220 protein-coding genes, 4 tRNA genes, 2 pseudogenes and 1 riboswitch (2 of these 227 only partly in view) are annotated in these 230686 nt (G+C 48.1%); of the genes and pseudogenes, 164 read left to right on the forward strand and 62 right to left on the reverse strand.

The genetic code is table 11. From position 1 onward, the window contains the following. Positions 1-609 carry the 3' portion of an exonuclease domain-containing protein gene (locus HPT30_RS26925; protein ID WP_175374364.1) on the forward strand. The gene continues 141 nt to the left of window position 1, outside the view, so only the last 609 of its 750 coding nucleotides appear in the window; its start codon lies off the left edge, out of view; it ends in the stop codon at positions 607-609. A gap of 378 nt (positions 610-987) precedes the next feature. After that, a complete protein-coding gene (locus HPT30_RS26930) occupies positions 988-1548 on the forward strand; it encodes a TlpA family protein disulfide reductase (RefSeq protein ID WP_175374365.1) in 561 nt (186 codons plus the stop codon). Positions 1549-1632: 84 nt separating this feature from the next. Here the strand turns inward: HPT30_RS26930 and cimA are convergent, their stop codons facing one another. Further along, a complete protein-coding gene (gene cimA, locus HPT30_RS26935; protein ID WP_175374366.1) occupies positions 1633-3252 on the reverse strand; it encodes a citramalate synthase in 1620 nt (539 codons plus the stop codon). Between the two features lie 197 nt (positions 3253-3449). On the opposite strand from cimA, the gene HPT30_RS26940 reads away from it, so the two are divergent. The 3 genes from HPT30_RS26940 (at position 3450) to HPT30_RS26950 (ending at position 6713) form a co-directional block, all read left to right on the forward strand. After that, positions 3450-4742 carry a DNA polymerase IV gene (locus tag HPT30_RS26940; protein ID WP_175374367.1) on the forward strand — a complete coding sequence of 431 codons (1293 nt, stop codon included), beginning with the start codon at positions 3450-3452 and terminating at the stop codon, positions 4740-4742. A gap of 164 nt (positions 4743-4906) precedes the next feature. Beyond that, on the forward strand, positions 4907-5149 hold the full coding sequence (locus HPT30_RS26945) for a ferredoxin (protein WP_175374368.1): 243 nt from the start codon (positions 4907-4909) through the stop codon (positions 5147-5149). A gap of 130 nt (positions 5150-5279) precedes the next feature. Then, positions 5280-6713: a L,D-transpeptidase gene (locus tag HPT30_RS26950; protein ID WP_175374369.1), complete on the forward strand. Its 1434-nt coding sequence runs from the start codon at positions 5280-5282 to the stop codon at positions 6711-6713. On the opposite strand, the gene HPT30_RS26955 is transcribed toward HPT30_RS26950, so the two are convergent. Further along, a complete protein-coding gene (locus HPT30_RS26955) occupies positions 6710-6847 on the reverse strand; it encodes a hypothetical protein (RefSeq protein ID WP_175374370.1) in 138 nt (45 codons plus the stop codon). The genes HPT30_RS26950 and HPT30_RS26955 overlap by 4 nt on opposite strands. Positions 6848-7058: 211 nt before the next feature. Here HPT30_RS26955 and HPT30_RS26960 point away from each other — a divergent pair, with 211 nt between their 5' ends. From HPT30_RS26960 to HPT30_RS26990, 7 genes are all read left to right on the forward strand, one after another. Further along, the gene (locus HPT30_RS26960) at positions 7059-8153 is read left to right on the forward strand and encodes a quinone-dependent dihydroorotate dehydrogenase (protein ID WP_175374799.1); all 1095 of its coding nucleotides are present in this window, start codon (positions 7059-7061) and stop codon (positions 8151-8153) included. A 30-nt stretch (positions 8154-8183) separates the two neighbouring features. Beyond that, entirely contained in the window at positions 8184-8996 is an 813-nt protein-coding gene (yjbM, locus tag HPT30_RS26965; protein ID WP_175374371.1) for a GTP diphosphokinase, read from the forward strand. Next, entirely contained in the window at positions 8986-9444 is a 459-nt protein-coding gene (locus tag HPT30_RS26970; RefSeq protein ID WP_175374372.1) for a DUF309 domain-containing protein, read from the forward strand. The genes yjbM and HPT30_RS26970 overlap by 11 nt, the downstream gene beginning before the upstream one ends. Positions 9445-9562: 118 nt before the next feature. Then, positions 9563-11074, forward strand: a complete 1512-nt coding sequence (locus HPT30_RS26975; RefSeq protein WP_175374373.1) for an RsmB/NOP family class I SAM-dependent RNA methyltransferase — start codon at positions 9563-9565, stop codon at positions 11072-11074. A 1-nt stretch (position 11075) separates the two neighbouring features. Next, the gene (locus HPT30_RS26980) at positions 11076-11837 is read left to right on the forward strand and encodes a pseudouridine synthase (protein WP_175374374.1); all 762 of its coding nucleotides are present in this window, start codon (positions 11076-11078) and stop codon (positions 11835-11837) included. Positions 11838-12893: 1056 nt separating this feature from the next. Then, a complete protein-coding gene (locus HPT30_RS26985) occupies positions 12894-13694 on the forward strand; it encodes a Cof-type HAD-IIB family hydrolase (RefSeq protein WP_175374375.1) in 801 nt (266 codons plus the stop codon). Positions 13695-14110: 416 nt separating this feature from the next. Next, positions 14111-14476, forward strand: a complete 366-nt coding sequence (locus HPT30_RS26990; protein WP_175374376.1) for a methyltransferase domain-containing protein — start codon at positions 14111-14113, stop codon at positions 14474-14476. A gap of 441 nt (positions 14477-14917) precedes the next feature. Here HPT30_RS26990 and HPT30_RS29635 read toward each other — a convergent pair whose 3' ends face one another. After that, the gene (locus tag HPT30_RS29635; protein WP_217492820.1) at positions 14918-15010 is read right to left on the reverse strand and encodes a YjcZ family sporulation protein; all 93 of its coding nucleotides are present in this window, start codon (positions 15008-15010) and stop codon (positions 14918-14920) included. A 133-nt stretch (positions 15011-15143) separates the two neighbouring features. Continuing rightward, positions 15144-16532, reverse strand: coding sequence for an RsmB/NOP family class I SAM-dependent RNA methyltransferase (locus HPT30_RS26995; protein ID WP_175374377.1), 1389 nt, complete (start codon positions 16530-16532; stop codon positions 15144-15146). A gap of 174 nt (positions 16533-16706) precedes the next feature. On the opposite strand from HPT30_RS26995, the gene HPT30_RS27000 reads away from it, so the two are divergent. Genes HPT30_RS27000 through HPT30_RS27010 form a run of 3 tightly spaced genes read left to right on the forward strand, consistent with a single transcriptional unit; the run spans position 16707 to position 22445 of the window. After that, a complete protein-coding gene (locus HPT30_RS27000; RefSeq protein WP_175374378.1) occupies positions 16707-17843 on the forward strand; it encodes a glycosyltransferase family 4 protein in 1137 nt (378 codons plus the stop codon). A 5-nt stretch (positions 17844-17848) separates the two neighbouring features. Continuing rightward, complete coding sequence (locus HPT30_RS27005) at positions 17849-19207, forward strand: metallophosphoesterase family protein (protein ID WP_175374800.1); 1359 nt, start codon at positions 17849-17851, stop codon at positions 19205-19207. After that, entirely contained in the window at positions 19149-22445 is a 3297-nt protein-coding gene (locus tag HPT30_RS27010) for an AAA family ATPase (protein ID WP_175374379.1), read from the forward strand. Before HPT30_RS27005 ends, HPT30_RS27010 begins: the two co-directional genes overlap by 59 nt. On the opposite strand, the gene HPT30_RS27015 is transcribed toward HPT30_RS27010, so the two are convergent. Continuing rightward, positions 22432-23550, reverse strand: a complete 1119-nt coding sequence (locus HPT30_RS27015) for a YkvI family membrane protein (protein WP_175374380.1) — start codon at positions 23548-23550, stop codon at positions 22432-22434. The genes HPT30_RS27010 and HPT30_RS27015 overlap by 14 nt on opposite strands. Before the next feature lie 240 nt (positions 23551-23790). Between HPT30_RS27015 and HPT30_RS27020 the strand changes: the two genes are divergently transcribed. From HPT30_RS27020 to HPT30_RS27030, 3 genes are all read left to right on the forward strand, one after another. Then, positions 23791-24363 (forward strand): xanthine phosphoribosyltransferase, encoded by a 573-nt coding sequence (locus HPT30_RS27020; RefSeq protein WP_066371725.1) that lies wholly within the window; start codon positions 23791-23793, stop codon positions 24361-24363. A gap of 104 nt (positions 24364-24467) precedes the next feature. Next, positions 24468-24785 carry a hypothetical protein gene (locus HPT30_RS27025; protein WP_175374381.1) on the forward strand — a complete coding sequence of 106 codons (318 nt, stop codon included), beginning with the start codon at positions 24468-24470 and terminating at the stop codon, positions 24783-24785. 113 nt (positions 24786-24898) lie between these two features. Continuing rightward, entirely contained in the window at positions 24899-25117 is a 219-nt protein-coding gene (locus tag HPT30_RS27030) for a hypothetical protein (RefSeq protein ID WP_175374382.1), read from the forward strand. A gap of 78 nt (positions 25118-25195) precedes the next feature. Here the strand turns inward: HPT30_RS27030 and HPT30_RS27035 are convergent, their stop codons facing one another. Then, positions 25196-25642: a YhjD family protein gene (locus HPT30_RS27035; RefSeq protein ID WP_175374383.1), complete on the reverse strand. Its 447-nt coding sequence runs from the start codon at positions 25640-25642 to the stop codon at positions 25196-25198. Positions 25643-25824: 182 nt separating this feature from the next. On the opposite strand from HPT30_RS27035, the gene HPT30_RS27040 reads away from it, so the two are divergent. The 3 genes from HPT30_RS27040 to HPT30_RS27050 all read left to right on the forward strand — a co-directional run bounded on the left by HPT30_RS27040 (position 25825) and on the right by HPT30_RS27050 (position 28818). Further along, positions 25825-25908: transfer RNA gene (locus tag HPT30_RS27040), tRNA-Leu, on the forward strand. 102 nt (positions 25909-26010) lie between these two features. Further along, a complete protein-coding gene (locus tag HPT30_RS27045; protein WP_175374384.1) occupies positions 26011-27621 on the forward strand; it encodes a helix-turn-helix domain-containing protein in 1611 nt (536 codons plus the stop codon). Positions 27622-27804: 183 nt separating this feature from the next. Continuing rightward, the gene (locus tag HPT30_RS27050; RefSeq protein WP_175374385.1) at positions 27805-28818 is read left to right on the forward strand and encodes an ABC transporter substrate-binding protein; all 1014 of its coding nucleotides are present in this window, start codon (positions 27805-27807) and stop codon (positions 28816-28818) included. A 113-nt stretch (positions 28819-28931) separates the two neighbouring features. Here the strand turns inward: HPT30_RS27050 and HPT30_RS27055 are convergent, their stop codons facing one another. Next, positions 28932-30146: an MFS transporter gene (locus tag HPT30_RS27055; RefSeq protein WP_175374386.1), complete on the reverse strand. Its 1215-nt coding sequence runs from the start codon at positions 30144-30146 to the stop codon at positions 28932-28934. 122 nt (positions 30147-30268) lie between these two features. On the opposite strand from HPT30_RS27055, the gene HPT30_RS27060 reads away from it, so the two are divergent. Next, positions 30269-31075 (forward strand): helix-turn-helix domain-containing protein, encoded by an 807-nt coding sequence (locus HPT30_RS27060; RefSeq protein WP_175374387.1) that lies wholly within the window; start codon positions 30269-30271, stop codon positions 31073-31075. 96 nt (positions 31076-31171) lie between these two features. Here the strand turns inward: HPT30_RS27060 and HPT30_RS27065 are convergent. Further along, positions 31172-31258 (reverse strand): annotated as a pseudogene (locus tag HPT30_RS27065) (LysR family transcriptional regulator); the annotation flags it as partial. A 160-nt stretch (positions 31259-31418) separates the two neighbouring features. On the opposite strand from HPT30_RS27065, the gene HPT30_RS27070 reads away from it, so the two are divergent. The 11 genes from HPT30_RS27070 to HPT30_RS27120 all read left to right on the forward strand — a co-directional run bounded on the left by HPT30_RS27070 (position 31419) and on the right by HPT30_RS27120 (position 40732). Then, positions 31419-31775 (forward strand): GNAT family N-acetyltransferase, encoded by a 357-nt coding sequence (locus HPT30_RS27070; protein WP_175374388.1) that lies wholly within the window; start codon positions 31419-31421, stop codon positions 31773-31775. A 124-nt stretch (positions 31776-31899) separates the two neighbouring features. After that, positions 31900-33558: a helix-turn-helix domain-containing protein gene (locus HPT30_RS27075; protein ID WP_175374389.1), complete on the forward strand. Its 1659-nt coding sequence runs from the start codon at positions 31900-31902 to the stop codon at positions 33556-33558. A 135-nt stretch (positions 33559-33693) separates the two neighbouring features. Beyond that, positions 33694-34650 carry an iron-hydroxamate ABC transporter substrate-binding protein gene (locus HPT30_RS27080; protein WP_175374390.1) on the forward strand — a complete coding sequence of 319 codons (957 nt, stop codon included), beginning with the start codon at positions 33694-33696 and terminating at the stop codon, positions 34648-34650. Between the two features lie 3 nt (positions 34651-34653). Further along, the gene (locus tag HPT30_RS27085) at positions 34654-35664 is read left to right on the forward strand and encodes a FecCD family ABC transporter permease (protein WP_175374391.1); all 1011 of its coding nucleotides are present in this window, start codon (positions 34654-34656) and stop codon (positions 35662-35664) included. Next, entirely contained in the window at positions 35661-36668 is a 1008-nt protein-coding gene (locus HPT30_RS27090; RefSeq protein ID WP_175374392.1) for a FecCD family ABC transporter permease, read from the forward strand. Before HPT30_RS27085 ends, HPT30_RS27090 begins: the two co-directional genes overlap by 4 nt. A 131-nt stretch (positions 36669-36799) precedes the next feature. Beyond that, positions 36800-37225 (forward strand): MarR family winged helix-turn-helix transcriptional regulator, encoded by a 426-nt coding sequence (locus HPT30_RS27095; RefSeq protein ID WP_175374393.1) that lies wholly within the window; start codon positions 36800-36802, stop codon positions 37223-37225. Positions 37226-37516: 291 nt separating this feature from the next. Next, on the forward strand, positions 37517-37750 hold the full coding sequence (locus HPT30_RS27100) for a hypothetical protein (protein ID WP_175374394.1): 234 nt from the start codon (positions 37517-37519) through the stop codon (positions 37748-37750). 195 nt (positions 37751-37945) lie between these two features. After that, positions 37946-39292 carry an MATE family efflux transporter gene (locus HPT30_RS27105; RefSeq protein ID WP_175374395.1) on the forward strand — a complete coding sequence of 449 codons (1347 nt, stop codon included), beginning with the start codon at positions 37946-37948 and terminating at the stop codon, positions 39290-39292. Between the two features lie 52 nt (positions 39293-39344). After that, a tRNA-Leu gene (locus tag HPT30_RS27110) sits at positions 39345-39428 on the forward strand. 228 nt (positions 39429-39656) lie between these two features. Further along, positions 39657-40010 (forward strand): winged helix-turn-helix transcriptional regulator, encoded by a 354-nt coding sequence (locus HPT30_RS27115; protein WP_312876380.1) that lies wholly within the window; start codon positions 39657-39659, stop codon positions 40008-40010. A gap of 194 nt (positions 40011-40204) precedes the next feature. Then, positions 40205-40732 (forward strand): NAD(P)H-dependent oxidoreductase, encoded by a 528-nt coding sequence (locus HPT30_RS27120; protein WP_175374396.1) that lies wholly within the window; start codon positions 40205-40207, stop codon positions 40730-40732. A gap of 51 nt (positions 40733-40783) precedes the next feature. On the opposite strand, the gene HPT30_RS27125 is transcribed toward HPT30_RS27120, so the two are convergent. The 5 genes from HPT30_RS27125 to HPT30_RS27145 form a co-directional block, all read right to left on the reverse strand. Next, entirely contained in the window at positions 40784-41368 is a 585-nt protein-coding gene (locus tag HPT30_RS27125) for a DedA family protein (RefSeq protein WP_175374397.1), read from the reverse strand. Further along, the gene (locus HPT30_RS27130; RefSeq protein WP_175374398.1) at positions 41365-41988 is read right to left on the reverse strand and encodes a class I SAM-dependent methyltransferase; all 624 of its coding nucleotides are present in this window, start codon (positions 41986-41988) and stop codon (positions 41365-41367) included. The genes HPT30_RS27125 and HPT30_RS27130 overlap by 4 nt, the downstream gene beginning before the upstream one ends. A gap of 162 nt (positions 41989-42150) precedes the next feature. Beyond that, entirely contained in the window at positions 42151-43458 is a 1308-nt protein-coding gene (locus tag HPT30_RS27135) for a sensor histidine kinase (protein WP_175374399.1), read from the reverse strand. Beyond that, a complete protein-coding gene (locus HPT30_RS27140) occupies positions 43433-44134 on the reverse strand; it encodes a response regulator transcription factor (RefSeq protein WP_175374400.1) in 702 nt (233 codons plus the stop codon). Before HPT30_RS27140 ends, HPT30_RS27135 begins: the two co-directional genes overlap by 26 nt. Further along, complete coding sequence (locus tag HPT30_RS27145) at positions 44134-45078, reverse strand: phosphatidylinositol-specific phospholipase C/glycerophosphodiester phosphodiesterase family protein (RefSeq protein WP_175374401.1); 945 nt, start codon at positions 45076-45078, stop codon at positions 44134-44136. The genes HPT30_RS27140 and HPT30_RS27145 overlap by 1 nt, the downstream gene beginning before the upstream one ends. A gap of 710 nt (positions 45079-45788) precedes the next feature. Here HPT30_RS27145 and HPT30_RS27150 point away from each other — a divergent pair. Next, a complete protein-coding gene (locus tag HPT30_RS27150; protein WP_175374402.1) occupies positions 45789-46454 on the forward strand; it encodes a Type 1 glutamine amidotransferase-like domain-containing protein in 666 nt (221 codons plus the stop codon). 181 nt (positions 46455-46635) lie between these two features. Further along, positions 46636-47736: a WG repeat-containing protein gene (locus tag HPT30_RS27155; RefSeq protein WP_175374403.1), complete on the forward strand. Its 1101-nt coding sequence runs from the start codon at positions 46636-46638 to the stop codon at positions 47734-47736. 257 nt (positions 47737-47993) lie between these two features. On the opposite strand, the gene HPT30_RS27160 is transcribed toward HPT30_RS27155, so the two are convergent. Together HPT30_RS27160 and HPT30_RS27165 are read right to left on the reverse strand one after the other, a co-directional pair. Then, complete coding sequence (locus HPT30_RS27160; RefSeq protein WP_175374404.1) at positions 47994-48416, reverse strand: MBL fold metallo-hydrolase; 423 nt, start codon at positions 48414-48416, stop codon at positions 47994-47996. Further along, positions 48417-48566: a hypothetical protein gene (locus HPT30_RS27165; RefSeq protein ID WP_175374405.1), complete on the reverse strand. Its 150-nt coding sequence runs from the start codon at positions 48564-48566 to the stop codon at positions 48417-48419. A 107-nt stretch (positions 48567-48673) separates the two neighbouring features. Here HPT30_RS27165 and HPT30_RS27170 point away from each other — a divergent pair, with 107 nt between their 5' ends. After that, positions 48674-49246, forward strand: coding sequence for a TetR/AcrR family transcriptional regulator (locus HPT30_RS27170; protein WP_175374406.1), 573 nt, complete (start codon positions 48674-48676; stop codon positions 49244-49246). Positions 49247-49336: 90 nt separating this feature from the next. Here HPT30_RS27170 and HPT30_RS27175 read toward each other — a convergent pair whose 3' ends face one another. Then, on the reverse strand, positions 49337-50365 hold the full coding sequence (locus HPT30_RS27175) for an NAD-dependent epimerase/dehydratase family protein (RefSeq protein WP_175374407.1): 1029 nt from the start codon (positions 50363-50365) through the stop codon (positions 49337-49339). 492 nt (positions 50366-50857) lie between these two features. Here HPT30_RS27175 and HPT30_RS27180 point away from each other — a divergent pair, with 492 nt between their 5' ends. The 6 genes from HPT30_RS27180 (at position 50858) to HPT30_RS27205 (ending at position 55572) form a co-directional block, all read left to right on the forward strand. Continuing rightward, on the forward strand, positions 50858-51322 hold the full coding sequence (locus HPT30_RS27180; protein ID WP_175374408.1) for a DinB family protein: 465 nt from the start codon (positions 50858-50860) through the stop codon (positions 51320-51322). 207 nt (positions 51323-51529) lie between these two features. Further along, positions 51530-51952 (forward strand): NUDIX domain-containing protein, encoded by a 423-nt coding sequence (locus HPT30_RS27185; RefSeq protein WP_175374409.1) that lies wholly within the window; start codon positions 51530-51532, stop codon positions 51950-51952. An 87-nt stretch (positions 51953-52039) separates the two neighbouring features. Beyond that, positions 52040-52609: a helix-turn-helix domain-containing protein gene (locus HPT30_RS27190; protein WP_175374803.1), complete on the forward strand. Its 570-nt coding sequence runs from the start codon at positions 52040-52042 to the stop codon at positions 52607-52609. Between the two features lie 192 nt (positions 52610-52801). Then, entirely contained in the window at positions 52802-54043 is a 1242-nt protein-coding gene (locus HPT30_RS27195) for a CynX/NimT family MFS transporter (protein WP_175374410.1), read from the forward strand. A gap of 73 nt (positions 54044-54116) precedes the next feature. After that, a complete protein-coding gene (locus HPT30_RS27200; RefSeq protein WP_175374411.1) occupies positions 54117-54773 on the forward strand; it encodes an ArsR/SmtB family transcription factor in 657 nt (218 codons plus the stop codon). 73 nt (positions 54774-54846) lie between these two features. Then, positions 54847-55572 carry a type 1 glutamine amidotransferase gene (locus HPT30_RS27205; protein WP_312876381.1) on the forward strand — a complete coding sequence of 242 codons (726 nt, stop codon included), beginning with the start codon at positions 54847-54849 and terminating at the stop codon, positions 55570-55572. Positions 55573-55742: 170 nt separating this feature from the next. On the opposite strand, the gene HPT30_RS27210 is transcribed toward HPT30_RS27205, so the two are convergent. Beyond that, positions 55743-56153 carry an NAD(P)H-binding protein gene (locus tag HPT30_RS27210; protein WP_246317534.1) on the reverse strand — a complete coding sequence of 137 codons (411 nt, stop codon included), beginning with the start codon at positions 56151-56153 and terminating at the stop codon, positions 55743-55745. A 61-nt stretch (positions 56154-56214) separates the two neighbouring features. On the opposite strand from HPT30_RS27210, the gene HPT30_RS27215 reads away from it, so the two are divergent. The 8 genes from HPT30_RS27215 (at position 56215) to HPT30_RS27250 (ending at position 64791) form a co-directional block, all read left to right on the forward strand. Continuing rightward, positions 56215-56298 (forward strand) — tRNA-Leu (locus HPT30_RS27215). Positions 56299-56562: 264 nt separating this feature from the next. Continuing rightward, positions 56563-57108, forward strand: a complete 546-nt coding sequence (locus HPT30_RS27220; RefSeq protein WP_175374413.1) for a 5' nucleotidase, NT5C type — start codon at positions 56563-56565, stop codon at positions 57106-57108. Then, on the forward strand, positions 57105-58856 hold the full coding sequence (locus tag HPT30_RS27225) for a LamG-like jellyroll fold domain-containing protein (RefSeq protein WP_312876382.1): 1752 nt from the start codon (positions 57105-57107) through the stop codon (positions 58854-58856). Before HPT30_RS27220 ends, HPT30_RS27225 begins: the two co-directional genes overlap by 4 nt. 31 nt (positions 58857-58887) lie before the next feature. Next, the gene (locus HPT30_RS27230) at positions 58888-59682 is read left to right on the forward strand and encodes a DeoR/GlpR family DNA-binding transcription regulator (protein ID WP_175374414.1); all 795 of its coding nucleotides are present in this window, start codon (positions 58888-58890) and stop codon (positions 59680-59682) included. A gap of 29 nt (positions 59683-59711) precedes the next feature. Beyond that, positions 59712-60683: an ABC transporter permease gene (locus HPT30_RS27235; protein WP_376767068.1), complete on the forward strand. Its 972-nt coding sequence runs from the start codon at positions 59712-59714 to the stop codon at positions 60681-60683. Positions 60684-60746: 63 nt separating this feature from the next. Next, positions 60747-62459, forward strand: a complete 1713-nt coding sequence (locus tag HPT30_RS27240; RefSeq protein WP_175374415.1) for an extracellular solute-binding protein — start codon at positions 60747-60749, stop codon at positions 62457-62459. A gap of 28 nt (positions 62460-62487) precedes the next feature. Then, positions 62488-63399, forward strand: coding sequence for a carbohydrate ABC transporter permease (locus HPT30_RS27245; RefSeq protein WP_175374416.1), 912 nt, complete (start codon positions 62488-62490; stop codon positions 63397-63399). A 24-nt stretch (positions 63400-63423) separates the two neighbouring features. Continuing rightward, complete coding sequence (locus tag HPT30_RS27250) at positions 63424-64791, forward strand: MATE family efflux transporter (protein ID WP_246317479.1); 1368 nt, start codon at positions 63424-63426, stop codon at positions 64789-64791. Positions 64792-64843: 52 nt separating this feature from the next. Here HPT30_RS27250 and HPT30_RS30160 read toward each other — a convergent pair. Both HPT30_RS30160 and HPT30_RS27255 read right to left on the reverse strand, forming a co-directional pair. Continuing rightward, a pseudogene (locus HPT30_RS30160) lies at positions 64844-65323 on the reverse strand (FusB/FusC family EF-G-binding protein); the annotation flags it as partial. A gap of 306 nt (positions 65324-65629) precedes the next feature. Beyond that, positions 65630-68098 (reverse strand): beta-mannosidase, encoded by a 2469-nt coding sequence (locus HPT30_RS27255; RefSeq protein ID WP_175374417.1) that lies wholly within the window; start codon positions 68096-68098, stop codon positions 65630-65632. A gap of 178 nt (positions 68099-68276) precedes the next feature. On the opposite strand from HPT30_RS27255, the gene HPT30_RS27260 reads away from it, so the two are divergent. Together HPT30_RS27260 and HPT30_RS27265 are read left to right on the forward strand one after the other, a co-directional pair. Next, on the forward strand, positions 68277-69116 hold the full coding sequence (locus HPT30_RS27260) for a helix-turn-helix domain-containing protein (protein ID WP_175374418.1): 840 nt from the start codon (positions 68277-68279) through the stop codon (positions 69114-69116). A gap of 113 nt (positions 69117-69229) precedes the next feature. Beyond that, positions 69230-70849 (forward strand): carbohydrate-binding protein, encoded by a 1620-nt coding sequence (locus HPT30_RS27265; RefSeq protein ID WP_175374419.1) that lies wholly within the window; start codon positions 69230-69232, stop codon positions 70847-70849. Between the two features lie 237 nt (positions 70850-71086). Here HPT30_RS27265 and HPT30_RS27270 read toward each other — a convergent pair whose 3' ends face one another. Both HPT30_RS27270 and HPT30_RS27275 read right to left on the reverse strand, forming a co-directional pair. Beyond that, on the reverse strand, positions 71087-71563 hold the full coding sequence (locus HPT30_RS27270; RefSeq protein WP_175374420.1) for a YbaK/EbsC family protein: 477 nt from the start codon (positions 71561-71563) through the stop codon (positions 71087-71089). A 16-nt stretch (positions 71564-71579) separates the two neighbouring features. After that, positions 71580-72173: a LysE family transporter gene (locus HPT30_RS27275; protein WP_175374421.1), complete on the reverse strand. Its 594-nt coding sequence runs from the start codon at positions 72171-72173 to the stop codon at positions 71580-71582. 109 nt (positions 72174-72282) lie between these two features. On the opposite strand from HPT30_RS27275, the gene HPT30_RS27280 reads away from it, so the two are divergent. Continuing rightward, positions 72283-73167 carry a LysR family transcriptional regulator gene (locus HPT30_RS27280; RefSeq protein ID WP_175374422.1) on the forward strand — a complete coding sequence of 295 codons (885 nt, stop codon included), beginning with the start codon at positions 72283-72285 and terminating at the stop codon, positions 73165-73167. Between the two features lie 75 nt (positions 73168-73242). Here HPT30_RS27280 and HPT30_RS27285 read toward each other — a convergent pair whose 3' ends face one another. Then, on the reverse strand, positions 73243-74124 hold the full coding sequence (locus HPT30_RS27285) for a MetQ/NlpA family ABC transporter substrate-binding protein (RefSeq protein WP_175374423.1): 882 nt from the start codon (positions 74122-74124) through the stop codon (positions 73243-73245). Between the two features lie 256 nt (positions 74125-74380). Here HPT30_RS27285 and HPT30_RS27290 point away from each other — a divergent pair, with 256 nt between their 5' ends. The 9 genes from HPT30_RS27290 (at position 74381) to HPT30_RS27330 (ending at position 84514) form a co-directional block, all read left to right on the forward strand. Continuing rightward, positions 74381-75733 (forward strand): LLM class flavin-dependent oxidoreductase, encoded by a 1353-nt coding sequence (locus HPT30_RS27290; RefSeq protein ID WP_175374424.1) that lies wholly within the window; start codon positions 74381-74383, stop codon positions 75731-75733. 78 nt (positions 75734-75811) lie between these two features. Next, positions 75812-76480, forward strand: a complete 669-nt coding sequence (locus HPT30_RS27295; protein WP_175374425.1) for an S-layer homology domain-containing protein — start codon at positions 75812-75814, stop codon at positions 76478-76480. Between the two features lie 235 nt (positions 76481-76715). Further along, complete coding sequence (locus tag HPT30_RS27300) at positions 76716-77432, forward strand: cytochrome c biogenesis CcdA family protein (protein ID WP_175374426.1); 717 nt, start codon at positions 76716-76718, stop codon at positions 77430-77432. 15 nt (positions 77433-77447) lie between these two features. Continuing rightward, positions 77448-77990 carry a TlpA family protein disulfide reductase gene (locus HPT30_RS27305; protein WP_246317481.1) on the forward strand — a complete coding sequence of 181 codons (543 nt, stop codon included), beginning with the start codon at positions 77448-77450 and terminating at the stop codon, positions 77988-77990. Between the two features lie 24 nt (positions 77991-78014). Then, the gene (gene msrB, locus HPT30_RS27310) at positions 78015-79136 is read left to right on the forward strand and encodes a peptide-methionine (R)-S-oxide reductase MsrB (RefSeq protein WP_175374427.1); all 1122 of its coding nucleotides are present in this window, start codon (positions 78015-78017) and stop codon (positions 79134-79136) included. Between the two features lie 21 nt (positions 79137-79157). Then, complete coding sequence (locus HPT30_RS27315; RefSeq protein ID WP_175374428.1) at positions 79158-79937, forward strand: response regulator transcription factor; 780 nt, start codon at positions 79158-79160, stop codon at positions 79935-79937. Next, entirely contained in the window at positions 79937-81667 is a 1731-nt protein-coding gene (locus HPT30_RS27320) for a cache domain-containing sensor histidine kinase (RefSeq protein WP_175374429.1), read from the forward strand. Before HPT30_RS27315 ends, HPT30_RS27320 begins: the two co-directional genes overlap by 1 nt. Before the next feature lie 25 nt (positions 81668-81692). Further along, on the forward strand, positions 81693-83378 hold the full coding sequence (locus HPT30_RS27325) for a methyl-accepting chemotaxis protein (RefSeq protein WP_175374430.1): 1686 nt from the start codon (positions 81693-81695) through the stop codon (positions 83376-83378). A 209-nt stretch (positions 83379-83587) separates the two neighbouring features. Then, positions 83588-84514: a VanZ family protein gene (locus HPT30_RS27330; RefSeq protein ID WP_175374431.1), complete on the forward strand. Its 927-nt coding sequence runs from the start codon at positions 83588-83590 to the stop codon at positions 84512-84514. A gap of 52 nt (positions 84515-84566) precedes the next feature. Here HPT30_RS27330 and HPT30_RS27335 read toward each other — a convergent pair whose 3' ends face one another. Continuing rightward, positions 84567-85256, reverse strand: coding sequence for a DUF7002 family protein (locus HPT30_RS27335; protein ID WP_175374432.1), 690 nt, complete (start codon positions 85254-85256; stop codon positions 84567-84569). Positions 85257-85882: 626 nt separating this feature from the next. Here HPT30_RS27335 and HPT30_RS27340 point away from each other — a divergent pair. Continuing rightward, positions 85883-86833, forward strand: a complete 951-nt coding sequence (locus tag HPT30_RS27340) for a divergent polysaccharide deacetylase family protein (RefSeq protein WP_246317484.1) — start codon at positions 85883-85885, stop codon at positions 86831-86833. Here HPT30_RS27340 and HPT30_RS27345 read toward each other — a convergent pair. Next, positions 86820-87566, reverse strand: a complete 747-nt coding sequence (locus HPT30_RS27345) for an N-acetylmuramoyl-L-alanine amidase family protein (protein WP_246317485.1) — start codon at positions 87564-87566, stop codon at positions 86820-86822. The two genes, HPT30_RS27340 and HPT30_RS27345, sit on opposite strands and share 14 nt — an antisense overlap. 188 nt (positions 87567-87754) lie before the next feature. On the opposite strand from HPT30_RS27345, the gene HPT30_RS27350 reads away from it, so the two are divergent. Beyond that, positions 87755-87976, forward strand: coding sequence for a YqzE family protein (locus tag HPT30_RS27350; protein ID WP_175374433.1), 222 nt, complete (start codon positions 87755-87757; stop codon positions 87974-87976). 122 nt (positions 87977-88098) lie between these two features. Here HPT30_RS27350 and HPT30_RS27355 read toward each other — a convergent pair whose 3' ends face one another. The 3 genes from HPT30_RS27355 to HPT30_RS27365 all read right to left on the reverse strand — a co-directional run bounded on the left by HPT30_RS27355 (position 88099) and on the right by HPT30_RS27365 (position 92069). Next, positions 88099-89121: a hypothetical protein gene (locus HPT30_RS27355; RefSeq protein WP_175374434.1), complete on the reverse strand. Its 1023-nt coding sequence runs from the start codon at positions 89119-89121 to the stop codon at positions 88099-88101. A 138-nt stretch (positions 89122-89259) separates the two neighbouring features. Continuing rightward, positions 89260-90327, reverse strand: coding sequence for a YqhG family protein (locus HPT30_RS27360; protein WP_175374435.1), 1068 nt, complete (start codon positions 90325-90327; stop codon positions 89260-89262). Beyond that, positions 90324-92069: a DEAD/DEAH box helicase gene (locus tag HPT30_RS27365; RefSeq protein WP_175374436.1), complete on the reverse strand. Its 1746-nt coding sequence runs from the start codon at positions 92067-92069 to the stop codon at positions 90324-90326. Before HPT30_RS27365 ends, HPT30_RS27360 begins: the two co-directional genes overlap by 4 nt. A 221-nt stretch (positions 92070-92290) precedes the next feature. Here HPT30_RS27365 and HPT30_RS27370 point away from each other — a divergent pair, with 221 nt between their 5' ends. After that, a complete protein-coding gene (locus HPT30_RS27370) occupies positions 92291-92923 on the forward strand; it encodes a hypothetical protein (protein ID WP_175374437.1) in 633 nt (210 codons plus the stop codon). A gap of 288 nt (positions 92924-93211) precedes the next feature. Further along, positions 93212-93348, forward strand: a riboswitch (cyclic di-AMP (ydaO/yuaA leader). A gap of 4 nt (positions 93349-93352) precedes the next feature. Beyond that, complete coding sequence (locus HPT30_RS27375; protein ID WP_175374811.1) at positions 93353-93826, forward strand: C40 family peptidase; 474 nt, start codon at positions 93353-93355, stop codon at positions 93824-93826. Positions 93827-93909: 83 nt separating this feature from the next. Here the strand turns inward: HPT30_RS27375 and HPT30_RS27380 are convergent, their stop codons facing one another. Then, on the reverse strand, positions 93910-94638 hold the full coding sequence (locus HPT30_RS27380; RefSeq protein WP_175374438.1) for an SDR family oxidoreductase: 729 nt from the start codon (positions 94636-94638) through the stop codon (positions 93910-93912). Between the two features lie 172 nt (positions 94639-94810). Between HPT30_RS27380 and HPT30_RS27385 the strand changes: the two genes are divergently transcribed. Further along, the gene (locus HPT30_RS27385; RefSeq protein ID WP_175374812.1) at positions 94811-95182 is read left to right on the forward strand and encodes a winged helix-turn-helix transcriptional regulator; all 372 of its coding nucleotides are present in this window, start codon (positions 94811-94813) and stop codon (positions 95180-95182) included. A gap of 178 nt (positions 95183-95360) precedes the next feature. Here the strand turns inward: HPT30_RS27385 and thiD are convergent, their stop codons facing one another. Continuing rightward, entirely contained in the window at positions 95361-96173 is an 813-nt protein-coding gene (gene thiD / locus HPT30_RS27390) for a bifunctional hydroxymethylpyrimidine kinase/phosphomethylpyrimidine kinase (protein ID WP_175374439.1), read from the reverse strand. A 197-nt stretch (positions 96174-96370) separates the two neighbouring features. Between thiD and HPT30_RS27395 the strand changes: the two genes are divergently transcribed. Beyond that, complete coding sequence (locus tag HPT30_RS27395; RefSeq protein ID WP_175374440.1) at positions 96371-96775, forward strand: CidA/LrgA family protein; 405 nt, start codon at positions 96371-96373, stop codon at positions 96773-96775. Next, a complete protein-coding gene (locus HPT30_RS27400) occupies positions 96775-97461 on the forward strand; it encodes an LrgB family protein (RefSeq protein ID WP_175374813.1) in 687 nt (228 codons plus the stop codon). Before HPT30_RS27395 ends, HPT30_RS27400 begins: the two co-directional genes overlap by 1 nt. A 58-nt stretch (positions 97462-97519) precedes the next feature. Here the strand turns inward: HPT30_RS27400 and HPT30_RS27405 are convergent, their stop codons facing one another. Next, complete coding sequence (locus HPT30_RS27405; RefSeq protein WP_175374441.1) at positions 97520-98866, reverse strand: glycoside hydrolase family 30 protein; 1347 nt, start codon at positions 98864-98866, stop codon at positions 97520-97522. Positions 98867-98995: 129 nt separating this feature from the next. On the opposite strand from HPT30_RS27405, the gene HPT30_RS27410 reads away from it, so the two are divergent. After that, on the forward strand, positions 98996-99790 hold the full coding sequence (locus HPT30_RS27410) for an AraC family transcriptional regulator (protein WP_175374442.1): 795 nt from the start codon (positions 98996-98998) through the stop codon (positions 99788-99790). A gap of 110 nt (positions 99791-99900) precedes the next feature. On the opposite strand, the gene HPT30_RS27415 is transcribed toward HPT30_RS27410, so the two are convergent. Next, a complete protein-coding gene (locus HPT30_RS27415; protein WP_175374443.1) occupies positions 99901-100296 on the reverse strand; it encodes a winged helix-turn-helix transcriptional regulator in 396 nt (131 codons plus the stop codon). Between the two features lie 114 nt (positions 100297-100410). On the opposite strand from HPT30_RS27415, the gene HPT30_RS27420 reads away from it, so the two are divergent. The 4 genes from HPT30_RS27420 (at position 100411) to HPT30_RS27435 (ending at position 103219) form a co-directional block, all read left to right on the forward strand. Further along, positions 100411-101106: an NAD(P)H-dependent oxidoreductase gene (locus HPT30_RS27420; protein ID WP_217622544.1), complete on the forward strand. Its 696-nt coding sequence runs from the start codon at positions 100411-100413 to the stop codon at positions 101104-101106. 139 nt (positions 101107-101245) lie between these two features. Further along, positions 101246-102151 (forward strand): ArsR/SmtB family transcription factor, encoded by a 906-nt coding sequence (locus HPT30_RS27425; protein WP_175374445.1) that lies wholly within the window; start codon positions 101246-101248, stop codon positions 102149-102151. A 184-nt stretch (positions 102152-102335) separates the two neighbouring features. Continuing rightward, positions 102336-102515 (forward strand): hypothetical protein, encoded by a 180-nt coding sequence (locus HPT30_RS27430; RefSeq protein WP_175374446.1) that lies wholly within the window; start codon positions 102336-102338, stop codon positions 102513-102515. Positions 102516-102694: 179 nt separating this feature from the next. Beyond that, positions 102695-103219 (forward strand): putative ABC transporter permease, encoded by a 525-nt coding sequence (locus tag HPT30_RS27435; protein WP_312876383.1) that lies wholly within the window; start codon positions 102695-102697, stop codon positions 103217-103219. A 115-nt stretch (positions 103220-103334) separates the two neighbouring features. Here the strand turns inward: HPT30_RS27435 and HPT30_RS27440 are convergent, their stop codons facing one another. After that, positions 103335-103511 (reverse strand): hypothetical protein, encoded by a 177-nt coding sequence (locus HPT30_RS27440; RefSeq protein WP_175374447.1) that lies wholly within the window; start codon positions 103509-103511, stop codon positions 103335-103337. Positions 103512-103736: 225 nt separating this feature from the next. Here HPT30_RS27440 and HPT30_RS27445 point away from each other — a divergent pair, with 225 nt between their 5' ends. The 3 genes from HPT30_RS27445 (at position 103737) to HPT30_RS27455 (ending at position 105490) form a co-directional block, all read left to right on the forward strand. Next, positions 103737-104210, forward strand: a complete 474-nt coding sequence (locus HPT30_RS27445) for an NUDIX domain-containing protein (protein ID WP_175374448.1) — start codon at positions 103737-103739, stop codon at positions 104208-104210. Positions 104211-104288: 78 nt separating this feature from the next. Continuing rightward, entirely contained in the window at positions 104289-104690 is a 402-nt protein-coding gene (locus HPT30_RS27450; protein ID WP_175374449.1) for a ribosomal maturation YjgA family protein, read from the forward strand. An 8-nt stretch (positions 104691-104698) separates the two neighbouring features. Continuing rightward, the gene (locus HPT30_RS27455; RefSeq protein WP_175374450.1) at positions 104699-105490 is read left to right on the forward strand and encodes a lipid II flippase Amj family protein; all 792 of its coding nucleotides are present in this window, start codon (positions 104699-104701) and stop codon (positions 105488-105490) included. 43 nt (positions 105491-105533) lie between these two features. Here the strand turns inward: HPT30_RS27455 and HPT30_RS27460 are convergent, their stop codons facing one another. Then, positions 105534-106373: a hypothetical protein gene (locus tag HPT30_RS27460; RefSeq protein WP_175374451.1), complete on the reverse strand. Its 840-nt coding sequence runs from the start codon at positions 106371-106373 to the stop codon at positions 105534-105536. Positions 106374-106605: 232 nt separating this feature from the next. Here HPT30_RS27460 and HPT30_RS27465 point away from each other — a divergent pair, with 232 nt between their 5' ends. The 4 genes from HPT30_RS27465 to HPT30_RS27480 all read left to right on the forward strand — a co-directional run bounded on the left by HPT30_RS27465 (position 106606) and on the right by HPT30_RS27480 (position 108913). Beyond that, positions 106606-107466 (forward strand): SDR family oxidoreductase, encoded by an 861-nt coding sequence (locus HPT30_RS27465; protein ID WP_175374452.1) that lies wholly within the window; start codon positions 106606-106608, stop codon positions 107464-107466. 83 nt (positions 107467-107549) lie between these two features. Then, the gene (locus HPT30_RS27470; RefSeq protein WP_175374453.1) at positions 107550-107951 is read left to right on the forward strand and encodes a DUF4265 domain-containing protein; all 402 of its coding nucleotides are present in this window, start codon (positions 107550-107552) and stop codon (positions 107949-107951) included. A 41-nt stretch (positions 107952-107992) separates the two neighbouring features. Next, the gene (gene lepB / locus HPT30_RS27475) at positions 107993-108502 is read left to right on the forward strand and encodes a signal peptidase I (protein ID WP_175374454.1); all 510 of its coding nucleotides are present in this window, start codon (positions 107993-107995) and stop codon (positions 108500-108502) included. Between the two features lie 78 nt (positions 108503-108580). Beyond that, on the forward strand, positions 108581-108913 hold the full coding sequence (locus HPT30_RS27480) for a DUF3024 domain-containing protein (protein WP_246317486.1): 333 nt from the start codon (positions 108581-108583) through the stop codon (positions 108911-108913). A gap of 47 nt (positions 108914-108960) precedes the next feature. Here the strand turns inward: HPT30_RS27480 and HPT30_RS27485 are convergent, their stop codons facing one another. Further along, positions 108961-109263: a Dabb family protein gene (locus HPT30_RS27485; protein ID WP_175374455.1), complete on the reverse strand. Its 303-nt coding sequence runs from the start codon at positions 109261-109263 to the stop codon at positions 108961-108963. A gap of 272 nt (positions 109264-109535) precedes the next feature. Between HPT30_RS27485 and HPT30_RS27490 the strand changes: the two genes are divergently transcribed. From HPT30_RS27490 to HPT30_RS27505, 4 genes are all read left to right on the forward strand, one after another. Further along, complete coding sequence (locus tag HPT30_RS27490) at positions 109536-110570, forward strand: HD-GYP domain-containing protein (protein ID WP_175374456.1); 1035 nt, start codon at positions 109536-109538, stop codon at positions 110568-110570. Positions 110571-110710: 140 nt separating this feature from the next. Then, positions 110711-111451: a GTP pyrophosphokinase gene (locus HPT30_RS27495; RefSeq protein ID WP_175374457.1), complete on the forward strand. Its 741-nt coding sequence runs from the start codon at positions 110711-110713 to the stop codon at positions 111449-111451. Between the two features lie 220 nt (positions 111452-111671). Then, complete coding sequence (locus tag HPT30_RS27500; protein ID WP_175374458.1) at positions 111672-113279, forward strand: sensor domain-containing diguanylate cyclase; 1608 nt, start codon at positions 111672-111674, stop codon at positions 113277-113279. Between the two features lie 274 nt (positions 113280-113553). Next, complete coding sequence (locus HPT30_RS27505; RefSeq protein ID WP_175374816.1) at positions 113554-114372, forward strand: cupin domain-containing protein; 819 nt, start codon at positions 113554-113556, stop codon at positions 114370-114372. A gap of 76 nt (positions 114373-114448) precedes the next feature. Here HPT30_RS27505 and HPT30_RS27510 read toward each other — a convergent pair whose 3' ends face one another. Further along, the gene (locus HPT30_RS27510) at positions 114449-115456 is read right to left on the reverse strand and encodes an acrylyl-CoA reductase family protein (protein ID WP_175374459.1); all 1008 of its coding nucleotides are present in this window, start codon (positions 115454-115456) and stop codon (positions 114449-114451) included. Positions 115457-115577: 121 nt separating this feature from the next. On the opposite strand from HPT30_RS27510, the gene HPT30_RS27515 reads away from it, so the two are divergent. The 7 genes from HPT30_RS27515 to HPT30_RS27545 all read left to right on the forward strand — a co-directional run bounded on the left by HPT30_RS27515 (position 115578) and on the right by HPT30_RS27545 (position 120947). Then, positions 115578-116189, forward strand: a complete 612-nt coding sequence (locus HPT30_RS27515; RefSeq protein WP_175374460.1) for a TetR/AcrR family transcriptional regulator — start codon at positions 115578-115580, stop codon at positions 116187-116189. Positions 116190-116275: 86 nt separating this feature from the next. Beyond that, a complete protein-coding gene (locus tag HPT30_RS27520) occupies positions 116276-116854 on the forward strand; it encodes a histidine phosphatase family protein (protein WP_312876384.1) in 579 nt (192 codons plus the stop codon). 80 nt (positions 116855-116934) lie between these two features. Beyond that, a complete protein-coding gene (locus HPT30_RS31030) occupies positions 116935-117117 on the forward strand; it encodes a GNAT family N-acetyltransferase (protein ID WP_376767075.1) in 183 nt (60 codons plus the stop codon). Positions 117118-117495: 378 nt separating this feature from the next. Next, on the forward strand, positions 117496-118920 hold the full coding sequence (locus tag HPT30_RS27530; protein WP_175374462.1) for an NAD-dependent malic enzyme: 1425 nt from the start codon (positions 117496-117498) through the stop codon (positions 118918-118920). Positions 118921-119394: 474 nt separating this feature from the next. After that, on the forward strand, positions 119395-119727 hold the full coding sequence (locus HPT30_RS27535; RefSeq protein ID WP_175374463.1) for a hypothetical protein: 333 nt from the start codon (positions 119395-119397) through the stop codon (positions 119725-119727). Between the two features lie 130 nt (positions 119728-119857). After that, the gene (locus HPT30_RS27540; protein WP_175374464.1) at positions 119858-120295 is read left to right on the forward strand and encodes a GNAT family N-acetyltransferase; all 438 of its coding nucleotides are present in this window, start codon (positions 119858-119860) and stop codon (positions 120293-120295) included. Positions 120296-120455: 160 nt separating this feature from the next. Continuing rightward, a complete protein-coding gene (locus HPT30_RS27545; protein WP_175374465.1) occupies positions 120456-120947 on the forward strand; it encodes a DinB family protein in 492 nt (163 codons plus the stop codon). Positions 120948-120989: 42 nt separating this feature from the next. Here the strand turns inward: HPT30_RS27545 and HPT30_RS27550 are convergent, their stop codons facing one another. Beyond that, positions 120990-122678 carry an ABC transporter substrate-binding protein gene (locus HPT30_RS27550; protein ID WP_175374466.1) on the reverse strand — a complete coding sequence of 563 codons (1689 nt, stop codon included), beginning with the start codon at positions 122676-122678 and terminating at the stop codon, positions 120990-120992. 113 nt (positions 122679-122791) lie between these two features. On the opposite strand from HPT30_RS27550, the gene HPT30_RS27555 reads away from it, so the two are divergent. From HPT30_RS27555 to HPT30_RS27575, 5 genes are all read left to right on the forward strand, one after another. Continuing rightward, positions 122792-124306 carry a DUF4153 domain-containing protein gene (locus HPT30_RS27555; protein WP_175374467.1) on the forward strand — a complete coding sequence of 505 codons (1515 nt, stop codon included), beginning with the start codon at positions 122792-122794 and terminating at the stop codon, positions 124304-124306. Positions 124307-124380: 74 nt separating this feature from the next. Next, positions 124381-125079: a Crp/Fnr family transcriptional regulator gene (locus tag HPT30_RS27560; protein WP_175374468.1), complete on the forward strand. Its 699-nt coding sequence runs from the start codon at positions 124381-124383 to the stop codon at positions 125077-125079. Positions 125080-125655: 576 nt separating this feature from the next. Then, positions 125656-129624, forward strand: a complete 3969-nt coding sequence (locus tag HPT30_RS27565; RefSeq protein ID WP_175374469.1) for a discoidin domain-containing protein — start codon at positions 125656-125658, stop codon at positions 129622-129624. A gap of 188 nt (positions 129625-129812) precedes the next feature. After that, complete coding sequence (gene cysK, locus HPT30_RS27570) at positions 129813-130733, forward strand: cysteine synthase A (protein ID WP_175374470.1); 921 nt, start codon at positions 129813-129815, stop codon at positions 130731-130733. A gap of 24 nt (positions 130734-130757) precedes the next feature. Beyond that, positions 130758-131732 (forward strand): hypothetical protein, encoded by a 975-nt coding sequence (locus HPT30_RS27575; protein ID WP_175374471.1) that lies wholly within the window; start codon positions 130758-130760, stop codon positions 131730-131732. 187 nt (positions 131733-131919) lie between these two features. Here the strand turns inward: HPT30_RS27575 and HPT30_RS27580 are convergent, their stop codons facing one another. Then, positions 131920-132507, reverse strand: a complete 588-nt coding sequence (locus HPT30_RS27580) for a sugar O-acetyltransferase (protein ID WP_175374472.1) — start codon at positions 132505-132507, stop codon at positions 131920-131922. A 248-nt stretch (positions 132508-132755) separates the two neighbouring features. After that, positions 132756-134504: a glycoside hydrolase family 2 protein gene (locus HPT30_RS27585; RefSeq protein ID WP_175374473.1), complete on the reverse strand. Its 1749-nt coding sequence runs from the start codon at positions 134502-134504 to the stop codon at positions 132756-132758. Between the two features lie 189 nt (positions 134505-134693). Between HPT30_RS27585 and HPT30_RS27590 the strand changes: the two genes are divergently transcribed. The 3 genes from HPT30_RS27590 to HPT30_RS27600 all read left to right on the forward strand — a co-directional run bounded on the left by HPT30_RS27590 (position 134694) and on the right by HPT30_RS27600 (position 137860). Continuing rightward, positions 134694-135596 carry an ArsR/SmtB family transcription factor gene (locus HPT30_RS27590; protein WP_175374474.1) on the forward strand — a complete coding sequence of 301 codons (903 nt, stop codon included), beginning with the start codon at positions 134694-134696 and terminating at the stop codon, positions 135594-135596. A 146-nt stretch (positions 135597-135742) separates the two neighbouring features. Then, a complete protein-coding gene (locus HPT30_RS27595) occupies positions 135743-136702 on the forward strand; it encodes an ROK family protein (RefSeq protein ID WP_246317488.1) in 960 nt (319 codons plus the stop codon). 168 nt (positions 136703-136870) lie between these two features. After that, positions 136871-137860, forward strand: coding sequence for an aldo/keto reductase family protein (locus HPT30_RS27600; protein ID WP_175374475.1), 990 nt, complete (start codon positions 136871-136873; stop codon positions 137858-137860). Positions 137861-137868: 8 nt separating this feature from the next. Here the strand turns inward: HPT30_RS27600 and HPT30_RS27605 are convergent, their stop codons facing one another. Continuing rightward, the gene (locus HPT30_RS27605) at positions 137869-138768 is read right to left on the reverse strand and encodes a LysR family transcriptional regulator (RefSeq protein WP_175374476.1); all 900 of its coding nucleotides are present in this window, start codon (positions 138766-138768) and stop codon (positions 137869-137871) included. Positions 138769-139041: 273 nt separating this feature from the next. Between HPT30_RS27605 and HPT30_RS27610 the strand changes: the two genes are divergently transcribed. The 9 genes from HPT30_RS27610 to HPT30_RS27645 all read left to right on the forward strand — a co-directional run bounded on the left by HPT30_RS27610 (position 139042) and on the right by HPT30_RS27645 (position 148564). After that, positions 139042-139272, forward strand: a complete 231-nt coding sequence (locus tag HPT30_RS27610) for a hypothetical protein (RefSeq protein WP_175374477.1) — start codon at positions 139042-139044, stop codon at positions 139270-139272. After that, positions 139269-139352 (forward strand): hypothetical protein, encoded by an 84-nt coding sequence (locus HPT30_RS31035; RefSeq protein ID WP_376767076.1) that lies wholly within the window; start codon positions 139269-139271, stop codon positions 139350-139352. Before HPT30_RS27610 ends, HPT30_RS31035 begins: the two co-directional genes overlap by 4 nt. A 21-nt stretch (positions 139353-139373) precedes the next feature. Continuing rightward, on the forward strand, positions 139374-139562 hold the full coding sequence (locus HPT30_RS27615; protein ID WP_175374478.1) for a hypothetical protein: 189 nt from the start codon (positions 139374-139376) through the stop codon (positions 139560-139562). Positions 139563-139865: 303 nt separating this feature from the next. Further along, complete coding sequence (locus HPT30_RS27620) at positions 139866-142343, forward strand: SIR2 family protein (RefSeq protein WP_175374479.1); 2478 nt, start codon at positions 139866-139868, stop codon at positions 142341-142343. A gap of 651 nt (positions 142344-142994) precedes the next feature. Next, positions 142995-143789, forward strand: coding sequence for an AAC(3) family N-acetyltransferase (locus tag HPT30_RS27625; RefSeq protein ID WP_175374480.1), 795 nt, complete (start codon positions 142995-142997; stop codon positions 143787-143789). A gap of 388 nt (positions 143790-144177) precedes the next feature. After that, positions 144178-144996 (forward strand): sensor histidine kinase, encoded by an 819-nt coding sequence (locus HPT30_RS27630; protein ID WP_175374481.1) that lies wholly within the window; start codon positions 144178-144180, stop codon positions 144994-144996. Continuing rightward, positions 144993-145661, forward strand: a complete 669-nt coding sequence (locus HPT30_RS27635) for a response regulator (protein WP_175374482.1) — start codon at positions 144993-144995, stop codon at positions 145659-145661. The genes HPT30_RS27630 and HPT30_RS27635 overlap by 4 nt, the downstream gene beginning before the upstream one ends. Before the next feature lie 29 nt (positions 145662-145690). Continuing rightward, positions 145691-146317 carry a YcnI family copper-binding membrane protein gene (locus tag HPT30_RS27640; protein WP_246317489.1) on the forward strand — a complete coding sequence of 209 codons (627 nt, stop codon included), beginning with the start codon at positions 145691-145693 and terminating at the stop codon, positions 146315-146317. A gap of 189 nt (positions 146318-146506) precedes the next feature. After that, positions 146507-148564 carry a methyl-accepting chemotaxis protein gene (locus tag HPT30_RS27645; protein ID WP_312876385.1) on the forward strand — a complete coding sequence of 686 codons (2058 nt, stop codon included), beginning with the start codon at positions 146507-146509 and terminating at the stop codon, positions 148562-148564. A gap of 163 nt (positions 148565-148727) precedes the next feature. Here HPT30_RS27645 and HPT30_RS27650 read toward each other — a convergent pair whose 3' ends face one another. Both HPT30_RS27650 and HPT30_RS27655 read right to left on the reverse strand, forming a co-directional pair. After that, positions 148728-149789: an endonuclease/exonuclease/phosphatase family protein gene (locus HPT30_RS27650; RefSeq protein WP_175374483.1), complete on the reverse strand. Its 1062-nt coding sequence runs from the start codon at positions 149787-149789 to the stop codon at positions 148728-148730. Positions 149790-149854: 65 nt separating this feature from the next. Beyond that, positions 149855-150595, reverse strand: coding sequence for an SDR family NAD(P)-dependent oxidoreductase (locus HPT30_RS27655; protein ID WP_175374484.1), 741 nt, complete (start codon positions 150593-150595; stop codon positions 149855-149857). Between the two features lie 134 nt (positions 150596-150729). On the opposite strand from HPT30_RS27655, the gene HPT30_RS27660 reads away from it, so the two are divergent. The 5 genes from HPT30_RS27660 to HPT30_RS27680 all read left to right on the forward strand — a co-directional run bounded on the left by HPT30_RS27660 (position 150730) and on the right by HPT30_RS27680 (position 155835). After that, complete coding sequence (locus HPT30_RS27660) at positions 150730-151626, forward strand: LysR family transcriptional regulator (RefSeq protein ID WP_175374485.1); 897 nt, start codon at positions 150730-150732, stop codon at positions 151624-151626. 75 nt (positions 151627-151701) lie between these two features. Further along, on the forward strand, positions 151702-152028 hold the full coding sequence (locus tag HPT30_RS27665; RefSeq protein ID WP_175374486.1) for a hypothetical protein: 327 nt from the start codon (positions 151702-151704) through the stop codon (positions 152026-152028). A 49-nt stretch (positions 152029-152077) separates the two neighbouring features. After that, positions 152078-152698 carry a DUF8426 domain-containing protein gene (locus HPT30_RS27670; protein WP_175374487.1) on the forward strand — a complete coding sequence of 207 codons (621 nt, stop codon included), beginning with the start codon at positions 152078-152080 and terminating at the stop codon, positions 152696-152698. Positions 152699-152781: 83 nt separating this feature from the next. Continuing rightward, a complete protein-coding gene (locus HPT30_RS27675) occupies positions 152782-154977 on the forward strand; it encodes an alpha-galactosidase (RefSeq protein WP_175374488.1) in 2196 nt (731 codons plus the stop codon). A gap of 297 nt (positions 154978-155274) precedes the next feature. Beyond that, the gene (locus HPT30_RS27680) at positions 155275-155835 is read left to right on the forward strand and encodes a TetR/AcrR family transcriptional regulator (RefSeq protein WP_175374489.1); all 561 of its coding nucleotides are present in this window, start codon (positions 155275-155277) and stop codon (positions 155833-155835) included. 216 nt (positions 155836-156051) lie between these two features. Here the strand turns inward: HPT30_RS27680 and HPT30_RS27685 are convergent, their stop codons facing one another. Next, complete coding sequence (locus HPT30_RS27685) at positions 156052-156669, reverse strand: nitroreductase family protein (RefSeq protein WP_175374490.1); 618 nt, start codon at positions 156667-156669, stop codon at positions 156052-156054. A gap of 311 nt (positions 156670-156980) precedes the next feature. Here HPT30_RS27685 and HPT30_RS27690 point away from each other — a divergent pair, with 311 nt between their 5' ends. The 6 genes from HPT30_RS27690 to HPT30_RS27715 all read left to right on the forward strand — a co-directional run bounded on the left by HPT30_RS27690 (position 156981) and on the right by HPT30_RS27715 (position 162060). Then, entirely contained in the window at positions 156981-157607 is a 627-nt protein-coding gene (locus tag HPT30_RS27690) for an SGNH/GDSL hydrolase family protein (protein WP_175374491.1), read from the forward strand. A gap of 223 nt (positions 157608-157830) precedes the next feature. Beyond that, entirely contained in the window at positions 157831-158235 is a 405-nt protein-coding gene (locus tag HPT30_RS27695) for a YhfM domain-containing protein (RefSeq protein ID WP_175374492.1), read from the forward strand. Positions 158236-158718: 483 nt separating this feature from the next. Next, a complete protein-coding gene (gene map, locus HPT30_RS27700; RefSeq protein ID WP_175374493.1) occupies positions 158719-159465 on the forward strand; it encodes a type I methionyl aminopeptidase in 747 nt (248 codons plus the stop codon). A 112-nt stretch (positions 159466-159577) separates the two neighbouring features. Next, positions 159578-160000, forward strand: a complete 423-nt coding sequence (locus HPT30_RS27705) for an Rrf2 family transcriptional regulator (RefSeq protein ID WP_175374494.1) — start codon at positions 159578-159580, stop codon at positions 159998-160000. Between the two features lie 326 nt (positions 160001-160326). Beyond that, positions 160327-160857, forward strand: coding sequence for a GNAT family N-acetyltransferase (locus HPT30_RS27710; RefSeq protein WP_175374495.1), 531 nt, complete (start codon positions 160327-160329; stop codon positions 160855-160857). Positions 160858-161193: 336 nt separating this feature from the next. Further along, positions 161194-162060: a VOC family protein gene (locus HPT30_RS27715; protein WP_175374496.1), complete on the forward strand. Its 867-nt coding sequence runs from the start codon at positions 161194-161196 to the stop codon at positions 162058-162060. A gap of 88 nt (positions 162061-162148) precedes the next feature. Here the strand turns inward: HPT30_RS27715 and HPT30_RS27720 are convergent, their stop codons facing one another. Further along, positions 162149-162904 carry an MBL fold metallo-hydrolase gene (locus tag HPT30_RS27720; protein ID WP_175374497.1) on the reverse strand — a complete coding sequence of 252 codons (756 nt, stop codon included), beginning with the start codon at positions 162902-162904 and terminating at the stop codon, positions 162149-162151. 310 nt (positions 162905-163214) lie between these two features. On the opposite strand from HPT30_RS27720, the gene HPT30_RS27725 reads away from it, so the two are divergent. Beyond that, a complete protein-coding gene (locus HPT30_RS27725) occupies positions 163215-165245 on the forward strand; it encodes a Na+/H+ antiporter (protein ID WP_446685664.1) in 2031 nt (676 codons plus the stop codon). 57 nt (positions 165246-165302) lie between these two features. On the opposite strand, the gene HPT30_RS27730 is transcribed toward HPT30_RS27725, so the two are convergent. From HPT30_RS27730 to HPT30_RS27750, 5 genes are all read right to left on the reverse strand, one after another. Beyond that, the gene (locus HPT30_RS27730; RefSeq protein WP_175374499.1) at positions 165303-165734 is read right to left on the reverse strand and encodes a threonine/serine exporter family protein; all 432 of its coding nucleotides are present in this window, start codon (positions 165732-165734) and stop codon (positions 165303-165305) included. A 27-nt stretch (positions 165735-165761) separates the two neighbouring features. Next, a complete protein-coding gene (locus HPT30_RS27735) occupies positions 165762-166529 on the reverse strand; it encodes a threonine/serine exporter family protein (protein WP_175374500.1) in 768 nt (255 codons plus the stop codon). A 122-nt stretch (positions 166530-166651) separates the two neighbouring features. Beyond that, on the reverse strand, positions 166652-167914 hold the full coding sequence (locus HPT30_RS27740) for a DNA polymerase IV (RefSeq protein ID WP_175374501.1): 1263 nt from the start codon (positions 167912-167914) through the stop codon (positions 166652-166654). A 129-nt stretch (positions 167915-168043) separates the two neighbouring features. After that, a complete protein-coding gene (locus HPT30_RS27745) occupies positions 168044-168625 on the reverse strand; it encodes a YitT family protein (protein ID WP_175374502.1) in 582 nt (193 codons plus the stop codon). A 177-nt stretch (positions 168626-168802) separates the two neighbouring features. Then, positions 168803-169321 (reverse strand): DUF3231 family protein, encoded by a 519-nt coding sequence (locus HPT30_RS27750; RefSeq protein WP_175374503.1) that lies wholly within the window; start codon positions 169319-169321, stop codon positions 168803-168805. A 185-nt stretch (positions 169322-169506) separates the two neighbouring features. On the opposite strand from HPT30_RS27750, the gene HPT30_RS27755 reads away from it, so the two are divergent. The 5 genes from HPT30_RS27755 (at position 169507) to pgsA (ending at position 173938) form a co-directional block, all read left to right on the forward strand. Next, a complete protein-coding gene (locus tag HPT30_RS27755) occupies positions 169507-169722 on the forward strand; it encodes a hypothetical protein (RefSeq protein ID WP_175374504.1) in 216 nt (71 codons plus the stop codon). Positions 169723-169908: 186 nt separating this feature from the next. After that, positions 169909-170931: an ABC transporter substrate-binding protein gene (locus HPT30_RS27760; RefSeq protein WP_175374505.1), complete on the forward strand. Its 1023-nt coding sequence runs from the start codon at positions 169909-169911 to the stop codon at positions 170929-170931. A 177-nt stretch (positions 170932-171108) separates the two neighbouring features. After that, entirely contained in the window at positions 171109-172665 is a 1557-nt protein-coding gene (locus tag HPT30_RS27765) for a helix-turn-helix domain-containing protein (protein ID WP_246317491.1), read from the forward strand. A gap of 156 nt (positions 172666-172821) precedes the next feature. Beyond that, positions 172822-173289, forward strand: coding sequence for a VOC family protein (locus HPT30_RS27770; RefSeq protein ID WP_175374507.1), 468 nt, complete (start codon positions 172822-172824; stop codon positions 173287-173289). A gap of 61 nt (positions 173290-173350) precedes the next feature. Then, the gene (gene pgsA, locus HPT30_RS27775; protein WP_175374508.1) at positions 173351-173938 is read left to right on the forward strand and encodes a CDP-diacylglycerol--glycerol-3-phosphate 3-phosphatidyltransferase; all 588 of its coding nucleotides are present in this window, start codon (positions 173351-173353) and stop codon (positions 173936-173938) included. A 139-nt stretch (positions 173939-174077) separates the two neighbouring features. Here pgsA and HPT30_RS27780 read toward each other — a convergent pair. The 3 genes from HPT30_RS27780 to HPT30_RS27790 form a co-directional block, all read right to left on the reverse strand. Next, positions 174078-174149, reverse strand: a tRNA-Val gene (locus tag HPT30_RS27780). A gap of 316 nt (positions 174150-174465) precedes the next feature. Further along, the gene (locus HPT30_RS27785; protein WP_175374509.1) at positions 174466-178383 is read right to left on the reverse strand and encodes an Ig-like domain-containing protein; all 3918 of its coding nucleotides are present in this window, start codon (positions 178381-178383) and stop codon (positions 174466-174468) included. 132 nt (positions 178384-178515) lie between these two features. Then, the gene (locus HPT30_RS27790) at positions 178516-179613 is read right to left on the reverse strand and encodes a HupE/UreJ family protein (protein ID WP_175374510.1); all 1098 of its coding nucleotides are present in this window, start codon (positions 179611-179613) and stop codon (positions 178516-178518) included. 202 nt (positions 179614-179815) lie between these two features. Here HPT30_RS27790 and HPT30_RS30525 point away from each other — a divergent pair, with 202 nt between their 5' ends. Beyond that, entirely contained in the window at positions 179816-179938 is a 123-nt protein-coding gene (locus tag HPT30_RS30525) for a hypothetical protein (protein ID WP_281364546.1), read from the forward strand. Positions 179939-180041: 103 nt separating this feature from the next. On the opposite strand, the gene HPT30_RS27795 is transcribed toward HPT30_RS30525, so the two are convergent. After that, entirely contained in the window at positions 180042-180233 is a 192-nt protein-coding gene (locus HPT30_RS27795) for a hypothetical protein (RefSeq protein WP_175374511.1), read from the reverse strand. A 247-nt stretch (positions 180234-180480) separates the two neighbouring features. Here HPT30_RS27795 and HPT30_RS27800 point away from each other — a divergent pair, with 247 nt between their 5' ends. From HPT30_RS27800 to HPT30_RS27820, 5 genes are all read left to right on the forward strand, one after another. Then, positions 180481-181557, forward strand: coding sequence for a site-2 protease family protein (locus HPT30_RS27800; RefSeq protein ID WP_376767070.1), 1077 nt, complete (start codon positions 180481-180483; stop codon positions 181555-181557). A gap of 92 nt (positions 181558-181649) precedes the next feature. After that, positions 181650-182291, forward strand: a complete 642-nt coding sequence (locus tag HPT30_RS27805) for a stalk domain-containing protein (protein ID WP_246317492.1) — start codon at positions 181650-181652, stop codon at positions 182289-182291. Positions 182292-182954: 663 nt separating this feature from the next. Beyond that, entirely contained in the window at positions 182955-183188 is a 234-nt protein-coding gene (locus tag HPT30_RS27810; protein WP_175374512.1) for a hypothetical protein, read from the forward strand. 111 nt (positions 183189-183299) lie between these two features. Further along, positions 183300-183743 (forward strand): GNAT family N-acetyltransferase, encoded by a 444-nt coding sequence (locus HPT30_RS27815; RefSeq protein WP_175374513.1) that lies wholly within the window; start codon positions 183300-183302, stop codon positions 183741-183743. A 100-nt stretch (positions 183744-183843) separates the two neighbouring features. Then, positions 183844-184077: a DUF3892 domain-containing protein gene (locus HPT30_RS27820; protein ID WP_175374823.1), complete on the forward strand. Its 234-nt coding sequence runs from the start codon at positions 183844-183846 to the stop codon at positions 184075-184077. A gap of 78 nt (positions 184078-184155) precedes the next feature. Here HPT30_RS27820 and HPT30_RS27825 read toward each other — a convergent pair whose 3' ends face one another. Further along, positions 184156-184893 (reverse strand): MBL fold metallo-hydrolase, encoded by a 738-nt coding sequence (locus tag HPT30_RS27825; protein WP_175374514.1) that lies wholly within the window; start codon positions 184891-184893, stop codon positions 184156-184158. A gap of 167 nt (positions 184894-185060) precedes the next feature. Here HPT30_RS27825 and HPT30_RS27830 point away from each other — a divergent pair, with 167 nt between their 5' ends. Both HPT30_RS27830 and HPT30_RS27835 read left to right on the forward strand, forming a co-directional pair. Beyond that, the gene (locus HPT30_RS27830) at positions 185061-185612 is read left to right on the forward strand and encodes a copper amine oxidase (protein WP_175374515.1); all 552 of its coding nucleotides are present in this window, start codon (positions 185061-185063) and stop codon (positions 185610-185612) included. A gap of 92 nt (positions 185613-185704) precedes the next feature. Further along, positions 185705-186028 carry a DUF1292 domain-containing protein gene (locus HPT30_RS27835; protein ID WP_175374516.1) on the forward strand — a complete coding sequence of 108 codons (324 nt, stop codon included), beginning with the start codon at positions 185705-185707 and terminating at the stop codon, positions 186026-186028. Between the two features lie 123 nt (positions 186029-186151). Here the strand turns inward: HPT30_RS27835 and HPT30_RS27840 are convergent, their stop codons facing one another. After that, entirely contained in the window at positions 186152-187627 is a 1476-nt protein-coding gene (locus tag HPT30_RS27840; protein WP_175374517.1) for an aminotransferase class I/II-fold pyridoxal phosphate-dependent enzyme, read from the reverse strand. A gap of 90 nt (positions 187628-187717) precedes the next feature. On the opposite strand from HPT30_RS27840, the gene HPT30_RS27845 reads away from it, so the two are divergent. The 4 genes from HPT30_RS27845 to HPT30_RS27860 all read left to right on the forward strand — a co-directional run bounded on the left by HPT30_RS27845 (position 187718) and on the right by HPT30_RS27860 (position 192399). Beyond that, positions 187718-189004, forward strand: coding sequence for an MFS transporter (locus HPT30_RS27845; protein WP_175374518.1), 1287 nt, complete (start codon positions 187718-187720; stop codon positions 189002-189004). A 339-nt stretch (positions 189005-189343) separates the two neighbouring features. Further along, positions 189344-189940, forward strand: coding sequence for a YkzI domain-containing protein (locus HPT30_RS27850; RefSeq protein WP_175374519.1), 597 nt, complete (start codon positions 189344-189346; stop codon positions 189938-189940). Positions 189941-190287: 347 nt separating this feature from the next. Further along, positions 190288-191703 (forward strand): NADP-dependent phosphogluconate dehydrogenase, encoded by a 1416-nt coding sequence (gene gnd, locus HPT30_RS27855; protein WP_175374520.1) that lies wholly within the window; start codon positions 190288-190290, stop codon positions 191701-191703. Positions 191704-191892: 189 nt separating this feature from the next. Next, positions 191893-192399 carry a shikimate kinase gene (locus tag HPT30_RS27860; protein WP_175374521.1) on the forward strand — a complete coding sequence of 169 codons (507 nt, stop codon included), beginning with the start codon at positions 191893-191895 and terminating at the stop codon, positions 192397-192399. Between the two features lie 24 nt (positions 192400-192423). Here the strand turns inward: HPT30_RS27860 and HPT30_RS27865 are convergent, their stop codons facing one another. Next, on the reverse strand, positions 192424-192738 hold the full coding sequence (locus HPT30_RS27865; RefSeq protein ID WP_175374522.1) for a rhodanese-like domain-containing protein: 315 nt from the start codon (positions 192736-192738) through the stop codon (positions 192424-192426). A 111-nt stretch (positions 192739-192849) separates the two neighbouring features. On the opposite strand from HPT30_RS27865, the gene aroA reads away from it, so the two are divergent. The 6 genes from aroA (at position 192850) to HPT30_RS27895 (ending at position 201100) form a co-directional block, all read left to right on the forward strand. Then, complete coding sequence (gene aroA / locus HPT30_RS27870; RefSeq protein ID WP_175374523.1) at positions 192850-194142, forward strand: 3-phosphoshikimate 1-carboxyvinyltransferase; 1293 nt, start codon at positions 192850-192852, stop codon at positions 194140-194142. A 31-nt stretch (positions 194143-194173) separates the two neighbouring features. After that, complete coding sequence (locus HPT30_RS27875; protein WP_175374524.1) at positions 194174-194608, forward strand: CoA-binding protein; 435 nt, start codon at positions 194174-194176, stop codon at positions 194606-194608. 224 nt (positions 194609-194832) lie between these two features. Beyond that, positions 194833-196719, forward strand: a complete 1887-nt coding sequence (locus HPT30_RS27880) for a glucose PTS transporter subunit IIA (protein ID WP_175374525.1) — start codon at positions 194833-194835, stop codon at positions 196717-196719. Next, entirely contained in the window at positions 196716-198479 is a 1764-nt protein-coding gene (gene ptsP, locus HPT30_RS27885; RefSeq protein WP_175374526.1) for a phosphoenolpyruvate--protein phosphotransferase, read from the forward strand. Before HPT30_RS27880 ends, ptsP begins: the two co-directional genes overlap by 4 nt. 679 nt (positions 198480-199158) lie before the next feature. Further along, positions 199159-199677: an RNA polymerase sigma factor gene (locus tag HPT30_RS27890; RefSeq protein ID WP_175374527.1), complete on the forward strand. Its 519-nt coding sequence runs from the start codon at positions 199159-199161 to the stop codon at positions 199675-199677. A gap of 1 nt (position 199678) precedes the next feature. Further along, entirely contained in the window at positions 199679-201100 is a 1422-nt protein-coding gene (locus HPT30_RS27895; protein ID WP_175374528.1) for a DUF4179 domain-containing protein, read from the forward strand. A gap of 92 nt (positions 201101-201192) precedes the next feature. On the opposite strand, the gene HPT30_RS27900 is transcribed toward HPT30_RS27895, so the two are convergent. Next, positions 201193-201717 (reverse strand): type 1 glutamine amidotransferase domain-containing protein, encoded by a 525-nt coding sequence (locus tag HPT30_RS27900; RefSeq protein ID WP_066370856.1) that lies wholly within the window; start codon positions 201715-201717, stop codon positions 201193-201195. A gap of 209 nt (positions 201718-201926) precedes the next feature. Here HPT30_RS27900 and HPT30_RS27905 point away from each other — a divergent pair, with 209 nt between their 5' ends. The 3 genes from HPT30_RS27905 (at position 201927) to HPT30_RS27915 (ending at position 204762) form a co-directional block, all read left to right on the forward strand. Beyond that, on the forward strand, positions 201927-202379 hold the full coding sequence (locus HPT30_RS27905; RefSeq protein WP_175374529.1) for a hypothetical protein: 453 nt from the start codon (positions 201927-201929) through the stop codon (positions 202377-202379). 295 nt (positions 202380-202674) lie between these two features. Beyond that, complete coding sequence (gene ccpA / locus HPT30_RS27910) at positions 202675-203685, forward strand: catabolite control protein A (RefSeq protein ID WP_066370851.1); 1011 nt, start codon at positions 202675-202677, stop codon at positions 203683-203685. 381 nt (positions 203686-204066) lie between these two features. After that, entirely contained in the window at positions 204067-204762 is a 696-nt protein-coding gene (locus HPT30_RS27915) for a 5'-methylthioadenosine/adenosylhomocysteine nucleosidase (RefSeq protein ID WP_175374530.1), read from the forward strand. A gap of 13 nt (positions 204763-204775) precedes the next feature. Here the strand turns inward: HPT30_RS27915 and HPT30_RS27920 are convergent, their stop codons facing one another. Continuing rightward, positions 204776-205408, reverse strand: a complete 633-nt coding sequence (locus tag HPT30_RS27920) for a GNAT family N-acetyltransferase (protein ID WP_175374531.1) — start codon at positions 205406-205408, stop codon at positions 204776-204778. A 163-nt stretch (positions 205409-205571) separates the two neighbouring features. Between HPT30_RS27920 and acsA the strand changes: the two genes are divergently transcribed. Beyond that, complete coding sequence (gene acsA / locus HPT30_RS27925; RefSeq protein ID WP_175374532.1) at positions 205572-207296, forward strand: acetate--CoA ligase; 1725 nt, start codon at positions 205572-205574, stop codon at positions 207294-207296. Positions 207297-207371: 75 nt separating this feature from the next. Here the strand turns inward: acsA and HPT30_RS27930 are convergent, their stop codons facing one another. Together HPT30_RS27930 and rpsD are read right to left on the reverse strand one after the other, a co-directional pair. Then, positions 207372-210332, reverse strand: coding sequence for a transglycosylase domain-containing protein (locus tag HPT30_RS27930; RefSeq protein WP_175374533.1), 2961 nt, complete (start codon positions 210330-210332; stop codon positions 207372-207374). Between the two features lie 379 nt (positions 210333-210711). Next, positions 210712-211311, reverse strand: a complete 600-nt coding sequence (gene rpsD / locus HPT30_RS27935; protein WP_066370830.1) for a 30S ribosomal protein S4 — start codon at positions 211309-211311, stop codon at positions 210712-210714. A gap of 395 nt (positions 211312-211706) precedes the next feature. Here rpsD and HPT30_RS27940 point away from each other — a divergent pair, with 395 nt between their 5' ends. The 5 genes from HPT30_RS27940 (at position 211707) to HPT30_RS27960 (ending at position 216987) form a co-directional block, all read left to right on the forward strand. After that, a complete protein-coding gene (locus HPT30_RS27940; RefSeq protein ID WP_175374534.1) occupies positions 211707-213701 on the forward strand; it encodes a sensor domain-containing diguanylate cyclase in 1995 nt (664 codons plus the stop codon). Between the two features lie 336 nt (positions 213702-214037). Then, a complete protein-coding gene (locus HPT30_RS27945; protein ID WP_175374535.1) occupies positions 214038-214910 on the forward strand; it encodes a hypothetical protein in 873 nt (290 codons plus the stop codon). 97 nt (positions 214911-215007) lie between these two features. Further along, positions 215008-216123 carry an aminopeptidase gene (locus HPT30_RS27950; RefSeq protein WP_175374536.1) on the forward strand — a complete coding sequence of 372 codons (1116 nt, stop codon included), beginning with the start codon at positions 215008-215010 and terminating at the stop codon, positions 216121-216123. A 102-nt stretch (positions 216124-216225) separates the two neighbouring features. Further along, complete coding sequence (locus tag HPT30_RS27955; protein ID WP_175374537.1) at positions 216226-216471, forward strand: HPr family phosphocarrier protein; 246 nt, start codon at positions 216226-216228, stop codon at positions 216469-216471. A 225-nt stretch (positions 216472-216696) separates the two neighbouring features. Continuing rightward, a complete protein-coding gene (locus HPT30_RS27960; protein WP_066370804.1) occupies positions 216697-216987 on the forward strand; it encodes an Fpa/YlaN family protein in 291 nt (96 codons plus the stop codon). Positions 216988-217113: 126 nt separating this feature from the next. Here HPT30_RS27960 and cax read toward each other — a convergent pair whose 3' ends face one another. After that, on the reverse strand, positions 217114-218184 hold the full coding sequence (gene cax / locus HPT30_RS27965; protein ID WP_175374538.1) for a calcium/proton exchanger: 1071 nt from the start codon (positions 218182-218184) through the stop codon (positions 217114-217116). A gap of 153 nt (positions 218185-218337) precedes the next feature. Between cax and HPT30_RS27970 the strand changes: the two genes are divergently transcribed. Continuing rightward, positions 218338-218703, forward strand: a complete 366-nt coding sequence (locus HPT30_RS27970; protein ID WP_175374539.1) for an Asp23/Gls24 family envelope stress response protein — start codon at positions 218338-218340, stop codon at positions 218701-218703. A 209-nt stretch (positions 218704-218912) separates the two neighbouring features. Here HPT30_RS27970 and ftsW read toward each other — a convergent pair whose 3' ends face one another. Then, on the reverse strand, positions 218913-220151 hold the full coding sequence (gene ftsW / locus HPT30_RS27975) for a putative lipid II flippase FtsW (RefSeq protein WP_246317495.1): 1239 nt from the start codon (positions 220149-220151) through the stop codon (positions 218913-218915). Next, positions 220148-220495, reverse strand: coding sequence for a YugN family protein (locus tag HPT30_RS27980; protein ID WP_175374540.1), 348 nt, complete (start codon positions 220493-220495; stop codon positions 220148-220150). The genes ftsW and HPT30_RS27980 overlap by 4 nt, the downstream gene beginning before the upstream one ends. A 238-nt stretch (positions 220496-220733) precedes the next feature. Between HPT30_RS27980 and HPT30_RS27985 the strand changes: the two genes are divergently transcribed. The 10 genes from HPT30_RS27985 to HPT30_RS28030 form a co-directional block, all read left to right on the forward strand. Further along, positions 220734-221915, forward strand: coding sequence for a M20 family metallopeptidase (locus HPT30_RS27985; protein ID WP_175374541.1), 1182 nt, complete (start codon positions 220734-220736; stop codon positions 221913-221915). Between the two features lie 59 nt (positions 221916-221974). Then, positions 221975-222406: a CBS domain-containing protein gene (locus HPT30_RS27990; RefSeq protein ID WP_175374542.1), complete on the forward strand. Its 432-nt coding sequence runs from the start codon at positions 221975-221977 to the stop codon at positions 222404-222406. Between the two features lie 116 nt (positions 222407-222522). Continuing rightward, the gene (locus HPT30_RS27995; RefSeq protein ID WP_246317496.1) at positions 222523-224214 is read left to right on the forward strand and encodes a DNA repair helicase XPB; all 1692 of its coding nucleotides are present in this window, start codon (positions 222523-222525) and stop codon (positions 224212-224214) included. After that, entirely contained in the window at positions 224211-226481 is a 2271-nt protein-coding gene (locus HPT30_RS28000; RefSeq protein ID WP_175374544.1) for a helicase-associated domain-containing protein, read from the forward strand. The genes HPT30_RS27995 and HPT30_RS28000 overlap by 4 nt, the downstream gene beginning before the upstream one ends. 10 nt (positions 226482-226491) lie before the next feature. Continuing rightward, on the forward strand, positions 226492-226932 hold the full coding sequence (locus tag HPT30_RS28005; RefSeq protein WP_175374545.1) for a YlbF/YmcA family competence regulator: 441 nt from the start codon (positions 226492-226494) through the stop codon (positions 226930-226932). A 35-nt stretch (positions 226933-226967) separates the two neighbouring features. After that, positions 226968-227231: a YlbG family protein gene (locus HPT30_RS28010; protein WP_066372879.1), complete on the forward strand. Its 264-nt coding sequence runs from the start codon at positions 226968-226970 to the stop codon at positions 227229-227231. 206 nt (positions 227232-227437) lie between these two features. After that, positions 227438-228397 carry a GGDEF domain-containing protein gene (locus HPT30_RS28015; RefSeq protein ID WP_175374546.1) on the forward strand — a complete coding sequence of 320 codons (960 nt, stop codon included), beginning with the start codon at positions 227438-227440 and terminating at the stop codon, positions 228395-228397. A 156-nt stretch (positions 228398-228553) separates the two neighbouring features. Continuing rightward, positions 228554-228991 carry a hypothetical protein gene (locus HPT30_RS28020; protein ID WP_175374825.1) on the forward strand — a complete coding sequence of 146 codons (438 nt, stop codon included), beginning with the start codon at positions 228554-228556 and terminating at the stop codon, positions 228989-228991. Positions 228992-229086: 95 nt separating this feature from the next. Continuing rightward, positions 229087-229986, forward strand: coding sequence for a selenium metabolism-associated LysR family transcriptional regulator (locus HPT30_RS28025; protein ID WP_175374547.1), 900 nt, complete (start codon positions 229087-229089; stop codon positions 229984-229986). Positions 229987-230036: 50 nt separating this feature from the next. After that, positions 230037-230686 carry the 5' portion of a PHP domain-containing protein gene (locus tag HPT30_RS28030; protein ID WP_175374548.1) on the forward strand. It continues 241 nt past the right edge of the window, so the window shows 650 of its 891 coding nt (coding positions 1-650); its start codon is at positions 230037-230039; its stop codon lies off the right edge, out of view.

Genomic DNA, 230686 nt, shown 5'->3' on the forward strand with positions numbered 1-230686 from the left:
GAGAAACGACGGCCCGAGGTGCTGCATACTCCGCTGTCACAGCTGGAGACGGTGATTTTTGATCTGGAGACAACAGGCTTTTCTCACCAGCATGGTGACGAGATTATGTCCTTCGGGGCGATCCGGGTAGTGGGGGAGGAGATCAAGGAGGAGGAATGCTTCTATACCTTGGTCAACTGCCAGACGTCCATTCCGGGTAACATTACGGAGCTAACAGGAATCTCGGAGGAAATGACTAAGACAGCACCGCCTCTGATGGAGGGGCTTCATAACTTCATGTCCTTTGTAGGGCAGCGGGTGCTGGTGGCTCATGCCAGTGCGCATGACAAAGCTTTTCTAAATGCAGCCCTGTGGAAAACCTCCAAGGTTCAGCTAACCCATCGTGTACTGGATACGATGATGCTGGCTAGATGGCTGGAGCCACAGCGGAGCAACTATACTCTGGATGAACTGCTGGCCGTACACAGTATACCGATTACAGAGAGACATCATGCTCTGGAGGATGCCAAAATGACGGCACAGCTCTGGGTGGCCTACCTTCGTGAGATTGCCAAACGGCGTCAGGTGGAGACGTTAGGAGATTTGTACGCTTATTTAAGCAGAGCCTAGCACCGCTAACCCATATGTAAGTATACCATGGGCATGGGGATACAGAACGCAGCGGGTAAGGCGCTACGCCTGCGCTTGACACAAGCTGTCGATCGCATGCCTCCCGCTGCGGCAGCAACCGGCAGGCCTCCTCATGCTTGACGTGGACAACTGGACAGCGGGTGCCTCCCCAGCGCTTGCTGTAAGAAAGACTCCATCCTCTGGACTGGACATTTCTCCGGCGGGCTGTCAATTGTTCACCCCTCTCTTCATTTGGGTTTCGTCCTCTGCGGCGGAATCCTTTTTTTATGTATGACAAATTTATGGATGGTTTGAAACTTTACCGAATGGGGGTACAATAGTAAGAAACTATCCCATTTCGCAAAGGAACAGACGCCAATGAAAGCTGTTAATAAACGGAATTTAGCGGTAGTAACCTTGATTGTTATTCTAGTTGTGTTTGTAATGTGGCGGGAACGGGACTCAGAAGCGGTAGCTGTGTTCAAATCGCAGGAGCTGCCCACTGAATCTGGACCTCGTGCCGGATTGCTGGCGCCAGCGTTGACCCTTCAAGGAAGTGACGGCAGCACATACCAGGTAGGCGGCAAAAGAGAAAAAGCCGTTCTGCTCAATTTCTGGGCTTCTTGGTGTGATCCCTGTCAGCAGGAGGCTCCGGAGCTGAATGTCATAGCCGCTAAATATAAGGACTCACTGGATATTTACGGCATTAATGTGACCAGTCATGATTATAAGCCGAATGCCGAGCGCTTCGTGAAGAAGTTCAAGCTGACATTTCCGGTGATGTACGACCAGAAAGGCGAGGCCTTTGCCAAATATAACGGTGCGGTCTTTCCCACCAATGTGCTTATTGACAAGAACGGTGTCATCTCCGAAATTATACTCGGTATCCTGACGCCGGAGGAACTGGAAGCGAAGATCACTGCGCTCATTGGTTCTTAGGAAATAAGAGTAATTAGAATTTGAAAAAAGCCCACTCTCAGCAATCAGACTGCTGAAAGTGGGCTTTGCTGTGTTGCGGCTTCGTTAATGGTTAACGAGGCCTCTTGGTTCATGATCTTCAAGCTGCTCATGCACTTGGGAAATCTGGCCAAGCAGAGCATAACGCATACTGTCGACCAATGCTTCCCAGCTGGCTTCGATGACGTTACTGGATACACCAACAGTACTCCAGGTTTGATGGTAGTCTTTCGACTCGATCAATACACGTACCTTCGCCGCTGTCTGATCCTGTTCATCCAGAACCCGCACCTTGTAATCGGAGAGGTGCATTTCCTTAAGCTGCGGGAAGTAGGTTAGCAGGGCCTTGCGCAGCGCGTTGTCGAGTGCATTAACCGGACCATTGCCTTCCGCGGCGGTATAGAGGTTCTCTTTTCCGACCCGGAGTTTGACAAAGGCTTCGGAGACAACGGGACTGCCGGCATTTTTCTCCACCAGCATCTTGAAGGACTCGAAGACAAACAGTTCATTGACTTCACCTGTTGCTTCACGAAGCAGCAACTCCAGTGAGGCATCTGCACCCTCAAACTGATAACCTTGATGTTCCAATGTCTTGATCTTGTCGATAACTTTGCGAGCCTGTTCGCTGCTAGGATCAAGATGAAGCCCCATATCCTGAGCTTTCGATAGTACATTGCTCTGTCCTGCAAGTTCTGAGACCAGAACGCGCTGCTTGTTGCCGACAAGCTCGGGAGCAATATGCTCATAGGTACGTGAATCGCGCAGGATGGCAGAGACGTGAATACCGCCCTTGTGAGCGAAAGCAGCATTCCCTACATAGGGTTGATTCACTGGCATGTTCACATTGGCTACCTCGCTGATAAAGCGGGCAGTGTTGGTGAGCTGTGACAAGTTGTCACCCGGAATACAGTGGTAACCCATCTTCAGCTGCAGCGTAGGGATGATGGAACACAGGTTGGCGTTGCCGCAGCGTTCGCCGTAACCGTTGATGGTTCCCTGAACCTGGCGGACGCCTGCACCGATGGCGCTAAGCGCATTGGCCACCGCCAGTTCGCAATCATTGTGGGTATGGATCCCAAGCTTGGCCTCTGGAAGCCGTGCCGACAATGATGTGACGATCTCCTGTATTTCATGGGGAAGTGTTCCGCCATTCGTATCGCACATAACCAGCCAGTCTGCGCCGGCTTCTCTGGCTTTGGCCAGGACTGCTGCGGCGTATTCGGGGTTGTTTTTATAACCGTCAAAGAAATGCTCGGCATCAAAAATAACCTCAAGGCCCTTGTGCTTCAGAAAGGAAATGGAATCCCCAATCATGGCGAGATTCTCCTCCAGTGTAGTCTGGAGTGCGGTATGCACATGGAAATCCCATGACTTACCTACGAGTGTGGCTGCAGGCACGCCTGCGTCAATCATCCGCTGCAGATTGTCGTCATGCTCAGCCAGAGAGTTCTTGCGGCGGGTGCTGCCGAAGGCGGTGATTTTGGCGTTCAGGTGCAGTTCTTTAACTCTTTTGAAAAATTCGATGTCTTTATTGTTGCTTCCCGGGATGCCACCTTCAATATAGTGCACACCCAGATCATCGAGTTTCTTGGCGATCTTCAGCTTGTCGTCGGCCGACAGACTGATACCTTCACCTTGGGTGCCGTCGCGCAACGTTGTATCGAAGATGGAGATGGACTTTGACATGATAGTCCTCCTTAAGGGAAATGAATTTATACATTATAGCATTTTTACGCGGGAATGTAACAGAGAACTTTTTTATACGGCAACGTGGCAGAGAACACTTGTGCTAAAGAAGCAGGCTCAGTGAGTTGACCTTCGCGCAGGGGAGCGGTATTCTAGTTCTGACAATAGAAACCATAAGAGGATAGAGGGTAGATATTGTGCAGAATGTTGATCAATATTATCCCGCAAGCGGCCGGGTGATCCTGCATGTGGATATGAACGCTTTTTACTGCTCTGTCCATGAGGCGGAGGACCCGGATCAATATAAGGGCAAACCGACGGCAGTGGCCGGAAGCGTGGAGATGCGCAAGGGAATTATTGTAACCTGCTCCTATGCTGCGCGCCGACAAGGCATCTCTACGGGAATGCAGGTGCAGAAGGCGCTGCGGATCTGCCCTTCGCTGACCGTTATTAAACCAAACTTTCATTTATACCGCAAATATTCGAATGCGTTCATGCAGATTGCCTATAGCTATACTCCTTTGCTTGAAGCGGTCTCCATTGATGAATGTTATCTGGATATTACCGGTTCCCGCCAGTTTGGTACACCGCTGGAGATTGCAGAGAAGATTCAGCGCCGTATTATGGAGGAACTGGGCCTCCCTTGCTCCATTGGAATTGCTCCGAATAAACTCTTGGCCAAGATGGCCTCTGATCTGAAAAAGCCTAATGGTATTTCCGTGCTGCGGCTGCGCGATGTGCCGAATATTCTGTGGCATAAGCCCTGCAATGAAATGTTCGGGATCGGCGGGAAGACAGCGGAGAAACTGAAGAAGCTTGGGATCTACAGCATCGGACAGCTGGCTGCTGCTGACGAGCGGATGCTGACTGAGCATTTTGGCGTAATGGGCTCCTGGCTGAAGCGGGCGGGCAATGGGATCGATCATGGCGTTGTCAACCCCGAACGGGAACAGAGCAAGTCCATTGGGCATACGACCACTCTGCCCCGGGATGTTGTAGGCATCGCGGAGGCCCGGCCCATCCTGCTCAACCTGAGCGACCAGGTGGCAAGACGGCTACGCAAGCAGGGTCTTGTGGCTGCCGGGATCCAGTTGACTATCCGTACGCCCGATATGAAGACGATCACCCGTTCACGTCAGTTGGACGCACCTTCAGAGACGGCGGAGGATATCTACAAGGCTGCCTGTGACCTGTATGTGCGCCACTGGCGGGGAGATAAACCTGTACGCCTGCTTGGTGTGACCTCTCAGGGACTGTCTCCCAAGGAAGAGGCGGCGATCCAACTGGATCTGTTCGATTATGAACGCCAGCCCAAGAAGGAATCGCTTAACAAGGCCATGGACATGCTGCGTAATAAATTCGGCGAAAATGCGGTGCTGACGGCAGGGATGCTGAGCGATACACACTCCTCGCTGCTGCGCAACCACAAGGAACGGGGCACCTCTCTGCAGAAGGATAATCTCGGCCGTCTGGATCGGGATCAGGACTGAAAATAAGGGCGTGGCTATCCGCTTGGATCAGCCGCCATATTTTGAGGCAGAAAAGCAAACGTCTTGAAAATTCATTGAAATTGCATTCCTTTTATATTAATATGAGAAAAATAACAGACCGTTCTCACGGCGCTGTATTGTTCAACAGGAGGCAAAGATAAATTATGGCTAAGTACACTTGGGTCGAGAAAGATACTTGCATTGCATGTGGTGCATGTGGCGCGACGGCCCCTGATATTTATGATTACGATGATGAAGGCTTGGCGGAAGTTATTTATGAGAATGACAGAAACCACGGCGTAACAGCAATTCCAGACGATCTGTTCGACGATCTGCAAGATGCTTGCGACGGATGCCCAACTGATTCCATCAAGATTGCGGACGAGCCGTTTAATAAAGAAGGTTAATTCACCCGCGATATTATCGTCATACGAGATAAAAGACATCCTTAGGCCCAATTTTGGTGCTGGGGATGTCTTTTTTTTCATATCCAGCCGATAGTAATAATGAAGGAATCTTTAAATAGCGGAGGTCCCGATGAAAAATATACAGCACCTCAAAGCCTACGTGCAGATGCATCCTGATAATAAGATGGCATGGTACTTGCTTGGGAAAGAATATTATAAGAACGGACAGCACGGCAAAGCCAATTATTGCTTTAACCAGTCCGGGGAAGTCTATGAGGCTTTCGAGCATAGTAAGGTGCCTGCCGAAATGCTTCGCGAGTATGAGGATGGGCTGCTTCAGGCCGGGCGCGAGCGGGACAGGAAGCGAAAGAAGATCCGCCGCGCGCTGATGGCACTAATACTCTTGTTGCTGGTGGTCATTCCTTCGGCAGCTGCACCGGGACTTGTCGGGCAATGGGAACCCGCTGGGGCTTCAGCTGCGGGGGATTCAGACGTGATTGATCCTGTAGAGGTATCTGCCATTGCTAAACCGGGAAATAGTCAGACACCGGTTAAGTCCAAGCTAGCCTTCACAGCGGTCGAAGGTGGAGGCGCTTCCTCGGCTGGCAAGCTGCTGGTCACGATGCTCGGTGGAGAGCAGACGGGTTCCAAGACAGCGGTACTCGGTATGAAGCGTCAAGGACAATGGCTGATCTGGAAGAAGCGGCTGCCACTGATTTCTGCGCTCGAAATGAAGAGTGATGGAGCCGTCGAGTATCAGTCCTTTGAGCCGGCTGTCTGCAACTGTAAGCCGCCGGAGCATGGCGAACTGGCCAAGCAGGCCGGAGAGTGGCAAGACGCCCAGGAGGAGCAAGCGGTGCTGTGGAGCGCGATGAAGGCCTACCAGTCTGCAAAGGGAAAGCTGCCGGATTCCCTGAAGGATCTCACTGGACCGTTTCCCGGGAATTGGCTGGGGGGCGTCACGCCTACTATGAAGCAGGCGTTTAAGCCGCTCAGGGCGGCGGCAAGCCCGGGGGCAAGAGGAAATCAACCGGAACAGCCCGCTGCGTCACAAGCGGCGCAGGGAGCTGACGGCAGCGGGTCTGGGGCCAGCGGCGGGACGCAGGGCCAGCCCTTTTTTGCCAGCCCGCTTACTATTATTATAGATAAACAAACACACCGTCTGGCAGTCGTCAGCGGCTCGGTGATGCTGCGGAACTATGAAGTGGGCCTAGGCGGGGATCGTACCCCTGAGGGACGTTTTGCGATATCGGATAAGGTTGTTAATCCTAATGGGCATGACAACGGAGAGTTCGGCAGCCGCGGTATGCAGCTCTCAGACACGAATTATGCCATTCATGGCACGAATGATCTGAACAGTATCGGCAAGGATGAGTCATTGGGCTGTATTCGGATGAGACGCGGGGATGTGGAGGAATTATTTGCACTGGCGCCTAAGGGAACGAAGGTAGAAATCAGCAGAGGGGTTCTGCCTGCAGAACTGCTGATGCCGAAGGAACGCTTCTCGCCGGCAACTTCAGAGAATCAGACCAACCCCCATAAAAAGTACCACTGGTTGAACTAATTGCCTGCTACAATTAACAGAACAACAATCAGAATGATAAGTAATACAAGGCTTACGCCGATCCACAAGAGGGCTTTGCGGTTCACTTCTTCCTTCTTCTGCTGCAGTGTAGGAGGTTTACGTTTGGTTGACATACAGTTCGACCTTCTTTCTCTTATAATCGGTGATTACCCTTACATTGTAATGCGTTTACAATAAAATTACTATACTTGGACTACGGGTCCTTTGGAGCGGGAAAGGGCAAAAAACTTTTCTTTTCACCCGGAAAAGGCTAAAATCAAGTAGAAACCTACAGAAGCGGGGAGACTTAAGCACTAGCAATGACCCCATGAAGGAGCGAGAATGGTGCTGTATCGTAATTTTGGAAAACCGATTTTCTTCAAAATGGACCCGGAAAAGGCGCACCATCTGGTCGTTGGCGGCCTGGACAAAGCAGCATTCATGCCTGGTGGCAGCGCGGCTCTGCGTCTGATGTACGGGGTGCCGGAGACGGCCGACATGGCTGTCGATTTGTTTGGCGTTCACTTTCCTACCCCGGTAGGACTGGCTGCGGGCCTGGATAAGAACGCTGCAGCAGTGCCGGGGTTTTCTTCCATCGGCTTTGGCTTCATGGAAGTGGGGACGGTGACGCCCAAAGGACAGCCGGGCAACGAGAGTCCGCGGTTGTTCCGCCTGCCCTCAGACGAGGCCCTGATCAACCGGATGGGCTTCAACAACGAAGGGGCCGAGGCCATGAAGGAGCGGCTGAAGGCACTGAAGCACCGCAGAATTCCGGTTGCGGTCAATATTGGACGGAACAAGGCGACTAGTAATGAAGCCGCCCATGAGGATTACCGCCAGTGTATCCGTACGCTGTATCCGTACGGTGATTTTTTTGTGGTGAACATCAGCTCGCCGAATACGCCAGACCTGCGCAGCCTCCAGCACGGTAGTGAGCTGTCGTTCCTGCTGGCCCAGGTCAAGGAAGAAATGGAGATTCAGCGCAAGGCGACCGGACTGAACAAAAGCCTGCTGGTGAAGATCGCTCCCGACGTGAGCGACACCGAGCTGGAATATATGGTACATACGCTGACTGAAGCGGGGATGGACGGCATTATCGCTACTAATACTACGATAACCCGTGAGGGACTGAGCCATGAGAAGGCGGGAGAGGCCGGGGGCCTCAGCGGCAAGCCGCTCCGTGACCGTTCCACTGAAATTATCCGCAAAATCTATCGTCAGACCGGCGGCCAAATGCCGATTATCGGTTCGGGCGGGATTTTCACCAGTCAGGATGCCTATGATAAAATCCGGGCGGGCGCCAGCCTGGTTGAGATTTATACAGCCCTCATCTATGAGGGACCTGAAGTGAACCGGAGGCTGCATGCCGGATTGCGGCAACTGCTGCGCCGGGACGGATTCCGTACACTTTCCGAAGCGGTGGGCGCGGATCATCACTGAGGAAGACGAAAGGACAGGAGGACGAAGGCGATGGACGGAAGGGATTGGGGAACTTTTTTACTTCCATATGAGCAAACTGTGGAGGAACTGAAAGTTAAGTTTAAGACCATGCGTTCGGAGTTGAAAAAAAGAGAGGAATATACGCCAATCGAGTTCGTAACCGGCCGGGTAAAGCGGCTCTCCAGCATTCTGGAAAAGGCCAAGCGCCTGAATGTGAAGATGGAAGATCTGGAGACGGGCATCGAGGATATCGCCGGCATTCGCATTATGTGCCAATTCGTGGAGGATATCCGCAGGGTGGCTGAATATATCCGGGCCCGCAAGGACCTGGAAGTCCTCTATGAGAAGGATTACATCACCAATTATAAAGAGAGCGGCTACCGCAGCTTTCATATGATTATCAAATATCCTGTACAGACGGCCCTGGGCCAAAAGATTGTGCTCGCTGAGATTCAGATTCGAACGCTCGCTATGAATTTCTGGGCGACGATCGAACACTCCCTGAATTATAAATATCGTGAAAGCCTGCCCGATGAAATCCGGGTGCGTCTGAAGACGGCGGCGGAAGCGGCATCGATTCTTGACAGTGAAATGTCCAGTATCCGTGAAGAAATTCTGGATGCCCAGATGACCTTCGAGGAAAATTCGAATACAACCACGCAATTGCTGAAGGCTATTCACCAGTTGTATTTCTATCATCTGGTCAATGAAGCCATCGAGAGCCAGGAACGGTTCAATGAAATCTGGCAGGCTCACGATATGGAGGCCATGAAGGGACTTCTGGACCATGTGCGCGGACTCCTCTCTGAAGCGAAGAAGGGCGATCTGCCGGATGGACTATGAACCGCTGTACCTGGCATATCTGGTCTACTTCAACCGGGACAGAGATTATTTCGAGTGTCATGAAGTGCTCGAGGAGCTGTGGCTTGCCAAGGACAAGGACCCTTTATATAAGGGATTGTTGCAGGTAGCCGTCGGACTGTACCACTTCCGGAACAACAACGTTCGCGGTGGCAGAATGATGCTGCAGGGGGCGGCGGCCAAGCTGGAGAATTATCCGGCGAGGACGCTCGGTATCGATCTCGCGAAGCTGGTGGGTGAAGTAAAGGAGTATGCTGTTCGTCTGGAGAATTTCGCTGATCAGCCGTTTCCTTATTTCGATCTTACCATCGACATCGTTGATCACGATCTGGTGGAGCAAGTGAGACTTGCAGCTACCGGCATCACACCGAATATTCCCCAGCGCCGGGGCCCACAACGACCGGACCGAGCACATTCGAAACACAAGTAAGTCAACGCTCTTATTCTTTTGGAGTTCGATTTATAGAATAAGCAGTCTACTTTAAGGGGCACCCGCAAGGGTGTTCCTTGAGTCTTTCATCACCCTATTTAAGCAGGAGGACGGCATCATGGCGGCACAACTGCCCGGCACTTTCATCCAGCGGATGAAGGAACTGCTGGGAAATGAATATCAGCAATTTGCAGACACCTACAAGGAGACCCCATATGGAGGCATCCGGGTGAATACGTTAAAAATAACGGTGGAAGCACTGCGGGCGCTGTCTCCGCTTGGGCTTGAGCCTATCCCGTGGTGTCCTACGGGATTTTATACTGAAGAAGGAGCACGTCCAGGCAAGCATCCCTATTATCATGCGGGCTTGTACTACATTCAGGAACCGAGTGCTATGGCTCCGGTGGAATTGCTTGGCGTAGTGCCCGGCGACCGTGTGCTCGACCTGTGCGCAGCTCCCGGCGGCAAGTCCACCCAGATTGCCGCCAAGCTTCAGGGCGCGGGTCTCTTGATCAGTAATGATCTGCATTCTGAGCGGACCAAGGCGCTAGCCAAGAATCTGGAGCTGTACGGCGTTCGCAACGGTATCGTACTTAACGAGAATCCTGAGCGAATCGCGGCGGCGTTCCCCGGCTTTTTTGACAAAATCCTGATCGATGCACCTTGCTCCGGCGAGGGAATGTTCCGCAAGGACGAGGACATGGTGCGTCAGTGGGAGCCGGAGACACCGGCCAAATATGCGGACATGCAGCGGGAAATTCTAAACTCGGCCGCAATGGCGCTGGCCTCGGGTGGAACGCTTGTCTACTCCACCTGTACCTTCTCCCCAGAAGAGAATGAAGGCAGCATTGCAACCTTCCTCGCGGCGCATCCGCACTTTTCGGTAGTGCCCGTGGGCGGCACCGGATCGTTCGCGCCGGGATTCGGCGAGCTTGCCGGTACGGCACGGCTGTGGCCGCACAAGGTGAAGGGCGAAGGCCACTTCATGGCCGTGCTGCGGCATGACGGCACCGCGAAGCCGGGTGCCGAAGTTGATACGACTGACGATGTAACACTGTCAGTTGCGGCTCGGCCTAGGAAAGGCAAGGCCGAGTCTGGCAAGTCTGCCGTGCGCCGCGCGGAGAACGGGCGCGGCAAGGGCGGGCGGCCAGCGGGCCGAGACGGTGGCCGGGGTCAGGCCTCAGCTGAAGAGGCCGCGCTGTCTGCGTACCGCGACTGGGCTCGCGAACAGCTGAGCCCGGAGCCTGAAGGTCACCCCGTGCTGTTCGGTGACCATCTATACCTGTCGCCGCTGCCACAGGCGGCACTGAACGGGCTTAAGGCGGTCCGTCCCGGTTGGTACCTGGGACAGGTCCGCAATGGCCGGTTCATTCCCGGCCATCCGCTGGCGACTGCGCTGCGGCCTGAAGAAAGCAGCCGCAGTCTGTCGTTGTCTAGTGCGAATGGCGAGGCAGTTTCTTATCTTAAGGGAGAGACTTTGGCGATCCCTGAGGAGCGACTGGTCGTTAAGCCTGGAAGCCCCTTGAAGGGCTATGTGCTGGTCTGCATTGACGGCTACAGTGCCGGATGGGGCAAATGGCAGGATGGCATGCTGAAGAACGAATATCCCGCTGGATGGAGGTGGACGTAAGATGGGAGCTTCAGGTAACAGCAGCAAGAAGCAACGCTTGGATAAAGTGCTGTCCCATATCGGAGCCGGTTCACGCAGCGAGATTCGTAAGCAGGCCAAGCAGGGCCTCATTACAGTGAACGGTACCGTGGTCAAGGACAGCGGTATTCATGTCGACCCTAATCAAGATGTCATAGAAATTGGCGGCCAACGTTTTACGTACCGCGAACATATATATCTTATGATGAATAAACCCCCCGGCGTTCTCTCGGCAACGGAAGACCGCCGGGATCGGACTGTAATTGACCTGCTGGACCAGGAATACGCGCATTTCGAACCGTTTCCGGTCGGCCGGCTGGATAAGGATACGGTAGGACTACTTCTGCTCACCAACGACGGCAAGCTCGCTCACGAACTGTTGTCCCCGCGCAAACATGTGCCGAAGACTTATGAAGCCACAGTGGAGGGCGAAGTGGATGCTGCCGATGTAGCGGCCTTCGCAGCCGGGGTGGAGCTTGAAGATGGTTATGTGACTCTGCCTGCGCAGTTGACCATCCTTAGCCGCGAGCGCGGCAGCAAAGTCATCTCGCAGATTTCGCTTACGATTACCGAAGGGAAATTCCATCAGGTCAAACGGATGTTCCAGGCCGTTGGCAAAAAGGTAGTCTTCCTGAAGCGTGTATCTATGGGCGGGCTGAAGCTGGACGAAAGCTTGCCGCAGGGTGCCTGCCGCGAATTGACAGCTGAGGAGCTGCGCCTGCTGGATGCGGGTAGAGAAGGATAAAGTTGGATAAAGAGGGCTATAAGTGAGCTGAAGCTGGACGAAAACCTGCCGCAGGGCGCCTGCCGGAAACTAACAGCCGAGGAGCGCGCCTGCTGGATGCGAGTAGACAAGGGAAAGTCGGGTAAAGAGGGCTATAAGTGAGCTGAAGCTGGTTGAAAGCCTGTTGCAGGGTGCCTGCCGCGAATTGACAGCTGAGGAGCTGTGCCTGCTGGATGCGGGTAGAGAAGGGTGAGGTCGGATAAAGGGCCGACTGGGCTACCTGCTGATTAATAATTCAGTGAGCAAGTTGTAATCCGGTGATTACGCGATAGTTTGGTGAGAAGCCGTAATTCGGTGACTAAGCGATAGGTTTGGAGAGCAAGTTGTAATCCGGTGATTACGCGATAGTTTGGTGAGAAGCCGTAATTCGGTGACTAAGCGATAGGTTTGGAGAGCAAGTTGTGATTCGTTGATTAAGCGATAGTCTGGAGAGCAAGCCGTAATTCGATTTACTCAGCTATAGCTCGGAGACTAAACTCACCTTGGCACAGGGGGAAACAGAAAATAAAGGCAAAATGGTACCTTAATTACGCTGAATAAACAAAAAAAGAGCGATTAAAGGCAAAATTGCACACTAATTTCTTCCTTTTGCTGCTGGAAGGGCGTATTCACGAAAAATAAGGTGCATTAATGCCCTTATTCTTTGGCCTATGGGTGTATTCTGTAAATTAAGGTACAAGATTGCCCTTATTTTAAAACCTGCTAAAGTTGGTGCTGGAATCACTGTATTGGATTCCGCGGTGGCCGCTCAAATGATTGCAGAACACAGATGATTGCAGAACACAGATGATTGTAGAACACAGGGTAAAAACTCAGGCATTTCATGGAGCTAGGGAGCTAGCTATAGGGATATTTAGGAAAATGTAGGAAACTGTAGGAAACTGTAGGGAACGCCAAGGATGCGTCCGAAGCTGATTCATCTGAGATATATAACCTGTGCGTGCGTTTCATACAATCACATAAATTATGGACCTCGCTAAGCAGATAACAAACAAAGACAGACAAGGATGGTGGAGTATGAAATACAAACTGATTGCACTGGATGTCGATGGAACACTGCTCAATGATGATCATCAACTGAGCGAGGAGAACATGCAAGCCATTGCGGAGGTAACGCGGCTGGGTGGCCGAATTGTATTATGTACAGGGCGCAGCCCGCAGAACTCGATTCCTTTTATGCAGGAGATGGGACTGTCGGGTTATGTGTTGGGCCATAATGGTGCAGCCACCGTGCGAGTGGAGAACCGGGAAGTGCTGCATCAATATGGATTAGACGCACGCGGATTAGACCCTTATATTGAGTATTGCCGCGAACGCGGAATGCATTTTGACATCAACACGGCTTTTGATATGTACGTGGACAATGTGGAGAACCTATCCAAAGAAGCTAATCATATGTATGAGAATTTTCAGGTTGTACCAGCCTCGCTGCCGGCCTGGGAAGATTTCCGGGAGCCGATTGTGAAGTTCACCGTGTTCTCGAAGCCGGATATTCTGGATGAAGCAGAACGGGAATGGGGCACCTGGACACAGCAATATAACATTTTGCGCAGCGGGGAATTTTTCATTGATTTTATGAATCCGGAAGCCTCCAAAGGCAATGCACTAAAAAACCTGGCCGCAGATCTCGGCGTTCCCCGGGAGGAAGTTCTATCAATCGGCAATTACTTCAACGATATCTCCATGCTGACGTATGCTGGTCTAGGCGTAGCGATGGAAAATTCTCCGGTTGAGGTTAAAGCGGCCGCTGATGTCATTACCGGGACCAACAATGAACATGGCGTACGTGATGCGCTCGTAAAATACTGTTTGTCCTAAAGTGACAAGTGGATCGAACAAGACATATTAAAAAGGTTAGTTATAAAAGACTGTAGACACAGATCAGCCGATAAAGGTGATGCGTGTTTGCAGTCTTTTTTTATCATAGTAGGAAATTCTTTGGTTGAGTGGGGCAAATTAAAACAGAATCACCGAAATGGTGCAGGCTTTTTTTGCAGAGTAAGGAACTCTTGGGTAAGCTGACGTTCCTGTTTGATGTGTAAGGCACATACGAATTTATTAAAAGATTGCATTAAAAAGTTATTATTTGTAAATTAAAACATATTAAATAATAATGGTTAATTTTGGACGTCAGGGTTTGCAAGGGAAGATACAAGAGAGTAGGGATCAGGATGAGCCTTCTACAGGCACTTATTGGGTAAGCCCAGCACCCCAAAGGCTTGGTGGGTAATGTGATGCTGAAGATGATGAACAAGGCATATTCGAAGATGCTTCCCTTGGCTTTTCACGAAATTGCGATAAAAGAAGATGACATTATAATGGATATCGGCTGCGGTGGTGGTCAGACCATACATAGATTTGCAAAAAAATATAAACTTGCCAAGATTTATGGTGTCGGTATTTCTCCGAAATCTTTAGAAACGCCAACACAAAAAAATCGGGAAGCAGTAGCTAGCGGCAGGCCTGGAGGAGCCTTTATCATTGTTTCTCAAATTTACAAAATCAATTACCATATGCAGTCATTTACTCAAAATGAAGAAGTAGAGCAATTGTTCAGGCAAACCGGCTTCAAAGCAGTGAGAATTCGAGAGAACCACTAAGTGAAATTACATTCGAATAGAAGACTAGGCATGATTCTGGTGAAGTTACAGTCTAGTTAAGAGTGAAAAAAGGTCGACCTACCAACTAACAGCATTTTTGTATCTTATATTTCTTAAAAAATGATAAATGAGGTACATAAGAGCATTATTGTATCTTATTTTTCGAAAAAGTAAGCTGGACGGGGTATTCGGAAGATTTAAGGTACAATATTGTACTTAATTCTCATTAATCCTTGACTGCAGAGAATTTAGGATACAAAAATGCCGTTAATTGTACTTTCGAAAGGTTGTTGTGAGGATGGAGTATCTAAGAATAGGCTTATATGGGGGAGCAAACTAATCTGAGGTCTATGTAGCTTGAGCTGAAAAATAAAACAGCCGCATCATCCTCAATTGGACGGCACAGCTGCTTGTCGTGTATATGCTTTAAGTCAGTAAATCTTAGATGAACAACGAACGGGAAATGATAACAAGCAGTATGAAAAGTACCAAAATCGCTCCTGTTGAAGTAAAACCACCGTAACCTGCACCCATAACTGATTCCTCCCTTAGGTCTGATCTTGTTCCCAATGCCGATGCTATACACTCGGTGCGTTTGGGATAATGACATCATATGCCGGGGAGGGCTTCATGAACTGGTCATAGGCCCATTGCTTGTCAAGATAGGCTACAGGCTACGTAGACCTTTGGGAAAATGGTTCTTAAGCTGTCCTGAGCTGGCTTTGCCCCAGCTGACCGGGAGGCCATCTACTGTTACCAGCGTCCAACCGTGCAGCCCGGCGGGGACAGACAAACTTTCACCACGTAGCCAGGCATTGATTTCAGGCCCGTCCGCAGCCAAGTTATAACTACGTGCAGCCTGTCCTTGTTGTAATGACATGGCTAATGCATGGGCAGGCTCGATCCGGTTTTTCTTCATGTGGGCCACATGAAGTCCGGCTCGGGGGACTCTCAGTCCATCAAGCAGTCCTGGATGCATGATCTCATTGAAGGCTTCGGGGAGCAGATACAGTGATTCACCGAAGAGAAGTGGAACACCTTGCACATTAAATCCGGGCAGTTCCGTCTCCGCCCAAGCTTTAAATTGCTCTAAAGCCTCTTTGGTAGAGGAGGCAACTCCCGGACTTCGCTTGTTTTTTCCACTGCTGCGCTTATTACGCTTAGGCTCCGCCGTCACTGCTGCATCTTCTTCATTTTCCTGCTTCCGCAGGAGCGCCACGAAATGTCCCTCACCTTTTTCTAAATGCGGCCATAGCCGCTTGCTGGTTACCAGTTCCATATCGGGATAACTGTCCAGGATTTGCTCAATGGTGTCCTCATTTTCCTTGCGGTTAAAAGTGCAAGTGGAGTAAGCTATGTAGCCACCGGGCTTAAGCATTCTATAGGCTTCCTGCAAAATGTCCCATTGTCTCGAAGCGCACATTTCTACATGATCCGGTGACCATTCGGCAATGGCCCCGGCATCCTTGCGGAACATGCCCTCGCCGGAGCAGGGAGCATCCAGCATAATCCGGTCGAAGGTCTCCGGGAAGCGCCGGGCTAATTCCTCTGGGGTAGCGTTGGTGACAAGTGCGTGTGCAATGCCAAGTCGTTCCACATTTTCGGCGAGAATCTTGGCCCGTTCAGGATGAATCTCATTGGAGACCAGCAGGCCCCGGCCCTGCATCAAAGCAGCGATATGGGTAGTCTTGCCTCCTGGTGCTGCTGCAAGATCCAATACAGTCTCCCCGGGACGTGGGGCCAGCAATTCGGCGGCGGACATTGCCGAGGGCTCTTGTATATAATATAGTCCGGCAGCATGGTAAGGATGTTTGCCCGGACGGGATGGCTCTTCGTAATAGAATCCTTCAGAACACCAAGGTACCGGTTCCAAATCAAACATGGAGACGGTGTTCTCAGCGGCGCTCAGGCCTGCTGTCGTCCCGCTTTTAAGCCGGTTGAATCTCAGTCCTTGGCTGCGCGGTGCTGTGTAGCTTTTCAGAAAAGCGTCCGCCTCTTGTCCCAGTATATCTCTCATTGTTGCGGTAAAAGCGGCGGGCAGCCGTTCTTCCATCATACGTCATTCTCCTTTTGTCAGTTGCTGTTTCATGTTGATACCGATAAAATCAAAGTATGAATCATTAAACCTCCCCAGACATGATGTCCTTATCTGGAAAGTTTACATATGAATAACTATATCACAATTGCCGGGTCTCACCGTAATCAGGGCAATAGTAAAGGGGATAGACCTATGAATTTGCTGCAAGCGCTCTTCTTTCCGCCGGAACAACCCGGCGGGGTATCTTCTATGATTCCATATCTGCAGGAAAGGTTCCGTTCCAGCCGCTGGGAGATGGATTTGTTCTGGCTGCCCAAGCGGATACGCGGGAAAGGACATGAGGAAGTTGTGTTCGAAACCTTCGATTGGACACGTTATGGCGAAAGCCATATTGTGCAAAAATATATCCAAACCTATCGTGATTATTTATGGTGGACCAAGCTTCGTCTGAGCAAAAAATATGATCTTATTCATGCGCATCACCCCATAGCGGGACTGGCGATGAAGCAGGTTTTCCCGGACGTTCCGTTGATCCAGACTTTGCACTCCAGCTATGAGCGGGAACTGATCCTGAACGGAGTCATTGCTGAGGGTGGGCTGGAGCACCAGTTTCTAGTATCCATCTATCGTGAGCTGGAGCATGTCAGTGACCGTCTCATGACCGTATCGCGCTCCTTCGCCGACTATCTGTCACCATATCTGGATGAGCCTACGCGTGTCGGGGTGATTCCAAACGGGTTCGATGAGAAGCGATTCAAGCCGGTCCCGCATGATAATAATATTCCCCAATTAGTTACTGTCACCCGTTTGGTGCCGGCGAAAGGGATTGATACGCTGTTTCATGCCTGCGCTGAGCTGAAGAAGCGCGGACATGAGTATGTACTGCATATTATCGGCGACGGTCCTTCCCGGTCTGAGCTTGAGAAGCTGGCTCAAGAACTTGGTATCTACAATGAGACGATTTTTTATGGATATACGCTTCATCCGGAGGAATTTATGCCCTTCTTTGATATCTTTGTTCTGCCTTCCCGCGCGGAAGCCTTCGGCTCTGTTTTTGCGGAAGCTGCGCTGAGCTGTCTGGCTCTGGTCGGCACTAATGTGGGCGGTATTCCGGAACAGATTGAGGATGGTGTGAACGGACTGCTTGTCAACCCGGACGATGATATTGAACTGGCGGACGCCTTGGAGAAAGTGATTGCCGATCCAGCCTACCGTTATGAGCTGTCACGGTCAGCCTGGGAGAAAGCTAAAAGCCGTTACTCCCTTACCCGGGTTGCCAATGAACTTAAAAAAACCTATTTGCAGCATCAATCCGAAAAGAAGGGTTGAGCGTGATGATCCCTTTCCGTTTTCTGCATGCTGCGGATTTGCATCTGGACAGTCGTTTTGCCGGTTTGGCTCATCTGCCGGCCGCTGTCCGCTCCTATTTACGGGAGTCTACCTTTGCCGCCCTCGGGCGGCTTATCTGTTTAGCGATAAAGGAAAATGTTGATTTTGTCGTCATCAGCGGGGATATCTATGATGTGTCGGATGCCTCTTTGCAAGGACAGCTACGATTCCAGGAGGCCCTGAAGGAGCTAGGAGAGCAGGGCATCCCTGTATTTCTGATTCACGGGAATCATGATCCGCTGGATGGTCCGCGTCTGGTTGCCGAAATGCCGGAACATGTAACGGTATTCGGAGGGGATGCGCCGGGATATGCCACAGCTCACCGCCGCAGGGACGGACAAGAAGTCGCTATTGTAAGCGGTATATCCTATCCTACTGCCAAGGTTACCGCAAACACAGCAGTGACATTTAGCCGGAAGCCAGGCAGTGAGCTGTTTCATATTGCCCTGCTGCACGGGAATGTGGACGGCGATCTCCAGCATGAGACGTATTCACCGTGCAGCCGCAAGGATCTGATTGGTCAAGGGTTTGACTATTGGGCGCTGGGCCATATTCATAAGCGCAGCATTTTATATGAAAAGCCTTATATCGTTTACCCCGGAAATATTCAAGGACGTAGTGTCAAGGAGACCGGCCCAAAGGGCTGTTATGTGGTTGATGTAAGGGAGAACGGAGAAGCGGCGCTGCAGTTTCACGAGCTGGATATCGTCCGCTGGCAGGTGACTGAGTTGTCTATCGACGGCATGGAACATGAAGCACAGTGGGTGGAGGCGGTGGAGCGGAGGATTGAAGACATCCGGGAGGCAGATCCGCATCTGATGACTGTTGTCCGGTTCCGTCTGACGGGCAGGGGGAACGTTCATCGGCTTCTGGCAGAAAAAGGGGCAGCTGCGGATTTACTGAGCGAACTTCAGCGGCGTGAAGCGCTCCGGGCAGAGCGGAAGGAATATCCGGGTCTGGTATGGACAGAAGGTTTTGCCGTGGAATCTGGACTTGCAGTAGACCGATCGCGGTTGCTGCAGGAGGATAGCTTTCTGGGCGAAATGCTCCGATTAGCTGAAAAGGGTGAAGGAGAGGGTTCACGGGAAGAACTGGAGGATATCATTAGCAGCGCAATTGCGCCATTAATGGAGAACCGTGAACTGCGCCGGCTATTGTCACAGGTCAGCGAAGAAGAGAAACTGGACTGGCTCAGAGGCGCGGCAGAGCTTGGGATTACTTTGCTGAGCGGACTGGAAGGTGCCGGTGAAGCAGAGGGTGGCTTCCGGGACAAGCCTGACGGAGGGCGATATGATGAAGATTGAGCAATTGCAAATCAGCGGCTTCGGCCGGATTCAGGGTCGCGAGTTGGCACTGAGTGATGGTGTTACGGTGCTGTATGGCCAGAACGAAGCCGGGAAAAGCACAACACTCCAGTTCATCCGTGCGATGCTGTACGGGATTCCTGGACGCAGTTATCCCACAGAACGTTATGAGCCTCCCCATGGCGGGGTCCATGGTGGAGTGCTTAAGGCTCGGGACCGGGAGGGCGGACTATGGCAAATCCGCCGTTTTGCAGCCGGTGGAGAGGGGCAAGGACGGGGCGAGAAGCTGAATGTTACAGTTAACCGGGCAGACGGAACGACGGAAGAGCTAGGTCAGGCAGAACTGGAGCGTTATCTGCTCGGCGGTGTCTCCCGCAGTATGTTCCGCCAGCTGTTTGCCGTGTCGCTGGACGAGCTGCAGGAATTGGCTGCGCTGCAATCTGATGAGATGAGCAGTTATTTGTTCCATGCGGGTATGGGCGGCGGTGGTGAAATTATGCGGGCGGAGCGCCGGCTGGTGCAGGACGCGGAAAAGCTCTATAAGCCGAGAGGCAAGGTTCAGGAAGCGGCCAAAATTTTGCAATCGATCGAAAAGCTGGAGCAGCAGATGGCGGATAGCCGCTCTTATCTCCCGCGTTACAACGACAATACGTTTGCACTGGCGGCGACGGAAGCGGAATTGGCTAAGGTCGAGGAACGCCGTGACAGCACTAGCGCCAGATTGATTATGCTGCGCAAGGCGCTGGAAATTCGTAATGTATGGCTGCAATGGAGCGCTGCCCGTCTAGAGTTTGCCGGAATACCACAAATTCAATCCTTTCCGGAGGAGGGGGCGGTTCGCCTTCAGGAGCTGGAAGCCGAGATTCGCAGCGCGGCAGCAGCTGCCGAACGGATTGAGCGGCTGCAAGCGGAACTGACAGCAGAACTGGAACAGAATCCCCCAGACCCTGTGATGGTAGCCCAAGGTCCGGCGCTGGAGCGGCTGGACCGTCGCCGCAGTATCTATGAGGACCGCCGTCTAGAGCGTCAGCGGCTTGCAGGGGAGCTTGATGGGCTGCTGGCGCATATACAGCGCATCTTGCGGAGCATTGATCCTGCGTGGACTACAGCAGAGCTGGCGACGTTCTCTGGTGCGGCGGGCGACCGGGAGGCAGCACGGCGCTACGCTGCGGCGTTCGCGAGCTATGATCGCCGCATGGAGTCCCAGGGCGCAGCACGCCAAGCGCTGCGTTCCCGGCTTGCGGCTGCGGCAGCATCGCTGCAGGCCGCAGAGCGGGCCCTGGCGCGCGAGCAAGCGGCAGGCGCCGAAGTCTTCGCCGCGCTGCGCCCTGCCAGCGCGCAGGAGGTGCTGCAGCTCTGGGATGAGCTGCAGCAGGCCGCGGAGCGCTGGCGCGAGGCGAAGCTGCACGGCTTGCAGCACGGCGCGGGGAGCGATGAAGCCATGCGGGCCCGCATGGCTTCGCTCTACCGGCGCCTGCTGCTGACCGGCGCAGCCCTGACCGCGCTGCTGCCCGCGGCGCTGTGGCTGACCGGGGCACCGCCGGTCAGCGCCTGGATCGCGCTCGGCCTGCTGGCCGCGGCCGATCTGGCCCTGTGGGCCGGCCTGCGCGGAGCGGGCCGGCGTAAGCCGTCCCCGCCAGGATATGGCGGGGACGGCGGTGATGCAGCCGCCGAGATGCTGCGGCTGCGGGGGCTCTTGCTCTCCGGGGCGGAGCCGGAGAGCAACACCTCCGGACGACCGCTGCGCAGGTCGTCCGGAGGCCCTGCCAGCCCTGACGCAAGCGGGCTGGAGGCGGGCATGAGGGAGCTGCGCAGGCTCATGGATGCCTGGACCGCCTGGCGGCAGAAAGTGGATCGCGCCAGTGATGAGCGCGAGGTCTGCCGCACCGAGATGGAGAGCCTTGCCGGGCAGGAGCAGGCACTTGCCGCTGAGATGCGCCAGGAAGAAGCGGTCTTCACCGAGACGGCAGGCCGATATGAAGCCTGGCTGCGAAGCCACAAGCTGCCGGAGGGTCTGTCGCCGGAGGGTCTGCTGGAGATCTTCAGTGCTGTGGAGCAGGGGAATGAACTGCTTCAACAGCAGAGCAAGCTCCGTCTACGGCTTGCACAACTGGAGGCGGAGTGCGTAGCCTTCGAGGATGAGGTGTTGGCCCTTATGGAGGAAGCGGGATCTTCCGTAGAAGAAGTCGCCGCATCTGCTTCGCAGCCCGAGATGCCGGGATCGGAGAGTAGAGCGCGGGAAGAATTGGCCCGGATGATTCCCGGCTGGCTGGAAGCCAGGAAGCTCGCTTGGGACGGGCTCAAAGCAGAGCTGTTGCGGCTGGATGGCCTGACTTCCAGGCTGAGATCGGCAGAGGGAGAATATGAAGAGGCCCGGCTGCATTTGGAGCGGCTGAAACAGCGCCGCCTAAGTCTTTTGGAGCAAGGAGGCGCTGAGGGCAGCGAGGAGTTCCTGCGCCGCTCGGCGGCAGTTCAGCGCCGGGGCGAATTGGAAGGGAACCTTCGCCAATGGGAACTGGCCATGTTCGGTGGCTGGAGTCAAGAAGGGACTAAGGGATTGCTTGCTCTACTGGATACATTGGATGCATCTGCGTTGGAACAGGAAAGGTCAGTTGCAGAAGAGCAGGCTGCAACGTCAGAAGAAGAGCGCAGTAGTCTCCTTCAGCGACGAGGGAAGCTGCTCCAGGAGAGAGAATACCTGAAGGAGCGCTGTCTGGAGGACACGGTTCTCCAGCAGCTGGAGGAACAACGGTCCGCGCTTCGTCTCATTGCAGGACAGTATGCGGTGACCGCAATTACTGCGGAACTTATCGGCAGGACGCGGAGAATCTACGAACAGGAGAAACAGCCGCAGGTGCTGCGGCTGGCCTCGGTCTATTTCAACAAGCTGACTGAAGGAGAGTACCTCAGAGTGGTGATGACACTGGGTCATAAAGAGCTCAAAGCGGAGCATCGGACAGCAGGGCTGCTGGATAGCGGACTACTGAGCCGCGGAACTGCGGAGCAGCTCTATCTGGCATTGCGGCTGGCCCTGGCGGAGACGATGGCTCGTCAAGCCTGTCTTCCATTACTGTTCGACGATCTCTTCGTTAACTTTGATGAACAGAGGCTGCATGCTGCGCTCTCATTGCTTGGTGAGCTGTCGGCCACCAGACAAATCGTAATGATGACCTGTCACCGCCATGTTGCGGAAGCTGCGGGGGTGCTGATTCCTTCGGCTGCTGTTATTTCCGTGTAATTCGCGAAGCCGGCTTAAGCTTGGCTAAAGAAGTCTCATCTCTGCCAGATTCGGGCTTCGGCCCTTCTGGTGGCGGGGAGATAGGAGTGCGTATCAGCTTGAATCCCCATACAAGTGCTAAACCGCCGAAAATAGGATAAAAAACGGACAAGAGAGAGCTGAACCCGAATTGGCTGAATAGATAACAGGTAAGCATCAGCAAAGCGATAATTAAGTCTTGGGATAAAGGTAGCCTTTGTTTTAACTGCGCGGTAACACCGTAAATATCCGCCACAAATGTGCTGAAGATTTCAAGGAAGATTAGCAGCAGGTAGATCGTTTGGACCACGGCTCCAAGTCTAAATGCGATGCTGCCCATTGGAATTTCATACTGCAAGATCCCGGGCATTTGCGAGCTCATGGCAAAATGCGCTGCCAGCAGTAAAAGACCTATTCCAGCCCCGCCCAGTATGCCGCCCCGCAGCAGCGCCTTTTCGTCTTCTGTCTCCCGGGCAAGCGGTACAAGAACGGCCTGAGCCATCCCCAGGTTGAAAGCCGTATACAGTAGTGGAGACAGCCAGGCAGAGAAAGTGCTGCTGTCCGTCTGGAGAAACAAGAAATGTTCAGCGTTCGGTTGATGCATCGTATTGATCACAATAATCAGCGAAAGAGCTAGCATGAGTGGAACAACTGTGCTGTTCATGTGGAGGATGCCAGAAATGCCGCGTGAAAGCAGCAGATAAGACCCTAAGATAGTGAGGATTAGTCCAGCCTGATAATGAAAGCCCAGATGCTCCTGAAAAATGGCTCCCGCACCGGCAAGCATAATGCTGTTTACGCCAATCAGAATTACCATGGTGAACAGGCTGATTATACTGCCTGTCTGCTCGCCAAAGAGGTGGCGGTTGAAATCCTCATAAGAATTCGCCCGGATCCGCCGGGCGAGCACCATCATTTTGGTGCCAAGCCAAATAAACAGTATAGTGGAGCACAGGATCGTGATCAGCGCCCAATGACCGTAACGGGTAAAGAAGCGGAGGATTTCTTGCCCGGTGGCAAATCCGGCCCCTACGATAGTGCCAATATAAGTGAATGCGATCTGTAAGGTGCGAAGATGGGTTTTCACAGCTTTCCTCCTTGTTTTTGGGATCCTCTGTCAGGTGCTTGAATGAGGTATCACAGCAGAGATGCCTTGAGAGTGTTTATTTTGGAACGGTGATGGTGCAGCGGATTGCAGGATTGCCTTGTGTACTCTATATAGTACAGGTTATGATGAGGATCAGAAGGACATGACTTCTGACGCATTCCTTTGTGTGGAGTGCGCGGGAAGATATGGATTATATAAGTGTATTGGAGGTTCAAAGTCATGGAAGTGTTGAAAAAGCGGATTTTGGAGGAAGGTATCGTCGTTTCGGATCAGGTGCTTAAGCTGGATGCTCTGTTGAATCACCAGGTAGATCCCGAGCTGACGATGGAGATGGGACGGGAGTTTGCCCGGAGATTTAGCGATAGCGGGATTACTCGTATAGTAACCGTGGAATCCTCCGGAATTGCCGTGGCATTTGCCACCGCCTTGGTTATGAATGTACCGCTCGTCTTTGCACGCCGCAAAAAAACACTGCTGGCCGATCCCGATGCGCTGTGTGAGAGAGTCCCTTCGTTTACCAAGGGAATAGTTACCGACATTATGCTTTCCCGTCAATTTGTTTCTCCAGAGGATAAGATTCTGTTCATTGATGATATCATCGCTAATGGAGATGCGGCGCGGGGGCTGATCAAAATTATTCAACGTTCCGGTGCAGAATTGGTTGGCCTAGGAGTCGTTGTGGAGAAGAGCTTCCAGGCAGGAGCGCGCACCATCCGCGAACAAGGTATTCGTCTGGAATCCTTAGTCCGGATCAGTTCCCTAAATGAAGGAACGGTTGTCTTCGAAGACTAGAGGGCAGTGGAAACAAAACACAAGCCTATTTTCCAAACAACTTCTTTTCACCCTATGATTTTTCCTTTATAATAAAGCTTAGACATAAGAGAGGAGGCGTCACAATGGGGAAAGAACCGGTGACAGAGCAATTTTTTATTGATAAATTAACCGAGGCCAAGGATCACTTCGAGCGTGCGCTGGATTGCAAACATACGGAGTTTGACGATCTGTACCCCTATATGATTGAACATCCTCAGTTTTTTTGGTACAAACGCTATGTAGCTTGGTCGGAGCTGTTGACCATTACAAGCTTGTGTGAAGAACTGACCTACGCCTGGAGAGAGAAGTTTACGGCGAACCAGGTAGAGTATTTGGAGCAACGTGTGATGTCCGCTAAAGTTCTCGATTTCTGGTTTGAGAAGAATGAAGCGCTGATATAAGGAACAGACACAGGAATAACGGATTTACGAGCAGGAGACCCAGGTGAATTCTCATTTGGGTCTTTGTTTTATGAGTGGAATTCGGATAAGCTATCGTAGAAGGGGGAATGACCATGATTAGCGATGAACAGCTAGATGCCTACCGCATCTCCGGTGAGAAAGTACGTGTGGTACGCGACGGCATTGCCAGCAACGATATTAGAGGAATCGTACTGGCATGGGACGAGTCTCAAGTGATGATTCGCCGCCCTAACAGAAATGTGGTCAAGCTTGATCGAAATTACTTGATTCAGCCTGCCAAGGAACCGAGAAGAGATCCCGATAATATATAGTAATGTATAACCTAAACAGCTCCCTGGCCATTCATCCTGGCAGGGAGCTGTTCTGTGTTCCGGGGAATTCTACGGAGATTATATAGATAAAGCTAACTGTACCACATCTTCTTCTCGGGAGACCATGGAGGAGTCCGTAGCAAGGCCGAGATAGGCACGCATACGAAGCATCATCTCTCTGCGGAAACCGGGCCAGAGGATATTCAACTCTCCGATATACCCTCTGCAATTGTATTGTGCTTCTACACCACGTTGATCCTGACGCACGGTGTTAATCTTCAGATGGCGGGAAGTCAGCTCACGATTCACCTCCTGCAACATCAACGAGGCTTTCTTGGCAGCGCCGGATACCAGCTCTATATAGAGCTGAGGTGTCTTGAACAGACCGCTCTTGCTAATAACCCGGCAATCGCGTTCAAATACTTTATGGATAAATGTTAGCAGCAGATAGCTTCTCACAAGGGACAGTTCATCTTTGGTAATTTCTTCGGTTGAATTGGAGTTGTTACGCTTAGTAGTCGCCATTATAAATCACCTCATTTATAGTATGCGAACCTTTGTTCTCATTATACATCTTTTCCACTAATAAAAGCAATAATTATACAGAAAATGTTGAGTGACATCATTTTTAAAAAATTAGTTGACGATGATCATATTCGCATGGTAAAATATCTCTTGTGTCCAAGAGAATGTGGACTTCATAATATGCGGTCGTGGCGGAATTGGCAGACGCGCACGGTTCAGGTCCGTGTGGTAGCAATACCGTGGAGGTTCGAGTCCTCTCGACCGCATCAAGTTAGTAATCAAAGAGCTCTTGAATTTGTCCTTGTGGCAATTCAAGGGCTTTTTGCATAATCGGAACAGCAGACATAACAATAATAAGGAGGGTGGAGATGACTCCGCTTCAAGAACGCGAGGAAGGACCACAGCATAAAGAACTGCTTAGCCGCGTCTGGATCAGACTGGATGACTGTTTCCGAGAAACGGAGCGTTCGACTTACCGTCTGTTGTACGAAACTGCTCCTGCTTATGTGCTTATTGTTGCTGCCAAGCGGCACGGCAATATCGTCATTAATGGCATGCTGTACCCGCTAATCCCTCATACCGTATATATCGTGATGCCCGGGCAGCGAGCGGAAACAACTTATGATTCAGATGGAGATCAAGTGCTGTATCGGTTTCATGTACAAACGGATACGCCCGAAAGATATGGTGCTCAGCAGGGACGTATACTGCCGGATCTGGCCCGGGTGAGCGTGAATGCAGACACACTGCTACTGTCTTTCTGTGAGAAAATAATTTGTCACTGGCATACGGACGATGCTGCGGACCGCTTTGTCAGTCAGGCGGGATTTCAGGAGCTCTTGCATCTGTTGTTCAAGAACCAAGGCCAACACGAGGCTGCGCTGGATCAAGTGCGTATGTATATAAATGATCATTTTCGAGAAGGGATCACAGTCGATCACTTGTCTGAGCTTGCCGGTATGAGCCGGTATTATTTCATGCGGTCATTTAAAGACCGATTCGGTCAAAGCGCTATGGATTATCTGACAGAGCTTCGCACGAATCAGGCTAAAAGCTTACTGGATGAAGGTCAATCCCTGCAAAAGGTTGCGGAAGAGGTCGGTTACAGGGATCGCCAGTATTTCAGCAGCCAGTTTAAAAAGCATGTAGGAATGTCGCCAAGTATCTATATTGCGAATCGAACCTGCAAAGTAGCAGCATATAGCTGGCCTAATGTCGGGCAACTACTTAGTTTACAGATCATTCCGTACGCTGCGCCAATTGATCAGACCTGGAGTGACGATTACCGCAAGAAATACCGTTTTGACATTAAGGTGCCTTTGGGACATGACTACGATTTCAATAGAGAAGCCTTATGGAGAGCAAGGCCAGATCGGATTGTTGCACTAGATGAAATGGTTCCCGATGAAGAGAAAAAGAAGCTTTGTCAGATAGCGCCTGTATTGTTCCTACCCTGGCACTCTTTAAGCTGGAGAGAGCATTTGAAAAGGACTGCCGAGTTTCTGGACCGGGATAAGGAAGCAGAGAGCTGGCTCGGCCGTTACGATAAGAAAGCTGAAGTCATTCGGGAGAATATTCCTTATTCGTTCAGGCAAGGTGGCCTGCTCATTCTAAATATCTTGCCAAGGGGATTTGAGGTTTGGGGAAAGCGTGCAGGTACAGTTTTGTACGACGATCTGCAGATCCATTGTGCAAGAGGCGTGGAACACATCGAATTTACTGAACAGGTTCAAGCAGGGCAGCTCGCATCATTCGATGCGGATATACTGCTTGTTAACGTAATGAAGGATGGGCAGTCGCTAATGAACTGGCAACGGCTTCAGCGGTCTGAACTTTGGCAGCGCCTGAAAGCTGTCCGGAATGGTCACGTGTATCAGACTTCGGGGCAAGCCTGGCTGGCTGAGCCGATTCTGGAGTATACGGCCAATCGGCATTATGATTTCTTGCAGGAGCTTGAACAACTATTTCGTGCACTATAGCCCGAGAAAAGTCGGCATCTTTTCATATTCCCGTTGCTGTAAGTGTGTTGTATAATGTCCTAGTCGATAATGATAATCAATATCATTATTAATTACAGTGACGGAGGGAATACGATGCATCAAACAGAGAGATCGAATGACACAATACGGGGTGTCCATAGGGGTCAAAGCAGCTTTCGGAACATGGCAGGGCTAATGATCATACTGCTGCTGACCTTATTGGTTAGCGCTTGTGGGAATAATGCGAATACGGGGGCCAATGAGAAAGCAGCAGCCTCTACTGATGCTCCTGGTTCAGCACAGGGAAATAATTCGTCGCAGACGGAAGCCGCGGAGACGTTAACGATCAAGCATGCCTACGGGGAGACTAAAGCTCCAACACACCCGAAGCGCGTCGCCGTGATTGGGCTTGAAGATATCACCCTTTCATTGGGGGTTCCAATGGTGTATGCCTATGGATTCGACGGCTATTATCTGGAAGACAAGCTCAAAGAATTGGGAATTCCACTGTCGGGAACTGCAGATATGAAGCCGAACCTGGAAGCGATTCTGGCGGCGAAACCAGATCTTATACTTCTCCAGCAATATTTTACGGATCAAAGTGGATATGACGAGCTGAGCAAAATTGCTCCGACAGTTCCTTATGCGCCAGATGATTGGAAGTCCTCGATCACCGAGATCGGAAAAATAACTGGCCTCGAAGATAAAGCACAAGCTGTGATCCAGGCTAATGACGATAAAATCAAGCAAGCCAAGGAAACCATTGTTTCCGCAGTTGGAGCTGATAAAACAGTAGTCTATTTGCGTCCATCAGACAAGGATCTGCAAGTGTTCTTTCCTAGCTTTGCACCCCTGATCTACGAGAAGCTGGGGTTACACCCCGATGCCAGCGTTGAGGAATTGAAGAAGGCCGCAACGGATGATTGGGGGATTAATACCTCGCTTGAGAAGCTGCCTTCCATAACCGCAGACTATGTGTTTGCCATGTATGGTGGCTCTATCAGTACGAAGGAAGAATTCGATAAAGAAGCCGCTGCTACTACAGAGGTTGAGAAGCTGGGTCTTTGGAAGGCGATGCCGGCTGTTAAGCAAAATCACGTATTTAAGGTGTCGGCGCGAAGTTGGATGTCTAGCGGTCCAATTGCGGAAGGCAACGTTATTGATGATGTTGTAGCTGCGGTTACAGGCAGCAAGTAGTAGGACTAACTAGAGAAATAGCATCGAAAACTGCTGATTCCAGTGGCGTTCGATGCTATTTTTGAATCCAATTCTAATATCCAAGTACATGCCAAGCGGTTATTAAGATAGCCTTATCCGCGGGCATTCCCCGCAAGCTTGTTATCGGATGGCAAGAACATAGCCAGTAGTCCCAGCAGTGGCAGGAAAGCGCATATCTGAATGACAAAAGAGACGTCTGTCAGGTCGATCAGCCAGCCCATAATGACTGAACCGAGTCCGGCCAGGCCGAATGCCAAGCCGAAGAACAAGCCGGATACGGTGCCGATTTTACCGGGTAGCAGTGCCTGCGCATACACGATGATGACCGAGAAGCCGGACATCAGGATGGCGCCGATCAGACCGCAGAGTATAACGGACCAGAACGGAGTCGCATACGGCAACAGCAGGGAGAAGGGAGCTGTACCGGCAATGGAGAACCAGATGATCTTTTTGCGTCCGAACCGGTCTGCAAGTGGTCCCCCGAGCAAGGTGCCGAGCATCCCGGCAAATTGGAGGGCGAACAATGGAATCTGCGCATCCTCAAACGGGCGTTGAAAGCGATCCATATAATAGAAAGAGTAGTATCCGGTCATGCTCGCGATATATACGAACTTAGAGAAGAGCAGCACGATCAGCAAGCTGATCGCCAATGCGACGAAGCCGCGGGGATGCTGAACTGCAGCTGCAGCCGTTTGAACCTTCTTCGGTGCTACAAGCTGCCCCTTATACCAGCGGCTGACGGCATATTGCAGGAAGATGCCGAGGACGGCAGCGAATGCGAACATAATCAGCCCTCGTGTTCCGTAAGGCATAACCAGAAAGCCGACTGCCAGTGGAGCCAATGCCTGGCCGGTATTGCCGCCAACCTGAAAGACGGATTGGGCCATGCCGTGGCTTTTACCAGCAGCCAGATGGGCAACGCGCGAGGATTCCGGATGGAGTACAGAGGAGCCGATACCTAGCAGCATGGCTGAAATCAGCAATCCTACAAAATGGGATGAATAGGCCATACCAATAATACCGATCAATGAGAACAGCATTCCGCCGGGTAGCAGGAGGGGCATCGGCCGTTTGTCCGTCAGACTCCCGATGAAAGGCTGCAGCACGCAGGCGGTTACGTTAAGCATGAAGGCAATCCAGCCGACTTGGGCGAAGCTAAGGTCGAGCGTTTGCCGCAGTAGCGGGAAAACAGCTGGGACAGCGGACTGCATCGCGTCATTAAGCAGATGGGCCACCGTAACGCCGATCAAGGCGTACACGGAGTACGACCGGGCCGCTGCCAGGGCAGGGCTTGAGACAGTTTTCATAACAATCATCCTTTGCTTGTTTGTCTTATTCGGTAGCTTAGCGCATTGCCGGATGATCTGTCGTCGCGATTGATGCTTTTCTTTTGAGCATTTTTTGCTATACTGAACTCGGGTGAGTGACCATGCAGATACACATGACAACTCCACGGCTGGAACTGTGGAGAATTGAGAATAGCTTTATTAACGAAAAGCATCGCCATAATAATATGTACCAGATCACCGTGCCTGTGTACGGGTCCTGTGCTTTCGATTTGGAGAATAATTCCTTCCAGCTGGAGAGAGGGGAGGCGCTGATCAAGTCCCCTAATGACAGTCATTCCTTTGAGATTAAGGACGGGGAGGGTGTGGTTGTTATCCAGTTGAAGGACTTCATGGAGATTTGGGAACTGGACCGCCCATGGGAGCCTGTTATGCAACAGCGTGTGAATGGGGATGAACTATTGCGGCAGCACCGGAAATGGAGTGTGGCGTTATGTTCGAATGACGGGACAGAGGCAGGCTTCATTGAGGAGACGGAATTGGAGATCATAAACTATTTGTCCCGAATCCTGCGGGGAAATCACCAGAAGGATTCCAATGCCATCTTACAGAAGGGGCTTCCGGATTGCGAGGACCCGCATTTGGTGCGGGTGCTGGAGTATATGCAGGATTGCTATATGAAGCCGGTCTCCATAGAAGAGTTGGCCGGGATCGCGGGGATGAGCCGATATCATTTTATCCGTTCCTTCAAAGCATTGATTGGACGTTCTCCTTACCAGTACATGCTGAAAATCCGGATCGATGAAGCCAAGCGACGGCTTCGCTCTACGAGACATACCGTGACCGACATCAGTCTGGATGTTGGTTTTGCGAGTCCAAGTCAGCTTTATCGTGCCTTCCAGAAGTTCATAGGCATGTCGCCTGAGCAATACAGGCAGCAACTGTTTTAAACAAGCATTTTAAACAAGTATGTTGGGGCTGTTCTATAAGTCATGAAATTGGCTTATAGGAGCAGCCCTTTTTCTATTCCTTTAAGCAGCATGTGCCTCAAGGGCCTGAATGTGCGAAGTAATGGTTGATTGGGTGTACACCAGATGCTCTGCAGCAAGGGTGTAGCTACCATATTCTATGATTTTTGTGAAAGTAACATATCATTTTTATAAATAGTTCATTTCATATATTTCAATTTTACTGATAAGTGAAAATCCCGTAAGGTGGAGAAGTGGAGGTGGAGAAGTGGGATGCTATTAATCTGTATAGAGCGCAGGAGGAGAGCCAGAATGATTACAACCTATGAAGAACGTTATCAGCAGGGGATTCTGGATCGCTGTGGATCAGAAAGACAGAGTGATCGGTTCTATAGGACTGATGAAGAAGACGAACGAGGTGTTCATTCTGAAGAAGTTTTTCGTGTACAGCGAGTATCGTGGCAAGGAACTGGGGATTGGAAAAGCATTGTTTGAAATCCTGATAGAGTTTGCCAAGCAACAAGGAGGACGGACGGTTCTGCTAGATACCCCATCCACGGCCGATAGGTCGCATCAATTTTACAGAAAGAACGGCTTTAAGGAAATCAAGAAAGCTGAACTACCCGTAACCTATAAATATCCGGACAGGAATTCGTTATTGTTCCGACTGGATTTAAGCTGAATGTGTGTGATCTCTACGTCTAACTTTGATGGAAAAGATTTAATGCTTCATTATCAGGTGTATATGGCTTAAAATGATCCAGGGGCGAGTAGCCCCTCATCTTGAGGGTAATGGAGGCTTTGTTTTGAACAACGTTAATTCGGAGTGGGCGGAGTCTCACTTTCCTTTATATACGGCTGCCCAAATTCTTTCGTTATATGGAACTTCTAATCAGCCCATGCATAAGATCCATGAGGACTTTACAGTGTTGATTGCTATCGCAAGTGGCAAGGGGATACTGCGGCTGGATGATCAGACCTTTGAGCTGCAAGAAGGAAGCATTATGCTGATTCCGGCACAGGTTCATGCGGCATTAGTTACAAATTCCCTGCAGCCACTTCATGCGTACAAGCTTTCCATTGGCATCTGGGAGCCACCGACCTCTCCGCCTGCAAGTTCTATGGTACGGAGAAGCGAGGTGCTGGGTGGGTCTAATCTTCACTTCTTTCTTTGCGAACCTGATATTGTGGCTAAGGTTGAAGAGCTTTATCTTTACCGTTCACCGATCCATGAAGCCCGGCATGTGAAGAATCAGATTGTTTTTCATCAAATTATTGCGGAGCTGCTGGAGCGGGAGGATGCAAAGTATGCGGTCAGTGACCAGCCGAGTATGGACCGAAGCATTGCCTACCTGGAGAACCATTTTAGCGATAAAATAACGCGGGAACAGCTGGCGGCGCTGGCCGGTATCAGCAGTTCACATTATTCTATATTATTTAAACGCCTGACCGGATTTTCCCCCCAGGAATATCTATCGCGCTTGCGCGTTCACCGGGCGATCGAATTGTTAATCAGTGGTTCGGGTACCCTTCGAGAGATTGCGCAAAAGGTAGGTTATAAGGATGAATTTTACCTGAGCCGCCGTTTCAAGCGCCAGACCGGTGCAGCGCCTTCCGCTTATAACCGCCGATCCTCCTTGCCGCGCGTAGCCGTTGTGCTAACCCCTTATGCCAGTCATCTGTTGCTGCTTGGACTTAAACCCGTTGTGACGATTGCAGAGAACGGTGAATATGTGAGTATTGCCGAACTGGAGAAACCGCAAAACATGAGATTTATCAGCGCAGATGCTTCTCCTGAGCAGCTTAATTCAGTGTTACTGGAGACAAAATCTGAGCTGATTATCGCGGCCGAGCAGCATTTGCACAGGTTTGGCTTGAATCTCGGTCATATGCGGGCAGTAGCGCCGGTGATTGAAATATCTTGGATGGAGCTAAGCTGGAAGGAGCATTTCCGCCTTATTGCACAGGCCATCCAGCGCAGTGAAAGAGCAGAAGAGTGGCTCGCGATGTTTGAGCAAGAGGAACAGGAAGCTCGTCTGCAGGTACAGGAAAGTGCGGTCGCCAAGGAAACGATTACGATTCTAATTCTGCGTCCGGAGCAGATGCAGGTATACGGCGCTCGAAATGTAGGATATGTGATGTACCATTCGCTTGGGCTGAAGCCCCCGGCCAAAATCGCACAGGAGATAGAACGGCTGGGTAATCAATTTCATTCCGTTCCTATTGAGCTGGCGGAGCTTGCTGATTATGCGGGTGATCGCTTGCTTGTTTTTGTATTCCCAGACCCGAAAGGTTCTTTCGCCCATGCTGATACTATTCTTCAGTCCTCATACTGGAAGGGGCTTTCGGCGGTGCGGAACGATAAAGTGCATCATCTGGACATCGATGAATGGATTCCGTATAACCCTGTTTCTATTCGTCTACAGTTGCAACGTGCTGTGGCATTATTTACCGGCATTCAATAGTCCAAGCTTCTTTTCCAACAATAAGCCATGGTTTAGCGAAATCAGGCTTACTATAATAGGTTATGAAAATGAAACTCATTATCAATGAGAATATTCATTGTACATAGTCATTATAAAAAGGGAGAGAGTCATCCGATGAAAAAGCTTTTCGTACCGGTAATCTTATCTTTAGTAGTTATTCTGAGCGCCTGTGGTGCCAATCAAACCAATAATGCTGAGAAGAGCGTGAATAATTCTTCCTCTGAGGCGTCACAGTCCTCGGGCGCAGCGCCAGCGGGAACCTTTACTTATCAATCTGAGAACGGCCCCGTGGAAGTTCCTTCACATCCGCAGCGCGTAGTTGTGCTGACCAGATTCTTAACAGGAAATGTGATGGCGCTTGGTGTGCCGGTAGTGGGCGCGGACGAGATGTCCAAGGAGAACCCAAGATTTAAAGATGAGCTGAAAGACGTTGAGGCTGTTACGGATGAAAGTCTGGAGAAAATCATTGAGCTGCAGCCGGATCTCATTATCGGTCTTAGCGATATTCAAAACTATGACAAGTTAAAGCAAATTGCTCCAACCGTCACTTTTACATATGCTAAAGTCGATTATTTGACACAGCAGCTTGAAGTGGGGAAATTGTTGAATAAAGAAAAAGAAGCACAGGCCTGGGTCGATGAGTTCAAGGCACGTTCCGAAAAAGCCGGCGAAGAGATTAAAGCGAAGGTTGGCGAAGGCGCAACGGTGACGGTAATTGAGACCTTCAACAAACAGTTGTACGTGTATGGATATAACTTTGGACGTGGTACAGAGCTTCTATACGGTGATCTTGGCTTCAGTCTACCTGAGAAAACGATAGAAGCAACAGCGAAAGACGGTTATTTGGCATTGTCTACGGAAGTGATGAAGGATTATGTCGGTGATTATATTATCTTCAGTAAAAATGCCGATGAGGATAACAGCTTCCAGGATACTCAAACCTACAAGAACCTTCCAGCTGTGAAAAATAATCATGTCTATGAAGTGGATGCCAAGTCGTTCTACTTCAATGATCCGCTGAGCCTGGAATATCAATTGGATTTCTTTATCAAGAGCTTCCTGAACAAGTAACCAATGAGAGATAAAAAACGTTCAGTCCCATTTTTCTATAAACTGCTTGGCAGTGTGCTGGTGCTCGTCGTCTCTTTTGCTATTTCGATGGTATTGGGAGCTAAGGAAATAACGCTGTATGATCTATGGCTGGCGCTAACTTCTCCGGGTGCGTCTAGTGAGAATGTTCTCATCCTGCGTGAAATTCGTATGCCGCGTGAGCTGGCTGCGATGCTAGTCGGTGCCGCATTTGCGGTATCCGGCTCCATTATGCAAGGCGTAACCCGTAATCCGCTCGCGGATCCTGGCCTGCTGGGTTTGACCTCCGGAGCAAATATGGCGCTGGCTGTGGCCTTTGCATTTCTTCCGGGAGTGGGCTACTTCGGCATTATGCTGGCCTGTTTCATCGGTTCTGCATTAGGTGCGGGCCTGGTCCTCGGACTTGGCTCCATGCGACAAGGGAAACTGTCTCCCATCCGCATCGTGCTGGCGGGAGCAGCCATTTCCGCCTTTCTGTATGCCATTGCAGATGGCATCAGTATTGTTTTCAAAATATCCAAGGACGTCTCGATGTGGACCGCCGGGGGATTGATCGGCACAACATGGGCACAGCTACAAGTGATCACACCAGTTATTGTGATAGCAATTGTGGTGGCGATTATGTATTCCAATCATTTAACCATTCTTAGCCTGAGCGATGAGATTGCAATGGGACTGGGGCAAAAGCTTGTGCGTGTCAAATTTATCCTGTTTACTCTGGTCGTTCTGTTGACGGGGGCAGCGGTAGCGCTTGTCGGAAACATTGCCTTCCTGGGGCTGATGATTCCACACATTGTCCGCATGATCGTTGGCACCGATTACCGGTACATCCTGCCGTTCTCCGTGTTCGCAGGCGCCAGCTTTATGCTGTTGGCCGATACGCTCGGCCGAACCATAAATGCGCCCTATGAGACACCGATGGCAGCTATCGTAGCGATGGTGGGCTTACCCTTCTTCTTGTTTGTCGTACGTAAAGGAGGCAAGGCACTCTCATGACATTGTCCGCTCTTGTTCGTAAACAACGTCTTATTGTGTTGATCAGTCTGGGGCTTATTGTCCTGACCGCTATAATCAGTATGGGCGTAGGCTATTCGTCATTGTCTTTTAACAGACTGATCCCTGTTTTATCGGGGCATGGCACGTTCAAAGAGGATTTTGTCCTGTTCTCTGTCAGACTGCCGAGAATTCTGATCACGCTGCTGTCGGGGATGGCCTTGGCGTTATCCGGGTCAATTCTGCAAAGTATTACCCGCAACGATCTGGCTGATCCGGGCATCATTGGGATTAATTCCGGGGCAGGCGTAGCCATTGCGGTCTTCTTCCTGTATTTCCCGGTCAAAGTGGGATCATACGTATATATGCTGCCGCTCGTGGCGTTTCTCGGGGCATTAATTACAGCCATACTCATTTATATTTTCTCCTACAGCCGTTCCCGAGGTCTTGATCCGACCCGTCTGATATTGGTTGGGGTAGGCTTCTCTCTGGCTTTGTCAGGGATTATGATCGTAATCATTTCTTCGGCGGAACGCTCTAAGGTGGATTTCATTGCGAAGTGGATCGCGGGGAACATATGGGGTACGGATTGGCCGTTTATATGGGCATTGCTTCCGTGGTTAATTCTGCTTATTCCGTTTACACTGTTCAAATCCAGGCAGCTGAATCTACTCAATTTGAGTGAGGCTTCGGCGATTGGCGTTGGTGTTCATCTGGATCGGGAGCGTCTGCTTCTTATCGTGGTTGCTGTTGCTGCGGCGGCATCTGCAGTATCGGTCACCGGAGGGATTGCTTTCATCGGTCTGCTGGCTCCGCATATTGCGAAAGCGCTGGTCGGACCACGTAATCAATTATTTATTCCTGTTGCGGTGCTGCTCGGCGGGTGGTTGCTGCTGCTGGCCGATACGGTCGGACGCAATCTGGTCGACCCCGACGGTCTCCCGGCAGGCGTCATGGTGTCACTAATTGGAGTACCTTATTTCGCTTATTTGCTGCTAAAAAAATAGGATTGATACATGCCCGTCTCAGCTGAAGCTGAGGCGATTTTTTATAGTTTGTAGCAATTGACAGGAAAATAAATTAAAAATATAATGGTCATAGCAACTATAATCATGTCTACTATATTGGAGGCAGCATTGTGCAATTAGAAAAGTATATTGGCGTTGTTGTGCAGCGAGCCGCCCTGAAACTGAACAGCTATTATCAGAAAGTTGTTAATCCCTTCGATATCACAGTAGAGCAATGGGAGATTCTGGTTGTTCTATGGGAGACGGAAGGCATCACCCAGAAGGAGCTTGCCGAAAGGTTGCAGAAGGATCAGACGAATGTTGCGCGCATGCTATTCAAGCTGGAGAAGAAGGGATTTGTTCATCGGGTAACCCATGAGCTGGATCGCCGGGCACTGCGAGTCTATCTAACGGATAAGGGCCGGGAGGTAGAGGATGAGATTATGGAGCCTTCACTGGAGGCTTACCTTAAAACGGTCGAGGGGCTGACGGAAGAAGAGGTCGAGACGTTCAGAAGAGTGCTGGCTGTTATGCATAACAATGTAAAGGACTTATAACGGATACCGTCCCTTAGCGGACGGCAAAGCCGTTTCTACTTGTAAGTTCCTTTTTTAGCACATATACTTGCCATGGCAATTTGTTCTGGTATTGTGATTGCGGCGACAGCATGGAATATGCCCGTTCTAATTGTGGGAAGATCAGAACCAAAATACTTGCAGCATTCTCCAGTCCCTATATCCTGCCTGCATTAATCGGTCCCTATGGGCGGCATATGGCTCGCGATATTCTCTCAGATTCTTTCTGGTTTTGGTATTGGTTTGGCGCATCCAACGACTGGAGCTATGGCCTTGCAGCAGGTTGAAGCTGGAAAAGAGGGTGAGATATCCGCTAATATCCAATTTACCGATGCGTTCAGCCCAGGGTTAAGCATTGGAATAGGGGGAGCATTGATTGCGGTGAGTGAAACTTTTCAATGGGGAATTCTGAATGGGGTTATAGTCGCTTTAGCAGTCCAGCTATTATTTGTAATTCTGAGCCTTGCATTTTCTTTTCGTGAGCTCTATGTAAGAGGTAGACTATAACTGGAAGAGACAGACTTTTATAATTTGAAAATAGGTGGAGCAGGAGGATCGTCAGATTCTCAGGCTTCACCTTTTTGCGATTTGCCCAAAATCATTTATAGATAGATCATTGACAATTCGAATTCTAATAATTATATTATGGATATAGATAGAATTCTAACAGTTGAAGATCTTACGAAGAAAGAAGCGAACGAAATGGAGAAAAATCAATATTATCTCGAAGCTGCACCTGTGCGTAAAGCGATCACCCATTTGTCCATTCCCATGATGATCGGGATGTCTGTTGGTACGATTTACAATGTGATTAATGCTTATTTTATCGGCCTGCTCCACAATACAAGCATGCTGTCAGCCATCACCCTGGGCCTGCCGATTTTCACCGTGCTGATGGCCATTGGAAATGTATTTGGCGTAGGTGGAGGAACCTTTGTCACACGTTTGGCGGGGGAGAGGGAGACGGAAAAAGGGAAGCGAATTGCTGGCTATACTTTCTATAGCAGTATTATTGCAGGCCTCCTGATTGCTCTCCTTGCTTTTCTGCTGGTGAATCCCATCGTCCAATTACTTGGTGCGGATGCTGCCACATTGGCCTATACTAAAACCTATGTCTTGACTCTGTTTGCCGGAGGATTCGTCGTTGTTCTTAATTTTGCATTGGAGCAGCTAGTGCGGTCGGAAGGGGCCTCCAAGGAGTCGATGTATGGCATATTTATTAGTTCGGCGCTGAGTCTGATTTTTGACCCGTTATTTATTCTGGTGTTGAAATGGCATGTAGCTGGAGCGGCGCTGGCAATGGTTCTGGCCAATGCAGGGTCCGTGATCTATTATATCTATTACTTGGAAAAGAAGAGCGAATATCTGCGAGGGTTCCTGAAGTCATTTAAAATTTCCATTAAGGATCAGTTGGAAATCTACAAGATCGGGGTATCGGAGCTATTGCAAGCTGGTTTTCTCATTGTGAGCACACTTTTGCTGAATAACTATTCCATATTGTATGGAGACAGCGTTGTTGCCGGTTTCGGTCTGGCGCTACGGATTGCTCAGGTGCCGGAATTTCTCGCCATGGGATTGTTTTTAGGTCTGATTCCATTCTTCGCTTATAATTATTCCAGTAAAAATATTAGCAGATTCAAAGCAGGATTTAACTATGCAGCACTTTATATTGGCGGGATCGCGATACTATTCGTGGGTCTGGTGTATATGTTCAGAGAGCCTGTTATCCAGTTCTTCTCCAACGATCCAGAGGTGCTGAAAATAGGGACCTATATCGTAGTAGCGATGCTCATATCCGCATTGTTTAATGGTTTTACAGGATTGTTCACTAGTGTATTTCAAGCCACAGGTCAAGGACTGCCAACGATGATTATGTCCATCACACAAGGTGTTTTGTATATACCGGTCATCGTCCTGCTACATTCCATGTTCGGACTGCACGGCGTTATCTGGTCCATGACAGTTACCGAAGTGATCACCTGTGTGATGGGACTGCTGTTATTTATTCCGTTTAATAAAAAAATAAAAAAATCCTTGCATTCAATCTGAAAAAGGCGTATAGTCTTATGTACAGGCGGTAATGATCGTCGGTGCATAATTTGCGGTCGTGGCGGAATTGGCAGACGCGCACGGTTCAGGTCCGTGTGGTAGCAATACTGTGGAGGTTCGAGTCCTCTCGACCGCATTATAGTTTGAATGAAATGAGCTTGTAAACTGACCATTAGGGGAGTTTACAAGCTTTTTTATTTGGTAAAAGTATTCAGGCTATTATTTGTGTTTGTTCTTTTTTGTTGGATTATTTTACAATAATTACATGCGTTATTTCTTTACTTCTTTTATACTTGATTGTAGAATTAAACAACATGTAAAGTATACGCATTTACTTCATATATACAAAAAGGAGAGCGTACTTGTGAACACTGAAAATTGCGTTACGACTGACCTGGATCTAAAAGATACCGGTTTTGGATACACCTTATCACTGATAGGTGGCAAATATAAAATGATTATTATTTATTGGTTGGCTGAACATAAAGTTATGCGCCATAATGAGCTGAAAAGACGTATTGGAACCATTTCATTCAAAACATTGGGGATTACGCTAAAAGAGCTTGAGGCCGAAGGTATCATTATCCGTGAGGAGTACCCGCAAATACCTCCGAAGGTGGAGTATTCTTTGTCGGAACGCGGGCGCTCGCTTATTCCTGTCCTTGATATAATATGTGAATGGGGAGAGAGTAACCGTCCAGCTCTTTTGGCTAAGTAAGCTAACAATAGATTGTATTCATTAAATATGGCGATCCGCGAGCGGATCGCCTTTTTATATACCTTTTTTGTCTATAACACTCTCTAAAAGGTTCACTACTTACCTAAAAGTGCATACTTACTTTAATAATTCCCATGATATATACTCGTTCTCGAGCCGAAAATAATATTCAGAAGAAAAGAGTGGTGGGTTTTATGAAAACATTAGTAGTTATAGCGCATCCAAGTATAGAAAGTTCAATTATCAATAAAAAATGGTTGGAAGAGTTGAGAAAGCATCCTGAAGAGATTACTATACATGAGATTTACAAAGAATATCCGGATGAGAAAATTGATATTCAGAGGGAACAAGAGCTGATCGAAGCTCATGATAATTTGATTTTGCAATTCCCGGTTTATTGGTTTAATTGCCCGCCTTTTCTAAAGAAATGGCTGGATGAAGTACTTGCAGATGGATGGGCTTATGGCAAAGGTGGAGATAAGCTTAAGGATAAGAAAATAAGTTTGGCGGTCTCTGCCGGTATTAAATCGGAAGATTATTCGTCTACAGGCAGATACAATTACACCTTAAGTGAAGTATTACGTCCTTTTGAAGTTACTATTCTCTATACACATGCTGACTATCGACCGTTTTACGCATTTTATGGAGCGGAACATAGTCCATTAGATCAAGAAGTTGAGTTAAGCGCTCAAGAGTATATTCATTTTATTAATTCTTTGTAAGTAAAATAGGAAGTTCATAAGTTTGCTCTTGCAGCAGCTTATGAACTTTTTCTATATGCGATCACGGATGATGTGATACAGGACTAGAGCAACAAATAGCGCTGAGAGTACCCAGATTCCGTCACGGTAAAGCAAATGACCGATTTCTTCGACATGGCTACCTACACTCCGCCCCAGTATGAAAAAAATCGTCGTCCATACAAGTCCGGTTGTGTAAGAGAGTAAGGCGTAGCGACGGAACGACATTTTATTGAGTCCCATAAGATAGGGCAGGACATGCCGGATGACCGGGAAAAAGTAACCGATGCAGAGTGAGAAGCTGCCGTATTTCTGTATCAATTTTTCCGAGAATACAAGGTATTTATCCATCTTCTTTTTACGGCGAAGTTTATCCAGTACAGTGGCCCCCAGCAGGCGGCCAAGCACATAACCAAGTGATAACCCCGAGATGACTCCCAAATAGGTAACAATGAAGGCAGGAACCATATGAAGTACGCCGTTTGAGGTAACGCTGCCTCCAGTCATGACAATAACTTCGTCGGGGATGGGGAGACCGATAATCCCGAACCAAAGGGCAAGGAATAAAGCGGCATAGCCAAACTGCCCAATAAGCGATATAAGCGTGTCATAGCTCATTTACAGGCAGCTCCTTCTGCTAAAGGATGTGAGTCTGAATGAAGAAGAGGCGGTTTCTTCCGACAGACGTAGACGAAGGCAGGGGGCATATTAAGAGGCACGAAATGTACATGCTCTATCTCAAACTGCTGGTGTAGCTGTTTTCTCATTTGCTGGGAGTATTGAAAAGCAATGAACAGTCCACCGGGCTTCAGAGCCGTACTAATCTGCTCCATTAGAATATCGCGTAGCTGTTGCGGGAAATTAAAAAAGGGCAGGCCACTTAATATGCAATCCAATTTCTCGTCTTCAAGCCCTTGTTGGCGTAGGGCAGTGTCCAGACGGCTGGCATCGGGATAGCTGGGAAATCCCGGGTATCTCTCAGTCAGTTTCTGCCGCAATTCTACATCTTTCTCAAATAGAAGAACTTGCGTGTGTTTTGACTTAGCAGACGCTATGTATTGCGTAATCGCGCCGCTGCCAGCCCCAAGCTCGGCAATTGCCGTTGCTTGTTGCCAGGGGACGTACTCTATCATTTTTTTGGCCAGAGAAGCTGAGCTTGGTGTAATACTGCCGATCTGCATGGGCATCCGAAGGAATTTATAAAAAAATAGTAAGGCGTCATGGAGGTTTCTGTGCATAGTGTTATCCTTCTTTCTCGTTGGTGCCTCCATCATAAGCAATAAAAATAAAGATCAAATAAGGGGAAATCTAAAGTTTCTTTGAAGATTTTTTTGATATTAAGGAACGCAAAAAAGCCCCTTCAACTTCTGATGGAAGTGAAGGGGCCTAGTGCTTTGATATTATAATCTCGTTTTGGGAAGCTCAAGAAGAACGTTGAACTGATCCCCATGAATTTCGATATTGATGTCACCGCCGTGCAGGTCAACAATGCTTCTCACAATAGCCAGACCAAGCCCGGAGCCTTCGGTTTGGCGTGACTCATCCGCTCTTTTGAAGCGTTCAAATAACTCGTCAGGGGGAAAATCGATTTCATAAGAAGACGTGTTTTGGATTTTAAGCAGAACCCGATGATCAGATTCATCAAGGTAAATGTAAATTCTTGTGCCAGGAAGGGAGTATTTTTTGGCGTTACCAATCAGGTTTTCAAATACCCGCCAGATTTTATTTCCGTCCAATTCGGCATAGATATGGGGTTTGGCTATTTTCTCTCTAACTTCAAGCGATGTTCCTAGGTTGCTGCTGAATTCAGCAATTGCCTGTGTTAATAATGTGGCTACATCGATTGTTTGAATATCCAGTTCAACCGTGCCGCTGGTCATTTTAGACACTTCAAACAGGTCTTCAATTAATAGCTTGAGCCGAAGAGCTTTGCGGTCCAGAATATCAACGTAGGAATTGGCTCGATCCGACTCAAGTTGTTCTTTTTTTAACAAATCAATGTAGTTGATAATAGAAGTTAATGGGGTTTTCAAGTCATGAGAGACATTTGTAATCAGCTCCGTTTTTAAACGCTCGCTTTTTATTTGATCCTCCAATGCATTTTGATATCCGACCTTCATGTTGTTAATGTATCCTGCCAGTCTGGGAAATACGCCTTCTCCTTGAACCGGAATTGTGGCTTGAATGTTACCCTGGGCAATTTCTTTCGTGCCGTTAACAATCTGCATCAACTGAGTGAGCTTGTGCAAACTATACGGAATGACAATCAGAATATACAAAACGATATAGGGTATCCACACAAACAATTCATATCGTGGGGGATAGGTAATAAGCCGCCAAACTGAAATACCTGCGATAGCTGTTAACAGGAATAAAACAAACATTTTCAGTGTAATTCGGCTATCTACGGAAATGCCTTTCCAGACTTGAACATACTTCCTAAGAAGGTCTAAGTAAATGGACACTATGCTGGCCTGTTTCGGAGCATTTTTAGTAAAAAATAAATAGCCTTTGCCTGCTATAGTCAGGACAAAAATAGCAGCTAAAACATAGTTTAACAGGATGAATAGAAGAGGACTCCAGTAGAACAACCCGATGAGTGAATCAATTAGTTGAACCACTATCCATAAAATTGCCGTACCTACTATGACACGGAAATCAAGAGATATGCTTCGAATCCAATTATTTTTTCTCGATTTTGTACCCAATTCCCCACACCACCTTTAAATATTTCGGATCCTTGGGATTAATCTCAATTTTCTCGCGAATGTTCCTTACGTGTACAGCGACTGTATTATCAGATGCATAAATAGGCTCATTCCATACGCTCTCGTAAATTTCTTCAATGGAAAAGACCCTTCCTTTGTTCTCCATCAGCAGCTCCAGAATTTTATATTCCTTAGGGGTGAGCCGGATGTCTTCGCCGTCTACTTCAACGGTTTTTGAAGTTTTGTTCAGGGCAAGGCCACGTACCTGTATAATCTCCTCGCCCGCACTCATTTGAAAAGATCCCAAATTGGTAAACCTTCTGAGCTGAGACCGGACCCTTGCGACCAGCTCCATCGGATCGAATGGTTTTGTAATGTAATCATCGGCGCCTACATTAAGCCCTATGATTTTGTCGTTCGCTTCTGATTTGGCGGAGAGTAGAATAATTGGTATATTTTTATTTTCACGAATTTTGAATGTTGCTTTAATTCCATCCATTTGTGGCATCATGACATCCATGATAATGAGATGAATGGTTTCTTTTTCTAATATTTCAAGGGCTTCTAACCCATTGGACGCTGTAAAAACATCCACACTATCGCTTTTCAAATAAATGACCAGCGCTTCTCTGATTTCCAATTCATCATCTACAATAAGAATATTATTGATTGCCATTATGCTGCCACCTTCATTATTATACTGCTTATCGTTCCCAGTACTTCCTGGATGTATTTCCCGAAAACCAGCTTAACAGGCTTGGAAAATGTATCCTCCAGTATGTTCGGAGGAGTTTCTAAATCTGTGTAATACCCGTGTACGCCTAGTTGAGACATTAATTTCATAGCGCCCGGACTATTAACGGTATGGACGTAGCTTTGTACATTTAGTTGGTTTAATGCATAGACCAGATTAGGATTTATGAGCACACGGTAGGTGGGCATGGCCACCACTGATATTTGTTTTTCCTTTACAAAATCTACAATACTTGCGGCCGAAGCTCCGGATTGATACAGGGAATAGATTTTATTGGGAAAAGGATAGATGTTCATGACGGTATCGTACATTTCCGGACTATAGATTTCAGGAATAATTCGATTCAGGAGAGAAGCATCAATCTTCCTGGCTTGTTCCACTAAAACAGAAAATTGCTGCTGAATCTTCTGTTTGTTCATTTCCTTCGTATCTGTAACCAGATAGAAATCAGGATAGTTCTCCATTAAATGAAGGATATCTTTAAATAAAAGCGGCCGGAATTTGCCGTCTATAAGAGAACTCTCAAATTGCGAACTAGTTAATGAATGACCAGTCTGACCAGACAGATCTGGCTGTAGCCTTTTGGTCCAGTCATGTCTGGCGGCAAGCTCACCGTCAGTTGTTAGCAAAAGATCTGTTTCGAACAGGCGGTACCCATTATTGTAGTTCGTTATAAATGCATCATAGGAGTTTGTATAACTTGATCCTTGTATGCCGCCCAAGGCATGAGCAATTAATCTGTTATTTTCCCAACCATTTATATTTTTTGCAGGAACCTGTCCGTTCTGCCCAGACCAAACGATTCCCCATCCTAACCAAATTAAACAAAACGCTATCAATATTACACTCATTATTTTCTTATCCACCTGTAATTCTCCTTTTCATATGCCGATGTAAGTCATCTTACAGGGCTGATATAAAGGACAGGTGGAGAAAAAACGAATGAAATTATGAAGATTATTATAGCATGGATGGGGGAGGGGTTAGACAAGGGGCTTATTCACTATCTGGAAGCGCAAGGAATAGAGGCCTTGATTAGCTTAATGTCGAAAAGAATGTATAACCGCATAAAACAAAAGGAGAGGTACTTTGAAAAATATTAGGGAAGCAACAAAAGAGGAAATGATAGAGATTTATGAGATGGGCTATGATGTTTGGGGAGATAATCTCCCTCATCGTATATGAACTAAATCTGTCTGAAGAAAATGATATTGACTCCATATCACTTGAGATCCCCGATTACTTGTAAAGCACATTCTTATTGAAGTGAAGAGACACGAAAAAGGGAGGTTATGAACGTGCATAAGAAGAAGTATTTTATTCTAGTGCTACCAACGATAATAATTGGGCTATTTTTATTTTACTTTCTTCCAGCAAACCAGAGACCCTATATTTTATTAGTTCCTAGTGCATTTTGGTTGATATATTATATTTGGATATATATTGAAAGAAAACAAAAGAAATAATATTGAACTAACTGGTAGTATCACTGGCTTTTTACTTTTCAAGATGGCTTGAACTAGCTTATCTGTTAAGAATGGATGAATGTAAATAATACATATGGAGGTAATTAAGTTTGAAAACTCACTACTATCTCAGTTGGTTTAATGATTTTTTTCCAGAGAAGCTGGTCCAATGTTTGCATGAGGATATAAAAGACAGAAAATCGCTTGTTATGATTAGCGCTGATCCGTCTGGTTATACAGCTGAGCAAATTAACTTTGATGATGTTTCTGAATGGACATGGTTGAATCAGGCTAACATTATTTTTAATGAATATCATTTCATTGATTACCGCATGCAGAAGGAAGATGCCCAGCGATTAATTCAAAATGCTTCTGTCATTTTTTTATGCGGTGGAGATCCTGTTTTGCAGAACGATTTTTTGGCGGATTATGAATTATCGGATGTTATTAAGAACAGCAATGCCGTTATAATGGGTGCCAGCGCCGGTGCGATAAATATGGCTGCAAAATGGTTAAGCTTGAACAACATTTATGAAGTTGAAAAAAGTACTCTTTATGATGGTATTGGCTTTGATCATTTTGCCTATGAATCTCATTCTAAACGCGACTACGCCACGTTTGTTCAAGGCTACCTGTTCCCCTTGTCTGAAGAGATTGATGTTTATGCGGCAGAACAGGAGAGCGCTATACGTGTAAAGGACGGCAAAATAGAAATAATGGGTCCTGTATATTTAGTTTCCACCTCAAAGATTCAGAAATTGGTTGAGACGCTCTAATTAGGGTGAGTGGCTGTGACCTAACAGAATTAATTCCTTTTGATGTATAACTAGCTGCTCATTTTATTGAACTAACGGGACAATGTTTTGTGATTTATTCCCAATCACGCACAACAAAATCGGAACAAGCGTCGTCTATACTAAAGAATGGAAAATAGTCTCTGAGGAGCGTGGACAACAGGTGCTTAAAAAGATGGCTCTTACCCTTCTATTTACGACGATGGTATTCAGTACAAACGTGGCGGAGCAATCGCAGGCTGCCAGTGAGACCGCTATGCAGGCGCAGACAGGCGATCAACTGTATCCGATTGAAGTTAATGGAAAATACGGTTTCATCAACGGCAAAGGCAAGGAGGTCATTGAGGCGGTATACGACGGATACGGGTATTCAGGAGTATCCGGAGGGACGGTGTATGTCGAGGACCATGCGGCTAAAAAGCAATATTATTTCAGTTCAGCAGGCAGCGAGCTGTTCGAATACAAGCTGAGAGATGCCGGCATTCTTTATAATGACCGTGCGCTGTATGCGACGCAGGTTCAGAACGCTGACGGAACTAAGGCGACACGGTACGGATATATAGACAGCCATGGCAAGGTGAGCATACAGCCCATCTACGCCCGGGCGTTTAATTTCTCCGAAGGTCTGGCTCGGGTCAATGTGGGCAAAGCATCGGGGTACATCAACACGAAGGGCGAGTTGGTCATTCCGTACCGGTATAGCTCGACGTCCGATTTCTCCGAAGGTCTGGCGAGCGTAGTGCTTGCATTCGGCGGCAAATACGGCTATATCGACACCACCGGCAAGCTCCGCGTTACGCCCCGGTATGATTACGCCACACCGTTTTCAAACGGGGCGGCAGTAGTTTACGTGAACGGAAAATACGGGTACATCGACAAAAACGGCAATTACCTGCTAAAACCGCAGTTCAGCATGGCGCAGCCGTTCTCGGAAGGACTGGCTTTTGTCGAGCGTAATGGAGTCACCTTCTACATCAACAAGAAGGGCACCAAAGTCATCCAGGGCTTTACAGCCGGAGGTTTGTTCAAGGGCGGCCTGGCTCCGGCCAGCCAGGGGCAGAGGTACGGCTATATCAATACATCCGGCCGCTTTGTGATCAAGTCGCAATTCTATTGGGCCGACGCTTTTAACGGCGAATTGGCGGTGATCAGCTTGCTCGATCCGAATTCGCGTGAGGAAATCAGAGGGTACATGAACCGCAGCGGAGCGATCGTCTGGCCGCCGGCTTCCGAACTTCCGTACGGAGTGACAAAACTACAGTAAGGCAGAACAACCGGACTTCATGGATTGTATCGTATAGCTAATGAAATTATCGAAACAAATGGATGATAGCATCAATAGGATGTACAGGTGGGTATTCGGGAAAGAGAAGGGGATATTCACCATATTCTCTGGATAGAAGTAAAAAAAATTAAGAGAGACAGTTAAAAAGAGGGTACAGGCATGTTACGTCTGTACCCTCTTTTTTCGTTCAAGCAACGCTATCTCAGTTTAGCAAAATAAGGCTTAACCGAGCTCTATTACAGAGTGGGTTGCCATTTTTCCGGAATATGCACAAAGTGATCTTCCTGTTTACGGATATGACCGAAGCCAGGGAAATCAAGGTGCATACCGGAAACAAGGAGTTTTTCCGTAGCGGCGAATTCCAAAATGCGTTTTCTTGTTTCAACGCCCAGCTCAGGCAAAACATCCATGATAATTTTTTCTTCGGGTCTTAGCAACTGGATAGCTGCATTATGCAGAATGTCCCCCCAGATGAGCAGCTTCTCCCCACTCGATTCTATGAGATAAGCGGTATGACCAGGCGTATGGCCTGGTGCTTCAAACAATAGCCTGAATACCGAAAACAGGTTCTTTGTCAGCGTTAGTAAAAGTGCGGATCTGCCCTTGGTAAGGTGCAAACGCATCTTGTGCCATTTTAAAATTAGCGGATTCGATTTCATCTAATCTTTTCCTTTATCCTCTACTAACTCGTAGTAAGGCCACAATGGAAGCGTGGAATTGCCATCGGAAACGACGGTAACGGCGACCTCACCGATCTTTTTATGATAAACGGCAGGCACTTGAGTAAGTGGTTGATTATTGTGGGTCATGTTGTTTCCCTCCATTTCACTATTATAAAACGATCACTTGTTGTTAACACGACAGTTGTTTATAATTGATAATTGCAGAAGTAACATTTAGGGAGGAGAAGGGTTAGATGCCAAGCACACAAATTAATCATTCTGATCCTCGTGTGATTAGAACACGCCAGCTCATCGTAGAAGCATTTGACCATTTACTGCACAAACGTGACTTTCATTCCATAACAGTTAGTGATATTTCGAAACAGGCAACGATCAATAGAGCTACTTTTTATGCACATTTCACTGATAAATACGCGCTCATTGATCGGTTTTTATCAAGTACCTTTATGGATTTTGTATATAGAAGAGTCGATCCCAATGCTGAGTTCTCAGAAGAGACAATGAAAAATTTAGTTATCTCTTTATGCGAGTATCACGAGGCTTCGAATAAACGTTGTATGAAGAATTATGATACCGTTGCTTCTCTAGTAGAGAAAAATGTGAAGAATCAATTAGAAGATTTTATTTTACAGTTGATGGTCAAAGATTGTACGGATACGGATCAAGAAACATTGGAAATAGCGGCGAACATGCTGACCTGGTCCATATATGGGACTACGTATCGTTGGAATCTTAAGCGAAAGCCCGTGTTGCCAGAGGATTTTGCTGTGAAAATATTACCTATTTTGAAGGGCTATATCGAATGAGAACTGTGAGTACTTTTCCAGGTGATGATGAACAAAAAAAGTGTATCCTTCCGTAATGGAGAGGCTACACTTTTTATTTGCGTTTATATGTTATCCTTTGTTTTTATCTTGCAACATCTTTTCCATAGCTTGTATGACCGTAGTATTCGGCTCTGTATACTCATACGCATACGCTTCAGGATGGTTCGTCTTGTACACTACCCGGTTTAACATACGAGGCACCATATCTTGATAGTATGACGTTGCATGACACGGGCCCAATACATCCGCCGCATCAGCTCCAGGAATGATCCGGGCAACATGACCTAAGACGGCTTCAATCTGCTCATCTGTAAAATTCTTTTTGATCAAATCCAAGAGGGTAGAGTATGTTGATTTAAATGCAGAGGCGAAATGACGCTTCCCATCCGCAGCGGCCGATTTCATCAACGCAATATTCATTGCTGCTGCGTCGCGCACATCAACCCCATACAGCTGAGAATCGGCCATAGCTCTATCGCCGTGAAGCATGGCATAAATCATATCATTGTGCCAAGGTACAAAGCTTGGTCCCATAACATGCGTGGGGTGGATCGTAGTCAGGCTTATGTTTGTTGTATTTTCAGGGGAGTGGATAAACGACCAGGCTGCTTTTTCTTCCATCGTTTTTGAGACCATGTGGAGGTCGAACAAGCCTTCTCTGTCTTCATTTGTCCAGTCATCTTCTGTAAATATCGTTTTGTCTGCATTTTCGTTGGCGTAAGCAATCGTTGACTCTGCGCTGGTGTGCACGATCTTTTTGACAGTGCCTGTATCAACAGCCATTTGTAAGAGCATGCGGATGCCTTTTTCCTTCGTTCGGCCTCTATCTTTAAACGTTCTGTCGTTTGGATTATAGGCACTCCCCTGATTAAAAACCCACTTGGCCCCATTTAATACTTCATGCCAATTTTCTGTTTCACCCAGGTTGGCTTTGTAAAAGTTCACGTTTGGCAACATCGATTGAAGCTGCCGAGCTTTTGCTTCATTTCGGTACGTTCCGACAATCTGCGTATAACCCATATCTGTTAACTTCTTGGCAACCCATGCGCCGATGTAACCTGTTACCCCAATAATGACAATCTTATCGTTTAGTTCCATTCTTTCGCATCCCCTCTCAACAAAATTGAATGCCGTTAATATTTCCTGAACATTGTGACTGTATTTCTCCAATGTAATGTTAAGGCTTAAAGTCGACTTTAAGTCAAATTATATTTTTTTATATATAGAAGATGAGCTTTAGATATAAACGTAAGACTCGGCGTCATTCCGGTGAAGTTTGGACTTTCGGTCGCTGTTGTCCCCGGATTTCTTATATATAACCGCCTATAGCGGTTGAAATCCGGTGGCAAAGGCGAACGCATCCGCTCCTACAGTTCCAATCTTCCCCTTCATTCCTTCTCTTCTTTTGTTTTTTCTTTTGTTCATCTTATATAGTCAACAAAATATTGAGCAGCAGATAATAAACCAGAACTTAACCTTAATTTCTGGTTTGCAGAAAATAACATTGACTTAAAGTCCACTTCAAGGGTTATGATGGTGCACTGGCAAGAGCCAATAAAGGGTGTAAGCGAAATATTCAGGAGGTTCAAGATGAGCACGAAAAACGAGATTATTTTAGGGTATGGAGAATGGATCCATTTTGCAGAAAATCTTAATAAGTATGAAGAACAGTCATGGTTAACGCCCCTGGGTCCGGATAAGTGGACTGTGAAGGAGGTCGTCGGCCATATTGTACTGTGGGACAAGTATATTCATGACGAGGTTACTCGCGCCATTTTGCATAATAGTCCATTAGGATTATCCGATGGTGAGGAGATCCAGGAATTCAATCGAAAAGCCGGGGAATGGGCTTTAAGCAAAACAAAGGATGAAATTCTTGTTGATTTAATCTCCTCAAGAGAAGCTGTATTGGAAGATCTTCGGGCAATCCCAGAAGAAGCTTTCACCACTGTATACAATGATGTAGATGGAAATCCTTTTGTGCTAAAAGATTTTATTGTTGAAATGACTCGTCATGATCATCATCACATGGGACAAGTAGAAAGAGTTTTGTAAAACCGAGGGGCAAAATATTTTAGATCTCAGAATGAATGTAGCGGTACAAACATTCTCATGGTCAGTGGCAAGGTCTTTAAATTACTACTAAGTAATTTGAAGACCTTGTTTTTATACATTAAGATGTACATAGTAATACTGTACTGATATAGATTAAGTATCTCAATACGCTATAATAAGTTTAATGTAAGGACAGGAGAGAGAAACATGGAAGCAGAAAAATGGCCAAGAGTCGGTGTAGGAGCCGTTATAAGAGATGAGAACAATCGCCTCTTACTAGTTTTACGTAAAAAACCGCCTGAAGCCGGGCATTGGAGTTTACCCGGTGGCAAAGTCGATTATATGGAGACAATAGAAAACGCGGTAATACGTGAAATCCATGAAGAGTTAGGGATCGAAATCGAAATTGAACGATTACTGTGCGTGACGAATCACATAATTCCATCGGAAGATGTTCACTATGTAGCTCCAACATTTTTGGCTAATATCGTCTCTGGGGATATACACAATCAAGAACCCCACGCGTTAGAGAAAGTTCAGTGGTTTCCTATGCAGGATCTTCCAAATAAGATTACAATGACCACAGATTATGCGCTAAAACAGTTGAACAGCGGCATTAATTTGGAATAGAATAAGAATCGGCATTGCTAATCCCCATAGTCTATCCTTAAGCGGGTCCCGAGAGAGAGAGGCATGACTAGAAAGAGAGGTTGAACAATACATATGGAAGCAGATGATCCCAAGCAAATAGTTCTACAGGTTGGCGGTAGCCTCAAAAAACTTCGTAAAGAGAAGCGCTTGAGTCTGGAGGAGCTATCCGAAATATCCGGGGTGAGTAAGCTGACCCTTGGAAATATAGAACGGGGTGATACCAATCCAACCCTTGGACTGCTATGGAAAATATCCAAAAGCCTCTCGATTCCGCTCATGTCTTTGTTCTCAACAGAGAATAAATCGCAAATATCCCGAGCTGGAAAAGGCTTAAGGATTACAGGTGAACAGAAAACCTGGATTATGGAGCCCATTTTTCAGAACACGAGTAATGAAATTGAGATGTGCCGGGCCTATCTGCAGCCGCATAGCTCCTACTTTCCGGAACCGCATCACCAATACTCAACAGAAATTGTCACCGTTATGTCCGGGAGCATTACCATTCACGTAAATGAAGAAGCGCATCACCTAAATCAATATGATTCCATCAGCTTTAATGCAGAAGGTAAGCACTCCTATGTTAATCACTCGGATGATGAAGCAGTTCTTCATATTATTTTAAAATACAAGCTGTAGTCTTCAGGGGCTGTGACTTTCTAATAAGAACCACAATGACCTTCTATCTATTTGAAGATAGAGGGTTTTTGGTATGCTGAATTTTATTTAAAATATATTATAGTTTACTTTAATTTATTATAAGTATATTATAATGTATGTGGTTCTTTAGATTACAGAATCTAGCCAACAATACATTAGGAGGGTTACAGCATGGCTTTATCGAATGAGCTTCATGAAAGACTGAATAGAGAATCAAGTCTAACTGCCCGGCGCGCAGCGGGGTTGACCTTGATTATAGGAATTATTTTTATCGCAGCGAATCTGCGGACTCCACTGAGTTCGGTAGGTCCCCTCGTAGGACTTATACGCAGCAGTACACAGATTTCCAATACAATGGCAGGGATGATTACGACATTACCTTTGCTTGCGTTTGCTTTATTTTCAACATGGGTTCCCCGGTTAGGTCGTAAATTTGGCGTGGAACGGCTGATTATGGCCGCTGTGATTTGCCTTACATTTGGTATTGTATTAAGGTCTGTTCCTGGGGTGATCACTTTATATGCGGGAACTATTGTGCTTGGCCTGGCTATTGCTGTGTGCAATGTAATGCTGCCCAGTCTGATCAAACATGAATTTCCATCGCGGCTAGGGATGATGACAGGTGTATATTCCATTTCGATGAATTTGATGAGTGCCATCGCTTCCGGAATCAGTATCCCGCTTGCCGTTAATGCAGGACTTGGGTGGAGGGGCGCACTTGGGATTTGGGGCGTTCTGAGCTTTATCTCGATTGTCATGTGGTTGCCACAATGGAAACGGAAGGGAAAAGAAAACGGGGCAAGTACGAATCAAAATAATACGGTGGCTGGTGAACAGACCAGCTTGTGGCGTTCTGGATTGGCCTGGCAAGTGACCTTGTATATGGGTTTGCAATCTATGGTGTTCTATGTGGTGATCGCCTGGCTGCCAGAGATTCTGCTGCAGCAGGGCATTGGCTCGGGCCAATCCGGCTGGTTGTTATCGATTCTGCAATTGGCGATGCTTCCCTTTACTTTTATTGTACCAGTTATGGCAGGACGAATGTCTAATCAGCGTCCGCTTATTATAATGGCGTTTATTTTTATAATGTCTGGCATTCTCGGTCTGCTCTATGGAAGCGTGCATTTAATTGCGTTATGGGTCATCTTGGTGGGAATTGGTGCTAGCTTCGCTTTTGGGTTGGCGATGATGTTTTTTGGACTGCGTAGTAAGGATGCCCATCAGGCGGCAGAATTGTCTGGTATGGCTCAATCCGTCGGTTATTTGCTGGCAGCAGCCGGTCCGATTCTCTTCGGTTACTTGCATGATGTGACACATAGCTGGACTACGCCGCTTCTGATTCTGGTTGCAGCAACCGTGCTACTTCTGATTTTTGGTCTGGGTGCAGCAAGAGACCGGAAAATTAGTTCCTAGAATCCCCTTGACGAATAGACAGCTCATTATTATAATTCAAATAATTTATTGAATATGATAAAGGGGGAGCAAGATGACTCCAGAGCCGTCGGCAAGAGCGTTTAAGGATGAGTTATATGGACAATTTGCTCGTATTGGGAAATGCCTGTCTAGTGATAAACGCTTGGAACTGCTGCATTTATTATCTCAGGGTCCCAAATCTGTAGAGAAGCTGGCCAAAGGAACAGAGATGAGCGTAGCGAATGTTTCGCGCCATCTTCAAGTGTTATTAGATGCCAGGCTGGTGAAATTTAGTAAACAGGGGACGTATGTCATTTATACATTGGAAAATCCTGAGATTTTAGGCTTTTTAAACTCCTTATGGCGTTTATCCGAAAGTCAGCTGGCAGAAGTTACGCGTATCAAAACGAATTTTATGAACAGCTTTGAGGAAATACAGACACTCTCACTGCATGAGGTATTAAATAAGGTCGAAGACGGGAGTATCATTCTTCTCGATGTACGTCCGGCAGAAGAGTTTGAAGCGGGTCATATTCCCGGGGCGATTTCCGTACCGATGGAGGAATTGGATACTTATCTTCAAGGTCTTTCCAAGGATACCCGGATTGCGGCATACTGCCGGGGACCTTATTGCATTTTTTCAACTCAGGCTGTGGAAAAAATGCAGCAGGAGGGATTTACAGCATTTCGTATAGAAGAGGGAGTATATGAATGGGGGCAAACCCAGTAAATTCATGTACCTCTCTTAGTTTGATTTATAGGTGGATGATGTACTAATCTTGCAGAAGACAAGTGAATGTGGGGTGGGGAAATTGCAAATTCATTGCTTGCAGCATGTCCCGTTCGAATCGCCGGAGCACATTGCCGTTTGGGCCAGGCATAAGGGGCACCAGCTTAAGACCACGTTAATGTACGAAGAAGATCAGAGCCTGCCTGAGCATGATGAATATGATATGCTTGTTGTTTTGGGTGGCCCCATGGGAGTGTATGACGAGGAGAATATTCCTTGGCTGGGTCTAGAAAAACAGTACATAAACCAGGCTATCCAAACTGGAAAGCTAGTGCTAGGTATCTGTTTGGGAGCTCAACTCATTGCTGAGCAAATTGGGGGAGTTGTGGAGAAGAACCCTTGGAGGGAGATTGGATGGTTCCCGGTAGAACTGACCGATGCAGCCCAATACTCGGTATTTTTCCAAACGTTCCCGCAGCAGTTTACACCATTTCATTGGCATGGGGATACCTTCCGTTTGCCGGCAGAAGCGAAGACGTTGGCGTTTAGCGCAGGGTGTGGTAACCAAGCCTTCGAATATAATGGTCATGTCGTTGGCTTGCAATTTCATTTGGAATCTAACGAAGACAGTATCCGTACAATTATAGAGCATAGCGAGGACGAAATGGAGCAGGGGAAATATGTTCAGACACCAGCGGAAATGCTGGGACAACCCAATCTAGTTGACCAGTCCAATGAGCTGCTGTACACGCTGCTGGGATTAATGGAAGAGAAGTTCCAATCGGCTGCTGAGCAGTAAAATAGAGGTGGAGCGCAAGGATGATCAATCCCTGTGCTCCACCTTTTTTGCCTTTAGTCGTCCCGGCCCAAGCCGCAGACAAGATCGGGACCCCCACTATATTTCGGTTTAAAAGCTTGGCGAGCGTAGAAGCGATGTCATTAGGCGAATACGCCGCGGGTCCTTGCAGTTCAAGGTAGCGGGTGCCTTCCCAAGTCTGCTGAAGGGATCGATAACTGACTTAATTTCTGCTCTAAAATATGCAATGAACCAATAATACTAAGACCTTGAGGATGTTGTGCGCCCACAGAAGATAAAGCAACAAATTTCTGGGGAGCGGCTGCTTCCAGCGCCAACCGAATAGCTTTAACCACTTCTTTTGTTTCAGGAAAACCCTCTTCCGGATAAAAGTAAGGAGGATTCATCACAAAATCAGCCTCTGCTCCGGTAAAAGCGACTTGCAGAGCTGCCGAATCACGGTAGTCCGCAGTAACCACTTCCGCGCCTCGTTCTTTCCATACGCTTGCCTTTTGTTCATCGCGAACAACAACTCTAACACTCTTGCCTTCTGCAAGAAGCGATGCGTAAAAAAAGACTTGCATTTTATCCAAAAAAGGCGTATAGTCTTACTTACCGGTGATTGAGATCACCACTAAATAATATGCGGTCGTGGCGGAATTGGCAGACGCGCACGGTTCAGGTCCGTGTGGTAGTAATACTGTGGAGGTTCGAGTCCTCTCGACCGCATCATCGTTAGTAAACAATGAGCTCTTGAATTGTCCTTGTGACGATTCGAGAGCTTTTTGTTTTAACCGAACCGAAGACAACCGTTCTTTCTTTGTGTAAAAAGAGAGAGCGGTTGTTTTTTTTGATTTACATTTTTTTAATGAAGTGTTGATTCTGTGCTGATATTTCTCCTTTAAAGTTGTGACATGTTCTTTTATTTGTTGTGAATTTGTGAGATTTAATAGAAAAACACACAGAAACGGTCATGGACAAAAGGAGCTACCTATGAAGCGAATCGCAATAGACATTGATGAAGTCATGGCAGATACAGCAATCTCACATCTCGAGCTGTTTAATCTGGAGCACGGTGATAATGTGACACTGGAAGAACTGCAAGGAACCACCCTTGTCAACATTCGTCCGGAGCGTCGCGAAGAAATTGAGAGCTACTATGAATCCGAGCAATTCTTTCGCCAGTTGAGTGTCATACCGGACAGTCAGGAGGTTATTCGGGAATTACAGAAACATTACGAGATTTTTATTGCCACAGCGGCGATGGAAGTTCCTGCGTCGTTCCGGGCGAAATATGAATGGCTTAAGGAGCATTTTTCCTTCATATCTGACAATCATATTGTATTTTGCGGAGATAAGAGCATTATTCATGCCGACTATCTAATCGATGATAATGTAAAACAATTGAACCGGTTCCAGGGGACAGGCATTCTCTACAGTGCTGCTCACAATATTTTTGAAACGGGATATACCCGGGTGAATAACTGGCTTGAGGTACAAGAACTGTTGCTTGGAGAACGAGCAGAGGTGAGCCGGTGACGAGACATGGACGATCCTTGGGAACGAAACGGCGGGAAAGTCCAGTGGAGCCGCTTGCTCACTGGCGGTTTACTCCTGATGGAGTTGAGCATGGGAGTCTGCTGAAGGGGAATCTTGTTCTGCGGGACTATAGCGGTAAAGGAAATAGATTATTACTTACCTCTGTAAACCTGGTGCCAGGGCACACCGTTACAGCCTCTGACCTTTTAACCTGGGAAACAGAAGAAGGGGAAGAAGGGTTGGCTTTTCACAATGATCGCCTTCCGAAGGGCTCCGGTTATTATTTCTGGACCGAGCAAGAGGCTCCACTGAATAAGGAAAGCCTGTTACAAGGCTTTACGATCGAAGCGATTATTCGTCTTCCCGATCCTTTCGATGAAGTTCGCCACAGCTGGATGGGTGTATTGACCCGCCAGGGACAGGGAGGAGAACTTGGACGAAGCGGTGAGCGTGAGCTCCTGTCCTCTCTATCCGTATCCAACTGCAAGGAGATACAGTGGGTCAGCCATCCGGAGAATTTACACACCTCGACAACGAACTGGACGCGCCAGTTGGAGGCGGGAGGCTGGTATCATGTGGTGATTGCCAACGATACGCGCCGTACCCTGTTATTTGTGAACGGAATCTGTGATTATAACAGCCCTTTGGAGGGCATTTACGGAGTCGCTGCGGCCAAGGGAAGAGGCTGGAATGTGGGCGCTTCCGAATGGGCTGGAGGAATCGATACCCTATTTACGGGGACGATTAGGGAGATTCGTGTTACTGGAGAAGCGCTCCACCCGGACGACTGGCTCTGTAAGATGGAGGCAGAGCAAGTGCTGGAAGGAAGCTTTGAGGGAGAGCCTGAGCTGCAGCGCGAAGAGAATTATCATTTTGTCTTTATTCCCGATCCTCAAATGCAAACCTATTTGAACCCGGAGATGCTTGAGGCTCAAACTGCCTGGATTGTTAAGCATGAGGAGCACTTGCAGCTGGCTATGACCGCCTTTGTCGGGGATCTGGTACACCGGAGTGAGGTCGAAGTCGAATGGGAGCGTGCCTCGGCTGCCGTTGCCATGCTTGATCAAGGCAAGGTGCCTTACATGATGACAGCTGGCAATCACGATTACGATGAGCATCATACGTATCTACACTATTTTGGTCCTGAACGATTTCAGGATAAAAGCTACTACCGTGGTGCTTCACCCTCTCGTTACAGTTCTTATGGGTTGAAGCCGGCGGGAAGCTACACCTACTTATGGCTGATGGTTGATATGGAACATCTAGAGAAGGACATGGACTGGTGCCGGGACATTCTCGAAAGTCATCGGAATTATCCAACCATCCTTGTCTCGCACGATATTATGTATACGACCCGGCATCGGGCCATGAATCTCCCTGAACTATCAGAGAATGGTGTCTTAATCTGGAAGGAGCTCGTACATCCCTACGATCAGGTGTTCATGACCGTGAACGGTCACTTTAACGGTAATGTGCATCAGGTGCGTAAGAATGCCAGTGGACAAGAGGTCATTCAGATCCTCGTCAATTACCAGGATCGTTATAGAGGGGGAAATGGTTGGCTGCGGCTTGCTGAATTTGATGAGGTGGATAACAGGATCAGATTCAGAAGCTTCTCGCCGTGGGTAGCATCGCTGGGAGTTTATGAGACTTTAGAGTACCCGGATTACCGGTTTCTAACCGGACGGTATGACGAATTTGAGTGGGCACTTCCATTCAAGACAAGATTTGCATTTGCAGCACAGTAGTAAGGGGTACAGGAGAGGGGAATAGAAACAGATGTCATTGTTGGCCGAGGAACGAAGAGACTTCATTCTCGAACAAATCGATGCTCATGGCAAAGTAAGGGTAACAGTGCTGGCTGAGCAGCTTAAAGTATCACAAGAGACTGTACGCCGGGACCTGTTCCAGCTGGAGGAAGAGGGGAAGCTGAAACGGGTCTATGGTGGAGGTGTCAAGACACAGTATGAAGGCGGGGAGCCGCCGTACCAACAGCGCAGCATAATGAATTATGAGGCGAAACAGATCATCGGGGGCAGGGCGGCAGAGCTGGTCCAAGATGGAGATACCATCTTTATGGATACAGGAACCACCATTTATGAAATGGCTAAGGCCTTGAAAGGTAAAAAGCAAATTACCGTCATTACGAATTCATTAACTGTGGCTAACCAGCTGTGCGAATCGATCGCTAAGGGACTCGTACATGGCCGAGCTATCTTGCTGGGCGGAGAACTCTCACCTTTTCAACGCTCCGTAAGCGGGTATCTGTGTCAGGAAATGCTTAAAAATTTCTATGTGGATCATGCTTTTATCTCCATAGGCGGGATTTCCATCGATACTGGAATTAGCGATTATGACTTAAACGATTCTGTGATTTCTAGAATGGTAATGAATAGCGCCAAAGAAATCATTGTACTGGCGGATCACAGCAAGGTAGGTATTCAGGCTAGTTGTCATTTAGCTTCGCTTGAGAAAATCGACGTAATCGTAAGTGACAAAGTTTATCCTTCGCTTTGGGAGGCAGAATTGGAGCGTCAAGGCATTACTTGGATCAGCGCTGATCATTCTGAATGAAGAAGCGCCTGTAAGGAGGAGAATGAACCATGAATATGAAACTATCGGCTGCTCCTATGAAAAGAAAGAGTACAGAGAGAGCTGCCGGCAGCAGGCCCCGGATCTGGAATCGATTGATTGGCCATTATCAGCTTTATCTGATGCTATTGCCTTGTATCGCATTTTTCATTATTTTCTCTTATATTCCTATGGGCGGAGTGGTTCTGGCCTTCAAAGACTATCAGTTCAACAAGGGAATATTCGGAAGTCCATGGGTTGGGTTCACATATTTTGAGATGTTCTTTGAAGATCCGTTTAGTCTGCAAATTATTAAGAATACAATCATTATCAGTCTAATGAAGGTTTTTCTGGCCCTGCCATTCCCGATATTGCTCGCTGTGATGCTCAATGAAATCAAGAGGAAAAGACTGCTGCATGTGTTTCAGGGCATCGCTTATCTGCCTCATTTTCTGTCCTGGGTTATCGTAATCGGCCTGGTACAGCGGATTCTTTCACCCGACACCGGCCTGGTTAATCAGGTGATTTCTTGGTTTGGCGGTGACGGGAGCACCTTCTTTTTAATGAAGGAGAATGCGTTCTATCCGGTCATGTTCTGGAGTTATATCTGGAAGGACATTGGCTGGAGCTCGATCATTTATTTTGCAGCTATTGTGGGGATTAATCCGGCCTTGTATGAAGCCGCAAAAATCGATGGCGCAGGAAGATTTCAACAGATGTGGCGTATTACGCTGCCTGGCATCCGTCCTACCATCATGATAATTTTCATTCTATCTCTAGGTAATATCTTATCGGCAGGATTTGATCAGATTTATCTGCTGAGAACACCGGGCAACATGAATCTTTCAGAAATTCTCGATACGTACCTCATTCATATGGGACTCGAGAGCGGGCAGTTTGGATTCGGCACAGCTCTGGGTCTAATGCAAGGCTTTATCGGTCTGATTTTAGTACTAGTCGTCAATCGGATATCCCGTAAATGGTTCGAAACTTCATTATGGTGAGCTGGCGGACGTTGCAGTTTGGCCTTTCACAATAGAAAAGCTAGGGAGAGGGAGAAATCAACCATGATTAAGAAAAGTTACTCCAATTTGCTTCTGCTTCTACTGGTATTTGGAATGGTGTTAACGGCATGCGGAGGGAATGACGCTCAGAGTAGTTCTAATTCTGATACTGATTCGGCCAAGAAAGCCGGAAAGCCTGCAACCTGGATCGCGGACCGTACAATCAAAGGCTTAATCTTCATGGGCAGCGATGTAACAGAAGAGATGAATCCCGACATTATGAAGAAGCTCAAGGAGATGACAGGTATTGACTTGCAGCTCCAGGCTGTAGGCTTCGACGACTCTACGAAAGCACTGGCAGCCGGGCTGGCTTCAGGCGATCTGCCGGATTTTATCGGTTATTATCTGAATGATAGCGGCCGTCCGGAGATGGGGCTTATCAACAAGGCTGCTTCGGAGGATATGTTTTATGATGTCGCTCCAATGCTGAAAAATACAAAGGTATACAGCAAATATCTTGAAGATAACTATCTTCCTATTGATACGAAGTATGGTGTGATGTTCCGGCCTGAATATAACGGTGCTGCTTATAGTGTGCACATCAATATTCCAAGAGAAGGCGGATATGGGGTCAGGAAATACATCTCGGGACCGTATATCCGTAAAGATATTGCCGATGCCCTTGGTGTAGACCCGCGTAAAATTACAACCTCTGAGCAGCTTTATGAATTGGCTGAGAAAATTAAGGCAGGCGGGTTCAAAGATAAGAACGGTAAGGCTGTGTTTCCGATCGGACCTGTCCTTTGGGGAGGCTCTGACCGACAAGGGCTATATAATGACCTTGTATGGACAGGCTTTAACGGTGAAGGCTTCAAGCGCGACGCTAGCGGTAAAATCTTGCATGAGAGTCAAACAGACTATGGTCTAAAGCGCGTAGAATTTGTGCAGAAGCTGCTAAAAGAAGGGTTGATGCATCCGGAGTATTACACAATGGAAGAGACCCGTGTAAAAGAAGGCGTGCTTAATGATTCCTTCGCGATTGTGGGGGAAATGCATAATTACGTTGACGAAGACAAGGATGGCCGGTATGTTCCACTGGGTCCGTTGAACTCGGTAGATGGTCCTTATCAGATGGATCTGACCTATAAAAGCGGATACGGTGCATGGTCCATTCCTAAATCCACCAAAAATCCGGAAGATATTGTGAAGCTGGCTGATTTCCTTGCTACTCGTGAAGGTAAGCTGCTCTGGAATTATGGACTTGAGGGCCGGGATTATGATTTGAATTCCCAAGGAAATCCGGTACCAAAGAAACAAGTGCTTGATCTGCTGCAAAAAGACCCGGTTAGTGCAAAGAAGCTTGGCTTTTCAGGGGTCGGTAACGGTTGGGGCTGGTTTCTTGGGGGTATAGATGTGAATGATCTCAAGGATTTTGGTGAGGCAACCTATGGCGCCAATGAGACTCCAGACCAAGATAAAGTACCACTTGAACTCGCTAAATACTGGGGATATGACGAAAAAAGGAGTCAAGCGAAAGTGAAAGACGGCTATTCAGCACTTGCCTTCCTGGGAGAGTTCAGCAAAGGGAATCAATTGAGCATGGCGCTCGACAAGTACAAGGAGAGTGTGGTTCGAGCCTATTATGCTAAGGACATGACAGAGGCCAAGACGATACTGGATGCTGCGGCGAAGCAGCTTCAGATTGCAGGGCTTGATGATTACATCAAACTGCTGGAGGAAAAAAGTAAGGACCCTAAAACTCAGCTGCTCTTTTAATTCTGTATGACAACGGGGGATACATGGCATGAAGAAAGCTTCGATGTTTTCTGCAGGTATGGAAAAGACAGTAGATGTGATGAATTATGGATTATTGATATTGTTGAGTCTTAGTATCCTATTGCCGCTTATGAATGTACTTGCGCTAGCCTTCAACGTGGGATCTGATGCGGCAAAGGGAGGCATTTATTTCTGGCCAAGAGAGTTTACACTAGAGAACTTCCGTGAAGTATTCAACCAATCCAATATTCTGAATGGGTTTATGATTTCTATCTTTCGTACGGTCGTAGGTACCTTTCTGAGCGTGATATTGACATCTATGGCCGCTTACGCGCTTAAGAGCCGCACTCTCCCGGGGCACAAGCAGCTGACCTTCCTGATTTTTTTCACGATGCTGTTTAGCGGCGGAATCATCCCTTATTATATTGTGCTCAAGAATCTTTCGCTCACGAATAGTATCTGGGTATACATTATTCCGGCATTGTACAGTGTGTGGAACATGTTGATTATGCGGTCATTTTTTCAGCAGACACCGGAAGGTCTGGAAGAAGCCGCACGAATCGACGGCTGCAGCGACTTTGGCATTTTCTTTCGGATTATTGTCCCGGTCAGCAAACCTGTTTTTGCCACCATTGCATTGTTTAATGCTGTAGAGCACTGGAATGATTGGTTTACAGGCGCCTTTTATGTCCGTGATTCCAATTTAAAGCCGCTTTCTACGGTACTGCAGGAGATGCTGACGAAACAGCAGGCGCTGGCAGATACCTTAATGAAAGCAAGCAATCCTGCACAATTGCAAATGATTGATAAGATCCAGGTTACTGGCACTTCCTTGAAGATGGCTACGATTATTATTGTAATTACACCCATTCTGATGATTTATCCGCTGCTGCAAAAGTATTTTGCCCAAGGCGTGATGATTGGTTCGATAAAAGAATAATGCTTGAAAGGTAGGAATTGAACTTTGCCGGATGAACGTAAAGATCGGCTGAAGAGTTATAGTCTGCTTTCTCTGACTTGGCCGATATTTCTGGAGAACCTGTTTGGAATGCTGCTTGGCATCGTGGATACGATGATGCTGAGCGGCTACTCCGATACAGCGGTTACGGCTGTGGGATTGGCCAATCAGGTGTTGACCATTGCCGGGATGTTCTTTGGATTTCTGACTGTAGGTACTGCTGTAGTGTTGAATCAATCGCTGGGTGCAGGCAGGCCTCAGGATGTGGAGAGGATAAGTGCGCTTTCTCTTACACTTAATGTAATTCTTGGCCTTCTCATAAGTATGACTTTGTTATTGTTTCCTGGTGTTTTTCTTAACGTGTTCAAATTATCAGGAGGGATCATGGAGCAAGGCAAGGTCTTTCTGTCGATCGTTGGCAGTTCGATGCTAATGGTTGCCATTAACATGACTTTAGGTACCATGCTCCGCTGCCGCGGTATCGTGAAGGAAATGATGCTGGTGTCCCTGGCCAGCAATGTTATCAATATTATCGGGGTGTATATTGTACTTAAACATCCCTTTGGTATGCCGGTTTTAGGTGTAGGAGGTGTAGCTGCTTCTACGTGGGTCTCAAGGTTGTTCGCATTGCTGGTATTGCTTATATTATGCAGTCGCAGCCTGCCTCATCGTGTCCGGCTGCTTCCACTAAAGAGCTTTCGGAAGGAAGATATCCGACTATTGTTTAAGCTGGGGCTTCCATCGGCAGGTGAACCTATATCGTATAATTTGTCACAGGGTGTGATTACCTATTTTATTTCCGTGCTAGGGGTAGCAGCGTTAACGACCAAGATCTATACACAGAATATAACATCTTTCGTTTTTGTGTTTTCAATGTCTATCGGCACGGCTACCCAGATCATTGTCGGTCATTTAATCGGCTCAAACCATAAGGAGGATGCCTACCGTTCAGGACTGCGAAGCTTAAAGACGGGGCTACTCGTGACAACGGCTGTCAGTATTTTGCTCTATTTTATCTCAAGTCCGTTGCTTGGATTGTTTACTTCAGACGCCGGGATTATTTCACTAGGCCGGGAATTATTCCTGCTATCCATTCTTCTGGAGCCGGCCAGAGCCTGCAATATGGTGCTGATCAGTTCCTTGAATGCGGCAGGAGATGTACGTTTTCCAGTTCTCATCGGGATCATTTCGATGTGGGGGATTAGTGTACCGATGGCATTTCTATTTGGTGTGGTGCTGCATTTTGGCTTGGCAGGTATCTGGCTTGCCTTTGCAATTGATGAGTGGATCAGGGCTTTAATGATGTTCTACCGATGGCGAAAGCAGGCCTGGAAGCGTCTGGTAATCGTCTCGCAAGAACAGCTAAATATGTAAAAAACCAAGAACCACATGCGAGCGTATGCTCGGTGTGGTTCTTGGTCCGTTGTTATTTTCGAACCGAAAGAATGAACTTCTCCAGCGGTCCTGTATCGGTAATAATCCCATTGCATTTATCGTTGTCCATACAGACGTATTGACCAACCGCAGAATAATTATCCGGCGAAGCGTTCGCAGGTTTGGTCTTGACCTAGAAGAAAGCAAGCTCTTGATGCCGGTTGCAGAACAGGCAATACCCGCTCTTATGTGTCGGCGTAATTCTTCCCTCAATCCCAATGAACTGCCCTTCGAATGGATATATAATGAATAATTTATTCGAAGCAATATCTACCCAACTCAGATACGTCACTAATCGAAAGTCGATGGATGAGAGATCAGGTACTTTTAGCTTCTTAGTCTTAGGGAACAACTTCTGAATTTGTTTTAGCGTAATCGTCGGATATGGTTCTAGGTAAGGCTCTAGTGCGCTGACATATCTCTGGAAATCATAGCCCGACTCCAAGGTCGAGATTTGTTCCAGCAACTGCTGAATGGTGTATTCATAGCTTCCAGCCCTTTATTTGTAATGGAAAATAATAAGGTGCAAAGCCCATTATTAGAAACGATAATGTTAAGTTTGGGCGATGAAATCTGTTCTATCGCACCTCACACAAAGTATCGCCCTAGTATTAGGCTTTGCACAATATTAAAAGCTTTTGATACTTCAGCAGTCACTATGGCGGTAATCACTAGCGCTGAATAGCCCGAGCAATGGGGAAGGCATCGTCCGAAGCATAGCATAACAAGAGGCTCGTAAACCTGCTTTTGCAGACGTTTACGAGCCTCTTTATGATTGTTATTCAAATGTATCGAACAAACTACGAACGGTAAGCTGCTCTTTAAAGGCTTCCAGTGTAAGCTGCTCTGACAGGCTATCTTTCAGGACGGTGACGGTTTTTGCGGCAGAAGCGGACAAGTCAAAGATGTTATCGCTCCAAAGGGAATCCGTATCACTTAAACTAAGCTCCACAAATTTGGCGAGCGACTCGCTCTTAACTTCAACGATAAACTGATCTTCTGTCTCGGTGACAGAGGTGCTGATCTGTGGGTCCAGGTAATTAAAATGCTTGGATTTTACGAAAAGCACAGTTCCTCCGCTGACCGATTGACCGTCTACGATATAGTCGAATTCCAGGTAGCTTTCTCTCAGCTTCTGTTTGGTGTCCAGTACAGAACCGAAATCCAGGCTTGCGATCTCCTGGGTGGAAAGAGCATCAACAGATACCGCCAGCTCACCGCTCTGAATGAGTTCGGAACGGGTGTTCAGGAGACGCCAGCTTAGGTGTCCTGTGGTTTCGTTCAAGGTTTCGTTGGTCACATGCAGCGAGACAGTGGTTCCTTCTTCGCACGCGGAGGCCAGTACCGGAGCGAAGAATCTTTTAGCCGCGTAATGACCTGCTTTCCATCTGCCGAAATAGTCCAGACTGGACCAGGAAGCTACCGGCCAGATGTCATTCAGCTGCCAATAAATAGCGCCCATACATCTTCCGCGGTTTCTTCTCCAGTGCTCGATCCCATTGCGCATGCCTTCCGCCTGTATAAGCTGGGAGACATACAGCAGGTTATCGAAATCTTTCGGATATTTAAAATATTCGCTGATATAGTACAGAATCTTCTCATTGCCGGTTCCGTTCTTCTGGTGAGACTCCATGACGTAGGAGAAGATATTCCGGTCTTCTGGCAGTGTGAACGACTCCACAGTTTTTAGTGACGGGAAGGATTGCAGACCAAACTCCGACATGAAGCGCGGGAAAAGAGTTCTGAATTCGGTGATCGGCTTGCGTCCGTGCCAGACATCCCAATAATGCATATCCCCAATGTTCTCGTTGTTCGGGTCATCGAAGTTACCCGTGGAGGAAGGGGATGACCGCCAGTAGAAGGTGTTTGGATCAAGCGATTTGGACAACTCCGGCAAATACTCTTCAAATTGCTTAAGATAGTCTTGTTTCAGCTTTTCGCCGTACCGTTCTCCCCAGCCCCAATATGCCCAGGCATATTCCAGCTCATTGTTGCCGCTCCACAGGCCGAGGGAGGCGTGGTGACGGATTCTTTTCATATTATCGATCGTTTCTAGCGTGATGCTGTCTTTGAACTCGTCGGTAAAATCGTAATTTCCACACGCATACATATGATCCTGCCACACAATCAAGCCATACTGGTCGCACAGATCATAGAAATAATCATCGGCATAATACCCGCCACCCCACACACGGATACAGTTGTAGTTAGCTTCCACACAGCTTTTAATCAATTTTTCTGTTTTTTCATAGTTGATCCGCCCGAAGACGTTATCTTCCGGGATATAGTTCGCGCCCATGGCGAAGATGCTTTTACCGTTGACTTCAAACTCGAAGGACTCGCCCCAAGTATCTTTGACTTGCTTGACAGTTAGCGTGCGAAGACCGATCGTAAGTGTTTTGTCATCAATGACTTTAGCACCGCTAGACAGTTCCACCTTTAAGGTATACAAAGGTTGACTGCCGAAATTGTTCGGCCACCAGATTTGCGGGTCGGTAATTGCCAGAGCCAGTGAGGTCTGAGAAAGGTTGACGGCGGACACCTGTTCGTACACTTGCCCATCCGGGGATTCCAGAACGGCCCGCAGGTGTAATTCGGCTTCCGACCAATGCTGAAGATCTACCTTGATGTCCAGATGGACCTTGTTCTCGCTATGTGTCTGGGTCACATATACATCATCAATTCGCCCATTGTCATAGCCGTGAATGGTGATGTCCCGCCAAATCCCCGCATCGGGAATTTGCGGACCCCAATCCCAGCCGAACATACTGTGCGCCTTGCGGATATGGGAGATCCCTGGAACGGCATCCGCGCAGCTTGAGAGATGCTGTTCTTTTTCTTTTTCCAAAGCGTACAGGGTTGCCGATTGAATGAGGACATGGATCACATTGATCCCGGGAACGAGCACATCCTTTACGTCAATCTCATAGGTTCTGTGCATGTTATCCGCTTTCAAAACAAGCGTACCATTTATAGAAAGGTCACATAGGGTATCCAGCCCCTCGCAACGCAGCAGGACAACATCATGGTCCAGAAGATCTTTTTCCACGGAAAACTCTCTGGTGTATTCAAAATCGGATTTGGACAGCTCCAGCGCGTCATATTCATTATCTCTGAAGAACGGGTCTTCCATTTGACCGGCCTGAAGTAAATCATTAAACACAGAGCCAGGAACGTTGCCGTTGATCCATTCCGAATCGTTCGTTTTTTTCATCTGCCATATACCGCTAAGTGTTAACAATTGCATCTGCATTCCACCTGCTTTTTAAGAATTTTATTGTGCTATATTGGTATATAGTATCAGCTGAATATCAGTATAGTCTTGTATTGTTTCATCTTTTTTTGTGCTATATTAACATAGGATTTAACAGGAGATTGAAGAACAGGCCGTTGGCCGGAGTTGACATCATATGAGGTGAGAAGAATTGACACAAGCGACCCTTTTAAAAGCCGAAACGCTGATTGACCCCCAGGTACAGTCCACTTTTCATATTGAATATTCGATTAAGCACACCACACCGCTGCACTATCATGATTATTATGAAATTTTCATTATCACAGAAGGTAGATGCGTACATCATATTAATGGCGAGGCACAGGTTCTGGAGCCTAACACGATGGTGTTCATCCGCCCGGACGACATGCACTGGTATGATTTTTATGAGGAGAGTGACTGCCAATTCATTAATGTTAACTTTTATAAAGAAGTGGTGGAGGATGCTTTTCATTATTTTGAAAATTCCGTCTTTGCCGGGAAGCTGAAAGGCTTGAAGATGCCGCCTTATGTCATTCTGCCGTCTTTCGATATGGAGACGCTCGTCCAGAAGAGCAAGCTGATTCATCTGTATACGAGCATAAATAAGCAGAGGGCCAGGATTTTAGCGCGCAGTTTTCTGACGGATGCGTTGACCTACTACTTTTTCAATGATCAGGATCAGAACCAGAAAGAGATCCCGCAGTGGCTGAATGCACTTCTTATGGACATGCAGAAAAAAGAAAATTTCACAGGCGGTCTGAGCCGCTTGAATGAAATATCCGATCATAGTGTTGGCCATATCAACCGCGTATTCAAGCAATATCTCCACACGACACCGACCGCGTACATCAATCAATTGAGGCTCGGTTATGCCAAAAATCTTTTGCTCACCACTAATCTGACGATTCTGGAAATCTCCTATGAAGCCGGCTTTGACAATCTTAGTCACTTCTATCATTTGTTCAAAATACATTATGGCGCTTCCCCGGGGAAGATTCGTTCCCGTTAGGAAGCTCAGTGCGATTTCTGTATCATATATAAATTTAATAATGCATAAAAATTAATTGGCCGCTCTGCGTAACTACTCCAAGCGAACTTCAAAAAAGAAATGGAGGTAGGGAAATGTCCAAAGTAACACAATCGAATACATTGTTAACCCGGTTTTTTGCTATCTGTATGAGTTTCATATTCATAAGTTCTTTTTTCAGTTATGGTGCCAAAGCCGCAGAAGCCAGTCCGCAATTTAAAGTCCTAGCTTTTTACAACGGAACTTGGGACGCAGCCCATATAAGCTTTGTAAATGAAGCAAACAGAAGATTTCCCGAGTTTGCCAGTCAGTACAATTTTTCATACGAATCGACGAACGATTGGAGTAAATTAAATACGTCTAATCTTTCCCAGTACAAGGTTGTCATTTTTTTAGATGATGTACCCCCTGCTGCCCAAAGACCCGCATTTGAGCAATATATGAGAAATGGCGGTGGATGGCTGGGTTTTCATGTAAGTGCTTTCACCACAAACCCATCTTCATGGAACTGGTACTATAACGAATTTTTGGGGTCGGGAGCCTTTAGATCAAACACGTGGTTCCCAACGCCAGCTACCTTACGCCTTGAGAACAGTACCCATCCTGCTACCAGTAATATGCCTGCAACATTCAAAACCCCTGCAAGCGAATGGTATAGCTGGTCGGTTGATCTGCGCACCAAACCCAATATTGATATCTTGTATTCTGTCGATCCTGTGAGTTTTCCTCTTGGCACGGATCCCAACCAATCTTGGTACAGTGGTTATTATCCTATAGTGTGGTCCAATAAAAATTATAAAATGATGTATGCCAATATGGGCCATAATGATATGAACTATGCCAATAACACAGCGAAATCCTATACTTTTTCTGATGAGACGCAGAATAAACTTATTATTAATGCTCTTTTATGGATGGGTGGCGGTCAACAGCCTAGCACGTCCTTTAGTGTGCCGAGTACGATAGAAGCTGAGAATTATTCCAGCATGTCTGGAGTACAAACCCAGAATACTACGGATACAGGCGGTGGCCTAAATGTTGGCTGGATCGATCCCGGCGATTGGGTGAACTATCCCGTCAATGTCGCTTCCTCTAATACGTATAAAGTAAGTTACAGGGTAGCCAGTCCAAATGGAGGCGGCACCATTCAAGCTGAGAATGGTACTACAGGTCAGGTATTTGGTTCTGCCCAAGTCCCTGCTACAGGCGGTTGGCAGACCTGGACCACAATTTCCCATGATGTTAATCTTTCCGCCGGAGAGCAGCTTTTAAAATTATCATTTCCCTCTGGAGGGTTTAATCTTAACTGGATTAAAGTCGAGGAGAAAACACCGAGTATAAGAATTGAGGCAGAGAATTACATCGAAAGTAATGGCGTTCAGAAGCAAGACACAACAGACGTTGGTGGAGGGCAAAATGTGGGATGGATCGATCCTGGTGACTGGATGACTTATTCAACGCCAACTCCCCTTTCTCCGGGGACTTACACTATCAGCTATAGGGTAGCTAGCCCCAATGGCAGTCAAATTCAATTTGAACGGGCTGGAGGCGGAGCAATATTCGGCACCATTACAGTCCCGGCAACGGGAGGATGGCAGACCTGGACCACCATCTCGCATGATGTCGTACTTTCATCTACAGAACAGCAAATTGCTTTATCTTTTCCAACTTTAGGCGGCTTAAATGTGAATTGGTTTACGATTACTAAGAAGTAATAGGTTGTTTAAGCACAATGCTCCTATTTGCTGTTAAAACTATTTTATCCGGTGGTTAGAAACAGCGTTTAATCTAGGCGGTAGGCCTAATGAAGATTTTGGATATGCTTATCCTTGATGAGCCGACTTCCAACAAGCCTCCAAACCGGCACTGAAGCGGGATGGAGGCTTCTATTTTTTTGAAGTATAAAAAGTTATGGCGTGTTCTTGCGGCTATAATGGGCTTTGTTTATTGTTTTACTTGCTCTCTACTTGCTTCGCAATATCCACCCACTCGGTAGCATGGCCATGGGTGAAAAGTTCATCAGGCGTCAGCTCAACTACGCTGGTGGGACTGCCGCATGCCGGGAACAGCGTATCAAAGCGTTTAACTGAGACATCGATATACACAGGAATGTGATCCGCGACAGCGAAGGGACAGACACCGCCAACCCGCTGATCCAGTTGTTCCTCCACTTCGGATGCCGTAAGCATCCTAGCCTTCATACCAAAGTAATGACGGAACTTCTTATTGTCGATACCCACGTCACCGGCCATTACGATCAGCATGCAACCCTCATCTTTTCTGATACTTAGTGTCTTGGCAATTCGGGCGGGCACAACACCAATGGTATTAGCCGCTTCCTCAACCGTTGCACATGAACTGTCAAAATGCTTGATTCGACCGGTCATTCCCTGTTCTTCAAAATACGTAACAATCTTCTCATAGGACATTATTTCGGACTCCTTCTCAATCTAGCAGTAGATTAATAGCACTATAAACTAGCAATAACGCCATAATTACATTGACCACTCGCCAGTAGTTGTTAATGACATTATGAAGCAGCACGCCAGCGATAACCCATACATGTGTTGCCCCGTTACCGATTGCAGCCGACAAGAGGATAAAGCCGGCAATTGCAGGATACGAGGAATAATAGGGGAGAATGTAAGCGATGAAAACGGTCAGCCCCCATAATATTATTTTCACATTTACGAATTGCAAAATAAAGCCGCGCAAAAAGGATGACGAGCCTGATTCCTGATCTTCATTCTTTGCAGGTTTACTTGTGATCGTACGGAAGGCGAGGTACAAGATATACATACTGCCGACATATTTTAAATAGATCAGGATGCGAGGCAGATATCTTCCCAAGATTACGCTGAAGAAGCCGCAAAGGATCATCACTGCCAGAAAGCCAGTATAAATTCCGAGCAGCAGCGGCTTGCTTTTTTTCAACCCATAAGTACTGACTTCATTTAATGCGAGAATGTTGTTAGGTCCTGGCGAAAGAGCTGTCGTTATTGCATATGCGAAAAAAGAGATCCATAGTGTAATATTCAATTGAAAAGCACCTCCTTTTACGTTACGATAGCATAAATCGATATTTTAATATAATTGAAACAATGAATAATAAAATTCGATTCTATTGAACTGAAAGAAGGATATTCTCATGGAATTGAAATATTTGTACACAGTGAAAACCATTTTAGAAGCTGGAAGCTTTCAAAATGCCGCCCGGCAGCTAAACTATACACAGTCTACGATTACCTTTCAGATGCAGCAGCTTGAACAGGAACTAAACGTCAAGATCTTTGAAAAGATAGGACGGAAGATGGTACTGACGCAAGCCGGAAAAGAGATTTTGCCGCTGATCGATAACATCATTAAGTCTACTGAACAGATTAGTAACTATGGTAAAAGCACACTTGAAATTAGCGGTGACCTGAATGTTGCTATTCCTGAATCTCTATTGATCTATAAATTCCAGCCTCTTCTAAAAGCTTTTAAAGAGCAGGCTCCGCGTGTGAAGTTATCCCTGCAAGCCCTAAACTGCTATGTCATTAAAGACAAAATCGTAAGCGGGGGAGCTGATCTGGGGATACATTATGATGTAGGGGGGAGTTCTGCCTCTGTAATGAACAGATCTTTGTCTGCACATGACCTGGTGTTGATCGCTTCACCGCTGCTGGTCGAAGATCAGCATAACTTTACGGCGAAGAATCAGGTTAAAGCAGTCAGCATGATCGTTAATGATCCAAGCAGCATTTTTCAGCAAAAATTCGATCAGTATATTAAAGACAAGAACATTGTAATGGACAACATCATTGAGGTCGGGAGCATTGAAGCAACGAAGCGCTGTGTAAGCAGTAATTTAGGAGTAGCCTATTTACCACGCTTTGCAGTGGAAGAAGAGCTAAGGAATCAATCTCTTATTGAACTGCCGACAGCGCTTGAATCTGAACGTATCACAGCGATCTGCTCCCATCATAAGAATAAGTGGCTTAGCCCAGCGATGGAGTTGTTTGTATCTTTGTTGGAAGAACATTTGGTATAGAAATGGCGTCTGAGGACAAAAGAAAAAGGATCAAAATATCTGGAAATCAGATACTTTGATCCTTTTTACGTTATGCTATTTCTTTCCGTATTCTTTATTAAATGTTTCTACAACATCATCAATGGTACGAGTGACAGGGATGAAGTTTCCTTCATATCTTTGCTGAATATACTCTTTGACCTTGTCAGAGTGAAGTACGGTGTTCAACTTCTTGAAGGCCTCTGCTTTGTCTTTTAGAATATCCTCTTTCGTTGCCACTACGTTAACATAGGCACTCTCTTCTTCATTCTCATGGAATAGGGAGGTATCCAGCTTGTATCCTGCCTCAAGAGCTACACCATTATTAATAATGGCTGCGTCAACGTCATCCAGCACTCTTGGAAGCATACCGCTTTGCGCTGTAATAATGTCGAGCTTATGAGGGTTCTCTGCAATTTGATCCACCCCGCCCTTGGCAAGGTCGAAGTCCTCTGGGAGCTTAATAAGTTTGGCTGTTTCGAGCAGCTTCAAGGCCCGGACCAGATTGGACTGATCGTTCGGGATCGCAATCTTGGCGCCGTCTTTAATCTCATCTACATTCTTAATTTTCTTGGAGTAGATGCCGAGGGGGGCAATAATCGTCGTATCCGCGGCCACCAGAGAAGAATTGTGAATGCCGTTCCAGCTTGTCAGATAAGCGATATGCTGGAAGGCGTTGGCTTCGAGGTCTCCATCGGCGAGCGATTGGTTCATATCTACCTGACCAGATAGGGTGACGACCTCAATCTTCAATCCCTCTTCTTTGGCTTGATCCCGAACAAAGTTCCACAAATCGCTCTGAATATCTGTCGTTCCTATTTTCAGTGAAGCTTCACCGGCAGTGCCTGTCTCTTTGCTACTGCACGCAGATACCAGCAAAACTGCCAATACCATAGATCCTGTTAATAAAAGCCGACCCCATTTTGATTTCTTACTCATCTGTAAAGACCCTCCTAAAGTTAAATGAAAAATAATGATGCTTAATTCCTAGTAAACACATGAGAATTATTAAAATCATACCAGCTTTACTTCGAATGTCAATCCTTAGTTGCTCAATAGAGGAATTGATTTCCACTGCAATCTAATGTATCATAAATTCAAATTAAAACTGAGTATACCAATTTATTAACTATGTTTAACAGGTTCTTTTTTCCATCTGCAATCATTCAGGTCTATTACGGAGAGGATGAAATCCATGTCTGACGCTAGACAAATTAAAATCGGTTTATATATTGTCGGAACCGGCATGCATATCGGTTCGTGGCGGCTGCCGCAAGCACAAGCGGATGCCAGTATCGATGTAGGCTTTTATAAAAAAATCGCCCAGGAAGCCGAAAGAGGCCTGTTTGATGCGGCCTTTATCGCTGACAGTTTGGCTGTTGACGAGAATTCACATTCACAAATACTAAATAGATTTGACCCTACTGTCCTGATTACTGCTATTGCGGGTGCAACTAGCCATATCGGGGTTGTAGCCACTGCTTCCACCACCTATAACGAGCCCTATAATTTAGCCCGGCAATTCGCTTCGGTCGATATCATTAGTGGAGGGAGAGCTGGATGGAATGTGGTGACCACCGCTGATGCGACTGGACTTACTGCACTTAACTTCAGCCGGAAGGAGCATCTCCTTCATGATGACCGGTACAAGATTGCAGAGGAATTCATCGATGTAGTGAAGGGCTTATGGGATTCATGGGAAGAGGATGCTTTTATCCGCAACAAGGAAACTGGCGAATTTTATAATCCGGAGAAGGTGCATCTGCTCAATTATGAAGGCGAGTTCTTCCAAGTTAGGGGGCCGCTCAATATTGGACGCACTCCACAGGGTCATCCGGTGCTATTCCAGGCAGGCTCCTCCAATCCGGGGCAAGAGCTGGCTGCAAGAACGGCTGAGGTGGTATTCAGTCACAAGAAATCGTTTGAAGAAGCCAAAGACTTCTACAAAGAATTGAAAGGTAGGATGTCCAAATATGGACGGAGGGAGGATGAGCTGCTTATTCTGCAGGGCATTTCTCCGATTATCGGGCGTACGGAAGCTGAGGCAGCAGAGAAGGCGGCGCTATTGGACTCTACGGTTATACAGGAGCAGGCACTGCGATTCTTGTCCGGCTATGTGGGGAATGTTGATCTGACTGCCTACAGTCTGGATACCCCTGCATCACAGGTGGCTTGGCGGGAAGTGAACAGCATCCAGAGTGATTTTGATAGAATTCAAAAAATCATTCGTGAAGAGGACCTGACCATCGGCGAGCTTTACTCTAAAATCAGCAATGTGTCATCGGATGATTCCCTGCGTGGTACACCGGAGCAAGTGGCGGATACGCTGACGTATTGGTTTGAAAATGGCGCCGCCGACGGATTTATATTCGTTCCACCTGCACTACCGGACAGCCTGACTGACTTTGTCGAGCTAGTCGTACCGATACTTCAGGAACGGGGCATCTACCGGACGGAATATGACAGTACAACCTTGCGGGGCCATTTGGGACTCTCTGTTCCGGTCAACCGCTATGCAAAACAGCCATTGCCTGCAAGCCAGATTTAATAGCTCCGGGCTGCAACATTATATGCTAACACTCGTCTATGGGGATGTAACATCCCAATTACTGGCGAGGTGACAACAATGATGAACAAAAAAATTGCAATGCTGGGGGCTGCAGCTATACTTACCCTCACGATTACTGGACAAAGCTTTGCCGCCGGGGTGGCATTTACCGATCTTGCAAATATCCCGGCCAAGGATAAGATCATCTCTTTGCAGCAAAAGGGCTACATACAGGGTGTTAGCAGTGATCGCTTTGATCCTAAGGGCACACTGACTGCAGCTCAGGGAATTCAGCTTCTTGTTAATGCCTTTGATTTGAATATTGATCTGTTGCGATTTATCAAAGAGCCGCATGCGACTGATTATTTCCCTAAAGCAAATGATGCTGCGTGGTATGCCAATACTCTGATCATTGCGGCCAACAACAACATTGACCTGTCCAAAGATCTGGACCCCGGAGCAGCATGGACCAAGGAAGAGTTCACCCACCATTTGATTCTGGCCATGGGGACGAGCAGCATTCTGCAGATGATCAAAATCAAGCCGATGGAATTTGGCGACCAGGGCCAGCTTAGCACTGCATTTGACGGGTCCGTTCAGCTTGCACTTGTGCTTGGAATTGCCAAGCTGGATCAGAACAACAATTTCAAGCCGCAGGAGAAGATCACACGCGCCGAAGCTGCGGAACTCGTATACAACGCGCTGGCGTACATTGAGGAACACCCTGCGCCAGCGCAGGGTTCTTAAGTCGGGATGCTGGACAAGCGACTTAACTATTCGCCCCCCATCATAAGCTAATACAGCAGAAGACCACTTATCCTTCATCGGATGAGTGGTCTTCTTGCGTGTTAGATGGGCAATGCTTGTAGCAACACATGATTATTTTATAGAAAATGCTGATCAGCTTGGATGTTATATCTGGATAGATTAACCTACACTAGAAGTACGGCTAGAATGGAGTTTCTGTTAGGAGGCGAAAGTGGTGACGGAGTCGATTTATTTTGGAAGTGTGTTTACTGCGGGTGTACTGTCGTTCTTTTCCCCTTGTATATTACCGTTACTGCCTGTGTATCTTGCCTACCTCGGCAGTTCAGAGCAAGGCAGCGGCCAAGAAGGGGCTTGGAAGCTGGGGAAGATGACAATCTCGCCACTGCTTATAGGTAGAACCTTGATGTTTATTCTGGGGCTTTCGGCAGTTTTCGTCCTGCTTGGTTTCGGGGCAGGCGCGCTTGGCGGAGTCCTGGGGAGTTCGTATTTCATTACAGTCTGCGGCATCGTCGTTATCCTCTTTGGGATCTACCAGACGGGCGTGATCAGGCTTTCTTTTCTGGAAAAGGAAAAGCGCATAGACGCTGATTTACAGCATAAAAAAGGATTCGGGGGCGCCTTTCTGCTCGGGTTCACGTTCAGCTTTGGCTGGACTCCTTGTATCGGTCCTGTGCTTGCGGCTGTGCTGGGTCTTTCGGCAAGCGGCGGCTCGGCGGGCGCGGGAGGGATGTATATGCTGATCTATACCCTGGGCTTGGCGTTACCGTTTCTGGTCATGGCTATATTCTCCAGCCTGCTGTTAACGAAGGTGCGTCGGATTTATAAGCATATGCGCGTATTGAAGGCCATCTCAGGCATCGTATTAATTGTGATGGGACTGCTGCTGGTTAGCAATAAGCTGAACCTGATTACAACCTATTTTCAAGTGTAGAAGGAGGAAGGCGTCATGAAAAAGATGAAGACATGGGTCTGGGTCGCAATAGCTGCCCTACTAGTGATAGGCGCGATTGGTATTTATGGTAGAGAGGGTGTCACTTCAGCATCGGTAGCTGGAGGGGCAGTGAACAAGGGGCAGCCTGCACCAGCGTTCACGCTTAAAGATTTGCAGGGAAATGAAGTGTCCTTAGCTGATTTCAAAGGGCAGAAGGTATATGTGAAATTCTGGGCGTCCTGGTGCCCTATTTGCCTGGCTGGGCTGGATGAACTGGATCAGCTGTCGAGTGAGCAGCATGACTATAAGGTGCTGACGATCGTCAGTCCTGGATACAATGGGGAACAATCGGCTGCTGATTTTACAAACTGGTTCTCCAAAAGAGGGTACAACCATATTCAGGTGCTGTTGGATGACGGAGGTACTTTGACTCGTAAATTTGGCGTGAGAGGATATCCCTCTTCTTATTATATCGGTTCGGATGGCATTCTGGTCAAAAGCGCACCCGGACATAACACCAATGAAGTGATTGCCGAGACATTTCAATCCATACATTAAAACAGAAGGATACGGGAGGGAATTATGAAACGACTAGGACTGATAGGTTCAATGCTGCTATTGCTGGTACTAAGTGCTTGCACACCGTATAATTTAATCACTGAAGGAGCGGGAGGGATTGCTTCCGCAGGCGGGGGCACAGCGACGACAGCTTCTCTGCCGAATCCGAACAAGGAAGTGGATTACTCAGGGAGTGAACTGCGCGATATTTATTTTGCCGGCGGGTGCTTCTGGGGCATCGAAGCTTACATGGCCCGGGTATACGGGGTTAGCGATGCTGTGTCCGGCTATGCCAACGGTACCGGAGAGAATCCTTCTTATGAAGATGTTGTCCGCGGGGACAGGGGGTTCGCTGAGACGGTCAAGGTCACCTATGATCCGAAGCGGGTGAGTCTCGAACAGCTTATCGCTGCGTTCTTCAAGGTCATCGACCCGACAAGTGTCAATAAGCAAGGCAATGATCAGGGAATTCAATACCGGACTGGGATTTATTCGAGCAATGCTGCGGATCTGACCGTGATTAAGGATGCTATCGCGAAGGAACAGCTGAAATATGACAAGAAAATCGTTACCGAAGCACTGCCGCTAAGCAACTTCTATTTGGCAGAAGAGTATCACCAGGATTATCTGGAGAAGAATCCGAACGGGTACTGTCACATTGATCTGAGCGTGGTGCAAGATGTGAATATCCACATTGATGCCGCTAAATATCCTAAGCCAAGCAATGAGGAACTGAAAAAGAAGCTGACCAAGATCCAGTATCAGGTAGCCGTATTAGCCGATACTGAGCATGCGTACTCCAATGAGTATTGGGATCAATTTGAGCCAGGCATCTACGTAGATGTCACAACAGGTGAGCCGCTGTTCGCCAGTGCTGATAAATATGATGCCGGCTGTGGCTGGCCGAGCTTCACCAAGCCAATTATTCCGGAGGTAGTAACCTACGACGAGGACCACAGCTTTGGCATGACCCGTACAGAGGTACGGAGCCGGGCAGGCGATATTCATCTGGGTCATGTTTTCGATGATGGACCGGCAGACAAGGGCGGCAAACGCTACTGTATCAACAGTGCCTCCATCCGTTTCGTTCCGCTGGCAGACATGGATAAGGAAGGGTATGGAGATCTGATTGTTGTCGCTAAATGAGGATGAAGGAGTCTAAAGGTTATGTATAAGCTGCTGCTTGTTGAAGACGAGGATCTGGTAAGAAACGGCATCAAGCGTTTCGTCCCTTTCGATGAACTTCATATTGGTGAAATCTATGAAGCCGCGAGCGGAGACGAAGGATTGCGGATTTTTGAGGAGCAGCTCCCGGATCTTGTGTTGCTGGATATTAACATGCCGCGCATGAACGGACTGGACTTTGCGACAAGAATCAAGGTGCTGAAGCCGGATGTCAAGATTGCGGTGATTACCGGTTATGATTATTACGACTATGCGGTAACTGCTTTGAAGATCGGGATCGATGATTATGTACTGAAGCCCGTCTCTAGAAAAGATGTGTTCGAGGTCTTGAGCAAACTGGTGAATAAACTTAAGAATGAGGGTCAGCAGACTGAACTGCTGACCCTTCTCAAGGATATGCAGTCGCGGACAGGCGGAACCGTGCCGGTCAGTGAACCGGAAGGTGAAAAACAGCATGTGGCTCAGGTGATTGAGAGCAACCTCGCAAATCCGGAGTTCTCGCTAACCGCATTAGCGGAGCAGATGGGCTTCAGTTCAGGCTATATGAGTACATTGTTCAAAAAGCTGTTCAAGGTGTCTTTTCAGGACTATATCGTATCCCTCAGGCTGGAACGGGCCAAGCTGCAGCTACTGGCTTCAGATAAAAAGGTGTACGAAATTTCCGCGGACGCAGGGTTCGATAACCCGAACTATTTCAGTTCTTCTTTCAAGAAGAAATTTGGCATGTCGCCCCTGCAATACCGTGAAAGGATCAAAGAGTAATGAAACCCTTCTTTCGCTCGTTACAATTTCGGATTCTGTGGATTTACATTCTGATAAGCATTCTGACGGTCGGGATTACGGGCAGTGTTCTTTATGTCGGTATATCCAGAGTGGTGATGAACCAGTCCGTAGAATCCAGTCAGATGGCGATTGCCAAGGGCGGCACGTATGTGGAGATGTATATTGACCGTCTCAACGTGCTGTCCACGATGCTCGCCCGCAATCCCGAGACCCTCCGGACGCTGGCAGAAAAGAATAAAACCGGGGAGCGGGATGTCCTTCAGTTCATCCAGAATGTACTGATTTCGGACCCGTTTATTCAGTCGGTGATCGTGATCGGCAAGGATGGCTATGTATTATCTAATGAACAAAAATTGAATATGAGACGTTCGTCGGATATGATGGAAGAGCCATGGTACGTAGCTGCCATACATAGTAACATTCCTGCGCTTACCTCTGCACGGATGCAGAAGTTCTCTATGGACAAGGATAACTGGGTGATTTCCTTGAGTCAGGAGGTCAAAGATGAGCGTGGACAGAATCTTGGAGTAGTGCTGCTGGACATCAAATACAAGGGACTTGAGGACTATCTCAACGGCTTGGAGCTAGGCAGCAAAGGGTATGCTTTTATCATCAACAGCAAGCATGAAATGGTCTATCATAAGGACGTTTCGTATTTTGTGGACAGCGACAAGCAGAAGCAGCTGATTGCCATGAGTCAGCAGGCCCAGGGATATGATCTGAAGGAGAACCGTCTAGTCTACCAGACCCATCTGAAGGGGACAGATTGGACGCTGGTAGGCGTCAGTTCTTTGGACGGATTGCAGCAGATTCGCATGCAGCTGATGAAATCGTTTATTATGGTTGGCGCAGCACTGCTGCTGCTTATCTTGGTAACGTCGCCTTGGATTGCGAAGAGCATGACCCGGCCGATCCACCGGCTGGAGCAGGCGATGCAGCAGGTCGAGAGTGGACTACTGGCCATCAGTGTGCCTGAGACCGGTGTTACAGAGGTGCAGGGACTTGCCCGGCACTTCAACTCTATGGTACTGGAGATCCGTCAACTGCTGAAGGATATTGAGACCAAGGAGAGATCGCTGCGTCTGCATGAGCTCAGTGTGCTGCACAGCCAGATTAACCCGCATTTTCTATATAATACGCTGGATACGATTGTATGGATGGCGGAGTTTCAGGATACCGAGCGGGTCATATCAACGACGAAGGCGCTCGCCGAGTTCTTCCAGCTGTCACTGAGCGGTGGTGAAGAATTCACGACGATTGAAAAAGAGATGGCGCATGTCTCCAAGTATTTGATCATCCAGAAAGAACGGTATGGCGACAAATTGTCATACGAGCTGGGATATGATCCCGCTTTGTCGGATCTGGTCATTCCCAAAATCATTTTGCAGCCGATGGTTGAAAATGCGATTTACCATGGCATACGAGAGAAAAACGGACCGGGATCTCTTGAGATCAGCTGTGGCAGGACAGTCGAAGGCAGCGTACAGTTTATCATTAAGGATGACGGAGCAGGCTTTGATCCTGCCATTCTTGAAGCCGGCACTGAGGCTTCAAGGCAAGAGCCGGTACCACAGGTACGATCCAAGCTGGGCGGAATCGGCATTCACAACGTGGATGAACGTCTCAAGCTATATTACGGGCAGAATTACGGAGTTACGATCACTTCCGCGCCCGGACAAGGGACCGAAGTCAAAATCGTTATCCCCTGACCCGCAACTCGGAAGGGAGAGAACAATGATGGACAATTCACAGATAAACGAACCAATGACTGACAGTACAAACCAGAAGATCAAGCTTCCGTTCTGGAATCTGCCCCGTAAGCTTAACCTCATGCTGCTGATTATGTTCGTCATGATGGTTACAATCATTATTACTGCTGTGCATTTACAGAACCGGAATTTGGTTATTGATGAAAATACGGAGCAGGCGCAGATGATGGTCAAGACCTTCGGTGCAGCGATCCAGACTAACGATGATAGTCTGCAGAACTACCTGGAGCAGCAGGTGCGGATGCAGCCGGAAATTGTATCCATGAAAATCTATGAGGCAGCGGAAGGCGGAAAGGTCATTGCTGCCAAGGATGGTTCGCTAGTGGGTCAGGCAATCACGCCAGAAGCGCTGCAAACCTTAAGTGATAACCGGGAGCAGAGCTTTTACAAGGATGAACAGCTACAATTTATCGCCCCCGTACATATTGATAGTAAAACTGCTTATGTGGTGGATGTCGTATTTTCCTTAACACGGGAACTGAAATCAACGGACAAGCTATTGTTCAATACTTCGATCATTGGTCTGATCCTGTTGGCTTTATTCGGGTCTATCCAGTACTTTTTAATTCACCTGAAAATCTCTAAGCCGATCCGTGACGTTATGGAGCTGGCGACGGAGATTTCTCGCGGCAATCTACGGATCAAAATTCCTGTGCAGCGGCGTAAGGATGAGATCGGCCTTCTGTATCAGACTTTTGGCCAAATGACTGAGAGCCTGACACATCTGATCGGTAGCGTACGGTTCGGAACCGGGCAGGTTAGCAGGGCGGTGGACCGGCTGGTGGTAAACGCGGAAACAACCGAAGCAGCTGCGCAGGAGATTGCATCTAGTATTCAAGAGTTGTATGACGGCAGCAACTTGCAATTGCAGCTGTCACAGGACAATGCTGATGCTATGGAGGAGGCAGCCGGGGGCATTCAGCGCATTGCAGATTCATCCCAGAGTGTCGCTGATATCAGCGAAGAAGCAACGTCACTGGCTCAGCAAGGTGATACTTCGCTCGAAGAGACGGTTCATCAGATGGGACGGATCAAGTCTACCGTGAATCAGTTGAACGAAGTGCTGCATAACTTGACTGATAAAACCAAAAGAATTGACGAGATCCTCCAGATTATCCGGCAAATCTCTTCCCAGACCAATCTGCTCGCATTGAACGCAGCCATTGAGGCAGCGAGAGCCGGTGAATCTGGCCGGGGATTTGCCGTAGTGGCCGGAGAAATCCGCAAGCTCTCGGAGCAAACGGGCCTGTCGGCTGAGGAAATCTCCGGGCTGGTTCATACGCTGCAGACGGAGTCTGAAGCTGCCTTGAACTCCATGGGGGCGGTGAATGATGAAGTTACCGGCGGAATGCAATTGACAGAGGAAGCTGGAGTCATTCTCAAGAATATACGGGGTAAAATAGAGGCCGTATTCAACCGCATTCAGGAGGTATCCGCTGCCTCCCAGGAAATTTCTGCAGGAACGGAAGAAGCGACAGCTTCGATCGTGCAGATGACCGAGATTGCCCGGCAGTCATCCGAGAAGACATACTTATCTTCCGAAAGCGTCAAGAGCCAGATGAACCAGGTCAATGAAATGAAAGAAATGTCCGACCAGGTCAAGGTACTCTTAAGTAATCTTAAAGATACGGAAGCGGCATTTGTAATTTGATATGTGGCCATTGGCAAATGGCTGCAGTACTAGTAAGCAGCGAGTCTTCTTGTATAGAGGAGATTCGCTGCTTTTTGTTTATAATGGAATATTTTACAAATCAAAGGGAGCCAGTTATGATAAGAGTTAGAAGGCGCTTGTGAAAATAGGAGCATATTTTACTTGGGAGGTATGTGTAAATGGAACTCATCCAGAGGAGAAACAGCATAGTGAAAGTAGCTTTCTATCTTTTATTTGCCGGGTATGCTGTGATAGCCATCAACCTTATCCTATTCAAGACGATCCCTGTAACAGCAATTTTCAGCACACCTGGTTTTGCTTTGCGAAGTGTGAACCTCATTCCCTATCACATAATTACAACTTACTTCAGCGATGATTCTATAGGGTTAAAACGACTGCTGGAGAATACTTTGGGTAACATTGCCCTGTTTATTCCTTTGGGGGTTTTCGTATCTTACATGGGTGTAATACGCTCTTTTCGGTTCAAGGTTGGCATCTTGGTGGCCACGGCAGTATCGCTTGAGGTCATCCAGTATGTGTTGGCACTCGGCAGCAGCGATATCGACGATGTTCTGCTGAATCTACTCGGAGGGCTGCTTGGGATTGCTGTGTATAAAAGGATCGAGCGGAGGGCGCGGTCGAGAGAGCAGGTACTGAATGCCGTCGTTGTCTTTTTCCTTGTAACGGGGATTGGGGGTATAGCGGTGATTGGGATTGTGGATCGCAATCTCCTGCCGTTCGGTAATCAGAAGGTTGAATATATAGATGAGAACAAAGGAATTATGGCGGGACTGGATGAGAGCACAAGTGACCTGTTCGGTGATCTGAAGGCGGCGGGGCAAAGTACCATCACAGTCTATCAGAACCCTAAGTATATAACTACTGTATCAATATCGGAAACGGTGACTCCAGCCAGTGAGTTGTATACCGATATCTCCCTGAATGCCGCAACAAAATTTTTTATCAGACATATAAGTTCAGTGAAAAATCAACTGATCTCCAGATATGAGGAAGGTTCTGCGGTAGATCTGGCTTCTTTGATGGGACAAAAAGGCACCGCTCTTACGGTCAGAGTATGGTTGTCCGATGATGATGTTCAGATCGCTAGAGCTGTGCTGGTGAGTGTGACGGATTGAGGATAGAATTGGAGCTAATTGCAGTGAGATTGCGAGATCGTCGCAGTAGCTATCATTTATTGTCTTCACGTAGTTCCGCTAAAGTTTCGGTCAAGGCTCTCCACTGTTGTGGGACCAGCGACTCTGCTGTGCAATATACAGTCTGCAAGTATTTGCTGAGCGGTATTAATGGACCTTTGACCAGAATTTCTTTGATCTCGGAGGGCTTACCCGGGACAAAAGTGGCTGTTGATTGCCTGAAGCGATTGAGTGGGAGAAACATTTCGCAGGACTTCCGGTAGGACATCCGGTGGGGATACCGCGGAGAGCTCCCGGAATCATATTTGGACAGCGCAATGATGTCAAAATGATCCGTCAGTAGTGCAGCAGCATCCAGTTGGAGAATGGCAAAGGATTCATCAGGCTCCCGGCGGGAATACATACCGAGCATCGCCAGGCAATCGCGTTTAGTAGGCCAGAGGAATACATGACGGTCGAGACAGGTTCTAAATTGCTCCGGAGAAGTGTTAGGGTCCATTGCCTCGCCGGTAATGCGCAAATGAGCGTTCAGAACTACCGCTTGCTCATTGAACAGGGTGGTATGTTTCTCTCTGCGGCGCATGCCTTCCGATAGCTGAGGCGCAATAACGGATGGCGGGTACAGGGCATCGAAATGGGCGATGGCTTGCAGATTGGAGGCCCTGGTGAAGTGATATAACGACCGTCTGAGCGGGCTTTTGGTGATGTCGGCAACAATGTCCATGGAATTAGATTCTCCAATATAGGGGATCGGTATGCTTGAAGCAGTATTCATTATAATGCATATTTGTGAGGAATTATCTTTAAGCTTCATTGAGGATACATTTTTATAGTTCTTTATTGAGCTTTTCTTTTCTGTGTCTGCTTACGAGATCCATAATGAAACTTACAAGTACTATAATAATAGATTGGAATAAAGGCTTAACCATGCTTGCGTCATCATAAATAAAATAGGCAAATATAAAATTAGCTATAAAAATAAACAGATATCCGAGAATTGTGACCATCCCCTTTCCAAGTGATTAATTTTTGTTTATTTTCAATATTAAGGTAAAAAATAATCAAATTCAATTGTATTATATAGCGCATTAAACAACACAGCGTAAATTATCGCAAATGATGCAGACTTTTAAAATAACAGCATACTTGTACCCTAAGGAACAAAATGAACCTTTGGTTTACAAGAATTTCACCCCTTTAGGTGTTTTCCCGTTATCAAAGTCTCTCTTAAGCTCGACCGTGATCCTTCTCAAGGCGAATGTTAATTATTGCGCAGATTCACTTCTACATAATTGCCCTCCAAACTTCAAACAATGAGAACACAATCCAAAGTGAGAAGGAGATGAGGGCATGAGGAAATATCAATGGCATCATCGGCTCATGACCGGGGGGAGAACCATAGCTGTACTGCTGTCCGCCGGATGCCTGGCGATATCCGGGAGCTATACAGCAGCAGAAGCCGTGAACAGTGAGGGGGTCCAGACCACGGCTGGTGTCGTTGCTGATGTCAATGGACAACCGAAGGCTTCGTTGAACGGTCCAAAAAGCACTGTACCAACGGGCAATGAGGCGAAGGGGAAGGGTACACGTCAGACCCGCAGCCGGGTAGCCATCATTATTGATGATTTCGGCAACGGCATGAAGGGAACAGACGAAATCTTTTCCCTGCCGATTAAGCTCACTGTGGCGGTGATGCCGTTCCTGCCTACCTCCCAGCAGGACGCAAAACGTGCTCATGAGCGGGGAGACGATGTGCTGGTCCATCTGCCGATGGAGCCAAAGAGCGGCAGACCGGAGTGGTTGGGCCCAGGAGCAGTGCTGGCGAAGATGACCGACGCGGAAGTGCGGCAGAAAGTCGAGGCGGCGCTGGAAAATGTACCTTATGCTATAGGCATCAACAATCATATGGGTTCAAAAGTGACGGGAGATCCCCGGATCATGGGTATTATATTGGCTGTCTGCAAGGAGCGTGGACTATTCTTCGTGGACAGCAAGACTAATTACCGTTCTGTGGTGGGCCAGGTTGCACAAGAGATCGGTTTGCCCCGTGTGGAGAACCATATTTTTCTTGATGATGTTCATACCGCAAGCCATGTGCGGAAGCAAATGCGTCTTGTGCAGGAGCGGGCGCTGAATCAGCATTACTGCGTAACCATCGGACATGTCGGTGTGCAAGGCAAAAATACCGCAGCGGGGATTCGCGGCGGCATTGAAGACATGAAGAACACGGTCGACTTCATCGGGATCTCCGATCTTGTAAAAGAAGAATGGAAGTGGGCTCCCAAGCCTACACTTCCATAAGATAAGCGGCAATGCCGTTCGCTACAGCTTCGGCAATCTCCTGCTGGCCCGCAGGGCTGCACAATTTCGCCCGGTCCGTTGGACTGCTGATAAAACCCGCCTCGACGATTACCGTTGTGGCGGTTATTTTATTGAGCAGATAAAAGGGCTTGCCTGGTCTTGAATCCGTCTGCGTGCCATACAGATGGTTCAACTGGCTCTGGATCGACTTGGCGAGCATGAAGCTGCGCCCTTCCTGGCGATATAGCACCAGCGGTCCATGCTTGGACGGGGAAGAAGCCCAGTTGATATGGATGCTGACGACAATGTTGGCGGGCAGCGTCTCGGCCAGCTCTTTGCGCTGGGCCAGATCGCGCAGATGACGGGAGGAGCTACGCAGCCAGTGGTTCTCTTCACTGGGCGCATAGTCGCCGTTACGGTTCAGAATCGCATCAAAACCATCGCTGCGCAGCAGCAGGAACAGTTTGCGGGAGATATCCAGGGTTATATCTTTTTCGAGAATTTTCCCATGGGAGGTACCGCCATCCACACCCCCGTGCCCGGCATCGATCAGGATCATCCGGTGGCCATGGCCCAGCATGTGGTGCTGCTCATCATTATGCTGCTGCTCCTGCGTGGAATGCACCGGTTCGGCTCCGGCATAGCCTGGGGTCAGCAGCAGCATTCCAACTACCCAGCAGAGACTGATCCGGCGCAGGAAACTGGAGGAGCCTGGCCTGATGGTCAACTTCATCTAAACACGCCTCCTTACTCTGAAATGGGAAAAAGATCTGGGAGTGGTTACACTGTTAGATTGTGCCGCTACAGGCAAACCTATACGAACCTCTTCCCCAGGGTTTAGTTTTTCTGATGAAGGAGCACACTATAGCTATAATGAAGTGTCCATCAGATCAAGGATAAACAGTGCAGGAGGTGGCCAATATGGCTTCAGGCGGCGATGAGCTGGTGAAGTATATCACCGAGAAAATAGTCGTATTTATCGAGGACCCGCGCAGCAGCATCCGTTCCCATAAGGAAATGGCGAAGCAGCCGTGGTCTGAGAAGTGGTTCGGTATGATCCCTATGGGTTGGTCTATTTGGAGGGGAAACTGGCCACGAAAGGAAAAGGACTCCGTATCCTCCCTTAACGGGCATGATGCTTAGCCTAGTTCTGGCTCCGCCCATATTACAGCAAATAACCTTCCTTAAGCCAGAAAAGGCGCAGGAAGGTTATTTGTCATGTTCTCATGTTCAGATATCCTCATGATCACACCATCATAATGCTTCTAATTGAATGACGCTGTACGATTGCCGGGTAACTTATGAAGCGTGCCGCTCTGGATCAATACGGACAGCGGCAAGTAACGTTTGCCTCCTGCCCCTGTAGCTGCGTATAGAACCGTCTTGGCGTCCGCAGTTTTCTCTGTCGGCAGCCAGCTCTGGTAGCCTGTAATCGTAAAGGGCGCTCCGAACAGTTCATTGCGGCCCGCTGCCTGAAAGACAAGGCTTACGCCGGGAGCAATCTCAGCAGTAAAGCTGTCCGCATCCTTGACAGCCAGCTTGGGCGATGTCAGCCATAGTAAATCGGCATAAGGGTCGTCTGTTCCTCCGGTCCGGTAAGCAGTATGAGGGACGGTAGCCTTTTTACTGGTTACATCCTCTACACTGACTGTTGTATTCTTGAGTGCGTTATCCGCCTGGCTTAGCGTCCAGGGCAGGATCTGTGGTGCAGCGGCATCGATAAAAAGCAGTTTGCCGTCAATCTTTAATTTCCATACTGGCAGAAGGGGGGCATACAACGCTGTAAGTTCCAGAGTACCCGAATAAGTGGAAGATATAAGTCCTTGCTGCACCAGTAACCGGTGCAGTTCGCTCAAGCTGTAGGGGAGACCATAGGTTCCGGCTCCATATTCACTCAGTACATAACCTCCATCCTTTGCGGCGGAGATAATCATATAACCGATTCGCTGCTTGCCATTCATCACATTGACGAGCCAGCCATGCGTTCCGGGACCCAGTGGGTAATATTGAGGCTTTGCACTTGCCCATTCCTTGAAAGGGGCCTGCTCAGAGAGCTTCTCGATATTCGATTGGGCGAAGTCTTCCAAGGTGACAGGGGCGGAAGCCTCCTGAAACCGGAAGATGGGCGGTACCTCCTGTGAGACAGCCTGTACAACGCTTATTCGGCCACCAGTCGCAGCGAGCTGCGTTGGGAAACCAAAGCTTGCTGCTGCCAGTACCAGGCATAACAACAGCAGGAGGGAAGCTGGGAGCCTGCGGCGGCGTCCCCGCTGGACGAATATTTTCATATCACCGATCACCTTTCTTCTCCATGGGCTTACTGATATTGTAAAGGACAAGCTGTAAAAAGAGTGTTGCAAGCTGTCGCGGACGGCTGCGGGAATTCCGCTGTTTTTTTGCCTGCTTTTAGCGAGCCGGGTCGCATTCTATGTCTTCCGCAAATGAAACAGTCCATAGGTGACCGCAGAAACTGCAATTTGCGGTTCATATTGCCATGAGGTTTCCTGCCGGCGCCGGGCATATTGCTCCTCGATCTCTTTACGCTTCTCTTCATCCGGTTCCTTGAGCAATTCTTCGTAATAGACGTCGATTATAGCCAGCTCCAGCCGCAATCGTTCACGGGCTTCTTCCGCCCAGCTATAATCCAGCTCCGCAAGACGAGCGGTAAGACTAGCCTCGAGCTGTTCCGCGCCTGCCGTCACCGACATTTCAAGCGGCTGAACATGGACATTCTCTGGGAGGCGCGGGGTCAGCTTGAGTGGTGACAGCTTGCTTCCAAATTCATAGGTGATGACACCTGTGACCAAAGAGATTCCCATAAAATGCAGCTCCTCACGCTTCAGGTCACATGACATCTCCACCTTGTAATAGACTCCAAGCCATGGCTCATAGGCTGCTGAGAACAGGGTTGTCCGCTGGCGACTCCCAGGATCTTCGAACAGGTAGAGGCATTTCCCTTCCTCGCGTGCAGCTTCCCAGATCTGGCGCAGCCGTTTGCTGCCATAGATAACATCCTCGCGCCTGATCATGCCGGGGCCTATCCGGGGCAGCGCGGGTACAACGCCGAAGTAGCGGGACAAAATACTGTCCTGCGGATTGCCAGGAGGGGCGGGAGACCCTACAGAGCCTGCGGAAATGATGCCCCCAGGTTCTGTGGCCGCTTCTATTTCCACAGGCTTGCTGGCTATTCCATTGCCGGTGTCGGCCCTCATTAACCCCGGATTACCTAATCCTGAACTCCGGGGTACCAAGGCGGCTTCAGCCTGACTGTCATACTGCTCAGGGTTGAACACGAACGTGAATGACAGTGTCTCTGGCTCAACTCCGGTACGTTCTACGAAGCCCCAATAATAGGGACGATCCGTGAGCATCTGATCTGCACGGGGAGAGAGCTTGACTGTTACATGCAGGGGAGAGGTCTCAATAATCGAGCAGTCTGTGGCCTCAAGATAATCCATAACCTGCTTGCGCACTTGCTGTGGGGAGAGGGTCATATGATTGTCTCACTTTCCTTCTTGATGCGGGTATTCAATTGACTTAGAGACTCACCAATATGGTTAAGACCACTGCGCAGCTGCTCCTCGTCTTGCGATTCCAGCATGATCTTGTACAGGCTCTTCTCCAGCGATTCCTTCTTCTCGAACTTTTCCAGAATGACATCGAGTCCGCCGATGACCATCTCGAACATATTAATCTTCTCATGCAGCAGATGCAGGATATGCTCTTCAATGGTGCCTTGGGTCGACAGATTATAGATGATCACGTCATTTTGCTGCCCCAGCCTGTGAACACGCCCGATCCGCTGCTCTACCCGCATGGGATTCCATGGCAGATCGAAGTTGATCATATGGTGGCAGAATTGCAGATTGATGCCCTCGCCGCCGGCTTCTGTGGCAATCATCACCTGGGCGCGGCCGCGGAACAGATCCATCATCCAGTCTTTTTTGCCACGATTCATGCCCCCGGAATAGGTAACGCATTGCAGTCCGCCTTCCCGGAAGTATTGCAGCAGATATTCCTGAGTGGCCCGGTATTCGGTGAACACAATCACCTTTTCGTTCATTTCACGGATCAGCGACAGAGTCTTTTCTGCCTTGGTATTCGCTTTTACCGTACGAATTGTCTGAAGCAGCTCCATCATCCGGTCACGCTTAGGGGAATCCTCAGGCAATTTCTTGATCAGGTTCACCAAGGTGATAAAGACGGCATCCCGGCTGCTGCATACCTCCCGCTGTAGAGTGACAAGAGAGAGCATGCTGCTGAGATTTCCGCCAGCCTCTTGATACTGTTCTTTGACAAAGGCAGTAACCCCGTCATAGAGTCGCTTCTCTTCTTCTGACAGTGTCAGGGGGATGTTGCGGACTTTGCGTTTCGTAAAATTGACCGGCCCCTCTCCGCGGCGGTTGCGGATCATTAGCTTGGACAGCTCCCCGCGGAGCTGTTCCTCGTTCTTGGGCTGGCGCTTATCGACAACAAAGTTGGTGGCAAAATCACCTTGATTCCCTAGTTGTCCCGGCTTCAGCAAAGTAATGAGATTGAACAGCTCGCCGAGGTCGTTCTGCACAGGGGTGGCGGTAAGCAGGAGGCAATATTTTTTACGCAGCTGCTGTACGAACTGGTAATTGGTTGACTTCTTATTCTTGAGCTTATGGGCCTCGTCAATAATCAGCATGTCGTACTCGTTGTTCATCAGTACTTCTTTATGCGGATCACGTTTGGCGGTGTCCAGAGAAGCGACGACAATGTCGTTACCCCAGGAATAGGCTTTCTTCTGAGCAATGGCAGAAATGCCGAATTTGGCGTTCAACTCCCGAACCCATTGCAGCACTAAGGAGGCCGGAACGAGAATCAGTACCTTGGACACGAGTCCACGTACGAGATACTCCTTGAGGATCAGCCCGGCTTCGATCGTCTTGCCAAGTCCAACCTCATCGGCGAGAATGGCCCGACCCGACATTTGGAATAGCACCTTATGTGCTGTATCGATTTGGTGGGGAAGCGGGGAGAGGCCGGACAAATGCTTCATACATTGCAATTCGTCGAAGCTACTAACCAGACCCGCTTCTTCGCCCTGCACGGCCAGCTGTGACAATCGCCAGTCGCCCCAGGGTCCGCCTTTATCAAGCTTTGACTCCAAATCCTGTAGCCAGTTCCGGTTGAAAGAAAGAGGAACAGGCAGCACAGGCGCAGGCTGACTCGCCCCAGCGGGCAGAGAATTACGGAATAATTGCGTCATACGGCATTCTCCTCTCGCAGTGATTCATATTGAATGTGTAAGAGTAGTATGCGCGTAAAAGAGAGGATTCATAACCCGGGGAGAGTAAAAGCGGGAGCTGACCGTCGAAGCAAGCGTAGCTGAATTGGTGAGGGAGAGAACAAAGAAATTTTCGGCTCATATGTACTTTTCTTTGTTATAGTTATATTTAATTTCAAATAATTGTTAGTTGGAGGTCTGTAATGAGCCATATCAGAGGAATGATCTTGGAAGGGTTTTCTCATGCAGGAAAAACATCTGTTTTAAAAGCTCTAAAGCTACTTCAAGCACAAGAAGAATCATCGGAGCGCAGTATTATTGTCTTGAGTGAACACTATTCCCAAGTATTAAACAATGTTCATGGAGAATTTAAACGCTTAAGTCGTGATGAACATCTACATATATTAAAAGAACGGGTTAGCATGCTACGACAATTAAATGAGTGGGCAACTTATTTAGGTCCAGAGGCATCCCGGGCATCTAGAGGTATATTTTTTATATTGGAAAGATTCCATTTGAATCACAGGGTGGCCTTCCCCTCCGACTCCTTGTATGAAATTGAATCACTTGAAAATGAATTGCTCCACCTTGGTGCTACATGTGTATTATTAACGGTCTCCCCCGGCAACGTAGAGCAAAGAATGCAAAGTCGAACACCTCACGAATGGACAAGCAAATCAAGAGAAGAGATCAGAAAGTCAGCCGATGAATTTATACAAACCCAATCAGAACTGCGTAAACAATCTAGTTTATCAATTCTACCAACGATAGAAATAAATACTGACAATAAGGATTGGAATGCATATGCAAACAAAATAATGAATTTATTGAACTAACATTCAATTCGGATCATGATCCGAATACCGGGATTCAACCCCAGTTACCCGCAGTGATTACAAGAATGTTACCAGTTATTCATCTGCGTATTCATGTACTCCTGCGGGACTGATAGAGGAAGAATTGCTAGAAAAAGCAGGGTCGATCGCCTGAAAAATAAGCGATAAATAGCAGTATAAACTATGAATATGTAGAAAGAATGTGGAGTCAAATAAAGTTATGAATCTATCAAATGGCATTGACAGGAGGGGGACATCTATACTACTATACAAATAGTTACAAAATATTAATCAATGTTGCCGAATTTCAATCGTTGAAAACGGGGGAACCACATCTGGGTGAATTATTCCTGAAAGCAAGGGAATATAGGGAAACCTTTAACCGAACCCTCAGCTAACTCCGTAGGCATTTGAAGGGAGAATCACGGTCTGAAGAAGTTTATTGTTTCTGTACTTGGAGCCGCTATTCTATTAACTGCAGCAGCACCAGCCGCGTTTGCCAGTGACGTTAAGATCGAGAATGAAGTGAACCAACTTCTTGGTACTCCTTATGTATGGGGAGGCACAACAGTAGCGGGTTTTGATTGTTCCGGATTTATTTTATACATACTTAATAAGTTCAATGCGGGAGATCTTCCGCGCACCTCGCAGTCCCAAGCTAAAGCGGGAACAGCTGTAGCTAAAGAAGATCTTCGTGTCGGAGATTTAGTATTTTTCAATACCCTCGGTAACGGGATCTCTCATGCAGGTATTTATATCGGTGATGGCGAGTTCGCTCATTCTTCTAGCAGCAAGGGCGTTCGCATCAGCAAATTGTCGGAATCGTATTATGCTGATCGTTATGTTACCGCACGCCGTGTCGTGAGTGAGACAAGCTATCTGGCCATGACTGGACAGAAATAATTCAGAAATACATAGAAGGTGTCCCGAATTGACCAGCTTGCTGGCTGTCCGGGGCACCTTTTGTTTTAGAGTATGCTAGGAGATTAGCGTAAAATATAGCCGCCGTCCGGGAACAGGGTGCTGCCGGTGGTGTATCCGTTCGTCATCAGATATACGACGGTATGTGCGGCTTCTGCAGCTGTGCCGATCCGGCCGAGCAGGTTGATTTTGGCATAGGCGTCATAGGATTCATCCCGAACCGCTTGTTCGGCGCCTTCCCAGTTAAATTCTGTATGAATCGTCCCTGGGGAAATGACATTGACCCGAATAGGGGCCAGCTCCACCGCAAGTGCTTTACCCAGACTTTCGATGGCTCCATTGCAGGCAGCGTAGGAAGCACCATCTGAGAGCGGTCTTTGCCCAAAGGCACCAGACATCAGTACGACCGAGCCATTCGGGCGCATCTGCGGGGCACCATATTTTACAGCATTGTATTGTGGCCAGAATTTAGCGTCAAAGCAGCTGCGGGCAACCTCCGCACTTGACGTGATCGGACCTCTGACATAGCTGGCTCCAGGCGTGAACAGATGATCGAACGGACCCACTTGCTCGAAAAAGGATTTCAGCTGTTCCTCATCTTTGTTGTCCAAAGTATATATTTCTACGGAGTCTGCGCCCAGTTTTTCCTGTGCCAGTTCCAGTTTGTCCAAGGACCGACCTGCCAGAACGACGGATGCACCTTGTTCCACCGCTTGTTTGGCCGTTGCGAGGCCAATCCCGGAGCTTCCTCCTATAATAACGACCCGCTGATTTTGTAGAGTAAGAGTTGACATGATAGGTTGTTCTCCTTTGTTCGTTTGTTGGTTTCTATTCTATTATTGGGTAAAATAACGGAGCTGCACAGTACGCACTTTATTCGTACCCGGTACGAAAATTCGTACTATTAGGAGAGACGTGCAATTGAGGGGCGTCACAGGTATGATGGAGAGAACAGGAGAGGTGATGATGATGAAACGAAATTCGCAGGAGCCCAGACTGACAGGCGTTCTGGCAACCTTGGATGTTATTGGGGGCAAATGGAAGCCGCTGATCCTGTTCATGCTGCTGGTGGACGGGACGCAGAGGTTCGGGGAACTGCGGCGGAGGATACCGGACGTGTCCCAGGGAACGCTCACAAAGCAGCTACGGGAGCTGGAGGAGGACGGGCTCATTGACCGGATCTTTTATCAGGAGATGCCTCCACGCGTGGAATACAGCCTGTCTGAGCACGGTAGAACGATTGCAGTAGTACTGGATAGCATGTGTGGTTGGGGCAGAAGCCATCTTAACTTCGTAAATGAACGTGAAGATGCTGAAACGACTGTCAGGGAGAACTGAGGGAACGGTAGCCTGAGGAAAATAGCCTGTAGGGCGCATTTAGGCAAATAGGGTGTCTACTCTCGTTAACAAGTTGAAAGCTGCTGAGCAGCTTACTATAGCCGTATAAAAAGAGCAGAGCCGAGGATATCGGCTCTGCTCTTTTGTATGACAAGATTGTTCGCCAGATGGGCGAGACCTATTGTTCCAGGCGGTGTCCGCCGTGGAAGACCGGTCCTACGTACTGGTTGAACGCGAAGCCGTTGCGGATGGCTGCAGAGACGAAGTCTTTCGCTTTGGCAACCGCTTCGTCTACGGTCAGGCCGTTCGCAAGTCCACCGGTAATCGCAGCCGCAAAGGTGCAGCCTGCGCCGTGGTTGTGTGCCGGTTCGATTTTATCCGCTTCGAAGACGGTGTAGTCTGTACCGTTGAAGAAGACGTCGATTGCTTTGGAGCCATCCAGTGCCTTACCGCCCTTAACTACAACATTACGGGCACCCAGTCCGTGGATCAATCGTGCAGCTTCTTTCATTTCTTCGATAGTAGTGAGTTTGCCGAGACCGGACAGTACACCTGCTTCAAACAGGTTAGGTGTAACTACGGTGGCCAGAGGCAGCAGCAAATCGCGGATCGCTTGCGCGCTCTCCGGGTTCAGCACCTCGTCTTCACCTTTGCAGACCATAACAGGATCAATGACAACATTGCTCTGCAGATTCTCACGGATCGCTTGCTCGGCTACCTTAACAATCTCTACACTGCCCAGCATACCGGTCTTCATGGCATTAACTGGACCGCCAGCGAAAATGGTCTTAAGCTGCTCAGCAACGATAGCGGCATCCACCGGATAGACATTATGGTGCCAGCCGTTGTCCGGGTCCATTGTTACAATGGTGGTCAGCGCGCTGAAGCCGTAAGTTCCATATTCCTCAAAAGTTTTCAGGTCAGCCTGAATGCCAGCGCCTCCGCTGGAGTCACTACCGGCAATGGTTAAAGTCTTGATTATTTTTGACAATGCAAACGTCCCCTTCTTCTATGTCTCAATTCATAAGTACGAATTGAATTGATTATAACAAAAATCGGCACTTAGTGAAAATACATCAGAGTTTCATATTATACATTGAAAAAATCATGAAATCTCTGTTAGTCTGATAGAGTCCATTTTTTACAATAACATAAGGATAGTTTACTCCGTGAAGGGACTTTTGTCTGATGAAGATTGTGCGAATTATTGCTCAGGTGGTACTGCTGTACTTATTCTCCCTGGCTGGCGAGGCTGTGAAGCAGCTTTTGCATCTTCCCATACCGGGAAGTATTATCGGCCTGTTGCTTCTTTTTATTCTGCTGCTGTGCCGGGTTGTGCCTGTCCGATGGATTGAGCACGGGTCTGCGGCGATCTTGGCGTATCTTCCCTTATTTTTTATTCCCGCGACAGCTGGTATTGTCGATCACTTAAGTCTGTTTAGCGGAAAAGGGCTGCTGCTGATTGTAGTGCTGGTCTTGAGTACGGCAGTCACAATTGGTGCGGCGGCGCATTCCAGCAGATGGTTTGCCAGATGGAGCATGGATGTACCAAGGGCCCTGCCAGGTACGGAAGAGAAAGGGAAGGAAGCTTGATGATTCTGACTGCGATTGCAATTGTATTTGCCAATGTAAGCATATATGTGGTGATGGCCTTGATCTATAAAAGATTTCGCATCCCTCTTCTAATGCCAGCCTTAACTGCGACGTTCCTGGTCGTCGTCCTGCTGCTGTACTTTGAAATTCCCTACGAGACTTACATGATCGGCGGACAGTGGATTAACAAGCTACTGGGTCCCGCAGTGGTTTCTTTAGCATATCCGCTCTATAACCAGCGTCATGTGTTGCGCCGTAACCTTCCAGCGGTTCTGGGAGGTACATTAAGTGGTCTTCTGGTAGGGATGTTCAGCGGAATCCTGCTGGCTCTGCTGATGGGGTTTCCGAAGCAGTATATTCTTTCACTTCTGCCTAAGTCCATCACGACGCCGGTAGCGATCCAGATCTCTGGCAGCTTGGGAGGGGAGTCGTCCCTGACCTCTGTCTTTGTCATGATTGCCGGATTTACCGGTGCCATTGCCGGCCCATACATCCTGAAGCTGTTCAGAGTCCGCAGCGAGATCGGGATTGGAATTGGTCTAGGAACGGCTTCACATGCACTGGGAACGGCTAAGGCGCTGGAATATGGGGAACAGTCCTTGTCCATGAGCTCGGTCGCGATGACCGTGTGCGCTATTGCTGGCTCCTTTACTGCTCCACTGGTAGCCTGGCTGCTGTACCACTAGCAACATGGAAAACGGGTACCGTCCTAATAATAAGGAGGGTACCCGTTTTCTTGTTCACTTATTTGAACAGAAGTGTCTGGATCGCATGACCCGGAATGGAGGTCTCAGCCAGCTGTTCACGGCAACGGAGGGTGAACGGCAGCTCATTGTCCGTCCGGTTCATGACAACAACGGCAATGGTTCCGTCTGGGTTGCGGAACGCTGTTGTCTCCAGATGATCGGTGTACTTGGAGCTTCCAATGCGCTTAGCGCCTGGACGAATATATTTACTGAAATGCCCGATGTAGTAGTAGGAGCTCTCGAAGATAAGTTCATCCTGTACGGTGTCGCCAATAATCGGGGCATCGCAGAAGTTGCCTACATGGTTAGGACCACCTTGCTCGTCGAGCAGGATATTCCAGTCAGTCCAAGTGGACATCCAATTGTTCAGGTTACCGATGATGTCATGGCCATAACGCTCGCCTGTCTTCCAGGAACCGAGGTGAACGCCACCTTCCTGACAGCCTTCGCTGAAGAAGAGTTTCTTATCCGGGAAGCGGTCATGTACCGCAGACAACGCTTCAAAGTGATCTCCGGAGTACCAGTGGAAGCAGATGCCCCAGATGTACTTGGATGCAGCCTGGTCTTCAAATGCAACCTTGGCACGGTCATAGACACGTTCCTTGTTGTGATCCCAGATCAATACCTTAACGTGGGACAGGCCGGCTTTCTCCAGTGCAGGTCCGAGGTAATCGCGGACAAAATCCTTTTCTTCCTCAGCGGTGTAGATACAGGAATCCCAAATTTGTTGTGCTTTGGCTTCATTCTGTACGCTGACTCCCCAGATATCGATGCCTTCTTCGGCATAGGCCTGGATGTATTTAACGAAAAGATTGGCCCAGGCTTCTCTGTATTCCGGTTTGAGCTTGCCGCCATTGTTCATTTCACCATTCGTCTTCATGAAGGCTGGAGGGCTCCATGGTGAGGAGAAGAGACGGAAATCTGTACCTACTGCATTGGAAGCGCGCTTGATCAGCGGAATAATGGACGTGTGGTCACGGGAAATATCGAAAGTTGCTAACTCGGCATCTTGCTCTTCTACATAAGTGTAGTTGCCCAGTGAGAAGTCACAGCTTTGAATATGTGAGCGGCACAGGGTGTAGCCAATGCCTTGCTCCCGATCGAAATAAGCATCAATGACTTTCTTCTGATTCTCTTCGCTTAGCTTGGCCAACGTTACTGCCGAAGCTTCGGTAAGCGCACCGCCAAAGCCTTCAATTTCCTGATATTCAAGATCATCATAAATATTGATCAGCGTGTTTTCTTTTTCCTCGGTGTCAGGAATGAAGGTAAGCGCTTGCTTTTCTGTCAGTCGATCTGCAGTATCTTTAGCGGTCTGGATGACGCGAATAGTTCCTTGGCTCATAGTGACGATAACCTCCTAGGTAATTTCATAAATTTATTATAGGAGGAATTCCGGCCTCCTTTGAAGAAACAATATGGCTAATAACCTCATCAATCTGGTCATGAAAGTGTAAAGAAAAGAGGAGTAACTATGGAAAAAATTGGCGTGAACATACAGCTCAGCGCCTACGTCAGCCATGATCAGCCCTTTCGGCAGTTATTCCGAAACGGTCTCGAAACCTATATCATCCGGCTCCAGGTAGAAGGCGAGTCCGAAGCGCTGATCGACGGTAAGATGGTGACCGTCTTGCCTGGGGACATGCTTTTATTCCCTCCTGGGGAGATCTACGATCTGCGGATCGGAGAGAAGCAAAGTCCGCTGGGCCACAGCGGCGATTATTTTGTCATGTGTACGGGTGACTGGGTGGATTACTGGTGGAACAAACGCGAGCGCCCGAAGAAAATCAGAATTGCTGATGTCGGTAAAATACACAGTGTATGGCAGCAGCTTATCCTTGAACAAAGAAGGTTGGACGGAGGCAACGCGGAGATTCTTGAGGCCTTATTCAAGGCTTTATGTCTGCTTCTCGACCGGGCCATTGAAGAGGCACCTGTGACCTCATCCGCATCCCTGCTGCTTGCCCTTAAAATGAAAGGTTACATCGAAGAGCATGCTACCTCCGTCATTCGTCTGGAGGATGTGGCCTCCCATGCCGGAATTAGTCTCACAAGAGCCGTACATCTGTTCAAGGCGCAGTTTGGTTATTCCGTGATTCAATATGCCAAGCAAATCCGTCTGGCCATGGCCCTGAGCCTTATGGATAACAGCAACTACACTTTGGAACGTATTGCAGAAGAATGCGGCTTTGGCAGTTACACGTATTTTCATAAGGTGTTCCGGGAGCGTTACGGTGTATCCCCTGGCGTGTACCGGCGACGGGAATAGTTTCAGGGGCTGGAGTGAAACAACGCATGGCGTACCTAGTGTTCGCACGAAGTTGGATCTTCATACAATACAGCCCTATCCGCACGCTGAAAATAACCAAAAAACCGGCCTTATTGGCCGGCTTCTGTGTCTATGCGGCAGCTTTCTGTAGAAAGCTGTTTTATTTTATATTCCTCGCCCCAATCCTTCATAAGCATTATGATCGGAGTTAAGGTTCTTCCAAATTCGGTCAACGAATACTCCACTTTAGGAGGAACCTGATGGTACACTTCACGATGCACTACACCATCTTCTTCCAACTCACGAAGCTGCAGGGTCAGCATCCGCTGGGTAATTCCTGGACAGATTCGGCGGAATTCGCTGAATCGTTTGGTCCCATCCATTAGATGATACAGCAAAATTCCCTTCCATTTGCCACCGATGACATTCAGTGTATGTTCTACAGGGCAAGCCTGCCCTGTGTCCAGTGAGATATCGTCGCTAAAGCGGCTTTTTCGATTAGGCATGAGATCTTCTCCCCTTGGTATCATTTTGTATACTACATCACATTAATGTGCGTACTTATAAAAACGAAGTATATAACTTAATATTAAAACTGTGATCGGTTATACGTCAATTCAATGAGAAGAAGAGAGGGATCAATAGTGGAAACAACATCTGTGAAAAAAGAAATCCTGTCAGCTTACAACTTCAGACATGCGACCAAGGAATTTGATGGTAGCAAAAAGATCAACGATGAGGATTTTGAATTTATATTGGAGACAGGACGATTGTCCCCAAGCTCCTTTGGCTTTGAACCATGGAAATTTGTGGTGGTTCAGAACCCGGTACTCCGTGAGAAATTGTATGACTATGCCTGGGGAGCGCAGAGACAGCTGCGGACAGCGAGCCATTTCGTACTTATTTTGTCCAGACTGCCTAAAGATCTGTTGCCTAACTCCGATTATCTCAGTGGACTAATGCAAAATGTTCAAAACATGCCACCTGAGGCCTTCGAGGGAAGGAAAAACAGGTTCGATGACTTCCTGAAAAATGATTTTGAACTGAAAGATAATGAACGGGCGCTATTTGAATGGGGTTGCCGACAATCCTATATTGCGCTAGGCAATATGATGACGGCTGCAGCGCAAATCGGAGTGGACTCCTGTCCCATTGAGGGCTTTAACAAACGTAAGATTGAAGAAATCCTGTCCGCAGAAGGAATTATGGACGCCGATCACTTTGGCATTTCCTGTATGGTGGCGTTTGGCTATCGGCTTAACGATCCGCGCAGGAAGATACGGCAAGACGCTGGTCAGGTAATCCAGTGGGTATAAGAAAATGAGATCAAGAACAGGCCGGAAAACTCCGTGCCTGTTTTTTTTATGAGACTCTCCAATCTTTATCCAAAATTATGTATTTATTCTGTTCCTTGATATATAATTTCATGACCATCATGATTATGGAGGTGTACACATGTACTTAACGACAGATACCCAATCCCTGCGGGTGTATGAAGCACTCGCCAGCGAAGTCCGTCTGCGGATTGTAGATCTGCTGGGTGAGCGGGAAATGCATATCAAGGAGCTGGCTGCAGAGCTTCATCTCAGCAGCGCAATTGTCAGTTCTCATGTAGTCAAATTGCAGAAAGCAGGCATTGTCAGCTCCAAAATGAGACGGATCGACGGGGGTACCTATAAATATTGTTCGCTGTCTGCGAACTATTTTCTGGTGAAGCTGACCGGGGCAAGTGCAGTTGCCCGAAAAGTCGTCGAGGTGTCCGTCCCTGTCGGGCATTACACCGATCTGCAAGTCGCTCCTGGCTGTGGAATTATGGGCACGGATAAAGTGGTGGGCTACTGTGATGATGATGCACGGAGGTTCAGAGACCCATGCCATGCTGATACCAGCGTCCTGTGGCTTGATAAGGGATACGTGGAATACAAAGTGCCTAATTATCTTTTCAGGGACATCGCTGTGCAGGAGATTGAAATCTCCATGGAAATCGGCTCCGAGGCGTCGCATGTGAACGAGAAATGGCCGACAGACATCATCTTTACACTGAACGACAGAGATTTGGGGAGATGGACCGGACCTGGAGAGTCAAGCAAACTGAGGAATTCCCTGACCGCGGATTATTGGAAGAATGAAGTGAACCGGCGGGGTCTGCTAAAAGTGCTGCGGATTAACGCCAGCGGCACATTCATGGATGGACAACAGATTTCCGAGGTGACGCTGGCTGATATTTGCTGGCATCACGAGCAATGGACATTCAGGGTTACGGCTGCAGAAGTGAACCGAAGGCGGGGCCGACTGGCATTATACGGCTGCGGAAGCGGTAATTACGAGCAGGATATTGTGTTCAGAGTCTACAGCGAATGAGCCTATGAAGAAACTGCGATGCAATTGTCTTGTCGTTGCTGTCCGCTCAGTTGTCAACGTCCAGGGTTCCTCGGCGTTCCCAAGATCATCCGTCCGGAGCGTCATTGCGCCATGTTTGGAAACAACCTCAACGGGTAACGATAACTAAGAACCAACATCGTACAGCCCAAAAGGAGGATTCCACATGACGGATCATATTCAGAATGAAGCGGACATCCGCAATAAGAAAAATAAATCCGGTGATTCACTGGCGGAAATCAAGAAGATGGAGAGTGGGGTCGACATCGAGCCGCAGGCAGACGACTGGGTCGCTAAACCTGCGGAATCCGCGCATCCTGACCCGCTTCCAAAGAATCAGCGATAAGAACGCCAAACAGGCCATCCATATGGATGGTCTGTTTTGTTTACAGCGAATATTTCCAGTCTAAGGAAGGCATGCTATGTCCCGATGTTCATTCACCAGATGCACAGTAGGGGGCGAGAGCTATTTCAATTTTCACTCGAACACCGTTTATCTCATTGTATAACTACGGGCCAGTTGCTGTGGTTAGCGAGTACTTTTTTTACTTTATGGTGTATTCCTTTCTGGGCTGGGTACTCGAAGGAACCTACAATTTATATAGCCAGGGGACCTTTCGCAAAGAAGGTTTTCTGCGAGGCCCATTCAAACCGATGTACGGCTTGGCTCCGCTATTGTTGCTGGCTGTTCGGGACTTGGGAGTATCGCTTCCAATATTCCTGTTGTGTGCCTTACTGATCCCGTCAGCGGTTGAATACGCTAGTGGTTGGCTGCTGCAAAAAGCATTTCACAAGCAATGGTGGGACTACTCCGGTATGTCTTACCAGCTTCATGGACATATCTGCCTGCGGTTTTCTGTATACTGGTGGATGCTGTCTATTGCCTGTATGTATGTGCTTCAGCCGCTCATGGTGTTGTTGTACCGTCAGGTGGGGGAGGTGTGGCAGATAGCCATGCCGTTAGTGATCCTGTTATTTAGCGCAGATATTCTATGGACCTGCTGGACCCGAGGTCGGGGGCAGAAAGAAGTGGAGCTAGGAGAGGGATGAAGATTGTCTGCGAAAAAATATCATGAAGGGCGAATACTCTTCATAATAAAGAGAGGCTAGGCCTAACGATCAAAAGGGAACCCTGTACAAAGGTACAGAGCTCCCTTTTTTCATATTATTTATACGTATTCTGCTCATTCTTCTGGAATTTCTGATCATCACTACTGATCATTTCTTTTCGATGGTCCTTTTTCTTTTGTCCGAGCTGCTGGGCTTGCTGGCTTGTCACAGGTGTCGTCTCAAGGTCACTTACTGTGTTGATCAGGTTTTTATCCGGTTTGACTGGACTCATTGTGTAATCCTCCCTGGCATCGAATGATAGTCATGGTGCTTATCTATTGTGGCAGTAATCAGCCGGGACTATGCAAATTCATTACAAACAGGTGCGCGTTTTGTATGCTCTTGAACCGGTGGGAGAAAAAGTTAAGATGAACAAGGTCAACCGTGGGGCTTTGTCTAATATACATATATAGTAGTTTAATTAAGGTCACGTCATAAACCCAAAGGATGGTTAGCCATGCCAATGTCTGAGTACTATCGAGGATTACGGGAAAAGATCGGACCAGAGTTGCTACTAATTCCCTCTGTAGCGGCAGTCATAAGAAATGAAGAAGATGAGATCTTGTTTATCCGCAAGCCGGGCGAGACACTATGGGGTCTGCCAGCAGGTGCCATCGAACCGGGAGAGAAACCATCTCGTTCTATACGCAGAGAGGTGTATGAAGAGACGGGACTCATGGTTAATCCGAACCGGATGATCGGCGTGTTTGGCGGTGAGAAATTTAGATTTGAATATAACAATGGTCATCAGGTGGAGTATCTGGCCATGGTATTCGAATGTTCAATGATCAATAGAACGCTTGTGGGACTGGACGGAGAGGCAGAGGAACTGAGGTTTTTTAAGGAAGAAGAGCTGCCAGAGCTAGCGATTCCTTATCCGCAAGAGATTTTTGCAAAGAGTAGTTCTTCCTTAAAACCGATATTTGAATAAAGCATCATTTGTTAGTAGAAGTCATGGACATCGATTTGGAGGTAATAATGAAAACATATATTTATAGGTATTTATATCATGTGGAGAACTAAACTAATCTACCTTGCCGCCGTTCTGCTCGTTATCGGGCTTGGCCTTGGCTCCAGAGCGTTTGCGGATGTGTTGCCGCTGTTTATCTCCAGGCATTTTGGCGATGCGCTATGGGGCAGTATGGTCTACTTTGGTTTCCGGCTGCTATTAACTAGACGACAGCTCTTGCTCTCCTTCTGGCTAAGTCTGCTGTTCAGTTATGGCATTGAATTCAGCCAGTTATATCAAGCGGACTGGATAAACAGTATACGCGCTACTGTACTGGGAGGCCTGGTATTAGGAAAAGGGTTCCTATGGATTGATCTACTCAGGTATACTATCGGAATTACTGTCGTCTTTGTTCTGGATAGAGCGATCTCGCAAGCTTATAAAGTCAAGCATTGGAGATGAATGAGAACATGACCAACAGTCTCATTATTGTATGCCTGCTCACCTTGATCATCCATACCGCGGAGACACTATCCTATTCGATCAGATTTGCCGGGGTGAGACTAAACAAAATTGCGATTGCCTTATCCCTGACTGGAATCATTGTTCTAGTATCCAGAACGGCCAATATGATACAGGCCCCGCTGACAGCTAAATTCGTCGATTATGCCAAGGTGAACCCCCATTTCCCGCTGCTTAACTATTTAATGATAATTATGCTGGCTTCATCTCTGGGCACCTTAATTGCTATAGCTGTCTTTCCGACATTTGTGGGCCTGTTCGAAAGGGTCATCTCCAAGCTGGAAATCGAAGGGTCAATTCCTAAGCTGCTGAACAGTGTCACGATAAGCCAGCTCAAGAACACCCGAAAATACATAAGAAAACCAAAGGTAAAACTCTACAGCTTCAGGTATCTGGGGATTCCTAAACGTTTTATCGTTATGAATATCTTCGTTACGGCCTTTTACACCGTAGGTGTGTTATCTTCGCTCTATGCTGCACATCTCGTTCCACAGTTCAGCACGACGGCCTCACAGGCATCTGGACTTATTAACGGACTCGCGACGATTATGCTTACAGTATTCATTGACCCGCAGCTGGGGATTATTACGCACAAGGCCACTCAGCATGCGGAGTATCGGGATCAGCTGGGGAAAATTTATGTTGTGCTGATGGGCTCAAGATTCCTGGGCACCTTACTTGGCCAAGTTGTGCTGTATCCCGCTGCGCTCTTCATTAGCATGTTGGTCAAGCTGATCTGAAAACAAAATGTGGTCAGCATAAATAGCCCATCAGCACCGGTGTTTATTTGGGAAGTTTCAGCTCCGCTGCACGGAGCAGGGCGGAGATCTGCTTCTCCCAGCCTATCAGCTTCAGCTGCAGGGCTTGAACGATTTTCATCTGGGCAAAAGAGGTTTCCATTCCGGCAGCAGCACCGGGTGCGTCACCTTGCTTCATTCCTGCCTGATAGCGCTTATGCGCTTCTGTGCGAAGCCTTTGTGCAGCAGTAAGCTCTTTATTCCCAGAGGTGGTCTCCTTCCGAAGTGCTGATATAGCTGCTAGAGTTTCCCTGGCTGGCTGGGTCTTGTCAGTGGTCTGCTTTCGGGCTAGCGCCAATGCTTCAGATTTAGCTTTGATCTCTGCTTGTGCCGCTGCAACCGCTGTTTTGAGCTTGTTGCGCTGCAGATCGAGGACCGCGGCATTCTTTAGATCTTTGGCTTTGCGTGCAGCGGCTGCCTGTTGTCCTAGTGTCTTATACTTCTCCAGCAGCGGCGCATGCTTCTTACGTACTGCATCGGCCTGTAGCTTCAAGTTGTCGATTAGAACCTGGTCGGTGGATTTGAGCTTCCCCTGGATTGCCTTCAGCTCGTCATTGTTCTGCTTGCGCAGCTTCTGGAGGATTCCTGTATTCAGTGTGATGTTTTCCTGCAAGGCAGAATAGTCGTTGTACAAATTACTAATCCGTTCTAGCGCCATATCCCAGTCTGATGTTGCCGCCTTGGCTTGAGGCAGATGCAGAAATAGCAGGGATAACGTTAACAAAATAACAGCAGCGAACTTTCGATACACCGTTGTTCCCTTGGTAACCGCTGAGCGATTACCCTTTCTGTTACCTGCTTCATCTGCAATCATTGGCTCCCACATTGATCTCAACCTCTTTTCTGAAATAGTAGTAGGCACAAAAAAAGCACCCCCAAGAAAGGCATTTCTGCCTGTCCTGCGAGGTGCTTCGCCCGCAAATCTATCATATTTATGTTTTTACTATAACTTGAAAATTACTGGATAGTCAATCAGGAAATAGAACATTTGTTTTCTTTTTGATCATGAAATATACTTTTGTTAACATAAAATAACCAATTGATAAAGGAGGGCCAGGATGACTCCCTACCAAGAACGTTCGAAGGAACAGGTAGCCCTGATAACCGGAAGCTCCAGCGGCTTTGGGCTGCTGACAGCTATTACGCTTGCCAAGAAAGGCTTCAAAGTGGCTGCAACCATGCGAAATCTCAGCCGCAACAGTGAGCTTGAGCAACGTGCCCGGCAGGAGGGCGTGCTGGATAAGCTGTACTTTATACATATGGATGTAACAGACCAGGCTTCCATTGATATGGCTGTGGCTAAAGTGACCGCAACTTTTGGAAGAATAGATATGCTGGTGAACAATGCGGGATACGCTGTGGGTGGATTCGTGGAAGAAGTGACAATGGACGATTGGCGCGGGCAGATCGAAACGAACCTGTTCGGTCTTATTGCTGTAACTAAGGCAGTGCTGCCGCTGATGCGTAGACAGGAAAGTGGAACAATTATCAACGTTGGAAGTATTAGCGGTCTGTCTGGATTCCCCGGATATGCGCCTTACGCTGCCTCCAAATTCGCGGTGGAAGGTTTCAGTGAAAGCCTGCGCCACGAAATGTCGCCGTTTGGCATCAAGGTTGTCATCGTTGAACCGGGCTCATTCCGCACCGCCATCTGGGGCAAAGGACTGGACAGCATTACCACCAGCCCTGATTCACCGTACAGAGAGCGGCTCGATGCCGTACTGAGCTACACCAGAAAGACCGCAGAATCGGCCCCTGATCCGCAGCAGGTAGCAGATTTGATTGGGCGGATTGCAGGAATGTCTTCGCCACGGCTACGTTATCCAATTGGGAAAGGAACGCGTATCCTGAGGTGGGCCAAGACGCTTCTGCCCTGGAAGTGGCTTGAAAGAATCATAGATATGAATTTGAAGAAGTAGTGAAGTTTTGTGTTTTTTGGGCTGAATAAGGTAAACTATCATATATGGATTTGATATTTAACAGAAAGAATTGAGGTATGCTGATGCCGAAGCCTTTGGAGCTGCATATATGTTTTGATGAACGGGGATTTGAGATTGAGATTCTGGATGTAACCCCGGTAGACGGGGACATGTACCGAATAGAAGAGACACCAATTTTTAATCCTGGCGTGTCTATGGGGGATGTAATCCGGCTCAAGGAAGAGCGGGGAGTCTACTACTATCAGGAGACTGTACGGAAATCCAATTTAAAAAGATATGCCTGGTTGCTAACCCAAGATACCGCGTATTCACCGATTCTGGCCGCCTTCAAGCAGCGGGTCAATGGTGCTGGTGGAAGCTGGGAGCAGATTTTTGGCGGATTGGTCGTAATACATATTCCGCAGGATTCTGTGCTGGATGTGGAAGATGAAATGAACCGCATTATTGAATGCTTAGGTGAATGAAGAGCAAGAGCTAATTATAGAGATTGGTGAGGTGAATAATCATGATGAAATATGCCAAGCAATGGGTGCCGACACTCGTGATTGCCCTTGTAGTTTCCTTATTCCTGAGAACCTATGTCGCTGAAGCGATGAAGGTCCCTACCGGATCGATGATTCCGACGATCCAGATCAATGACCGTCTTATTGTTGAGAAACTGCTGTGGATGACTTCACTGGAGCATGGCGATATTGTGGTCTTCTACCCACCGGTGCCGGGCGATGAAGGTAAACGCTATGTTAAGCGGCTTATCGGACTTCCTGGTGATACTGTAGAGATCAAGGAGGGGGCTTTGTACAGAAACGGCCTCAAGGTAGATGAGCCTTATCTGAAAGAGCCGATGAACTATAGCTTTGGGCCGGTTACGGTCCCGGCGGATCATTATTTCTTCCTCGGAGATAACCGGAATATCAGTTATGACGGCCATTTATGGCAGGAGCCGTTTGTTGCCAAGGATAAGTTGATTGGAAAAGTGATTGCGGAAATTCCAACTCACCTTCTATTTCAGCGTTAACGGCGTTCCCGGTTCAGATTATGTATATGTAAAAATGATAAAGTAACCTCTGGAATCTTCTTAAGAGGTGAGGATGAGATGCTGGATCCATTTACAAAGAAACGAATAGAGAAAATCATGGATCATTATATAAAAGTCCAGAACTCCGGGCGCTCTAACCCGCAGCGTAAACTCAAGTATCGGATACATGAGGATACGGTAACATTGCTGGATGAGCGGCCGATTCTTCTGAATGGACAATGGATAGAATGGGGTATTGCCCAATTTTGCAGGAGTGAACAAGGTTGGGGCATTTACTGGCGGGACCTGAAGAACCATTGGCATGCTCTGGACAATATTAAGCCTGATACTGATTTTGAGAAACAGCTGAAGATTGTAAAGCAAGATTGCCAGGGGATCTTTGGAGACTGAACGACTGCTGCAAGTTTGTTTTTTCGTAGATCCAGAGCCAGTTCCCGTTATTGGATGGGGTAGTCCGCTACGACGACATTATCGAGAATGTCTGTCAGCATTTGCACAAATGCTTGATGTTTCGGATGAGGGCCGTATTGGCGCAGGGCTTCCTTATTTTCAAAAGTTACCCGTAGTCCTAGTGTATAACCACGAATATTGTCTGTTTCCTCAGTCTCATTCACGCCGGCGGTGATTTGCACAATGCCCGGAATTTCCCCTTTAAAAGATAATAAAGTCTCCACAAGCTGAGGTCCTGTCGCTGGATCATAGTTGGCATTGAATTTAAAAAGAACCAAGTGTTCGAACATCGTAAAAACTCCTTTATATGTGAAGTGTAGGGCTAATGGACGTTGCTGCTCTAGCTTACCACAAAGAATTTTGTCAATAAAACCTGAAAAAGCGCGAGGTTAGGCTAGTTTCTCCCTTTGATGAGAGTACTGCTGCTAAAGTCGGGATACTTTGGACCTAGTCGACAGCGTTTATGTGACTTTCACCATATTGTCAGGCCAAACGCTAATAGACTATGATCAAGTAAAAGCAAAAGGAAAAAATTCCTATACATAAGAAGGGGTGCTGATTCTTGAAAGTTCATGTCACGGATCTAAAACACGGCGACTGTCTTCTGACAGACACTTTCAATAGTGTTGGTCTGCACGTGCTCCCGAAAGGGACTGTCGTCCAAAGTGAAGAAATCACCATCCTCATCCGGCACAAGATTGATTATGTGGATATTGAGCCGCGCTCCATGCAACAGGGGGGGCAAGTCAATAATCTAGGGCAGGATCTGAAAGCCAATCTGGATCTTACAATCCAGAATTACGAAGCCATCTTTCTAGAGGCGCTTGCCAAGGGCAGTTTCACCCAGAGCATGGTTGACAATACGCTTCAGCCCTTGCTAGAGAGTCTGGATGAGCAAAAGGATGTCGTTTCGCTCCTGCTTTTGTTCGAACGTGACGACGTAGATACATACAATCATTCCCTGCAAGTCGGATTACTATCGTATTATATCGCTTCCTGGATGGGCCATTCCAAAGCAGAGCGATATGAGATTAGCCGAGCAGGGTATCTGCATGACATTGGTAAGAGCCAGGTTCCGGCTGGAATACTGCATCACACAGGCGCTCTAACGCCTTCACAAGAGGAAGAGTTGAAACGCCACACTACATACGGCTACGAGATTATTCGTGAATCCATGAAGGATGAAACTACCGCTCTAGTGGCCCTCCAGCATCACGAGTTCGAAGATGGCAGCGGCTATCCGGGCAAACTGCACAAGAATGATATTCACCCCTATACACGGATCGTGTCTGTCGCAAACACTTACATGGGCATGACGGCTGCGAGAGCCAATCAACCTAAGCAAGGCCTTGTTACTGTACTGCGTAAGGTGCATGAGCTCGGATTTGGTAAGCTGAACGGGAAAGCAGTACAAGCATTGACAGGACATCTGCTGCCTAACTTTGTCGGAAAGACAGTACAGCTCAGCAATGGGGAGATGGGCACCATTGTCATGAACAATCCGCTGGACATGTTCAAACCGCTGGTGAAGGTGGATGAAACTTTCAGAGACTTGTCCAAGGAGCGTAATCTGTCGGTTGAAGAAGTCTTTATCTAGTATGCTATGAAAATAAAGCTGTCCTTTGGTCTAACGGCCGGAAGGGCAGTTTTATTGTTTTAATGCCCTTTTTCTTCCAGATTTGAATTCCGGTAGCGGATTGGCTATGATTAATTCATAACCTGATGAAGGAGATTTCCATGAAGACCGAAGATCAAATTGAGAAAATGAAAAGATTCCGTAACGAAATTACCCGGTTTATGCTGCTCTACAAGTTCGCACTGGATGAAATGGAGACGAAGGTTGAAATTCTGAAGCAGGAATTCCAGTCACTTCATGACTATAGTCCCATCGAGCATACGAAATCACGGTTGAAGTCTCCCGAGAGTATTATGAATAAAATGCTGCGCAAGAACTGCGAGATCTCGCTGGCCTCTGTGAAGCATGATATTAAAGACATTGCGGGCCTGCGTATTACCTGCTCTTTTATTTCTGATATTTATCATGTTAGCGAGATGCTGCAGAAGCAGGATGACTTGACGGTGCTGGAGATCAAGGATTATATCAAGAATCCCAAGCCCAACGGCTATCAAAGCCTGCATCTGCTGATTCAAGTTCCGGTATTTATGTCGGACGGTCAGGAACTGGTGTGTGTCGAAGTACAGATCCGTACCATTGCTATGGATTTCTGGGCTAGCCTGGAGCATAAAATCTTCTATAAATACAACCAGTCCGTTCCGGAGCGGCTCACTCTCGAATTGAAACAGGCTGCTGAATCTGCGAACATGCTGGATGTGCAGATGGAACGTCTACACCGCGAGATTAAGGAAATCAAGGATGCACAGGGCGAGGACGACATGATAGAAGACCTGAAGCGGATTATTATCAATAATCAGAAAATTGCCTTGCCTGCCGGCTTCCTCAAGCTTTTAGGCGAATAACAGGACTTGTCATTCTAACAATCTCATTAGTGAGCAGAGCAGCGATTCTCCCGTTGGGGGGATCGCTGCTCTGCGTTTTGGGCTATCATGGCGGGGAGCATATATGATAGATATGGCATTTTTTTCTTACCGTTCATGTGATGCTTTCGTTTATAATAAAATTAATCAAATTAACCATTGTTTTATTGTAAGGGTCACGTAAAAACACAGGGGGTGCAGGATGCCTTTACACCAAGAAGCCCATTTGGGTCGCAGACAAAAAATAGGCCTTACAGCGCTCCTTATTGGCTTGGTAACAATGGTCTTTGTCCTAACCTCAGCTATTCTTTTGATTGCATCTTACCAATCCGAGAAGGAATCCCTGACCGAAACGACATTGAATCTGAACTACGCGAATGCAAGTCGGATGAGTCAAACGGCAGAGTCACTCTTTCAATCCATGCTCAGCACCCTGGATTTTAGTGCGCATAACCTCATGAGTGCAGATGGACCAACGGAAGACCTGTACAATCATTATCTTGAGTTAATGCGACAAAGCAGCAGTTATTTCAATTCGATAGCTTTGGTGAACGAGAACGGGATGATCCGTAATGTGTCTCCAGAATCGCTGGGAACCGCCGGGCTACTGTATACCAGCAAACCAGTATTGGATGCTCTGGCCGCAAAGAAGACTTATATCTCACAGCCGTATATTACGAAAAACACCGCAAAAATGACTATGTTCATAAGCGAGCCCTTATTCGACAGTGAGGGGCGATATCAGGGGATGCTGGGTGGTACCGTATACCTTGAGGATAAGAATATCTTCAGTATGATTTTTGAAAATAATGAGAGGGATGAGACCGGCTCATATTATTATATCGTGGATTCTAAGGGGCATCTGCTGTATCATCCGGATAAAACGCGAATCGGTGAGGATATCAGTACTAATAAAGCGGTTGTGGAGCTAATGAAAGGTCACAGCGGCGAACAAGAGGTTATGAATACCGGCGGTGTGAAAATGCTGGCCGGATATGCTAATGTTCCCACTAGCGGCTGGGGGGTTGTGGTGGTGTCCCCTGTCGAGGTGATCCACAAGCAGATTATAGGCCATATGGAGAAAATCTTTTGGTATACTCTGCTACCTTTCGTGCTGTTGCTGGCCGTTGTTATTATAGTGGCCCGCAGGCTTGCTAGTCCCTTCGTTTATCTCGCGAATTTGGTAAGCAAAGTCGGGAAGGGAAAGATGGAAATTCCTGCTGCCAGATCCCACTGGAACAGGGAAGCTGATTTGCTGACCAAGACGCTTTTTACAGCTCTAACAGTCATGCAGAAGCAGACGGATCAATTAACACGGCATGCCATGACGGATGCCTTGACCGGCCTTGCGAACCGCAGAGCTCTGGAGCTAATAATGGAGGAATGGATTGCAGAACGTACACCGTTCTCTCTGATTGTAATGGACGTGGATAAATTCAAATTTGTTAATGATACCTATGGCCATCTCACCGGGGATGAGGTACTGAAGCGTGTTGCCACGGTTCTAGCGGCATCCGTCAGACCAGGCGATATTTGCAGCCGTTATGGCGGAGAGGAATTTATTATTTTGCTGGCTAATACACGAGTGGAGGATGCTTATATTGTGGCTGAACGCTTCCGTTTAGCGCTGGCAGCAAGCGAGGCCCCAACCGTGACGCCAATAACCGTATCGCAGGGCATTGCCCAGTATCCAACCCATGGACAGTCCAGCGAAATGCTGCTGAGGAATGCGGATCAGGCGCTGTATTATGCCAAAAATACGGGAAGAAATAAAACGATAATCTCCGGCAGTGAATCGGAGCAAGCGTGATTTGTGCATTAACGACAGGTTTGGAGGAGTATCTTTTGTCGAATGATGTGCTAATTCTGGAGAATCCTGCGAACGCGGGTGCATTGCTTGGTAAGGAATAGTTTGAAGTGATCGTCCTGCCGCTGCGAATTCGGTCGGATTCCGCGATTGCCCGGGTAATCGCCAGGGTTGGCTGATGGACTGGGCAATATAAAAAATCTGCACCTGGGCCTAGGCAAACACATATCTTACCTTAGAGAGTCCAAAATTGGGATGAACAGAAGGGTAGGAATGTATTTTGACTTCTTATATGGATTATACGTCTCCAGGGACGCAATTTACTGCGGATGTGAACAAAAGCCCGCTTTTCAAAAAAGATGATCGGAACTTTATCAATGTGCTGTCTGTTCAACAATTGAACACGCTGGAGAACACTTCACTGCTGGATATCTTCCTCAGTAAATCCAATGTGGTAGAACCCCATTATCATCAGAATGCGGCAGAACTGGTCTATTGCATCTGTGGTTCGGCTGTGGTTTCACTAATTAACCCGTTCACGAATGAGCTTTTGCACTTTCCGATCACCCCAGGCCAAGTAGCGAATGTTCCGCAAGGCTGGTGGCATTACGAGGTGGCTACGATGGATGACACGCATTTGCTGGCTATTTTTGATGCGCCAATTCCAGAGGTTATCCTGGGTTCGGATATTCTGAAGCTTACTCCGACCAATGTGCTCGCCCATACTTACTGCCTGGATGAAGCTAAAGTAAAAGACGCGCTCGCTCCTATTCAAAAGAAGACCTTCATCGGTCCACCGGTGGGCTGTGTAAAAGGGGCGGTCAAGGGCAAGATGGAGAATGCGATGCCGAATCTCCATCCTCATGGTCAATCTCCTTATGGAGCTATCCCTCAGCAATATGGTCAATCTCCTCAGCCCCAATGGAATGCACCTCAACAAGGGTGGGCACAGACACCGCAGCCTTATGCACAAGCACCACAGCCCTATGGCCAACCCGTGTATACCCATCAAGTGTATGGACAGAGCAATCGGCAGCAGCCGTATGCACAACAGCAGCCGAACGTACAATACGTCGGAGCACCCGAATCCTTCTAACCCTCAGATGTCAAAGGGCGTCCACCAAGCCGGAACAATGGCTGCGGTGACGCCCTTTATTTAGCATATATAATCTTTAGGATAAAGAAACAAGCACACGTCCGCGGGTCCGGAAATTCAGAATATCCTCCAGCGCTTCAGGCAGTTCCTCCAGGGTCACTTCCCGGTCTACTAGAAGCTCCAGGTCATCAGGTTTTAAATCGCTTGCCATGCGTACCCAGACGCTTGCTCTAGTTTCCGCATCACAGAACACGGAATCAATACCTAGCAGGTTGACTCCCCTAAGGATAAACGGCAGAACGGTAGTCGGTAAGGCGGTCCCTGCGGTCAACCCGCTTGCAGCTACAGACCCCTTGTAAGCGAGCTTGCTCAGGACGGCTGACAGTGTAGTCCCACCGACAGAATCGACGGCAGCCTGCCATAATTGTCTGTCCAGGGGTTTGGTGGATGTCCCAAGCACATCTTCACGGGAGAGGATTTCCTCAGCGCCCAATGCTTGGAGATAGTCTCCGGCCGCGCTGTTTCCAGTACTGGCTGCGACGCTGTACTCCTTGGCAGCCAGCATGGCGACAGCAGCTCCGCCGACACCGCCGGTAGCTCCGGTGACCAGCACTGTTCCTTTTTCAGGAGACAGTCCATGCTCTTCAAGTCCTTGAATGGACAAGGCAGCTGTAAAGCCGGCGGTGCCATAGATCATAGCTTCTCTTAAGCTAAGACCGTCCGGGAGGGGTGTGATCCAATCTGCGGGAATACGTGCATACTGGCTAAAGCCGCCAAAATGAGTTACGCCAATGCCATAGCCGCAAGCGATCACGGGCTGGCCTTCGGTAAAACGTTCGTCGCTAGACGAGACTACATAGCCTGACAAGTCTACGCCCGGGATGAATGGATATGATTTGAGAATTTTCCCATCGGGAATGCTGGCTAAACCATCCTTATAGTTTACACTGGAATAAGCGACCTTGATGATAACTTCTCCGGCAGGCAGGTCTGCCAAGGTAAGAGATTTGATGCCGACAGAGAAAGAGTTATCGGTCTTATCAACGATCAGGGCTTGAAATGAGTCTGGTAGTTGTGAGTTCATGTACGAAGGACTCCTTTGCTCGAAGTGAAATGTAAGACAGTTATATAATATTTATTCTGACCGGTCAACTTTTTTATGTCTGTGATATAATATGCATTATTACCCGTTTATTGGAGGTATTATGGTACGTTATAAGAAATCTGAGGAAAAACGCAAGCAAATCCTCTCCGCAGCCTTTCGGGCGTTGGCCGAATATGGATATGATGCCGTGACACTACAAGTGATAGCGGATCACGCCGAGGTGAGCAAGGGGGTAGTACATTACTATTTTGAGAATAAGGAAGCTGTCCTGACGGAGCTGCTGGAGTGGCTGACCGCCAAAATCTATGAAAAAGAACACGCAGCTGTTCAGCAACAGACGACGGCTACTGGTAAGCTGGAAGCGTACATCGATGCCGTGTTCGTTTCCCCGGAGAAGAATCGCTCCTTTTACCGGGTCTACCTGGATTTTCTGGCCCGGGCCAGCCGACTTCCTGTGTACCGTGAAATCAATCAGCGATTCTATGATAACTGTACCCGCATTAGCACAGAGGTGCTGTTGCTCGGTCAGAAGGAGGGGCTATACGCCGCCCATCTCTCCCCGGATACAACGGCTCCGGTTATCCGGGCTGTGATTGACGGTTGTCTGATTCAATGGCTAATGTCGGACCGGGATGATCTGCATGCTGTTTTTAAAAAATCCTGTTATGATGCGGTGTTCAATGTGCTTAGCAAGGGACCGGGACCCATTTGAGATTGGGGAGCTTTGCATACTGCACTCAAAGATCCAGGACAAGAAGCCATTGTTGAGCGGCTGCACGAACTTTATTGGGGAATGAGGTGGCAACGATAAGCGGAAATATGAAAATTGGACTGCTCAGACATTTTAAAGTTGATTTGCAGACAGAGAGAACATGGATGAGCGCGAAGCAATTCAATGCTTGGGTGGACGAATATAATGTGTGCGGCATACAAATGCCTCAGGCCGTAAATGTTCTTGATGGAGACTGGAGCCGATGCTTGTCGAGCAATCTATATCGAGCGGCTGAAACAGCCCAAACGATGTACACCGGAGAAATTGTTATAACGGACCAGCTCAGGGAGATCGATGTTCGTGCATTTACCAAACTCCCTATAAAGCTGCCTTTAAGCTGGTGGATGGTGATCGGAAGGCTAGCTTGGTATGGGTCACATCACTCTCAGCAAGAGAGCAGGAGAGAGACAATATTAAGAGCAAGCAGTGTCATTGATCAGCTGGAACAAGCTCAAAACGCAGCTACATTGCTCGTGACACACGGCGCGTTTATGAAGGTTCTCCGTAAGGAGTTGCTGCGGAGGGGATACCAGGGGGAATCATTTACTGTTCCGAAAAATGGTGGCTTGTACACGTTTGAGAAGTCTCTTACGTTGGGTAGATAGCGAGCATTATTATAGTTAAGCTCTCCTCATCTTCTGGTCAGTGGGCTCCGGGGATTGCGGCACTTGGTGCCAGGACCGAGATACTTAATATTGGTGTGAGCAAGAACCATCGAAGAAAATGGATCGGCAGTATCCTGTTGCAACATGCAGAAGAGGTAGTGAAGTCTTGCGGAGCCTGCTGCCTGCTTACTTTGCCGGAACAATCACCTGAGCTCATGTTTGAGCTTAGGAGGGAATTGAATAGCAGGAAAATATACCGTTAATTACTTCGTTTCACCTTATTTTTCGTGAATAAATGGAATTTATCCCGTTATTAACCTCTTTTATCCCGTAATACTCTAGTATTGAGGCGATTAACAGGAGTTTTTCCAGTTATTCTTTGATAAGAAGAGAATTTAAGAAAAATAACTGGAACTATTCCAGTTACTCCATTACTCTACAGGGTTGAAGGGAGACTTTCGATGCATTTGTCGCTTGGAGCGGGTTATACTGTGTCTTAATGTCGTTTCTTTTGGATATCCTGACAATGATCAGCCGATAGGCGGGGGATTGAAATTTCCATCTATTGTAATGGGAATCTATCTCCTATAGTATGAGAGTTGTACAGCGGAAGCAGAAATGGAGACAAGGGGGCAGAATGTATGTCGATAGCGACAACAATGATTATCCGACTGGAAATACGGAAATCGATTGCGTCTTTTGGTGATGTAGCATCCAGAATTGCTGAGGTGGGCGGTGATATTGTTGCGATTGACGTCATACGTGCGGGTAAGGATGTGACGACCCGTGATATTACGGTGAATGTACCGGATGCGGCGAACGGCGAGATTGTCGGTGTGTTATCGGACATGCCGGGTATCAAAGTAATCAACGTATCTGACCGGACTTTCCTGGCTCATCTTGGTGGTAAGATTGAGGTTACTCCGAAGATGCCGATCAAGAACCGGGAAGACCTGTCGCAGGTGTATACTCCGGGCGTAGCCCGTGTCAGCATGGCCATTCATGAAGATCCTAACAAAGCGTATTCCCTGACGATGAAAAGAAATACAGTAGCTGTTGTAACTGACGGCACTGCGGTGCTGGGACTTGGTGATATCGGACCGGAAGCGGCGATGCCGGTGATGGAAGGTAAGGCAATGCTGTTCAAGCAACTGGCGAATATCGATGCATTTCCACTGTGCTTGAATACGAAGGATCCGGATGAAATCGTGAAAATTGTGAAAGCGGTTGCTCCCGGATTTGGCGGGATCAATCTTGAGGATATAAGTTCACCGCGCTGTTTTGATATTGAGCGGAGGCTGGAGGAAGAGCTGGATATTCCTGTTTTTCATGATGACCAGCATGGCACAGCTGTTGTAGCTCTCGCCGGTCTGTTGAATGCGCTCAAGGTTGTGGACAAGGATATTGGAACTGCGCGCATTGTGGTGGTCGGTATTGGTGCGGCAGGTGTGTCCATCTGTAATCTGCTCCTGGCAGCGGGGGCCCGGAATATTTATGCGGTAGACCGGGAAGGCATTCTCTCGGCTAAAATACAATACAGCAACGCAGAGTGGAACAGGCTGGCTCAGCGTACGAATACCGAAGGGATTACCGGCGGCTTGCCGGAAGCGATCCGGGGCGCAGATGTGTTCATCGGGGTGGCTGGCGCCGGGATTTTGACTGTCGATCTGCTAAAAAGCATGGCTGAGGATAATATCGTTTTCGCAATGGCGAACCCTACGCCGGAGATTGAACCGGATCTGGCTGAACCGCATGTAAGGGTGCTGGCTACTGGACGAAGTGACTACCCGAACCAGATTAACAACGTGCTGTGCTTCCCGGGCATTTTCCGCGGGGCTTTAGATTGCAGAGCTAGGGCGGTTAATCTGGATATGAAGCTGGCCGCGGCTAAGGCCATTGCTTCTGTGGTGCAGCCGGACGAATTGAATGAGCATTATATCATTCCAAGTATTTTTAATGACAAGGTGGTGGAGTATGTTCGTTCAGCTGTGATTAAGGCGGCGATTGCAACGGATACAGCCCGCCGGATTCCCCCGGACTTCTCCGCAGAAACGAAGGAAGAGTAGCACTAGGGGCTTGAAATGAGAAGGGCAGCTGATTGGGCTGTCCTTCTTTGCTATGCACGTGGGACTTATATGCTGGCAGGAGAGGTTTCACGCAAGTGGCGAGTTCAGATTGAAATAAACAAGTTGATCTACGAGTTCTTGCTGCCTGGTAAAACCCAACGCTCTTGCAAGGCGAAATATCCATGAACCTCGTAACATCCTCATCCGCAAAATGTTTATATACCTCCTGCCTGTCGTCTAGTGTCAATAGTCTTAAGGTCAATCTGGCAGTTTGCAAGGATGGGAATTCAAAGTCAGACATCTTATCGGTCCTTTCGTTAGGAAAATAATAGTATTATCTAAGTTTAGTCCTGCGGACGATATAACTGGTAGGTAAAGTTCTTTTTGTTGTAAAATTATACTAATCGAACTAATCATACTTGGGCGATCTTGAGCCAGGCAGACAGTTACCTTAATCAAAAACAGGAGGTCTGGATGATGATGAAGGCACTACGTGTTTTGCTGATGGGGGCGGTAATCTTATTGCTTCTTGTATCCTGTAACTCGAAGACTTATAAGTATAATTATACGTTTAATGGTGAGGGGGAGCAGTGGGCAGCGGAGTATGTACAGAAAGCATCAACGACGTTGACCGACAAGAAAGGCGTGAGGCCGGAGTACAGTTCTTCGAATGAGCGCACCTTCCAGCTCAAGTACAAGGGCAAGCAAACCGATCTCGGTGATATAAAAGAGTTGAAATACAGCTACAAAGGGACTACCGGGGAGGTAGTAGCACTATTGAAGGTCCGGTTCACTTTGGTGATTTGAAATCAAGGTCTGTAAGTAACGGATCTATCGAGCAAGAGGACGCCGTAATTCAAGTTGAGGTTGAATGGGATGGACAGAAGGAGCAATTTGAACTGCAGGTTCCCAAAAAATAAATCGACGGAGGACAATCATGGTTATTCTTAAGGAAATTGAAGCGGACCAACTGGACGCATTAAACGATTTGTATCATGAACTGGTGGAGAGAGCGGCAGAGCGGAGTAAGCTTGAGGAAGTTTTTAAGCTGGTGAAGGCTGATAACCGGTATATTCTGCTGGGTGCTTTTATAGATGGAGAGCTGTTAGGGTCAGTAATGGGTATTCTGTGTTACGACCTTGTAGGGGATTGTCGACCGTTTATGGTGATTGAGAATGTTGTGGTCTCATCGCGTGCGCGCCGGCAAGGCGTTGGCAAGAAGCCAATGGTGCGGATAGAGGAAATAGCCCGCGAACGGGACTGCTATTACATGATTCTGGTCTCAGGCGAACAGCGGAAGGAAGCACATATATTCTATGAAACGCTGGGCTTCCGCGATGAGAAGGTAGAGGGTTACAGGAAGCATTTAAGCTAGGGGCTAACCAGAGTGGCTGCATAAGAGCCTTATGTGGTATGGGATGAGGAGAGAGTAAGGAGAACGTACGCGGGATCGATTTTTTAAAGCTATCTTTTCCATACTGCGAGAACTCCCGCCATATTATACTCAGAATATTACTATCATGGAGGCGTATAATTTGGAGACTTTATTTCGTTATAACTGGATGGTTCGCGAGCAGTGGTACCGGTGGTGTGAGGATGTGCCGGAGCAAGAGCTTCTCAAAGTACGGACAGGCGGAGTAGGAAGCATTCTGAAGACGCTATTCCATGTTGCTGATGTCGAGTGGAGCTGGATTCAGTCCATTCAGGGCAAGCCGGATTTTCTGGAGGATTTCAATTTGTATCAAAGCCTGGCACAGGTGAGGGCGCTGGATGCACGTTTCCGGCATGATGTAGAGGGATTCGTATTAGATTGGCGGGAAGAGCTGGAACGGAAAATGTTTGATGATCTGCTGCCGGATGGGCGGGTGCGCTCTCTGGCTTGGGGTGAGGTGCTCCGGCATGTGATTGCTCACGAGATTCATCATATGGGACAGCTATCCGTATGGGCCAGGGAGATCGGCAAGGCGCCGGTGTCGGCTAACCTGATAGAAAAAGGGTTGGTATTTAGTCTGCCTGGCAGGGAATAGACCGCTATACTTAACCATTGAAGAAGCCTGGTAACTGTGAAGTTACCGGGCTTTCAAGTCTTCCGGAGGAAACCAGATATGACGCAGATCTACCCAGCCTTGGCTGTTGAAGGTGACGCCGCGAACCGAAGGGAGGTAGGCGGTTTGGGTCGGTTTTTCATATAAAATATGCAGATGATGCTCGTCCGTCAGACGCTTCTCAATCCGCTGAAAGATCTCGGCCCTGACGTGCGGATCGGGTTCGCGGGAGATTCTGTGAAGCATACCTTCGATGTCGCCTCGCGTGTGTGCGTCCAGATGCCGCGACAAGGTCTGGTAAAGGTCGAACAGCCGCAGCTGCTCATCCTGATCACGGAATAGGGAGAAGACAATGAGATCTGATTCCAGGCGGATCGACCCTTTGAATTCCTCCGGGGAGACGGTGACGACCCTGCAGGAATAGCCGGCTGCAGTCAGTTTGAGTGCAATATCCTCTGCATCGCCCCCATATTGGGGGATAGTAGCAATCTGCAGTGGGCCCACGTGGGGGGCGGAAACTTCCGGGATATTGCCAGCAGCTGCCCCTTGCAAACAGGAGATCAGATGACCACGGACCAATGGATCACTCAGCGGTCCTTTTTTGTGTGTATTGCAGGTCACGAATTTGCGCGTGGAGGACTCGGAGTGCATGCGGCTCCAGCTGGAAGACTCGGGGGCGGATGGGTTCTGGATTACATGGAACGCAGCACCGGAATCGGCAGAGGATGCATCAATCTCCCAAGGCACATAGATGATCTCTACACGATCCAGGTGGGCCCGTCCCTGAAAATAATACGGGAACACTTCCAGCACACATAGATGCTCATGCATCTCAGTGACCTTAAACGGTCCTGTCCCGGCAGGCTGACGTCCCAGATCTGTACCACGCCCGCCTTCCCAGTCCCGGGGCACAATTGCCGCACGGCTGGTGCACAGGAAGGGCAGGAAGAGCTCGTTGGGCTTCTTGAGCTGTATCTGAACAGTCGTCGGACTAAGGGCGGTAACCGATTGGATTTCTTTGAAAATATAACTGTAGAGCGTTCGCTGTGAAGTTTGCATCAGCCGCTCAAAGGAATAGACGACATCCTCGGCACCCAGCACCTTGCCGTGATGGAACAGGACCTCTTTACGCAGAAAGAAAGTCCATGTCGTCCGGCTCTCATCGGCCTCCCAGGCATGGGCAAGCCCCGGTCCGATCACGTTCTGTTCCCCGCTCTGACGCAGCAGACCATCAAATACATGGCTGGACACAAAAGACTCTGCCAGCAAATTCATATACAGCGGATCAAAGGTATGCAGTTGTTGTGTGACAGGCAGCCGCAAAGTATCAATCTGCTTGTCGCTGCGCATCTCGGAGTGATGGCCGAAATAGGCGAGCAGCCAGCCCTGAAGGGTGTCCTGAAGCGACGAGGACCGGGCGTGATCCCGAATACCCTCGATGGAACTGAGGATATCCTTGCGGCTGATTGCCTGCTTCATCGATTGCAGGGCAATCTCCTCGGAAGGCAGAAGAAAGCGCAGCGTGGAGCGCCGCCCCCGTCCGCGGCTGGATGTCCAGACGATCCAGCTCTGCTGGACCATTTTATTCACGACATGCAGGGCGTTACGGTGGGTGCAGCCCAAGGTCTGTGCCAGCTCGTCCAGGGTGACGGTTACTTCGGCGGCGCTCCCATAGCGGGAATGCAGCTTCAAATATTGGCTATGCAGCTTCACGAGAGAGGGTCCTCCTTGGAAAATAAGAAATAATAATTTCGATTTTTCTATTTATCTTCTTATTTTAACATTTAAAATAAGGATTAGATAGTAATAAACTGGAGGTATTTACCATGTCTGAAAACGAAGTAAGGCGGATCCGCCCTCTTGTCGTATTGGGTGCTGCATTTTTGCTGGCTATCATTCACCAGTATCTGTTCTTTGGCGCGCAACCTGGCATATCTTATCCGATCTTTGTGACCTTGTTTTACGTCTTTATACTGTACTATGCCCGGGAGCAAAGGCGTCCGTTCTCATGGTTCAGCTACTTATGGCTTGCTGCCATCGGTTTGCTCTCGCTAACGTATGTGTTGTTTCAGGATATGTTCTTCTTCGGCTTCAATTTGCTGGTTATCCCGATTCTGATTCTTTTACATATGACGTATATGCTGGGAGCAGACAGACTCTCCTGGGGCGAGGGAAAGCTGATTGTCAAGACGCTGGAACATTTTCTCCCGCAGAACTTTCGGCATTGGGCTACAGCCTTTGCCCAGTTGCGCAGCAAACAGGGTGGCAAAATCAAGGATGAGCGTAAGCAGGTTCTGATTAAGGTGTTGATTGGTTTGACCATTTCATGTCCGATCCTGCTGGTTGTAGTCTCGCTGCTTTCTTCTGCAGACGGCGTTTTCCTTCATCTGGTGCAGGAGTTTCCCAATATTTTAGGTAACTTGTCTCTGGGCGAGGGTTTTGTACGGGTGATGTGGGTACTGTTGTTCGGACTTGGCTTTTTCGGCTTTGTCTGGGGCTTTGTTGATCCCAAGGATTACAGCTGGAATGCCCGGAATCCTGCACTAAAGCAGCTAAATATGGAGACACCGGAACTACCGGTGTTCAGAATCGATCCTGTGATCATGGCAACGATTCTCATTTCGATTAATATGGTTTACGTGCTGTTTGTGTTCGTGCAGTTCTCCTATTTGTTCGGTGCGTGGGAGGGAATTCTGCCAACGGGCAGCACGTATGCTGACTATGCACGGAGCGGTTTTTTCGAGTTAGTGATGGTGACAGGAATCAATTTCATTCTGCTTATGTTATGCCTTCTGCCTTCAGGTGAAGGACAAGGTCTGCTGAGAAGAATCACCCGTGTCCTGCTATACATCTTGGTAGCTTGTTCTGGTGTTATGCTGTATTCCGCCTTTACCCGGCTGTCGTTATATGAGGAAGCATACGGATATACCTACACGCGTTTTCTGGTGCATGCGTTTATGATTTTCCTGGGTCTTCTGCTTGGCCTGGCAGCGCTGCGGATTGGAAGCAAGAAGATTTCTCTGGCAAAATGTTATATCGTGCTTGGTCTGGTATCGTACGTCGTGATGAACTATATCTGCCTGGACGTAATCGTCGCGAACAAGAATATTGAACGGTATGTCACTAGTGGCAAACTGGATGCCGATTATTTGTTTACATTATCGCCGCAAGCGATTCCGACTCTAATTGATTTCAGCCGTAGTCAGAATGGGATTCTGGACAATGGTTTGCGCAGGGAATGGGAAGTCAGCCAGTCGAGCGAAAAATGGCAGTCGTTTAATGTATCACGCTACAGGGCAGAACATGAACTGAAAGAGTATTTTAAGGCAGAGACGAAATAAATCGCCAAAAAGGACATATGTCCTTTTTTTGCGGGGCATTCTACATTACACTGAAGCATCGGAGGGATTGGCGAATGCAAATGATATATGACCGGGAGGCTGTTCGCCATCTGGCGGAAAAAAACGGTCTTGACGAAATTTTTGGCGGTCCGATGATCGAGTCTATGGAGCTGCGGCTGTACGGGGATGGCGAGGCGGTCTGCTCGGTTGGAGATAAGCTGGAATATCTGTTCATCCTGGTACAGGGTAACCTTAAGATTCACACGCTGCTGCCTAACGGGAAGTCAATGCTGGTACGTTTCGCGCGGCCGATGTCGATTATCGGGGATGTAGAGCTGCTGAGGGAGTATCCCGTGAAGAACCAGGTGGAATCGGTGGGAGACAGCCTCATCCTGCTTGCCGGCCGGAGACGGCTGCTGAAGGAAATGGAGCATAATGCGGTGCTGCTGCGTTTTCTATACGGAGAACTGAGCCACAAGCTCTATACGCTGGGACAGACTTCTGCGCTGAATCTCTTGTATCCGGTCGAGAACCGGTTCGCGAGCTATCTGCTGTCTCTGCTCACGGACAGTGAGGGGATACGATACGTAGATGAGATTCGCACCTCCACGTTGACAGAAACAGCGGAGCTGCTCGGTACCAGCTACCGGCATCTGAACCGGATTGTTCGTAAATTTATAGAACAGGGCATCATCGAACGTAAGCATGGCCGCCTAAGTATTCTGGATGAGGGAAAGTTAGCTGAGCTGGCGAGCGGCAGTCTGTACGAATAGAGTGGCACAAATGCTATCAGAGATCGCTTTAAATCAGGCTACGGCCGGAAGAAGCGGTCTTTTTGCTTTTTCTACACGAAAAGGGTCAGTCTTTTGGAATAAGACTATTGGCATATTTTATCGAAATCGTAAGATACCACACACAAATCATAGAAATTGCCATCGACTGGAAGATTACTGTATCTTATATTATTACCATTATTAGTTAGTTTATAGTCATCCTCCGATGTTCGATCTTCTTATATTGCGTGTTGAGTTGCAGTTATGCATATTTACGCAAGCAAGGGGATCGTTCTTTTTTATGCGAAGATGCGGCTATACTGCGTCTAAGAGGATCACTATCGGCTTTCTACTAGTAAAGAATGCTGCTTCATAAGGATTTCTCTACGATTTCAGTATCCTGGAGGAGGCGGTAGATGACTTAAAGATCAGTTTTGAAAGCGTATACGGAATGGAAGTTTGCAAGATTTAGAGTCTGGGCATCCAAGACGTGTTTCTTTTCGAAAAGGTGCGTGTAGTCCAGAAGGTTGCAGAGGGTTCAAGCTTCACCATAAAAAATATGGAGGTTGGCTGTTCATGATAACAGGTCGCAAAGCTTCAACGGGAAGGTCAGTCCTGATGTACTGCCTGATTGCTGCATTATTTGTAGGCCAGTTAGCCTTTTTCCCGTCTGTGAGTTCAGCAGCCGGAAATTTGGCCCAAGGTAAGACGATTACAGCTAGCTCTGTTGGTGATGTATATGTGGCTTCCAACGCCAATGATAGTAACCAGGGAACGTATTGGGAGAGCAGCAGCAATGCTTTTCCGCAGTGGCTTAAAGTGGATCTGGGTGAAGCCAGCAATGTCAACCAAGTTGTGCTGAAGCTGCCGTCCAATTGGGGGGCAAGAAATCAGACACTGTCTGTAGAGGGAAGCAGCAACGATTCCAGTTACAGCAATCTGGCATCTTCCAGCAGCTATGCTTTTAATCCATCCAATGGCAATACGGTGACCATCAATTTTACAGCGGCAAGCGTAAGATATGTGCGACTGAATATTACTGCTAATACAGGCTGGGCGGCCGCACAAATCTCCGAATTTGAAGTCTACGGTACGACTGTAACACCTTCTGGAGCGTATGAAGCCGAAGCGGCTGCGCTGTCCGGCGGTGCGAAGGTGAACACCGATCACACTGGTTACACTGGGTCAGGATTTGTAGATGGATACCTGACGCAAGGGGCCTCAACTACCTTCACAGTGAACGTTCCTACAGCCGGCAGCTATGACGCATCGTTGCGTTATGCCAATGCTAGCGGAGGTACCAAGACCATCAGCGTGTACGTCAACGGAACAAAGGTGAAGCAGACTTCTTTGCCGAATCTGGCCAACTGGGACACTTGGTCCACCAAGGTAGAGACACTGGCCTTGAATGCCGGAACTAACACGATTGCGTATAAGTATGATGCCGGGGACACTGGCAATGTAAATCTGGACAACCTTAATCTCACACCGGGCGTGGCGCCGACTGTAGCACCAACACCGTCCCCAACTGTAGCGCCAACACCGTCTCCGACAGTGGCACCAACGCCGTCTCCGACAGTAGCGCCAACACCGTCTCCGACAGTGGCACCAACGCCGTCTCCGACAGTAGCGCCAACACCGTCTCCGACAGTAGCGCCAACACCATCACCGACTGTAGCGCCAACGCCGTCTCCGACAGTAGCGCCAACACCGTCGCCGACCGTAACACCAACACCGACGACCGGACCAGGGTCCAATCTGGCGCTGAACAAACCGGTCACCGCTTCCTCTTCTGTATTTACTTTCGTAGCCACCAATGCCAATGACGGGGATCTGAATACTTACTGGGAAGGTGCAGGCGGAAGCTATCCGAATACGCTTAGTGTGAATTTGGGCGCGAATGCCAACCTTAGCTCCGTTGTATTGAAATTGAATCCATCTTCGGCCTGGTCTACGCGCACACAAACGATTCAGGTTCTTGGAAGGGACCAGAACGGCACTACGTTCTCCAGTCTTGTACCGGCAACCGTCTATACTTTTAATCCGGCCACTGGCAATTCAGTGACCATACCGGTCAATGCTACTGCCAGCGAAGTTCAACTCAGAATTACGACAAATTCCGGCTCCAGTGCTGGGCAAATTGCTGAATTCCAAATCTTCGGCACGCCAGCTCCTAATCCGGATTTGACGATTACCGGGATATCCTGGTCTCCGGCAGCACCGATAGAGACGAATGCCATCACACTTAATGCTATTGTGAAAAATATCGGTACGGCTGCGTCTGGAGCCACGAATGTTAACTTCTACCTCGGTACGACGCTTGTCGGTACTGCCCCGGTTGGAGCCATTGCTGCAGGAGCTTCCACCAATGTCTCTGTGAACATCGGAGCCAAGGATGCAGCAGCTTATGCAGTAACTGCCAAGGTGGATGAGAATAACAGCATTGTTGAGCTGGACAAATCCAACAACAGCTACACTAATCCGTCGCAGTTGACAGTTGCGGCAGTATCCAGCTCCGACCTGATTGCGGATTCCGTCAGCTGGTCGCCGAGCAACCCATCGCCAGGCAGCACGGTAAACTTCACGATTACGATCAAGAATCAGGGCACGGCAGCTTCTGCGTCAGGGGCTCATGCTGTTACCCTGACGATTACCGATGCCACAACCAATGCAGTAGTGAAGACCCTGAGCGGTTCTTACAATGGCGTGATTGCGAGCGGACAAACGACAGCCCCAATCAGTCTTGGTTCTTGGACAGCCGGCAACGGCAAGTACAACATCAAGAGCGAGATTGCAGTTGATGCCAATGAGCTTCCTGTAAAACAGGGCAACAACATCCAGAATCAATCTCTCTTCGTAGGCCGTGGTGCCAATATGCCTTACGATATGTACGAAGCTGAGGATGCTGTCATTGGCGGCGGTGCCGTCAAGCTTGCACCGAACCGCAACGTCGGCGATCTTGCCGGTGAAGCTTCCGGCCGCAGAGCAGTAACCCTGAATACCACAGGCAGCTACGTGGAATTCACCACCAAAGCCAGCACGAACACGCTGGTGACCCGTTTCTCCATTCCGGATTCCCCGAGTGGTGGCGGAACAGATGCTACACTTAACATTTATGTAAACGGTGTCTTCACCAAGGCGATCAATCTGACTTCCAAGTATGCCTGGTTGTATGGCTCGGAGACTAACCCGGGCAACACGCCAAGCGCAGGTTCACCGCGTCATATCTATGACGAAGCCAATATCATGTTCGACAGCACCATCCCGGCGGGAAGCAAGATTCGCCTGCAAAAGGATGCTGCCAATACGTCACAATATGCCATCGACTTTATCAACCTGGAGCAAGTGTCGCCAATTCCAAATCCTGACCCGGCCAAATATGTAGTGCCTACCGGATTTACTCATCAGGATGTGCAGAACGCACTGGATAAATTCCGCATGGATACTACCGGCAACCTCGTCGGTGTCTACCTGCCTGCCGGTACGTATGAGACTTCTAACAAGTTCCAGGTATACGGCAAGCCTGTAAAAATCATTGGCGCAGGACCATGGTATACACGTTTCGTGGCCCCAGCCAATCAAAGCAATACAGATATCGGATTTAGAGCTACTGATACGGCGAACGGCTCTACTTTTGCCAATTTCGCTTACTTCGGTAACTATACTTCCCGTATCGACGGTCCGGGTAAAGTCTTTGATTTCGCCAATGTGGCCAACATCACCATCGACAACATCTGGACCGAGCATCAGGTCTGCATGTACTGGGGTGCTAATACGGACTACATGGTCATCAAGAATTCCCGTATCCGTAACACTTTTGCCGACGGTATCAATATGACTAACGGCAGTACGAACAATCTGGTCTCCAACATTGAAGCACGCGCCACCGGGGATGACAGCTTCGCCTTGTTCTCGGCCATCGATGCGGGCGGATCTGATATGAAGGACAATGTGTATGAGAATCTGACTTCACTCCTGACCTGGCGTGCAGCTGGACTTGCGGTGTACGGCGGTTATGCCAATACGTTCCGCAACATCTACATCGCTGATACGCTGGTATACTCCGGAGTTACGATCAGTTCGCTTGACTTTGGATATCCGATGAATGGTTTCGGAGCTTCTCCAACCACGAATTTCCAGAACATTACGATTGAGCGGGCGGGCGGACATTTCTGGGGCGCACAGACCTTCCCGGCTATCTGGGTATTCTCGGCCTCCAAGGTGTTCCAGGGAATCCGGGTCAGCGATGTAGATATCATTGATCCAACATACCACGGCATTATGTTCCAGACGAACTATGTCGGCAATACACCGCAGTTCCCGGTAAAAGACACCATCTTCAACAACATCACGATCTCCGGTGCGAAAAAGAGCGGTGACGCGTTTGACGCAAAATCCGGCGTTGGTATCTGGGTGAATGAATCCGCTGAGCCGGGTCAAGGTCCGGCAGTTGGTTCAGTGACCTTCAACAACCTGAAGATTACGAATACCGTAACACCAATCAAGAACAACACCTCGACATTCACCATTAATGTAAATCCGTAAAGGTTCATGATTTGACCGGTTAAGCAGCCGGTTGCAACAAGCCGTCTTCCGCTTTTACAGGGGAGCGGCTTTTTGTCGTGAGGCCATTTCGTAGATGTTTTTGGATTCGACAGTAGCCTTATTCACAGTTACAATGTAGGAATAGCATGTTTAGGAAAAGAAATGAAATGGAATGAGGAGGCTGCACCATGTCCCCAAAAATAGTCAATAATATCACCGAGCTGATCGGGAATACGCCAGTTGTGCGTCTGAACCGTCTTACTGGTCCCGGGGATGCGGAAGTTTATGTCAAGCTGGAAATGTACAATCCCAGCGGAAGTGTCAAGGACCGGGCAGCATACAATCTGATTTTGCAAGCAGAGCAAGAAGGGCTGTTGAAGCCCGGCGGAACAATTATTGAGCCGACCAGCGGAAATACAGGCATTGGGCTCGCTATGAATGCAGCCGCGAAGGGCTATAAGGCCATTCTGATTATGCCGGACAACATGACCAAGGAACGTATTAATATTCTAAAAGCCTACGGTGCTGATGTTGTGCTGACTCCCGCTGCGGATCGTATGCCGGGTGCCATCGCTAAAGCGTTGGAGCTTGGCCGAAGTATAGAGAACAGCTTCATTCCACAGCAATTTGAGAATAAGGCTAATCCCGATATTCACCGGATCACAACAGCGCCGGAAATTCTGGAGCAGATGGAAGGGCGACTGGATGTGTTCGTAGCTACTTCAGGTACAGGCGGAACGATCACCGGTACTGGGGAAGTGCTGCGCCGGAAACTCCCGGATATCCGTATTCTTGTGGTGGAACCACAGGGCTCTCCGGTATTGTCGGGCGGAACCCCGGGTCCGCATAAGCTAGTGGGCACCAGTCCTGGCTTTGTTCCTGCGATTCTCAATACTGAGGTGTACGATGAAATTGTGCAGGTGGCGGATGAAGATGCTCTGGATATCGTAAGATCACTGGCGGCACAAGAAGGTATTCTAATCGGACCGTCCGGCGGCGCGGCAGTATGGACTGCTCTGCGGGAGGCCCGGCGGCTCGGCCCAGGCAAGCGGGTGCTGTGTATTGCTCCGGATACCGGTGAGCGTTACTTGAGCATGGGGATTTTCTAATCCACTAACGGCGGAGGTACAGGAATGAAGAAATATGCGGGGATGACCGTGACTGCTGTGCTGACTATGATACTGGCTGGATGCTCTGTTGTGGATCATACAGGGAATACGCAGAGCGGTGGGAACGCTGCTCCGCAAGCGTCCTCGAGTCCAGCCGCTGCAGAGACAGCTTCGCCGGAGCCTGTGGCAGAGGCTTCCCCGACTGCGGAGAACGCCGAAGCGGCAGAGGTTCTGGACACTGGGAAGTTGTCCGAGAATTTCGGGTTTGCCGATGCGGAGGGGAAGCAGATTCTGGTTACCGCACAGGAAGAGGGACAGGACAAGGCGCTATCACTGCTGGATCGGGCTATCGGCAACAACGGACAAGTGCTGACCGTGAAGTTCGTGAAATGGCAGCCCGGCAGTGAGGAGGGGACTGGACGGGAGATGGCGCATAACTTTGCGCATTTGCCAGGATACATCTTCACAGTCGAAGAAGGAAGCGCCGTCCCCGATGCTACCTATTATTTGACCACGGAAGTAGATTTCAACGCTAAGTCTCTACTAGACGTTAAGCCAGCCAATGAAGATTTGGCGAACCCTCCGGTAGTGGGTGAAGACGTGCGGAAGGCGATCGCTGCGGTCAAGAAGCGGGAGATTCAGAGCATCGGGAAGATTGCCGATCTGTCCCCGGACCGCGAGCTATATGTTGTCCAGTTTGTGCGGCAGGATAAGGATATGCTGTTCAGTCTTGTGCTGAAAGAAGGAGAATCCCTTGCCTTTATGGACTATCCCGCGGTTGTTCAGGATGACGATTACTCCGTATGGCGGGTGGATGATGGGGGAGAGGTATCTCCCGGCATGTTCTCGGTACTGTTTGCCGCCCAAAAAGCGGACGGTGTCCTGCTCGGGATCAACTGGTGGGGCGCAGAAGGGGTTAATACTTTTTTTCTGAATCAGCATGAAGCGACGTTTAAGGAACTGGACATTCAATATGGGCGTTATACCTCTCCTTTATAGAAGTGCTCAGAACGTTACATAATCCGCTAAACCAAGTGCACTGGATCGAACAGAACTCGTCTAAAAATAATAAGCTCCCCTAACAGCAGGCAGGTTTAAATAATAACCTGTAGCTGAGGGGAGCTTTTTTATGATCCTATGTTTGGAACTCTAGCATGTGTTAGCGGATATGTATGGTTAACAGGCTCTAACTTTTCCAATATTTTGTCTTATCTTCTTCAGTGATGGCTCTAATCACTTTGCATGGATTCCCCGCAGCAATCACCCCGGATGGGATATCGCGGTTGATCACACTGCCTGCTCCGATAACGCAGTTATCCCCGATGGTCACTCCTGGCAAAACAACGACATTACCACCAAACCATACATTGTTGCCAACGGTAATCGGGTAGGCGTATTCCAAGCCTTGGTTACGTTGCTGGGCATCCAATGGATGACCAGCGGTGTAAAAGCCACAGTTTGGAGCAATAAATACATTATCTCCAAACGTTACTTTGGCACAATCTAAAATGACGCAATTATGATTAGCGTAGAAATTTTCACCAAGCTCGATATTATATCCGTAATCACACCAGAACGGCTGCTCAATGTGGAAGTTCTTGCCGGCTTTTCCGACCAATTGTTTAATTACTGCTTTACGTTCATTTATGCTAGAAGGACGTAATTGATTGTAATCGTGACAGAGATCCTTAGCATATGTTCTTTCTCTAATAAGTAAGGGATCATTGTTGTTATCATATAGCAATCCTTTGCGTGCTTTCTCTTTTTCGTTCATGTTTATTTCCTCCCGCTTCCAAGATCAATCTATATGATGATACCTACAATTTCCCATACAAGCAAGTAAATAAGGCACTGCATTACCTACTCAAACTGCTTGTCTCTCAGATAATCTAAATACCGTACAGCCACCCTGATACTACAATAGATTCGAGGTGATTCCAATGTTATGTAACTGAGGGGTAACGTCATAGAAGCTGGAGAAAGCCATTAATGGACTTTCTCCAGCTTCTATTGTGACCGTTGCTATTCCTCTATTGCCGCTTTTTTCGTATTAATTGCGCGAATGATCTCAGGATCTAGTTTGGGTGTTCTGTCGTAAGTATATAAGCCGTTGACTTCCAGCTCCACATCATACAGCTGTGTGTAACAGAAACCGAACATGCTGTGGTTATCGAGCAATGTGGTGGTGAGGCCGTCGTAGCGAGCTATGAATTCATCAAGACTCTGCGGGCGCTCCCCATAGCCCCAGGAGTCCTGATCCAGCTGACCAGGATTCCACCAGATCCCGCCGTATTCGCTGACGAAATAAGGCTGTCCTTCATACTTTTGGCGCTCGGGGAATGTGTTGAACACTTCGCCACCCTCGGCCATAGGGGCGTAACGGGCCCGGAATGATTCCGTATTCTGATCGTAGTCGTGCACATCAAATATATCAGTCACAACGTGGAAATTGCCGCTCGTATCGATTACCGGCCGGGTTGGATCGATCGCTTTCGTGGTTTCGTACACAATTCGAAGTACCTCGTTATCCTGACGTGCGCCGTTACGGGAATCCCATGTCTCATTGAATGGACACCAGCCGATCACACTCGGGTGGTTAAAGTCGCGCTCAATCCCCTCAATCCATTCCGGCAGAAATTGCGATAGTCCTTGGGCGGTAGATATATTCAAACCCCAGTTAGCATGCTCGCCCCAGACTAGGTATCCTAGCTTATCGGCCCAATACAAGAATCGGGGCTCGAACATTTTCTCATGGAGTCTTGCACCATTAAACCCAAGCCCCAGCGATATTTCAATATCACGCTTCAAATCATCATCGGTTGGAGCCGTATATATACCTTCCGGATAGAAGCCTTGGTCGAGAACAAGTCGCTGAAAGACTGATTTTCCGTTAATTCGGACAGCCATACCATCAAGCTGGATGGTACGAAGGCCAAAATAGGAGACGGCTGAATCGATTATCGTGTCACCGCTGACTATTTTTATATTCAAATCATACAAGTTGGGTGAACCCGCTTGCCAAAGATGAGTCTCGGATAAAGGAAGCGTCAACTTAGTAGAGGAACCACCACAGATCACAGATACAGCGCCAACTGTTTTTTTCTCGTAGAAAGCCTCACAAGTAAATTGCAACCCGTTCACCGCGCCATTAAATTTGGCTTCCAAATGAATGCAAGCGTTCTCAGTGTCAGGCGTTATACGGAAGGAAGAGATATAAGTATCGGGTACGGATTCGAGCCATACGGTCTGCCAAATTCCGGTTGTCCGCGTATATTCGCAACCATGGGAATGATAGGCGGTGGATTGTTTACCACAGGGCTGTAGACCGGACCTATTATCGTCCTGAGCATATACGGTGATGATATTATCACCTTGCTTCAAGGCATTTGTGATATCGAACGAGAATGACGAGTAACCCCCGCGGTGTGTTCCGACAAACTGCTCGTTAACCCAAACCTCGGTTTCGTAATCGACAGCCCCGAAATGAAGCAGCGTTTTACGGCCCAACCATGCTTCAGGTGTCGTGAAGCTCCGCTTGTACCAGACAGCATTCATAAAATCAGTGTGGCCTATACCGGATAGTTTGCTTTCAGGGCAGAAGGGTACAAGGATCGATTGCTTCAACTGGATATCATCCTTCTGTAAACCACGAGCCTTTCCGCTACACCCTTGATCCATCTCAAACTGCCATTCTCCATTTAAATTCATCCACTGTTCTCGAACAAACTGAGGTCTTGGATATTCCGGGCGTGGCAACTTATTTGCTGACATAATCATTCTCCTTTTAATTAATTTAAAAGTTAATTGATTAACAAATAATGATGACTCTCCATCATAATAATGTCGCTATTTCTATCTGTCAAGTCATTATTCTCTCTGCAATCTGAAGGTGAAGTAGTTGATTGGTTAACATTTAGGTTATATAATTGATAAAAGACTTAGAAGAAGAGAGGCATCATCATGCAATCGATCGAAGTGAACAGCAGTAACTTGGCATTTCTGGAATGTTTATCGTCGGGTACCCGGATTAGAATCATTGAGTTATTGAATGACAGACCGATGAATATTGGAGAATTGGCTGAGGCCATCGACGTTTCTTCCGCCATTATTACGAAACATATTCAGAAGATGGAGCGTGCGGGGATTATCTCATGCGAGACCAGTGTCGGTAAGCGGGGAATGCAGAAGTTGTGTTCACTTCAGATGGATTCCATTAACCTTCAATTCAGAGTCAGTAAGCCGCAACCTAAGAAAAGCTACAACGTCTCAATGCCAGTTGGCCAATATGCAGCCTTTGAAGTGAATCCAACCTGCGGACTGGCCTCCGAGTTGAAAATGATCGGCATGGTCGACGATCCGCGCTATTTTGCCGATCCCGAACATGTTCAGGCGAAGCATCTCTGGTTTGGTAGCGGGTGGATCGAGTATCGTATCCCCAATTTCCTGCTGAGTAATCAACTGCTCAAACGTCTGGAAATATCACTTGAGATATGTTCAGAAGCGCCGGGCTTTAACGAACAGTGGCCTTCAGATATTAGTTTTTTCATCAATGGAATCGAAGTAGGAATGTGGACGTCACCGGGGGATTTTGGCAGCAAGCCTGGTATATTTACTCCCGACTGGTGGCATCATGGTACGCAATATGGTCTACTTAAGACGCTGGTTGTAATGGAAGAGGGCACTTACATGGATGGTGTCCGGATATCTGATGTGACAACATCAATGCTCGGCATCAACTTTAGCAAAGAGGTAACGCTGCGGATAGCTTCGCCGACAAGTGCAGAAAACTGCGGAGGAGTTACGTTATTTGGTAAAGGGTTTGGAAATTACGACCAGGATATAGAGGTCAATATGTATTATTGATTGTTTCAATGTCTATTCATTTATATTATGCTTAATTAAAACACTTTTGATAATAGCTAAAAGAGGTGTGTGAAATTAGTCAGATCACGAACAATTCGATTCGCGTTAAAAAAATCAACCAGGAACTGATCAAGCAAGCTTTAAAAATGATGAAGCAAGGCACAAAGTCTATGATTGCAAGTGCTACAGGCTTAAGTGTTGCTACCTGCGGCAATATTTTAAATGAATTTCTTGAAACAGGTGAAGTGATTGAAACTGAAATGGAGCAGCCAAACGGGGGAAGACCAGCGAAGCGCTTCGTATATAATTCCAATTTTGCCTACATCGCCTGTATATATATTAACGCTGAAGGGGATCAACACTCATTAACTTATAGGGTAGCGAACTTATCGGGTGAGGAGATTGATGCTGGTCTTCATGCCGTAGAGCTGGCCGACGTTACTGTTATTGAGCATGTAATCGAATCGCTGATCACCAAGCATCCCGAGATTAAGGCCCTTGGTATTGGGATTCCAGGTCTTGTCCATCAAGGGGTCATTAACGTTTGTGACATTGCAGAGTTAATTGATGTACCTTTAGAATCACGTTTAAAAGAGAAATATGAGATTGAGGTTACCGTTGATAATGATATGAACCTGACGGTTTATGGCTTTTATAAAAAGCAGGATTATGAAGAGGACAAAACCATTGTAGTGGTGACCTTCCCGCGGAATAACTTTCCCGGATCGGGCATGATGATTGACGGATATATTCATCGCGGCACAACCCAGTTTGCGGGGGAGGTATCCTTTCTGCCCTTTGGGATCTCACGTCAAGAGCAGTTTGCCAGGCTGCACCAGCAAGATACATTTGAGTCTTTGGCAGCCACGACGATTATGTCGCTCATTGCAGTTATTAACCCCGAGACGATAGCACTAACTGGAGAACTGGCGAAAGAAGAGCATATTAAGGGAATCTATCAGCTCTGCTCGGGCGTCATTCCTGATGAGCATATGCCACAAATTATCGTGTTAGATCATCCGCATGACCACTACATGAATGGATTAATTGCTGTCACGCTGGAAAGCTTGAGCTATAATCTGCAGTTGGTTGAGAGACGACGGTAGGGTTTTTGAAGAGGATAGTTATTGGATTAAACGCCTGAGAAGGCGTTTTTTTGTTTTGTGTAAGCTTATTAGTAATACTTTATTTGAATTAAAACATAGGTTAAAGGATATTTCTCGTATTAATCTCCCTTTGTTACAATCAGGTTGTTATCTAAAGGAGGTTATATAATGAACTATCGTAAATTAGGAGCGAGTGGCTTACATCTAAGTGAGATTGCCTATGGCAATTGGATTACACATGGTGCTCAAGTGGATAATGATACAGCTTATGCTTGTGTGCACGCCGCACTGGATGTAGGAATCACTACTTTTGATACTGCAGATGTATATTCCGATACGAAAGCTGAAGTGGTGCTGGGCCAAGCATTAAAAGGAGTGCACAGAGCGGATATCGAATTATGCACCAAAGTGTGCCATCCTACAGGGACGGGGCGTAATGCAAGAGGTCTTTCCCGCAAACATATTATGGAGGCGTGTCACGCTTCACTGAACAGATTGCAGACTGATTACATTGATATCTATTATGCGCATCGCTTTGATGCAACAGTATCACTTGAAGAGACTTTTTTGGCTTTTTCAGATCTGGTTCGTCAAGGTAAGGTTCTCTATGTCGGGATAAGTGAATGGACGGCGGATCAGATAGCCGAAGGTGCTGTTTTGGCGAGGGAATTGAAGGTGCCATTGGTGGCTAGTCAACCTCAATATTCGATGTTATGGCGTGTTATGGAGACGGAGGTAGTTCAAGCTTGTGAGCGGGAAGGTATTGGACAGGTTGTCTGGTCACCACTTGCTCAAGGAATTCTTTCAGGAAAATATATGCCAGGGCAACCGCTGCCAGAGGGCTCACGTGCTTCGACAGCTGCGGGATCATCATTTATGAACAGATTGGCCGGTCAGTGGCTGCGGACTGAAGTACTTGCGGCGATCTCGAATCTCTCTTCCATCGCAAGTGAAGTAGGGTTGACGCTTCCACAGCTGGCTATAGCGTGGGTCTTGCAAAATCCACAAGTCTCCTCTGCGATTATTGGGGCATCCAAGCCTGAGCAAGTAATCGAAAATGCCAAAGCTGCGGGGATTCGTCTTGATAGCGAAGTGATGTTGCAAATCGATACTGTGCTAGAAGGACTCGTTGAACGTGATCCTGAAAAAACGGGCTGAATATTATATTATTCAGGATTAATAACTTCTGGACTCAATTGCTCTATGATCTCAAGTAACGCGGATAAGGAGGCACGATCGGAATCGGTTCTCCAAGCTGCATAAAGGGGAATCGATGGTGTGCTTTCTTCAAAGGAACGAAATACGACACCTTTCCGCTGAAAAATAGCAACTGAAGAGGGCACAATGGAAACGCCAAGATTAGCAGCTACCAAGTTTACAATGGTGTACATCTGAATGGCTTCCTGTACAACATTCGGATACACATCGTGTTGGGCGCAAAAGCTCATAATGAGGTCATGAAAAGGAGCTCCTAAATGACGTGGGAACGATATAAACGGTTCTGAAGTTAAAGAACGAATGGACAACGTCGGTAAATGAGCAAGATGATGCTGCTCAGGCAAAACGGCAACAAGGGATTCATTTACTAGAGGACGATGGTTGATATATTTGCTGGACTCTGTATAACGTACAAATCCAATGTGAATCGTTCCCTCATGTAAGGCCTGCCACTGCTGAGCAGACGTTATCTCATGTAACGTGAGTTGGATTTGCGGGAAACGCTCCCGAAACACCTTCAACATATCAACTAATACTCCACCTGCTGCAGAATCAATAAACCCAATTTTCAAATGTCCAATAATTCCTTGATCGGCTAGTTGCGTGTTTTTAATAGAGCGCTCTAGTTGAGACAGGATTAGTTTGGCTTCCTCTAGAAAAACTGCCCCCGCTGGCGTGATCCGAACTTGCCTCTTGTTCCGTTCTAATAATTTCACACCAATCTCATTCTCCAGAGCTTGAATTTGCTGGCTTAGAGGAGGCTGTGTCATATTAAGCTTCTCTGCTGCACGGTTAAAATGCAGTTCCTCAGCTACTGCGATAAAGTATTGCAATTTTTTTATGTCCATACTGTACATTCTCCCTTGTAAGGCTTCTTCAAGCAAGTATAAGGATTTTTGTAGGGAAATGAAAGGAATGGTGTGGTCTTTGGTTGGTGCTGGTGGATGAAATGAAGCGTCCGATTTATCGGGGTATTGTCGAAAAGTAGCTGAATGGAACTAACCCTTGCTTGATGAATAACAAGGTACCTACGCCATGCAACATTAAGCCTGATGGAAAGAACAAGGGCTGGTCGCTGGATAAACATTATGGTGTAACGTTTACTGGCAGGTGAAATCCATATGGGTTACATCACTTATGGAAAAACACGTTCCAAGCGTGGACAGGTGGAGCTTGTACCCGAAGAAGAGTGGATTAAAGTGATGTGGACATATGGAAAGTTGAAAATGCCGGAAGGAAATGAAGTCATTATGGAGCAGTTGCTTAAGAACAGAATGCTGAACCCAAAACAAGGAGGAATATTTTTCTGTTGTCAGATTTATTGTATTGTGAAAAGTGCGGTTCACGGATGAGATTTCGGGTAGGAGAGAACAAGAAGCAAGGGCAGCATTGGAGTGCATTGTGCTATCACCAGCATAAAGACGGCATCTAATGTGAGCAGTGAGGCAAGTTAATGGATGCTGATTTCTTCAATGCTCTGTATGATCGGATTATTAATGTAGACCCGGATATATTACGGGAAATTGAACTGCATGGAAGTCGTTATAGTGATACGCAGACGATCATTGAGGTCAAAGATCAGGAATTGAAGAAGCAGAAGCGAGCGTTGGACTGCTGCATGAATCTTATGAAGAGGATATGATAATGAAGCAAGTGTTTTTTAGAGCCAAAGGCTGTTCGTTCAAGGTAGATACAGAAGTTAGAGGAAGAGTTGAAGGATTTGCGGAAGGTTGTAGTTGATGGTTTGCTACAGTTAATCTATAAGAGATTTTTTTGAAAAATATAAATATTCTAGAAGGGGAAAGGTAATAGTATGTCGAAAATTTGAGTATTATCGAATTTTCGAGAAACGTCTTTACCTATACTATGTTTATTTAGCTAAATGGAAGTGGAAATTCTAAAGTAAGTAAATACGATTATTTAAATGTATGTAGGAGGAATTTGGATGTCAAATATTAGAGTCTTAGAAATGGATAATGAACATCTTAAAAAAGATTTGATAGTATTTATAAAAAACAATAGATTAATACCAATAATTGGATCGGGCTTTTCGCGTTCGAGTCTAACAATGAACGGAAAAGTTCCAAGTGGAGATGATATGAAGGTTTACATGTTAAATAAATTAAAAGAAAAATTTCCAGATGAAAATTTTTCGCAAGATTTTAGTAAAATTGCTCAGCAATATGAAAATCACTGCGATGTTAGAGATAGGAAGAAATATTTAAATGACAACTTCACAAATGTAAAATTGGAGTGGTATAAAAAAGACTTTCTAAAAATTAATTGGCCTTATATTTATACCTTAAATATTGATGACGCGATTGAAAGTAATAGCAATTTTAATGTAGTGCTACCTCTCAACGAAGTAAACGAAGAATATGAAATGAGTTTGAATAATAAATCTTTATATAAATTACATGGTGATGCAAGGCACTATTTAATGTATAAAAATAGTCAGATGTATATTTTTTCTCAACATCAATATTTAAATAGTTTAAAACAAAATAATTATATGCTAAACAAAATATCTACTGATATTAGATCAAATTGTGCAATTTTTATAGGATGTAGTTTATCGGATGAAATAGATTTATTGTACTCATTGAATATCAATGGGTATACACCTCCAAGTATGAAAAGTACATATTATGTGACTGATCGCGACTTATCTGAACTGCAAAAAAAAGATTTGGAAATATACGGAGTTGATACTATTATAAAGGTGGATAATTATCAAGATTTCTATATTTATCTATCGGAGATTAATGATATGGCACTGAAAATACCGGTTTCAGACATCGATAATTTCCTTAATCCAAGAATTATATATGAAAAAGAAGGATATAATACAAATATTGAATATATATATAAATCCAACAAGATATACGATCATTTTGAGAATGATAAAACGATTATACTTCCTAACTTCTGTGTTCAGCGAGATGTATTTAATGATAATGAGATGTTTCAGAAGAAATTTATTGAAAAGAACTTTGTAGTGGTTTATGGGCATAGATTTTCTGGAAAAACGTATTTTCTCATAAATTTAATGAATCGTTTACATAATGAAAATTATTACTTTATTCCATCTCACTATAAAATTAATAAAGAAACGTTTCTTTTATTGATTGAGGCTGAGAATTCGACATTGTTTTTTGATACTGGGTCAATTGATGACACCCAAATTGAAATCATACATCAGAGACTTAATAAAATAATTAAAAAAAATTGTCGAATAGTTCTTTCTTTAGACTCATCAGAAAAGGAAAATATTAATGCTTTAAATAAATTTAGGAAAAGTACAGAAATAGAAGAAAAGATAAGCATAAACTATATTGATAATAAATTCTCTTTTATAGAAGTAGATTCTTTAAATAGTAAATTAGATTCAAGTGCTATAGGCCGATTTAAAAAAAATAAAAATGAAACATCAAAGAAAACATCCTTTACTTTGCTTGATAATATTTTTAGTATAATAAGAAGCGCTCCGGAAAACGCTATGAAAAATAATTATTTCAAAAATATTCACGAACTAGAAATAGATAATGATCGTATGGTTGCCTTAATAATATTAGCTACTCAAAACAGACTAAGCGCTCATGATATGAGCTTATACAAACTTAATGAGAGTATTGGTAAATTTATTGAGGAGTTGGAGCCTATATCGCAATTTGAATATGCTAGCGAATTTGAAAAAAATTCCTTAGATCATTCTGGTATTAAAGTGATTGTTAACTCCAGGTATTGGGTGCTACATGAGCTCGGTGAATATTCTTTATTAAAGAAAAGAATTCCATTAATTTCGCGTGCTTACAAACGTATTGTCGAAAGTATTTTAGAGAATTATCCGTCAAATTATAAGGGAAGGAGACAAGCAGCTAAAAAAATATCTGAGTATATTAAATTTGATGTAATAAATGATATTTTTCCTAAAGAAGCAAAGGGATCCCTTTTAGTTATTAAAGATATTTATGCAACTCTTGAGTCTCTTTTGAATGATGATTACCAGTATTTTCATCAAAGAGCTAAAAGTCTAGCATGGACAAATGATGAAGGGGATTTAAATAAAGCACTTATATATGCAGCTAAGTCTAAGCATGACATGGAGACAGAAATAACCGATTATAAATTGCAATTTTCATACATGCATGTTTGTTACACAATTGCATCTATTCAAACCAAATTGGCTCAAATTAACCAATACAATAATAATGAATACACTAAAAATGCTAATCAAGCTATTTATGAAGCTCTGAAATTTAAAGAGAATTTAAATTATCTGAAACCTTCAGATGGAGGCCAGATTTCAAGAGGATCACAAAATATAATTGATTTTATTAAATATATGTCCATTAATGGCGGGAAATTTGGTTTGGATTCGACATTAACTAATGAATTGTTTAATAAAATATTAAAAATATGACTTCCGCTGAATTTTAAAAATCCAATCTCATGTTTTATATAGAAAATGTTCAGGTTTTTTATTATCTAAGTGAGGCTGATTATTATAGTACAGCAGAGAAAGGTAATTTAATTTTGTGTGGGCTAGTTTTATAGTTATGCAAATATTTTATAGTCTATATAAATTAATTATTAAACAGATAACTCTGTTCGATCAAGAAGTATCTGTTTCTCTGCGAATTTCCCCCTCCTATTTGGGTAAACTAAAACTAAATTTACCCAAATGGGAGGGGAAGAGAATGAAGCCCATGACAACGAAACACATACCCAATAGAGATTGATGGCCAAGAAATCGCCTTACCTGCTAGCACGCACATAATCTGGTGAGCTGCTTCCCATAGTCCGAAGAAGATTTTGAAAAAGCTAAGTAAGAGAACAAACTTATTCTCTTATCTATTGGGTATAGCTAGTTGTTGGTTCACACGTACCTGTCATTGATGAGATGTTCATATGAATCATCTATTAAAAAACTCCTGCTTACACTTACACAGCAGGAGTTTTTTGTTTTAACTATAGTGTCCCGCATAACATTCTCCCCTTAGATGATACAATATACATATTCTTTTATCCGACAATCCGGCTTTATCTTTAAATAAATTTTCAAGGAGCCAAAATGAAACAATCCCATGCTTTACAAACGAAAAATTCAATCATTAACGATCTAAAACAAATCGGTGTTCAAGAGGGCATGACGCTGATCGTCCATGCTTCCCTGAAAGCTTTAGGAAAAGTTGTAGGGGGGCCAGTCACTGTTATTTTAGCGTTGGAAGAAGCGGTGGGGCTGAATGGAAATATCGTTATGCCGACACAAACTGAACATTTGTGTGAACCGATGGAGTATAATGATGGTTTGACTGAAGAGGAAATACAAATAATAAAAGATAATATGCCTATCTATTACCCTGATCTTACGCCAACTTCATATATGGGATTCATTCCTGAAACGTTTAGAAAACAAAATGGAGTGCTCCGAAGTTCACATCCTCATGTTTCATTTGCTGCATGGGGGAAGAATGCTAAGCGCATAACGGACAATCATAGCTTGGATTATGGGTTAAGTGAGACCTCTCCCCTGGGTAGGATCTATGAATTAGAGGGATATATTCTATTCCTTGGCGTTCCAGCAGACACGAATACTTCATTGCATCTAGCGGAGTATAGACAGAAGAACACTTTTATTCAACCGAAAGTCTGGGGAGTGAAAATATCAGTGGATGGAGTTGAACAGTGGACCACTTATGATGACATTAATAATGAGTCTGATGATTTTGGCCTGATTTTTGATGATTTCAAGTCCAATAGTAACGTGGTAAAAGAGGGACTAGTAGGAGAAGCTAAGAGTTATCTGATACCGCAGAGAGAAATGGTTGATTACGCCTTAGAATGGATGAATCGGAATAGAAGATAAGTCCTTTTGAAAATAGCCTACTTATAAGAAACTCCAATTATATAGACTCTTTCTAAAATCAACTGAAAATGCACGCACAGAGCGGAGGGCCCTAGGGGATTCTGGAGAAGCGAAGCGTTCGCCTTTAAAGCCCGATTACAACCTTTAGTTCTTTGTACAATCCAGTAATCGGGCTTTAACAGCGATCGTAAGAACCCCCCGAACCCGCAGCGGCCTCATCCAGCGCCAACAGCTAATTTTAACTTTGACCCACTTTTAAATACTTAAAATTGTAACAATTATTGGGGCCGTATAGCCCTTTCGAGTCATGCTGACAACATCCTTGTGGTGCTATGGTAGATATTAAGGTTTTTGGGAGGGGACAGCCACGTATAAACGAATCAAGCTGATGATCTTGCTGCTTCCGACGCTCATGGTCGGGGTCTGGGAGATTGTCCGCCATCAATTTCTGATGGAATATATCTCTATGGATATGGGGAATTACTTGACACCAGTGCTTGTGTTTCTGCTAAGCATCGTGCTCCTTGTACCGCTGTTCTCGATCATGGAGCGGGGGCAGCAGGAGCTGGAGCAGGAGCGTGCGGTCAAGAACGCCATGGAGGCACGGGAAAGATTGGCCAAGGAGCTGCATGACGGAATGGCGCAATCGCTGTTTCTGCTGTCGGTCAAAATCGATCGGTTGGAGAACAACCGTAAGAATGGTGAGGTCAGCGAGGACAATGTGCGTCAGATTACGAAGACGGTACATGAAGTGGACCGCTACGTCCGTCAGGCGATAGCCAATCTCAAAATTCCAGTATCAGACCAGATTCCATTCTCGCTGGAGCAATCCGTCAAAGGCCAGCTGGAACAAATTGCAGGCGAGGTAATGATCGACGTCTCTCTGGATTGGACGTTGCCGGATCTGGCGTTCACTGCCAAAGAAAAAGCCGAGCTGCTGTCATGCATCCGCGAAGCCATCATTAATGTACGGAAGCATACGCGGGCAGCCAGGGTGTCGATCTCCGGCGAGGGCGACAAGGATCATTGGCGAGTGACGGTGATCGATGACGGCGAAGGTTTCCGGCATAACCCGTTTGAGGTGAGCGGCAGCTATGGTCTCCAGATCATGAAGGAACGTGCGGAAGGCATGGGCTGGGGACTGCGGGTAGATTCAGGAGACGGGGGAACCGTGGTGGAGATTACCAAAGGGGGCGTTCCGGCATGAAGCGATTCAGGGTCTTGATCGTAGATGACCATGCTCATGCGCGTGAGGCGATGAGTGAGATTTTATCCATGGATGACAGCTTTGAAGTCATAGGGGTGGTGGCGAGCGGGGCGGAAGCCATAGCTTTTACAGAGCAGTGGATGCCTGACCTCATCCTGATTGATATTCAGATGCCAGAGATGGACGGGCTGGAGACTACCCGGCGCATTAAACAGGGATATCCTTATGTGAAAATCGTGATTGTCACCGTCTCGGATGAAATCTCCTATCTGTTCGAAGCCTTGAAGCAGGGCGCACAGGGATATTTGCTGAAAAATCTCGCTCCGTCAACTTGGATTCAATATTTGCACTCCATTATGCATGAAGAGGTCCCGCTCAGCCGGGAGCTGGCCGTGCAGATCCTTAAGGAGTTTGCTGTTCCCTCTGTGATAGAGGAGAGAGAGGCATTAACCGCACGGGAGAAGGAGATACTAGACTGTGTATCATCCGGTTCCACGAACAGGGAGATCGGTGTCATTCTGGGCATATCGGAGCATACGGTGAAGAACCACTTGAAGAATATTTTGCAAAAGCTTCAGCTGCAGAACCGGACCCAGTTGACCAGATACGCATTAGAGCAGGGACTGGCATCACGATCCTTGCAATTCCCCAAAGAAAAATTATAAATATCACACGATTTAGAAGAGAGGCTACTATGAAAAATCTTTATCGCAAACTAATGACTTTGATCGCACCATCTGTCGCACTTGTACTGCTCTTCGCAGCTGTAGCGAGCGCGCATGTTACTGTTTCCCCATCCCAATCGGGCGTAGGCGCATGGGAAACTTACACCTTAAAGGTACCTGTGGAGAAGGATTCACCCACTGTGCAAATCGATCTGCGTATGCCGGCAGGCGTGGAATTTAAGCAATATGAGGCCACTCCAGGCTGGAAAGTAACCATTGATGGCAATAAAGTGAGCTGGATCGCTACAGGAGACGGTATTCAGTCTGGACAGTTCCAGCGCTTCACGTTTACCGCCAAAAATCCGGATCAGGCTGGAAAAGTAGCTTGGGATGCTTATCAGCATTATGCAGATGGGTCCCTTGTACAATGGTCGGGTGAAGAAGGCAGCGAGAGCCCACATTCTATTACGGAAATCTCCGGTACTGCTGCGGCAGGCGGCCATTCCCACGGTATGGACATGGATATGGGAGAGGGTACGGATACAGCTACAGCTACATCGTCTTCTACTTCTCCAGTTGGTTATATTGCGCTAATCGCTTCTATTTTGGCCTTGATCCTGGCAGTCATTGGACTGTTTAGACGCCGCCAAGCATAAGCATACGCTTTTCGATAACAATCTTTGTATATCCTATAAACCCTGATGCCCGAGCTGGCGTCAGGGTTTATTTTAATTTTATTTATTAAATAAAAACTCCTCTTAAATTAAGATCAATTTCTTCCGATAAAAATGAGAGAAATAGCATAAAAATGTATGCATAATTGAACAAGAGGGAGTTTAACCAAAGTGAACCAGTTAAAAAAAGGGGTCTTCACCATCAGAAACATGTCTCTTCGGATCAAACTTCCTGCACTGATCACCGGGTTGGTCATCATCGCCATGTTCGCACTGGCGATGGCCGTGTACAGTTTGGGATCTAACTTACTGCTGAAGAAAAGCAAGGATGAAATTATTGCCAGCGCCGATCGCATCGGGGAAGGACTGTGGACAGCCGCTCAATTGCAGAAGCAGGCTTCGTACCTGATCTCGACGGACAGTCTCTTAGGTGATCTTCTGAAACTCAGAGCATCGGGCACATTGTCAGACACGGAGTTTTTCTCTGACAAGAACACGCTATTGACTTCTGCCAATGAGAAATTGATCAAGATCCAGAAGGAAACTACGGGCAACCAGTCCTTGATTCTATTGGATGCCAAAGGAATTATGGTCGCTGGGAACAACACAGAATTGATTGGCAGCAACTTATCAGAGCGGGAGTATTACCAGAAGGCCATTACAGGTGAGGCATTTATCAGTGATGCGATCAAGTCTAAGAGCTCGGGCCAGATCGTGATTGTCTTCTCTCAGCCGGTTAAGGGACCAGACGGGAAGGTGATTGGTGTCTATGCATCCACGGTTGCGTCCGATTTCTTCACGGAGAAGCTCGGTAAGATTCAAATCAACGGGGAAGGCCGGATTGAAATTGTTAGCCGCAGTGGTATAGAGCTATATAACTCCAAGGATGAGTCACTGGTCGGAACCAAGATTGAAGGTATTGAAGATCTGTTGAAAATCAAGTCCGAGGGCGATATCGCTACAGGTATAATTGATGACGATAATGGTGAATATGTCCGCTATAACAAAATTCCGGATTCGGATTGGATAGTAGCCGTTATCGACACGTATAAAGATATTAAGAAACCGATTGAATTGATGTTGAATCAGCTGATCATAGTAACGGCTTTTGCGATTCTACTGACTATAATTTGCGGACTTCTGATTTCCCGTGCGATCACGAAACCGATTTTCCAACTCACCAAGCTGTTCCGTCAGCTATCTTCCGGGGACTTGTCGGTATCGGCAACGGGGCGCTACGATAGTGAATTCAGAGAACTCGCGGACAGCTTCAATGAAATGGTACGGCAGAACAAGGAATTGATCTCCAATATGAACATTTCGATAAATGTATTGAATGAAAGTACCGAGGATCTGGACAATGCCTCCAGACAGGCGGCACAATCTATTTCCGAGACGACTTCTACATCGACGGAAATTGCCAAGGCGATGGAATCGCAAGCCAATGATACCGAACTGATCGTGGATAAGTTTGTCAGCTTCGGTGACAAATTCGTCTCTATGAATGAAAAAGCTCAATCAGCTAAAGACCGGGCGGATGAAATCGTGGAAGTCTTCCATACCAGCAATCAAGTGGTAGAGGAGCTGGGCAAGATCAGTGAGAAGAATGGAACTGAAGTGCAAAAGATCTCGGTCATCACTCTGAAGCTGCAAGAAAGCTCTAATAACATCAGTAAAATTACCGGCGCAATCAACAATATCGCCAAACAGACCAATCTGCTTGCCTTGAATGCATCCATCGAGGCTGCCAGAGCCGGAGAGTTCGGCCGAGGGTTCTCCGTAGTGGCTGCCGAGATTCGTAAGCTGGCGGAACAGAGCACCAGACAGGCAAGCGAAATTAACGAAATTATCGGACAGAACCTGGCGTTTGTAGAAGAGAATCATCAAAGTGTACAAGAAATTAAAGACATCACTGCCCTGCAAGATGAATATGTGGGTAGAACCAGAGAAGCTTTCCATACCGTGTATAAGAATGTACAAGATATCAATGCACAAATCATTGGAATGGCGGATGAAGTAACCCGTATGCAGCAGGATAAAGAAGAAATGCTGGAATCCTCGCAGAACCTGTCTGCTTCCGGTGAAGAAGTCTCTGCCTCTGTCCAGGAAGTGACAGCAACGATGCATGATCAGTCCGCGATGGTGCAGCAGCTTGCCGAAATGGTAGAAACCATTGACCTGCTGACCAAGGATCTGGCGAAGTCGTCAGCCAGGTTCAAGACGGAATAAGGAAATAGGGATCAGCTAAAAATCGATGCCTATAAGCCGTTGAACGAGCATGGCATGAAATAGATTGAATTTAAAACCTGCGAAGAGAGATCCCTGAATCCGCCTTACGTAGGAACGAACAAAAACAAAAGGACCCGTTAGGGTCCTTTTGTCATACATGCACCTATTTCAGCACAAACTGCGCGGTCACCGGATTATGGTCACTATTCGCAAAATTCAGCTCCTGGCCATGGACTGCCGTTACCTCTACGTTCGGTGAGACGAGAAAACCGTCAATGACGGCCCGGAAGTTCACGCCTTCGCTGTAAGAGACATCGAGGGTGCGGACAGAAGGGATTGCTGGATCAACCGCCCAATGAAAGCCTTGAGGAAGGAAGTCTGCTGGAAAAGGCTGAAGCCATGCCGGCCATCCCTGGGTGGTCTCGAACAGCTTTGAATCTGTGCCGGGCAAGGTATGATTCCAGTCCCCGCCGATGATAAGATAATTGCCGTGTTGGCTTTCTTTTTCGATATAAGCATTAAGATATTCCAACTGTTGCTTTCGGATGTGACCACCCTTGTCATAAGCGGACAGATGAGCATTGAGCAGTACTAATTCTTTGCCATTGTCCACTGGGAACCTGCTCTCAATGAACGCACGATCCAGCTCAAATAGCTGATAAGGCCAGCTTTCTTTGCCAGGCAGATCATAACGGAGATGGCTGCTGGTTTTAGGCTTGGCCAAAGTTACCAACCCACTCTGTACGGAACCCATCGGATGAAGGACCGGAAGCGGCACCCACGGCGTTTTATAATTCAAAGCAAAGACATGGCTGTAATCCGGCATTTCTGAGGTAATATGGGAGACTTCGTCCACCTTGTAGCTTCTGGAAGACTTCACGTCCACTTCTTGTAGCAGGTAGATATCCGAAGTCGAAGTCTTCAGAAAAGACGTGATTTCTTCAAGATTATTCACCGTTTGGGTCTTACTGCTGGAGCGGGCCATGCTGCCACCGTCCATAAAGAAATCCTGACCTGCGTCCAGTCCGGCGTAACCGATATTAAAGGTGGTTACCTGTAAAGGCTGCCCTTGCTGTAGCACAGATCCATTGTTGTTGTAGACTGTGAGCGGTGTAACTTCGGCGGGCTTGTAATCGGTTACCGTAACATAGACCAGAAAACAGCCAAGCGCCAACACGAGGGCAAGGCAGAGCCCTCCTATGATTTTGAATATACTGATCCCCATTTCATCTCTCCCTTTACCTTTGAATGTAACATACAGGGAGTAGTGGGGGCTAGATGATTCTATATTTACAAGGTTTGGCCGCTGTCGACGGTGATGATCTGTCCGGTCATCGCTTCCTGCTCCAGAGCGGCGCAGATCAAGGTGGCTATATCCCCGGGTTCCGCGATACGCTGCAGGAGGAGGTTGGGAGCTAGCTTCTGCATTTGGTCTTCCCGCCCATTCCACCACCTTGTTGCGACAGCTCCCGGCACGACGCAGTTGACACGAATATGAGGGGAAAGGGCTCGGGCCAGAGATTTGGTCAGTCCATGAACGGCCGCCTTAGATACGGCATAGGGCAGAGAGGACCCCAAACCAGTCTCACCGGCGATGCTGCCGAGATTGACGATGGCGCCCTGGCCGTTTTTCACCATATAAGTGGCTACTGCTCTGGCACAGAAGAACATGCTTTTGACATTGGTGTCGTAGAGTTCGTCCCACACCTCCTCGGTAGCGGCTTCCAGATCAGTAAATGGAATATGCTTAGTGATCCCGGCGTTATTGACGAGAAGATCAACGGTCCCGAACCGCTCCACGATATCTGCTACCATACCCCGTACTTCCTGATCACTAGCGACGTTGGCCTGTATGGCGTAAGCTTGACCGCCCTGGCCGGTAATCAATTGAACAGTCTCCTCGGCTTCAGCCTTGGAGCGGCTATAATTGACGGCAACCGTTGCGCCGCGTCGTGCCAGTTCCAGACAGGTGGCCCTGCCGATACCCGTTCCGCCTCCGGTTACAATAGCTATTTTATTTGTTAATTCCATGTTGGGTTCTCTCCTTGTTATTGTTGTAGATACATATGATTTTATAACTGAGATGAGATTATGTATAATTGAATAATATGAATAGTTCGTTCATTTTTATTGAATTTATTACAGTGGAATTGCGAGGGAGCCTGATGGATCTTAAAGCGTACAAAACCTTTCAGAAGATTGTCAGCACCGGGAGCTTCAATCGTGCAGCCGAGGAGCTGAATTATGCCCAATCGACGGTCACCATGCAAATACAGAAGCTGGAGGCGGAGCTGGGTGTACAGCTGCTTGAACGCGGCAAACAGATTGTACTGACCGAGGCGGGGCGGCTATTCCATGAACAAGGACGGCAGATTCTTAAGGATATAGAGCGGCTGGAAAGCGACTTGGCAGAACTGCATACCGGCGATGCCGGGAGCGTACGGATAGGCGTCACAGACCCGACAGCTACCTATCGGCTGCCGGGTCTGCTGAAGACTTTTCTTAACCGCTACCCCAGGGTGGAGGTAGAGGTGGAAATCGCCGGAACACAGGTGCTGAGTGAGCGACTGCTGCGAGGGGAGCTGGATTGGGCGTTGTGTTCTGCCCCGGAGCTGGGCACCGGACTTTATTTTGAGCCGCTGTTCACAGAGCGATTCTTACTGCTCTTGCAGGAGGGGCATCCTTTGGCTGCCAGTCCGCGCATTACCCCGGAAGACCTCCGGGAACACCGTATTCTGATTACTGCAACCCATTGCCCTTACCGTAAAAAGCTGGAGAGTGTCCTGCAGGAATTCGGCGGCTCCCCACTGCATACGATGGTCATCGGCAGCATGGTCGCGCTTAAAGATTATGTTGCTGCTGGTCTTGGCATCGCCCTCGTGCCGGCGGTAATGCTCAATCCGGTGCCGCCCGGCACGGTGTCCCGGCAACTTGCAGGAACCGGCATCGATATGAGCTGCGGAATTCTGTGTAAGACCGCGGAATATCCATTGATACGGTCCAGCGCCAAGCTATACCATTTTTTACGTCAAGAGCTGATGGAGCAGTCTGCATCTTCTTGATTGGTGGGAGATCGTAGCTGGTTTTTATTTACATATAGTTCCCGATGCTCTATTGTTCAGATAGGAGGGATGAATATGAACGAGTTTGATCGGCCTTACACGGGAAGAAGCACTAAAAGAGGCGGGGCGGGAAGATTTTTTTTATTCCTTATTGTGTTGTTAGTTGCTTTGTTAGCTACGAACCCTGGTAAAGAGGATTTTGTAGATTATGCCATCAAAAATATAAGCGAAGAGAGCGGCGGCAAACTGGGAGCGGGAATCGCTAATATGATCGGCAAGCCTGTGCTTAACTCGGTCACAGAACGGGAGAACTACATTTTGTTCTCTGTTTTCAAGCTGCCTGTCTTGGATGGCTCTAATAACTATTTGGGGATATTCAAATTAATCTTCATCAAATTGTAACGATGCCCCTGGATATTATTAAGGAAAACGAAGAGGGGGAGCAAGAGGAATGAAGCTATTTCAACTGAAGTCAGGAGAAGCAGGGAAGCAGTGGCTGAAGGGGTTTTTAGAAGATCATTATGTATGCATCGGTTATCCGGGTCTTGGTGATCTGGAGGGGATCGACCGGGATGAGCTGGATGGAAGACTACAGCAGGCATACGGTTATCAGGGGCAGGAGCTGGCGGGGCATGCTGAGGTCGTGGGCATGTTTGTCCATGCGATGCAGGATGGAGATTATCTGCTTCTTGCGGACGGAGACTGGGTACATCTGGGTGATCTCGGCGACTACTTTTATGATGAACGATTTGATAGTGAGGGAGATGGCAGATGCCACCGGCGCGGGGTGACCTGGCTGACGAGCATTCCATATGCGGCTTTGAATTCTGTTGTAAAAGCTCTCCTTGCTGAAGAGGCAACAGTCTCGATGTTCCAGGAACCGATTGCCGCAGCGCGTCTGGATCTTTGGATCAGGGACACAGAGACGTCCGGCAATCTCTTGAATATAGGCGTTCGTGTGGATGAAGAGACACTGGCTGAAGCGCTTGATATTCTGAAAAAAGCATTGAAAAGTCCTGATGCGGAGCGGCGTGAACGGGCAGCCATTGCAATATTACAATATGCCAAGTGAAATATTACTATATCGTAAATGAAGCGATTTCATAATATAATGGAGGTTGATTGATTACTAGCGCAACATCTACGGAGGGTATAATGGGAATTCAATATCTTGCAGAAGAACGTATTTTTCATCTACAGAGTAAAGAAACCAGCTATGTCATTCAACTTCTCCACACCGGAATCCCGGCGCATGTGTATTGGGGCCGCAAGATTCGTTCCGGTGCATTGTCATCTATTCTGAAGCGCACAGAGCGTTGTTCTTTCTCACCAAGTCCGTTCCCGGACGATATGACGCTTTCATATGATACGCTTGCTCAGGAATATCCGTCATACGGTGTAGGCGATTTCCGCAATCCGGCCTATCAGATTCAGGCTGAGAATGGAACTACCGCTTCTGAAGCTCTATATGATAAACACCGTATTTATAAAGGGAAGCCTGCCCTGGAAGGACTCCCGGCTACGTATACAGAACATGAAGATGAAGCTGAGACCTTGGAGCTTGAATTGGTAGACGCTGTTGCAGGACTCCGCATTATTTTATCCTACACAGTATTTGAGGAATTGAACGCGGTTACTCGTTCTGTTCGTTTTGTGAATGAAGGACAAGCATCCCTCAAGCTGCTACGCGGATATAGTATGAGCGTAGATTTCCGTTCTTCGGATTACGAACTGCTGCATTTGTCCGGAACATGGACACGTGAGCGGTATATAGAGCGCAGAGCGCTTGCTTCCGGCATGCAGGCAGTAGAGAGCCGCAGAGGATCGAGCAGCCATAACCAAAATCCATTCGTAGCCTTGCTGTCTCATGGCGCAGATGAAGACCACGGTGAAGTGTACGGTGTCAGTCTGGTATACAGTGGCAGCTTCTCCGCACAGGTAGAGGTGGACTCTTACAAGACGGCCCGCTTGTCTATGGGGATTAATTCATTCGATTTCAACTGGTTGCTGGAAGCCGGACAGTCGTTCCAGACCCCGGAAGCCGTACTGGTATTTTCTCCAGATGGTATCGGAGCGATGTCCAGAACCTATCATAAATTGTATCGTACCCGCTTGGCCCGCGGCATTTACCGTGATCGCACCCGTCCGGTGCTGGTTAACAACTGGGAAGCAACTTATTTCGACTTCAATGCAGAGAAGATCGAGAACATCGCGCGTGCTGGTGCTGAACTGGGAATCGAGTTGTTCGTATTGGATGACGGCTGGTTTGGGCACCGTGATAATGACCGCAGCTCGCTCGGCGACTGGTTCGTTGACCGGAAGAAGCTGCCGGAAGGTCTCGGAGATCTGGCAGAGCGCGTGAATAAGCTGGATATGCAATTCGGCCTCTGGTTCGAGCCGGAGATGATCTCCCCGGACAGCGAACTGTACCGTGAGCATCCAGACTGGTGCCTGCATGTGCCGGATCGTCGCCGTACCCTGGGCCGTACCCAATTAGTGCTGGACTTCTCCCGTGAGGATGTTTGCCAGGCCATTGGCGACCAGATCGTGGAAGTGCTGCGCAGCGCACCGATCACCTATGTTAAATGGGACATGAACCGCAATATGACCGAGATTGGTTCGGCATTGCTGCCACCGGAAAGACAACGTGAGACGGCGCACCGTTATATGCTGGGTCTGTACGGAATGTTGGAGCGGATTACTGCTGAATTCCCGAATATCCTGTTCGAGAGCTGCTCCGGCGGTGGCGGACGTTTTGACCCGGGGATGCTGTATTACATGCCGCAAACCTGGACAAGCGACAATACTGATGCCGTCAGCAGACTCAAAATCCAGTACGGAACTAGCATCGTCTACCCGATTAGCTCCATGGGCAGCCACGTCTCTGCGGTTCCGAACCATCAGGTACACCGCTCTACTTCCCTGGAAATGCGCGGGCATATCGCGATGTCCGGAAACTTCGGGTATGAGCTGGATCTGACCCAGTTTACTGAAGAAGAGAAGGCTGCTGTGAAGGAGCAAGTGGCGCTCTACAAAGAGCTGCGTTCCCTGGTTCAATTCGGCGAGCAATACAGATTGCTGAGTCCTTTCGAAGGCAATGAGACCGCCTGGATGATTGCTGCCGAGGACAAATCCGAAGCTGTAGTGGTGTATGCGCGTGTACTTGCCGAGCCGAATGATCCGCTTCATTATCTGCGCCTGAAGGGACTTGATCCTGAAGCTGATTATGAGTGGGTTGAAGGCGGAGGCGTATATGGCGGGGATCTGCTGATGTATGCCGGATTGCCACTGCCTGATCTTCAAGGAGACTTCCAAAGCGTGCTCTGGCGTTTTAAAAAAGTCCAAGGGTAATTTGATATAGCCAAACTTTATGTGAGGCCTCAACAAGATGACTTCCGATATATCGGGAGTCATCTTTTTATATCTGAGGGGTCCTTCCCAGGTACAGTTTCCACTTGAAGTTATAGGGATGTCCCCTTCTGGCGTCAGTTCAAATTAAGCTAATTCAGAATAATTAAAGTATAAATGGGCTAAAGCTGTTATTATTTTTATAAACCTTAAAGTTGTACCAGAACATTTGGCTTTAACAGCGCTCGTAAGAACTCTTCGAACCTGTAGTGGTGCAAGAAACAGAAAGGATGTTTGGGATTGGGGAAAAGAGAAGATATCACCGATGCCACGCTGGATTTGATTGACGAGCTTGGATTGCAGTCGGTTACCATTGCTCAGATCTTGAAAAAGGCGAAGGTTGGCTCGGGCACGCTATTTAATTATTTTCGAACCAAGGACGAGCTCGTTCACGAAGTATACAGGCTGGCAAGAAATAAGATGGGCTATAGTCTGCTGGAGGGCTATGACTCCACTGCCAGTCTGTATGAGCGGTTTACCAGTCTTCATCGGAATCGAATACGCTTTGGAATGAAATACCGCAAGGAATTTCTGTTCAGTGACAGCTATTCCTTTTCGCCATATATACCGCCGGAACTACGTAATATGGATGAGTCGGGTGAGATCCAGGAGATCATGTCCGTCTTGTCCGAAGGACAGAAACAAGGTCTGATCCGGGATATGGATGCCAAGCTGTGTCATCAGATTACCTATGGAATTGTAGCTTCGGTATTAAAGGGCTACTATATTCAAAAATACGAATTGGATGAAAAGAGGGAAAAGGAGACGCTGGAAGCTTGCTGGAAAGCGATTAAGCTGTGACCCGGCGTCTGAAGTCAATAAAACCCGCAGAACAGAGGACTTTGTGAGAGTCTCTCCGTCTGCGGGTCTTTTTTAATTACTAACAGCTGTATAAGCTGAACTTAAGAATTAGGCAGGATGACTGGAGAATGCCCTGTAAAAATAAGGATATCATCAATCAGCAAGGTGCTATTCTTAAGTTCACTTTATATAATCACGTTACCTCAAGCTATCGGCTCAAAAAAATTCAACAAACTCATTGACCGGCTTACGGTAGCCGCGGGGTCTGATCTTGTGCTGGTTGTCCTTGCCGATGGTAATGAGCATCACCGGAACGAGGTTGTCCGGCAGATTCAGGACATGTGCCACAGCGGCTGGATCGAACCCGATCATGGGGCAGGTATCCCAGCCCTTGTCTTTGGCAATCAACATGAACTGCATGGCGGATAGGGAGGCATTACGGATTGCTTCGTCGCGCTGGAACGCGTCATTGCCGATGTAAGCTCCGTTAATGGCCTCAATTTGCTCATTATATTCTTCTTCTGACATCGCACCGAGAAGCTTAAGACCGCCATAGATTTCCGGAGCCTGAAGATACGCGTGTTTATCACCCAGCACGACGATGACGGCGGATGCCGTATGAGTCTTGTACTGACCGTAGGCTGCCTCGCGAATCTCTTCTTTTATCTTTTCGCTGGCAACGACTTTGTAGTGGGTGTGCTGCAGGTTATAAGCAGATGGGGCCAGTCGGGCTAGAGAGAACATTTCCTCCAGCTCATGCTGGGGAATCTTGATGCCTTCCACAAAATTGTTAGCCGATCTGCGGGATTGAACCAAATCTGTAAATGTACTCATATTGAACGCCTCCAAAAATATATGTAGTGGTTAATAATCAATAGCTAGTATTAAATAATGAACTTACTATTAGTTACTCACTTAAAGTATCACACCTTTTGTCGGCCGTCAATGATGAAATATACTTTTTTTTCTTGATAGTAGGTTTATATAGATTGAACTAAAAACTTAACACAAGCCTCACTATGAAAGCGTATGACATTTTTGGCAAGGGTCTGCTATAATAGACTTCGTTAGAGGTGATCGGCTGGCAGAAACGGACGGGTTCGGTCACGCTACGCTACAGATGCAGTCAGAGGAGGATTCTATTCATGGCTTTTAAGAAAAATGACGTCATCCTGTTCCAGGGCGACAGTATTACAGACGCAGGACGCAATTATGAAGACGCTTTATCGCTGGGCTACGGCTATCCTTTATTGATCGCTAGCCGGCTTGGACATCTCTATCCAGAGAAGAACCTTACCTTCCTTAACCGGGGCATCAGCGGCCATCGTGCCGTGGATTTGCAGGGGCGTTGGGACAAGGATTGTCTTGATCTGAAACCAACCTGGGTCTCCATTTATATCGGGATTAATGACACTTGGCGCCGCTATGATTCTGGAGATGCAACCTCGGCGGAGAAGTTCGAAGCTTCCTATCGTGATTTGATTGAACGCACGAAGAAGACGCTTGACGCGAAGCTGGTGCTGGTTGAGCCGTTTGTACTGCCTGTGCCGGAAGACCGGAAGGGTTGGCGCGAGGACCTGGATCCTAAAATTCATGTGGTGCGTGAGCTTGCCCGTGAATATGGAGCGCTCCTGGTTCCGCTTGATGGCCTGTTCGCTGCGGCATCCGCCACAGCTGAGCCTGCATACTGGGCACCGGATGGCGTTCACCCGTCTTCTGCGGGTCATGGACTGATTGCTGATGCCTGGTTGAAGACAGTTGGCGTGGAATAATTACAGACCAGACGGGTTGTTGTATCTGAACTACATATGAACTCATAAACGAAAGACTGAATCCGGCCCAAGTGACCGATTCAGTCTTTTTTTGAAGCAACCGCTATCGTTTTTTCGTACAAAATTTCATTCATGGAGTTTATCGTTTATAATGGAGTGTACAGTTTTTTGGAGGTGATTTTCCATTCGTCATTTCTTTCTGATCGTATCCCTTCTTGCAGTGATGGTGTTAAGCGGGTGCCAGAATGCTTTTGGATATATTAATGCAAGGTGGATTCATGAGATCAGCCTGACCTATCATCAACTGGACCAACAAACGGAGCAGCAAGCAGCGAATGTTGAGCCGAAGTCTATTTCTGATGCTGCCCTGATCAAGACGGTAGCGGAGGCGATGAACAAGAGCAAGCGGATTCAGGGAGAGCTTGATTACGCCCCTGATTTTATAATGAAGCTGGTTTACGGGGACGGATACACTGAAGAATATGCCCTCGGCCTTGGAAAAGAGAAGGGACATAACGGGCTGCTCGTTGCTAGCGTTAACAGCGGTAAAGGCTATTCCATACCGGCGAAGCATGCTGACAAACTCAGGGACATGATATACGGGGCGGCCAGTGCGGATGGCGAATAGCCGGCTGCGAAATCCGTTCAAGCTACTGCTCCCATTAACGGGACGGGAGGAGTACCTGAATGGGACTGAATTTCAGCGGGTTGATCCATAACGCAGACTGTAGGATTCTTTTCTCCATACATAAGGTAAAATGGAAGAGTTCAGTTCAAGTATATAAGGCGAATGGGAGAAATTAACAGAGGGAAGGGAGGAACGAAGGGGGAGGTTTGGAACTGTAGGAGCGAAGCGCTCGTCTGAAAACTTTCCGCAGGAAAGCTCGCATCGGAAGCGCAGGCTGTCTCCGGATTTTATCCGCGAATAGCGGTATAATCAAAAAAATCTGGAGACAACAACGGCCGGAAGTCCAAACATTCCACCGTAGTGACGACCAAGCCTTGAGTGTGAATCTTAAGTTCGTCTTATATAGAGGGCAAACATGGAGTATTGCCGCATATGATGAGGTAAACATAAAGAGATTTTATTGGGCGAGAGGAATGTGAACTAATGATATGTAATACAGCGAAAGACCTGGAAGGCCTGAAGGCAGCAGGGAAAGTGGTGGGCTACACCATTGCCGAGATGAAAAAGAGTGTTGTGCCGGGAATGACTACGCGTGAGCTTGATGAGATTGGCGCGAAAATTCTGAAAGAGGCCGGGGCGGCGTCAGCTCCCCAAGTGACGTACAATTTTCCAGGAGCGACCTGCATCAGCGTTAATGAGGAGGTAGCTCATGGTATCCCTGGCTCCAGAGTTATTCAGGCGGGGGATCTCATCAACATCGATGTGTCCGCAGAATTGAACGGGTATTACGGAGATGCCGGGGTGTCCTTCCAGCTCCCGCCTTATAATGAGAAGCTTCAGCATTTGTGCCGCAGCACCGAAGAAACGATGATGAGCGTAATCAACCATCTCCGGGCCGGCATGAAGGTTAATGAGATCGGCAGAGTTATGGAGAGCGAGGCACGCAAGCGTGGGTACAGAGTGATACGTAATCTTTGCAGCCATGGAATTGGGAAATCCCTGCATGATAAGCCGAATGAAATTTTGCCATATTATGAACCCCGTATAACCACCGTTCTAAAAGAAGGGCAAGTTCTTACTGTGGAACCGTTCCTCTCTACCGGTGCAGAGTATGTAGATCCGCAAGCGGATGGATGGACACTCAGCGTGGCGGATGACAGCCGGGTGGCGCAGTATGAACATACTATTATTGTAACTAAGGGCGAGCCGGTGATTCTGACGCGTGCTTAACAGCCATGGGCGTCTCTTCTCATAAGGTTAACAATGGAGTAGAATGTAACTATTACTGTTGCATTAAAAAGGGCGCCCTTATCTGAGAATGCTACTGTGAGGAGAGATCAACATGAACATCAGCACCCGGTTTGCGGTTGCTATTCATATTCTGACTTTGATTGACAGCAACAAGGATGGCAAAAGCACTTCGGAGTGGATTGCCAGCAGTGTTAACACGAATCCCGTGGTGATCCGCCGGATCACAGGGATGCTAAATAAAGCGGGTCTGGTGGATGTGCGTCCGGGAGTGGCGGGTGCCAAGCTGGCACGTGATCCTGAGCAGATTACCCTGCTTGAGATTTATAAAGCGGTAAATGCCGTGGAGGAAGGCTCTCTTTTTGCTATACATGAGCATCCGAACCCTGACTGTCCGGTTGGTAAGAACATCGCCGGAGCGATTGTGCCGGTCTTTGGCCGTGCGCAAACAGCGATGGAGAGTGTGCTGCAGGGCGTCACGCTCGCCGAGATTGCCAACGAAATGCCGGTGATCTGAGCATTGGAATAGAGAAAGGTACGCGTAAGGCCAGCGATATGTGCGAACATGGCGCTGGCCTTTTTTATACTGAGGGATTGATGTGAGAAACCGTCGTGGTAACGCAACTGTTACCCTTTGGTGTGTCGTCGGGAATGATGCCAGAAATCTGTATGACAGCCTTGGCTTCAAGGAAAAGTATACGATGGAATTTGTTCGGAAAACGTTGTGATTTCTATTGTATTCTCATGTATAATGAAATCTGATTTCCAAGACGAAGGGACTGAACTATGCGCAGATATCAATATTTTAAACCTGGCTATTAAAATATAATGGAGGTAAAAGTATTGATTACAGTGTTAGAAACAGAACGTTTGCATTTGAGAAAAATGGATGTATCGGATTCTTCTAGCTTGTTTAAAATTTGGTCTGATCCAGAAGTTACTAAATTTATGAATGTTAGTTGTTTTACTGATGAACATCAAGCAATCGAAATGATTAATCTTCTTGATGATCTTTCTCAAGACCTTAAGGCTATTCGTTTCTCCATAATTAACAAAGAGTCCAATGAAATTATAGGTTCTTGTGGTTATAATTCTTTGGATTTTGAAAATGAAAAAGCAGAGATAGGGTATGATATTGCTAAATCATTTTGGGGAAAAGGATATGCTTCAGAAGCTCTCTCTTCTTTGTTAGATTATGCATTCTCATCTTTGAAGCTAAATCGAATCGAAGCAAAGGTTGATCCCCAAAATGTGAATTCTATCAAGCTTTTGCAGAAGCTCAATTTTACGTTTGAAGGAACACTTAGACAATACGAAAGAGTAGACGGAAAGTTTAACGATCTCAATGTTTATTCAAAATTAATATTAGATTAATTTGAGTTTTTTCCTACTTTGGAACACGAGGGTCTATTAAAGAGTACTTTGTTCTAGGAAGGGCATTCCAAAGAGTCATGAAATGGCTGCTAGGGGATGTCCTTTTTACGTTGAGGAATCGTTGCGAAGGACTTTCGCTCGCTTGCGCTTATGCCTGACCAGGGGTAATCGTTTTTTGTGGGGGTAATTGACAAACTTATGGAACGTTACTATACTAATTATAGTTAATGTGTAACTTCAGTGGTTACAAATATGTATGTGAAGCGAGCAAGCTGAGAAAACTGGGAAGAATACTTATGGAGATGGACTTCGTACCTACCTTTAGGAGGAATTGATATGACTGCTACAGCAATATTGCATCAGGATACCGAAATTGGACTTGTACAGATCAGGGTCAGCAATCTGGAGCGTTCCCTTGCCTTTTATCAGAATGTTGTCGGATTCAAGGTGCTGCGGCAGACAGCGCATGAGGCTGAACTGACGGCTGACGGGGAGACTGTGCTGGTTATTCTGCGGGAGATTGAGAATGCCAAAGTGCTCCGTCGTAATTCGGCAGCAGGATTGTACCATTTTGCCATTCTAGTCCCAGACCGTCCGAGCCTGGGCCTCGTTCTACGCAACCTGATTGCATCCGACATTCATGTAGGACAGGGAGATCATCTGGTCAGTGAGGCACTGTATATTCAGGATCCTGATAACAATGGCATTGAGCTGTACCGGGATCGTCCTCGCGAGACTTGGCAACGGGATCCGCAAGGAAACTATATCATGACCACCGATGCTGTGGATGTGGATGGCCTGCTGGCTGCTTCGGAAGGGCTGACCTGGGAAGGGCTTCCTGCAGGTACGGTCATTGGTCATGTGCACTTTCATGTGGGAAATATGAACGAGGCGCGAAAATTCTATATTGACCTGCTGGGGTTCGAACAGGTGGCTCACTATGGTGATGCGGCATTGTTCATCTCGGCCGGAGGCTACCACCACCATATCGGGCTGAACATTTGGGCCGGAGAAGGTGCGCCGGCAGCGCCGGCGGATGCACCGAACATTGATTATTTCACCTTGTTGCTGCCTAGCGAAGAAGAGCGGGCCGCTGCCCTGGAACGTGTCCGTCAGGCAGGATATGCTGTGGAAGAGCAAGATGGCGTACCGACGATCAAGGACCCATGGAATATCGGGATCAGATTGATCGTGAAGCAATAAGACTGAATAGCTTTGAAAAAAAGGCAGGGCCGGCTAATTCCGGTCCTGCCTTTTTGCTGACCCTGTAATTACTGTTGCTGATCCTGCGTTACTGTTGTCCTTCGGACAATTCAGCAATTCGCCGATTGGCGTCCCCGCGATATATCCCGCCGTGGTAGCAGATCACCGTGTCTATGGGATAGTCGGCCAGCTTGGATAAAGAAGCCACCGCTGTTGCCATGTCAGGGGTAGACGAGCTATCCGGTCCATGAAGCTCACTCTCCCGGACGATCAGTGCATCCCCCGCAATAAGTGCTCGGCTGGCCTGATGGTATAGGCAAAGATGTCCGGGACTGTGCCCGGGTGTATGAATGACAGTGATTCCGCCCGCTAGAGGAAGCTGCTCACCGTCTGCAAGGGTGTCATCCACTTTCCCCTTCGGCGGGTTCTTCAGTACGGATAGAAAGGCCTGCCGCCATTCCGCGGGTACATGGGGCGGGAGCATCGCTTCGGCGGCAGCGAGCGCCTCCGGCGTATGCTTGAGCAGCATTTTTTCACCCTCGATATGGGGCTTCTCTAAGGCGTGCGCTAGAACGGTTGGTGCATTTCCGCGGCTAGTCAGTATGGCGGGCAGACTTCCGATATGATCCAGATCCTGATGGGTAATTAAGATGGTGCCAAGCTTGGACCAGGGAACGCCAGCCATGTCGAAGGCCTCCTGGAAATTCTCCAGCAGACCCGGGTATCCGGTATCGATCAATACCGCAGTGTTCTCGTCATGGAGCAGGACAGGGTAGATAGTATCACTTCCGCCCATAACCTGTGCCGTAATCTCCAGCATGTCTATTCCTTTGGCAATATGCATGGTATCCCTCCGTTTATGGATAAGAGTACTGCCGTGTGGCTAATGCATATCATAGCATTTTGAATATTAATTTCAATATGTAAATATTTAATCATACCACAAATAAATATTTTTGTCAATATATAATAGGTTCGCTCTAAAGCTATAAATGGAAAAGTAACTATACATAGTCGAGAGGTGCCCCGTTAAGTATTTATGGAGACTCTGATCTTAAGAGGGGGAGAGCTTTCACTCTAAAACGGAACTGCTCCGTCCTGCGATTTTGCCAGGAGTTAAGTTTGCGCTATAATAATGGGATTACTTGGAGGAGATGATCAACTTGGAGACTTTACTTGCTGTACTGGTGCTGCTTGGGTTAATTGCAGTATCCAATATTGTGAACCGGTTTATACCGTTCGTACCTATTCCCCTAATACAAATTGGCCTCGGGGTACTTGTTGTATTAATCCCACCGGGGATACATATGGAATTGGAACCTGAATTGTTCTTCGTATTATTCATTGCACCGTTACTGTTCAATGACGGAAGGCGCACGCCGCGGGCCGAACTGTGGAATCTGCGGGCGCCGATATTGATGCTTGCGTTGGGCCTGGTATTTGCAACCGTCCTTGTAGCGGGCTATGCCATCCACTGGATGATCCCGAGCATTCCACTGGCAGCGGCTTTTGCGCTGGCAGCCATTCTGTCGCCTACCGATGCGGTGGCGGTTAGTGCTATTGCCGGGCGTGTTCACCTGCCGAAGAGCATTCACAGGGTGCTTGAAGGGGAGTCGCTGATGAACGATGCTTCTGGTCTGGTTGCGTTCAAATTTGCGATTGCTGCCGCGGTGACCGGTGTCTTTTCCCTGCGTCAAGCGACATTCAGCTTTATTCTGATTGCAGTTGGCGGGCTGGTGGCGGGTGCCGTGCTGGCGTTCCTGCTTATTCGTCTGAGCGTGTTTATTCGTAAACTTGGTATGGAAGATGTAACGGTACATACATTGCTGCAAATTTTGACTCCTTTTATTATTTATCTCGTGAGTGAGGAACTGGGCCTGTCTGGTATCCTTGCGGTTGTTGCGGGTGGTGTCATCCATGCCATTGAGAAAGACCGGGCGGTATCGCCGCAGTATAAGCTTCAGCTCGTGTCGGCCAGTACCTGGTCGGTCCTGCTGTTTATCCTGAACGGGATGGTATTCCTTATTCTCGGGGTGTCCATTCCAGATGTTATCAGCGTAGTCTACCGTGACAGCGCCGTAGATAACTGGATGGTCTTTGGCTATGTACTTGCCATTACTGTGTTGCTCATTGTTTTGCGCTTCCTATGGGTGTATGGATTTACGCTATGGATGCATCGCGGGGAAAAGGCTGAAAAGAGATCTCTCAAAGAGGTGTTGATCACCTCGATTTCAGGAGTGCGCGGGGCGGTTACGCTGGCGGGTGCCTTCTCGATTCCGCTGGTGCTGGGTGATGGCTCGCCGTTCCCCGAACGGAATCTGATGATTTTCCTGGCGGCAGGCTGTATTCTGATGTCGCTGCTGATCGCCAGCATCTTTTTGCCGGCTCTGGCTGGTAAAGGAGAAGAGGGTGCTGGCTCGGAAGAAGGATCGGAGCAGGCTGCGAAGTCAGTGGTCATTGATGCCGGAATGGCAATGATGCGCAGTATGATGGATGGGGATTCGCGGGATTCGGCTCAGCCTGCTTTGAACGAATTTAAAGAGAAAATTCAGAAAATGAGTCTGCCGGGGCAGGATGATGATCCTGCAGCGGAACGAATGCGTCAACTGGGCATGGAGGCACGCATTGTCGGGCTGCATGCTGAGCGCAAGGCGCTGAATACTCTGATAGAGAAGGAAGAGGTTCCGGCGGGTGTAGCGGAGAAAATGACGGAGATGCTGGATTATACGGAAGCCTTCTTCGCCAAGCATTTGAACTCACAGATTCGGCTGTCCTTGTCTGAGGTAGGGCGGATGTTCTCTGGCATGTTCGCAGGGCAGCGTGGTCAAGAGGAAGGCTGGCAGGCTGCCGCCGCGCAATATAAGGAAGTCTCCTGCAAAGCCAAGCTGGTCATGTCGCAGGCTGCTGTTGCAGCGATCCGGGATCACATGAATGAGGAGAACCGTGAAGCCTCCCAGCATGTTATCGACAGATATGAGATGCTGATGGCAAGGCTCAATGGAGACAGTGGATGGACACCGGATGGTGTGATGGATGCCCGGAAGCTGGAAGTGAAGCTGAAAGCCATTCAGGAGCAGCGCGACAAGGTGCAGCAGATGTATCAGGAGGGCGCGATTAACCGGAAGGTTGCGGGCAGACTGCGTCATTTTGTAGACCATTTAGAAGCTTCGATATGGGAGGATTAATGTAAAACACAAAGAGCCGCCGGGACAGCCCGTGCGGCTCTTTGTGTTTGTTGCTGCCTACAGTCCTTGCTTTCTCTTTCGGCGGAACATCTGTCCCAGCACCTCGCTCAGCACAAGACCTGTAGCAATAGCTCCGGAGAGCATTAATACTTGCGTAGCAATTTGCACGGCATCGATGTAATCTTTCTCTACGAATTTGCGCATCGCATCATAAGCCATGCCACCAGGCACCATCGTGATGACCCCTCCGACACTAAAGATAATGACAGGCATCTTGAAGGAGCGGGCAAAAATCTGGCTGACCACGCCGACCACGACAGTCGCGAAGAAGGTGGCAATCACCGTATCCCATTGTTTGTCTAATAATAAGTACACCAGCCAGCCCACCATACCGGACGTTCCGCATTGCAGCAGCGCACGTCGTGGCGCATTGAACAGGATGCAGAAGGTGGCGGCGGCAATAAAGCTGGTAATCAGTTGCAAAATCATGAGTCGCTAACCTCTTTCAAAGGGTGATTATAGCATCGACAGTACAAGTCCGATGCCTGTCCCGATCGCAAACGCAGTCAAAAAGGCGTCCGCACCCTTGGACAGTCCGGAGACCAGATGGCCGGCCATAAGGTCGCGGACTGCATTGGTAATGAGCAGACCCGGAACCAGCGGCATAACAGAGCCGATAATGATCTTGTCCATTTCGCGCCCCACGCCATATTTGACCGAAAAGAAGGTCGATAAACCGATCAGGAAGGCCGCGCCGAATTCCGCGAAGAATTTGACCTGGACGAGCCGGTGCAGGTAGATGACCGCCGCATAACCGAGGCCTGAGACGAATAGTGCAGGGAGCGCGTCCCAGAGGCTGCCCTTGAACATTACAGTGAAGCTGGCGCCTGTCAGTGCCGCGGCAACGATCTGCATCCATATGGGATAGGCATGGGCAGCATTGTCTACTTCCCCAAGCCGCGCCCGCGCTTCCTCTGCCGTGATTTGCCGTTCGCAGAGGCGGCGCGAGATGTCATTGACCTCCGATACCTTCTGCAAATCGGTAGTCCGCTCGGCAATGCGGAACAGCTTGGCCGGTTCTGTCCGGCTGGTCGCGAATACAATCACGGTCGGTGTCACATAACTGTGCGCATTCGGAAATCCCAAAGCATCGGCTATGCGGATCATCGTATCCTCGACACGGTAAGTTTCTGCGCCGCTTTGCAGCATGATTTTGCCAGCTAACAGACAAAGGTCGATAATTTCATGGGTGGAACTGTTGCTGATGATGCCTGTACTTTCCAACTTTCTGTGATCCTCCCCTGGAATGATATATATCCGATTGTCGCCTCATCGCCGGAAAATATCAACCCTAAAAATACGTATTCACGAATTTTAATTTCTGGCATATTTCCAGGGCCTAGGGTTCACTTGTAATGTCCGCCGATTTTGCCTGCCCGGTCCTTGATCAGTCCGGAATCGGTGAAGGAAGCCGCCCGTCCGATAATCGTATCACCATACTTGTTCTTCAGGTTATCGGTGGCCCGCTCCAGCTCCCGGTACCGGGGGCGGGACTCAAACAAGGTCAGCTGGTACTGGTTCTCATCGCTAAGCTCAGACAGACTGAGGTTTACCCGGCGTACAGGCTGGCCGTCCCAATGCCGCCGGAAGAGGGCGACGGCCGCCTCGTATACAAGACTTGTGGCGTTGGTGGGATCACTCATTTTGCTTTGTCTGGAGAAGCCGGTCGGCGCTTCGAAGCTGGCGCCTTGGCAGCCAACGGATACGACGGCGCCATTCACTGCAAGGCGTCGGCAACGCCTGCATACCAGCTCCGCGAGCTCCAAGAGTACAGTCTTGATCTCAGCTAGTGTGTAATAATCGCGGGGCAGTGTCATCTGATGCCCGACACTCTTGGGCGGAGCCTCATAGGTCGCCGGATGGACGGGGCTATCGTCCAGACCACCGGCGATTCGCCAGTACAGCTCTGCGTCAATATCGCAGTTCTTGTGGAATTTCTCACGCATGCGCCATTTCAGCTCGGCCAGGGGCATTTGGGCGAGATGGCCGATCGTCGTGAGGCCCATGCTGTGAAAATGGGCTGACATGCGGCGGCCCACCATGAACAGGTTGCCGATGGGCTGCGGCCAGAGCAGTTCCGGGAGCTGCTCGCGTGCCAGGGTGAAGAGGCCGCCTTTGATTTTTTTTGCCCACAAATCGCAGGCCATCTTGGCCGTGACCTTGGAGTAGCTGATGCCGATCCGCGCATATACGCCGGTTTCTTTGGAGATTTGGTCCTGAATAGCGGCGGCAATCTGCTGCGGACTGCCGAACAGGGAGATGCTGCCTGTAATATCTATAAACTGTTCGTCGATGGAGTAGGGCTCCACGAGGTCGCTGAAGGTGCGCAGAATGCCAGTGATTTGGGCGGAGACATCAATGTAATGCTGCATGCGGGGCCGGACCACGATGAGTTCAGGGCATTTGGCCAGAGCTTCCTTCAGAGTCTCGGCAGTGCTTACACCCTGTTGCTTGGCAAGGGGGCAGGCGGCTAGAATAATACCGCTGCGTCTGGCTGGATCTCCCGCAACGGCGAGGGGTTTGCCGTTGTATTGGGGATTCGCGGCCTTTTCCACCGAGGCATAGAAGCTTTGACAGTCGGACAGCATAATGATGCGTTCTTTATTCATATTCGTCACTCTCCAGGTAAAGGCAATAGAAGCAGATACATAGAGGCGTTATTTTGACGGGGGCGATCGTTGATTGTTATTATAATACGAACATACGATCGTGTATATGCATATTTATTTCCATTCGTTTCAGTCTTGCAGGGTGCAAAGTCCGGTAGCTACTGCGCCGGAGGCGATGGTGAAGAGGGAGTGAACAAAGGTCTCCTTGGAGATCAGCAGGCCGCCAGCGCCAATGATTATAGCATCCGTCACAAAGATGATGACTCCAACGTTCAGTGGCACATAGCGGGTAATAAAGTGGGCAAGCAGATCTGTGCCCCCGGTGCTGGCTTCAAAGTGCAGCATCAGCCCGAGGCCGAGTCCCATCAGGAATCCGCCGATAATCGCGCTTGAGATGGGTCCAAGTTCTATGTAATAGAGGAAGTGGTACTGGAAAGGGGCCACGAGCTCAATGAGCAGGGATGAGCATAACAGGCCAATCAGGCTATTGAGGAAGACATCGCGGTTCTTGAGCCAGGCCAGCAAAAACACAGGCAGGCTGCAGACCACAATGGCGATTCCGATATTGATGCCATACAAATAGTTGATAATGAGAGCTATGCCGATAATTCCGCCATCCAGAACTTTATAAGGGACAAGGAAAAAGTTGGTCCCTGCGGCAATAAGCAAACTTCCCAGCAAAATGATGGCGTATTTGGACCATGACCTCATATTCAACATCTCCACATTTAGGCATGTCTTATGAATATGCTTGTCATTGGTAAAAAATTGCTTCTGAAAGAAGAAAAAGTCTTACCATGAACCTCCCATTACCATGGGGCCGCGTAAGCGAAGGATACCTTCCATAATGGAAAAAGACCCTGCTTGCGCAGGATCAGAGAGAAGGGATTAGACCGGCACGGGTTCCGGGCGTTTAAGCTGGAGCGGGGGCGGGATGAGCCAGCCCTTCTGCTTATTGATCCGTAGGAGTGCGAGTCCCAGGGAGGCCATGGCGGCATGAATCTTCATGAACAGGGCGCCGACATCCTCACGGATAGACATGCCCATAATCTGGCTGCATTCAACGAGGCTCATGGCCACCCCGGCAGACAGCGCAGCGGCAATCTCGGGATCGGAGAAACGGGCCCCGGCAGGAATATCCGCGAGCTTGGTGGAAGGCCGATCCGGCAGCGTAGGGGTAGGGAAGACGCCGCTAGCTTTAAGGAGCTTGTCACATTCCTTGATCTCCCCCTGGGCCTGATCCATCAGATCATCAATAATTTTCTTCAAGTCCTGATCGCCTGCATGATAATGGTAGGCCTGAAGGGCAGATAGCGTCATTTTTGCTTTGGCGGAAAATTGCCACACACCGAATATTTCGCCGTAGTGCATGGGTTCGTCTTTAGGATTACCACTTAGAATGCCCATTGCGTATTGCTCCTTTATAAATAGTTTATGATCGTGTAAATAGCTTGTCCGGCAACAACTGTTTTATTCCTCTATTGCTGCGGGAGGGAATTTAAGGCTTGCAGCAGTGGTTAAATACAGCTATATTATTAATAGTAATTATTACTATTAAATAATCGGTAAGGTCAAGGAGCGAATAGAAGAAGATGGATTTTACATATAAAGTGCTGGAAAGTGATATCGATTTCTTGGCCTCGGCGCTGTCCGAGACGCTTGTAGCAGTGGCTGTCAAAGGCGGAGAAGCAGAGGATATTCTGGAGCTTGGCGGACGGATTTGCGAGTATACCCCCAACTGTGTTCGTATCCGCGGGCTGTCATACAGCCGGGAGCTGTATGAATTTCGTATTCTGACAGGCGGTTGAGGCTGGCAAGAGTCGAGAGCGCAGATCAACAACAACATAATGGACTCCGCCGTCGTCAAGCGGGAGCAATCGTTTGTATAAGAAATCGGGAGAAAAAAGTGCATTGAATAAAGCATCAGCTGTAGGTTACCATTGTCCTTGTCATCATATGAGAATGATAATCAATTACAGTTGAGGTGGAGAAAGATGCTTAGATGGGGTCAAAAGGCTGCATGGACAGCTTTGTTAATGGTAGCAGTACTTGGGGTGACAGCTTGCGGGGCCAATAATACGCCTAAAGAAGCAACTGCAACGAATAATACAGAGAAGACTCAGCCAAGTACTGAGACGGCTGGCAAGACCGAGAACACAACTGAAGACAACGCTGAAGACAATGCAACACGGAAAGTAACCGATGAATTCGGAGAGGTGGAAATTCCGGTTCATCCGAAGCGCGTAGTCGGTCTATATGTTGAAGATTATCTAAAAGTACTGGGCGTCACACCGGTGGTCCAATGGTACCATCCGAACTGGGGCAAGCAGGATTATCTTCAACTGGATGTCCCATTGTTCGATTATAGCGGGAGCTTGGAAGCGCTGCTTAAGTATGATCCTGATCTGATCATCGTGGATGGGGGTGCGGACAAGGCCAAATATGACCAGTATTCCAAGATAGCGCCGACTTATCGGCTGAAAGAGGCCGTTCTGCAGGACTCTGCCGAGACGCTGAAGGCTGTTGCAGATGTGCTGGGCATTCCTGAGAAAGCGGAGACGGGGCTAGCCGAATACAAACAGAAGGAGGAAGACGGAAAGGCTAAGCTGCAACAGGCGGTTGGAAAAGAAACCGTGGCGGTGATCCGGCTGAATGTTGCCGATAAGACACTGGCTTTGTTCGGGATTAAGAACCGGTATACCGGGGTTATTTACAGCGAATTTGGACTTGAGCCTGTTCCTATGGCAGCCAATATGACGGATTATCAAGCGATTATTTCAGAAGAGGTTATTCCCGAGCTAGAAGCGGATCATATTATCGTTTTCCCGGCCAACGGAACCTGGGATGATCCGGAGAATCAGGAAGCCTACAAGATATTGGAAGGTCCGCTGTGGAAAAACATCCCGGCGATCAAAAATGGCAAGGTGTACAAAATGGAGCGTTCCCACTGGCAGTCAGGCGCCATCACAGCTAACTCCATGAAATTGGACGATCTGTTGAAATACATGGTGAAGTAAGGCTGGTTAAGTCAAGAACATGCAGGCAAAATATCAGAAGAAAGCTCTCAATTTCGGTTGAAGAGCTTTCTTTTTTGTTTTACACTGAATTAATGAAAATCATTCTCAATTAAGAAGGGGCGGAAGAACGTCGTGGATCATAGGGAGCCATCAAACAAGGAGGCGTTGTTATACGCTTTGAACCAAATAGAACTGCTAAACAGATCTGCGGATTCCAAAGAGATTCCTAAATTCTTTCAGGAATGGACCCTAGTGGTGGCGGTAGAGGGACAGGGACGGCTGGTTGCAGATGGAACGGGATTTTCTCTAAAGCAAGGTACCGGATTTCTGCTTTCTCCCGGCATGACGGGGGGATTGGAATGCGGGGCACAGGGACTTCGCTATTATCAGATTGGTTTTGAAGTGATTAGGCAAAGCGAGGCGGGATATAGGCGGGTTAGCTTGGCAGAAGCTGGAGAACTGGTGGTGCCTGGACCTGTGGATTGCCAACCGTTCTCTAAGTGTCTTTTGCTGCTGGAGACGCTTCACCAAGACCAGGCCGGCAGCGGGGAGGCTGCCCGTCTTATGGGGCATATTCACTTTATGGAGCTATTGCTGCTGCTCTACCGGCAGAGGACAACGGACAAGCATGAGCATACCGTTCGAAGTGCTGTAGAGCAGTCTATTGAGTATTTAAAACAGCACTATAATGAGGTCTGGACGGTAGACCGTTTGGCAGACATAGCCAAGATCGGGCGTTCCCGCTACACCCGAATGTTCAAGGAGATCACGGGGCAATTCCCCCTGGATCACCTGAATGACCTGCGCATTGATCGTGCACAACAACTATTGTTGATGACGAATGACCGTCTTTACGACATTGCCCAGACGGTGGGCTACAGCAACGAGTATTATTTTAACCGGCGCTTTAAAGGGGCAGTAGGAGTTACGCCAGGACAATACCGCCGCACCCATCAGGACAATATTCGTGTGTTCGCTCCATTTATGGAGGATTACCTGCTGGCGCTTGGCATCATTCCCGTTGCACAGTGTGCACACGCCCAGTGGGGTATGCAAGATTATCTCGGCCTGCACCAGGTTCCGCCGTTCGAGATTTCGTCCGGAAACTGGGAGTCACTCTCCCCGTATGAGCCAGAGCTGATCCTGCTGGATGAAGGGTACCAACGCTGGGGCCTGGAGCAATGCCGGACCGTAGCCCCAATATTCAAGGTGCCGATGATGAGCAGTGAGGACTGGCGCTCCACCCTGATGACCGTGGCCTCGGTGTTCGGAAGAACCGGCCAGGTGGACGAAATCATCAGTAGCTATGAGCACAAAGCCAGGGAAGCCAAACATCTGCTTAACCGTTCCGTTCGCGATCAGACCGTAGCCTTTCTCCGGCTTTCGGCTTGTGGGATTACGCTGTATGGCAGCGAGGATTTGGGCTACACGGCAGGGGTACTACACCATGACTTGGGCCTCCAGCCGCACCCGCTGGTACAGCAGCTAGCCCGGGGCGAGCGACGAATTAACCTCCCGCCAGACTTGTTAGCCCGTCTGGATGCCGACCACCTGTTCATTACCTTCGATAAAGGCGAAGGAGAGGGCAGAGAACTGCTCCAGACGGAGTTATGGCAAAGCCTGCCCGCGGTCCGCAATAACCACGTGTACGAGGTGGATTTTCTCAGCTGGATGAATTATGGGGTGCTGTCGCATAGAAGGAAGATTGATGATGTGCTGCGGGTGTTGGCTTGAGGGGATTTTATGAAAGAAGAGAGTAGCTATGATAGGAAGCTAAACGTGAGTTAAAGCCGGACCCATTGGTCGGGCTTTTTTAGCTTGCAATAGGATCGTATGTTCGTTATCATTCGAAGTAAATACTTGGAATTTATGTATGGGAGATGATGTGGAGTGCAATTAGGATGCACCTATTTAGTCGTTAAGGATATGAACCGGTCTATCGCCTTTTATGAGGCATTGCTGAATATGAAAGCTATATCCAAAAATCTCGAAAGATGGGCGCAATTTCATTGCGGAAATACCATTGCCCTGTGGAATCCGGAGTATGACCAGCGGCTCATCAAGGATAGTGAAGATATATCCGTTCATTTTAATGAAGCATATTTGAAATATAAACAAGATCAAGCTACCCAATATGGTAACAATGTGGTTTTAAACTTCAATGTTCCTGACTTGCAGAGAGAGTATGAGCGAATTCAGTCATTAAATATTGGGACCGTGACCGAAATTCTATATATCAATGTGGTGCAGCCGTATTACTGCTTTATGCTGAATGATCCGGATGGGAATTTGATTGAGATTACAGGGGATTACCCACTCCTGAAAAGAGCAGATCACTCGCGTTCCAATAATGGATAACACATATTGTCATATTAAGGAATAATGTTATAATCTCTTTGACCCATGAAGGAGGGAATACATGAATTTAGCTAATAAAATAACCATCGCAAGAATACTATTAATTCCTATCTTTATTTTGCTCTTCCCTATATATCCTGAATGGTTAGTGAAGAACAATGCTATCATCCATCACATAGATCTCTTTGGAATTTATTATGCTGCAGCAGTATTCTTACTTGCCTCTGTCACTGATAAATTAGACGGGTATATTGCAAGAAAGTATAGTCAGATAACAAACCTAGGAAAGCTGCTGGATCCATTAGCAGATAAACTCCTAATTTCCACAGCGTTAATTTTAATGGTAAGTCAACAATTAATATATACTTGGGTAGCCTTTGCTATTATAGCAAGGGAAATCATAATTACCGGGATTCGAATCGTGGCAGCATCTCAAAAAATCGCGCTACAAGCCGATCGATTCGGAAAAATAAAGATGGTATTTCAAGTTATTGCTATTTCAGCGGTTCTCTTGAATAACCTCCCATTCCGTTACATCACAGAAATTCGTATCGATCAGGTACTTATGTATGCTGCATTAATTCTAACTATATATTCGGGCTATAACTATATAAAGAATAATTATCGAATGCTGAAACTTGAATCTTAATCATCAGCAAAATACTCTAGAAAAACTAAGCTTGACCAAACCTTGTCTAAAGATCAGTTTCCCTCATTTCTCTCTCTGATTTATAACAAAATAAAAGAAAGCCCCCTTATAAATAAGGAGGCTTTCTAATAATTCAATATAGGACGGATGGGGTTCGAACCCATGACCCCTACCCTGTCAAGATAGTGCTCTCCCGCTGAGCTACCGTCCTGCAACGAAATTTAATATACCATAGATTGGACAATAAATGCAATTATTTTTTTAATCTCAAATACATTTGGGGTGATGGATAACTTACTGAGCTACCAAAAAGTCTGCGGATGCTGCAGTAACAACTGCTGAAGCCACGGTTAGCCCAAGATTTTTAAATAACTTGGGTTTCCCACGCTCTGAAGGAACCAATACATCGTATTGGTTCTTTGTGCTGATTCCGGCTTTACCATTGTTCATTCGAATAAAAGAAAGCTGCCCCAAGTCACAACCACAAGATGGTGACTTGGAACAGCCTCAAATAAATTATCTGTTATTTAATCTTGCATATCTAACATTTTCACAATAACTGTTGCCGCTTCGGCCCGGCTTACCGGCTTATCCGGGCGGAATGAACCGTCTGCGTAGCCTTGAATAATTCCTCTGCTTGCAAGAGCCTTCAATGAAACAACCGCCCATGGAGAAATGTTTGCCTTGTCTGTGAAGTTTAATGTTCCTTCATTGCCTGTTGTCATATTTAATGCCCGGGCGATAATTACCGCCATTTGCTCCCGGGTAATCTTAAGCTCTGGCGCAAAGGATGATGCGCTCACGCCTTCAATGATACCTGCTTTAGCAGCTGTTCGAACCATGGCATCAGCCCAATGTCCGTTCATATCCTGGAACGATGGACCATTATCTTCCTTGAGCTTGAGTGCCTTCACGATAAGGGCAGCAAATTCAGCACGCGTCATTTCCCGTTCCGGCTTGAAGCTTCCGTCTGGATACCCGCTGACGATATTCAACTTGCTTAATTTGTCAACCGCTTCTTTTGCCCAATGCTTGGACAAATCATTAAACGTGACAGATCCGGTTGTCGGTACATTGCCCTCGGCTGGCTTTTGCGGCGAAGGGGTTGGCTTCAGCTGCTCAACAGACGGAGTTGGAGTTGCAGTTGGTTGTGGTGTTGCTGCTGGTGTTGGCGTTGGAGCCGGAGATATACCGCCGCCGCTATTATTACCATTGTTGGAAGGAGGAGCGCTGACATCAATGCTGACTACAGCAATATTGGAGTCGGACACACCGTCATTCGCTTGGTAAGTAAATGTATCTGTTCCTGTAAAACCACTGTTCGGCACGTATTTAAATGCTCCATAGGTTGCATCCGTGACCGTTAGCAAACCGTATTTTGGTTGGTCAATGATCCGGTAAACGAGAGCATCCGATTCCATATCACGGGCATTCATGTGCCCATCAACAGCGTTATTCACCGTCGTTTGAAGCTGAACATTGCTTGCCACTGGTGCGCTGTTCGGTTCAATATGAACAAATACATAAGCTTCATTAGTTGTTCTGGTTTCATCGCTGATTTGGAAAGTGAACACGTCTATGCCGCTCTTTCCGGCATCCGGCTTGTACTCAAAAGCTCCGTTGCTTCCCTCTGTCACTGTCACGTGCCCTTTTTCAGGGAGTTTTAACAATTTAACATGTTTGATTTTGTCATGATCTTCCTTGTACACGGCGTCGGAAACGGTAGCAGTTAATGTTTGGCCTTGCCGTACCGAGTATTCAAGATTCGAAGCCTTCCAGTCTCCTGAACCGACTGCAGAATCTCCAATCTGTACAATGACGGCAGCTTCCGCGGATTCATTTTTACCATCTGTTGCGTTATAAATGAAATAATCTGGACCCGTTTGTCCATTGTCCGGTATATATTGGAAAGCACCCGTGGACGGATCAATGAACTGAATCGTTCCTTTGCTTGGCTGTTTCAGTAATTTAAATGTAAGCATATCGCCATCTGCATCATCGGCTTTTAACATCCCGTTCAACGGTTTGCCAGGAGCCGTAGCTAGGCTAATATCGTGTACGACAGGGGGATTATTCTTGATAACCGTTATGCTAACACGGGCAATGTTAGAATACGCTTTGCCGTCATAAGCACGGTAAGTAAATTGGTCAGATCCGTTATAATCGCGGTTAGGAATATAAACGAATTTCCCCGTTTGCTTATCAACCGTTACCAAACCATTCGCTGGTTTATCCATAATTTCATACGATAACGGGTTCATGTCCGTATCAGTAGCGGATAGTATTCCATTGTATTCTTTGTTCTGATTTGTTTCTACGGTCATATCGTTACTGACTGGTATTTCATTCTCATTCATGAGGAACTCCGAATGATCCAATGCATGATCCGTAATGCGGATTTCATTAATCCCGCCATTGAATCCTTTTTCGAACACATTATCGTAAGCATATGCGCCGACGATCCACGGTACATATTTTCCATTTCTCATAGCTGTAGCTAATCCTAGAGGCTCCCCGGATTCACCTTCATCGTTGCGAAGCACTGGAGATCCGTTAATGTACATCTTTGTCGAATGGGTATCGTTAACGATGGCTACGTGAACCCAGTCGAAGAACGTTTCACCCGACCAGTTTGTCTTAAGGCCGTTAAGATTTGTCGGGTAGGCTGCCCATTGCACCTCTTTAAGCGTAGAGATAGACAGTGTTGCAATAGGCTCTTCCTTGTCCCCGTCTGTTTTACCGGCTTCTGCTCCCGTACCTCCGCGTCCCAAGATACCCATCCAGCCGTTCTTCGACGCGTCGAAGTTTTTGGCTATCCGGAAATATGCTTCGATCGTATAACCATTTTGAAAGGTCATTTTATTCAGCATTGCATCGTCACTTGTGCGAAGATAGGATAATTCCTCGGGCTTTTTACCGTAAGAGGAAATCTCAAGACTCCCGTTGCTTTTGGAAAAAGGAGACTTGTCATCGGACCACTTCATATCGATATCCGGAACATCTCTCGTCATAAGGTCAACTCGGTACAGATCATTGCCGTTGCCGGAAATATCCTTAACATTGAAGGAGCCGTCAGCCGGCTTTTCGAATCTCCAGTGGGCTACCTCTCCATTGCCGGCAGATGCATCGCGAATATTAATTGTTGCTGTTCCGACGTTGGAATCAACGAAGCCATCGTTGACTTTAAATGTGAATGTATCTGTACCCGTCATGCCCGCTGCCGGTGTATACAGGAAAGATCCGGTAGCAGCGTCGGTCAGCTTCACAGTACCTTTTGTCGGAGGAGAGACGATTGAATAAGTTAATGCGTCCGCATCCTTATCCGTTGCCTTAAGCTTGGCGCTCAATGTTTTCCCATCGGCTGTGTTATAGAAGACGTCTGTCGCCTGCGGTGCGTTATTTTGTTCATCCCAAATTCCTTTGAACCGGTCTTTAAAGTCCATGTTCACAGTAAACTTGTTGTTGGGATCGGTTAACTCTTCAATGTCATAGGTTGCGTCACGCTGATCCGCAGGTAGATTCATAACCCACGGGGAGAATGTCTTGGCGGAAATTGTGCCGGCATCGAGATTGAACTCTAATGTTCGCATAATTCCGTTACCGCCCATGTAGTATCCCTGGTAATCAATAACCGACATCAGTACATCATGTCCACTATCATTTTTTTTGATCATTTGAGCACTTCCATGATGATGGCCATTGAGCGTCAGAAAGATTTGATCATTACCTTTTATCAATTGATCCCACAAAAATTGGCCGTTATCGGTCATCACGGCTGTTTTTCCATCGCTATCAATATTCAAAAGTTGGTGTGTTACTAAAATGGTTGGGTAATTCGGGTGGTCATGCAGAACTTGATTGGCCCACTTTAGGGTGTCTGAACCAGCTCTCCAGTCAATGAATAGTACGAGGAATGTCTTTCCGGCTCCTTGAAATGTATAGTAAGAGCTGTAGCCTTTAGGTGAGGTGGCGCCAAATCCAGGGTTGCTGCCCATGCGGGAAGCAGGCTTGAAGTATTGATTAAAAAATTGATTATATCTGTCATTATCGTCACGGCTATCGTCATCCAGCCAATCGGCAATATCGTGATTTCCTGTCGTATAGCCATAAGGAATCTTCGCATCATCCAATGTCTTCATTGATTTGTCTGCATTTTTCCACTCATATTCCTGTGTGCTTCGATCGACAATGTCACCCAAATGAGTGGTGAATACGATATTTTCGCTATACTGGAACTTTTTGATCCAGTCTGTCTGGGCATCAAATATTTCTGGTTTATATCTCGAATACATTTGGGTATCAGGCAATACAGCAATTTTGAACGTTCTCTCGGTAGCTGCTTGCGCCTTCTGAACAGTTGATCCCGCTAATGGGGATAATGTGATGGGCAGCAAAATTGCAAGAGAGCATAAAACCATGGATGCTTTTTTTAACAGTGACATCATGATGTCTATTCCCACCTTTTTGGTTTTGTATTCGATTTTGAGTCCTTCAGAGGTATTCATGGAGCTCTCTACATGGTGCTCTCTACATGGTGCGTCACCTCCTTAACGAATGGATTAAACCTGCAGCATCGCTTAGAGAAACAACCGCTCGATCGACCAGAAAGCGCCTATCAATGCTATGATGGTTGAAGCAATGATGACACCTTGCCTTTGATAACGCGTGCGTTGGCTCCAAGTAAGCAAAGGAAGAAGCAGAGCTACTAGCGTAAGCTGTATGACCTCAATGCCGGCATTAAAGCTGACTAAGGAAACAGCCAAGTGAGATTTTGGAATATCCATCTCGCTTAAAATACCTGCGAAACCTAAACCATGAATAAGTCCGAATAAAAAAGTAATGAGTGTCCGGTGCGAGATTTTTTTAAGAAAGAGATTTTCAATCGCAACATAACATATGCTGAGCGCAATTGTGGCTTCCACAAAGCGTGAAGGTACGCTTACGATTCCTGTTACAGCCAGGGTGAGGGTGATACTATGCGCAATGGTGAATGCAGTAATGATTGACGCATATTGTTTCAGGGTCTGTTTTCTAAGCAGCAGTGCTAACAAAAATAAAAGGTGATCATATCCCGTTAGAATATGCTCGGCTCCCAGTAGCAAAAAATCAATCCAACCGCCGGGTAGGGTAGAATGGTGTGACCCCTCCTGAACTTCTCCCAAGACGGCTTGCCAATGTCTTTCGCTCCCTTTCAGTACAGTTTCAGTAACGGAATCTCCCTCTTTAAAAACAAGAAGATTCGTATAGTTAGAGCTATTCCCCATATACATGGCATCGTCCAGGCTTATGGTTTGTCCGTTCTTGGCGTTCGGAAAGTTATAAACGACTCGTACCAAAGTCAGTCCTAACTCCCGTTTATCTTCGAGCTCCATTGATTTTAATTGCCCTGCCTGTGCAACATTGTCGATTTTTACAGAGAGCATTTTTCGTATCCATTTGTCGATTGTTTCATGTGATTCCTGCAGTTTCTTTTTATCGATCAACCCCACATTTGTGGATTCGGTAACGGATAAAAGATCTATGGAATATACAAACTCAACACTATTTCCGGTATTCGTTACGGTACTGTAACTCACACTTAACGGGTGAGCTGACACGGAAAACGGAGGTACAATGCATAAGGATAGTAAAAATAACAAACAACCGATTGTAATGCCCTTAAAAAATCGTTTCATTGATTTCCCATCGCCCCTCTGAGTTGTCCAATCTACAAATAGAGATTAATCGGCTAATGTGAATTTTGTTCTATATGATTTAAAAAATAATGTAAACGAAGCCGGATGGATGTAATACTTATGAAAAAAGAATTGTTTACGACATCGTGGTCAAAGGAGATGGAGAGGATTATTTAGAAAAGATGGCATGCGTGGAGGAGATATGCCTACTGAGATTTCAACGAATTTAAGAGGGGTTTTAAAAATGCAGATTTATTTTGAGGCTGCAGAGGCAAATTATAATAAGCAAATAGATTTAGTAGTAGCAGATGCTAAGTTGTTTTGAAAAATAATTAATAATTTCTTATATAAAAATCGAAAGAAGGCTGGCCCCTATTCATGGTTTAATAGGGTCAGCCTTCTTGTATTTACGAACTATTAAAATTAGCTCAGTATTTTACTTCATCTTCATACCGATCACTAGGGAAATCACCGTTAACACTCTTCAGATATCCTGCGATGGTGAAGGAAGCGATGAGTCCGCCGATAACCCCCATGATGACTATGAAGAGGGAGAAGCCGTAGATACCGCCCAGCGCAAGAACAGATAATACGGTGATGATTAAGCTACCCCATTTCATAGGACACTCTCCTTTAGGTTTTTTTTATAATTATAGTATTAAAATGGAAATCAGACAATCGTTTAGCTCTCATAACAACTTACCTTTTCGTAAGAAATCGCCGCGTTTAGGATGTAATGAAACTCTTTCACCATTTGCCCCGTATTACCCGGTACGAATATACCCTTTTTATATAGAAGGAATTTTTCTAATAGGTATGGTAAAATACGTAAATCTAATAACAAAACAATGAAGGAGCTCGAGACTGTTGCCGCAAAATGTACCGAACAAAAAAACTTCCACTCCGCTGAAATGGCTGGGCGGTGGGGCAGCAATGCTCCTGTTGAAGGGAAAGGCGATTCTATCGCTGTTGAAAATTGGCAAGATCGCAGGTCCGTTAATTTCGATGATGGTGTCCATTTGGGCGTATGCGTTCATTTACCCGTGGAGCTTCTCGATTGGTATCGTCCTGCTATTACTAGTCCATGAGCTGGGTCACGTATTCGCAGCTAAGCGGATGGGGCTCCCCGTCAGCGCACCGCTATTTATTCCGTTTATGGGCGCTCTGATTGCGTTGAAACGGCAGCCGCTGGATGCCAAGAGCGAAGCGTACATTGCCTTCGGTGGTCCTATACTGGGCAGTATAGGGGCGACAGCCGTGTTTGGGGCCGCGTATTACTTGGACAGCCCTTTGCTGTACTCCTTGGCTTACGTGGGATTTTTGCTGAATCTGATTAATTTGCTGCCGATTCATCCGCTGGATGGCGGGCGAATTGTCACGGCGGTTACACGCTGGTTATGGCTGGTTGGACTTGTGGGTGGATTGGCGGTCATTATTTATCTGAAATCCATTTTGTTTTTGATTATTTGGGGTTTGTTCGCCTACGATTTGTATACCAAATACGTTAAACGGCGCAAGCAGAGCAAGAGACAGTTCGTAACGCGTAGCTTTATGATTCCTGTGGAGCGTCTTATCCAGGAAGGGTATATGATCCCGGGGCCAGAGCATAAGCGGGAGCTGCCTTTTACAACGTATAGCGATTTGAGCCACCAGCAATATATCGGGGTGAAGTGGGATAGTCTGGATTATTATGGTACAGCTATGCTGCCGCAGCAGGTTATCCTGGAGAAGGTGAAGGTCACTCAGCTGGAGCGGGTCGAACTGGAGAATGGACTGCATCTGAAGGTGAGCTGTGAGATTGAGTGTACTCCTTTTGAAAATGATAAATATTATGAGGTTCCTGCCCCAACTCGTTGGAAGTACGGAATAGCTTATTTTGCGCTGGCGGGCTTCCTGGGCGGCATGATGTATATGGTACACCTGGTGGGGAATGTGAATATTTAATGGAGCGGTAAGGGAAGTCCAAGGGTTTGAAAATCTCCAGAGTGGTTAATAGATTATATTCGACAATGATTAATGTCTGGAGATGATTTTTGTTGAAAAAGACATGGGGTATCGCTTCCGCAGTTGTCGGCATGCTCGCTACAGGTTCGGCAGGCGTATATGCTGGCAGCAATCTGCAGCAGATTAAAGCCTTCCTTAATTATGGAATCGCCATTCAGGTCAATGGGACTGCTTATGCACCAGTAGATGGCAGCGGCAAGAAGCTCACGCCAATTACGTATGACGGTTTAACCTATCTGCCAACGCGTGCTATTGCTGGAGCGCTTGGGGTTCCCGTGTCTTATGATGCAGTAGCCAACAAGGTAATCATCGGCAGTGACTCGGGGAGTACAGGTGGTTCACCGACAAGCAGTGTCAAGAAATCGAAGAATCTGCCTGCAGATTTTCCGGTAGCCGGGGATGCCATCATTACGGATTTGACCGACAGTGTGGTGGACGGGAAGAAAAAGGCTGTGCTGGTTTATTTGACGAAGGACAGTATTGAGACTATGGGGAAAAAGTATACCGATTATGTCGATGGCAAGAACATCACTCAAGCCTCGAAGGTTATAGACAAAAGTTCGATGGTGATTACCGGTAAGCTGGGCGGGAAAAGCCCGGTATCTATCATCGGGGGATTATCTGCATCCAAAGCAGGATACACTGAAATCACGATTACATGGTCAGAAGGATAGACGAAATCCACCTGCAGATATACTTATATACATAAGAATTGCAATATGAGCTGAACCCCATTTTCCGATTCCAAGCGGAGAGTGGGGTTTTGTTTTAGGCTGGATCATAACGGTGATTTGTCTTTGTTTTTCCCTATCGAGAAGTTATAGCGCGTTCTACTGATATCGCATACTTGAACCTGTTGATCAATTCTATAGAGCGGGCTGTACTAAGGATCCAGAGGTGCAATTAACGGCATTTTTGTACCTTAAATACTCTGCAGCTAAGGATTAATGGGAATTAAGTGCAATATTGTATGTTAAATTCGCAGTAATCCCCCTTTTGGCGCGATTTTTAGAAAATAAGATACAATAATGTCCTTATTATCCTTTTTATCTATTATTGAAGAAATATAAGGTACGAAAATGCTCTTAGTTGGGAAAGTGGACCATTTTCACTGTTAAGAAGATGGGTGCAGGAGATTAGGTACAACAGCAACCGGAAGTCTAAACATGCACAGTAGTGTAGGAGTGACGACCAACCCTTGAGTGAGAATCTTAAGAGCGTCTTATATGGTCTTCTGTTTGGATGTTAATGTCACTTAATAAGGCCTTGTTATAAAAACCTCTGAATCGTCAAAACTGTAGAGAAAGAGCTACAGAGAGGGCGAAAGGAGAATACCAATGAACACACGATCTTATCGATGTAGGGGATTGTCAGCATGGTGCTTGGGTCTATGCGCTGCTGCGTTAATCGGATTAACCGGGTGCAGTACGGATACGCCGGCTTCGAGATACCAAGAGGTCAACAAGCTATCTACTCTGGATGGAGAGCTGGAGCACTCCCCGGAACCTTCGCCGGTGCTGATAGATGTCTACGACCGCTCGATCCCGCAGGAGGTTTATTCGGGCGATTAACCTATATCGCGTTGCTATTGCTGCCAGCTAGGGCCTGAACTATACAGAAAAACGAATATTCTGTATAATAGACCGACTATTGTCTTTTACATAGAGAGGAGTTTTAAGGTCATGGCGGCAGAAATCGTACGTGTAACGAATGAGGAACAGCTCCGGCAGGGGTTTGATATTCGCAAGAAAGTGTTCGTGGAAGAACAGAAGGTACCGGAGGAAGAAGAGATCGATGAGTATGATGTGATCAGTCCGGATGTGCACCATATCCTATTGATCGATGACGGGATTCCGGTGGCGACAGGCCGATTGATCTATTATAAAGCAGCCACGGCCAAAATGCAGCGGATCGCTGTGATGAAAGATTACCGCTCCAAGGGGTATGGACGGGTGCTTCTCTTGGCGCTGGAAGAGCTTGCGCGTGAGCTGGGACTAGAATACTCCATTCTGGACGGACAATGCCAGGCGGAGAATTTCTATCGCAAGCTGGGATATGAAGTCATCTCGACAGAGCCGTTCTATGATGCAGGGATTCTGCATGTGCGGATGCAAAAAACGCTCTAGTCGCGGCCTAGTCAAGCGCATATTTCAATGATGCTGCGGACATGCTAAAGGTTGCCTGATGATGGCAAATCCATGTCCAAGGAGTTGATCTTGCGTGACGATCAGCGATGAACGCGAACGTTTTATAGCGACCCAGAAGAATGGGGATGGGGATCTGACGAGCTTTCAGACCTCTTCCGGGCGGGTGCTTGATTACGAGCAGGCCCTGCAGGAAGTACAGGCTGGCAAAATTGCCGGAGTCAATGTGTTCAAAGGCAAGGATGGTGCACTGCATATCCGCGGAGATGCGGACGGTGACCCGACCAACAATCTGGATCAGCTTCCGTTATTTTAGCGGTGATATCGATGGCCGGACAGGCGTCTTCTCGAAAGACGTTACTGTTCGGCCTTTTTATATACATAGGACTATGACTTATAGGGTGTACATCACATGCTGCTCCAGAAACTCCATCTCTCTGGTATGTCCTACATAATCCGGCTTTTCATCGCCATAGTGCATAAGGTAGATCAACTTCCGGACATCTTCCGGTAAAGATAGTAATTCTTCCAGCGTTGTATGAACATGTCCAGTTCCGGTGAGCTGACAGTCGTGCAGAATCCGGCGGATGCCCTGTTCCCGCACCAGATCGATCAGCAGATCGGGTTGAAATATGATATCTGCACTATAGAAAATATCGCCATTCACAATCAGGGAATAGCTGTCTTTGCCCGGTACATGTGGGGTTTGTAGCAACTCCAGCACAAGATCTTCGGACAGACGGTGGGGGACACCGGGAGATAGCGGTCTAACCTCGAAGATATCCTCCAATGAGGACACAACACCTTGCTGATACATACCGCCCATCAGCGTATGGTCCCACAAGGGCTCCACCAGAGCTTCCGGTAAAAGCAGGGTCATCTTGCGATTATATTTATGCTTAAGTGTAAGGGCCTGTTCTTCCAGTCCTCCGACATGGTCGGCGTGGATATGGGTAATCAGGGTGGCGTTGACATCCCGGAAGGATCTGTTCAGCTCGTGCATTGCCAGCGGGGCCGTAACGCCGCAGTCAATCATTAAGGTATAATTCTTGTCCAGGAGAAGCCCGTTGTTGTTGAAATAATTTTTGGCTAAGGCGTTGCCGGTACCAAGCATCTGCAGGCTTATACTCATCGGAAGAACCTCCAATAGTAGGGGATAGACATACTATATCATGGGTTTGTTTGCGTGATGTTATCAAGATGAGGGACAGGAATGAAACTTTTTCCTGACACAAGCGCAACTTGCAGGAGAGAAGCTAGTATACATTAACAGTATGAATTACTTGGGGGTTTCTAGCGATGAGATGGAAAAAAATAGCTTTATGTGTGCTCGTCTTTTCCCTGATGGGCGGCTCGTTACTATTCGCTGATTCGGTGAGCCAGAAGATTAAGGTCTGGAGCAACGGAAAAGAAATTACGGACGGCGGATATCTGATTGACGGGAAGACGTACATTCCTGCACGGGAGGCAGGCGGAGTTGTAATCTGGGATGGCTCCGGTAAAGTAACCATTCTCAAACCGAATGTGCATATTGTCCTCTTCAAGGGAGACACAGTGTTCGGCAATGTGAATTTGGGCAAGCTAAAGTTTAAGGTACTCTCGCAGGTAGATAGTCTGACAGACGAGATTTCTTCGGTCAAGGTGACGATCACGGATCCTTCGGGAAACAGCAAAGATATCGACTCGCGCAACATGGAAGGAACGAAGAAAGAGGATTTCTGGTTCTCCAGCTCCGAGATTACGTATGATTTCAAGGAAGCAGGAAAATACCGGGTAGGCTTCTATATCAGACCAACCAAGAATGGAGACTATGTTCTTGTGTCGGAGAAAGTCATAACTGCGCTAAATTAGTAAGGTTTGACCACTCCCAAAATTGACCTGAAGTTGTTATACGTGTTACGATACGATTTGTAGGCTAATACAATTCAAAGTGAGGTATTTCAATGAGCGATCACAAACATGAGCATGGCCATGAACATGGGGAAGCATGCGGTTGCGGACATGATCACGACCATGAGCACGAGGAGTTTGTGCTGACCTTGACGAACGAGCAGGGCGAAGATGTAGAGATGGTACTGGTAGAAACGTTTGACGTAGGCGAGAAGTTGTACGCGCTGCTGTTGGAACGCGAAAACCCTGAGGCGGATGGTATTATTCTGCGTCTAGAAGAAGAGAATGAAGAAATGGTGCTTTACAATATCGAAGATGAAGCTGAATGGAAAGCTGTTGAAGAAGCATACAACGAGCTGCTCGCCCAGCAAGAATAGATTTTCGGTGATAGAAAAGGACTGGTCCAGGATTTTCCTGGCAGTTGACTTCATAAGCAAAAACCCGATACTTTGCAGTATCGGGTTTTTGTATGGTTGGCGACGGTGCGAAGAGAAAGCCGATCAGGAGATCGGCTCGGCCTCTACAACTACCTTCACATTGGTGATGGTGCGGTCCTCAGGTCCTTTTACCGGCAACCCGATTTCTACATGGTCGATGATATAATCGATATTATCTTGGGTAATAACTTCACCAGGGAGGAGAATCGGAATACCCGGCGGGTATACATAGATGAATTCCGCGATAATATAACCGGCTGATTCCCGGAACGGAACGAGCTGAGTATCTGCGTAGAACGCATCTCTTGGGATCAGGGCAAGCTGCGGAATCTCAGGCACCTGAACCTTGAGCTCGTATATTTCTCCCTTGCTGTAATGAATGGCAGACAATACCCGCAAGGCAGCAATTAGCTTGTCCACTGATTCTTGGGTATCACCAGGGGTAATAAGGCAAAGAATATTATACATGTCGCTAAGCTCGACTTCGATGTTGTACTTGTCACGCAGCCAGTTCTCCGCTTCGTAGCCGGTAATACCGAGATGGCGGACATGAATGTTCAATTTGGTTGGGTCATGGTCAAAGGTAGCTTCTGTCCCGAGAATTTCTTTGCCAAAGCTGTAAAGGCCTTCAATGCTGTTGACAGCATCGCGGGCATAGTTGGACAGGCGAATCGCTTCCGCAGCAATCTCATGACCGTTTAGGGCGAGATTGCGTCTGGATGTGTCCAGTGAAGCAAGTAAAATGTAGGAAGTTGACGTCGTAGTCAGCATGCTGAGAATGGTCTGTACCCGCTGCGGGTTGATGAGGCCAGTCTTCGCATTGAGATTCAATACCGAGCTTTGGGTCATGGAGCCGCCCAGCTTATGTACACTGGTAGCTGCCATATCCGCGCCGGCCTGCATGGCCGATGTCGGCAGATCTTCATGAAAATGAATCAGTACTCCATGCGCCTCGTCCACAAGTACGGGGATACCATGACTGTGGGCCAGATTCACAATGGAACGCAGGTCGGCACATACGCCGAAATACGTCGGATTGATGACCAGAACGGCTTTGGCGTCCGAGTGACGCTTCAAGGCCCGCTCCAGGGCGCTGGTGGTTATGCCGTGATCTATCCCTAGATTCTCATCCTGAACAGGAGAGACGAACACAGGCTTGGCTCCGGAAAAAATAATGGCCGACATAACAGACTTATGAATGTTACGCGGTACAATGATTTTATCACCGGGCGAGCAAACAGAGAGGATCATCGTCATGATAGCGCTGCTCGTGCCTTGTACACTGAAATACGTGTAATCAGCGCCGAAAGCTTTTGCAGCCAGCTTCTGAGCTTCCTCTATCACGCCTTTGGGCTGATGAAGATCATCAAGCGGCGCGATATTGATCAGGTCTATGGATAGAGCATTATCGCCGATAAACTCACGGAATTCGGCATCGGTTCCTTGCCCCTTCTTATGCCCCGGAATATGGAATTGAACGGGATTGCCGGCGGCATGCTTTTTTAGAGCGCTGAAGAGGGGAGTACGGTGTTGATTCATTTAATGCTGTCACAACCTTTCGTGAAGAGTAATTTTTCAAGCAGACATCAGTATAACAAATCAATGACCATAATACTAGGATGTGATAGAATGTCCGGCAAAGCACAACGGATGCATATTAATTTGACTTCGCCGTTTATCGTGAAAATGTGGGTTATCATCTTTTTAGTGGAGTTTGTAAAAGGATCTCTGTTAGTTGCCTTGCTCCCTGTCTATATGGAGCATATTCTTGGATTGTCGGTTACTGTCGTCGGATTTTCCTTCGCGCTGCAGTATTTGGGTGATAACCTGTTCCGCAGTCCTTCAGGCTGGGTGATGGAGCGGATCGGGTACCGCTGGACGATGACCGGCGCACTGCTCTTGATTCTGCTTGCGTTAACTTTGATTATCGTTGCTAAAAATGCGGCGTTGCTGTCGCTGGCCTGCCTCATTCTGGGGATCGGGACTTCCCCGCTCTGGCCCTGCGTCATGACTGGCGTAACGGAGCTGGCCGGCTCTACGCAAAGCGGCAGCAGCGGCGCAGCCATGGGCGCAGTGGAGATGGCCTCCCTGGCCGGGACCGGGATCGGACCCATTACCGTGAACTTTCTCATGGATCATGGCGGATACAGCTATCGAACAACCTTTTTTGTCCTGCTGGCCTGTGCAGTGGCTGTCGTTGTAGTAGCTCTGCTGCTGCCTAAGCGGATCGATCCGGATCATCCGGCACCTCTCAAGGTTGCCAATGCGGTGGATAGCGCAGGATCATCATCCAAAAAGGTCAACCCGCTACAGAGCCTGAAACGAACGCTCACGCAGCTCAAAACCACGCTCAAGGTGAGCAGGCTGCTCTACCCGGCGCTCTTTCTACAGGCGTTCGCCATCGGACTGATGACACCGGTAGTCACACTGTTCGCACGCACAGAGCTACATGTCTCGCCAAATCAGTTCAGTCTTCTGCTTATTGCCGGAGGCGGGATCACGGTACTGACGCTTATTCCGGCAGGACGCCTTGTGGACCGTATCGGTACTACGTTGTTTCTCAACATCGGCTTCTTGCTGGCTGCGTTCTCTATGACATTGTTCTCGATGGTGCGATGGCTGCCCTTTGTGTTCGGCGCCGTGGCTCTGGTCGGTATCAGCTATGCGCTGATCCTCCCCGCCTGGAACGCTTTTCTGGCCAAGCAGGTGCCTAAGGGGGAACGCGGGACGGTATGGGGGTTGTTCTTGACTCTCCAGGGTTCCGGAATGGTCGCAGGACCGGTGCTATCAGGCAAGCTTTGGGATTCGGTGGGCCATGGGGTGCCTTTCCTGGTCAGCGCTTTTGTGATGCTTCTGCTGTTCGGCTTACACCTGCTTATCGTCCGTAGGACGGGCAGAAAGGTTCAGGCGCTCTAACAAGCAGCTGGATCAAGCGAGTTATAAAACATAAATAAGCCGCTTGTTGCACGGATAATTTCCGTACAACAGGCGGCTTTTTATACAAATTGACGGGGAAGAAGTTGAAAGGACTTCTAAATTGTACGGAAAAACGTTTGGAGCAGGACCGTTGCGGGTAAAAATAGTCAATAAACCAAGTTACCGCTACATAAACTGAAGTATAAAATAAGAGTAAGAGTAACGCAAAACGCATTTTGTCGCCAGTGGAGGTTCTGCGGTCATTGTTGCTTCCGCGTCAACGTAGCTTAGGCTTGTGAAGCTGGCTTTGCTGAAGCAAAGCAGTTAGGGGGGAGTGCCATGAACAAGAATGACGAGGTGGAATATTGCAATCTGGAGCTGAGGTTTGAGAGAGAGCATATCCAGGACCTGATTAAGGATTTGATTCAAGAAGGCTATTCCCTGTATTGGAGCGAGAACGAGAACGTCTTTGTTATATCCGTACGTACGGGACGCAAGCTGGTGAAGCTGCGCTTTCAGCGGATTAAGGAGGGCTACAAGCTGGTCGGAGACTACATGATCCGCGATGCCCGCCTGTCCGAGTGGATGGAAAAGCTGATCGGTGACAAGCGGGGCCACGCCATCGTCAAACGGTTCCGCGACCGGCAGATTATTATTGAGAATATTTTATTCGGTGAAGTGATCCGGCTTGTAGAAATCTCCGGCTATCAGCAGCGTGTGCTATTCCAGAAGGGGCCACTGTTGACCGATCAGGAGCTGACAAAGCTGTTCTACTCGGTGGAAGGTGAGGAACGCATTCGTTCTTGCCGGATTGAGGTTGACGAACAGCTGGACCTGCTGAATGAGGCGCTGTCTACCGGGGATGCCGTACAGGCTGCTCAGTGCAGAGAAAAGCTTGCCTTACTGACCAAGGAATTGAACATGCTGGAATGGTGAATGCGGACAGCAAGAGCAGACCCTGAGGCACCCTGTGGTTGGGGTGTCTTCTGTTTGTGCTGAATTTATAAGTTCAGGGGGTTCACTTCTGTGCGTAAAAACGTTAAAATAGTCATTGTGAATCTATTCCTGCCGAGAGCAAGAGAATAAAACGCTTTTCTATTTCGCCATGTGCTTTGCAGTCTCTGGCAAAGGGTGGTATTCTTACATATAGGCAAGTCAAGCTTGTCTATATTTCGACAGGAACGGACAGGCAGTATCTGCAATGGGAGACAATGCCGTTTCTTCTCGATTCTGCGAGAAAATGGATTTCACAAAAATATAGGGTGCAAAGGGTGGAGGACCAGATGGCAAAACAACAAATCGGCGTTATTGGCTTGGCGGTAATGGGTAAGAACTTGGCTCTAAACATCGAGAGCAAAGGCTTTTCCGTATCGGTATTCAACCGTTCGCCTGAGAAGACTCATGAGCTTCTGAAAGAGGCAGAAGGTAAGAATTTGACAGGTGCCTTCTCCGTTGAGGAGTTTGTAGCTTCCTTAGAAACGCCGCGCAAAATTTTGATCATGGTACAAGCTGGTAAAGCAACTGACGCGACAATTGAGTCCTTGCTGCCACATCTTGACCAAGGCGATATCATCATCGACGGAGGTAATGCTTACTTCCCTGATACTGTTCGTCGCAGCAAAGATTTGGAAGAAAAAGGTTTCCGCTTCATCGGCGCAGGGGTATCCGGTGGTGAAGAAGGCGCACTTAAAGGACCTTCCATTATGCCAGGCGGACAAGAGAGCGCTTATAAGCTCGTAGAACCAATCTTGACAGCTATTTCCGCCAAAGTGGACGGAGAGGCTTGCTCTACATATATCGGACCGGACGGTGCTGGTCACTATGTGAAAATGGTGCACAACGGTATCGAGTACGGCGACATGCAGCTGATCTGTGAAGCATACCAACTGCTTAAAGATGTACTTGGTCTGGATGCAAAAGAACTTCACAGCATCTTCAAGGACTGGAACAGCGGCGAGCTGGACAGCTACCTGATCGAGATCACTACCGACATCTTCGCACAATATGACGCAGAAACCGGCAAGCCAATGGTGGATGTTATTCTTGACTCCGCTGGCCAAAAGGGTACTGGTAAATGGACAAGCCAAAGCTCGCTGGATCTTGGCGTGCCATTGTCCATGATCACTGAATCGGTATTCTCCCGCTTCTTGTCTGCTATGAAGGATGAGCGTGTTGAAGCCAGCAAAGTGCTGAGCGGTCCTGAGACCACTCCATTCCAAGGCGACAAAGCAGAGTTCATCGAGAACGTGCGTAAAGCATTGTTCGCAAGTAAAATCGTATCTTACGCACAAGGTTTTGCTCAACTGCGCGTAGCTTCCGATGAATACGGTTGGGATCTGAAATACGGCGAGCTGGCTAAAATCTGGCGCGGCGGTTGCATCATCCGTTCCCGTTTCCTTCAGAACATCACCGATGCTTACCAAAACAACGCGGATCTGAAGAACCTGTTGCTTGATCCGTTCTTCAAGGACATCATGAGCTCTTACCAGGATGCTTGGCGTAAAGTTATCGCATCTGCGGTTACTCTTGGCGTTCCAGTTCCTGGATTCTCCAGCGCGCTGGCTTACTATGACAGCTACCGCACAGAGCGTCTGCCTGCGAACCTGCTTCAAGCACAACGCGATTACTTCGGCGCTCACACCTTCAAACGTGTGGACAAAGAAGGCGTGTTCCACCACAACTGGTTGTCTGCTGAGTAAGACAATTGGCATAGCCGTAACGGGCGGCCCGGAAGGCCCTGCAACAAGGGGAGCCTTCCGGGCTTTTTTTAAAACTATATATTTTATCCCACATAATATCCCGCTTGGCGACAGGCCAAGGAAAGCCGATTGTCTAATCTTTTAACCCTGTGTTATGATATGACAAATGTCGCGGCTTGGAGGAACGCAATGACTTCAAATAACATTATTCTAGTAGGCATGATGGCCACAGGAAAGTCTACGGTTGGAGCTATTTTAGCAGAGGAACTGGGCTATGAACTGGTCGACCTCGACCATGTCATTGCCGAGAGCGAAGACCGGAGTATCCCAGAGATATTCGCAGAAGAAGGCGAAGGCTACTTCAGAAGACTTGAATCAGAAACGCTGGAGCGTATGCTGCAAGGGGAGAAACGAGTGATTTCCACAGGCGGAGGCGCTGTACTGGCTGCAGGAAATGCGGAACTAATGCTGGCTAACGGCTTGGTAGTGGCACTTACTGCCGATGAGGAAGAGATTCTGGCGCGGGTCAGTGAAAATCTGGATCGTCCGCTGCTCGCCGGCAACGCGAAGGAACGGATCGCACGCATCATGGAAGAACGCCGGGATGCTTACCGTTTTGCGCATTGCACGGTCGATACAACGGGTCTAACTGCTGTAGAAGTGTCTCAGCATATTTTAATGCATCAACGCGGTTGAGCTTTTAAGTGTATTGGTGAGACTTTAGTCTTCCGCGGTTTCATTCCAATCAATCATGCCACCGCTCAGGTTGGCAACGGAGTTATAACCGAACTGCTGCTGCAGATATTCGCAGACACGTTGACTGCGGGCGCCGGAACGGCAAATGAAAACGACTTCGGCATCGGCGGGAATTTCCTCTGTCCGCTGCGGAATCTCGCCCATCGGGATATGCTGTGCGCCGGAAATCATGCCGAAGGCAACCTCATCATCTTCACGCACGTCGATAAGGACAAGCTCTTCGCCCGTGGCTAGACGCTGCCGCAATTCCTGTGCTGTAATTTGGGGTATAGGATTCATGGATGTGACCTCTTTTCGTCAGAAGAATGGTTTAATGATAACACAAGCATGGAATACCGTGTCAAACGGAGCCATACATAACTTATTATAAAAAAAGGAGCGCTAATTACTATGGACGTTATTGTCAGACCCACGCCAAACCTGCAAGGTGAAATCGGAGCCCTCTCTTCTAAAAACTACACGACCCGTTACCTGCTGGTTGCTGCCCTTTCCGAAGGAATCAGCACGATCTATCATCCGGCTCACAGTGAGGACAGCGATGCCATCCGCCGCTGTATCGCCGATCTCGGCGCAGTGCTGACAGAAGACGACGAGAAGATTGTAGTGCAGGGCTTCGGTGCACGCCCGAGTAACGTTAAGGAACTGAATGTAGGCAATGCAGGAGCGGTGCTGCGTTTCCTGATGGCTGTCGCTGCGCTTAGCCCTGAAGTGACATTCGTGAACACGTATCCAGACTCGCTGGGCAAGCGCCCGCACGATGATCTCATTACTGCTCTCGGCCAGATTGGCGTAGAAGTAGAGCATAACGAAGGCAAACTGCCAATCACCATCCGCGGGGGCAAGCCAAAAGGTGGAAAAATCACCGTTTCCGGTGCAGTCAGCTCCCAGTATCTTAGCGCACTGCTCTTCCTGACACCTTTGCTGGAAGAGGATAGCGAGATTATTGTGCTGGATGACCTGAAATCGAAGGTAGTTGTAGGTCAGACGCTGGAAGTTCTGGAACAGGCGGGAATCGTGGTGCATGCTGCGGACGACTACATGTCGTTCAAGGTACCAGGCGGTCAGAAATATGCTGCCAAGACTTACACGGTGCAAGGAGACTACCCTGGTTCTGCTGCTGTTCTTGCTGCTGCCGCAGTTACGAAATCCGATGTGACGATTCAGCGTCTTGCGGAGAAGAGCAAGCAGGGAGAGAGAGCCATTGTCGATGTATTGCGGATGATGGAAGTTCCTCTTACCCATGAGAATGACGTTGTACATGTACAAGGTAACGGCATCCTGAAAGCCGTGGAGTTCGACGGAGATGCGGCGACGGATGCTGTCCTGGCTATGGTGGCTGCTGCGGTATTTGCGGAGGGGACTTCACGTTTCTACAATGTGGAGAACCTGCGCTACAAGGAATGTGACCGGATCACTGACTATCTGGCAGAGCTGACTCGCGCTGGAGCGAAGGTTGAGGAACGCCGTGACGAGATTATTGTACACGGACAGCCGGACGGGGTTGAAGGTGGAGTGACAATTAACGCTCACTACGATCACCGGGTAATCATGGCATTGACCGTTGTAGGTTTACGCGCACGCCAGCCGCTGCGTATCAAGGATGCACATCATGTGGCCAAGTCGTACCCGCAATATTTTGACCATCTGAAGGCGCTTGGCGCCGATGTGGAATGGGTAAAATAACTATACCTTACTTAGAAAAGGGGATATGAACATGGGCTTTGAGAATCCTTCCCGGGAGCAGATCGGAGATATTCTGGCATCCGCCGGGAACATTGCAGTGGTAGGGCTGTCGGATAAAACTGACCGCACCTCCTATATGGTGGCAGGGGCGATGCAGAGCAGAGGATACCGGATTATCCCGGTAAATCCTACGGTCGATGGAGAAATTCTTGGCGAGAAGTGTTACCACACGCTGGCGGAGATTCCTGAACCGGTAGATATCGTCAATGTCTTCCGTCGCAGCGAGTATTGTGCAGAGGTCGCGCAGGAAGCGGCTGACATCGGCGCACGTGTGCTTTGGCTGCAGCAAGGCATCATCAACCAGGAAGCGGCCGATATCGCAGCAGCGAACGGTATGACGGCCATTATGGATCGTTGTATCAAGGTGGAGGAAGCTATCACGATGCACGGGCGCAGCCGCGCGTAAGCACTGCATCAAGTTCAATGGAATCTGAGTAGGCCTGAAAACGTCCTTCTACCGCAAGCGAATTGTGGTGAAGGACGTTTTTTGATAAATAAACGCTGCACAAACAGGTGGACATTCAGTATAATAGATGTCTGTGAGCAATCAAGGAAATGCTAAATGTATTCTTTTGACAAAACCTGCCACAGCGCGTACCATTTATTATAGTAAGAAAGGAGAGGGTCACCTTGAATTGGCTCGGATCACTGCAGCAATTGGGCAGAGCCATAATGCTTCCTACCATGGTGCTTCCGGCGGCAGCCATTCTGCTGAGTCTGGGCAGCCTGCCATGGTCTGCATGGGGACTTTCTTCAGTATCCGAAGTGGCTACATATGCTGGGCAAGGGGTATTCTACTTTATGCCCTATCTGTTCGCAGTAGGCGTGGCTTGGGGACTATCTAACCAGGCTGGACCAGCAGGGCTGGCCGCTCTTGCAGGCATGTTCACCTACGACCGGATTGTATCGGGGATGGGAGAAGGGCATGTTCAGCCCGCAACACTTATCGGAATTCTGCTCGGGATTGTCGCCGGGGTAGCACATAACCGGTTCAAAAATATTAAGCTTCCAGAAGCGATTCAGTTTTTTGGCGGGTCGCGCTTTGTTTTGCTGTTCATGGGGTTGTTCTCGGCCCTGTTCGCTTGGGTGATGCTCGGTATTGCTCCGCTGCTCCAAAGCGGGCTGGATCATCTATTTCAGGGAATTCTAAGGACCGGCGGCTATGGCGTATTCCTGTATGGGGTACTATATAGGGTGCTGACAGCCTTTGGGCTACATCATATCCTGAACAATGTGTTCTGGTTCCAGATGGGCACGTATACGACGCCTGACGGAAGTGCTGTTGTACAGGGCGATCTGCCGCGTTTCTTCGCAGGTGACCCTACAGCAGGAATTTTTATGGCGGGACTATTTCCGATCATGATGTTCGCGCTCCCGGCCATTGCATTTGCAATCATTCAAGAAGCTCGTGAGGACTTGAAGCCGAAGATTAAGAAGACTTTTTTGCGTGCCGCACTGGTGTGCTTTCTGACCGGGGTGTCGGAGCAGATCGAATTTGCTTTTCTGTTCGCTTCGCCGTATCTGTTCGCCGTACATACCGTAATGTCTGGTCTGGCAATGGTGCTGACTTATTCACTTGGTATTCATCACGGATTCTCATATTCTGCCGGGGCCATAGATTTCTTCCTTAACCTGCACCTGTCCCAACGGGCGTGGCTGTTGATCCCGATAGGAATCGGCTATGGCATTGTGTATTATAATTTGTTCCGCTGGGCGATCCGCCGCTTTCAGATCCCGACACCAGGACGCGAGGAAGGCTCGGAGCTTGGCGATTGGGCAGGTAATATACCCTATCAGGCTCCTCTCATTCTGGAGGCGCTTGGAGGCAAGGAGAACATTGTACAGGTGCAGGCCTGCATCACCCGGTTGCGTCTGACCGTCCATAATGACCGTTATGTGGATGCCGGGGCGCTCAAAGGCCTTGGATCTGCCGGGATTATCAAGCTTGGTGGCGGCAACGTGCAGGTGGTATTCGGTACCTACTCAGAGCTGATCCGCGAGGAGATCAATAAGCTGCTGCTGCGCGATCTGCCGCAGGTACTGTTCAGTGCCCCGATGCAGGGCCGGATGCTGCCAATCGAGGAAGTGCCGGATCATATTTTTGCGGCTAAACTGGTTGGCGACGGGGTGGCTTTTTTCCCGGAAAAGGGCGAGCTGGTCTCTCCGGTCTTCGGGAAGGTCATGCACGTATACCCAACCATGCATGCCGTGGGCATCTCGACACCGGAAGGGCTGGAGGTGCTTATGCACATCGGCATAGATACCTCGCAGCTAAAAGGTCCGTTCGAGGCGGTTGTGCAAGAGGGAGACAGCGTGGAGCCGGGTCAGCTGCTGGTCAAATTTGACCTCGGCTATTTGCGGGAGCATGCAGCTTCACTCGCCACACCGATGGTGATTACGAACCCTGACCGTGTTAAATCCTGGAGCTATGCTCCATTCAAAAATGTGAAAAAGGGGCAAACTTCTGTAATGTCCGTTGTATTACACGAAAGTAATGTTGGAGGGATTGAAGCATGATACAAGGCATAGGCGCCGCAGCAGGTGTTGCCATCGGGAAGGCTTTTGTCCTGCCCAATTGGGAATGGAGTCTGCCGGACACGCAGGTCAATCCGGTGGATCTCGCTAAAGAATTTGAGCGTTTATACGAAGGTATCCGCACCTCCAAGGATGAAATTGAGTTTATCAAGAGAGAGTTCAGGGAAGTCGTCGGACCGGAAGAATCCAGTATCTTCGACGCTCACCTGGCCATCCTCGATGATCCGGTGTTCATGAGTGAGATCCGGGGGATTATTGAACGTCAGTACAAGGCAGCGGAAGTGGCGGTTAAGGAAGCCATTGACCATTTTGTAGCCATGTTCGACCTGCTTGACGATGAATATATGAAGGAGCGGGCGGTGGACATCAAGGATGTCGGCAATCGTCTTCTGAAGCATTTGCTAGGTGCACCTGAGGTTACCCTCCCGTCCGACACCCAGCCGTATATTCTCGTCGCTAAGGAGTTGTCTCCATCCCAGCTGGCTCATTTGAATCCTACCTATGTCCTTGGTATTGTGACGATGATGGGCGGCAAGACGTCGCATTCCTCGATCATGGCCCGGGCCTTGGGGATTCCGCTAGTTGCGGGGCTCGAGAACAAACTTTCGAACCCGATTCAAACGGGAGACATGCTGGTCATTGACGGAGATAACGGATCGGTACAACTGCATCCAGACGAGGCTATGGTGATCGATTACACTTCTATCCGGGATAAACAGCATAAAAAGCGGGAGCAGCTGGAACTGCTGGCGACGGTGGAAGCCGTGACAAGAGACGGGGTGAACCTGAGTCTTGCAGGAAATATCAGCTCGGTGAAGGAACTGAATCTGGCGCTGAAATACGGCGCGGAGGGTGTTGGGTTATTCCGCACAGAATTCCTCTACATGGACCGCGATTCCTTCCCGAGTGAAGAAGAGCAGTTCGAGGTGTACAAACTGGTGGCGGAGAAGGTGGGCAATCATCCGGTGGTGATCCGCACCCTTGATATCGGGGGCGACAAGCATCTGGATTACTTCCAGCTGCCGGAGGAGCAGAATCCGTTCCTGGGGTACCGCGCGATCCGCATCAGTTTGGACCGGAAGGACATGTTCAAGACCCAGTTGACCGCGATTTTGCGAGCTAGCGTCTATGGGAAGGTCAAGATGATGTTCCCTATGATTTCTTCCCTGGAAGAGGTGCAGGCAGCCAAAGCTGTACTGGCCGAAGTCATGGAGGAGCTGGAACAGCGGGGGGTACCGTTTGACCGGAATATTCCAGTCGGGATTATGGTTGAAGTACCGGCGGCAGTCATGATCGTGGATATCTTAGCCGAGGAAGTGGATTTCTTCAGTATCGGCACGAATGATCTGGTGCAGTATGTACTGGCCGTAGATCGTATGAACGAGCAAATCGCTCATATGTACCACCCCTACCATCCCGCAGTTCTCCGCTTAATCCGTATGACGGTAGAAGCGGCGAAGCATGCCGGGATTGAGGTTAGCGTATGCGGGGAGATGGCTGCGGACGAGCGTTCGCTGCCGCTGTGGCTGGAGCTTGGCATTAACAATCTCAGCATGTCCCCACAGGCGCTGCTGAAGGTGAAGCACCGCACGCTGAACACCGTTGCCGCTGAGGCCCGGGAAGTAGCGAAGGCTTGCTTCCGGATGCGTACAAGCTCGGAGACGGAAGCGAAGCTCAGCGCATATGCCAAGGTTAGCGGCATTGCATTAGGCAGTTCGGAAGCGAAGGAGAAGACCTCCTGAGGCTTCCGAATATTCCTTGATGAGAAGCTCATTTGCTTAAAAATAATGCGAAAAAAAGAACATGGCGGTGTTCAGGAGAATTTCCTGAACCCGCCATGTTCTTTTTGTGTTCGACAATTGAGCAAGGGATAGGCCAACCAAAACCAAAGCCAAAGCCACTCGGTCATCGGGGGTGTAGATCCGATAAAATAAAAGTGAATGTCATGCAGCGCTTAAACAACTGGAAAAACTCCCGTTATTGATTCGAAAACAGAAGTGTTTTCAAAAATAACTGGAAAAACTCCCGTTAATCTATAGGATTCCCCCTCGATTTTCCTATAAAGAGGAAGAATAACTGGAGAATTTCCCGTTAGTTCGAGCAAAATCCTTGAAAGAGGAGAATTAACGGTACATTTTCCTGTTAAATCAGAGCCAAGCCTCCAAGCTAGGAGGTGAGGACCTGAACCGGGCTCTGATCAGTCCATCATGCTACGCGACATGCGCACGGCGGTTCAAGGTCTCGTTTGTTGTCTAACTTGAAGAGGACAGTTCGCTTTTGGAACAATCCCTGTTTATATTGATTAGAGGTTTATTTTTCCAACTAGTAAAACCGTTTGTGATCTAACACAGTCAATATATAGGAGAACACAATGCAGAGGGCTTGGCAAAAATTCTGCATGGGGGGAGGAAAGCTGAAGGAATGGAAAGCATTATGAAAGTCCAAACAGCAAATACGGGTGAAGAGGAAGCATTCATGCAAATGGTGCTGGGGCAACAAAGACTTCTTTACGGGATCGCATACAGTTATTTGCGAAGTGAAGCGGATGCGCTTGAAGTATTGCAAGAGGCTACCTGTCGGGCATGGACTAAACGCAGGAGCCTGAAAGATCCGGCACGGTTCACCCCTTGGCTCATCCGAATTGTCATCAATTGTTGCAATGATGAGCTTAAACGGAGAAAGCGGGTACTAACCGTGAAGCCGGCAGAACCGGATAACAACATGATGGAAATGAGAAGTGACCTTAGACTGGATATGGAGCAGGCGCTGGATGGGATGAAGCCAAAGTACCGGCAGGTGCTCGTACTCAAGTATTACCGGGACATGACAGTAGCCGAGATTGCCGAAATATTGGACAGGCCAGTAGGAACAGTCAAAACTTGGCTGAACAAAGGACTGAAACATTTACGTGGCAAAATGAAAATTAAGGAGGAAGCATGATATGGCTTTGCGCGAGGAGAAGCTTCTTGAAGATTATTTTCACAAGTTGTCATTGGAAGCGGAACGGGTACCGGGGTCCCGGATTCATGCGAATGTTCGTCTTGCTCTACACAAGAGATCAGAACATGCCAAGAAGTTATGGAAAAAGCGTCTGTGGACAGCAACAACCGCTGTAGTAATTACCGTGCTATTGGTGGTTGCTGCGGGATCATGGATGGGTGAAGGTACAGGGCTGCGGAGTGCGCTCAGTTCTTTTGCGAAGACGGTTCCACTGAAGGCATACCAGGCTATTTTAACTTCAGATACTACAGTATCATCAGCGATTAAGGCGGGATTGATGCAGCAGGTGGGTGTCTCCTCCTTGGAAAAAGAGGGTCATGTGCTGACTATTGACGGTATGGCAGCCGATGCCATGGGGATCATTATTCTCTACTCTATAGACAACAAGTCAGAACAAATAACAAAGACCCACCAGATGTCATTGACAGATAGTAAGGGAGCGGTAGTAGGTTCTGAACTAATTGGAATGCATCAGAATCTTCGCTCAGGCACTACCCTGAATGTAACGCGCCTGACTTGGACGGGAGAAGCCAATAATTTACCGGATGAAGTGGAGGTTCAGCTTGAACTCGCCAAGAGCGCCGGGAATGATCAGCAGCCTGTTACTCCGGAGCAGCTTATCAATTTATCTGTACCAATCAAAATAGACAAGAAGGCAATGGAGGAGAGCGGACAATCTATTGCATTTAATCAACCCTTAACGGTTGCTGGACAAACGATACATATCAAGCAAGTGTATGCGGGTGTTACCGGCATCTATGTGGAGACTGCATATGATAAAAATAATACCCAGGATATTTTCGGAATGCTAAACCCGCGAATATTACTGGGAGATGAATCAGAATACCAAGGATTTTATCTGCCGCAGCGAATCCGGAAAGTGGGAAGGGAGTTTAGTGTATTTAGTAATGATAGTACTAACCCCAATGCACCGCTGCGTCTGACTGTTGACGGAATCTATGCCTTGGAACCATCCAAGAGGGAACTGGTCATCGATACAGATAAGCAGCAAATTCTGAAGGCGCCAGATAATGCGCTCACAGTAGAGGTAGTACAGGATTCCGCTAAGCAGCAATTAATCGTTTTGAAGCACCATGTTACAGATCGTAACAAATTAAGCCGTGAGGGTAATTTAATAATGAACATGTCGTTCAAGGATGGTAAGGGAGAAGTACATGAATATGATCAGTCTCTTCACAGCTTTGACCTTACGAATTTGTTTGAATCCAAACAAGAGGAACTGAATAAAACCGGCCTTAATTTGTACTTGATCGGAAAAGAAAAACTCCCGCAGCCGTTAACCTTTACGCTGGACAGCTATCCTAACGCTATTAAGGACGTACGGACCATTACGCTGCGCTGATAGATACTTAAAAAAACAGCGGGCGCTGTCCCTCAAGAGAAGCTCGAGGGACAGCGCCCGCTATGTTTTCTTTTAAGGGTTGACGTACGGCCTTATTCCCCGGCCAGTGCGTCGCAAAAGGCTTTGCCGTATGGCGGCAAATCAGGCGGACGGCGGGCGGAGATAATGTGTCCGTCCGTCACCACAGGCTCGTCTTTCCAAATCGCGCCTGCATTTTCCATATCATCGCGGATTCCTGGAGTGGAAGTAACAGTCACACCCTCCAGAATTTTTGCCGAAATGAGCACCCAGCCGGCGTGGCATATCTGCCCGATCGGTTTCTTGGCTGCATGGAAATCCTGCACGAGCTTCAGCACTTTGCTGTAGCGGCGGATTTTATCGGGCGCCCAGCCGCCCGGAACGAGAATACCGTCATAATCGGCGGCATCAAGCTCGTCCCAGGAATATTCGGCTTTGGCAGGAACGCCATATTTACCGATGTAGGTCTTATCTTTTTCAAGTCCGGCCAGGTGAACCTCCGCGCCTTCCTCCCGCACCCGGTAGACAGGGTACCAAAGCTCCAAATCCTCAAATTCGTCATCCACTAACGCAATGACCTTCTTGCCGTCGAGTCTCATTATTGGGATCTCCTTCCTGCATTCATCTTCTATTCTTCTTTATTCTATCAAATTTAAAATTTTAAGTCACATGAGGAGTGGATATGTCTAGTTCAATTGCCAAATAAATCATTATATGCAAATGAGAAGGATTCTGGAGAGTGAAGTCGAATATAGAAATAAAAAGTCGGAACCTGCGTGCTTTTTAATTTATGCTTGAGGTGTGACAGATGTGGAAAGATGACTTATTGGAGAAAGCATGCAGTTGCGGCGGTGACATGACTATACATATGCATACGCTAGTGTACAACACAAAGATCAAAATCACAGATGTTCCCGTGTATAACTGTGAGGACTGTTCGCGTTATGAACCGTTGCCTGCCATTAAGCCGGCTTTGGGCGAACTTGTGCAGCAATTGGGTAGAGAGGGGACTGCGGGTAGTAAGATTTCCTTGGCGGACGGCAGTGAGTGGGCCTTTGTATTGAAAGAGACATTTTCTAAATTTAGTGGCGAGGGTTTACCGGAACTTGAAGCGGAGATCCGCAAAGCGGTTCAGAGCCGGATTGATCTTCTGCTGGACATTTATAGATTCGCTGCGGATTCCGAGGATGTTGAGTGGATGCGGGAAACGGGTGACCGATTGTCACAATTGACTCTGCGATCGACACAAATTGCCAAATAAGTTACAGGAAAAGGATGCTCAGTGGATGTTTTCTTGTTTTCAAGAAATTTTTCTGCAAAAACAATGAAAATATTTCACGAAAGTTGGATTTTTCATGCACTTTTTGTTACGATAGAAAGAGGTTACATGATTGCACCAATAGGGATGCAGATTCTATGCATTCCGGGGTAACGCTTCCGCTTTGAAAAGATTTTTGAAAGGAAAATGAAGCGTTATCATTGCACAAATGTACAAAGTGTCGTATCATAATTTTAATTAGTCGAACGATAAAATTTATCGCAATGGAGAGAGTAATTTGACGGTAACCATTTACGATGTAGCGCGAGAAGCAGGCGTATCTATGGCTACGGTATCACGGGTTGTGAACAATAACCCCAACGTGAAGCCGCAGACCCGGAAGAAAGTGTTTGAAGCGATTGAGCGTTTGGGCTATCGTCCAAATGCCGTGGCAAGAGGGCTTGCCAGTAAGAAAACGACAACTGTCGGCGTCGTCATTCCTGATATTTCCAACTCGATATTTGCAGAAATTGCACGCGGGATTGAAGATATTGCCAACATGTATCACTACAACATCATTCTCTGTAACGCGGACAAGCGTAAAGAGAAGGAAATTCGTGTCATTAACACGTTGCTTGAGAAACAAGTGGACGGGCTACTTTTCATGGGTGGTACGGTAACGGATGAGCACATTCAAGCATTCCAGACCTCTGCTGTGCCCATTGTACTCTGCGCAACCCGTGACGAGAAGGGCACGTATCCATCTGTGGACATCGACCACGAAACGGCAGCTTTCGACGCAGTGAACACCTTGATCCGCCACGGACACCGTGAGATTGCCATGATTAGTGGCACTCTGCAGGACCCGGCCAATGGTTATGCTAGATTCCAGGGGTACAAGAAAGCCTTGGAAGCAGCTGGCATTGAGTATCAGGAAGATCTGGTGCGTATCGGTAACTATCGCTACGAATCCGGTGTCGAGGCCATGAAGTACTTCCTCGGACTGAAGAAGAAGCCAACCGCGATTTTTGCCGCAACGGATGAAATGGCGATCGGTGCCATTCATAGTATCCAGGACGAAGGTCTGAAAGTTCCAGATGACTTCTCAATCATCAGCGTCGACAACATTCGGATGGCTTCCATGGTCCGTCCGCTGCTGACAACTGTAGCTCAACCAATGTACGATTTGGGTGCGGTAGCAATGAGACTTTTAACGAAGCTTATGAAGAAAGAGACTGTAGAGAACGCCCGTGTTATTTTGCCGCATGAGACGATCCTCCGGCTGTCTGTTAATCACCTGAATAAGTAATCACGGATTTGGATATGCATAGCATGGAAAGCTCCTTTTGGAGCTTTTTATGCTTTATATACTATAAAAATTTGAATTGGAAAATAAGTTTAATTTATAGAGATGAACAAAAGAAAGTAACATAAAGCGAGAAGGAACGAAGGGGAGGGTTTGGAACTGAAGGAGCGAAAGCGCTCGCCTGAAAGCTTTCCGTAGGAAAGCTCGCGTCGGAAGCATGAGCTGGTTCCCAGATTTCAACCGCTAGAAGCGGTATAATTGAAGAAATCTGGGGACAACAGCGACCGGAAGTCCAAACATTCGCCGTAGTGACGACCGAGTCTTACGTCGGAGCTTTAGTTCGTCTTATACATAAACTTATAGAACCATGGGAGGAATCTACAAATGAGTGAAGTAATCGGAATTATCGGGGCTATGGATGAAGAAATTGAGTTGATGCTGAAAGAAATTAAAGACAGTAAAACAGTAGTCAAAGCAGGCATCAGCTACCACGTGGGAACTATTTTCGACAAATCTGTAGTGCTGTGCAGATCCGGAATCGGCAAAGTCAATGCGGCGGTAACTACACAAATCCTGCATGATTCCTTCGGGGTATCCAAGGTCCTGTTCACTGGCGTAGCCGGTGCAGTACACCCTGATCTGAACATTGGAGATATCGTGATCTCCTCGGAATGTATGCAGCATGACATGGATGTCACACCGCTTGGTTATCAAAAAGGGATCATCCCTGACCAGGAAGTGTCCTCGTTCCCTGCGGATGCGGGCCTGATTGCGTTGGCTGAAAAGTCTTGCCGTGAGCTGAACTGCCACTACGAGATCGGGAAAGTATTGTCCGGGGATCAATTTATTGCCAGCAGAGAGGTAGTAGCTTCGCTGAGACAAGAAATGGACGGCGCTTGTGTCGAAATGGAAGGAGCGGCGGTTGCTCAGGTGTGCTTCATGAACAATACACCTTTTGTTGTTATCCGCTCCATGTCTGACCGTGCTGATGGCTCTGCAGAGGTTAACTATAAAGAGTTTACCATTGAAGCTTCCCAGCGCTCCCATGCTATTCTGGCACAAATGCTGCAAGCCCTGTAATTTCTGCTAGTCCTTAATACATGAACCGCTGCCTGAAACGGACGCGGTCAAAGGTTTCCTGTGAGGACATCGGTACCTCCCGGCCAATGCGCACCATGAGGCAATTGGCCGGATGGGAACAAATCTCTGGGTCATCCGTCGCATACCATACCATATCTACGGTTTTCATGAGCTTCTCCATCATCTGCCGGTAGCCCCACACATCCAGCCCGCTACCCTTCAAATCCCAATGCCAATAATATTCTGTAGTGAATACAATGCAGTTCTCCAGCTGTTCCCCTTCAAAGGCGGTGGAAATCATCAGCCTGCCAAGACCGGCTCCGCGATATTCGTCGGCAACCTCAATCGCTCCCAGCTCGACAAGATCCTTCATACCGCCTTGAGACCACAATTCCATTTCGTCAGGATAATGAAAAGTTACATAACCTATGATAATTCCTTGATCTACTGCAGCAATAATACGTCCTTCAGGCAGTCCGGCAATCTCGATTAATGCTTCTAGCTGCTCTGAAGGCTTGCGAAAGGCATCCAGATCACGGTGAATGTCCAGCTCTTTGATGTTTTCAGGTGACAAAGGGCCGTTAACTGTGAGTGTTCTGCCGTTATAACTGAGGGAATGGCTAACCGGAATCTTGCGGTGCTCCATAACCGACTCCTTTCAAAAACATTATAAAATATGGAATGTAACCGTTTGCTGTGATATACTGATTCAGACATAAAATATTCACAAATGCTGCATTGACATCATTAATTATGAAAGAAGTCTTACCCTTAAAGCTTAATTCAAAGAAGTGAGGGAGGCAAGAGTGATGGGTCAAGTCCACAGCGAAATTTTGCCGGGGCGTGTACAAAGCTCCAATATGCCGGATTATGCCCGGGCAGTAGCCGATTTTCGCTGGGAGGATGTGCACAGACATTTCTCCTGGTTTGAGACCGGCAAGGTCAACATGGCCCATGAAGCGGTGGATCGGCATGTACAGGAAGGACGGGGAAACGCCACAGCGCTGCTCTATAGCGATGCTGTACGCGCGGAAAGGTATACCTTTGCTGATCTACGGGAGCGGTCTAATCGGTTTGGAAATGTGCTACGGAAGTACGGAATCGGCAAAGGGGACAGGGTGTTTATTTTTATGCCGCGCCAGCCTGAGCTGTACTTCAGTTTGCTGGGTATTTTAAAAGTCGGAGCCGTGGTGGGTCCGCTCTTTGAAGCGTTCATGGAGACGGCTGTCAAGGACCGGCTTGAGGACAGTGGAGCTGTAGCGCTGGTAACAACTCCTGGACTGCTTCACCGGGTGAAACGGGAGGAACTTCCAAACTTGCGTCATATTATTCTGGTGGGAGACGGCCCGGATGCTGATGAGGGAATCTTGCGCTATGAGGAAGAAATGTCCCAGGCATCACCGGAGCTGGAACCAGAATGGCTGACGCTGGATGATGGCTTAATTATGCACTATACTTCAGGCTCTACGGGTAAGCCCAAAGGAGTCTATCACGTACAACGAGCAATGATTCAACATTATTATACAGGTCAGGTAGTGCTGGATTTGCGTCCGGACGACATCTACTGGTGTACCGCAGATCCTGGATGGGTCACGGGGACATCGTACGGGATTTTTGCCCCATGGCTAAACGGAGTAACGAATGTGGTCCGGGGCGGCCGTTTCAGTCCGCAGGACTGGTATAAGACGATTGAACGCAATGCTGTCACGGTATGGTACAGTGCGCCAACGGCTTTCCGCATGCTGATGGGAGCCGGTGAGAGTCTCCTGCAGGACATTGATCTAAGCAGTCTGCGCCATGTCCTGTCTGTTGGAGAGCCGCTCAATCCAGAGGTGGTTCGCTGGGGCGACAAGTTCTACAATCAGCGTATTCACGATACCTGGTGGATGACGGAGACCGGCGCACAGCTGATTTGCAACTACCCTGCCATGGACATCAAGCCAGGCTCGATGGGCCGTCCATTGCCAGGTATAGAAGCTGCAATCTTGGATGACAAAGGTAAAGTGCTGCCGCCGTATTCCATGGGAAATCTGGCGATCAAGACGTCCTGGCCGTCCATGATGAGTACGATCTGGAACAACCAGGCCAAGTATGAGGAATACTTCCGTATTCCGGGCTGGTACATCTCGGGAGACTCGGCGTACATGGACGAGGAGGGCTATTTCTGGTTTCAGGGCCGGATTGACGATGTCATCAACTCGTCGGGTGAGCGGATCGGCCCGTTCGAAGTGGAGAGCAAGCTGGTGGAGCATCCGGCGGTAGCGGAAGCCGGTGTCATCGGCAAGCCGGATGTGACACGAGGCGAGATTATCAAGGCCTTCATCTCCCTGCGCGAAGGCTACGAGCCTACAGCAGCGCTGAAGGAGGAAATCGCGGCTTTCGTTAAAGCAGGGCTCTCAGCCCACGCAGCGCCGCGTGAGATCGAGTTCAGGGAGAAGCTGCCGAAGACTCGTTCCGGCAAAATTATGCGGCGGGTGCTCAAAGCCTGGGAGCTGCATCTTCCTACAGGTGACCTGTCAACGATTGAGGATTAAAACATATCGTTTGCACATAAAAACACCGTTCCTTTGACAATCAGGAACGGTGTTTTTGCATAAGCAGTGAGGTCTTTAGTGGGTAGTTACGCTGCCCGTATTGGCACCGGTTCCGCCCGCGGAGTTGCCGCCGCTGTTATTCCCCGGATTGGCGCCTCCCGCAGGTGGGATGTCCGTACTTCCCGGTTGCTGTAAAATCACACCGGGATCATCCGGACTGCCTACCTCTGGGTTATCAGAGCCTGGAGTAGGTTCACTGCCGCTATCCGTGGGTTCAGGTAAATCTGTCGGTTCCGGTGTAGCAATCGGCCCGCCAGCTATAGTGCCCGAGGCCGTCTCATGTCCGCCTACATCTACTGCAGTGACATAGAAGGTAGCATTGGCGCCAGCCGGTGTGCTTGAGTGGAATACGGTGCCTTCGCCTACTGTCAGTACCGCTTGCTTCTGGAAGGAACCGCCGTTCAAGGAACGGTACAGGCGATAGCCTACAACATCCGGTGAACCGCTAGGCGTGAAGGAGATTACCGCTTTGCCAGTGCTGTAAGACACATTGACATTACCCGGAGGGGTTGGCGGATTGCCATCATCTACACGTGGATCAACCTCAGTTGGCACATCGCTCTTCGCATCCGCTGGCATGTAATAGGACAGCGATTCGTGATCTTTCATTTTTGTGAAAGCAGCCAGCAGTTCTTTAACCAAATCTTGAATTGGCTTTTCGCGTTTCACAACAATTTTTTCTTTCAGGAAATCATCAGGCGTCCCATCATGCGGAATATAGTTGACGCCATTATAGGTGATATATCTGGCTTTGGAAATGCCGTCATCACTGGTAGTTGGCACATATTTGGTATTGAATAAATCGGTATTGAACCGATCGGTCAGGCTAGTCGGAAGCTTGCCGCTGTAAGCAGAGACTGTTTTCTTCACAATGCCTTCCGGCTGTGTGAATTTATCAGTGACGAACAGATCAGGCTGTTTATCAATGACCGCATTCATAACCTTAGCCCACAAGGATTGCGCCTGGTGTCTCTGAGTGTCGCCTTGCAGTGTGTTGATCTGCTCTTTGTAGCCGACCCACATTCCGAGTGTTACATCAGGCGTGTAGCCCATAAACCAAACATCCGCATAATTTTGCGTGGAGCCGGTTTTGCCGACGATCGGAATATCTTTGAAATGCTTGTATTTGCTTTTGACAGTGCTGGCCGTTCCGTCTGTAATTACAGTACGCAGCATATCCGTCATGAGATAAGCAGTCTGCTCGGAAAATACCTGTTCGGGATTAACCTTGTGCTGATAGACGATTTTGCCTTCCGAATCGACTATTTTATCGATCATATAGGCATCATTAAAAGCACCCTTATTGCCGATTGCCGAATAGGCATTAGTCAATTCTTCGACCGATACACCATAGCGCAATCCGCCGAGAACCCCTGTTTTGGCACTGTAATCCTGTTCCTGAATCGTTGTAATACCAAGCTTCTTCGCAAAAGCCCAGGCATTATCAATTCCGACCTTCTCATTGAAGAGCTTCAGAGCCGGCAGGTTGAGTGATTTATTCAGTGCATACCGGGCGGTGACAAGACCCTGATAACGATTATTGGAGTTCTTAGGGATGTGAAAGCCTTTCCCGCCATCTTTCAAAATAATCGGAGCATCATCCAGTATCCCCGCTGGCTGGATCAAACCAGCATCCAGGGCCGGCAGATAAGCCGCGATTGGCTTCATGGTGGACCCTGGCTGACGAACCATCTGTGTAGCATAGTTCATCTGCTCGATGTTGAAATCGCGTCCTTCGATCATCCCGAGAATGGCCCCGGTCTTGTTATCGATCATCATACCCGCGGTCTGTTCGACTCCCTTGGTTTTGCTGTCCTTGGTGAAGTTGGAACTATCCTCGGAGATGCTATGCATCGCGCTGTATACCTTCTTGTCAATGGTAGTGTAGACGCGGTACCCACCAGTCATCAGCTGCTGCCTTGCTGCTTCCAGAAGCTGTTTGTTGTCTGTTGGGGTTTTGCTTGTTGTGCTTGCGCCTGTGCCTGTGTTATTCGTCTTGTTCTGATTTAGCGACAGAAGGATCTCCGAAGCTTTGCGTTCGGTTTCGAGCATCAGGTACGGGTAAGTAGCATAAGCCTTCTTGGTGTACGGAGCCAGTGAGCCTTTGATGTCAAAGGTCAGCGCTTCATCATACTGGGATTGTGTAATCTTGTTCTCTTCGAGCATCCGGCGCAGTACAAGCCGCTGGCGGTCCATGGCCCGGTTAAATGCAGTTTCGTTGAACTCACCGGTGCCGCTGAATGCGGAATAGGCAGAAGGAAGCTGCGGAAGTCCTGCCAAATAAGCTGCCTGAGCTATATTCAGCTTATCCAGATTATCCTGACCGAATATTCCCTTGGCTGCTGCTTTGATCCCGTATACGTTGTATCCGTTGGAACCGTTGCCGAATGGTACCTTATTAAGATAAGCTGTTATAATTTCTTGTTTGGACAGGAAGCGCTCCAAGCGCAGTGAGAGCAGAATTTCCTTAACTTTGCGATCTTCTGTTTTGTCCAGATTAAGGAATACGCGTCTGGCCAGCTGTTGGGTAAGCGTACTGCCCCCGGTCTGAACGGATTCGTTCAGCAGCTTCTGCTTGATGGCACGTAGAGTACCGTTGAGATCAATCCCTTTATGTTGGTAGAAATTATTATCCTCGATCGCGAGGACCGCATCAATCACAATCTGGGGAATATTATTGTACTCAACCAGCCTTCGGTCTTCTTCCGTGCGAAGCTGGCCGATCGGTGAGCCGTCACGGAAATAGGCAAATCCGGTGATGGCGTTCTGGCTGACTTGCTGCTGGATAAACTGCTCGGAGCGAACCGGGTCACTTTTCACGATAGATGTAATATAACCGGCCATTGCACCTCCGGCAAACAGAATACCCAGTACGCCGAGAATGAACATCCATTTCACGACAGAACCAAATCTACGAAGCCAGGATCTGCGGGCGGGACGCTTCTTGGCGTTTTTTTTCTTGTTCTCCTCAACCATCGACGATAATCCTCCTTTTAACGGAACTATTATAGCACAAATTGACGATTTTGAATGCGTTCCCGTTGTAACCTGTTTTCGGAAGCTGAACAAAGCGAAGCTACAGGATATAAAATTTGATGTTAGGGTGCAGGAGGGAGATGTAATACAAGTGGGGAAGAAGGGGAATTGTGAAACTGACATCGGTCTATTGCGAAATTGATATTGGTCTAAGGAGAGGAGGGAAGACAGGGGAGCAGACTAAAGAGAAGACAGGAGATAGGATCACAAAAAAAAAAGGTATGTGCTCAAAATATGGGGGTCCATCGGGTACCCTAAGATAACAAAAAGCCCCCGGATAAATCCGGAGGCTTTCAGCATACTCGCCGTAAGCGAAATATTAACGGTTGTAGAACTCGACGATTTGTTTCTCATCGATATCCTGGGACAGTTCAGCACGCTCTGGCAAACGAATGAATTTACCTTCGAAAGAAGCGTCAGAATATTCCAGGTAACCTGGAAGGTGGGAACGGTTAGCAAGAGCTTCCTTGATGGAAGTCAAGCCTTGGCTTCTTTCACGAAGACCGATTACGTCGCCCAGTTCCAAACGGTAAGAAGCGATGTCAACTTTTTTGCCGTTAACAGTTACGTGACCGTGGGATACCAACTGACGTGCACCAGCACGGGAGTTAGCAAAACCAAGACGGTAAACGAGGTTGTCCAGGCGGCTTTCAAGCAAGAACATGAAGTTTTCGCCCGCGATACCTGGAAGCTTTTGTGCTTTGGTGAAAAGAGTTTTAAACTGCTTTTCGCCCAAGCCGTACATGTGACGCAGTTTTTGTTTTTCCAAAAGCTGCATTCCGTAGTTACTTACTTTTCTGCGTTGATTAGCGCCGTGTTGTCCTGGTGGGAAAGGGCGTTTCAGGTCTTTGCCTGTACCGCTAAGGGAAATGCCCAGACGGCGGCTGAGTTTGAATTTAGGTCCGGTGTAACGTGCCATGTTATAGTAGACTCCTTTATAATTGAAATTTCAGGTTAGGGCCTATTTGCGCCGCTTAACGTATGTAGTGGAGGTTTAATAGGTCCACACTGCCTGGGAAGTTCAGCCGCTGCCCTGACAGTAACGATAAGCGTGAGGGTGACACAACGTTACGCCCAAGTAAAAGACCATTACAGTCTTGTTCAACAATAAATATTATATGAAAATAACAGGTAAAGTCAAGCAGAGATTAAAAGTGAATTTGTCAATCTTTGTCGATAGTTCTTTGGTCCTAAAAAAAATCCCGGAATTATGGAAAATATAATGCATTACCGAGAAAAAGAGAGTAAAATATAACCACTTAGATGTTACCGGAAAGTGCGTATTTTAATTGATTTGCAAAGGGGATCCTCGTTATGTCAGAACAAGAAGCATGCGGCCACCGCAGCAATCGTATGCTCTTACAGGACAATGTGCAATCAGGTGGAGATTCGCAAGATCCTGCCGCCTGGCTGAGGGAAACAGATATCGTATCCCACGATCTCCCTTATGCAGCCGATTTGATTGCCGAAAGCTTCCATGAGTGGCAGGGAGGACAAGCTATCCTGCCATTTGCCGCTGCATGGGAATGGTGTGTCCTGAATTTTGAAGCCAAATGGATAGAACATATAAATGAAGAGCAGGAACGTCTGAGAGCAGTATGGGAGGAGACGGGGAGGCACAGTCTTGCCTCCGGACACCCAGAGGTTCTCTCCATCCAGGAGGATGGGGAAGAAAAGATCATCCTGACGATCCCGGTTGTCACGCGCACTCGAGGGGAGATTTTCGCCCTGCTTGGCTGTATGATGCCAACAGCGCAATATGAAGCCGGGGGCAGACATATTGCTGAGGCCATGGCGCAGCATTACCGGACTTGTTTTTACCACCAATTTGAACATGTATTTGTCTCCGATTTGGCAGGGGTTCACCTGCATGCGGAGCGGGAGAGCAACCGGCGTTCGCTGTTGTTCCAGATCGTCCAGCGGATGCATGACAATATTGATGTGGACGCGGTGCTGAGCGAGGTGATCAACAGCATCTCTGCTATGTACCCGGGTGCACGTCTGGACTTGTTCATGTCTCAGGATCACCGGAGCAGCCACCCGCAGGTGAAGCCGCTGCCGCCGCTCTGGACGAGCGATGATGTATGTGCAATCGCTTTTAAAGACGGTAGGGTAGCTATTCATACAAGTGGAGAAGGCGGGCGTTTTGTAGAGATTGGACTTCCACTTGGTGGAAAACAGGGAGTATACGGCGTATTTCATATGGTGCTGGATAACCCGGATTTTCCCGATGTTGATGTACGGTTTCTCTCCATGGTGGCAGATACGGCCGGAACGGCCTTTGAGAATGCCAAGCTGTACGAGCGCTCAAACCAACTCATTCGCGAGCTGCGCATGAGCAATGAACTTACACAGCGGTTGAACCAGAGCCTGCGGCTCGGGGACATTTTCAGATTTGCATTCGAGGAATTGCTGGAGATGTTCGAGGCGGATTACTGCTGCATCTTGCATCTCAATGAAGAGAAAGGCGGTCTTGAGGTGATCGCCTGCAACTATACACCACTGCTGAATGAGATTTTGGAGGTAGGGGGAGGACTCGGCGGCCAAGTGTATGCTACCGGGGAGTCACTGATCCTGTCGGATTATTTGGAGAATTCGAAGGTGAACTCAAAACTGATGGAGGCCACCAGCTCACAGTCTCTCATTGCGACACCACTATATGTAGGCGGAGAAATCCGTGGTGCCATCATGCTGGCGCACCGGGAGACTCACTATTTCTCCTATGACAATTACAGACTGCTGCAAGCAATGGCGGGCCATATTGGACTCGCTGTGGGAAACGCCCGGCTGCATGCCGAGGTACGACGTTTAGCGAATCGTGATACCCTGACCGGTCTGTATGCCCGGCATTATCTGGACGAAGTGATTCAGGAGAGGCAAACCACCGACTTCTGCGGAACGCTGATCGTGGTAGATATCGACCAGTTCAAAATGGTGAATGATACTTATGGCCATCAGCAAGGGGACAAGATTCTGAAGCAGGTCAGCGAAATCGTGAAATCCTCGATCCGCCAAGGCGATATAGCTGCCAGGTGGGGCGGTGAAGAGTTGGCAGTCTATCTCCCCCAGCTTGGCGTGCAGCAGGCCGCTTATGTGGCTGAGCGTATCCGTAAGCGGGTCCAGGAAGAGACTGAACCAGCCGTCACTGTCTCCTGTGGCATCGCTGAATGGAGCTGGACGGATGACCGTGTCAGTGTGGAGTCTCTGTTCTATCGGGCTGACATGGCCCTGTACGATGCGAAGAACAGTGGCCGTAACCGGGTAGTGATGGACAAGAAGAAATCGGAAGAACGATTGAAGAATCCTTGAGGCGCTGCCTCAAGGATTCTTTTTGCATCAGGAACAGTTCCGTATAGATAAGGTGAACAAAAGAAATTAACAAAGAGCGAGGAGGAACGAAGGGGAAGGTTTGGAACTGTAGGAGCGATAGCGAGCGCCTTTGTTCCCAGATTTCAACCGCTAGAAGCAGCTTAAAAAAGAAATCTGGGGACAACAGCGGCCGAAAGTCCAAACATTCACCGTAGTGACGACCGAGCCTTACGTTCAGATCTTAAGTCATCTTATATAGATGGCATAAGTCCGTGGGGCAGAGAGAACCCTAACTACAGATAACAATCCACTTTCAATTATGAAAGGATATAGACCATGAGGAAAAGCATAGCTTATAGCGGAATGATCGCAGTAATGTTAGTTGGTATTCTGGGCAGCGGCTGCACGGAAGTAAACAATAAACCGGCACCAAAGGATTTATCGCTTGCGTTGGCCGGGATGGCTGGAAGTGATGGAGTCAGCTTCGAAGGATCAGCCGCGCTGCTGCGAGAGGGAGAGGCAACACCTGCGCTGAATCAGTATTATGGAGGCAAGATGGAGAACCATAATCAGCTTAGCCTGTACACACTGCTACCGGACAAAGGAACTTCCAAAACGGCTGCGACAGAAGGTATTCGGAAGCTGGAGAAGAATGGAGCGACAGCTCATATTCATTCCGGGGAGAAGTCTTATTCCAGCAAGCTTGAGAAGCGGGAGGGCCAGTGGCAAGAGCTGTCCAAGGCCTCCGGTAACAACGAAGACAATCCGCTCCCGCGATTGAACCCGCTGCTTCAACTGGAGCAGTTGAAGGATGTGGACAAGACGGTTACAGAAGAGACCGGTGCGGCCAGGGGCACCAGGGTTTTGCGCATACAACTGACCCCGGAAGCAGCGCGGGCGCTACTGTCCAGAGAGCTGGAACAGGAAATGAATTCGCTCCGTCCTGCTAACAGCGGAGTGAAGGCTAAGAATACGAATCAGGCCAAAGCAGATAAGGCAATTGAAGCTTTGTGGCAGAAGCAGAACAATGAGATGAAGCAGCAGCTTGCCAAGGCTAATGTAAAGGCTGTGTATCATTTGACCGTGGACAAGAAGCAGAATCTGCCCCGCAAGCTGGACTGGACCAGAACAGTTAGCTATACGGACGGGAAGAAACCTGGGGACCAAGAGTCTTTGGTAGTACAGGTCAATTTCTACGGGTATCATTAACGCTGCAAATGACATGAGGCCTTGCGCTCTATAACGGTCGTGCTACAATAGTAAAGCTTGCTTATTTACGCTTCGAAGAGGAAGGAAGAGAGAAAGAATGAAAGATCCTAGAATTCAAAAGCTGGCGGAAAACCTGGTAGGCTATTCCGTGAACGTCCAGCCGGGCGAGAACGTGCTCGTTGAAATGATTGGCAACGAAAGAGATTTGATTAAAGCAGTTGTGGAGGAGGTCGGTAAGGCCGGAGGCAACGCTTTCGTACAATTGACTGACCGTACCGTCCTGCGCAGCATGCTGAAATATGCAACCCGTGAAAGTCTTCAGACCTGGGCCGAGATTGATCTGAACCGTATGAAGCAAATGGACTGCTATATTGGCATTCGTGCCGGCGAGAACGTTAATGACTTGGCGGATGTGCCTGAAGAAAATATGAAGCTTTACAATTCCCTGTATTCGCACCCGGTACATAGCGAGCAGCGCGTCAAGCACACCAAATGGGTGGTTCTGCGTTATCCGAATGCCAGCATGGCTCAGCTTGCCAATACGAGCACAGAAGCATTCGAGGACTTCTATTTCGAAGTGTGCAATCTCGATTATGCCAAGATGGACAGAGCGCAGGACGCACTGGCTGATCTTATGAAAAAAACCGATAAGGTACGCATTGCCGGCCCGGGAACGGATCTTTCCTTCTCCATCAAAGGCATCGGCGGAGAGAAATGCTCTGGACAGAAGAATATTCCGGACGGTGAAGTATACACAGCCCCGGTTCGCGATTCGGTCAACGGAACAATCAGCTACAATGCAGCTTCCATCTACAATGGAGTTACGTTTGAGAATGTGAAATTCACCTTCGAAAACGGTAAAATTGTAGAAGCCACCAGTAACGATACCGCCCGGTTGAACGAGATTCTGGATTCCGACGAGGGTGCTCGCTATATCGGGGAGTTCGCTATCGGCTTCAATCCGTACATTCTGCACCCGATGAAGGATATTCTGTTCGACGAGAAGATCGCCGGCAGTCTGCACTTCACCCCAGGTCAGGCCTATGACGTTACTGATAACGGTAACCGTTCCTCCATTCATTGGGATCTGGTGCTGATTCAACGTCCGGATTACGGCGGCGGAGAAATTTACTTTGATGATATTCTGATCCGCAAGGATGGTATCTTTGTAATTCCGGAGCTGGAAGGTCTGAATCCGGAAAACTTGAAATAAAATGTAATAAAAAGAAAATCCCTTGCACAAGTAAGCGGATTCAAGGTATCATGGAATGGATTAGCAACTACTTAGTTTATAATAAGTTTCGGAGGGATTCCTATGTCCAGTAACAATGCTGCAATCGTGGAAATTGCCCAAACGGCGAGCCAATTTAACTCTTCTATCGTTCTTCAAGCGGACAACAAGTACATCGATGTTAAAAGTATCCTTGGTTTGTTCACTACTTTGGTTTCAAGCCAAAGCTATGAGCTTCATGTCCATGGAACGGACGCTGAAGAAGCTAAGAAGGCAATGAGCGAAGTATTCGCGAAGCACGGTTTGAACTTTTCTGTAGTCGCGGAGTAAAATAATGGATGGTTGAAGACGTCCTGCCGTTAGCGGCGGGGCGTTTTTTATGTATAGATCCTTATATTTATAAAACGCAGGCTCCACTTTACGGAGCTATTTTGATATAATAGGGCTGATTTTCGAATATACCAAACTGAATTCTTGTATTGGAATCCGATTTCGACTAATATTAAATAAAATGGCAAAAGCAGCAGTAACTTTTGGACATGGGGGGGAAGAAGCATGACTTCATCAGATTTGCAGGAACAGCTTAACCTTAAAGCGATCACTCTTCTACAAGAAGATGCCGATAAAATTCAGAAGCTCATCGAAGTACAGATGGAGAATTTGGCCACACGGTACTGCCCTCTCTATGAGGAAGTGCTGGATACCCAAATGTATGGTTTCTCCAAAGAGGTCGATTTCGCCGTCCGTGCAGGACTGGTGCCTGAGCTTACTGGCAAGCAGCTGGTGAGCAAACTGGAGCGTAATCTGGCCGTATTGTATGAAGCTCTGAACAACAAGGCTAACTAGGGTCACAGGTTGCAGCCGTTCTATCGGACAAGATCATTTATCCGAAAATGATAAAGCGCACACGAGGGAAAGGGGATTCCTCCTGTGCGCTTTTTTGTTGCATATGTGAAGCTAAAGTGGCTGTGTCTAAACCAAATAGAAGGAAACCCCTAGAATCAGGTACACCGCAAGGAGAAGCAATCCCTCATACCAGTTGGTGGCCCCATCCTGCGTAATGGACTTAGCTATGAATACAGCGACTGCGATGGCCACAATCTCAATGGTTGTGAACACAATATCCATGGTGTTGCCCATGAAATAACTCGCGAAAATCAGCACTGGTGCAACAAAAAGTGATATCTGCAGACTGCTGCCGACGGCGATCTCGACAGCCGCACCGATTTTGTTCTTCATGGCGAGCAGAATGGCTGCGCTATGTTCCGCAGCATTTCCTATAATCGCGACCAGGAAGGCACCTACGAACAGCTCACTGAAGCCGAAGCGCTCGGTCAAGGTCTCCAATGTGCCAACGAGCCACTCACTGACAAAAGCGACCATGACGGTAGCTAGAATCAGATACATAATGGATTTGCGTTTGGACCAAGCAGGAGCATGCTCATTGGGCAGTTCTTCCGCTTTATCTTCGGTGACATCCGCTAAATACTTCTTATGAGTGATCATTGAGAAGAGGAGCCAGGCGATGTAGGAGACAATCAGGATTCCGGCAACCACGAGACTGAGAACATCTGTATCTTTTGCCGTAATCGAGTGTGTGTTGAAGAACATGGCGGGTACGAACAGGGCGATGACGGCGACAATCATCAAGGAGCCGTTCATACCGGCAAGGGTGACATTGAAATTCTGCACCTTGTACTTCATGCCGCCAGCAAAAATGCTCAGGCCTAGCACGAGTAGCAGATTACCAATGATCGAACCCGTGAGGCTTGCCTTAACCATGTCGAACAGACCTTCCTTCACGAGGAAAAATGCGATGATCAGCTCTGCGGCGTTTCCGAAGGTCGCGTTGAGGAAGCCGCCAAGCCGTTGTCCCGCATAATGGGCTACACTTTCGGTAGCCCGGCCCAGAAAACCGGCCACGAATACGACTGCGACCGCCGACAGAATGAACTGCAGCGTATGGTCCCAGCCCGCATAATGTCCGATGGCGCTGAGGACAAAAGTGACCACCAGCAGCACCGGGGATATCCATTTTTTCAACTTAGGCACTCTCCAGTCTACGTATGTATGTTGATTTCTTAATCAATATACCCAAAATGTTCCACTCTGTAAACGGAGATGCGAGAAAGTCATTTGCTTTTTAGCCTGTTTTGGAATTACAATAATTGATATTGAGTGTAGGGGGGATATGGCATGGCAGAACAACTTCAACTGGAAAATGGGAACATACGGATTTCAAACGACGTCGTCTCGAAAATTGCCGGGCTGGCAGCCTTGGAGACTCCTGGGATTGCAGCCATGTCCGGCGGTTTGTCGGAAGGCTGGGCGAAGCGCCTGAGCGGTAAGAACGTGCAGAAGGGTGTTACCGTTGAAGTCGGACAGCTCGAAGCGGCAGTCGATTTGCGGATTATCGTCCTCTATGAAACTCCGATTCACGAAGTATGCCGGATGCTGCAGCAGAACGTACGCGAAGCTGTGGAGAGCATGACAGGCCTTCACATTGTTGAAGTCAACGTCAAGGTTGAAGGCGTAGCGTTCAAGAATGACGAAATCTCGTAAGAACGCTGCAAATCATTGATTAGGATTACGTATCCAGAGGGGCATAATCGCCCAAGGAAGAGGGTCTTTCGAGCCGAATAAGGCTTGGGAGACCCTTTTTTTATCTTTATGTCGATAAAAGAAAAAAAGTGTTCCACAGCTTGTCCTGAGCTGCGGAACACTTTTATCTGTTGATGATCTTACTTAACAGTTCATCCGTAATCACGTAATCAGCGACCACGGACTTCTCTGAGTTTTCTTACAGTGGTCACAGACTTGGTGACTTCCTCTTTGGCTGGCCGGTTGGTCTCCCGCGAGATGCTAAGCATGATACCCATGGACATCATAGTCATCAGCAGTGAGGAGCCCCCGTAGCTTATGAAGGGAAGTGTTACACCGGTGAGCGGGATCGTCTTGGTCACACCGCCGATGTTAACGAAGGCCTGAATGGCGATCATCCCCATCACCCCGATCCCGACAAGTGTTCCGAATGGATCGGTGCACCTGAGCGCAATCATAATCCCTCGCCATAAGAAGAACAGATACAACAGTAGGAAAATGGAGGTACCGATAAATCCTAACTCTTCACCGATAACGGCAAAAATAAAGTCAGTTTGTGGATAGCGGAGATAATGCAGCTTCTGAACGCTTTGTCCAAGCCCAGAACCGCTGATGCCTCCTTCGCCAAGAGCGGTCAGAGACTGCAGGATGTTGAATCCGCTGCCTTCTGCAACCTCGAAGGGATCGAGGAAGGCATCGATCCGGCCCTTTTTATAATCCTGTGTGGCTGCGACTTGACCGGAAGGCGGAGACAGCGAATCAATGGCAGCCTTGGCACCCAGTACAATTCCGACGCCGAGTACAAGCAAGGCAATAGAGCCTAAGATATGCTTCATGCTTGCACCGCCAGTATAAATGACCAGCCCGCTGGTGGCCACCAGAATCATGCATGAGCCAAGGTCAGGCTGCATCATAATTAATCCTGCTACAATTCCAACGATGACCATAACCGGGATGTAACCGGTCCGGAGGTCTCTAAGCCGCTCCCCTTTTTTAGTAATCAGGGCAGCAAGATAGAGAATAATCGATATTTTAGCTAGCTCGGTAGGCTGAATCCCTAGTCCCATAATGTTAAGCCAGCTACTTGCGCCATTGATTCTTTCGGTAAAGGCCACGAATAGGAGGAGAACAAGGGTAACCAGGAACATAGGTGCGTACCATTTTTTAAATTTGCTGTAGTGGATATTCATTGTCACGAACATGGCGAATAATCCCAGGACAACCCATATGATCTGACGTTTAACGAAGTAGAGCGGATCATTTTTGAAGAATAGACTGGAGCTTGCGCTGAAGACCATGATCAGTCCGAAGCCGACAAGCAGCAGGGTCAGTATCAATAACAGGAAGTCGGGTGTTCCTCTTTTGGGCAGGTTGACTTTGGCGTTCGTCTTTCCCTTACGGTTACTCAAGCCTCAAGCAACTGCTTCAGTTCAAGGATCCGCTCAGCAGCAATGTCCAGCACAGGCTGCGGTACCGGTGATTCGTATTCCAGTCCATGAGGGAAGGTTGCTTTGCCAAGGTATACAGCCTCAATGGCGAGAACCGCATCGGGCTTCTCTAACTTGCCCTCCACTGCGCGTGTGTTGACACGTAGGAAGTATTCACCGCCGTTATTCCGGTCTTCAATCTTGCAGTCGTATGTAGCCCGGTAATATTCCCATTGCCAGCGAATGAAACCGGCCTTTTCTGCACTCTCGTCCAGATAAAGAAGGTCGCTTCTTAAGCCTACGAGACCCGTGTTCTCAAATATCATAGCGCACTTTTCCCCCTTATGAAGTATAATGATTAATTCGTTTATCCGCTTACAGACGTTCATTCTCATGATAGTATGTTTCCAGAGGTTCTGCAAGACAGGGTTTAGCCATACATACCCAGTTTTTTTGGTTTCTGCTACAATAGAAGAAATATAGCCGCTTAGGCAAGGTGACAGCAATGTAGTATGCTGTCATTCCTTGTCAGGCCCGGTTGTCTAGGAAGGGAATGGAGCAGGCATGAAGCAGCCAACAGTTGAAGCATTGATGAACGATATGGTGAAGTGGCGCCGTCATCTGCACAGCCATCCTGAGCTGTCATATCAGGAGAAGGAAACATCGTCTTACGTTGCGGCCAAGCTGGAAGGCTTCGGCATTGAAGTCAGAAGAAGTACCTCAGGTTACGGCTTAACAGGGATTCTAAAAGGGGCTCGGCCCGGTAAGATTGTTGTACTCCGTGCGGATATGGATGCATTGCCGATACAGGAAGAGAACAAAGTGGAATATGCCTCGACTAAGAACGGGGTTATGCATGCCTGTGGTCATGACGGGCATACAGCAATTTTGCTAGGGGCAGCAGCCTACTACAGCAGCAGGCGCGGCGAACTGGAGGGGGAGATCCGCTTTCTTTTCCAGCCTGCCGAGGAAGTGTGTCCTGGCGGTGCGGTTGGTATGATTGCCGAAGGTGTGCTGGAAGGGGCAGACGCGGTCTACGGACTGCATCTGTGGACACCACTGCCTGTAGGAACCGTGGGTAGCGCCCCGGGGCCTTTGATGGCGTCCACGGATGAGTTCTTTATCAACATCAACGGTAAAGGCGGTCATGGCGGCATCCCGCACCGTGCGGTAGACAGCATCGTTGCGGCTGCAGCCCTGGTGACACAGCTCCAGAGCATCGTTAGCCGGTCTGTTGATCCGCTGCGCCCTGCGGTGGTCACTGTGGGCACCATTCAAGGCGGGACCGCTCAAAATATTATTGCGGAGCAGTGCCGTATAACAGGGACGGTTCGAACCTTTGACGATGAGAGTCGTCAGCTGATTCGGCGCAGAATTGAAGAGATAGCGTTGGCCGTCGCAGCTACATATGGAGCCGAAGCGAAAATTGAGTACATGACGGGTTACCCGCCGCTAGTGAATGACGAACAGGAATTCAGCCGGTTTAAGTCAACAGCACCTGGAGCGCTGGGTGAAGAGGTTCAGGTTGTGACGCTGGAGAAATTGATGCCAGCGGAGGATTTTGCCTACTATTTGCACCATGTGCCTGGCTGCTTTATGTTCGTGGGTGCCGGTAATCCCGACAAGGATGCCATATATCCGCATCACCACAGCCGATTTGATTTTGACGAGGATGCTATGCTGCACGGCATCAAGCTACTCATTGCCATGACGGATTCCCGGCTTAAAGAAATTACTGAAGAATAATGCAGTCCTCAGCTGGACAACCTAATCGCGAAATATGCGAGATTTAGGAGGGATTCCAGTTGAAGACAATCAAGGAAGTCATGACAGCGGGACCAGTGACAGTTACCCTAAAGGATAATATTTATGAGGTTGCTGTCAAAATGAGAGACAATGGTACCGGATTTATTCCCGTTGTCGACTCAGAAGGCAGCGATCAATTGATCGGTGTAGTTACAGACCGTGATCTTGTCATCCGGGGGTATGCAGCTAAGCATTCAGGCTCCACTGCTATAGAGACGGTGATGAGCAAGGAGCTGCGCACGGTGACAGAGGATACTTCGGTAGATGAAGCTGCGGAAATTATGGCTGCAGGACAGGTTCGGCGTCTGCCTGTAGTCAGCGGCAAGAAGCTGATCGGCATCGTGTCCATCGGTGACCTAGCCGTACGGAATATCTTTGCCGATGAAGCGGGAGAAGCGCTTAGCAGCATCTCACAGCAGACCTTGCATTAAATACTCATACAGGAAGCTCATGTCCGTGTTCGCGGAGGTGGGCTTTTTCCTGTTAATCAGACAGCAGAGTGCGTACATACTGACCATAGAATAGTTAAATGCGAGGAGGGAAGGTCATGAATGAGACAGGGTCCTGTATTGTACGTAGGGACCGAACGGTGCTGTTGGATTGCGCTCATCCAAACTCTCAGGCGGCAGGACGGAAATTGGGAGTGTTCGCCGAGTTGGTCAAGAGTCCGCCAGCTTATCATACTTACCAGATCACACCTTTGACCCTGTGGAATGCAGCGGCTCTTGGGGCTACCGCCGATAACATTATTGAACAATTGCATAAGCTCTCCAGATGGGATATTCCAGCGGGATTAGAGGAGGAGATCAGGCTTCTGCTGTCCCGGTATGGAAAATTGACACTACACAGCTCAGCCCGAGATCCGCGGGATATCGTCCTTAGAAGCGAAGATCCGTTGCTGCTTGATGAGCTGATGGGGGGCAAGGGGCTGGAAGGTATGGAGCTGTGTAGGATGGGAGCGCTGGACTTATCCTGCAAGGCGGTGTTTCGGGGAGATTTGAAGCAGGAGCTGACCCGGCTCGGCTATCCTGTTCTCGATTATGCCGGATACCATGAAGGACAGGCGCTGCAGGTAAAATGGCGAGATGAGGGAGAGCACGGAATCCCATTCCGGCTGCGGAATTATCAGCAAGAAGCAGTGAAACAATTCCAGGGTACCGTTGGCAGCGGGGGGAGTGGTGTGGTGGTACTGCCTTGCGGAGCCGGGAAAACGGTCGTTGGCATGGCCGTGCTGGAGGCTCTCCAATGTGAGACGCTGATTCTTACCTCCAATACCACCTCTGTCAGGCAGTGGATTGAGGAGTTAGAGCGGTGTACGAATTTGACGGAAGCTGAGATCGGTGAATATTCGGGGGAAAAGCGTCAGGTGCGCCCGGTAACGGTCGCCACCTATCAGATTCTTACCCACCGCCGTTCCAAAGGCGGACCGTTTCTTCATATGAGTCTGTTCAATGAACGGAACTGGGGACTGATTATTTACGACGAGGTTCACCTTCTGCCAGCCCCGGTGTTCCGGGCGACGGCAGATATTCAAGCTACACGTCGTCTGGGCCTGACTGCAACTCTTGTGCGGGAAGATGGACGAGAGGGGGATGTGTTCTCCCTGATCGGGCCGAAGCGTTATGAGCTTCCCTGGAAGGTGCTGGAGCAGCAGGGCTGGATCGCCTCTGTGGAGTGTACGGAAATGCTGGTCCCGATGAATCCGGAATGGAGGAGGGAGTACACCTATGCGGGGAAAAGGGAGAAGTTCCGGCTTGCGGCTGTGAATCCAGCCAAGATAGATGCGGCCTCCCGGCTGCTGGAGGCGCATCAGGGGGCGGGTGTTCTGGTCATCGGACAGTATTTAGACCAGCTGACTCAGTTCTCGGCTGCCCTGGGGGCGCCGCTCATTACCGGGAAAACCCCACAGCGGGAGCGGGGGGAACTGTACGCGGCATTCAACGAAGGCACCCTCCCCGTGCTGATCGTGTCCAAAGTCGCGAATTTTGCTGTCAATCTGCCGGATGCTTCCGTTGCTATTGAGGTGTCCGGTGCTTTTGGGTCCCGGCAGGAGGAGGCGCAGCGTCTAGGGCGCATTCTGCGGCCAAAAGCAGGGGAGAACAAGGCGTATTTCTATACGCTGGTGTCCGGGGACAGCCGGGAGCAGGAATTTGCCCGGCAACGCCGGATGTTCCTGACGGAGCAGGGTTACGAGTATCAGGTGCGGGTCGAACAACAGTCCGGGGAGGAGATAACATGAAGGATTTGACGCCCGATGCGCTGGAACTGCTCGGCAGACTCTGCGCTGTGTATGGTGGTCAGCCTTTCGAAGAGGGGAAAGAAGAGCAGCTGCGCCCTGCATATCTTAGCCGGGCGGAGCAGCGGCTGGCGCTCTCCGAGCTGCGCCGGGCCGGGCTGCTTATGGCCCGGCAGAAGCTTTGGGGGGAGAAGCTGTACCATATCCCGGCAGAGGTACTGGATGCCGTGTCACTCCACTTCTACCCCTATAGCCCGGCTCCGCTTGCGGCCGGTGATGTAAGCCTGTCGATGGAAGCCGGACCGGGACTGTCCGGTGAGCTGTTCCGGGCGCTGCTGTTCACCGCCCGGGAAGGACTGCCCGTGACGGCCAAGGGCAGTATTCACAAGAAGCAAGTCAGCCGGCTTGCTGCACAGCTGTCATTTGGGGACGAGCATCTGCAAGGCCTGACAGCGCTTAGTCTGGACCTGGGTCAAGGCCTTGGGCATGGACGAGGGCATGAGCAACTGCAACGGCCAGGACAACGGTCAGGATTAGCACGAGAGCAAGGACGAGCATTAGGTCTAGGGCGGGTTGAAGAAAAGAGAGGTGGGCGAGACCAAGGGTTAGGTAAAGACCAAGTAATCAATCAAGCTATAGACCAAGTCACAGGTCAAGTTAAAGGTCAGGCTACGGGTAAAGCGATAGGCCAAGGCAAAGGCCAGACCGCAGGCCAAACCACTGGTACCTATCCTCTTGCTGTGACGGTAATAGTGGATCTCATGCTGAGCCTCGGGCTGATCAGCCCTCAGGAGACGGGCTATATACTGGAGCCGGAAGTACTGAGGAACTGGCTGCAACTGCCGGAGCCGCAGATGGTCAGCATTCTGTACGAAACGGCAGCCGAACGTTACGGCAGCCGGGAGCCGGTCCAGCAGCATTTCCGGCTGCTGATCTCCCGCCAGGACTTTTTGCCCGGCCAGTGGTATGCTCTGGCCGGGGTGCTGGACTGGCTGGCGGCGATGAATCCCGCCGCCTTGCTTGAGCGGCCAGCTCTGGAAGCGGCCTGTCTCGCTTGGCTGCGCGCTCTGGCCGGCTTTGGCTGGGCCGAGCTGGGCAGCTTGCAAAGCGGGGAGCTGTGCTTCCGCTGGACGGCCGCCAAGCCCCAGCTACAAAGCATCCGGCCAGCTCCTATGGGTGCTGCGGAAGAAGAGCCTCCGGCGGCTGCCTCTATTGTACAGGCACCGCTTCAAGGCGCCCGTCCAGCTCCTTCGGGTGCAGCGGAAGAACAGCCCCTGACGGCTGCCTTTATTGTCCAGCCCGACTTCGAGGTGCTGGTGCCCCCCGAAGTTCCTTATGCTATGCGCTGGACGCTGGCAGCCTGTGCAGAGCTGCTCCAGTGCGATGTGCTCTGGAGCTTCCGCCTGACCCGGGAGATGCTGGAGCATGCCGCGGTTCAGGGGATGCCGCCCGGAGAGGTTATCTCCTGGCTGCAGGGCCATACGCCCGGTGGGCTCCCAGAGCAGGTGGAGTATTCACTGGAGCAGTGGGGCCGGGGGATCGGCCGTACAGTCATAGAGGATGTCCGGCTCCTGTCCTGCCTCAGTGAAGTAGAAGCAGAGATGATCGCCGCCCATCCCCGGCTGCAGGACAAGCTCACCCGCCTTGGTCCGCTGCATTTTCTGGTGCAGCGGGAGCAAGAAAAGGACGTGCACCAGGAGCTGGCGGAGGCAGGCCTCGCGCCGCAAGGAACGATCAATGGGCGGGAGCCGGAGCAGGCGGCGGAGATGCCGCTGTATCACCGGGAAAGGGAAAACACCCCTGCGGCCTATGTTGTGCCGCCCTGGGAGCAGGGACTGTTGTCTGCGGTGACGGGAAATCCGCTTCGCCATTTACCTCTTGCTGATCCAGAGCTGGAAGCGTCATTCCTCATGGATGAGGGGCAGGTGCCACCTATGTGGAGCCGGGAATGGCGGGCCTATCATGTCACGACAGCAGAGAAGGTGATGGAGCAGGGATTGCGCTGGGGCGTGAAGGTGCGTATTTCATTGCAGGAACAGGAATGTCACTTCATTCCTCACCGTATCCAGCGTAATCCATGGCGCGTGACCGGTCATCTGCTGCGGAATCTGGGCCGTGAAGTGGAAGAAATGGAATTGACAGCATCGGCGTGGAAGGAAATACAGCTTATTCTACCAGCCGCCGCTAGAAATTCCTCTTCTGCTGGAGCAACCGGTTATGTTATGATAGAAAAGTCTACTGCTGATGGTAGAACATTAACACAGAAGTGAGTTGAAGTTCATGAGCGTAGCGGAGATTAACACGGTTGACATGGCCGAAGTGCTGACAAACGCCTATGAATTGGGCGATATGATTAATCAATCCGCTGAAGTGTCGGATTATCTATACTGGAAGGGCCGGGTTGATGCCAACCCGCAGATCCAGGCTATGGTTAGAAAGCTCCAAGGCAAGAAGGATCTATTCGAAGAGACCCAGCGGTTCGGGCATTTCCATCCTAACTATCATTCTGCCAAGGATGAGGTGCTGGCTGTGGAAACCGAGCTGGAACAGTTCGAGGAGGTTGTCCGCTTCAAGACAGCCGAGAAGACGCTGGATGACATGCTGCATTCCATGTCGGAAGCGATTGCTTTTTCCGTATCGGAGAGCATCAAGGTTCCAAGCAATGATCCGGCGCCGAAGGGCGGCGGCTGTGGCAGCGGCGGGAAGTGCTCCTGCGGATAGCGTCAACAGAAGAGAGAGAAAGGTTGGATGAGACTATGTTTCCGGAACGTACAGGATATATTGTTTGGGTCAGCGACGTTAAGGCGGCGCGTAATCTGGAGAAATACGGCACATTGCATTATGTGTCCCGGAAGATGCATTATGCAGTAATGTATGTTAATTCGGATCGGGCCGAGGAAGTGATGAAGAACGTCCGCAGACTTTCCTACGTACGGAAGATCGAACGTTCTTACCGTAACGAGCTGAAGACCGAATATACCAGCAACGGACCGGACAAGAGCCGTTATTACGGGCTGTAACTGATGTGATATGGACAGGCGCTATGCGCCTGTTTTTTTGTACGATGATAGAGGTTTATTGGGTCGTCAGCCAAAGATTTTATGGGATACAATAACTTGCCGTCTTTAATTGGCGGGGAGCTGTGTCCTTTTTACACAGTTTATCTAGATTTAATATATCCTGTGTATGCTGGGGGAAGTCACCCTAGGGAGGAGGTTTTGAACATATGTTGCTCCAGATAGGGGATATTGCGGAGCATATCACGCAGATTTCTCCTGCCAGTAAATGCGAGACCGTGGATCATATTTTCAAAAGTGATCCCCAGCTTCAGGGAGTGGTCGTGACTGACAACGATTATCCGGTGGCCCTGATTATGAGGATTCGATTCTATCAGCAGATTGGTACCTTGTACGGGTATACATTGTATATGGGAAGACCGGTATCCCTGGTGATGGACAGGGACCCGCTGATTGTGGAATATAAGACACCGATCACCGAAGTGAGCAAGCTGGCCATGAACCGGCAGGTAGAGAATCTGTACGACTATGTCATCGTTACACGCGAGGGAAGGATGTTTGGCGCCGTGAGCGTCAGGGATCTGCTGCTGAATTTTGCCGAAATTCAGGCGATGGCGGCGAGTTTTCTTAATCCGTTAACAGGTCTGCCTGGCAATATGAGCATCAATGAATGTCTGGTCAAATGCCTGCATCAGGAGCGGTTTAGTGTGCTCTATATTGACCTTGACCACTTTAAGGCCTATAACGATACATATGGCTTCAAGGAAGGCGATCGGATGATTCAGGTAACCGCCGAGATTGCGAAGCACTGTGCGCTGCGTCTGGAGGGTTTTCTGGGTCATATCGGCGGAGACGATTTTATCGTTATCATAGACAACCATCACTATACCGAGGCTTGTAGAATCCTCATAGAAGAGTTCGATTTAGCGATTAAAGATTTCTATCATGCACAGCATCTGGCTCAGAAATATGTTCTGACAGAGGATCGCTCGGGGGTTATCGGGGAAATTCCGCTGGTGTCCATATCTGTTGCGGTGGTAACTAACCGGTTCCGGCAGTTTGATTCCATTGAGGATATTGCCGGGGAAGCCGCACGTATCAAGAAAAAATGCAAACTGGTGCCTGGCAGCTGCTATGTCGATGATGCAGAGCCTGTACATTTAAAGTAGCTTTAGGGTGAGAAGGAACACCAGTCACGGTATAAGATATATTACAGGGCGTGAGCCATTCTCCACAACAGAGGTCAAGGATGCTTGTGCAAGCTGCAGCAAATGAGGTAAGATGACAACAATAAGTGCATGCCTAGACGGTGGAGTGTGATGATGATGCGCGACAAGGGTACGGAACGGTGGGGCACCTATGAGCCCTTCCACATCATGCTGAATGACTACAGGGTCGCAGATATTGTGATCACGAATCATGCAAGAAGCCGCTACCTGGACCGGATTAGCGAAGAGGCTGCCGACCCTGGTCAGATATCTGCCTGGTTATGGCAGTGTCTGAAGCAGAAGCGGATGAGAGCTTATTCCGGCAGTGAGCAGAGCGCGTACCTTATTGATGACGACGTGGTGATCATTGCCGAATTCACGGCGCTGGAGGGTGAACGAACCGTCTCCGGTCATCCGTTGTATATCATGAACGTCATTTCGTTTCTTGGCGCTCTTTCGAAAGCTCCGGAGCTGCGGGACTTGCAGCAGTACTATTCATGGCTGCGTCATTCCCGCCGCATGCAGCTGGCCCGAAAAAGCCGTAAACGAAAATAGCGGGTACAGAAGCAGGGGGCATGCGGCGTAAGCCGCATGTCCTTTTTATAACCTGCCAGCAGGACAGAATCAGCATGGACGAAGGAGTTGCAAGCATGAATTTTCATCAGCTGCATATTTTTTATACCGTGTCCGAACGGGGCAGCTTCTCAGCGGCTGCACAGACGCTGCATATGACACAGCCTGCGGTCACCATGCAGGTGCAGGCGCTCGAGGACTATTTTGGCACGAAACTGTTCAATCGCTCCACCAAAAAAATAATGCTGACCGAAGCAGGGCAGACGCTCATACCCTATGCGCTACGTAGCCTTGAACTTATGCGTGAGACCGATCAGGCGATGTCGGCATTCACTCATATGCTGGAGGGACGGCTCCAGCTTGGCGCCAGCCTGACTATCGGGGAATATGTCCTGCCCCGGTTACTGGGTCCTTTTGCCAAGGAATATCCCCACATCTCCATCATGATGAAAGTGATCAACACCACGCAGATCATAGAGGAGATTACGAAGCATCAGTTGAATTTCGGTCTGATTGAAGCCCCGGTGAATCATCCAGATATGGTGATTGAGCCTGTTTTGGGTGATGAGCTGAAGCTGATTGTACATCGTGGTCATCCGCTGGCTGCAAGGGAAGAGGTCACACTAGCGGAAGCGTTGGCCTATCCATTTATATTACGTGAGCAGGGCTCTGGGACACGCCGTGTCATGGAGGAACAGCTTCTGGCCAAAGGCCTCGAACCCTCATCGATGAAAATTGTAATGGAGCTGGGCAGCACTGGAGCTGTGAAGTCAGCAGTGGAAGCTGGACTCGGTATCACGATGATCTCCACCTCCTCGGTGAAGCATGAAGTCACGCTGGGTCTGTTGAAAATTGTGAATATCTCGGACGCGTCCTTTAAAAGGCAGTTCTATGCGATCCATCTCAAATCAACGTTGTTGCCGATCTCGGCAGTCACGTTCCTGACTTTTTTGCGGGAGCATGCTGGCGAACAATGACGGGAATACTAGATTAGCAGGAACTTATAACCCTGGAACGGAGTGGCAGTATGGAAAATGATATAAAGCATAATGAAGACAAGGCGGCGGAGCGTTCGACACTTGCGAGTCGATGTGATCTGCATACGCATACACAGGCTTCGGATGGCATGCAGCCGCCGGCAGAGAATGTTAGACTGGCTTGGGAGAAAGGGCTTGGCGCGGTAGCGATTACGGATCACGATACCGTGGCAGGCATTACGGAAGCGCTTCAGGCAGGGAAGGAGTATGGGATCACGGTGGTGCCGGGCGTGGAAATCAGTACTCGTGCCGGTGGCAAGGATATCCACATATTGGGTTATTATGTTGATCCGGGCGATGAAAGATTCCTCTCTCGATTGGCTGGACTTAGAGAGACCCGTGACCGGCGTAATGAACAGATTGTGGGCAAGCTGCGAGAGCTGGGCATTGAGATTACTTTGGAAAAGGTAGTGGCGGGAACCCGGCGAGAGCTGCGTCCAGATGAGAGTGTTGGGCGTCCGCATATTGCCGATGAACTGGTAAGGCTGGGCGTTGTGCAGAATATGCGGGAGGCCTTTGATAAGTATTTGGCTGAAGGAGCTCTGGCCTTTGTCTCACCGCCGCGTATTTCCCCGGAAGAGGCCTGTGCATGGATCGGTGAAGCCGGCGGCAAGGCCGTGCTGGCTCATCCGGGACTTTA

Origin of the sequence: Paenibacillus agri (genome assembly GCF_013359945.1) — a bacterium.
GTDB lineage: Bacteria > Bacillota > Bacilli > Paenibacillales > Paenibacillaceae > Paenibacillus_AQ > Paenibacillus_AQ agri.

Bases quoted from the DNA above. Each gene is read 5' to 3' on its own strand.
- HPT30_RS26930 (WP_175374365.1), top strand. From the start codon at position 988: ATGAAAGCTGTTAATAAACGGAATTTAGCGGTAGTAACCTTGATTGTT.
- cimA (WP_175374366.1), bottom strand. From the start codon at position 3,252: ATGTCAAAGTCCATCTCCATCTTCGATACAACGTTGCGCGACGGCACC.
- HPT30_RS26945 (WP_175374368.1), top strand. From the start codon at position 4,907: ATGGCTAAGTACACTTGGGTCGAGAAAGATACTTGCATTGCATGTGGT.
- HPT30_RS26950 (WP_175374369.1), top strand. From the start codon at position 5,280: ATGAAAAATATACAGCACCTCAAAGCCTACGTGCAGATGCATCCTGAT.
- HPT30_RS26955 (WP_175374370.1), bottom strand. From the start codon at position 6,847: ATGTCAACCAAACGTAAACCTCCTACACTGCAGCAGAAGAAGGAAGAA.
- yjbM (WP_175374371.1), top strand. From the start codon at position 8,184: ATGGACGGAAGGGATTGGGGAACTTTTTTACTTCCATATGAGCAAACT.
- HPT30_RS26970 (WP_175374372.1), top strand. From the start codon at position 8,986: ATGGACTATGAACCGCTGTACCTGGCATATCTGGTCTACTTCAACCGG.
- HPT30_RS26975 (WP_175374373.1), top strand. From the start codon at position 9,563: ATGGCGGCACAACTGCCCGGCACTTTCATCCAGCGGATGAAGGAACTG.
- HPT30_RS26980 (WP_175374374.1), top strand. From the start codon at position 11,076: ATGGGAGCTTCAGGTAACAGCAGCAAGAAGCAACGCTTGGATAAAGTG.
- HPT30_RS26985 (WP_175374375.1), top strand. From the start codon at position 12,894: ATGAAATACAAACTGATTGCACTGGATGTCGATGGAACACTGCTCAAT.
- HPT30_RS26990 (WP_175374376.1), top strand. From the start codon at position 14,111: ATGCTGAAGATGATGAACAAGGCATATTCGAAGATGCTTCCCTTGGCT.
- HPT30_RS29635 (WP_217492820.1), bottom strand. From the start codon at position 15,010: ATGGGTGCAGGTTACGGTGGTTTTACTTCAACAGGAGCGATTTTGGTA.
- HPT30_RS26995 (WP_175374377.1), bottom strand. From the start codon at position 16,532: ATGATGGAAGAACGGCTGCCCGCCGCTTTTACCGCAACAATGAGAGAT.
- HPT30_RS27000 (WP_175374378.1), top strand. From the start codon at position 16,707: ATGAATTTGCTGCAAGCGCTCTTCTTTCCGCCGGAACAACCCGGCGGG.
- HPT30_RS27005 (WP_175374800.1), top strand. From the start codon at position 17,849: ATGATCCCTTTCCGTTTTCTGCATGCTGCGGATTTGCATCTGGACAGT.
- HPT30_RS27020 (WP_066371725.1), top strand. From the start codon at position 23,791: ATGGAAGTGTTGAAAAAGCGGATTTTGGAGGAAGGTATCGTCGTTTCG.
- HPT30_RS27025 (WP_175374381.1), top strand. From the start codon at position 24,468: ATGGGGAAAGAACCGGTGACAGAGCAATTTTTTATTGATAAATTAACC.
- HPT30_RS27030 (WP_175374382.1), top strand. From the start codon at position 24,899: ATGATTAGCGATGAACAGCTAGATGCCTACCGCATCTCCGGTGAGAAA.
- HPT30_RS27035 (WP_175374383.1), bottom strand. From the start codon at position 25,642: ATGGCGACTACTAAGCGTAACAACTCCAATTCAACCGAAGAAATTACC.
- HPT30_RS27045 (WP_175374384.1), top strand. From the start codon at position 26,011: ATGACTCCGCTTCAAGAACGCGAGGAAGGACCACAGCATAAAGAACTG.
- HPT30_RS27050 (WP_175374385.1), top strand. From the start codon at position 27,805: ATGGCAGGGCTAATGATCATACTGCTGCTGACCTTATTGGTTAGCGCT.
- HPT30_RS27055 (WP_175374386.1), bottom strand. From the start codon at position 30,146: ATGAAAACTGTCTCAAGCCCTGCCCTGGCAGCGGCCCGGTCGTACTCC.
- HPT30_RS27060 (WP_175374387.1), top strand. From the start codon at position 30,269: ATGCAGATACACATGACAACTCCACGGCTGGAACTGTGGAGAATTGAG.
- HPT30_RS27070 (WP_175374388.1), top strand. From the start codon at position 31,419: ATGAAGAACGTTATCAGCAGGGGATTCTGGATCGCTGTGGATCAGAAA.
- HPT30_RS27080 (WP_175374390.1), top strand. From the start codon at position 33,694: ATGAAAAAGCTTTTCGTACCGGTAATCTTATCTTTAGTAGTTATTCTG.
- HPT30_RS27085 (WP_175374391.1), top strand. From the start codon at position 34,654: ATGAGAGATAAAAAACGTTCAGTCCCATTTTTCTATAAACTGCTTGGC.
- HPT30_RS27090 (WP_175374392.1), top strand. From the start codon at position 35,661: ATGACATTGTCCGCTCTTGTTCGTAAACAACGTCTTATTGTGTTGATC.
- HPT30_RS27105 (WP_175374395.1), top strand. From the start codon at position 37,946: ATGGAGAAAAATCAATATTATCTCGAAGCTGCACCTGTGCGTAAAGCG.
- HPT30_RS27120 (WP_175374396.1), top strand. From the start codon at position 40,205: ATGAAAACATTAGTAGTTATAGCGCATCCAAGTATAGAAAGTTCAATT.
- HPT30_RS27125 (WP_175374397.1), bottom strand. From the start codon at position 41,368: ATGAGCTATGACACGCTTATATCGCTTATTGGGCAGTTTGGCTATGCC.
- HPT30_RS27130 (WP_175374398.1), bottom strand. From the start codon at position 41,988: ATGCACAGAAACCTCCATGACGCCTTACTATTTTTTTATAAATTCCTT.
- HPT30_RS27140 (WP_175374400.1), bottom strand. From the start codon at position 44,134: ATGGCAATCAATAATATTCTTATTGTAGATGATGAATTGGAAATCAGA.
- HPT30_RS27160 (WP_175374404.1), bottom strand. From the start codon at position 48,416: ATGAAATCGAATCCGCTAATTTTAAAATGGCACAAGATGCGTTTGCAC.
- HPT30_RS27165 (WP_175374405.1), bottom strand. From the start codon at position 48,566: ATGACCCACAATAATCAACCACTTACTCAAGTGCCTGCCGTTTATCAT.
- HPT30_RS27170 (WP_175374406.1), top strand. From the start codon at position 48,674: ATGCCAAGCACACAAATTAATCATTCTGATCCTCGTGTGATTAGAACA.
- HPT30_RS27175 (WP_175374407.1), bottom strand. From the start codon at position 50,365: ATGGAACTAAACGATAAGATTGTCATTATTGGGGTAACAGGTTACATC.
- HPT30_RS27180 (WP_175374408.1), top strand. From the start codon at position 50,858: ATGAGCACGAAAAACGAGATTATTTTAGGGTATGGAGAATGGATCCAT.
- HPT30_RS27185 (WP_175374409.1), top strand. From the start codon at position 51,530: ATGGAAGCAGAAAAATGGCCAAGAGTCGGTGTAGGAGCCGTTATAAGA.
- HPT30_RS27195 (WP_175374410.1), top strand. From the start codon at position 52,802: ATGGCTTTATCGAATGAGCTTCATGAAAGACTGAATAGAGAATCAAGT.
- HPT30_RS27200 (WP_175374411.1), top strand. From the start codon at position 54,117: ATGACTCCAGAGCCGTCGGCAAGAGCGTTTAAGGATGAGTTATATGGA.
- HPT30_RS27210 (WP_246317534.1), bottom strand. From the start codon at position 56,153: ATGCAAGTCTTTTTTTACGCATCGCTTCTTGCAGAAGGCAAGAGTGTT.
- HPT30_RS27220 (WP_175374413.1), top strand. From the start codon at position 56,563: ATGAAGCGAATCGCAATAGACATTGATGAAGTCATGGCAGATACAGCA.
- HPT30_RS27230 (WP_175374414.1), top strand. From the start codon at position 58,888: ATGTCATTGTTGGCCGAGGAACGAAGAGACTTCATTCTCGAACAAATC.
- HPT30_RS27235 (WP_376767068.1), top strand. From the start codon at position 59,712: ATGAATATGAAACTATCGGCTGCTCCTATGAAAAGAAAGAGTACAGAG.
- HPT30_RS27240 (WP_175374415.1), top strand. From the start codon at position 60,747: ATGATTAAGAAAAGTTACTCCAATTTGCTTCTGCTTCTACTGGTATTT.
- HPT30_RS27245 (WP_175374416.1), top strand. From the start codon at position 62,488: ATGAAGAAAGCTTCGATGTTTTCTGCAGGTATGGAAAAGACAGTAGAT.
- HPT30_RS27255 (WP_175374417.1), bottom strand. From the start codon at position 68,098: ATGCAATTGTTAACACTTAGCGGTATATGGCAGATGAAAAAAACGAAC.
- HPT30_RS27265 (WP_175374419.1), top strand. From the start codon at position 69,230: ATGTCCAAAGTAACACAATCGAATACATTGTTAACCCGGTTTTTTGCT.
- HPT30_RS27270 (WP_175374420.1), bottom strand. From the start codon at position 71,563: ATGTCCTATGAGAAGATTGTTACGTATTTTGAAGAACAGGGAATGACC.
- HPT30_RS27280 (WP_175374422.1), top strand. From the start codon at position 72,283: ATGGAATTGAAATATTTGTACACAGTGAAAACCATTTTAGAAGCTGGA.
- HPT30_RS27285 (WP_175374423.1), bottom strand. From the start codon at position 74,124: ATGAGTAAGAAATCAAAATGGGGTCGGCTTTTATTAACAGGATCTATG.
- HPT30_RS27290 (WP_175374424.1), top strand. From the start codon at position 74,381: ATGTCTGACGCTAGACAAATTAAAATCGGTTTATATATTGTCGGAACC.
- HPT30_RS27295 (WP_175374425.1), top strand. From the start codon at position 75,812: ATGATGAACAAAAAAATTGCAATGCTGGGGGCTGCAGCTATACTTACC.
- HPT30_RS27305 (WP_246317481.1), top strand. From the start codon at position 77,448: ATGAAAAAGATGAAGACATGGGTCTGGGTCGCAATAGCTGCCCTACTA.
- msrB (WP_175374427.1), top strand. From the start codon at position 78,015: ATGAAACGACTAGGACTGATAGGTTCAATGCTGCTATTGCTGGTACTA.
- HPT30_RS27315 (WP_175374428.1), top strand. From the start codon at position 79,158: ATGTATAAGCTGCTGCTTGTTGAAGACGAGGATCTGGTAAGAAACGGC.
- HPT30_RS27320 (WP_175374429.1), top strand. From the start codon at position 79,937: ATGAAACCCTTCTTTCGCTCGTTACAATTTCGGATTCTGTGGATTTAC.
- HPT30_RS27325 (WP_175374430.1), top strand. From the start codon at position 81,693: ATGATGGACAATTCACAGATAAACGAACCAATGACTGACAGTACAAAC.
- HPT30_RS27335 (WP_175374432.1), bottom strand. From the start codon at position 85,256: ATGGACATTGTTGCCGACATCACCAAAAGCCCGCTCAGACGGTCGTTA.
- HPT30_RS27340 (WP_246317484.1), top strand. From the start codon at position 85,883: ATGAGGAAATATCAATGGCATCATCGGCTCATGACCGGGGGGAGAACC.
- HPT30_RS27345 (WP_246317485.1), bottom strand. From the start codon at position 87,566: ATGAAGTTGACCATCAGGCCAGGCTCCTCCAGTTTCCTGCGCCGGATC.
- HPT30_RS27350 (WP_175374433.1), top strand. From the start codon at position 87,755: ATGGCTTCAGGCGGCGATGAGCTGGTGAAGTATATCACCGAGAAAATA.
- HPT30_RS27355 (WP_175374434.1), bottom strand. From the start codon at position 89,121: ATGAAAATATTCGTCCAGCGGGGACGCCGCCGCAGGCTCCCAGCTTCC.
- HPT30_RS27360 (WP_175374435.1), bottom strand. From the start codon at position 90,327: ATGACCCTCTCCCCACAGCAAGTGCGCAAGCAGGTTATGGATTATCTT.
- HPT30_RS27365 (WP_175374436.1), bottom strand. From the start codon at position 92,069: ATGACGCAATTATTCCGTAATTCTCTGCCCGCTGGGGCGAGTCAGCCT.
- HPT30_RS27370 (WP_175374437.1), top strand. From the start codon at position 92,291: ATGAGCCATATCAGAGGAATGATCTTGGAAGGGTTTTCTCATGCAGGA.
- HPT30_RS27380 (WP_175374438.1), bottom strand. From the start codon at position 94,638: ATGTCAACTCTTACTCTACAAAATCAGCGGGTCGTTATTATAGGAGGA.
- HPT30_RS27385 (WP_175374812.1), top strand. From the start codon at position 94,811: ATGATGAAACGAAATTCGCAGGAGCCCAGACTGACAGGCGTTCTGGCA.
- HPT30_RS27395 (WP_175374440.1), top strand. From the start codon at position 96,371: ATGAAGATTGTGCGAATTATTGCTCAGGTGGTACTGCTGTACTTATTC.
- HPT30_RS27400 (WP_175374813.1), top strand. From the start codon at position 96,775: ATGATTCTGACTGCGATTGCAATTGTATTTGCCAATGTAAGCATATAT.
- HPT30_RS27405 (WP_175374441.1), bottom strand. From the start codon at position 98,866: ATGAGCCAAGGAACTATTCGCGTCATCCAGACCGCTAAAGATACTGCA.
- HPT30_RS27410 (WP_175374442.1), top strand. From the start codon at position 98,996: ATGGAAAAAATTGGCGTGAACATACAGCTCAGCGCCTACGTCAGCCAT.
- HPT30_RS27415 (WP_175374443.1), bottom strand. From the start codon at position 100,296: ATGCCTAATCGAAAAAGCCGCTTTAGCGACGATATCTCACTGGACACA.
- HPT30_RS27420 (WP_217622544.1), top strand. From the start codon at position 100,411: ATGAGAAGAAGAGAGGGATCAATAGTGGAAACAACATCTGTGAAAAAA.
- HPT30_RS27425 (WP_175374445.1), top strand. From the start codon at position 101,246: ATGTACTTAACGACAGATACCCAATCCCTGCGGGTGTATGAAGCACTC.
- HPT30_RS27430 (WP_175374446.1), top strand. From the start codon at position 102,336: ATGACGGATCATATTCAGAATGAAGCGGACATCCGCAATAAGAAAAAT.
- HPT30_RS27440 (WP_175374447.1), bottom strand. From the start codon at position 103,511: ATGAGTCCAGTCAAACCGGATAAAAACCTGATCAACACAGTAAGTGAC.
- HPT30_RS27445 (WP_175374448.1), top strand. From the start codon at position 103,737: ATGCCAATGTCTGAGTACTATCGAGGATTACGGGAAAAGATCGGACCA.
- HPT30_RS27450 (WP_175374449.1), top strand. From the start codon at position 104,289: ATGTGGAGAACTAAACTAATCTACCTTGCCGCCGTTCTGCTCGTTATC.
- HPT30_RS27455 (WP_175374450.1), top strand. From the start codon at position 104,699: ATGACCAACAGTCTCATTATTGTATGCCTGCTCACCTTGATCATCCAT.
- HPT30_RS27460 (WP_175374451.1), bottom strand. From the start codon at position 106,373: ATGTGGGAGCCAATGATTGCAGATGAAGCAGGTAACAGAAAGGGTAAT.
- HPT30_RS27465 (WP_175374452.1), top strand. From the start codon at position 106,606: ATGACTCCCTACCAAGAACGTTCGAAGGAACAGGTAGCCCTGATAACC.
- HPT30_RS27470 (WP_175374453.1), top strand. From the start codon at position 107,550: ATGCCGAAGCCTTTGGAGCTGCATATATGTTTTGATGAACGGGGATTT.
- lepB (WP_175374454.1), top strand. From the start codon at position 107,993: ATGATGAAATATGCCAAGCAATGGGTGCCGACACTCGTGATTGCCCTT.
- HPT30_RS27480 (WP_246317486.1), top strand. From the start codon at position 108,581: ATGCTGGATCCATTTACAAAGAAACGAATAGAGAAAATCATGGATCAT.
- HPT30_RS27485 (WP_175374455.1), bottom strand. From the start codon at position 109,263: ATGTTCGAACACTTGGTTCTTTTTAAATTCAATGCCAACTATGATCCA.
- HPT30_RS27495 (WP_175374457.1), top strand. From the start codon at position 110,711: ATGAAGACCGAAGATCAAATTGAGAAAATGAAAAGATTCCGTAACGAA.
- HPT30_RS27500 (WP_175374458.1), top strand. From the start codon at position 111,672: ATGCCTTTACACCAAGAAGCCCATTTGGGTCGCAGACAAAAAATAGGC.
- HPT30_RS27510 (WP_175374459.1), bottom strand. From the start codon at position 115,456: ATGAACTCACAACTACCAGACTCATTTCAAGCCCTGATCGTTGATAAG.
- HPT30_RS27515 (WP_175374460.1), top strand. From the start codon at position 115,578: ATGGTACGTTATAAGAAATCTGAGGAAAAACGCAAGCAAATCCTCTCC.
- HPT30_RS27530 (WP_175374462.1), top strand. From the start codon at position 117,496: ATGTCGATAGCGACAACAATGATTATCCGACTGGAAATACGGAAATCG.
- HPT30_RS27535 (WP_175374463.1), top strand. From the start codon at position 119,395: ATGATGATGAAGGCACTACGTGTTTTGCTGATGGGGGCGGTAATCTTA.
- HPT30_RS27540 (WP_175374464.1), top strand. From the start codon at position 119,858: ATGGTTATTCTTAAGGAAATTGAAGCGGACCAACTGGACGCATTAAAC.
- HPT30_RS27555 (WP_175374467.1), top strand. From the start codon at position 122,792: ATGTCTGAAAACGAAGTAAGGCGGATCCGCCCTCTTGTCGTATTGGGT.
- HPT30_RS27560 (WP_175374468.1), top strand. From the start codon at position 124,381: ATGCAAATGATATATGACCGGGAGGCTGTTCGCCATCTGGCGGAAAAA.
- HPT30_RS27565 (WP_175374469.1), top strand. From the start codon at position 125,656: ATGATAACAGGTCGCAAAGCTTCAACGGGAAGGTCAGTCCTGATGTAC.
- cysK (WP_175374470.1), top strand. From the start codon at position 129,813: ATGTCCCCAAAAATAGTCAATAATATCACCGAGCTGATCGGGAATACG.
- HPT30_RS27575 (WP_175374471.1), top strand. From the start codon at position 130,758: ATGAAGAAATATGCGGGGATGACCGTGACTGCTGTGCTGACTATGATA.
- HPT30_RS27580 (WP_175374472.1), bottom strand. From the start codon at position 132,507: ATGAACGAAAAAGAGAAAGCACGCAAAGGATTGCTATATGATAACAAC.
- HPT30_RS27585 (WP_175374473.1), bottom strand. From the start codon at position 134,504: ATGTCAGCAAATAAGTTGCCACGCCCGGAATATCCAAGACCTCAGTTT.
- HPT30_RS27590 (WP_175374474.1), top strand. From the start codon at position 134,694: ATGCAATCGATCGAAGTGAACAGCAGTAACTTGGCATTTCTGGAATGT.
- HPT30_RS27595 (WP_246317488.1), top strand. From the start codon at position 135,743: ATGATGAAGCAAGGCACAAAGTCTATGATTGCAAGTGCTACAGGCTTA.
- HPT30_RS27600 (WP_175374475.1), top strand. From the start codon at position 136,871: ATGAACTATCGTAAATTAGGAGCGAGTGGCTTACATCTAAGTGAGATT.
- HPT30_RS27605 (WP_175374476.1), bottom strand. From the start codon at position 138,768: ATGGACATAAAAAAATTGCAATACTTTATCGCAGTAGCTGAGGAACTG.
- HPT30_RS27610 (WP_175374477.1), top strand. From the start codon at position 139,042: ATGGGTTACATCACTTATGGAAAAACACGTTCCAAGCGTGGACAGGTG.
- HPT30_RS31035 (WP_376767076.1), top strand. From the start codon at position 139,269: ATGAGATTTCGGGTAGGAGAGAACAAGAAGCAAGGGCAGCATTGGAGT.
- HPT30_RS27615 (WP_175374478.1), top strand. From the start codon at position 139,374: ATGGATGCTGATTTCTTCAATGCTCTGTATGATCGGATTATTAATGTA.
- HPT30_RS27620 (WP_175374479.1), top strand. From the start codon at position 139,866: ATGTCAAATATTAGAGTCTTAGAAATGGATAATGAACATCTTAAAAAA.
- HPT30_RS27625 (WP_175374480.1), top strand. From the start codon at position 142,995: ATGAAACAATCCCATGCTTTACAAACGAAAAATTCAATCATTAACGAT.
- HPT30_RS27630 (WP_175374481.1), top strand. From the start codon at position 144,178: ATGATCTTGCTGCTTCCGACGCTCATGGTCGGGGTCTGGGAGATTGTC.
- HPT30_RS27635 (WP_175374482.1), top strand. From the start codon at position 144,993: ATGAAGCGATTCAGGGTCTTGATCGTAGATGACCATGCTCATGCGCGT.
- HPT30_RS27640 (WP_246317489.1), top strand. From the start codon at position 145,691: ATGAAAAATCTTTATCGCAAACTAATGACTTTGATCGCACCATCTGTC.
- HPT30_RS27650 (WP_175374483.1), bottom strand. From the start codon at position 149,789: ATGGGGATCAGTATATTCAAAATCATAGGAGGGCTCTGCCTTGCCCTC.
- HPT30_RS27655 (WP_175374484.1), bottom strand. From the start codon at position 150,595: ATGGAATTAACAAATAAAATAGCTATTGTAACCGGAGGCGGAACGGGT.
- HPT30_RS27660 (WP_175374485.1), top strand. From the start codon at position 150,730: ATGGATCTTAAAGCGTACAAAACCTTTCAGAAGATTGTCAGCACCGGG.
- HPT30_RS27665 (WP_175374486.1), top strand. From the start codon at position 151,702: ATGAACGAGTTTGATCGGCCTTACACGGGAAGAAGCACTAAAAGAGGC.
- HPT30_RS27670 (WP_175374487.1), top strand. From the start codon at position 152,078: ATGAAGCTATTTCAACTGAAGTCAGGAGAAGCAGGGAAGCAGTGGCTG.
- HPT30_RS27675 (WP_175374488.1), top strand. From the start codon at position 152,782: ATGGGAATTCAATATCTTGCAGAAGAACGTATTTTTCATCTACAGAGT.
- HPT30_RS27685 (WP_175374490.1), bottom strand. From the start codon at position 156,669: ATGAGTACATTTACAGATTTGGTTCAATCCCGCAGATCGGCTAACAAT.
- HPT30_RS27690 (WP_175374491.1), top strand. From the start codon at position 156,981: ATGGCTTTTAAGAAAAATGACGTCATCCTGTTCCAGGGCGACAGTATT.
- HPT30_RS27695 (WP_175374492.1), top strand. From the start codon at position 157,831: ATGGTGTTAAGCGGGTGCCAGAATGCTTTTGGATATATTAATGCAAGG.
- map (WP_175374493.1), top strand. From the start codon at position 158,719: ATGATATGTAATACAGCGAAAGACCTGGAAGGCCTGAAGGCAGCAGGG.
- HPT30_RS27705 (WP_175374494.1), top strand. From the start codon at position 159,578: ATGAACATCAGCACCCGGTTTGCGGTTGCTATTCATATTCTGACTTTG.
- HPT30_RS27715 (WP_175374496.1), top strand. From the start codon at position 161,194: ATGACTGCTACAGCAATATTGCATCAGGATACCGAAATTGGACTTGTA.
- HPT30_RS27720 (WP_175374497.1), bottom strand. From the start codon at position 162,904: ATGCATATTGCCAAAGGAATAGACATGCTGGAGATTACGGCACAGGTT.
- HPT30_RS27725 (WP_446685664.1), top strand. From the start codon at position 163,215: ATGATCAACTTGGAGACTTTACTTGCTGTACTGGTGCTGCTTGGGTTA.
- HPT30_RS27730 (WP_175374499.1), bottom strand. From the start codon at position 165,734: ATGATTTTGCAACTGATTACCAGCTTTATTGCCGCCGCCACCTTCTGC.
- HPT30_RS27740 (WP_175374501.1), bottom strand. From the start codon at position 167,914: ATGAATAAAGAACGCATCATTATGCTGTCCGACTGTCAAAGCTTCTAT.
- HPT30_RS27745 (WP_175374502.1), bottom strand. From the start codon at position 168,625: ATGAGGTCATGGTCCAAATACGCCATCATTTTGCTGGGAAGTTTGCTT.
- HPT30_RS27750 (WP_175374503.1), bottom strand. From the start codon at position 169,321: ATGGGCATTCTAAGTGGTAATCCTAAAGACGAACCCATGCACTACGGC.
- HPT30_RS27755 (WP_175374504.1), top strand. From the start codon at position 169,507: ATGGATTTTACATATAAAGTGCTGGAAAGTGATATCGATTTCTTGGCC.
- HPT30_RS27760 (WP_175374505.1), top strand. From the start codon at position 169,909: ATGCTTAGATGGGGTCAAAAGGCTGCATGGACAGCTTTGTTAATGGTA.
- pgsA (WP_175374508.1), top strand. From the start codon at position 173,351: ATGAATTTAGCTAATAAAATAACCATCGCAAGAATACTATTAATTCCT.
- HPT30_RS27785 (WP_175374509.1), bottom strand. From the start codon at position 178,383: ATGATGTCACTGTTAAAAAAAGCATCCATGGTTTTATGCTCTCTTGCA.
- HPT30_RS27790 (WP_175374510.1), bottom strand. From the start codon at position 179,613: ATGAAACGATTTTTTAAGGGCATTACAATCGGTTGTTTGTTATTTTTA.
- HPT30_RS30525 (WP_281364546.1), top strand. From the start codon at position 179,816: ATGCCTACTGAGATTTCAACGAATTTAAGAGGGGTTTTAAAAATGCAG.
- HPT30_RS27795 (WP_175374511.1), bottom strand. From the start codon at position 180,233: ATGAAATGGGGTAGCTTAATCATCACCGTATTATCTGTTCTTGCGCTG.
- HPT30_RS27810 (WP_175374512.1), top strand. From the start codon at position 182,955: ATGAACACACGATCTTATCGATGTAGGGGATTGTCAGCATGGTGCTTG.
- HPT30_RS27815 (WP_175374513.1), top strand. From the start codon at position 183,300: ATGGCGGCAGAAATCGTACGTGTAACGAATGAGGAACAGCTCCGGCAG.
- HPT30_RS27825 (WP_175374514.1), bottom strand. From the start codon at position 184,893: ATGAGTATAAGCCTGCAGATGCTTGGTACCGGCAACGCCTTAGCCAAA.
- HPT30_RS27830 (WP_175374515.1), top strand. From the start codon at position 185,061: ATGAGATGGAAAAAAATAGCTTTATGTGTGCTCGTCTTTTCCCTGATG.
- HPT30_RS27835 (WP_175374516.1), top strand. From the start codon at position 185,705: ATGAGCGATCACAAACATGAGCATGGCCATGAACATGGGGAAGCATGC.
- HPT30_RS27840 (WP_175374517.1), bottom strand. From the start codon at position 187,627: ATGAATCAACACCGTACTCCCCTCTTCAGCGCTCTAAAAAAGCATGCC.
- HPT30_RS27845 (WP_175374518.1), top strand. From the start codon at position 187,718: ATGTCCGGCAAAGCACAACGGATGCATATTAATTTGACTTCGCCGTTT.
- HPT30_RS27850 (WP_175374519.1), top strand. From the start codon at position 189,344: ATGAACAAGAATGACGAGGTGGAATATTGCAATCTGGAGCTGAGGTTT.
- gnd (WP_175374520.1), top strand. From the start codon at position 190,288: ATGGCAAAACAACAAATCGGCGTTATTGGCTTGGCGGTAATGGGTAAG.
- HPT30_RS27860 (WP_175374521.1), top strand. From the start codon at position 191,893: ATGACTTCAAATAACATTATTCTAGTAGGCATGATGGCCACAGGAAAG.
- HPT30_RS27865 (WP_175374522.1), bottom strand. From the start codon at position 192,738: ATGAATCCTATACCCCAAATTACAGCACAGGAATTGCGGCAGCGTCTA.
- aroA (WP_175374523.1), top strand. From the start codon at position 192,850: ATGGACGTTATTGTCAGACCCACGCCAAACCTGCAAGGTGAAATCGGA.
- HPT30_RS27875 (WP_175374524.1), top strand. From the start codon at position 194,174: ATGGGCTTTGAGAATCCTTCCCGGGAGCAGATCGGAGATATTCTGGCA.
- ptsP (WP_175374526.1), top strand. From the start codon at position 196,716: ATGATACAAGGCATAGGCGCCGCAGCAGGTGTTGCCATCGGGAAGGCT.
- HPT30_RS27890 (WP_175374527.1), top strand. From the start codon at position 199,159: ATGGAAAGCATTATGAAAGTCCAAACAGCAAATACGGGTGAAGAGGAA.
- HPT30_RS27895 (WP_175374528.1), top strand. From the start codon at position 199,679: ATGGCTTTGCGCGAGGAGAAGCTTCTTGAAGATTATTTTCACAAGTTG.
- HPT30_RS27900 (WP_066370856.1), bottom strand. From the start codon at position 201,717: ATGAGACTCGACGGCAAGAAGGTCATTGCGTTAGTGGATGACGAATTT.
- HPT30_RS27905 (WP_175374529.1), top strand. From the start codon at position 201,927: ATGTGGAAAGATGACTTATTGGAGAAAGCATGCAGTTGCGGCGGTGAC.
- HPT30_RS27915 (WP_175374530.1), top strand. From the start codon at position 204,067: ATGAGTGAAGTAATCGGAATTATCGGGGCTATGGATGAAGAAATTGAG.
- HPT30_RS27920 (WP_175374531.1), bottom strand. From the start codon at position 205,408: ATGGAGCACCGCAAGATTCCGGTTAGCCATTCCCTCAGTTATAACGGC.
- acsA (WP_175374532.1), top strand. From the start codon at position 205,572: ATGGGTCAAGTCCACAGCGAAATTTTGCCGGGGCGTGTACAAAGCTCC.
- HPT30_RS27930 (WP_175374533.1), bottom strand. From the start codon at position 210,332: ATGGTTGAGGAGAACAAGAAAAAAAACGCCAAGAAGCGTCCCGCCCGC.
- rpsD (WP_066370830.1), bottom strand. From the start codon at position 211,311: ATGGCACGTTACACCGGACCTAAATTCAAACTCAGCCGCCGTCTGGGC.
- HPT30_RS27940 (WP_175374534.1), top strand. From the start codon at position 211,707: ATGTCAGAACAAGAAGCATGCGGCCACCGCAGCAATCGTATGCTCTTA.
- HPT30_RS27945 (WP_175374535.1), top strand. From the start codon at position 214,038: ATGAGGAAAAGCATAGCTTATAGCGGAATGATCGCAGTAATGTTAGTT.
- HPT30_RS27950 (WP_175374536.1), top strand. From the start codon at position 215,008: ATGAAAGATCCTAGAATTCAAAAGCTGGCGGAAAACCTGGTAGGCTAT.
- HPT30_RS27955 (WP_175374537.1), top strand. From the start codon at position 216,226: ATGTCCAGTAACAATGCTGCAATCGTGGAAATTGCCCAAACGGCGAGC.
- HPT30_RS27960 (WP_066370804.1), top strand. From the start codon at position 216,697: ATGACTTCATCAGATTTGCAGGAACAGCTTAACCTTAAAGCGATCACT.
- HPT30_RS27970 (WP_175374539.1), top strand. From the start codon at position 218,338: ATGGCAGAACAACTTCAACTGGAAAATGGGAACATACGGATTTCAAAC.
- HPT30_RS27980 (WP_175374540.1), bottom strand. From the start codon at position 220,495: ATGATATTTGAGAACACGGGTCTCGTAGGCTTAAGAAGCGACCTTCTT.
- HPT30_RS27985 (WP_175374541.1), top strand. From the start codon at position 220,734: ATGAAGCAGCCAACAGTTGAAGCATTGATGAACGATATGGTGAAGTGG.
- HPT30_RS27995 (WP_246317496.1), top strand. From the start codon at position 222,523: ATGAATGAGACAGGGTCCTGTATTGTACGTAGGGACCGAACGGTGCTG.
- HPT30_RS28000 (WP_175374544.1), top strand. From the start codon at position 224,211: ATGAAGGATTTGACGCCCGATGCGCTGGAACTGCTCGGCAGACTCTGC.
- HPT30_RS28005 (WP_175374545.1), top strand. From the start codon at position 226,492: ATGAGCGTAGCGGAGATTAACACGGTTGACATGGCCGAAGTGCTGACA.
- HPT30_RS28010 (WP_066372879.1), top strand. From the start codon at position 226,968: ATGTTTCCGGAACGTACAGGATATATTGTTTGGGTCAGCGACGTTAAG.
- HPT30_RS28015 (WP_175374546.1), top strand. From the start codon at position 227,438: ATGTTGCTCCAGATAGGGGATATTGCGGAGCATATCACGCAGATTTCT.
- HPT30_RS28020 (WP_175374825.1), top strand. From the start codon at position 228,554: ATGCGCGACAAGGGTACGGAACGGTGGGGCACCTATGAGCCCTTCCAC.
- HPT30_RS28025 (WP_175374547.1), top strand. From the start codon at position 229,087: ATGAATTTTCATCAGCTGCATATTTTTTATACCGTGTCCGAACGGGGC.